We start from the raw sequence: 230,686 nt of genomic DNA on the forward strand, positions 1-230,686 counted from the left end.
GCGCTCCTCGTCCAACCTCGTTTCCCAGGCCCTTGGGGCTCCGGGTCGGTGTCCGTGTCGCTCTGACCTGGAATAAGTTACGTGTTGCTACGAACCAAAGTCAAATCGGCTGTCTACCTGCGCCTTTCCGGCACATCGGATGAGCCGCCCGGACGAGTCGAAGAGCGCGCGGCTCCGAATACCTCCCCACAACACTGCCTATAGGTAAGGAGGTCTCGGTGGCCGGAGCTCTTCGAGCGCGGACAGCGAGTCGTGAGGATCGGTCCGGAGTTTTGTATGCGGTGTCGCGAGCGACGGACGCCGCGCGAGCCGGCGACGTCGAGAGCGCGGCACGACTACTGCGCGAGGCCGAACGGCTGGCGGGAAGAGACGACCACATTGCAGGCACTCCGGCTGCCCACATCACCGGAAAGCGAGACCTACGGGCCGCGTTGACAAGCATCACGGCAGCAACAATTGTCGGGGTGCGCCGTCTGACGGGAATCTGTGCGTCATCTCGGTCTTACCCATGGTGGTTGGCCCGGGCTCACGAGGCTCCGGGTCGGAACGAAGGAGTCTGTGTGAATTCAACGGTGGGCGAGCGAACGCCCGGCGATCAGGTGGATGGGGCGAACAGCCTCGTCTATGTCGTGTTCATTACCGCTGCGGCGGCCATGGGTGGGTTTCTGTTCGGGTATGACAGCTCGGTCATCAACGGTGCGGTCGAGGCGATCCGGGATCGGTACGACATCGGTTCGGCGACATTGGCGCAGGTGGTGGCCATTGCATTGATCGGCTGCGCGGTGGGGGCTGCTATCGCGGGGCGGATCGCGGACCGGATCGGACGCATCTGGTGCATGCGGATCGCGGCGACGCTGTTCACCTGCAGTGCGATCGGGTCGGCGCTGCCGTTCGCGCTGTGGGACCTGGCGATGTGGCGTGTGATCGGTGGTATCGGGATCGGGATGGCGTCGGTGATCGGGCCCGCGTACATCGCCGAGGTGTCGCCGCCGGCGTATCGGGGACGGTTGGCGTCGTTCCAGCAGGCGGCCATCGTGATCGGTATCGCCACTTCACAATTGGTGAACTTCGCGATTCTCGAGATGGCGGGCAGTGAGCAGCGCGGTCACATCGCCGGACTCGAGGCCTGGCAGTGGATGCTCGGAGTGATGGTGGTGCCGGCGGCGCTCTACGGGCTGTTCTCGTTCACCATTCCGGAGTCGCCGCGGTATCTGATCTCCATCGGCAAGACCGACAGGGCCAAGGAGGTACTGACCGAGGTCGAGGGCGACAGGGGGAATCTGGACGAGCGGGTGGCCGAGATCGAGCAGGCCATGCACAGTGAGCACCGGTCGACGTTCAAGGATCTGCTCGGCAAGTCCGGGTTCCTGCCGGTGGTGTGGATCGGTATCGGGCTGTCGGTGTTCCAGCAGCTGGTCGGCATCAATGTCGTCTTCTATTACTCGGCGACGCTGTGGCAGTCGGTGGGCATCGACCCGTCCAGTTCGTTCTTCTACTCGTTCACCACCTCGATCATCAATATCGTCGGCACCGTGATCGCCATGGTGCTCGTCGACCGGATCGGGCGGAAACCGCTGGCGCTCATCGGATCCGCGGGCATGGCGATCTCCCTCGCACTGGAGGGCTGGGCGTTCTCCTACAAGTCCGGGTCCGGGAACAGCGTGAGCCTGCCGCACACCCAGGGCATCGTGGCGCTCATCTCCGCGCACAGCTTCGTGCTGTTCTTCGCCATGTCATGGGGTGTCGTGGTGTGGGTGCTGCTCGGCGAGATGTTCCCCAACAAGCTGCGCGCCGCCGCGCTCGGTGTGGCCGCGTCGGCGCAGTGGATCGCCAACTGGGTCATCACCGCCAGTTTCCCCAGCCTGGCCGACTGGAACCTGTCGGGGACCTACGTCATCTACACCGCCTTCGCCATCCTCTCGATTCCCTTCGTACTCAGGTGGGTCCCGGAGACGAAGGGCAAGGCACTGGAAGAAATGGGCTGAACGGCTATTTCAGGATCTTGGTGATCTGGCCGGCGCCGACCGTCCGGCCACCCTCCCGGATGGCGAATTTGAGGCCGATCTCCATGGCTATGGGTTGGATGAGGACCACCTCCATGGAGACGTTGTCACCCGGGAGGACCATCTCCACTTCCTTCGGAAGGGTCACCACGCCGGTGACATCCGTTGTGCGGAAGTAGAACTGGGGGCGGTAGTTGTTGAAGAAGGGGGTGTGGCGGCCACCCTCCTCCTTCGAGAGTATGTAGGCCTGGCCTTCGAACCGGGTGTGGGGTGTGACCGAACCCGGCTTGATGACGCACTGGCCGCGCTCCACATCTTCGCGGCGGACACCACGCAGCAGAAGGCCGACGTTCTCGCCGGCCTGGCCTTCGTCCAGTAGTTTCCGGAACATCTCGATGCCGGTGACCGTGGTTCTGGTGGTCTTCGGGCGGATGCCGACAATCTCCACCTCGGCGTTGACCTTCAGGACGCCGCGTTCGATGCGGCCGGTGACAACGGTGCCGCGGCCGGTGATGGTGAAAACGTCCTCGATGGGCATGAGGAAGGGCTTCTCGACCTCGCGGGTCGGGGTGTCGATCCAATCGTCCACGGCGGCCAGGAGTTCGGTGATGGTGTCGCCCCACTCGCCGGTGGGGTTCTCGAGCGCCTGGTAAGCGGAGACACGGACGATGGGGGTGTTGTCGCCGTCGAATTCGTATTCGCTGAGCAGGTCGCTCACCTCGAGTTCGACCAGTTCCAGGATCTCCTCGTCCTCGACCATGTCGCACTTGTTCAGTGCCACCACCATTTTCGGGACGCCGACCTGGCGCGCCAGGATGACGTGCTCCTTGGTCTGCGGCATCGGGCCGTCGGTGGCGGCGACCACCAGGATGGCGCCATCCATCTGGGCGGCTCCGGTGATCATGTTCTTGATGTAGTCGGCGTGGCCGGGGCAGTCGACGTGCGCATAGTGGCGGTTCTCCGTCTGGTACTCCACGTGGGCGATGGAGATGGTGATGCCGCGCTGCCGCTCCTCGGGGGCCTTGTCGATGGCCTCGAAGGGTGTGAAGGGATTCAGGTCCGGATATTTGTTGTGCAGGACCCTGGTGATCGCCGCGGTGAGAGTGGTCTTGCCGTGGTCGATGTGGCCGATGGTACCGACATTGACGTGCGGCTTCGTCCGCTGGAACTTCGCCTTCGCCACTGGGAACCTCCTGTGCGCCCGCGCGATTCGAGAGGGCACCGGAGGGTGGGGACACCGCGAAGTCATGCCCGACGGCGGTGTCGGTTCCAGGGTATTCAGGCGCCGGCCCGTAAAGGTCGAGAACGGCCCGAACCGGACGTACAGGACTGTTGACGGGTGATGTTCCGCTCGGCGAGTCCCCGTGCGACGCGCCCAACCGGCCTCGGGTGAGCAGGGGAAGTAACGTGGGCGGTTATGACAGCTGTTGCAGATCGTTCGCTCGGACCGGAACTCGTACGCACCGTGGGCATCGGGGAGGCCGACGTCCTCGTCATCGGCCTCACCTCGACCGATGACGGGCCGGTGATCGCGCCCGCCGACGCCTTCGCGGATGTACTGGACGGCGAGACCCGGGCGGCGCTGCTGAGTGCGCTGCAGGCGGTCGGGGCCAAGGGGAAGGGCGAGGAGATCACGCGAGTGCCGGCTCCGGCCGGGCTGGGCGTGGACTACGTGCTGGCGGTCGGACTCGGGGCCGAGGACAAGCTCGACGCCGAGCAGGTGCGCAAGTCGGCCGGCGCGGCCGGGCGGGCGCTGACCGGGGTCGCGACCGCGGTCACCACGCTGTCGGGGCTGGACCTCGGGGCAGCGGCCGAGGGCTTCTATCTGGGCGCGTACCAGTTCACCACGTTCAAGTCCGCCAAGACCGCGCCCAAGGACGACGATCAGCCGGTCAAGCGGGTCGAATTCCTGGTTCCCGAAACGGGATTCGGGGAAGAGGCGCTCTTCCGGGCGCAGGCCGTCGCCGAGGCCGTCGCCACCGCACGGGATTTCGTGAACACCCCGCCCAACGACCTGTTTCCGGCCGAATTCGCCAACCGCGCAGCGGAATTGGCCAAGGCGGCCGGCCTGCAGGTGGAGATCCTGGACGAGAAGGAACTCGAATCCCAGGGCTACGGCGGCATTCTCGGCGTCGGCAAGGGCTCCTCGCGGCCGCCGCGGCTGATCCGCATCACCTACGCGGGCGGCGACCCCAAGGTGGCGCTCATCGGCAAGGGCATCACCTTCGACACCGGCGGCATCTCCATCAAGCCCGCGCAGAACATGGAGAACATGACCTCCGACATGGGCGGCGCGGCGGCGGTCATCGCCACCACGCTGCTGGCGGCGCGACTGAGCCTGCCGCTCACCGTCATCGCCACCGTGCCCATGGCCGAGAACATGCCGTCGGCCACCGCGCAGCGGCCCGGCGACGTGCTCACCCAGTTCGGCGGGACCACCGTCGAGGTCATCAACACCGATGCCGAGGGCCGGCTCATCCTGGCCGACGCGCTCGTGCGCGCGGGCCAGGACGAACCCGACTACGTCATCGACGTCGCCACCCTCACCGGTGCGCAGATGGTCGCGCTCGGCACCCGCACCCCGGGCGTCATGGGCACCGACGTCTTCCGCGACCGGGTGGCCCGCATCTCGCAGGCCGTCGGCGAGAACGCCTGGGCCATGCCGCTTCCCGCGGAACTGCGCGCCGACCTGAACTCCAAGATCGCCGACCTGCAGAACGTCGCGCCGCACCGCTGGGGCGGCATGCTGTCGGCCGGTCTGTTCCTCAAGGAATTCGTCTCCGAGAGTGTGCAGTGGGCGCACTTGGATGTGGCCGGGCCCGCCTACAACACCGGCGGGCCGTTCGGCTACATCGGCAAGGGCGGCACCGGCGTCCCGGTCCGCACCCTCATCGCGACCCTCGAGGACATCGCCGCCGAGTAATCGGCACCCGGTCCTGCGACAACGCCCGCCACCGCGCACTGCGGCGGCGGGCGTTCGCGTCGAGGGGTGTGGTCAGAAGCCCTGGGCCGCACGGCGTTCCAGGATGCGGCGGCGGGCCTCATAGTCGCGCATGCGCTGGGGGTAGCCGACTCGGCGGGCATCGTAGACGGGGATGTTCAAGGTGTTGGACAGTCGTTGCGCGCCACGCTCGCCGACCGCGCGACGGGTCCACGACCCGTCGTGGGCGACCAGGACGACCGAGACATCGGACACCGTCGTGCGCGGCTCGACGAAAGCCTCCACGCCGTAATGGCTTCGGGTCCAGGCGACGAGATGCGCCATCGCCTCGGGGTCGGCATCACCCCGGCGCACGGTACCGCCGCGCCCGAACAGATCCAGGAAACCCATCCCGGCTACCTCCTCTCCGGCCACGGAAACGCCGGATATTTCGATAGTGCCAGCTCCCGGGCCGTTCGCCACTCGCCTGGGCCAACTCCTAAGCAGCCCCACAGAATCCATTCAGAAATTCCGCCGAGGCGTTGGCATCCCGCATGCCCTCAACCGATTCACCACGCCGCACGAATTCATTGCTCGCCGCGGCGCAACCAGCGCACTCCCGCGGATGTCCGGCCATCCGGTCGGCGCGGTCAGCTAGCTGTCCGCTATCCCACTCGGTGCTGCCGCGACTCCCGGTCGGCGGCACCCCGGACAGAGGTGTCGCGCACAAACGTGATACGTCTCATGCCATTCCCGCCAATTCACGCTCACGCCAGGGAGATCTCTTGCTCACGCGGGGGATCGCGGCACGGAGAGGTCGGCGCAACGGCCGCCCTGTGACACGCCGCACCCGGACGAGTGCAAGGATGGGTGGCTGGAACAAGAACCAACACGGATCTCCGGTGCCACAGAATGATCGGTGGCCGTCGGGACGACACCGCGACCCGCGGTGCCATGCCCGCTGAGAGACGAACTGTTTAACCCGACGAGCAGTCAGAGGAGTCAACGGACATGACCTTCTCCGTCCAGATGCCGGCTCTTGGTGAGAGCGTCACCGAGGGCACTGTGACCAGGTGGCTGAAGCAGGAAGGAGACACGGTCGAGGTCGACGAGCCGCTGCTCGAGGTCTCCACCGACAAGGTCGACACCGAGATCCCGTCCCCGGTCGCAGGCGTTCTCACGAAGATCGTCGCCCAGGAGGACGACGTGGTCGAGGTCGGCGGCGAGCTCGGCGTGATCGGTGAGGCCGGTTCCGCTCCGGCACCGGCCGCCGCCCCGGCACCCGCCGCCGCCCCGGCCCCGGCCCCGGCGCCCGCGCCGGCCCCCGCACCCGCCCCGGCCCCGCAGCCGGTCGCCGCTGCCCCGGCGCCGGCCGCCGCCGCGCCCGCCCCGGCCGCTGCCGCCTCCGGCACCCCGGTCAAGATGCCCGAACTCGGTGAGTCCGTCACCGAGGGCACCGTCACCCGCTGGCTGAAGCAGGTCGGCGACCAGGTCGCCGTGGACGAGCCGCTGCTCGAGGTCTCCACCGACAAGGTGGACACCGAGATCCCGTCGCCGGTCGCCGGCACCCTGCTGGAGATCTCCGCGCAGGAGGACGACGTGATCGCCGTCGGCGGTCAGCTGGGTGTCATCGGCAGCGGTGTCGCCGCCGCCGCACCCGCCCCGGCGCCTGCCCCTGCTCCCGCACCCGCACCCGCCCCGGCGCCTGCCCCGGCCCCCGCCCCCGCTGCGGCTCCCGCTCCGGTCCCTGCCCCGGCTCCCAAGCCCGCTCCGGTTCCGGCAGCGGCCACCCCCGCCGAGGAGCCTTCCACCAACGGCGGCCCCTACGTGACCCCGCTGGTGCGAAAGCTGGCCGCGGAGAACAACGTTGACCTCGCGACCCTCACCGGTTCCGGTGTCGGTGGCCGCATCCGCAAGCAGGATGTGCTCGCCGCCGCGGAGGCCAAGAAGGCTCCGGCCCCCGCCGCTGCCGTCGCGCCCGCCGCCGCTGCTCCGGTCGCCCCGGCCGCCGCCGCGCCCGCGCCCCGTCCGTCGCTGTCGCACCTGACCGGCACGGTCCAGAAGGCCAGCCGTATCCGGCAGATCACCGCGACCAGGACCGTGGAGGCGCTGCAGACCACCGCGCAGCTCACCCAGGTGCACGAGGTCGACATGACCAAGATCGCCGCCCTGCGCAGCCGCGCCAAGGCCGCGTTCAAGCAGCGTGAGGGCGTGAACATCACGTTCCTGCCGTTCTACGCCAAGGCCGTCATCGAGGCGCTGGCCGTGCACCCGAACGTGAACGCGTCCTACAACTCCGACACCAAGGAGATCACCTACCACTCGGTGGTCAACCTGGGTATCGCGGTCGACACCGAGCAGGGCCTGCTCTCGCCGGTCATCCACAACGCCAACGACCTGTCGCTGGCCGGACTGGCGCGTGCTATCGCCGATATCGCCAACCGTGCGCGCACCGGCGGCCTGAAGCCGGACGAGCTGGCCAACGGCACCTTCACCATCACCAATATCGGTTCCCAGGGCGCCCTGTTCGACACCCCGATCCTGGTGCCGCCGCAGGCCGCCATGCTGGGCACCGGCGCGATCGTCAAGCGCCCCATGGTGATCAGCGACGACGGCAGCGAGTTCATCGGCATCCGCTCGATGGCCTACCTGCCGCTCACCTACGATCACCGCCTCATCGACGGCGCCGACGCGGGTCGCTTCCTGACCACCGTCAAGCACCGGCTGGAAGAGGCCGCGTTCGAAGGTGACCTCGGGCTCTAATGCCGGATACGGGCGGCAGGATTGATCGGATGAAGGTCGTGATCGCCGGTTCGTCCGGACTGATCGGGACGGCGCTCGTCGCGGCTCTGCGCCGCGACGGGCACGAGGTCACCCGCCTCGTACGCCGTCCCGTGCACGCCCGCGACGAATTCACCTGGGACCCCGTCCGTTCCGATCTGGACGAGCGCGCGCTGCGTGGCGCCGACGCGGTGGTGAACCTCTGCGGCGCGGGTATCGGGCAGCGGCGCTGGACCGGCAGCTACAAGCAGGAGCTGCGCGACAGCCGCATCGTCCCCACCGACGTGCTGGCCGCCGCGGTCGCCGCCGCGGGAGTGCCGACGCTGGTCAATGCCAGCGGCGTGCACTACTACGGCGGCGATCTCGGCGACCGCGTCGTCACCGAGAGTTCCCCCGCCGGAACCGGTTTCCTGGCCGGCCTGTGCGCCGACTGGGAGGCCGCCACCGAGCAGGCCGCCGACGCCGGCGTGCGCACGGTGCTGCTGCGCTCGGCAGTCGTGCTGGCCCGGCACGGCGGCATGCTCGGAATGCTGTATCCCCTCTACTTTCTCGGCCTCGGCGGGCGGCTGGGCAGCGGCCGCCAGTACGTGCCGTGGATCTCCCTGGACGACGAGGTCGGCGCGATCATCTACGCGCTCACCCACGAAAGCCTTTCCGGCCCGGTCAATATGGTCGGTCCCGCGCCGGTCACCAATGCGGAGTTCACCCGCGCACTGGGCCGCGTCATGCACCGGCCGACACCCCTGATGGTGCCCGCGTTCGCGCTGCGGCTGGCCGTGGGCGAGTTCGCCGAAGAGGCAATCCTGCACGGCCCCAGGGCGATTCCCACCGCGCTCGAGGCCGCCGGATACCCCTTCCAGCACCCCACCATCGGCGCGGCACTGTCCGCGACGCTCGGCCAGTCCGGCTGATCCGGCCCGTTGTGTGGGCGCGGCGCGCGTCACAGTGGGCCCGTCGATACCGTGTGGGACGTGACCAATCATCCGTCCGACCTGCTGGTGCGGGATGCGCGCGAGAGCGATCTCGCGGAGATCCTGGTGATCCACAACAACGCCATCGCCGAGACCACCGCCATCTGGGATACCGAACTCGCCGACCTCGACGAGCGCAAGGCCTGGTTCGCAGCGCGGACCGGAGCCGGACATCCGGTGCTGGTGGCCGAGATCGACGGCCAGGTCGCGGGGTACGCCAGCTACGGGCAGTTCCGGCCGAAGTCCGGCTACCGGTTCTCCGTCGAGAACTCGGTGTACGTGTCAGATATATTCCAGCGGCGCGGAGTGGCCACGGTGCTCATGCGCGAGCTGCTGGTGCGGGCGAGCCGGGGCGGCGTGCACACCATGATCGCGGCGATCGAGTCGAGTAACCGCACGTCGATCGCGCTGCACGAGAAATTCGGCTTCGCCGTCGTCGGTCGAATGCCGGAAGTCGGGCACAAATTCGGGCGCTGGATGGACTTGACGCTGATGCAACGCGTTGTCAACGAAGGGGTAACGTCGCAATCGTGAGTGAGAGTACGGCCACCGCACCGTTACCCTGTGCGGTCTCGGCCCGCTTCGACGGCACACCCCTCGCAGTCGAGAATCTGGGCCTCATCGATTACCAGCAAGCCTGGGAGCTGCAGCGGTCGATCGCCGCCGAACGCGCCGATGGCATCGGACAGGATCGGCTGCTCCTGCTGGAACACCCCTTCGTCTACACCGCCGGCCGCCGCACCGAGCCGGAGGACCTGCCCATGGACGGCAGCCCGGTCATCGAGGTCGACCGCGGTGGGAAGATCACCTGGCACGGTCCCGGGCAACTGGTCGGCTATCCCATTGTGCGGCTGGCCGAACCCGTCGATGTGGTCGCCTATGTGCGCCGCCTGGAGGAAGCCCTCATCACCGTCTGCGCGCAGCTCGGACTGGAAACCGGTCGGGTGGAAGGCCGTTCGGGCGTGTGGGTGCCCGAGAGCGAGCTCCTGCCCGAGCGGAAGGTCGCAGCCATCGGCGTGCGCGTCCAGCGCGGGGTCACCCTGCACGGCATCTCGCTGAACTGCAATTCCAGCCTCGACGCCTTCGATGCCATCGTGCCGTGCGGGATTCGCGATGCCGGCGTCACCACGCTGAGCCGCGAACTCGGCCGCGAGGTGACCGTGGACGAGGTGCGGCCACTGGTCGCCGACGCCATCGCCCGCGCCCTCGACGGCGCGCTGAAGGTGACCGACCACAACATCTCCCGCTGCGCGAAGGCCGCGGCCGAATGCCCCGAACCACTTCCGGCGTCGACGACCGATCAGCTCCCGGTGGTGGCCGGAACCGTGCCTGCCAAGGCCGAATGATCATGAGCGTAGGGTGGACAAAGTGACTTCCGTCGATACCCCGACATCGAACGACCCGGCCGCACCCAACGGCCGCAAGCTGCTTCGCATCGAGGCCCGCAACGCCGAGACCCCGATCGAGCGCAAACCCTCGTGGATCCGCACCCGCGCCACCATGGGACCCGAGTACACCGAACTCAAGGGCCTGGTGAAACGCGAAGGGCTGCACACGGTTTGCGAGGAAGCCGGGTGCCCCAACATCTTCGAGTGCTGGGAGGACCGCGAGGCCACCTTCCTCATCGGCGGTGAACAGTGCACCCGCCGCTGCGACTTCTGCCAGATCGATACCGGCAAGCCCGCCGCCCTGGACCGGGACGAGCCGCGGCGCGTGGCCGAGAGCGTGCAGGCCATGGGGCTGCGCTACTCGACCGTCACCGGCGTCGCGCGCGACGACCTCGAGGACGGCGGCTCGTGGCTGTACGCCGAGACCGTGCGGGCGATCAAGCGGCTCAACCCGCACACCGGCGTCGAACTGCTGATCCCCGACTTCAATGCCGTGCCCGAGCAACTGGCCGAGGTGTTCGAGTCCCGTCCGGAGGTGCTCGCGCACAACCTGGAGACGGTGCCGCGCATCTTCAAGCGCATCCGGCCGGCCTTCCGCTACGAGCGGTCGCTGGCGGTCATCACCGCCGCGCGCGAGGCAGGTCTGGTCACCAAGTCCAACCTCATCCTGGGCATGGGCGAGACCCCGGAGGAAGTTACCCAGGGTCTGCGCGACCTGCACGAGGCGGGCTGCGACATCATCACCATCACCCAGTACCTGCGGCCGTCCCCGCGGCACCACCCGGTCGACCGGTGGGTGAAGCCGGAGGAGTTCGTGGAGCACTCCAAGGCCGCCGAGGCCATGGGCTTCGCCGGGGTGATGGCCGGTCCGCTGGTCCGCTCGTCCTACCGTGCCGGTCGCCTGTACGCCCAAGCCATGCGCCACCACGGTCGCGAGATCTCCCCGGAGATGGCCCACCTCGCCGAGGAGGGCAGCGCGGCACAGGAGGCGACCAGCGTCCTGGCGCGCTTCGGCTCCTAGCCGATCGAATTCGTGCACTGTGGCCCGGACGTACCGTCCGGGCCACAGTCGTTTTGCGACACCTCGCCAGGTGAACGCCGGGTATCGGCACGCCATCCAAATCGGTTCGGTCGATTCGTGGACGCGTGCGCGGGGCTGGTGGGAAGCTCGAAGGACCGCATTGATCGACCCCGGGAGCGAGCCATGGTCGAGCGAACGACGACGTCGCAAGGTGTCAACGGCAGGGTGGTCGTGGCCGAAAGGCCGAACGATATACGGAATGTGGTGCTGGTAGGGCACAGCGGGTCCGGGAAGACCACGCTGGTGGAGGCGCTCGCCGTGGCGGCCGGGGCGGTACTCCGGGCCGGGCGGGTCGAGGACGGCACCTCCGTCTCGGACTACGACGACATCGAGCAGCGACAACACCGGTCCGTGCAACTGTCGGTGGTGCCGATGGGCTGGGACCACGTCAAGGTCAATCTCCTGGACACCCCCGGCTACGCGGATTTCGTCGGGGAACTCAGGGCCGGTCTGCGAGCGGCGGACGCGGCCCTTTTCGTGCTCTCCGCCGCCGCGGGCGTGGAGGGCGTGAGCGGGGCGACACTGGCGCTGTGGGAGGAGTGCGCGGGTGTCGGCATGCCGCGCGCCATCGTGCTCACCCATCTGGATACCGCACGCGCGGATTTCGACGATATGACCGAGACCTGCCGGGAGATCCTGGGCGGCGGTCGCTCGGAAAGCATGCTGCCGCTGCATCTTCCGGTGTACGGGCCCAAGGGGGCCGACGGGCACCGGCCGGTGACCGGGCTGATCGAACTGCTCACCCAGCACGTCTACGACTACGCCACCGGGGAACGCGTGGAAACACCCGCCTCCGAGGAGCAGCGGGAGCAGCTGGAGGAGGCGCGCAACCGGCTCATCGAGGGCATCATCGCCGAGAGCGAGGACGAGACCCTCATGGACCGCTACATCGGCGGCGAGGAGATCGACCTGGCCACGCTGGTCGCGGACCTCGAAAAGGCGGTGGCGCGCGGCAGTTTCCATCCGGTGCTGATCGCCGCACCGCCGCCGGAGGGCGCGCGGCACGGGCTCGGCACGGTGGAGATCCTGGATCTGATCACGCGCGGATTCCCCACGCCCGCCGAACATCCCGTGTCCGCGATCGGGTCCGGCGGCAAGGCCGCCGCGCTGGCCTGTGATCCCGCCGCGCCGTTGGCCGCCGAGGTGATCCGCACCGCCTCCGATCCCTATGTGGGCCGGTTGTCGCTGGTGCGGGTGTTCTCCGGCACGCTGCACGCCGACGACACCGTGCACGTGTGCGGGCACGGACCGGGCGACGCCGATGGTCACGATGCCGACGAACGCGTCGGCGGGGTGTCCGCGCCGTTCGGGAAGCAGCAGCGGCCACTGCCGCAGGCCATCGCCGGGGACATCGTGTGCGTGAGCAAGCTGTCGCACGCCGAGACCGGGGATACGTTGTCCGCCAGGGATTGCCCGCTCGTCATCGAGCCGTGGTCCATGCCCGATCCGTTGCTGCCGGTGGCCGTGAAGGCGCACAGCAAGGCCGACGAGGACAAGCTCTCGCAGGGCCTGTCACGACTGGTCGCCGAGGATCCGACGGTGCGGCTCGAACAGAACCCCGACACCCATCAGCTGGTGCTGTGGGTCCTGGGCGAGGCGCATCGCGATGTGGCGCTGGAACGGCTGCGCTCCCGGTTCGGGGTGCAGGTGGACGTCGTCGACCACCGGGTCGCGCTGCGCGAGACCTTCGCCACCCAGGCGTCCGGGCGCGGGCGGCATGTGAAGCAGTCCGGCGGACACGGGCAGTACGCCATCTGCGAGATCGAGGTGGCGCCGCTCCCCGAGGGGTCCGGGATCGAGTTCGTGGACAAGGTGGTGGGCGGAGTCGTTCCGCGCCAGTTCATTCCGTCGGTCGAGAAGGGCGTGCGCGCGCAGGCCGCGCGCGGTGTGGCGGCCGGATATCCGCTGGTGGATGTGCGGGTGACGCTGTTCGACGGGAAGGCGCACTCGGTCGACTCCTCCGACGCGGCCTTCCAGATGGCCGGGGCGCTGGCCTTGCGGGAGGCGGCCGGAGCGGCGCGCATCAACCTGCTGGAGCCGATATCCGAAGTGCACGTGGTGGTTTCGGACGACTACGTGGGACCGGTGCTGGTCGATCTGTCGAGCCGTCGCGGCCGGGTGCTGGGCACCGAGCCGGTCGGGCTGGGGCGCACCGCGATTCGCGCCGAGGTGCCGGAACTCGAGCTCAGCCGCTACGCCGTGGACCTGCGTTCACTGGCGCACGGCGCGGCCACCTTCGCCCGCACCTATGCGCGGCACGAGGCCATGCCCACGCAGCTGGCGGAGTCGATGCGGGACAAGGCCGGGAGCGCCGGCTGAATCCGGCCGATCCGGCGCCACCGATCCCACTGGGTGAGATCACGGCCGCCGCGGCGGTATCGGCCGCTCGCCATCCCGGTGATCCCGTCGCGAACCGGGCGTACCCGGCCATTAAGCTGGACGCCATGGCAGCAGGCAAGGGCGGTAATCCGTCGAAGGAAGCGAAGGCCGCGGCGAAGGCGGCGCGCAAACAGGCGTCGAAGGAGCGCCGCCAGCAACTCTGGCAGGCATTCCAGATGCAGCGCAAGGAAGACAAGCTGCTGCTGCCGCTGATGATCGGCGCCTTCGTCGGCGTGACCGTGCTGTTCCTGGTGATCGGCCTGATCTTCGGCATGCAGTGGTTCCTGCTGCCGATCGGCCTGCTGCTGGGCGCGCTGGCCGCGTTCATCCTCTTCGGCCGCCGGGTCCAGAAGAACGTGTACGCCAAGGCCGAGGGCCAGGCCGGCGCGGCCGCCTGGGTGCTGGACAACCTGCAGGGCAAGTGGCGCGTCTCCCCCGGCGTCGCCGCCACCACCCAGCTCGACGCCGTGCACCGCGTGGTCGGCCTGCCCGGTGTCATCCTGGTCGCCGAGGGTTCGCCGCAGCGCGTGAAATCCCTGCTCGCGCAGGAGAAGAAGAAGGTCTCCCGCCTGGTCGGCGACACCCCGATCTACGACGTGGTGATCGGCAACGAGCAGGACCAGGTGCCGCTGAAGGAACTGCAGCGCTATCTGACCAAGCTCCCCCGCAATATCGACGCCAAGCGCATGGACCTCATCGAGGGTCGGCTGTCCGCGCTGGCCACCCGCGGCGGCCCGGCCCTCCCCAAGGGCCCGCTGCCGAGCGGCGCCAAGATGCGCGGCGTTCAGCGCAGCATCCGCCGCCGCTGACCCACCGGAACCGTCGAGGCCCGCGTCCCCAGGACGCGGGCCTCGTCTTTTTCCGAAATGCCTTCGGCCACAACACCCGACGCTCGCACGCCTGCCGGGTGTATTCGGTACCGACCGGAAGGTCAGCCCACGTGGCGGGAGAGGAAGCGGACGACGTCCGGGGTGACCGTGCGCCAGTACTCGTCGGTGTGCGTGCCCGGGGTGACCAGGCCGACCTCGGGGCGGGCGGCGGTGATGTAGCGGCGGCAGCCGTCGATGAAGCGGTCGCGGTCGCCGCACCACACGCCGACGGGGGCCGGGCCCGCCTTGTCGAGGTTGCGCAGCGGGTCGAGTGCCGCCCACTGATCGGCATTGGTGAATGCGTTCCGTTTGGCCATTTCGGTCCACGAGGTGAGCAACCCCGGCGACATGGCGGCAACCGCGTTCAGCGGCCGGCCCTGTTCGAAGCGGAGGCGCGAGTACACCAGCGCGCCGAAGCCACCCATGGAGGTGCCGGTGCAGGCGAACGGCAGTCCGCCCGGTGCGCCCAGGCGGCGCTGCGCCAGCCAGCCGGGAACCTCGTTGAGCAGCATGGACATTGGATCGTCGCCGGTGCCGTGGTCGTGCCAGTAGTTGTCGCCGCCGTCCAGGGCCACGAAACCGAAGGCCGGGGACAGCCGGGTGGCGACCCCGGCGGCCAGCACGTCGGCGATATTGCCGACGGCCGCGGTGCGGGCGGTGCCGTGCAGGCCGTGCAGCAGCAGCGACACGGGCAGGTTCTCGGTGGGGACGCCGGGCGGCAGGATGGTGACCAGGTCCACGTCGCGGCGGCGGGCGGCCGAATAGACCCGTTCCACCCGGACGACGGGGGTGATTCCGGCCGCGGTCTGCCCGATCTCCGCGGGGTCGACCGCCGCGTTGCCGCCGGCGCTGACGGCCGCGCCCGCGCCGGCCAGGCCGAGCAGGCCGGCGGTCGCGAACAGGGACCGCCGGCTGAATCTCCACGCGGCAGCCCGGTAGTCCTCGACCATCGATCCTCCATCGGCACAACATCAGCTATCTGCCCGACGGCAACCTGGCGGCTGCATCACGGCAAATCGCCGCAACCTTACCGATCGAAAGCAAACTACGGTGAACGTTTGGCAACGTCTTGCCACACACCGCACCAACAGCATCGCAGGTCACAGGCCCGGCGCAGGCCGACGCGCGCGCTGTGCCGTGTTTCGAATCAACCCGCGCGAAAGTTCGCGACGAGGGTCAGCGGCTGTAGACGAGGGCGGTGCCGGTGGCGCGGTCGTGCATGCCGCGGCCGTCGCTGTCGGTGAACAGGGCGGGGATGACGAACAGCAGGATGAGCTGCCGGACCAGGGCACGGATGAAACCGACCGGTGCATCGGCATCGACCCGGCTGACCCGCAGCTTCAGGAAGTACTGGCCGGGCGTGAAGCCGAACAGCGTGACCGCGGCGATTCCCAGCACGAACCACACCAGCAGCGTCGGCGTCGACAGCGCTTGGGTGATGACCTCGAAGTGCGAGGGCGGTTGCTGGCCCTTGGGAATGGTCATCTTCGAGATGATGTGCTCGGCATTGGGCCGCACGATGATCGCGGCCAGGCCCATCGAGATGAACCAGTCGACGAGCAGCGCCAGGACGCGACGGGTGAAGGGGGCGAGTGCGCCGCGTCCGGATGGCGGCAGGCCGAGTTCCTTGCCCTGGTAGTCACCGGGCGGGTTGTCTCCGGATTCGGCGTTCGGTCCGGACAGCCAGGAGCCGGTGATACGAGCCATGGGCTCAGCTTATGCGGCGTCGGGGGGCCGGTTTCGCGCCCCTGCCGCTCGGGGTGCGAGGACGGAACCATATCTGGGTGCGTCCTAGCTGTTCACCCGATTCCGGACGGGCGCGCAATCGCTCAGCATTCGAGATTGCCAGGTGGATGCCCGGCGGTGAGGATTGTCACGATGACCCGGCCGGAGCTGGCAAGGCCCCTAACTTTTCAGAGTCTTAACAGCCGCTTCGGGCAGGTCGGTGGCAGGATGTCCCTGCTGGTCGAGCATTGCTCGGCGACCGCTGCGGCGTCTTCGCGAACCCGGGGGCACCGCCGAACCCCCGGCCAGCAGTGCGTGTAACACTGGCGAAACACAGCCTTGATTACAGGGAAACACCGCGTCCATAGCGTGTGGTCGCGACGAACCCATGCAGTCACCACTGGCTGGGAACCGATCCGTAAGGAGTACTAAGTGGCGTTCAGCACGGCCGACGAGGTCATCAAGTACATCAAGGAGGAGGAGCTCGAGTACGTCGACGTTCGGTTCACCGACCTCCCCGGTGTGCAGCAGCACTTCTCGATCCCGGCGAAGGCGTTCACCGCTGATCTCGCCGAAGAGGGCCTCGCCTTCGACGGTTCGTCGGTGCGCGGCTTCCAGTCGATCGACGAGTCGGACATGCTGCTGCTGCCCGACTTCAGCACTGCCCGGATCGACCCCTTCCGCGCCGCGAAGACGCTGAACATGAACTTCTTCGTGCACGACCCGTTCACCCGCGAGGCCTACTCCCGCGACCCGCGCAACATCGCGCGTAAGGCCGAGGAGTACCTGCGTTCGACCGGCATCGCCGACACCTGCTACTTCGGTGCCGAGGCCGAGTTCTACATCTTCGACTCGATCCGCTACGACTCGGCCATGAACGGCGCCTTCTACGAGATCGACTCGATCTCGGGCTCCTGGAACACCGGTGCCGAGTACAACGCCGACGGCACCCCGAACCGTGGCTACAAGGTCCGCAACAAGGGTGGATACTTCCCGGTCGCCCCGTACGACCACTACGTCGACCTGCGCGACAAGATCTCGACCAACCTGCAGAACGCGGGCTTCGACCTGGAGCGCGGCCACCACGAGGTCGGCACCGCCGGTCAGGCCGAGATCAACTACCGCTTCAACACCCTGCTGGGCGCCGCTGACGACCTGCAGCTGTTCAAGTACATCGTGAAGAACACCGCGTGGCAGGAGGGTAAGACCGTTACCTTCATGCCGAAGCCGCTCTTCGGCGACAACGGCTCGGGCATGCACGCCCACCAGTCGCTGTGGAAGGACGGCAAGCCGCTGTTCCACGACGAGTCCGGTTACGCCGGTCTGTCGGATCTGGCGCGTCACTACATCGGCGGCATCCTGCACCACGCCCCGTCGCTGCTGGCGTTCACCAACCCGACCGTGAACTCCTACCACCGTCTGGTGCCGGGCTACGAGGCCCCCATCAACCTGGTGTACTCGCAGCGCAACCGCTCGGCCGCGATCCGCATCCCGATCACCGGCTCGAACCCGAAGGCCAAGCGCATCGAGTTCCGCGCGCCGGACTCCTCGGGTAACCCGTACCTGGCCTTCGCCGCCATGATGATGGCCGGCCTGGACGGCATCAAGCGCAAGCTGGAGCCGATGGCCCCGGTCGACAAGGACCTCTACGAGCTCCCGCCGGAGGAGGCCAAGAACATCCCGCAGGCCCCCACCTCGCTGGCGTCGGTCATCGACCGCCTCGAGGAAGACCACGACTACCTCACCGAGGGTGGCGTGTTCACCGAGGACCTGATCGAGACCTGGATCGACATCAAGCGCACCCAGGAAATCGCGCCCGTCAACCTGCGGCCGCACCCGTACGAGTTCGAGCTGTACTTCGACGTCTAAGCCTGACCTGCGCGTTTACGCCTGATTCGGGCGTACGGTACGCAGTCGATACGCAGTAGACGCAAAACGAAGCGGCGGTGGCCATCGTTCGATGATGGCCACCGCCGCTTTGTGTGTCCTGGCTGTCAACCGCTGTGTCGACCCCCGTCTCCTCGGGTGGACGCTGCTGTCTCCGTACGGTGCCGTAGGTAGACAGGCGAGCGACGGAGGAGACACGGAGTGGACAGCTGTCGCCTATGCCCACCCGTCGGTTGCCCGAGGCGTTGAGGAGTTCCGCTCGTTGATCACCGTCGCGATAACCAGGCGTGTGGATTCGTCGGTGTCGGGCCACAGATGCCCGTAGGTGTCGAGGGTGGTCTTCGCATTCTTGTGCCGCATCCGTGCCTGAACGACTTTGATGTTGGCCCCGTGCGCGATCAGTAGCGACGCAAGATAGTGGCGTAGGTCCTGGAATCCGAATCCCTCTGGCAGGTCGGGGATCTCGGGCTTGATCTCGCGGAGCGCCCGCTCGATCTGCCAGGGCGGTACGGGCTTGCCGAAGTCGTCGGTTACGACGCGCTCCCCCGGGCGCCGGCGCACAGCTGCTGACAGCAGTAGTGCCAGTTCGTTCGGGATCGGGATCGGCGCTTCGGATCCGAGCGTCTTCAGAGGCTTGTCCGGCCACTGCTGGTGTGGGAACACGATGCCCCGGATGAAGTCCGCGTCGGTGACGCGCAGTCCGGCGACCTCGGCGATGCGCAGGCCCGCGAATGCGCCGAGGAGAACCGCGGCGCGCATGTGCTCGGGCATGGCGTCATGGATGGCCCAAACCTGTTCGGTGGTGGCGCAATAGACCTTCTGCTGGCCCATGGGCGGTGTGGTGCGTTTCGAACAGGGATTGCGCACCAGCAGCCCGTCCAGCACGGCGTCGCCGAGGATCTGTGACAGCCGTGCGTGTAGGGCGTAGACGTAGCTGGCCTCGTAGCTGTTTTCCTTCAGCTTGGCTGTCCACGACCGGATCGTGGACGGGCGCAGCACCGACAGCTGGAGGTCACCGAACTCGGCGTCGATCTGGGAGATGTGCACCTTCGCCTGGCGCACGGTGCCGTCGCGGTGCACTGCATAGCCCTTGACCCACTCCGCATTCCATTCGCGGATGGTTATTTTCGCGTCGCGAGGCGCGACATGGATGCCGTGCACCAGCGCGGCCAGTTGTTTGTCCAGCCAGGTTTTCGCGTCGGACTTGCGGGCGAACCGTTGGGTGTGTTCGTGACCGGTGTCGTCGACGTAGCGGGCACGCCAGCGCTTGCCGTTGCCGTGCAGCTTGGACGGAACGCGCCGCGTCTGGCCGTCCTCATCGCGCACGCTCTTATACCAAAGGTCTTCGACTCCGGCGCGGCGGTTCCGTCGAGCTGTCATAGCGGTTACGCCACCCCGCCGCGTTCGGTAGCGGCTTCCTGTTCGGCGATCCAGCTGTGGATGACGCTCTCGCGCCAGACGCGCCGGCGCCCGAGCTTGAAGCTCTTCGGGCCTTTGCCTGCCCACGCCCAGTACCGCCAAGTGGCGGCGGGGATACCGGTCAGTGCTTCGCAGTCGGTGGCTTGAAGATAGCGGTCGGTGGACATGGAATCTCCTCGGGTAGAAAGGGTTCGGATATCGGTGGGCGCGCTGTCGCGTCGCGCGCAGGGCCTGTCGCAGGGTGCGCACGAGCTGTCGCACGGTGCGCTGGAGGTGTCGCAGTACGCACCACCGGGGTGTCGCACGGTGCGCACACGGTTGGCGGGCTGTCGCATCAGTGCGCGCCGCCTGTCGCACGCCATTGCGACGTGTCGCGCGGCTGGCTTACCGACCGCATGTGCGGGCGGGCGGTGGTGGCGAGATGGTCAAGACTCGTGACGCGAAGAGCCAGGTCAGGGATGTCGGGCAGGGTTTGCTGCGCGACTGTCGCAACATCGTCGGGGGTGAGGCGGCCGTCGCAGACGTAGAGGATCTCCGCACATTCGTCCTGTTGCGCCTGTCGCACAACGATGTTGAGCCGTCGCGTCAGCTGCGCACCGGTGAGATGCGCACTGGTGTCGACCTTGACCGCGACCGCGGGTTTATCGGGTCGCAGAAGCATCCCGTCGTAGGGGTAGAGGCCGGGACCGGGTTGCTGGTGTCGCAGGGTCCGGTCACAGACCCACTGATCTGTCGCGCGCGCACCGAGTGCGACACGGGTGCGAGCGACTGCCCGGCAATGCGTCGCGAAGTTCGGTGCGGGCTGCCAGTCACCGGGACGCCACCCCAATACCCATGTGGCTGCAGCACGGGTGGGGATCACCCATTTCGGGCCGCGCTGCACTGCCGGAATCCGCCGCACCGTGTTGGCCGCGTCGAGTTGGTTGGCCAGGTCGTAGACCTGTGCGTGTCCAATGCCCATGAAGTCGGCGAGGACATCCATTTGCATGCCGCGCATTTCGGTGAGCCCGACCAGCGCGTGCATGCTACGCGGTGTCAGAAGTGAATGTTTGATCATGAGAAGTCCTTGAATGAGTCGATACGGGATTGGGAGGCAGTGGTTTTCGTTGCCTGGGTGGCGAGGTAGCGGCCCCAGTCGTCGTCGAAGTCACGCACCACCAGAGCGAGGTTGAGACGCTGGATTTCCGGCGGGAGTCGTTCGGCAGCGGCGTGCACGCCGTCGCTCACTCGCGCGGTGCGGCACAGGTACAGCAGGCCCACCAGTTCCTCGGGTTCCATATCGCGGGCCGCACGGATCGCCCCTTGGAGCGCCTGATCCATCGAGGCCGCAGATTTGCAGGTGAGTTCGACCTCAAGAGCCCACCAACCCTGGACACCCATGAGCCGTCCACGGAAAAGCCCGTCATGGATATGGGCGCGACCTGTCGCGAATTCGGTTCGCTTGGAACGAGATTGGCGTGAGACTCGCTGGGCGCGGTGCCAGAGTTCACGTTCGGATACCCACGCCTCCAGGTCCACCCCGACCAGCATCAGTCGCGCCTGGGCGACCGCACGATGATGGACGACGCGTCCGAGAGTGGGCCGCCAATTCTGCACCGGCCAACCGAGGAACCGCGACGCGGTGGTCGGAGTCGCAACCACCCACTTCTCCCCCACCTGCACCCGTTCCAGCGGACGCACCAGGTTCTCCTCGCGCAACTGCCGCACCAGGACATATACATGCGGTCGTCCCATCCCGAGAAACTGCCCGAGCAGGTCGAGCTGCATACCACCGTGCTGGGTCAGCAGAGTCAAAGCAGTGGCCTTGCGCAGGTCCGACCGCGGTTCGGTGGTGCCACGCAACCGCTGCACGGTCGAGCGCGGGAGCCCGACACGCCGACCGATCTCGGCATCGGGGTGGCCGGCCGAGCGCAGGGACGCGATTTCACCGAGCACTGTTTCGACCTGACGGGCGGTGACACCGAGCCGTTTGACGATCTGCCGGTAATCCTCCCCGAGCTCACGCAGATTCCGAATCAGAGTGTCGCGCTCGTCACCGGATAGATCCTTGTACCGATCCCCAGGGCGGGGTGGGTCGTCGTGGTTTGAATTCATATGAACAACTCCCTTCAACAACAGAATGACCGAATTCCTTTGCAGCACAATGGAAAAGAGACATAGCCGGACAAGATGCGACCACCAGTAAGACGTGAAGAGACACCATTGGACGAATCCGGACCGATCAGGAAAGGCATTCGCCCACAGGACCATTCAGCAGGCGGCGACCAATCACATGGCCGCCGCCCCTGGGTCACCGAGTACGGCGTCGGTCAACAATCGGACGCACAGGTTCCGACAGCCCGGCGTGCAGGTCGCGTTCCTTGATCGGGGCGGTATCACCGATCCAGCTCATGAGCGAACGAAGCCGATCATCGATCGCGGCAGTCACTTCCTGCTGCGATCGCTTCCGATTGGAACCAACCACCGAGTCAGGTGATTCATTTGAATCACCTGCGCGACCCGCCCGCAGATTTCGATCCGCGACATCCGCCGACGTACGGAAACCGACCACCGAGTCACGTGAGTCAGATGGCTCAGGTGGATCAAATTGAACCACCTGCTGCCGATCGTCCGGCCGCGGCAGGTGCTGTCCAGTTTTCTGGACACTGACCAGCGGGGTGGCGGGTGCGAACAACTCGTCCACGGTGTAGCCGGGCAGCATCTCCTCCAGAACCCGGCAATGATCAGGGAATGGAAGGCTTTTGATTTCACCGGTCAGCCACCGATAGAACTGGGCCTTGAGTGGACCACGACCGACCAAATCAGGATCGATCCGCGCGGCCGCCTTGTCGTACTCACGGAGGAACGTACTGTGGGTCTGCCAATGCCGTTTCCTCAGAAGCGCTCTCAGCTCCGTACCCGGACCCAATCGACGCGTCCGCCCCGAAGCATCGGTACTGGCGCGGTCTTCGTTGTGGTTCATCGCGACCGCCTCCGATCCACCGCCGGACGCGCCGGCGCTTCCACCGAAGGGCCGCGAACGTTGTCACGGTGGATGTCGCGTTCCTTCAGAGGCGCGGTCTCCCCGATCCAGCTCATCAACGACCGCAGCCGATCATCGATCGCGGCAGTCACTTCCTGCTGCGATCGCTTTCGATCCGAACCGACCACCGAGTCCGGTGATTCATTTGAATCACCTACGCGAGCCGCGACCCGAAGCGCTCGAAGAGTCCGGTCCCGAACACCCGCAGTATCAGGTGTTCCATCTGGAACAGGTGAGCAAAATTGCTCACCTGATGCCGGGCGTTGCGGCGCGACAGGCAGGTTCTGTGCAGTTTTCTGGACACCACGCGATACAGCAGCGGGCGCGAACAGCTCCTCTGCGGTATGTCCGGGCAGCATCGCTTCCAGGACCGCGCAATGATCCGGTTGCGGCAGCCCCTTCAAATTGCCAGCGAGCCAGTTGTAGAACTGCGCCTTGCTGGGACCGTCCAACCCTCCCAAGTTGCGGTTGATCTTCCGCGCGGTCTTGTTGTACTCCCGCGCGAAAACCTTGGGGGTATCCCAATGCTTCTCCCGCAGAAGCCGTTTCAACTCCGTCCCGCCATCGATGCTGCGGGCACGCTCCCCGGCCGTCACCGCGACCGCCGCCGATCCACCTCGGCCCGAACCGATGGCCGAGCAGTCCCGGCGACACGCAGATCCGCCTCTTTGATCGTGGCGCCCCGATCCGCGCGTTCCACCAGGGCACGCAGCCGCGCGCTGGTCGCGACCGTCGGCGCATCAGCCGCGCGAGGGCGACTCCGCTCGGTCGATTGCGGCGCAGTGGAGTTCGCGCCGAACCCGCAACTGTCGAGGAGACGTTCGTATTGCTCGATGGCGTGTTTCTCGGCGAACCGCTGCCACACATTGACCGCCGCATCTCCCACGCGATGCGCCGGCGCCGGGCGGTCCTCCTCTGTCGCTTCACGCGGCTGCGGGATCGGGGCGTGACTGTGCCGGTCGTAGGTGCGCAGCAGATCGCCGGCCCGATAGCCGGGGAACATCAGCTCCAACACCTGGGCGTTCTCGTGTTGTGGTCGGGTATCTCCCCAGAACCAGCGACGGATGGTGCGGTTACTCGGAGCCACACCGGCTCGATCCCCGAACAGCTGCGCCGCGGCCCGGCTGTACTCCAACGCGAACTGGTCCTCGGTCAAATCCTGCTGCCGCGCAAGAGCTCTCAGCACCGTGCCCGGCTTGTTCGATCGACGCGCCATCACGCCACCCCCTCGTTGTGGTCCACCGCCGCCAGGCGACCGACACGAAACGCAACGAAGAAGGGCATCACCGCTGATAGAGACTGGTTTGGCACCAGCACACAGCGTTCTACACTGGACATGCTTCAGTGGCCTTTCAAAACCTGAAGTGAAAGCCGAAGCAGCGGACACTGCTTCGGTACCGACTCCCCCGCAGCTCCAACTGCTGGGGAGTTCCGCAACTCGGATTTATACCCCCTAAACTGCTTTGACCAAGTTGTTCGAAGCTGATTTAGTGGGCGTAAACACAGGGTAGGCCGGGTGAGCCAAGGGAGTCAATACCCCCTAAACTGAGCTTCGTGATGGCCGACTACGACGAGTTCGACGCGGTGCGCCACGACCCTGACCCTGTTCGGAGAGGTCGACGGGCTGGCGAGCTCATGACGGTCTATCAGCAACGCGCCACAGAACTTGCGAGGGTGCGACGCGCCGCGATCGACGAGGCTTACCGCGAACGCGGTCTGAGCTACACAGAGATCGCCGCGCAGTTGGGGCTCACGAAAGGTCGAATCACCCAGATCAGGAGCACCGCCCCGCCTGCCGAACGCGCATTCTTCGGTGTTGGGCCGGTGGTAGTCGGAATCCCGCGTCGCTACGGTGTTGAGGAAGGACGCGAACGTCCGTTCTTCGACGCAGTCGACATGACAACCCAGGCAGCCGTGGAGGCGTCGCTAGCCCGGTTGTCACTTCTCTCAACAGCCTTCGCGATCGAGCCTGACCAAGCCGAGATCCCGCTGAGCGATGCTGTGATCGTCTGCGGACCCAAGTCCGCGCCCATCGCTCGTGAGTTGCTCAAGTCTGATCCCTACCTGGACTTCATCCGCACCGACGAAGGTTGGTGGATCGCCGAGAAAGGATCCGGCCGACCGCGGTTCGACTCTCCATTCCGGCGCGCGAATCCCAGCCGAATCGATATTGGATATTTCGGCCGGCATCTACACGACGGGCGAGTCATCGTCCATATCGCAGGAATAACCAGCGTTGGCTCACTCGGGGTTGCCCGATGGCTCGACACCAACCTCTCGGACTTGTTCAGCAGCAGGGAGGATCTCTCGATCAGTGGAGTGGTCGAGTGCAGTTTCGATGAGAACTTCGAGATCACGGATACTCGCCTGATCGCTGGACCATATACGTGGTGACCGTGCCAGCCCAGATCAACATCCGGACCGCTCAACTGCCCGCGGGTTCGAACGAAGACCGGCTGGTGGTGACTGCAACTAGCTTCGCTGTAATAGACGGCGCCACATCGCATTACAAGGTTCCAGGACCATCCGGCGGAGACTACGCTGAGCAGCTTGCGGCAGCTCTCGGCAGCGAATTGCGTTCGACCACATCAGAATCGCTGAAGACAATCCTCGGGCGGGCGATCGACCGGACCATCAGTTCGCTGGATCTCGTTCCGAACTCCTCGGCGGCACCGTCCTGCACAGTGGCGATCGTTCGCATCGGCGAATCCAACCTCGTTGAGGCGCTGGTACTCGGCGACTCGACAATCGCCTTCGGGTTGCGAGACGGATCTGAGGAGGTCCTGACCGACGACCGACTCGGCGCTCTCGATCTACCGGCCAGCCGGGAATACCGTGACCGACTGCGCAGCGGCTCAGGCTACGACGAGACACATCGGGCCCTGCTATCCAACCTCCAGGAAGACCAGGCACGGTACCGAAACCGCGACGGTGGTTACTGGATCGCGTCTACGGATCCCTCGGCCGCTGAGCACGCGATCGTTATCGCCTGCCCCATCGAGGACTTGCGGTGGGTCGTGTCGGCCACCGACGGAGCAGCCGATGCGTTCGACTCGCTCGGAATGGCCTGGGAGACAATCGCCACGGCGGACAGCGAACGACTGTCAGACCTACTCATGCAATGCCATGTCTGGGAGCAATCGGTGGACCCGAGCGGGTCAATTCGACCGAGGTCCAAACAGCACGATGACAAGACCGTTGCCACATTCATGATCGCTTAGTGCTCGATAGCTGCTCGAACAGTGCTCGTATCTTGCTCGAACCTTGCTCGAACCAAATTTTCGGCATTAAGTCCGGTTCCTCATCCTCCACCACACCCCCTGAGCTGCGCCTTCGGCGCAGGACTCTGGTCTGGTCTGGCCGAGACTATATCCGCCTTCGGAGGACATAGTCTCGGCCAGACCAGACCAGAGTCCAAAGATAGGTACGGGGATGTGATGGAGGACAGGGGTTTTGGGAGTGTCAGGTAGTGAAAGAACGACCACAAAGGAGAGGACCACAAGGGGGCGCGTTGCGTGCAGATGTTGCGTTGGCATGTGAGTTGCGTTGGGAGAGGACCACAAACGGGAGGGTTGCGAGCGCAGGCGGCGGCACGTGCAGGGTTCGTACGCAGAAGGACCACAACGAAGGGATCACCTCTTACGCGGGGAGATAGTCGACGTGGCGCACGATCGAAGAATCCCCAGCCGAGAGTCGAGGCATACGCATCAATCTCCGTTGATGCGTACGCCTCAAGTCCGAGGCCGCTCGTGGGTGCCAGAAGTGATGCATAATCATCAACGCCTCGGCACGTCAGACTCAGCGCTGTTGATGACTACGCATCAATCGGTTGATGCGTAGGCATCAATCAGGGCACTCACCGCCGGCACGGTCGGGTCCGTCGCATCCTTTAAGTAGCTGATTCCAGAGTGGTCTGGGTGTTCAGTGAGGCCCCGGACTTCAGTTCTGCATCGGAGTTGCTGCGGCTCGTTGCACGCTCGTGTTCGGCAATGAAGGACTCCGCATCGGCGCGGGTCCAGGGTGCAGGTGAGAGAATTTAGAATGCTCCGGCACCACTGAGGACCTCTGCTTCATACGATTGGATCATCAGTCCCGTTTCATCGGTGTACATTTTCATCGCGGTGACGATTGCGGTGTCTGGCGTCAATGGGTCCGCGATACGAACGAGTGCTGCTTGACGTAGCAGGTCAGACGAGCGGAAACGGATTTTACGACCGTATCGTTCAAGATTCGTGAAGTCCGTCAAGTCAATAGTTCCGCGATAGGCGACGAGCTGGCCGAGCACTTGCAGCGATACGAGATCGACAAGGTTGTTGACGTTTTCGAAGGATTGGGTGAATTCGGCTGCTTTTCCATCGAGTTCACTCACCACGTCAGCGACCCGTTCCCGGCGGTAGTAATAGCGTCCCATCAGCCGTTCTGGCTCATGGCAGTTAATGGCTTCGGCGGATACGAGCGGCCTGAGTCTCTGCCGAGCGTCCCTCAGCTGCTGACGGTCGGCGGCGGTCAGGGTCGCGAAAAGCTCGCTGAAAGCCAGCCATTCTGATGTGGTTGCCAGCGCTTCGGCGAGTTCCCGTGCTGCACGGTCGTGGTCCTGTTGCTGCAGCCCCAGCACTTGGGGGACGCCAGGAGGGGCCGGGTAGTACTGCAGGCCAGCTTGCAGGGCTTGCCGACGCCAGCCGAGGCCGGGACCGACCTCGGGCGATGTCAGGTGCGTGTTCGCTGCCAAGTGCGGAACGGGGATCAGAGGGTAGCCAGGCAGGCGAGATCGCAGCCATGCGGTGTTGTTTTCAGCTGCGAATCCTACGACTCGCACTTTGGTCAGGAAGTCGGCTGCGCCGGGCGTTTGGAGGTCGACGAGGGGCAACTGTGCAGCTGTCGGCTCCCATTTGTCCGTTAGCAGCGGTTCGGTCGAGATGAGTTGTGTGCCTGCGTCGATATTGCGAAGCATCTCAGGGATACCGTTGGCGGAGGAGTTGTTGCCTGGTAGCTGCGCACGCAACTGTTTTATGATCTCGCTTCTCCGCCAGACTTCAGAAACCGATTGCGTTGCGTCCCAGACTCGCCTTATAGACAACGAGGCCTCCTCTACGGGTTTATTGGTTAATTACGCGGCATGCCCACCATTACAACCATTTCATCCCAGCAAGGCGGTTGATCGCATGCGTCACGACGTCTTTCGCTCTGGTCTGAGCATCGATGAGGAATGAGTCGACCTTCCCGCGTCCGGTCCATTCATCCTCGGCCACCGCATCCTGTTCGCGGAGGACGGGAGGGGCGGTTCGGTTCCCGCTGAATCGGTATTTGAGGGGCCGGTCCCGCTGAGCCTGCGGTTGTCCTGCCTCGCCGAGGAGGAACTGTATGCGAGTGGCGCCGACCGCAATCTGGAGGTCGGTGTCATGACCTGCGGGTGCGGTCTTGTCGATCAGTTCCTGCACCGATTCGACGAGCGATTCCGAGTAGCACTCAAGGAGGTTGACCGTCTCTGTATCAGTTGTTGGTAAGGCATGAGACTGTTTGCGGCCTATTTCGAGAATCGAGTGCATTTTGTATTCCCAGATCCGGACTGCAACGCTCAAAGGACCTCGTTCGGCGTAAAAAGTGAATCCATCGGCAGCGACGTCGTCGATCGACTGTTCACCGAGCCAGCCTTCAGTTTTTGCATCGACAGTAACGATCAGGCGATCGGCGCTTCTCCAATAGGCGATGCGAGGTGAGGGCTGGTTCGCTGGCCACAATCGTTCGACGTAAACTCGGGTGGCCTCGTACCAAGCTGCAGGGTCCGGTGACTGATTCTCGCGTGAGCACAACTTGGGGGTCAAGAAGGGAATGTCTTTAGTAATCAAAGCGGCCAATGTCGAGTCGATACCGCTGAGCTCGGCATAGAATTCTATTCGTGCGCGGTCGTCATTGGTAAGTGTAGACGGCAATGTAGCCAGTCTGCGCTTGTATGCGACTGCAGCGAGATAATCGGCGAAAGAGTCGTGCAATGCCCGGACGGTATCTCCGTTCGAACGTACGATTAGGCCGCTTTCGAATCCGAATGAGCGGAGGTCGCGAGCTGTAGTATCTTCGCCACGCTCCTGCAGGATCTCAGCTGCTCGTTCAACTTCTTCGGTCCATTCGATTTGGTCGCAGTATCGGCGCCCCCGGTCTGCTAGGGCCGCGAACGCCATTCCCAGGCCTGCTTCGAGGACAGTGACGCCCGGGTAACCATTCTGCTCAGCCAGAGCACGTACATAGCTCTGATACATCGACGCGGGGTCGGTGAACGTGTGTCCATCCAGCACCAGGCTGATACCGACGACGAACAGCTGTGGGTTGTCGGCCGCTCCGCCAAGCGCACGCTCGACCTTGGCGATGAGCCTGCCAAGAATTTGGTGGTCGACCCCATCACCCGTGATGGCCTTCAGCAGTTCGGTGCGGCGATTACGGTTCAAGGGCTCGACGCCCACACGGATCGAATGCGCATGCCTGGGCAGGGCCGATCGAAGCACTGTCGCGTCCCGCCCGGCGAGCACAAGCCCTGGACGATCATCGGACGCCAGCAGCTGTCGCAGCTCCTCAGCCAGCGCCTCGCGTTCAGGTTTCGGAATCTCCGAGACTCCATCGATGACCAGCACGACGGTCGGATCCTTCAGGGCCCGCACACCGGTCGCTGAGTAGGCACCGGTGAATTCGGGGGTATTGATGCCGCGCGCGACCAGCGAGCCGAGCCGTTTTCGGACATAGCCTTCGGCATCGACGACGATCACGACCTGCCCCTGCTGCGCGGCGGCCCTCTGCACATGGTTCAACAATGTGGTCTTGCCCGTGCCGGTCGGGCCACTCAACAGTGGGACCCGCCCGGTGCTGGCGACGGCAACCAGTTGTACAGGCATCGCCGCGTCCGCCGCGTCCTGGGCAGACTTCGAAACGTCGGGCAGGCAATTCAAAACGATGCCATGCGGGGCCGGCCGTTGAACTGCAGCAGTGAATGTTTGCTTCAGTTCCTCCGACCAAGTGGCCGTCGGCACGTACTCGTCCCGGTCATGGAGCAGCCTGACGATTTCGTCTCTGGTGATCACACGTGCGTGCGGATCCGTCTCACCGCTACGACCGACAACGATCCGAAGAATTTCAAGGACAACTCCGACCGAGCGCTCTTCCGCCTCCAGTTCACCGGAGACGTTGGGGAGCAGCGCTACTACCCGGCCCGCCGCCGAGTCGATCAGCGTGTCAAAGCCGGGTGTATCGGCAATGATGGTCGCCCGGCGGCAGACGTCGAAATCGAGCAGCACATCATGCTCCCTTGCCAGCTCCCGCAACTTGTTGCCTTCGCCGGCGCCCGCGGCCTCCAGGGCATCCTGCACCTCGCGGCCGGTCGGGCCTAGCCTGCCGTCGGTGACAAAAGCGTAAGACGCGTCAGGGTACGAACTCCCCAGCTCCGACCACCGAGCAAGTTCTGTGACGAGTTCAGCTTTGCCCCAGGTGTATCGCCGATCTCGTCGCTTGAACTGGGCAGCTGACAGAAGGCTGCCCTCGATCGAGTAGGTCTCGATGTCGACCACGTCATTCGTAGCCTCGACGCGAACGAATCCGAGGGTCGTGTCTGCCGCAAGGTCGAGGATCCGGAGCACCGCTTGGGCGTGTTGGTAGGCGAACCCTCCCGCTGCATCGACACCGCTCACCCACCGGCCTCCTCATCAAAAGTCCGCAGTTCGCATCGCGAACCGACTCCACAGCACTGGAGATTCCGGTCCGACCACCTGACCCACCCTCGCAGCATACGATCTCGGTTCGGCAAATCGACTGTCGCGCAATCGGTCGCTATATCGGTCATTCCGCTACCATGCAGCCACCGAAACCGCGGCCTGCGCTTACCGCGCCTGAAGCCGCCGGCCATTTCAATTTAGGCAGAACGACGCGCTGGGCCCACTCCGGGCCCGCAGCAACTCTGAACGTAGTCAATCCCGCCAATACGACAGCGGACCGGCGGGGCGTGAGGCAGCTGATCCGGTACGCAGCCAGTACGCAGCGGATTCAGCAACCGCCCCGATCTGCCAAACATGACCAACGGACAATCGGCAGGTAGGTGCAGTGTTTCAACGCCGCCACTGGCTACAAAACCCCAGGTGGCAGTCCGAGCTGTACTTCGACGTCTAAATCGTCGGATCGCAAGCGATCTCAGGAGCCCCAGCCGCATCGCGGTTGGGGCTCCGCCCTTTTCCGGACGCTGCCGGAGCCGGGGCCGATCGGCCCCGGGGGCGTGTGCGCCTGGTGATTGGGCAGGTGACGTGGGTAGTGCGCTACCTCGGAACGATCGGGTGCGGGCCTATGATCGGCGGATGCCTGTGGACGTGGTGACCACGATCGAGATCGCTCGGCCTCGGGGGCGGGTCGCGGAGTACACGATGGATCCGGCGAATGCCCCGGTCTGGTACAAGAACATCGGGTCGGTGGCGCTGACGACGCCGGGTCCGCTGGCGATCGGGTCCGAGATAGCGTTCGAAGCTCGATTTCTGGGGCGTTCGCTCGCCTACACGTACGCAGTGACCGAGTTCGAGCCGGGCCGTCTACTGGTCATGCGGACCGCCGACGGACCGTTTCCCATGGAGACCACGTACGCGTTCGAGGACACCGCGAGCGGCGCCACCACGGTGACTCTGCGCAATCGCGGTGAGCCTGCCGGATTCTCCCGTTTCGTCGGCCCGCTCACGGTGCCGGCCATGCGGCATGCCAATCGTCAGGATCTGAAGAAGCTCGAGGAAATCCTCGAAGCCACCCCGTGACACCTCCGAGGGGTATCGGGCCAGGAAGCTCGCATATAGTTGCGTGAAATTCACTGGGGCGCAAGGGCATTGATGACGTTCCAGGTGCGGTCCCGGTGGATGGGGTGGAAGGTTCGGTGGGTGGGAGGAACTGTGGGTAGGACTGCGGGGGACGCCTAAGCACCCTTAGCGTCCCGGGCTGTGAAAACCAAACGTTTTGCACGACTTCGTATTTCAGTATTCGCCTTGACCGCTATCGCTACCGCACTTCTCGGCGCGGGAGGGCTGCCGACGACCACGGCCGCGCCGATCATGCGGGCGGATGCCACCGAGATCACACTGCAGGGGGCGGTGAATGTCCGGGATGTGGGCGGGTATGTCACCTACACCGGGGATCCGACGCTGTCCGGCAAGGTGATTCGGTCCGATGCGCTGAACAAGCTGACCGATGCCGATGTCCAGAAACTGGGCACGCTGGGCATTCAGACGGTGATCGACTTCCGCACGCAGGCCGAGGTGCAGGCGCAGGGTGCGGACCGGCTGCCGGCCGGGTTGACCGCGGCGGCGCGGCCCATCGATGACGGCGGCATGTACATCAAGATGGCGCAGGCGATCGGCTCGAAGGATCCCGTGCAGCAGCAGGCAGCGCTCGGGGACGGCAAGGCCGAGCAGATGATGAAGGACGCCTATGTCAGCTTCCTGAGCGCGGATTCGGTGGCCAAGTTCGGTCAGACCATCAAGGACATCGCCGCCGCCGACGGGGCGACGCTCTACCATTGCACGGCGGGCAAGGACCGGACCGGGTGGATGACGTATGTGCTGCTGCGCGCGGTAGGTGTCCCGGAGACCATCGCGCGCCAGGACTACCTGCTGTCCAACCAGTACCGCGCCGCGGCCGACGCCGCCCAGCGGGCGCAGCTGAAGGCGGCCGGGATCATGCAGAACCCCGACCTGCTGATCCCGCTGCAGGTGGTCAGTGACGAGTATCTGGACACCGCGGTCAATCAGATGAACCAGCAATACGGCGATTTCGACGACTTCCTCACCAAGGGCCTGGGCCTGGACGCCGGCACCATCCTCCGCCTCCACCACAACCTGGTGGGCTGACCCCACATCTCCGGCCCCGTCGCAGGATCTGCGGCGGGGCTCTGGTCATCCGGAAAACGGCTCGCGGCCCAGTGACGGTCCGACCCGCGCGAGTAGCAACAGCCGTCCGATTCGGGTATCGCGCTACCCGTGTCGGAGCGACGGGTCCGGCGCAGGATCGTAGTGGTCACAACCCTGTTCGTCACTAAATTCGGGGGGGATTCACCATGAGGCGCCTCTTGGAACGCCGACGGCTCACTGCCGAGGAGTTCGAGACCTGCACGGGCGAGTTCGAGCGGAGCGGTCGGTCCCGAGCCGCGACGACGCCACAGCGAGCCGGTCGCGGCGTTGTCGCACTGCCGCGCCGGGGGCGCGGCGCATACGCGCCGGGGCAGCTGGCCGGATTCCTGCCGAAGGATATGCCGGTTCATACCCGCCCGCACACGGAAACCATTGCACCGCAGATGCATTCGGGCGGATCCACGGGTGACGCCCGGCCGCTGATCGTCTCTTCCGGCGACATGCGGCACCTGCTGACCGACCACACCTGGCCGTGGATTCTGACCGGGCGGGTCACCAACAGTGACGGCATGGCGGGATCCGGCGTGCTGGTCGGCGCCCGGCTCATACTGACCGCGCACCATCTGCGGCCGAGCCAGAGCATCGGCCGGGGCGGCTGGTGGATGACCTTCTCGCCGCACTTCGACAGCGGCGCAGATCCGAACGCGCCGTTCGGTTCGAGCAATGTCAGCGATCTGGCGCACTACAACGCCGAGCGCGACACCGAATACGTTGCCGGGCACGACTTCATGCTGTGCCGGTTGTTCGAGCCGATGGGCCTTCGGCTCGGCTTCCTGGGCGCCACCTCGTTCACGCACAGCTGGCGCGGGCTCCAGGTCTGGCACCACATCGGCTACCCGGCCGATGTAGGTGGCGGGACGCGTCCGGCTGTGCAGATCAACCAGAGTATGGAAGACGATTACGAGGAGGACAACGGCCAGTACATCGAGACCGAGGCCAGTCTCGATCATGGCAATGCGGGTGGCCCCTTCTTCTCCTGGTTCGATGACGGCCATGTCCGGCTGTGCGGCGTCGTATCAGGTGCGGAGAGTTCCGACGGCGATCTCGACAATGCCCTCACGAGCGGCGACGCCATGGTGTGCCTGATCGATTGGGGTCGCTCCACCTGGCCCGCGTGAACCGAAGCGCCGGGTATGCCCCGGCCGCCGGCAGATCAGGACCGGGGCGGCGCGGCGAACGCGGAGAGGTCCAGGGCGGTGGTCTCGGTCCAGCCGGTGGCGCGCAGGTCGTCGGGGGTGGGGACGCCGAGGGCCTCGTGCAGGCCGCGGGCGGCCGAGCGGGCCAGGTCCTCGAAGCCGGTGCGGGTGATGGGCCAGTGCATGGTGCGCCGCCAGTTCTCGATTTCGTGCTGGAGGGCGGGCGCGGTCCAGCCCAGCTCGCGCAGGAGGCGGTCGGCGGTCTCGGAAATCGGTTCGGCGAGATAGTAATTGCCGGTGAGTTCGGCGGAGAGTTTGATGTCGAACTGCTGGAATTGCACGTAGCGATTGCCGGTGGCGGCGAGGATGACGGTGGCGCGGGAGGGTAGTTTCGCAAGGCAGCCGGCCAGGCCGTGCACAAACACGTCCCAGTCGGTCGTGACAACTTGCAGGGGCTGGCTCCGGGTGCCCATCTCGGCCGATCATACGCCGTCAAAACACGGCATCGGCGAAAAACCGTGGCGCTCAGTCCGATCAACGGAAACCGCGGCGGCGTCGACTGGAGGACCGTCGCGGTTTCCGGGTGATCGGCTTACCGCTGTCGAGGCATCGGGGCGGGGCCGAGTATGGCGAGGGGTGTGCGGGCCAGCATTCGCTCGTCACTTTCCCGCGACGGGAGCAGCTGTCGGGCAACGAATTCCCGTACCCGCCGCGACACCGAGTCGACGACCGGAATCGACGCGGCCGGCGCCGGAGCGGCCATTACGTTCATTGCACTCCCCTCGATGTGTCAGGATGTTCGACAATTCATTCTGCCCATCGAACATCGGTGCGGCCGTTAATCTCCCGTGAATATTTGCTCGCCGCGCGCGGATTTACGATTCCTTGACGACCGCTCTCAGCCGAGCAGTTCGAGATTCAGATCGCCCAGCAGATCGGGGTCGGCCAGCATTTCGATGGCGGTGATGCGGCCGTTGACGACGGTGAAATCGAAGACGACGCGCGGGGTACCGCCGGTCGACCACACCAGGCCGGCGAGGCCGTCGATGAGGGCCGGGCGGGCGGCCTTGGCGCGGCCCGCGAAGGTGGTCGCGACCGCCTGTGCGCCACGGACTTCGGGGTCCGCGCCCATGGTGACGCCGATGGCGTCGGCGCGCACCACCACGTCGGGGTCGAGCAGTTCCAGCAGGGCCGCGAAGTCGCCGCCGCGGGAGGCGGCCAGGAAGGCGTCGACGACTTCCCGCTGGCGTTCGCGGTCGGTGGCGATGTCGTCGACGCCGCGCACCCGCCGGCGGCCGCGGCTGGCGAGTTGCCGGGCGGCGGCGGGGGTTTTGCCGAGAATGGGGGCGATGTCCTCGAACGGTACGGCGAACATGTCGTGCAGGACGAAGGCCAGCCGCTCGGTGGGGGTCAGGGTGTCGAGCACCACCAGCAGCGCGGCGCCGATCGAATCGCCCAGCAGCGCTTCCTGTTCCGGGCCGAAGGTGGCCTCCGGCGCGTCGTAGTCCGCGAGTGCGTCCTCACGCCGGGTGCCGCGGGACTGGAGCATGTTCAGGCAGACGCGGGAGACGACGGTGGTGAGCCAGCCGGCCAGATTGTCGATCCCGTCGGTCTCGGAGCGGCTCAGCCGCAGCCAGGCTTCCTGGACGGCATCCTCGGCTTCGGCGGTGGAGCCGAGCATGCGCTGTGCGAGCGCCTGCAGCCGACCACGCTGCAGCTCGAATTCCCGTGCCACCAGGTCCAGTTCGTCACGCTCGTTGCCCATTGCCGAAGTCTCCTCGATCACGACCGGTCGGTCCATCCGAACCGTGCGGGCGCGTCCGGGAAACCGGGGCCCACACCTCCACGACCGAGCAACCCGGCCGGATGTGACAGCGGCGACGAAACACTAGGTCAGAGGGGGCAATACTCGGTTCACCATCGCCCTCGGCCAGTATCCGATCATGGACGCCGCCCACCACGTCGGCTATAACGGCAATGGCCAGGGCGTCGGCCTCGACCCCGCACGGCATGGCCGCAGCATCGCCACCGTGGAAGGAGCAGACGATCTTGTCCTCGGAATACTCCGACAACCCCGATCATTTCGAGGTGCGACCGGTTGGCCGGGTCCGCTCCCCGCTCACCGACCGCACCGGCGCACCGCGCCAAGCCGACGAGGACGCCCCACCCGCCGATATCGTCCTCGCCCCCGAATTCGCCGCGGCCGCAGCCGATCTGCGCCCGGGTATGCGCGTCGTCCTGCTCACCTGGCTGCACGCCGGGAGCCGCGATGTCCTCGCAGTCCATCCGCGCGGCGACCGCACCCGGCCGCCCACCGGCGTCTTCGCCACCCGCTCCCCCGACCGCCCCAACCCGATCGGCCTGCACGAGGTCACCATCACCACGGTGTCCCCCGAGGTCCTCGGCGTAGCCGGCCTGGAAGCCATCGACGGCACCCCGATCCTCGACATCAAGCCCGTCCTCGGCTCGATCGAGACCCGCTGACGCACCGGGCCACCCCACCCGCGCCGGGCCGACCGGGCGTGGACGAGCGTCCGGGACCCCGGCGTAGGTTGAGGGTCATGGCGGCACCCAGGCATCCGATCCCGGCGGTCGGCACGCAGCGGCTGGCCGCGGCGTGTCAGGCCGAGGTGCCCGCATTGACCAAGCAGCTGATCGCGGCCATCTTCACCGACAATCCGGGGTGGACGGACTACACGGCGGTGCCGCGGGCGGACCTGCGGGACGGGTGCCGGCGGTATCTGACGCGAATCCTGGATCTGCTGGGCGGGCAGCCGCCGGATCCGGACGGAGACGATGTGGCCGCGGCCATCGGGCGGCGCCGGGCCGAGCAGGGCGTGCCGTTGGAGGCCATGCTGCGGACCTTCCGGCTGGGCGGCCAGATCGTGTGGGAAGCGTTGCTGGACAAGGCCGATGACATCGGCTCGGCGGAGACCCGGCAGGTCGGTTCGGCGATGTGGGCGGTGGTCGACGGCATGTCGTCGGCGCTGGTCACCTCGTACCGGAACACCGAACTCGACCGGGTGCGCAGCGATGAGCGGCGCAGGCATTCGCTGATCGAGGATCTGCTGGCGGGGCGGGCCCACGACGCCACCTTCGCCGCGCGGGCGGGACGCGAGCTGAATCTGCCCGCGAACGGCGCGTATCTGGTGGTGGTGGCGCGCGGTGAGGGCGGGCCGCGGCTGCACATGGGGGCGGAGGCGGCGCTGGGGGTATCGGGGATCCGGTCGGTGTGGCACGAGCGGGTGGATTCCACCGTGGGTCTGGTGTCGCTCGAGCATCGCGGGAGTTCGGCTGTGCTGCACCAGCTTCGGCCGCTGATCCGGGGGCGGGCGGGGGTCTCGCCGGCGGCGCCGGGCCTGGCGGGCATCGATACCGCGCACGGGCTGGCGGTGCTCGCGCTGGATACCGTGCCCGGTGATGAGCAGGGGCTGCTGGTCACGCTGGACGAGCGCTACCCGGAGGCGCTGCTGCTGCGCTCCCCCGATCTCACCGATCTGCTCGTCGCGCGCACCCTCGGCCCGGTGCTGGAGCTGCCACCCAAGGAGCGCGACATTCTGCTGCGCACGCTGGCCGTCTGGCTGGCCGAGAACTGCTCGGCGGCCAATGCCGCGCCGAAGTTGCACTGCCATCGCAACACGGTCATCAACCGGCTGCAGCGCATCACCCTGTTGCTCGGCCGCCCGCTCGAGGGGCAGCGGGCCTACCTGGAGCTTTCCCTCGCGCTGGCGGCCCTGGGACTGGCAGGCGCCGACCGCAACTGAGCCGCCGAAAGCCCGCTACTCACGGGTACTAATTGTGCTCTGCGCCCAGCCGCGCCCTGTCATATATGGGCTTCCAGTGCATTGATTGTGCATTTCGTGACCGACAGACTCGATCGGAATGACTCGCATCACAACCGATGGCGGGTTACGAGAGCAATCGAGAAGGAGCACCACGAGTGCCGGAATTCGATCTTCTGGTGATCGGCGGCGGTCCGGGCGGTTACGTCGCCGCCATCCGCGCCGCCCAGCGGGGCCTGAAAGTGGCCCTGGCCGAGAAGGAACGCCCGGGCGGCGTCTGCCTGAACTGGGGCTGCATCCCGACCAAGGCCATGCTGCGCTCCGCCGAGGTCTTCCACACCGTCGCGCACGCCGCCGATTTCGGTATCTACGCCGATAACCTGCGCTTCGACTACGCCGCGGTGCGGCAGCGCAAGGACGGCATCGTCAAGGAGCTGACCGACGGTGTCGCGGGTCTGCTGAAGGCCAACGGCGTAACCGTCATCGAGGGCCACGCGCGTTTCTTCGAAAAGGTCAACAGCACCTCGCCTATCACGGTCGAGGTCGTCGAGGCCGGTCCGTCGCCGATCTTCGAGGGCGGCCCGCGCTACGCCGCCGCCCCGACCGCGAACGCCATCCGGACCGTGAGCGCGAAGGACGTCATCGTCGCCACCGGTTCGATCCCGGCCGTGCTCCCCATCCCGGGCGCGGATCTGCCGGGCGTGATCACCTCCGACGGCGCGTTCGGCCTCACCGAGGTGCCGAAACGCCTGGTTGTCATCGGCGGCAGCGCGGTGGGCGCGGAGTGGGCCAACCTGTTTCACGAGTTCGGCAGCGATGTCACCGTGGTCGAGATGCAGGATCGCCTGGTTCCGTTGGAGGACAAGGAGATCGGCACCGCCCTGGTGCGCTCGTTCACCAAGCGCGGCATCAAGGTGCTGACCGGTGCGACGGTCACCGCCATCGCCCAGGGCGGCAATGGACCGACCGTCACCGTCGGCGGCCCGCAGGCGCGGGAACTCGCCGCGGACGTGGTGCTGGTCGGCGTCGGCCGCCGCCCCAATACCGCCGGGCTGGGCCTGGACATCGCCGGAATCGACACCGACGCACGGGGTTTCATCCCCGTCGACGCACAGCTGCGCACCGCCGTCGAGCACGTCTACGCCATCGGCGATGTCACCGGCAAGGCGCTGCTCGCGCACGTCGCCTCGCATCAGGGCCTGGTCGCGTCCGACACCATCGCCGGCCACGACACCCACATCGACTACAACGTCATCCCCGCCGCGACCTTCACCCACCCGGAGATCGCGAGCGTCGGCCTCACCGAGGACGCCGCGAAAGCCGCGGGCCACGATGTCATCACCGCCAAGTTCCCGTTCGCGGCACTGGGCCGGGCCAAGTCGTTCGGCGATCAAGAGGGCTTCATGAAGATCGTCGCGGGCAGGCAGCACCGGGAGGTGCTGGGCGCGCACATCATCGGCCCGTCGGCCAGCGATCTCATTACCGAAGGGGCCCTGGCGATCTCGCTGGAGGCGACCCTCGACGAGCTCGCCGACACCATTCACGCCCACCCCACCCTCGGCGAGATCGGCATGGAGGCCGCCCTGGTCGGGCTGGGCCTGCCGGTTCACGTCGCGCCGCCCCGGAAGCGTTGAGGAGTTCCGTCATGACCACGACCACCGCCGCGCCGCGCAAGACGGCGCGCAAGGCGACCCGCCCGGCCGACAAGACCGCCGACGTAGCCCCGTTCGACCAGGACGCAGCCGAAAACCTGCTCGGCGGAGCCGATTTCGGCGGAGCGGATGCGAACACGCTGCGCGAGCTGTACACCGACATGCTGTTCATCCGCCGCTTCGAGGAGCGCACCGCGCAGGCGTACCAGCAGGCCAAGATCGGCGGCTACTGCCACCTCAACCTGGGTGAGGAAGCCACCGTCGTCGGCGTCGGAAAGGCCATGCGCCCCACCGACTATCTGTTCACCAACTACCGCGAGCACGGCTACGCGCTGGCCAAGGGCATCGAGCCCGGCCGCGTCATGGCCGAGCTGTACGGCCGCTCCACCGGCACCTCGAAGGGCTGGGGCGGGTCGATGCACATGTACGACACCGAGACCCGCCTGCTCGGCGGCTACGCCATTGTCGGCGGCCAGGTTCCGCTCGCCATCGGCGCGGCGCTGGCCATCGACTACCGGGGCGGCGACGACGTCGTGGTGTGCCAGATGGGTGAGGGCACCACCAATATCGGCGCCTTCCACGAGTCGCTGAACATCGCGGCGCTGTGGAACCTGCCCGTCGTGTTCCTGGTCATCAACAACCAGACCGGCATGGGCACCACCGTCGAGAAGTCCTCCGCCGAACCGGATCTGTGGAAGCGGGCGTCCTCCTACCGCATGCGCGGTGAGCGCGTGGACGGCACCGATGTGCTGGCCGTGCGCGAGGTCGCCGGCGATCTCATCGAAACCGCCCGCCGCGAAGGCAAACCAGCGCTGCTCGAGGCCGTCTCCTACCGCCTCAAGGGCCACTCCGTGGTCGACCCGGCCAAGTACCGCACCGAGGACGCCGTCTCGACCGCGGTCGAGCACGACCCGATCGTGCTGTGGCACCACCGCTTGCTGGACGCGGGCGTGCTGAGCGAGGACTCCGCCGCCGCCATCGAGGCCGATGTCAAGGAACGCGTCCGCGCCGCGGTCGATTTCGCCGATCAGTCCCCGCACCCGGACCCGGCCACCCTGTTCGATTACAACTACGCGACCCCGGTCGCGGGCGATTCCCGTCGCCTGCCGGGCGATCCGCTCTTCGCTGTGCCCGATGCGGCGTCCGCGGGGAGCGACGCCTCCGGGCCCGTCGCTACCGCCTGAAAAGGACATCACCGTGGCTGTCATGACCTACCGTGAAGCGCTGCGCGAGACCCTCCGCGAGGAGATGCGGCGCGACGACGACGTCTTCCTCATCGGGGAGGAGATCGGCGTCTTCGAGGGCTCCTACAAGATCACTGCCGGCCTGCTGGCCGAGTTCGGCGAGAAGCGGGTGCGCGACACCCCGATCGCCGAAGAGGGTTTCGTCGGCGCGGCCATCGGGGCCGCCATGCTGGGCCTGCGCCCGGTCGTCGAGATCATGACGATCAACTTCTCACTGCTGGCGCTGGACCAGATCGTCAATCACGCCGCCAAGATCTACGGCATGTTCGGCGGGCAGACGTCGGTGCCGATGGTCATCCGCACCCCCGGTGGCGGCGGCCAGCAGCTGGGCGCGACGCACTCGCAGAACATCGAGCTGTACTACGCATTCGTGCCGGGCCTGAAGGTGGTCGCGCCGAGCACGCCCGCCGATGCGAAGGCGCTGCTCAAGGCCGCCATCGACGATGACGATCCGGTGCTGTTCCTGGAGAACCTCTCGCTCTACAACACCAAGGGCGAGGTGCCGGACGACCTGCCGCCCGCCGAGATCGGCAAGGCCGCGGTCACCCGCGAGGGCACCGACATCACGCTCATCGGCTACTCGCGGATGGCAACCGTGTGCACCCAGGTCGCCGAAAAGCTTGCCGCCGAGGGCATCTCGGCGGAAGTTGTCGACCTGCGCAGCCTGCGGCCGCTGGACCGCGACACCATTGTCGACTCGGTCAAGAAGACCGGTTGCGCCGTCATCGGCGAGGACGACTGGCTGACCTACGGCATCGGCGCGGAGGTCGCGGCCTCCATCTCCGACGGCGCGTTCGACTACCTCGACGCCCCCGTGCGCCGGGTGGCCATGGCCGAGGTGCCACTGCCCTACGCCAAGCCCCTGGAGAAGCTGGCGCTCCCGTCGCCCGACTCCCTCTACAGGGCCGCCCTCGAAACCCTTGCCGCCGTGGGCAAGCGACGCTGAGAACCGGAAGGAATCATGCCTGAAGTAACCATGCCCCGGCTCTCCGACACCATGGAGGAGGGCATCGTCTCGGCCTGGCTCAAGCAGGTCGGCGACCAGGTCAAGGCCGGCGAGATCCTCGCCGAGATCGAGACCGACAAGGCGCTCATGGAGCTCGAAGCCTACGAGGACGGCGTGCTCGAGCAGATCATCGCCGAGCCCGGCACCACCGTCGCCATCGGCGAGCCGATCGCGATTCTCGGCGACGGCAGCGGGGCGCCCGCTCCGGCTGCGGCCACAGCTCCCGCCCCCGCGACCCCGGCTCCTCCCGCCGCCACAACCGATAACGCGCAGGCGAATTCGGCTCCGGCCAGCGGAAATGGCAGTGCCCCCGCGGTTCCGGCCGAGTCCGGGGAGCGCAAGAAGTCGTCCCCGCTGGCCCGCAAGGTCGCCAAGGAACTCGGCGTCGACATAGCGGCCGTGACCGGCACCGGCCCCGGCGGCCGCGTGACCAAGCAGGATGTCGAAAACGCGAGCAGCACAGTCGCTCCGGCCGCGCCCGCCGCTGCCGCCCCGGCTCCCACCGCCCCGGCTCCCGCGATCGCTCCGGCCACCGGCGACTACGAAGAGATCCCGCTGACCACCATCCAGCGCGTCTCGGCTCAGCGCCTCACCGAGTCCAAGCAGCAGGCCCCGCACATCTATCTCACCAGTGCGATCGATGTGACCGAGCTGCTCGCCTTCCGCACGCAGATCAACAAGACCCTGGAGGAGGCCGGCTCCGGCAAGGTCAGCGTGAACGACCTGCTGGTGAAGGCGGTCGCCACCGCGCTGCGCCTGGATCCAGCGGTGAACGTCTCCTTCGCGGGCGACAAGCTGTTGCGGCACAATGCGATCAATATCGGTATCGCGGTCGCCACCGAGGCGGGCCTGCTGGTCCCGGTCATCCACGACGCCGACCGCAAGAGCGTGTCCGCCATCGCCGCCGAGGGCCGCGACAAGGCCGCCCGCGCCCGCGACCGGAAGCTGAAGGGCGATGACATGTCCGGTGGCACCTTCACCATCTCCAACCTGGGCATGTTCGGCATCGAGCAGTTCACCGCGGTCATCAACCCGCCGGAGTCCGCGATCCTCGCGGTCGGCGCGGCCCAGGACGAGCTGAAGCTGGACGGCGAGAAGGTGGTGGCGCGCAAGATCCTTCGCGTCACGCTGTCGGCCGACCACCGTTCCATCGACGGCGCCGTCGCGGCCCGCTTCCTGCAGCAGTTGAAGGAGCTCATCGAGCATCCGCTGCGCATCGTGACCTAGTCACCGTGCACACCGTGACCTGGTTACCGTGCACACCGTGACCTGGTCACGCCCCGATCGCCGTCCGATTTTCGATCCAGGATCGGACGACGTCGCCCGCCACCCGGCGCGCGCGGCTACCCATGCCACACCGCGCGACCGGCAGCCGAACTCACCCGGCGGCGGGTAGTGAACGCCGGATGGCGTGGACCGGGTTACCCGGCCGGTCCCCGCCATCCGGCTTTTCGCGTCTCAACGGCCGATGACGGTTGCCACGCTCGCGACATGATGAGAAGATTTGTTAGTAACTCTCTCATCCTGTCGCACTGTGCAGCCGACAAGATCGGTTGATCAAAGGAGATCCACCATGACCGCCGCCGTCGCGTTCGACCACGAGTCCCGAGGTGCACGCCCCGAACGCCGCCCGTTCGGACCCGGCAGCCGGATGTGGGAGGACACCGGGCTCGTCACCTTCTCACTGACGGCCGGCTCGGCCTTCCTGCTGCAGACCATGGAACCCTCGATCGCCGCGGTGGTGGACGAGCACTCGACGTTCCGCACCGATGCACTCGGCCGCGCGGCCCGCAGTATCGCCTCCGTCATGATGTGGATCTACGGCGGCGACGAGGCCCTCGCCGAGGCCGACCGACTGCGAAAGATGCACGCCACCTTGAACTCCACGGACGAACAGGGCGTCAAACACCGCGCACTGTCCTCCGGCCCCTGGGCCTGGGTGCTCCACACCGCCATCTTCGCCTTCACCGAGGGCAACAGGTACTTCTCCAGCGATCGGTTGACCGAGGAGCAGAAGGAGTCCTATTACCAGGAGGTCGTGCAGCTCATGCGCAATTTCTCGGTGGCCCCCAAGGAGATTCCGCTCACCTATGCCGACTGGCTGCCCTGGTTCGAGGACCAGATCGAAAACCACCTGGTGCCAACGAATGTGGCCTACGACTACCTGAAGGTCATCCGGAACATCGCCCCGCCCAGGCAGATTCCCGCGCTCCTGCACCCGGTGTGGCGCGTCGCGACCAAGCCCGTCGGCCGCCTCCAGTACTTCTTCACCGTAGGCACCACCCCCGACGCCATCCGCGACAAGCTCGGGCTGGAATGGACCGCGAACGACGAACGCGCCCTGCGCACCCTGGGCTGGGCGATCGGCCGTACCGTCCCCCTGCTCCCCGAGCGCGTCCGCTACTTCCCCATCGCGTACGAGGCCCGCCGCCTCGAGCGCGACCGCGCCCGCCTCCGCAAGATGATCGACCTCCGTCCCGTGTAATCACCCGGACCGGGGAGCGCTCAGCGCGGGGAATCGAATGCCACGGTGAGAGCTTTCTCGTCAGGAGACGGGGCGGACGGGGTGACGAAGCAGCGTGCGCATGGCGGCGTTCTGGGTCCGGCGCGGGTCCGAGAGGTAGATCTCATGGTGGCGGCCGTTCATCGTCAGGTTGTGTTCGGCCATGAAGGTTTCCATGCGGGCGAGGGTCTCGGGCTCGGTGGCGTACGGGCCGCGGTGCATGACCTGGATGGCGTCACCCTCGGTGAGTTGTTCGAAAGTGGCTCCGGAGACCATGTCCGGGGTCACCGGATCGGGCATGCGGATCATCATGGTCCAGTGCCATTCGTCACGCGGCACCTGTAGGGCGGGGCGGTCCGATTCGACCCACCACAGGCCCTCCAGCTTGGGGACCACGAAGTCGTTGCCTTCGGCCTTGGCGATCTTCTTCGCGCCGTAGGCGGCTCGGTACAGGGTCGAGACGGCCTCGGTGTAGGCGTCGCCGAGGGGTGCGCCGACACCGCTGACCGTGGCGTAGTTGCAGGTCCGGAAGGTGCGCAGGACGGGGTCGGTGGGGGCGTCGTAGTAGTGCCTGTCGGTTTTGGCCAGGTCCAGTTTCATAGCTGCTCCTCCTCGGGGTCGATTCGAGGATGCGGTCTCCCGTGACGGGAGGGTCAAACCCGGCGCGGTGTGGCGACCGGGAAACGGACCGCGCACCCCGGTTCCTGGGGCTGGATCGCGGCCGCCGCAACCACCAAGGTCACTATGGTGAGCATGCGGATGGTGTTGTGGCGCGCGTTGATCGGCGTGCTGCTGCTGGTGGTAGGGGCTGTGGCGGTACCGGGGCGGGCGGGGGCCGAGGCGCGGTATCAATGGCACGAGGAGTTCATCACCGCACCGGACGGGACCCGATTGCACGCGGACGTGCTGCGGCCCGTCGGAATCGCCGACGATGTGCGCACGCCCGTGATCATGACCGTCAGCCCGTACCGGGCGCACCTCATGCGGCTGAGCGAGCCGCGGCTCCAGGGCGGGCCGTCCACCGACGATCTGCCGGTGTCGATGTTCCTGCAGGCCGGATACACCTACGTGATCGTGGATCTGCGCGGGTTCGGCGGCTCCAACGGCTGCCCCGATTTCGGCGGGCCGGGCGAGCGGTCGGATGTGAAGACCGCGGTGGAATGGGTTGCGGGACAGCCGTGGTCGACCGGCCGGGTCGGCCTGGCCGGTACCTCCTACGAGGGCTGGACCGGGCTCATGGGACTGTCCGAGCAGCCCGCGGGCCTGGCGGCGGTGGCCGCCTTCGAGCCGGTCGTGGATCCCAACGCCTACTTGTACATGCAGGGCATCGCCTGGAAGTTCTCACTCAAGCCGATCAGTGAGAACGGCTTCCGGCCCGGCGATCTCGCGGGCTTCGAGCATCTGCTGATCGCCTCCACGCCCGGGCATCCGACCGATTCGGCCGAGTACAAAGCGAATGCTTCGAGCATCGATCCGGCCTGCTATCAGCACTACCTCGCCGAAACCACCAACCACGACGCGAATTCCGCGTTCTGGCGGGACCGGGATCTGGTGGAGAAGGTGCGGGGCAACACCATTCCGCTGTTTCTCAGCCAGGGCTTCGTCGACTACAACACCCGCCCCGATCGGGTCTTCCCGCTGTGGAACGCGCTCGGCCCGGGTGAGCACAAGGCCTGGTTCGGGCAGTGGGGTCACCGCGACTGCACCGAGAAATGTGGTTCGCCGGACTTCGCCACCGAGCTGCTGGCGTTCTTCGACCGGCACGTGGCGGGCAAGGATGTGGGGGTGCCCGGACCCCGGATCACCGTCGGCCAGTTCGACGGCCGGTGGCGTTCGGAGACCGCATGGCCGCCCGCCGACAGCCACGCCCTCGACATCGATCTGCGTACCGGACGCTACAACGACCGCGGCCTGCTCCCCGGCGCGGACCGCGAGATCTGGACCGTCACCCAGCCGCTCGACCAGGACCAGCACCTGTCCGGTGCGGCGACGGCCACCCTCGGCCTGGACGGGCCCGCCGCGGCGGCCGTCACCGTCGAGGTCTACGACATCGACCCGAACAACCGAGCGACCGTCATCACCCGCGGCATCGCCCCGGTCACCCCGACCGCCCAGGTCCGGCTGCTCGCCCAGGACTGGCCCATTGCCGCCGGCCACCGGATCGGCATCCGCATCACCGACGTGGTCGACGACGTGTGGGCGCATCCGCCGGCCTTCGCACCGGTCACTGTCACCACGGCGCAGATCCACCTGCCGCTGCTCGCCACCATCCGCAACCCCGACCTGCCCGGCGACATGAGCGAGGCCATTCCGAAGTGGCGGAACGAGAAGTCGGTCTCGCTGGCCCCCGATGTGGTGAACAATGCCAGTGTGACCGTGAACTTCCCGCCCAGGGCCGGCGGCTAGGCCCATGACCAGCACCGCGCCGACCGACGCCCCCACCGTCGACGATGTCACCGCCGAGCGGCTGGCTGCGGCGCTACGCTGCCGAACCGTCTCCTACGAGGATCGCGGCCGCATCGACCCCACCGAATTCGACCGCCTCACCGCCCACCTCGAACAGTCCTTCCCACTGGTCCACACCCACCTCACCTGGGAAACCTTCGGCCACAGCCGCCTGTACCGCTGGGCGGCCACCGATGGTGGGCCGGATGCGGCCGTGGCGGCGATTCTGCTGGCGCATCAGGATGTCGTGCCGGTGGACGATCTGGCGGGGTGGACGCATCCGCCGTTCGCCGGGGTGGTGGATGACGAATTCATCTGGGGGCGTGGGGCTATCGATGACAAGAGCCGGGTGCTGGCGATTCTGGAGGCGGTCGAGCGGGCGCTGAGTGCGGGCGTAAGGCCCAGGGAGACCGTCTATCTCGCGTTCGGGCACGACGAGGAGATCTTCGGCGCCGAGGGCGCGGGACGGATGGCGCAGCGGCTGCGTGACGCCGGCGTCCGGGCCCGGTTGCTGGTCGACGAGGGCGGCGTGATCACCACGGGTGTGGCCGACGGGATCGACGTGCCGGTGGCCACGATCATGGTGGGCGAGAAGGGGTTCGCGACCGTGCGGCTGTCGGTGACCGATGTGGGCGGACATTCGTCCATGCCCGGACGGCAGACCGCGGTCGGGCGGCTGGCGCGGGCGGTGGCGCGGATTCAGGATCACCCGTTCCCCTTGCGGTTGACGCCGGTCGCGGTCGACATGCTCACGCGGGTGCGGGAATTCATGTCCGAACCGCGCCGGACGCTGCTCGGGCTGGTGCACGTGGCGGGTGCCATCGCGGCGCGGGTGCTGGCGGCCCGGCCGCAGACCGAGGCGCTGGTGCGGACCACCACCGCGCCGACCATGATCAGCGGCGGCGTGAAGCCCAATGTGCTGCCGCAGCGGGCCGAGGCGTTCGTGAACTTCCGCATCCTGCCGGGCGATTCGGTGGCCGACGTGCTGGCCCACTGCCGGAAGGTGGTGCGGGACAGGGGCGTGTCCATCGAGCTCGACGGCACCACCTCGGAGCCCTCGGCCGACCCATCGGCGGGCCCGGACTTCGATCTCGTCGCCGCCGTCGCGCGCGAGGTGGCGCCGGGCATCGCGGTCACGGTCGGCGTCGTGCCGGGCGCCACCGATTCCCGCTACTACGACGATCTCGCCGCCACCCGCTGCAATTTCGCGCCGATCATCCTGACCGCCACCGATCTGGAGCGCATCCACGGCACCGACGAACGCATCTCCCGCGCCGATTACGCCCGATTGATCCGATTCAACCGGCTGCTGCTCGACCGCCTGGTCGGCTGACCCCGGCCACCGCCGCTCCACCGCACGGATTCGCCCGTCCGGCCCCGCCGCGCGCCGGATGCGCAAGAATGACTCCGCCGGTACTCGACATTTCGGGCGCACCGTATTGGGCGGGCGCATCCTCCGGCAGCGTGACGACCTCGAACCGAAGGGAGCGGCGAATGACCCGCACGGAAACCGGTGAATTCGAAGGAGCGGAGGGCCGCGTGTTCTGGCAGGCGTGGCTGCCCGATGGCGAACCCCGCGCCGTCGCCGTGATCGTGCACGGGTATGCCGAGCACTCCGGCCGGTACGCGCATGTCGCGCAGCGGCTGACCGAGTCCGGGTTCGCGGTCTACGCGCTCGACCACACCGGGCACGGCAAGTCGGAGGGCCCGCGGGCCAATGTCGTCTCGCTGGATACCGCGGCCGACAATGTGCGCACCATGCTCGCCACCGCCACCGGACGCCATCCCGGGCTGCCGAGCTTCCTCATCGGCCACAGCATGGGCGGCCTCACCACCGCCTACCTGGCCACTCGCGACCAGCCGGAGGTGACCGGCATCGTGCTGTCGGCCCCGGCCATCGAGATCGAGGCGGGCAATGCGGTGCAGCGCCTGGCCGCGCCGCTGGTGTCGAAGTACCTGCCGAATCTGCCGGTGGTGAAGCTGGATTCGACGCTGGTGAGCCGCGACCCCGACGTGGTGCGGGCCTACGACACGGATCCGCTGGTGCACCACGGCGGCGTCCCGGCCCGCACCGCCGGTGAGATGCTGCGCGCGGGCGAGTTCGTCAAGTCCCACCTGGACCGCCTGACCGCCCCGCTGCTGGTCCAGCACGGCACCTCCGACGCTCTCGCCTCCCCCACCGGCAGCGACCTGCTGGAGCGGAGTGCGGCGTCGAAGGACAAGACGATCATCCGCTACGACGGGCTCTACCACGAGATCTACAACGAGCCCGAACAGGACAAGGTGCTCACCGACCTGGTGAACTGGCTCGAAGCGCACCTGCCGCAGAACTGAGCCGGCCGTACGACAGGACTTCCGGCCGGAATCCGCTACACCACACCGGATTCCGGCCGCTACCGGTTGGCCTTCAGGCAGGCGTCCTCGCCGTCCAGCACCCCCGCCCGGAAAGCGTCGACGGCCCGGACACGGGGCGCGGTGGAATCCCAGGAGACGAATCAGGTCACCGGTGTGAAGGTGCCCGGAAATGTCTTGGCGTACTGCCCTTTCCACTCGGAACCTGCTCCGAGTACGCACCGACATATCGCGAGAAGTCCCCGGTCTCGCTACGGCCGGCGGGAATCGCGGGCCCGGTCACAGCGCGCCGCTCGCGACACGCATCCGGAAAATCAGCTGAGACGGCCGCCGCATCCGTGGCACAGTCGAGCATCATGAGCGACTACCGCCGCCTGAACCGGGCCAATTGGGACGATCGCGCTCCGCTGCACGCCGGTTCCGGCGACTACGCCCTCGACAAATTCCGGACCGATCCGTCGTTCCTGAGCCACGTGGTCCGCTTCGACCTGCCGCGCCTCGGCGACGTCCGCGGTCTGGACGCGGTGCACCTGCAATGCCACATCGGCACCGACACGCTCTCCCTCGCGCGACTGGGCGCCACCATGACCGGCCTCGACTTCTCCCCCGCCTCCCTGGCCGAGGCTCGCCAACTCGCCGAAGCCAGCTCCACGCCAATCGATTTCGTCGAGGCCGACGTCTACGACGCCGTAACCGTGCTCGGCGCTGCGCGATTCGATCTGGTCTACACGGGCATCGGGGCGCTGTGCTGGCTGCCCGACATCCGCCGGTGGGCCGAGACGGTGGCCGGGCTGCTGCGGCCGGGCGGGCGGCTGTTCATCCGCGACGACCATCCCGTCCGCATGGCCGTGGACGAAGCCCGCACCGACGCTCTCATCCTCGGCTACCCGTACTTCGAGACGCCGGAGCCGATGGTGTTCGACGACGGAACCACCTATGTGGACACCGATTTGGCGGTCGCCCACAGCACCACCCACGAGTGGAATCACGGCCTCGGCGAGATCGTGGATGCCGTGCTGCAGGCCGACCTGACCCTCACCCAGCTCGTCGAGCACCACAGCGTGCCGTGGGAGGCGCTGCCCGGTCGCATGGTGTGCGGCGAGGACTCCGAATGGCGGCTCGCCGAACACCCCGAACGGCTGCCCCTCAGCTTCACCCTCCAGGCGCGCAAACCCTGAATCGAAAAATGTTCGTGCGCATGGGTTCCGCCCCGGATACGATCCGGACGCCACATGGAGTAGATCAGCGGTAGATCACCCGGCTCTTAACCGGGAGGGCGCAGGTTCGAATCCTGCCTCCATGCCCACCCTGGCCTAGCTCAGCGGCAGAGCACCCGGCTTCGGTCCGGGAGGGCGCGAGTTCGAATCCCGCGGCCAGGTCTGCTCGTCACCGATTCAGGAGTTCCCTTGTCCGATCAGGTCTTTAGCTACGGTCCGCAGCGGTATGCGACGGGGCAGCTGTCCCGCGCGCTGACCGCCATCGCGCGGGCCGGGGCGAACAAGGCCGAACGGCGGCGAGCAGAAGCCAAGGCACAACGGTGGCGCGAGGTTCTGGACGGGCTGACGAGCGGCCACGCCACGGTCGGCAGCCGCACCCCTGTCGCCGACCTGCCCGCCTGGGTGACCCTGGAGGTCACGCACGGCGGATTCACCACCGGCCGAGCCCTTGCCGAGGCCCCGCTCACCCAGGACGAGGCGGAACGACTCGCCGACCTGCCCGCCGAGGTGCCCGGCGACAACCCCCGCGAACGCCTCAATCTCTGGTACCTCGGCGACGCCGGCCAGGCCGAACTCCTCGAAGCCCTGCGCACCGGCCACTATCGCATCCGGCTCCCCGAGCACGCGGCGCTGCCCGTCGTAGCCCTGTTGCTGGACAAGGGTTTTCCCGAGCAGGCCCTCGACCTGGTCGCTGAACTCCGCCCGCACATGTCGCGCCTGCGCTTCACCCCCGCCTTCGACCCCGTGGCCCGCCCGTCCGGCGCGGCGGTGCGCGTGGCGACCGTCGGCGAGGCCGCCGACGGTCTGCGCGCCGTGCGCACCCCGGAGCAGCTGACCCTCATGCACGCCACCATCGAGGTCTGGACCCCGCTCTACGAGCGCCTGGTCGCACTCTGGTGCGCCACCGTCGACGGAGACCTCCCGAGCCTCGACCGCACCGGCACCGTCATCGGCGGCCTTCCGGGCAGCACCCTCCCGCCCCACTGGATGCACGAACGCGCCCGCTGGCTGGCCGATTTCGAGTCCGCCCGCAGCACCCACGAGTTCCGCGGCCGCCACGCCCACCGCAAGAGCAACTTCACGCGCCTGCACGAGGCGCTGCTGAGCGATCCGAATGAGCTGAGCCCGCGGCAGGTCGACCGGGTTCGACGGGCGCTGGCCAACACCCTCACCCGGCACGGGGAACCCGGTAGCGCCGCACGGCAATCCGCGCGGGCGGAACAGGCCGCCTCTATTGCCGCGCCGCTGTATACGGATTTCGCCGGCGTCCTCGTGACGCGCATCGAACGCTTCCCCGCGGACGGTGGCCTGCCCTCCCTCGACCCCGTGACCACGCCGATCAGGGCGGACGACAGGGTGGCGATCACCGACGGCACCACCATCCCGCAGCATTTGCAGGACAAGGCGATTCGCGCGCTCGAAGCGCCCGCCGACGAGCTGGTCCGGCGCGGCATCATCGGTTCCGGCGAGGTGCTGGCGGCGGTGCTGCCGCAGCTCACCTCGCGGCTAATGGCCGCCGATATCGCGGATCCGGTGGCCGCGAGCCTGTACGAGCAGCTGTACACGGCCTTCCGGCAGCGACGCAGCCTGCTGCTGCTCGACCTCCAGCATCAGGTGCGGTTCGACGAATTGCCCTGGGTCACAGCCCTCGAGGCGCTGCCCACCCTCGCACCCGATGGGAAATCCGCCGACCGGCCCCGTGGCGGAACGAACGCTGAGAAATCCAGCGGCGGAACCGGTCCGGTGCAATCTGGCGGTGGTTCGGCGGCGGCGGCGCGGCGGCTGCTGCGGCTGACGGCCCTGCTGGCCATCGAGTCCTTTCCGGAGGCGGTGCTGCCGAACCCGCTGGTGCGGGAATTCCATACCCTCGCACAGCAGGCCGGGCTGCGGGTGCCGCTGGTCGAGGAGGTGGCGGCGGACATCTTCATGGGCACGTTCACCGAGAAGTGGCGGGCCGCGGCGATCATCGCGAGCCGGACGCTGGCAGGCACCCTGTACCAGCGGTATTACGACCTGCCGTCAGCGGCCGAATGGCGCACCGGTGCGCGGAGTGAAGTCCGCTGGGGCAAGGCCACTGCCGCCGATTTCACGGAGCTGTGCGCGCGGCGCGCCGTCGAGGCGGGCACCCGGCACGACTATGTCGCCCGCAATGGCGCGCTGCTGGAGCAGAGCCAGATCCTGACAACTCACAATCTGGCGGTCCTCGTCGATGCTCTGGATCTGGGCGAACAGTTGCGCGAGTCCGCGCCCGATCTGGCGAACCGCACCTTCGACCGGATCATCCAGCGCCTGGGTCAGCCCGCCCACGGTCATGCCGCCCTCATCCAGGTGAAAAACGCCGCCTACGCGTGGCGGCAGGGCGTATTCCTGCTCAGCTATTGCGATTTCGCCACCCAGACCGGCCAGATCGACCGGCTGATCGATCAACGCGCCGCCCCGCGCCTGGAGCCGGCCGTCGCGGGATTGGCTCACATCGTGACAGGCGGCAGGTTCTTGGGGAACGGGCTCGAGCCGAACGGCACCGGCCGCCGCTTGCTCGGCTGGGCGGTGGGACGCCACTGGTATTTCGGCTGACCGCAACCGTTTCGGTTGACGATGCCGGAAGCCCGAATCACTCCCCGACACGGTGGGGTACGGAACCCGTGCCCCACCCCCGGCGTCCAAGTGAGGAGACGCCGGACGATGGGAGGACGCCGATGGAACCGGAAGCCTTGCGGCGCAGGGCCCGATTGAGTCAATCGGGCGCCGAACACGAGCAATCGCGCATCGCCGGGCGCGGATTCGACCCGGATTACATCCGGCGACTGGAGCACTTCCCTCAGTTCTCGCACGCGCAGATTCATGCCCGCGTCCAGGCCATGAACCCCGGCGACATGCACGCCGCCGCCCAGATCTGGGTGGGCATCGCCGACAGCATGTTCGGCGCCCTGAGCACCCTGCACGCCACTGTCCAGACCACCCTCGCCGGCGCCATGTCCGGCCACATCGCCGACGCCGCCGAGACCGCCGCCCGCCAATTCGTCCGCGACGCCACGGATGTCGCCGCAATCGCCCAGAGCACCGGCCACCGCGTGATCGCCGCCGCCTATGGCGCCGAAGCCGTCCGGAAAACCGTGCCACCACCCATACCCGACGGCCCCGCCGACTCCGGAGACGAGCAGTACCACCTCGCCCTGGCCGCCCTGGACGCCAATTACGTCCCGATCTACCCACCCGCCGGCACGGCCATCCCCGCCTTCTTCGCACTCAGATCCCCGGCCGACACCGCATCCGAAGACTTCAGCGGCACACCCGATTCCGCCCCGGGCGCAGGCCGGCCCACCAACCCGCTCGCGGATGCCTGGAACGGCCCCGGCGGAACTCACGAGTCCGAGCGTCAGTCTCCCGACACCACGGCCGAGGCAACCGATCCGGCCGGTGCCCTGCATACTCCGCGATCCGGCTCCCAAGCCGATACGCAAGACCTCGAATACCGGAATCCGGACCGCCGAAGCCCCGGCGATCACTCTTCGACCGCCCTTCAGCCGACCGTTGCCGAAACCAAGCCCACCGCCACCACACCACCCACGTCCCCGTTCACCCCGAACCCCCGCGGTCGCCCGTACTCCCCCGCCCCCATCCCCGCCACCCCCGAACCGGGCCGGAGCTTCCCCGGTCCGCCCAACCCCGAACCCCTCACCCAACCGCGACAACCGAACTCCCCCAATAACTTCGGCCCACCGGGCTCGGTATCGCCCGCGGGCATGATCGCGCCCGGCAGCCGCCCCACCACCAACCCCGATTCATCCCACCGCACCCCGCCCTGGCTCATCCGCGACCGCCGGGACGAACTCCTCGGCACCCCCCTCCCCCATGTTCCACCGGCAATCGGCGCCGAATTCCCCGCAGCCCGAAACGATCTCGTGCAACCCAACAGCGACGACTCCGGCTGATCCCCGACCGAACGAGCGCCGCGACCCAGCGATGGAGCGGTTCCGCGGCTGCATGGCGCGATGCAGCCGCGGCCTCGAACAGGTCCTCCACCGCGCCCCGCCTGTTCCCCGGCAGACGAGGGGGACCTCACCGGCGGGGCTCCTATTCGCCGCCGAAGACCCGTTCCACGACTGTCTTGGCGCGGCGGGTGACGCGCATGTAGTGGTCGAGGAATTCGCTGCCGTCGTCGTTGGGCCAGCCGGCGACTCGGGCTACGGCGGAGAGGAGGGTGCCGGGGCCGGGGAGTTGGTCGGCGGGTTTGCCGCGGACCAGGACGAGGGCATTGCGGGCCTTGGTGGCGGTGAGCCAGGCGTCGCGGAGGAGGGCGGCGTCGGCGGTGTCGATCAGTTCTGCGCGTTCGATGGCGTCGAGGGATTCGAGGGTGGAGGTGTTGTGGAGTTCGGGGACCTCGTGGGCGTGCAGGAGCTGCAGGAGCTGGACGGTCCATTCGATGTCGGCGAGGCCGCCACGGCCCAGTTTGGTGTGGGTGGCCGGGTTGGCGCCGCGCGGCAGGCGTTCGGAGTCGACGCGGGCCTTGATGCGGCGGATCTCGCGGACGCCCTCGGGGGACATTCCGCCCTCGGGGTAGCGGATGGGATCCACGGTGCGCAGGAAGCGGATTCCGAGTTCGCGGTCACCGGCGACCTGGTGGGCGCGCAACAGGGCCTGCACCTCCCACGGCTGCGCCCACTGCGTGTAATAGGCGGAGTAGGCGGCGAGCGTGCGGACCAGCGCACCATTGCGGCCTTCGGGCCGCAGCCCGGCATCGACCTGGAGCGGCGGGTCGGTGCTCGGCGCGCCGAGCAGCCGCTGCACCTGTTCGGCGACGCTGATCGCCCATTTCACCGCGACGGTCTCGTCCTCGCCGGGCCGCGGATCGCACACGAACAGCACGTCGGCGTCGGAGCCGTAGCCGAGTTCCATCCCGCCCAGCCGGCCCATGCCGATGACGGCGAAGTCGGCGGGCGCGGGCCTGCCGAGTTCGGCCTCACTGGCCCGGATCACGGCCTGCAGTGCCGCCTCCAGGGTGGCGATCCACACCGAGGACAGCGCCTCGCACACCTGCGGGACGTCGAGCATGCCCAGCACATCCGCCGAGGCCACACGGGCCAGCTCGTGCCGTCGCAGCGAGCGCGCGGTCGCCACCGCCCGCCTCGGATCGTCGTAACGCCGTGCGCCGGGGAGGATTCCGCGCGCGACATCCGAGGGCTTGGTGGCCAGCAGCAGCGGCCCGTCCGGCCCGTCGGCGTACATGCGAATGGTCTCGGGCGCATTGATCAGCAGATCCGGCAGGTACGCCGAGGATCCGAGCACGATCATCAGGCGCTGCGCGATGGCGCCCTCGTCACGCAGTTCGCGCAGGAACCAGATCTCGTTGTCGAGACCCTCCGACACCCGCCGATAGGCCAGCAGGCCCGCGTCGGGATTCGGTGTCTCACCGAGCCATTCGAGCAGGGTCGGCAGCAGCAGCGCCTGGATCCGCCCCTTGCGCCCGACCTCCCCGGTGAGCGCCTTCAGATGCCCGAGCGCGTTCTCCGGCGCCACATAGCCCAGCGCCGCCAGCTGTCGCACCGCCGCCTCGGGGCTGAGTCGCAGTTTGTCCGCGTCCAGGCGCGCAACCGATTCCAGTAGCGGCCGGTAGAACAGTTTGGCGTGCAGCCGCCGCACCCGCACCGCATTGCGCTTGATCTCGCTGGTGAGCACCCCGACCGCGTCCTGCCGTCCGTCGGGCCGCATGTGCGCGGCGCGGGCCAGCCAGCGGATGCCCTCCTCGTCCTCGGGGGCGGGCAGGGTGTGGGTGCGCTTGAGTCTCTGCAGCTGCAAGCGGTGTTCGAGGAGCCGCAGGAATTCGTAGGAGGCGGTCAGGTTGGCGGCGTCGTCGCGGCCCACGTAGCCGCCCGCGGCCAGCGCGGTCAGTGCCTCCACGGTGCCCTGCACGTGCAGCGATTCGTCGGCCTTGCCGTGCACCAATTGCAGCAGCTGGACGGCGAATTCGACGTCGCGCAGACTGCCGTGCCCCAGTTTCAGTTCGCGTTCGCGCAGGTCCGCGGGCACCAGGTCCTCGACGCGCCGCCGCATGGCCTGCACATCCGCCACGAAGTCCGGTCGCTCGGAGGCCGCCCACACCATGGGCATCAGCGCATCGCGGTAGGCGGCGCCGAGTGCGAGATCGCCGGTGGCGGGCCGCATCTTGAGCAGCGCCTGGAATTCCCAGGTGCGCGCCCACCGCTTGTAGTAGGCGATGTGCGAGTCCAGGGTGCGCACCAGCGCGCCGGCCTTGCCCTCCGGCCGCAGCGCCGCGTCGATCTCGAAGAAGGCCGCGCTGCCCACGCTCATCATCTCGGCGGCGAGGCGGGTGGCGGTGGTGTCGGCCGGTTCGGCGACGAAGATGACATCCACGTCGGAGACGTAATTCAGTTCCCGCGCACCGCATTTGCCCATGGCGATGACGGCCAGCCGGACCGGCGTCTCCCGGTCGGGGCACACCCGGGCGATCGCCACCGACAGCGCCGCGGTGAGCGCCGCGTCGGCCAGATCGGTGAGGTGCTGACCGACCTGCTGGTACGGCAGCACCGGCTCGTTCTCCACGGTGGCGGCCAGGTCGATGGCGGCCAGCAGCATGAGCTGATCGCGATACCGCTTGCGCAGCAAGGCGATCGCCTCCGGCCCGGCCACGCCCGCCCGGTGCATCATGGGCCCCGCGTTCTCCCCGGTCTCCGGGATGGCGCGCACGGCGTCCAGCAGATCCACGAGCAGCTCCGCGCGATCGGGCAGCGTCTTCCGCTTCAGCAGCTGCCAGGAGCCCGGATCCGCCACCAGGTGATCGGCGAAGGCGCTCGACGAGCCGATGAGGGCCAGCAGCCGCCCGCGCAGCGCGGTGTCCCGGCGCAGCTCGTAATCCAATGCGGCCCAATCGTTCCCGAGCTGCTCGCGCAGCCGGATGAGCGTCAGCAGCGCCAGATCGGCGTCGGGGGACCGCGACAGCGCCCACAGCAGTGGCACGCTGTCCACGTTGTCCCACGCCAACTCTCGCAGAGACTCGGCGGCCGACGGCTCGAGCAGACCGAGCCGTCCGACACCGGGGACAGCGGAGCGAGCAGTCGGTGGCCGAACCATGCCCTTCAAATTACATGCCACGCTGTTCGGACGTGCCGCCCATCCCTCTCAAACGGGACATCGTTGCCCGCTCGCAGCCTGTTCGACTCCCGAACGCACCCGCTCCGGGTCCGAAAATCCCAAGAGCACTCCACCCAGAGTTCGCGGCCCGCCTCGGCCTGGACTGCGGCTGGAATAGGCCTCCGCCTTGGAGCGGAGGAGCGAAGCGGAGGAGGGAAGGCCGAGGTTCCGGCTCCATAGACCTACGCCTTGGCCGCGAACCGCCCGGAGCGAAGCGGAGGGCAAATTGTTACAGCCCGAGGTATTCCTTCAGCTCGTACGGCGTCACCTGGGCGCGGTAGCCCGCCCACTCGCGCCGCTTGTTGCGCAGGAAGAAGTCGAAGACGTGCTCGCCCAGCGTCTCGGCGACCAGCTCGGACTTCTCCATGGCCTTGAGCGCCTCGTCCAGCGACGCCGGCAGTTCACGGAAGCCCATGGCGCGACGCTCGGCGCTGGTCAGCGACCACACGTCGTCCTCGGCCTCCGGCGGCAGCGTGTAGCCCTTCTCGATGCCGCGCAGGCCCGCGGCCAGCAGCACCGCGAAGGCCAGGTACGGGTTGCAGGCGCTGTCAGGGCTGCGGATCTCGACCCGGCGCGAGGCCGACTTGTTCGGCGTGTACATCGGAACCCGCACCAGCGCAGAGCGATTCGACCGGCCCCAGGAGGCGGCCGTCGGCGCCTCGCCGCCGTGGATCAGGCGCTTGTAGGAGTTCACCCACTGGTTGGTGACCGCGGAGATCTCGTGCGCGTGCTCGAGAACGCCCGCGATGAAGGCGCGCGCGGTCTCCGACAGGTTGTCCGGGTCGTCCGGGTCGGCGAAGGCGTTCTGCTCACCCTCGAACAGCGACATGTGGGTGTGCATGGCCGAACCGGGGTGGTCGGCGAACGGCTTGGGCATGAAGCTGGCCCGCACGCCCTCGTCGATGGCCACTTCCTTGATCAGGTAGCGGAAGGTCATGACGTTGTCGGCCATGGACAGCGCGTCCGCGTAGCGCAGGTCGATCTCCTGCTGGCCAGGCGCGCCCTCGTGGTGGCTGAATTCCACGGAGATGCCCATGGATTCCAGCGAGTCGATGGCGTGACGGCGGAAGTTCGGGGCCTCGTCGTGCACGGCCTGGTCGAAGAAGCCGCCATTGTCGGCCGGAACCGGCATCGAACCGTCGTGCGGGCCCGGCTTGAGCAGGAAGAATTCGATCTCGGGGTGCACGTAGCAGCTGAAGCCCAGGTCACCGGCCTTGTTCAGCTGGCGGCGCAGCACGTGCCGGGGATCGGCCCAGGACGGCGAACCGTCCGGCATGGCGATATCGCAGAACATGCGCGCCGAGTGCTGGTGCCCCTTCGACGTGGACCACGGCAGCACCTGGAAGGTGGACGGATCCGGCTTGGCCACCATGTCCGCCTCGGAGACCCGGGCAAACCCCTCGATGGCCGAACCGTCGAATCCAATGCCTTCCTCGAAAGCGCCCTCCAGCTCGGCGGGCGCGATCGCGACAGACTTGAGATACCCCAGGACATCGGTGAACCACAGTCGCACGAATCGGATATCCCGTTCTTCGAGCGTCCGGAGCACGAATTCCTTCTGACGGTCCATGACCGCGAGCGTAGGGTCCTGGAGTTAAATCCGTGTTACATGAACGTCAGGACGCGCGGCGAGTCGTGCCCACTCAACACGTGAGGCCCGCCGCGGGCTCTTTCAGATCAACGAGATACGAAATCACCGGGTCGTCGACGCACTGAACTCCGGAGAGCGACACGGTGTGTCGGGTGCCCTTGTAGGTGATCAGCGACGCGCCGAGCTGCTGCGCCAGATCGACGCCGGCCTGGTACGGGGTGGCCGGGTCCTCGGTCGTGGAGATCACCACGGTCTTCGGCAGTCCCTGGATCGAAAGCTTGTGGGGCGCGCTCGTATTCGGGACGGGCCAGATGGCGCACAGTTCCAGCGGCGCGGCATTGCTGCCGTGACCGTCGTCGAGGAAGGGGGCGACGCGTCGGTAGTCGGCGTCCTGCTTGGCGGCGACGGATCGGTCGGTAATGGCCGGGTCGTCGACGCAGCGAATGGCATTGAACGCGTCGGAACTGTTGTCATAGGTGCCGTCGTCGTGGCGGCCGTCGTACATGTCGGCGAGGGCGAGCAGCGTGTCACCGCTGCCCTGGGCCAGTTCACGCAGGCCCTTGGTGAGCGCGGGCCACAGGCGGTTGGAGTAGAGAGTCTGCTGCACGCCGGTGATGGCGTCGCCGTAGTGCAGGCCGCGCGGGTCCTCGGTGGGAACCGGCTTGTCCCACAGCGGATCCACCAGCGCGCGGAACTTCTTGGTGGCCTGGCCCGGGTCATCGCCGAGCGGGCAGTTGGTCTTCTCCTTGGCCGCGCAGTCCGCGGCGTAGGCGTCGAAGGCCTTCTGGAAGCTGGCGGCCTGCGCCACCGATTCCTTGACCGGATCCTGCTCGGGATCCAGCGCGCCGTCGAGCACCAGCGCACGCACGTGGTCGGGGAACTTCTCGGCGTAGGCATAACCGAGGCGGGTGCCGTAGGAGTAGCCCAGGTAGGTCAGCTTCTGATCGCCGAGCGCCGCGCGGATCACGTCCATGTCCTGCACGACTTCCCGGGTGCCGACATGGGCCAGGAAGTCCTTGCCGGTGCGCTCGGCGCACTTGTTGGCGAAGTCCTTGTTCTCGGCCTCCGCGGCCGCGATACCCGCGGGCGAGTTGTCCTTGTTGGGCTCGGCGCGCTGGGCGTCGTCCTCGGCCGCGGTCATGCATTTGATGGCGGGCTGCGACGCGCCGATGCCACGCGGATCGAAGCCGATCCGGTCGAACCGTTCGGCCAGCTGTGTGCTGTCACCGAGGGTGACCATGTTCAATCCGGTCACGCCGGGACCGCCGGGGTTGAGCAGCAGCGAGCCGATCTTGTTGCCGGTGGCCCGGACTCGCGAGATCGCGATCTTGGCGCTCGCCCCATTGGGATTCGCGTAGTCGACCGGCACCGTCACCCGCGTGCACTCGGCGTTCTTGGGCATCTCGTCTTCGCTGTAATCGGCACAGCTGCCCCAGGTCAGAGTCTGGTTGTAGAAGGAATCCATCCCCACCGGTGTGCCCGAGGTGGGCTTGCCGTCCACCACGCTTGTGCACGCAGCCGCGGTCATCGCCAACGCCGTCACCAGGAGCACGACCCGGCCGGTTCGCATCAACGCCATCCCACGATCGTGCCATCCCGCCGAAATCACCCTCGCACCCCTCGTCCGGTCCATATATCTCTCCGTTTACATTGCGGCCGCCACCGCTGTGTACATCGCGCCCGCCACCGCTGTGCGAAACGTCACGCATGGCACGGATTCGGCAACGGTAGAGGTTCGGAGCCGAGACCACCGAGTACGTGGACGTTCACACGGCAAGTCCCCAGCCCGCTCTCAGAAACGGCATGCTTAATGGGAAGTGACCTGGGGGCTCTACCTATGAGGGATGTCATGACCGTGCAACCACATTCGCCGAATCGGTCCGCCGCGGCCGGTTCCGGTTCATCGCGTTCACGCACCATCCGCGCCGCGGCCGCAGCGGCAGTTGCACTGGCCGCCACTCTGGGCCTGGCGGCCTGTGGGCCGTCTACGCTACCGGGAAATCCGATCGCGCAGTCGCCGGGCGGCGTCACCCGGAGCCAGCCGATCGACTTCACCACGCCCCCGGCCGATCTCGACTCCGCCGTGCAGGGCGTGGTGCCGGGCATCGTGGACGTGAACACCGAGCTCGGGCTGCAGAACGGTGAGGGCGCGGGCACCGGCATCGTGCTCAGTTCGGACGGCTACGTGCTCACCAACAACCATGTGGTCGAGGGCGCGACCAAGATCTCGGTCACCGATCTGGGCAATGACCAGACCTACGGCGCCACCGTGGTCGGCTTCGACCGCAGTGAGGACATGGCGGTCATCAAACTGACCGGTGCGTCCGGTCTGCAGACCGCGCCGCTCGGCGATTCGGACAAGGTGGCGGTCGGCGACGCGGTGGCCGGGGTCGGCAATGCGGGTGGACGCGGCACGCCCACCGCGGCCGCGGGCAAGGTGACCTCCCTCAACCGGGCCATCACCGCCAGCGACGACTCCACCGGCAGCTCGGAGCAGCTGACCGGGCTCATCCAGGTCGCCGCCAATATCGAACCCGGGGATTCGGGCGGGCCGCTGGTCGACGCGGCCGGACAGGTCATCGGCATGGACACCGCCGCCTCCAAGGGCTTCCGCTTCAGCATCGGCGGCGGTGAGGGCTTCGCCATCCCGATCAACAAGGCGCTGTCGGTGGCCAAGCAGATCCAGGCCGGCCAGGCCTCGGATCGCGTGCACATCGGCGACACCGCGTTCATCGGCGTCTCGGTCAGCTCGGTCACCGGCGGCGCGGAGATCCGGGGCGTGGTCCAGGGCGGCCCGGCGGACCAGCTCGGTCTCGAGGCCCGCGACATCATCACCGGCGTCGACGACCACGCGGTCACCTCGGCCAGCGACCTCACCTCGACCATGGATCAGCACCACCCGGGTGACACCGTCACCCTGAAGTGGACCGACCAGACCGGCCAGTCCCAGTCGGCCCAAGTCCAATTGGGCAAGGGCCCGATCGGCTAGCCAGTAGCGGGGAGAAGAGGCGAGGGTGCACCCCTCGCCTCTTCTCTGCTCGCGGTGTGAGGAATTACATCCCTGGCGGGAGCGGCCGGAATGGCAGACTGACATTCGTCAGAACAACCCGGGGACCCGGTCATGGGCCTCGAGGAACGACGAAAGGGACGATGATGTCCGTATCCGATGCGGAAACCCCTGTGTACGGGTCTGCGGCACCGAAAACTCCCAAGCGCGGGGAGGCGGAGCGCCGGCGGAAGACGCGAGTGCAGCACCTGCAGCAGATGAAGCAGGCCGGTGAGCGCTGGTCCATGCTCACCGCGTACGACTACTCCACCGCCCGGCTCTTCGAAGAGGCCGAGATTCCGGTCCTGTTGGTCGGCGACTCGGCCGCCAATGTGGTGTACGGCTACGACACCACGGTCGCGATCACCGTCGACGAGCTCATCCCGCTGGTGCGCGGCGTGGTGCGCGGTGCGCCGCACGCGCTGGTGGTGGCGGATCTGCCCTTCGGCAGCTACGAGTCCTCCCCCGAGCAGGCCCTCGCCACGGCCGTCCGCTTCATGAAGGAGGGCGGCGCGCACGCGGTGAAGCTGGAGGGCGGCGAGCGGGTGGCCGACACCATCCACAAGCTGACCGCCGCCGGCATTCCGGTGATGGCGCACATCGGGTTCACCCCGCAGAGCGTCAACACCCTGGGCGGGTTCCGGGTACAGGGTCGCGGCGACGGGGCCGAGCAGCTCATCGCCGACGCCATTGCCGTGCAGGAGGCCGGGGCCTTCTCGGTGGTCATGGAGATGGTGCCCGCCGAGCTGGCCGGGCAGGTCACCCGCAAGCTGACCATTCCGACCGTCGGCATCGGCGCCGGCGCGGAATGCGATGCGCAGGTGCTGGTATGGCAGGACATGGTCGGCTACACCGGCGGCAAGACCGCCAAGTTCGTCAAGCAGTTCGCGGATGTGGGCGGTCAATTGCGCACTGCCGCAGCCACTTACGCCGATGAGGTGCGGCGCGGCGTGTTCCCGGGTCCGGAGCACAGCTACTGAGCCACCCGGCCGTGCGGTGATCGAGGACGCCCCCGCGAGGATCGCGGGGGCGTTTCATTTATAGCAGTCGGCTATCGACACCTATTCGCCGCCGATCATCTCGGTCCTCTGCGAACTTTTGGTGGCAGACTCGGAAGCCAACGAGCTGGATCGACCAAAGGGAAGTTCATGGATCGTGGAACGAGTCGCTGGATTCGGCGGGCGCCACTACTGGTCGCGGCGGTGGCCGCCGTCGCATTGACCGCCGCCTGCGGGGGTAACTCCTCGACGGGATCGACGCAGCCGCAGGGCTCCTCCTCACCGCTCTCCTCGACGCCGGGCAAGCCGACCACCACGGGCGGACCGACCACGTCGGCGGGCAGCGGCTCGGGGCTGACCGTGTCCGATGCCGCGGCCAAGCAGCTGTGCGACCTGATTCGGCCGCAGCTGTCGGACTGGCGGGTGCAGACGCCGACCATGGACAAGATCTCGCTGAACGCGACCGTGATCCAGTGGGCGACCCAGAACGGCTTCCTGCTGCAGTTGCCGAGCAATCGGGGCCTGGTCGACCAGGTCACCGCCAAGGCCTGTCCGGATGTGCGCGATCAGGCCCTCTCCGCGATCGAGATCCCGGACCTGGCCTCGGGCCTGGCGGCCGGCTGATGCACACCCTGTACCCGCCGATCGAGCCCTACGAGCAGGGCATGCTGGACGTCGGCGACGGTCAGCGGCTCTACTACGAGGTCAGCGGGAATCCGGACGGCAAGCCGGCGGTCTTCCTGCACGGCGGCCCCGGCGGCGGCACGTCGCCGTATCACCGGCAGTTCTTCGACCCCGAGGCGTACCGCATCGTCCTCGTCGATCAGCGGGGTTGCGGTCGGTCCACGCCGCACATCGCGGACGGGGCGAGCCTCGAGCACAACACCACCTGGCATCTGGTCGCCGATATCGAAAGGCTGCGAACGCATCTCGGCGGCGAGCAGTGGCTGGTGTTCGGCGGATCCTGGGGTTCGACGCTGGCGCTGAGTTACGCCCAGGCCCATCCGGACCGGGTCACCGAACTGGTGCTGCGCGGGATATTCCTGTTGCGGCGCAAGGAAATCGATTGGTACTACAATGGCTCCGCGGGGTACGTGTACCCCGATGAGTGGGAGAAGTTCCTGGCGCCGGTGCCGGAAGCCGAACGCGGGCAGGATCTGATCGAGGTCTACCACCGCCTGCTGCACTCCCCCGATGCCGCCCTTGCCACCGACGCGGCCGTCGCGTGGTCCACCTGGGAGGGTGCCACGAGTTCCCTGCTGCCCCAACCGGATCGGGTCGCCGAAACCGCCGATCCGCGCTTCGCGCTGGCCTTCGCGCGCATCGAGAACCACTATTTCGTCAATCACGGCTTCCTCGACGAAGGGCAACTGCTGCGCGACATCGGGCGCATCGCCCACATTCCCGGCGTCATCGTGCAGGGCCGCCACGACGTGGTGTGCCCGGCCATCAGCGCCTGGGATCTCCACCGGGCCTGGCCCGGTTCGGAATTACACCTGGTGCCCGACGCCGGCCACGCCGCATTGGAACCCGGCATCACTCACCACCTGGTGGAAGCCACGGACAAGTACAGGACGTAGATGAGTGCCACAGCCGGTCCCGCCTTGGTCGACGCAGTAGCCGCCGATGTGGACCGGCTGTGCACTTCCGAACCTGATGTGCGCCGAGACCTTCCGGACTCGGTGCACAAGATGCGGGTGGCCACCCGGCGACTGCGCAGCGTGCTCAAGTCCTATCGCCGGGTGTTGCGGCGCAAGCGGGTCGGCGAGATCACCGACGAATTACGCTGGCTGGCAGGAATGCTCGGGGTGGCACGTGATGCCGAGGTGCGGGCCGAGCGGTTCGCATCGCTACTCGGCGACACCGGAGCGCTGTTCGACGAGAAGACCGTGCCACCGGGCGCGAAGTACACTCCCCGAAAGGATTTCGGCTCGCAACTGGTCGCCGACGAGCGGCGGATCTACACCGGTGCGCACCGGATCGTGGTCGATGCCTTCGACGGCCGCCGCTATCGCGCGCTGGTCGATCGGCTCCACGGTCTGATCGCCGATCCCCCGCTCCGCGCCGGGCACGCCGACGAGCCCGCCAAGCACGTTTTCACCGCCGTCCTGCGCCACGACTTCCGGGACCTGCGCCGTCTGGTGCGCACGGAACCGGGGCTGTCCGGGGATGAACGCGTCGAACATCTGCACAACATTCGCAAAGCCGCCAAGCGGCTGCGCTATTCGGCCGAGGCCGCGACCGCGGTGCTGGGCGAACCGGCCGACGAGCTCGGCAGGAAGGCCAAGCGCTTGCAGACGGTGCTCGGCGATCACCGGGACGCGGTGGAGGCCCTGCAAACGTTGCGCACGTACGCCGCTGACGCCGGCGAGTCCGACTATCAGCGGCTCTGCGACGCCGAGGAAGCGGCGGCGGCCAAGGCGCTCGAGGAGTACCCCGACGCCGCCGAATTCCTGCGTTACCACCCGCTCGGCTGAGCGCTGCCGCCCGGACGGATCCCGGTCGCGCGCAGGCGGAATGACCGGCCGTGTCGTCCGCGCCCAGTTGCTGTGGAAGGCTGCGTGATCCTGGGGCGCCCACCCGCCGGAAGGCGCGCCCTGGGCCGCAGCGGCCGGATCATCGTGGACGTGTTCCTTGTGCGCGGCGTGCGGCATGATGCGGTCGATCCAGGCCAGCAGTACTGACCGATCGATTCCGAATTCTCGCCCGCAGCGGTGATTCACCATTCGGCGAGCGAACCGTCCCTGCGGTGCCAGATCGGATTGCGCCAGCGGTGGCCGGTTTCGGCGGCGCGGGCGACGGCGCGGTCGTCGATGCGGATGCCGAGGCCGGGTTCGCGCAACAGGCCGACATGGCCGTCGCGGTAGTCGAAAACCGTTGGGTCGATCAGATAGTCGAGCAGATCGGAGCCCGTGTTGTAGTGGATACCCAGACTCTGCTCCTGGATGAGCAGATTCGGGGTGGCGAAGCCGACCTGCAGGCAGGCGGCGAGGGCGATCGGACCGAGCGGGCAGTGCGGGGCCAGGGCCACATCGCGGGCCTCCGCCAGTGCGGCGATGCGCCGGACCTCGGAGATGCCGCCCGCGTGGGACAGGTCCGGCTGCACCACGGCCACACCGCGATCCAGCACCGGGAGGAAGTCCCACCGCGAATACAGCCGCTCGCCGGTCGCGATGGGAATGCTTGTGCCGCTCGTGATCTCGCAGAGGCGGTCACCGGCCTCCGGCACCAGCGGTTCCTCGACGAAGAACGGCAGGTACGGCTCGAGCAGGGGCAACACGCGCCGTGCCATGGCGACGGACAGGCGGCCATGGAAGTCGACGGCGATATCGAAGTCGTCGCCGGTCGCCTCCCGCACGGCGGCCACCCGGTCGACGATGTCGAGGGTCGCGCGGGGCGTGTCGATCGGCTCCAGTTCGGCCGAGGCGTTCATCTTGATCGCGGTGAAGCCCTGGGCCTTTCGCTCCAGCGCGGTGGCCGCGACATCGTCGGGGCGGTCGCCGCCGATCCAGCTGTAGACGCGGATCCGGTCGCGCACCGCACCGCCGAGCAACTGCCACACCGGTACGCCGAGCGCCTTGCCGGTGATGTCCCACAGGGCCTGGTCGATGCCCGCGACCGCGCTCGACAGGATGGGTCCGCCGCGGTAGAAGCCACCCTTGGTGAGCGTCTGCCAATGTGCCTCGATGCTCATCGGGTCCTTGCCGACGAGGTAGTCGGACAGTTCTTCGACGGCGGCGGCCACGGTGTGCGCGCGGCCCTCGATCACGGGCTCGCCCCAGCCTGTGATGCCTTCGTCGGTGTCGATGCGCAGGAAGCACCAGCGCGGCGCGACCAGGTAGGTGGTGAGTGCGGTGATCTTCACCGGGATTCCTTTCGCACGCTCCAGCCACCGTCGACGACCAGGTTCGCGCCGGTGATGAAGGAGGCGTCGTCGGAGGCGAGGAAGGCGACCGCGGCCGCCACCTCCTCCGGCGCGCCCAGCCGGTCCAGAACCGTTGCCCGAGCGGATAATTCGCGCCCCTCCGCATCCACGTCGTCCCACACGGGCGTCAGGATGGGCCCGGGCAGCACGGCGTTCACCCGCACCCGGGCCTGCCCGTACTCGACCGCCAGCTGCCGCACCAGGGCGGTCAGCCCGCCTTTGGCCGCGGCATAGACCGGATATCCCGGCAGCCCGAACTGGGCATGCACGCTGGACACCGCGACCACATTGCCGCGCCGGGCACGCAGATCATCGATGAACGCCCGCACGCCCAGGAACAGCGGCGTCAGATTGACCGCGAGCCCGTCATCCCACTGCCGCCTGCTCAACTCGTGCGCAGGAACGATCGCCTGCCGAGAAGCATTGCTGCACAGGAAATCCAAGGGCCCGAACCGATCGTTCACCCGCGCCCGCAGCGCGTCCCACGACTCCTCGAGCGTCACATCGCACCACTGGAATTCGGCCTGCGCCCCCATCGCCCGAATCTTCTCCGCCACCTCACGCCCACCGACCTGATCGATATCCGCGACGACCACCGCCGCCCCTTCGGCGGCCAGCCGCCGCGCCGTGGCCGCCCCGATCCCGGAGGCCGCCCCGGTGACGACCGCGACCCGGTCCGCCAGACGACACATGTTCTTCCCCTTCGTCCTCATCGCTGAACATCGGCTCCATCGAGCAGCCCGAGCTCGTCCCTATAGGGCAGCCCGGCCCAATCCCCCGGTACCGAGACCGCGAACGCACCGCAGAGGGACGCCAATCGCAAACGCTCCGAGACGGATCCGCCGTCCAGCAGCCCGGCGAGGTATCCGGCGGCGAACGCGTCCCCGGCGCCGACGGGATCGACCACGGTCACCGGCACCGCCTCCTCCCGCAGCAGGACCCCGTCGGCCCAGGCCACCGCGCCTTCGGCACCGAGTTTGAGCACCACCTCCGAAGGACCCAGGGCTGCAAGCGATTCGGCCACCGACACCAGGGTTTCCGAGCCCCCGGTCCGCAGGAGCATGGCCGCCTCGTCCGCGCCTGCGAAGAGGATGTCGGCGCGCGAGGTCAGCTTGGTGAGTTCGGCGGCGGCCCGGCCGGGCGACCACAGTGCGCGGCGATAGTTGACGTCCAGGGATATCGGGACACCCGCGGCGGCCGCGATGTCCACCGCCAGATCCACTGCGGCACGGGCCGAATCACTGAGTGCGGGAGTGATGCCCGTGATGTGCAGGACACCCGCGGCGGCGATCTGGGCGGTGTCGATCTCGTTCACCGACAGGCGGGAACCCGCCAGGCCGCGCCGGTAGTAGGTGACCCGGGTCCGGTCGGCGGTGCGGCGCTCGCGCAGCATCAGCCCGCTGGACAGCTCCGGATCGATGCGGCAGCGCGAGACATCCACCCGTTCGGCCCGCAACCGTTCCAGGATCATGCGCCCCACGGCGTCCGCGCCCAGACTGCCGGTCCACGCGCTCTCGTGCCCCAGCCGTCGCACACCGACCGCGACGGTGGCCTCCGCCCCGGCGAAATCCATTCGCATGGCCGCGCCGGGGGCCAGCGGACCGGGGTCGGTCGCCGCCACCACGCCGAGCGCCTCCCCGAGCGTTACCAGTCCGCCCCTCATGACAGCTGGTCCCGAACGACGAGCGCGCGCTCGCGCAGCGCGTCGAGATCGCCACCGGCACAAGCGTCCCCGATGAGCGGCGATCCGATCCCCAGTGCCGCGGCCCCCGCATCCAGATACGCGCGGGCCTCGCCGAGCCCTATCCCACCGGTGGGCACCAGCGGAATATCGGGCAGCGGCGCACGAACAGCCTTGATGTACCCCGGCCCACCCACCGCGGCCGGAAAAACCTTGACCATGCTGCTCCCCGCGGTCCACGCCCGATGAATCTCGGTGGGCGTGAACGCACCCGAGACCACCGGCACACCGAGCCGGCGGCCCTCCACGATCACCTCGTCGATCACCGCCGGGGTGATCAGGTACGCGGCACCCGCCTCGACCGCGAGCGCCGCATCCTTCGCGGTGAGCACGGTGCCCACTCCGATCGGATGCGCGAACCCCGCGCATTCACCGACAGCCTCCAACGCCCCGGCGGATGTCAGCGTGAATTCCACTGCGGTGATACCGGATTCGTGCAGCACCGCGGTCACCTCAGCGAAGCTGTCGGCGGTCGGTGCACGCAGAATCGCGATGACCGGAATCTCCGGCCGCAGCGGGTCGGCGGATGTCGGATCCGCCCCTGCGCCGGCGGGCTTCCAATGCGCACGCGGTGTCTTATCGGCCATCGACGGAAACCAGCCTCTCGTCTGCGAACGGCGTCGACGGCAGGCCGATTGCTCCGGGGACGCAGGCAAACAGCCGGCCCGCGTGGGGTTCTCGTGCGGCTCGGTCCTCGGCCGCGGTGGTTATCACCAGAACATCCAGGTCGGGTCCGGCGAAGGCGCAGCTCGAGACCTGGGAGGGGCCGACTTCGACCGTGGTGTGGAGGTTGCCGGAGGGGTCGAAGGCGCGGACCTGGCCCGCACCCCAGACGGCGATCCAGACATTGCCGTCGGCGTCCACGGTCAGCCCGTCAGGTTCACCGTCCGGAAAACGCGCGAATGGCCTTCCCTCGCCGAGAGTTCCGGTGTCGAGGTCGTAGTCGAAGACGTCAACGCGATGGGTGGGGCTGTCCGCGTAGTAGAGGGTGCGGCCGTCGGGGCTCCAGCCGAGGCCGTTGGAGATGGTCACGCCGGTGCGGAGAGTGGTCAGCGTGCCGTCGGGGTCGAGGCGGTAGAGCTCGGCGCTGCCGATCCCGTCGCCGTATTCGGCCATGGTGCCCGCGAGCAGCCGGCCGCGCGGGTCGACCTTCGCGTCGTTCAGGCGGCGGCGTACCCCGTCGTCCGGCAGTGGCACGGTGACGACCGGGCGCTCGGCGGCACCGGCGCCGTCGATGCGGAAGATGGTGTCTCCCATCGTCGCCAGCAGCCCTCCGGAGGTGCACGGCAGCACCGCGCTGACCGGCGGGTCGAGGCTGATCGGCGCGCGGACAACGAGATCGGGGGTGTCGCCGGTGAGGGTGGCGCGGTGGATGCGGCCGCCGCGGATATCCACCCACAGCAGTTCCTCGGTGCGCGGGTCCCAGACGGGTCCTTCGCACAGTCGGCCGGGCGGAGGTGCGCAGACGTGTGCTCCGAGAGTTCTCATGGTGAGCTCCGGCCCGCTATGTCGGCAGTCCGACGGCGCGTTCGCCGCTGCGGCGCTGTTGGATCACCACGGCTGCGACCAGCAGTGCGCCCTGGGCGACGTTCTGCCAGAACGTATTGACGCCCACCACGTTCAGGCCGTTGTCGAGCGCACCGAGCAGGATGACCGCGAGCAGCGTGCCGCCGACCGTGCCCTTGCCGCCCTTGAGTGCGCAGCCGCCCAGCGCCGCCGCCGTGATCGCCTTGAGTTCGAGGCCCTCGCTACCGGAGACCGGCTGGCCGGATCCGGTGCGAGCGGTCAGGATGATGCCTGCGATGGCCGCGACCACGCCGGCCAGCATGTACACCGCGATCAGGTACTTGTTGATGTTGATGCCGGAAAGTCGTGCGGCCGTGTCATTTCCGCCGATGGCGTAGATATTGCGTCCGATGTCGGTGTACTTCAGCAGCACGTGCACGCCCAGCGCGACCAGACCGAGGACGATCACCGGCACCGGCAGCCCGAGGATCTTGCCGCGCGCCAGGAAGATGAACACATCGTTGTCGAGGACGAAGCCCTGCGCCTTGCCGCCCGAAATCAGCTGGGCCAGACCCTTGTACGCGGCCAGCGTGGCCAGGGTCGCGATGACGGGATTGACCCGGCCGTAGACGATGATGATGCCGTTCGCCAGACCCAGCACCAGTCCGACACCGATCGCGGCCAGGATCCCGGCGAAGGCATTGCTCCCTGCCGAGGTGAAGGCCATGGCGCTGATGACCGAGGCGACACCCGCCTGCGAGCCGACCGAGATGTCCAGGGCGCCGCAGATGATCACCACGGTCTGCACGACGGCGAGCAGACCGAAAACCGTGACCGCGTCACCGATTCCGGCGATATTGCGCGGATCCAGGTAGCCGTCGTTGAGCCAGGCGAAGATCGCCACGACCACGACCAGCGCGCCGATCAGGCTGAGATTGCCGGTGCCGATGAACCGGATCAACCGGCGCGGTGCGAGTGCGGTCAAACCGCCGAGGTAGCGGGCGAACGGCGGCGGTGGGGCGGAAACCGCGGCCTCCGTGTCCATGTCGATTCGTTGGTCGGTCATGATTTCCTAAGATCGCTGCGCGGTCAGGTCGTCGGCCATGGCCAGGGCGAGGATGGCCTCCTCGCTGGCGTCGGCGCGGTCCAGTTCGCCGGTGACGCGGCCCTGCTGCATGACCACGATGCGGTCGGCGAGGCCGAGGACTTCGGGAAGTTCCGAGGAGATCACCAGCACCGCCACCCCGGACTCGGCCAATTCCTCGATGACGTGGTAGATCTCGATCTTCGCGCCGACGTCGACGCCGCGCGTGGGTTCGTCCAGGATGAGCACGCTGGGTTTACGAGCCAGCCAGCGCGCCAGCACCACCTTCTGCTGATTGCCGCCGGAGAGTTTGCGCACCTCCTGCTCGATCGAGGGCGTCCGCACCCGCAGCGACTCGACGTATTGGAGGGCCAGTCTGCGTTCCGCGCCGCGGCGCACGAAGCGCCACCGCCGCAGGCGATCCAGCACGGCGAGCGAAATATTGTCGCGCACACCGCGATGCAGCAGCAGTGCCTGCGCCTTGCGTTCCTCGGGCGCGTAACCCATGCCGGCCCTGACCGCGTCGCGCGGCTGGCGCAGGCGCACCCGGGTGCCATCGATCCTCACCTCCCCGGACCGGATCGGCAGGTCCCCGGCCAGCGCGCCCGCCAGCTCGGAGCGACCCGCGCCGACCAGCCCGGCCAGCGCCACCACCTCACCCGCGCGCACCCGCAGGCTCACGTCACGCACATCGTCGGTGGTCACGTGGTCCACCTCGAGCAGCACCCGCCCGAGTTCGGAATGCTTGCGCGCGAACACCGTCGACAGATCGCGGCCGACCATCATCCGCACGATCTCCTGATCGTCGGTGTCGGCGGTGTCGCGCACGCCGACCAGCGCGCCGTCCCGCAGCACGGCGACCCGGTCGGCCAGCTGGAAGATCTCCCGCATCCGGTGCGAAACGTAGATCACCGCGAGGCCGCGGTCGCGCAGGCGGCCGATCAACGCGAACAGCGATTCGGTCTCGTGATCCGACAGCGAGGACGTCGGTTCATCGAAGGCGATGACCTTGGCGTCGGTGGTCAACGCCCGCATGATCTCCACCAACTGCCGCTGTGCCGCAGTCAGTTTCGAGCCGACGGTGTCCGGATCCAGGTCCCGGTCGAAGCCGAGGCGGGCGAGATCGGCGCGCATGCGGGCGCGCAGTGCGCCGCGATCCAGCAGCCGGCCCGCGCGGCGCGGCAGCGCGCCGAGATAGACGTTCTCGGCGACCGAGACGTGCGGCACGATCTCCGGTTCCTGGCCGATCACCCGGATGCCCACCGCGCGCGCCGCCGCAGGACTCGCCAATTCCAGTGGCACACCGTCGAGTTCGATGGTGCCGCTGTCGGGACGATGGTCACCGCCGAGGATCTTGATGAGCGTGGATTTCCCCGCGCCGTTCTCCCCCATCAACGCGGTCACCATTCCGGCGGGGAAGTCCAGGCTCACCTCGCGCAGCGCGGGCACGCCCGCGAAGCCTTTGGTGAGCCCGGAGACCCGCAGTCCCGTCAGCTGCACGTGACCCCCGCCTGCTGCCAGTTGGTGGCGTCCACCATCTGTGTCGGGGCGAATGCCTCGGCGGGCATGGCCTTTCCGTTCTTCAGGTAGTCGTACATGGTCTGCACGGCCAGCGCGCCGACGTCCTTGCCGTTGATGAACAGAGCCGCCTTGAAACCGGTGGGCTTGCCGCCGCGCCATTCCTTGCAGGCCAGATACGCGCCGAGGCCGACGCCGAGCACATTGTCGGCGGAGTAGCCCGCGTTCTGGATGGCCGCGACACCGCCGCTGACGTTCTCGTCATTGCAGCCCATGACGATCCAGTTCTTGACCGAACGGTTGCCCGCGACGGTGGCGGAGATCTTGTTCTGGGCGTCCGACGGGGTGTTGTCGGTGCCGACCTCGATCACCTTGACGTCCGCGCCCGAAGCGTCCTTGAAGGCCTTCTGATTCGCCTTCACCCGATCGGTACAGACCGTCACGTCCTGCTTCCAGGCGTCGACGATGGCGGTGTCCTCCGCCTTCCAGCCCGCCTTCTTGAAGTCCTCGCCCGCGCGGGTGCCGACCTCGGTTCCCATTTGCGTGCCACTGAATCCCACGCGCGGCACCAGATTGTCCTTGTTGCAGGAGGCCGGATCCGGGCCATTGGTGCAGACCTGGTCGTCGGAGGTGAGCAGGGCGACCCCGCCCGCCTTGGCCAGCTGGGCGACCTGCGGGCCGACCGAGGGATCCGGGACGACCACGATGACGCCATTGGCCTTCTGGTTCACCGCGTTCTGCACCTCGGTGACCGCCTTGTTGGCGTCATTGCCGAGGTTCACCACCTTCAGGTCGACGCCGAGTTCCTTGGCCTTGGCCTTCGCGCCGTCGGCCTCACCGATGAAGTACTCCTGGTCGCCTTGCTTCTGGGCGTAGACGAGGTTGATCGTGCCCGAAGTGTGCTGCGGGCCTGCGTCGTTCGAGCCGGAATCCTTGCCCGACGAGCAGGCGGTCGCGGCCATGGCCAGAGCGGCTCCGCAGACCAGCGCGCTGGTCCATCGGCGTCGGTGGGTCCAGGACATGAGCACTCCTAGGTGATCTGCCACACAGTAGGCATCGGTAGTGATGCCGGTTACAGTATGACTTCGGATAACTGTTGTAAATACTGTTGGCAGAAGTAGTCTCGGGAAGAGCCCGGGTATCTTCGCGGGCAGCAGCGAAAGGAGCGGGCGAGGCCGTGTACCAGTTGACCGCGCGGGATATCAGGCGCCGCAACAGGTTCTGCGTACTGCAGGCGGTGTACGCCGCAGCGGGGCACACCAGCCGGCAGGAGATCGCTCGCGCGACCGGGCTGTCGTTCGCGACGATCGGCAATATGATCGCCGAACTGCTCGAGGTGGGGGTGCTCGCCGAACTCGGCTACGAGGCGGCAGGAATCGGAAGGCCGCGCGCCCAGCTCGCCATCAATCCCGACCGTGGCAGGCTGATCGGCGTCGATATCGCCGAAACCAGCATCCACGTCGACGTTTTCGACCTCGCGATGTCGGTGCTGCGGTCGAGCGAGATCCCCGTCGATTCCGCCGCGACCACGCCGGACGACATCGTCGAGCTCATCGTGCGGGGCATCGACGAGGTCATCGCCGGCGATGCCGACAAGGTGCTCGGCATCGGCCTGAGCGTGCCCGGCCTGGTCGAGCCCGAGACCGGGAAGTCGGTGTTCTCACCGTACTGGCACTGGCACGACGTCCCGCTCAAAACCCTGCTCGAGCAGCGGCTACCGTATCCCCTGTACCTGGACAACCCGCTGAAAGCCAGTACCGCAGCGCAACTCTGGTTCGGCGCCGGCCGCGATGTCGACGACCTCATCGTCGTCACCCTCCGCGCGGGCGTCGGCATCGGCGTCGTCATCGACGGCATGCTCTACCGCGGCGTCACCAACAGCGCCGGCGAATGGGGCCACACCAACCTGGTCCTCGACGGCCGGTCCTGCACCTGCGGCCGCAACGGCTGCGTCGAAGCCTATGTGAGCGCCCCCGGAATCGCCGCGACCCTGCGCGAAATCGATTCCGCGAGTGACCTTCTCGCCGTCGACGACGCCACCACCGTCGCGGCCGTGGCCACAGCCGCCGTCCGCGGCGACGAAACCGCCCACGCCGTAATCGAAAAGACCGGCCACTACCTGGGCGTAGCCATAGCCAACCTGGTCAACCTCTTCAACCCCCGCCGCATGGTCTTCGGCGACCTGGTCGCCCGCCAGCTCGGCACCCCACTGCTGGAAGCAACCCGCCGCGCCGCCGCCCACCACGCCATGTCCGACCCCTTCGCCGCCGTCACCCTCGAACTCGACACCCTCCCCCACAACCCCTCCAGCCTCGGCGCAGCGACCTTCGCCCTGGAGGGATTCCTGGCCGACAGAGAAACCTTCACCTCCATAGCCACCCGCCGGGCCCGACGAACCGACACCCCGCCCCTGACCCCGGCCTGACCGCGGCCGCACCCCGCCGTTGGTCCCGGCCTCATGCCTCGGGTCGAGGCGCGGTCAGAGAAGGTCTATCTCGGTGAGATCGATATCCATCTCGAACGGCACGGTCAGCTGAAGCCGATCGTGATGAATTCCGGTGAGCGCGTACGTACTGGTGGCCGGATCGAGCTCATAGACGTACACCACCGGACGCCCGTCGACATTTTCGACGCGCCAGAAATGCGATATCCCCGCTCTGGCATACAGCTGAGGTTTGCGGTCTCGATCTCGTGTTCGCGATTCCGGCGAGACGATTTCGACGACCAGCACCACATCGTCGGCCTGGTATCCGGTGAGGCCGTGATCGCCGTCGCGATCCGCGCGTACGACGATCACGTCCGGCTCAGGGCGTTGGTCTCGATCCAGGGTCACGGTCATCTCACCTCGGACCCGCATATCAGCTGGGACGTTCCGGCGCAGCCCTGCGTCGAGAAGGATGCTCGCCAAGCGGTGGAACTTCGCCTGCGGGCTCACGAAGACAAGGCTCCCGTCGATCAGCTCGGTGTGCGGCGGCAGGTCGGGCAAGCGGTCCAGATCCTCAGCGACGAATCCGCCCGGCGGCGGGCGCAACCACTGCGGAAACGGTTCGACGGTCATGTGTTCGAGTATGGCATCGAAGGCGCTGGTCCGGCGGGGTAGCCGAACACGACCGTGCGGGTCGTGGGGTCGGCCTCGGCGAGGCGCACTCGCACCGTCCCACCCTCCGGGGGTGCGCCCGTGCACTTTGCGAGGACGGGTGGGTCGGCGATGAAGATCTCGGCAGGGCGGGTGCCGTTGGCTTCACGTAGCACCACGGCGTCGAAGTCGGCTCCGACGCGGGAGGACAGGACGGTGGCCTCGGTGAGGTCCACGCAGGCGCGTTCGACCTTGCCGGCCATGGCGTCGGTGCGGCGCATGGTGTCGGCGACGGCGGCGAGATCGTCGCGAACCCAGTGCGGGACTTCGGTTTTCGCGCAGTGGGCCAGGCAGATCTCGGTGGCGTAGCGGTCGGCCAGGCGGCGCAGGGGGGCGGTCACGTGGGCGTAGGGTGCGCCGATCGCACTGTGCCGCAGGGTTTCCGGGGCCTGGCCGTTCAGGACGGTGTAGGACGCGCCGCGCAGCAGGCCGGTGGCCTCGGACATGAGCACCAGGCCGGCGGGCGTATTGCAGTCCAGCGTGGCCAGCATGCGGCCCGCGGACTCGTTCCGCGGCCAGGCCACCCCGACCGCGGCGGCGGTGTGGCGCATCGACTCGATGGCGGCCGGGGCGGGCGGTGGCATGGTGCGCAGCAAACCCACGTGATCAGGGTTGCCGGACCCGTTCGATTTATAGCCATCGAGCATGATTCGGGCCGCGCACATGCCGGCCAGCAGGGAGACCTGTTCGTTCCAATCGTCGGCGGCGGTGCGCGGTTCGACGGCCAGCCGCCAGTGGTCGATTCCGGTTTGCTCGCCGTCGCGCACCACGATCTGCGAGGGCAGCCGCAGCGTGATCGCGCCGCGCTCGATTCCGGCGTCGATGCGCAGCCGGCCGAACTCGGGCAGCGCCGCGATCGACGGGTGCAGTCGGCCGGCGTCGGCGTCGGCCTGCACACCGTGATAGTCGAGGCGGGCGCGCGAGTGCACCAGGGCGCGCGTCACGGTGTAGCGCACGGGCTCGGCGTGCACGTCGCATTCGATGGTCCAGAGCGCGACCGGGCGGTCCACATCGGGCAGCAGGCTGGCGCGGTCCTCGGACAGCACCGTCGGGTGCAGCGGGACGGTGCCGTCGGGAAAGTAGAAGGTCTGGCCGCGGGCCAGGGATTCGCGGGCCAGCTGCCCGCCGGGAACGACCATCGCGGCCACATCGGCGATGGCGTAGTAGAGCAGGAATCCGCCGGCCGGGGTGCGCTCCAGATACAGCGCCTGATCCAGATCCATGGCGCCCGGGGGATCAATGGTGACCAGCGGAATGTCCCGCCGATCGGCCCGGGCGCCCGCGAACGCGTCCACCGCGTCGCGGGCCTCCGAAAGGGCCCCGGACGGATAGTCCGAGGCCAATCCGAATTCGGTTCGAATGACGCCGAAGTCCACCGGCGCCGACACGATCCGCTGATGCAGTTCCACTGCGGAGACTGTCCCTACTGCAGGGCCAGCATGGTGCCGTTCAGCTCGTTGAACGGACCGTACACGGTGAACACCACGCGACCATCCGGGTACTGGGACGACATCGCGGCCGCCGAGTCCAGAGCCTCCCCGAAGGACGCGGCCGAGGGATGCGGCAGGCCCGCGATCGCCTGCCCGATGTGGGTCTGCGCCACCCACTGCGTGTCCGCCGGGGTGAGGTCGACCTGCACCCCACCCGGCAGCGGGGTCACGGTGGCCGCCGAGGCGGAACCGGCACCCAGCACAGCGGTAGCGGCGGCAGCGAGAAGCGCACCGACTGCCAGTTTGCGAGCAATTCGCATTGAGACGAGACCTGCTTTCCGACGTTTGTTGAGCCCTTCGCCCCGTTGCGGACCGCAACGGAACTTTCCAACGCGCAACACTTTATGACGTCGATCACGTTCGGTGCCAGTTCGGAGCGGATAACCCGCCCGACACGCCGAGCCGCGCCGCTACACGCCGTGTGGCGCGCCGCCATTCTCATCCACCCCGTCGGTCCGCGCACGCGAACGGGAGAGCGGCGTCGCTCACGCCGCTCTCCCGCCGGCCATTTCTCCGCCCGTGGTCGCGGGGTCTACCTACCGCGCAGCCCGTCCGGGAACTTGGCGCTGAAGAACTTGAATCCGTAAGCGATACCGAACAGCACCACGATGGCCGCCGGCTGAATCAGACCCGACATGATTGTTTCCTCACCTCTTGCCGCCGGACGCGCTCGGACCCGGTGCCCGCGCTACGCCGACTCCTCACCGCGGCCGGAGTCCCCGGCCGCGTTCGTCTTCGCCGGCGCACCGGGCTGTTCCAGCGTCGCCAGGGCCTCCCGGATGCCGGGCTGGGCGAGCGCCGCCATCAGCTCGCCGAGGGCGGCGGGCTCCAGGTCCGACTGCTCGGCGACCAGCTGCTCGGGCGCTGCTTCCGGCACGGCCGCCGGGGCGGGTGTGTGCCCGCTGCGTTCCAGGAAGCGCAGCAGTTCCACCGGAAACGGCAGCACCAGGGTCGAATTCTTTTCCGCCGCAACCTGAACCACGGTCTCGAGGAAGCGCAATTGCAGCGCGGCCGGGGCGTGGGCCATATTGGCCGCGGCCGCCGCCAGCTTCTCCGACGCCTGCAACTCGCCCTGGGCGGAGATGATGCGGGCGCGGCGTTCGCGTTCGGCCTCGGCCTGGCGAGACATGGAGCGCTTCAAGGCATCCGGCAGCGCGACGTCCTTGATCTCGACACGATCGATATGCACGCCCCAGTTGATGGCCGGACTGTCGATCATGAGCTCCAGGCCCTTGTTGAGCTGCTCACGATTGGACAGCAGATCATCCAGTTCGCTCTTGCCGATGATGGAGCGCAGCGACGTCTGCGCCACCTGCGCGACCGCGAACAGATAATCCTGAACCTCGATCAGCGCACGCATGGGATCGATGACCCGGAAGTAGACGACCGCATCCACCCGGACGGTCACATTGTCACGCGTGATCCCCTCCTGCGCGGGTACCGGCATGGTGATCACCTGCATGGAGACCTTCTGCATCTTGTCCACGCCCGGAATCAGCAGCCGCATTCCCGGCTCCCGCACCGCTCGCACCCGCCCCAGCCGGAATACCACCCCTTTTTCGTACTGCGTGACCACTCGAACCCCGGCCGCGAGCCCGATACCGGCAATCACCGCAAAGGCGGCGAGCCACCCCATCAACAGATAAAGAACATCCATTGTTCGCTCCGCGAAACTATTTCCGCTCCACCGGAAATCCGATGGCATGCCTCCATCATGGCACCCGAAGATCGACCCTGCGAAGCAATACCTCGCCAGACGAGCCACCCGGTGTTCGCGGCCCGGCTCGATTCTGGACTGACGGAGCGGGGGAGCGAAGCGGAGGAGCGGAGGAGGGAAGAATCGAGCTCGCAGGGCCGCGAACCCGCCGGAGCGGAGCGCAGGCCAAAAATAGAGGCGGACGAGTCGGTCTGTAAGCCGGATCCTGTCCCCGGTGGTTACCCACCGGGTGGCGACCATCCATCTGGACACACCGTTGCCGGGTGCCTCGAGCGGTCCACCCGCAGGCTCGGGCGAGCAGCCCTCGAACACCTGCGCAGCCGCACTCTCGCGAGTGCGGCCTTCGACCTTGCTCCGGGCGGGGTTTACCTAGCCGCGCCGGTCACCCGGCACGCTGGTGCGCTCTTACCGCACCGTTTCACCCTTACCGGCGGTGCACTTCTCGCGAAGCGCGGCCCACCGGCGGTCTCTTTTCTGTGGCACTGTCCCGCGGGTTGCCCCGGGTTGCCGTTAGCAACCGCCCTGCTCTCCGGAGTCCGGACTTTCCTCGGCGAGGGGCGGCGGCACATGCGTGCCCGTTCCCTTCGCCGCGGCCGCCCGACCGACTCGTCCGCGGCCACCAGGGTACGGTAAGGCCCCATGGAGCGTGTGGAGGTGGGGTTCCCTTCGGGTGGCGAGCAGTGCGCCGCATGGCTGTATCTCCCGGATGGACCGCCCAAGCCGCGCCCGCTGGTGGTCATGGGTCACGGGCTGGGGGCGGACCGGGAAATGGGATTGGACCGGTATGCGCGGCGGTTCGCGTCGGCGGGAATCGCGGCCCTGGCCTTCGACTATCGGCATTTCGGGGCCAGCGGCGGTAAGCCACGGCAGGTGATCAATATCGCCCGGCAGCGCGAGGACTGGCATGCGGCCATCGCCTTCGCGCGCACCGTCCGGGGGATCGACGCCACGCGAATCGCGCTGTGGGGCAGTTCATTCGGCGGCGGACACGTGCTGGCGGTCGCACCCGACGATCACTACATCGCGGCCGTGGTGGCGCAGTGTCCGTTCACCAGCGGCTGGTCCTCGGCGATGGCGAAGGGGCCGATCAGTCTGATCAAGACCGGCACGCTGGCGTTCACGGATCAGGTTGTGGGACCGATCATCCGGCGCCCCATCAATGCCCGGCTGGCCGGCAAGAAGCACTCCGCGGCGCTGATGAGCGCCGCCGACGTGCCCGCCGGTTTCGGTCGCCTGGCCGAGGAGAGCGGGCAGTACCGGCCGAAGGTGGCGGCCCGCGTCGGCCTGTCGACGCTGTTCGACAATCCCACCCGGCACGTCAAGGACATCAAAGCTCCGGTGCTGTACGCGATCTGCGACAACGACTCGGTGGCCCCGGCCGGCCCGACGCTCAAGGCCGCGGAGCGGACCAAACACGCCACCGTGAAGCGTTACCCCATCGGGCATTTCGAGATCTACTTCGACGACTGGTTCGAGAAGGCCGTCTACGACCAGACCGAATTCCTGATGGCCACGCTGCGTCCCTGAGCGCCGAAGCGGGCGGTGCCCCTGAACCCGAATCCGGTGGGGCGCAGGGGTTCAGAGGTACGAGGTGTCGTTGACCAGGCGCACCGTGGACCCGCCGTCCGGATAGAACTCGGCGATGGACAGCGCCGCCAGATCCAGATGCAGCCGGTACAGCAGCGAGGGGCCCACCCCGAGCGCCAGCTGCAGCAGCGTCTTGATCGGCGTGACATGGCTGACCACAAGCACATTCGCGCCCGGATACAACGCCACCAGATCCCGCCGCACCGCCTCGACCCGCTCCCGCACCTGGTCGAAGCTCTCGCCGCCGGGCGCCGGAATCGACGGATCCCCCAGCCAGCGGCCGTGCAGCTCCGGATCCCGCTCGCGGGCCTCCTGGAAGGTCATCCCTTCCCACGCACCGAAATCCGTCTCGGTCAACCCGTCCAGCACCCGCACCGGCAGTCCGAGCGCCCGGCCCGCCGCCTCGGCGGTCTCCTTGGCCCGCCCCAGCGGGGAGCACGCGATCGCCTCGATCCCGCCCTTGCGCGCCAGCATGGCCGCCGCGTTGGCCGCCTGCTCCCGCCCGAGCTCGGTCAGCGGCGGATTTCCCCGCCCCGAATACCGCCGTTGCACAGAGAGTTCCGTCTGCCCGTGCCGTAGCAGCAACAGCCGCGTCGGCCGTCCCACGGCGCCGGTCCATCCCGGCGAGGCGCCGGCGCTCCCCGCCGCAGACCCACCGGCTTCCGGCACTTCGACGACGCCGCCTGTGACCGCTGCGGCGATTTCCCCTACCGCCGAACCACTTTCGACCGCAGCGGCACCGGCGGCCCGGTCATTCGCCAGCGCGGTGCGGACTTCGGCGACCGTATCGGCGTCGTCCATGGCCTCATTGGCCAGGCGGTCGGCGTGCGAGTTCTCCTTGCGCGGAATCCAGGTGAAGCTCACCCGGTCGAACCCGGCGACCAGCCGCCGCGCTCGATCGGCGAGCGGAATCATGGCCTCGTGCTTGACCTTCCACCGCCCGGACATCTGCTCCACGACCAGCTTGGAGTCCATGCGCACCGAAACCTCACGCGCACCGAGTTCCGCCGCGGCTTCCAAACCCGCTATCAGCCCGCGATATTCGGCGACATTGTTGGTGGTGACCCCGAGGAACTCCTTGCGCTCGGCCAGCACCCGCACCCGCTCGGCATCCCACACCACCGCGCCGTAGCCGGCTGGTCCCGGGTTGCCGCGCGACCCGCCGTCGGCCTCGACGATCACCGTGTCCACCAACGTTGTTCACCTTCCGTGCCGGTCTGAAACTCCGCGTCGGACCGCTCTTCGGCTCGCTGCGTCGGACAGCGAGCCGTATTACCGTGTGCCGCGGGCGCGTGGATGCCGCGCGCCGGCCTGCGCGTGGCCGACGAATCAGAGGCCGGACTGCTTGGTGCGCACCAGGATCGCGCCGCATTCGGGGCAGCGGACCACCACGTCGGGGGCGGCCTGGGAGATGCGGGAGATCTCGCCGCGGTCGAGTTCGATGCGGCAGGCGCCACAGCGGCGGGCCTGCAGCAGGGCGGCGCCGACGCCGTAGGTGGTGCGCTGCTTGTCGTAGGCGGTGAGCAGCTCGGCGGGGAAGGAGCTGGTGAGGGCGGCGCGGTCGGAATCGCAGCGCTGCTGGGCGACATCCAGGTCGGCGACCGTCTCGTCGCGGCGGCGCTCGGCATCGACCAGTTCGGCCTCTGCCTGGTCCAGGTTGGCGCCGGCGTGGTCGTGGTCGGCGGCGGCGGCCTCGCGGCGCTCCATCACCTCGATGAGGTCGTCCTCGAGGACCTTGCGGCGGCGTTCCAGGCTGCCCAGTTCGTGCTGCAGTTCGGAGAGCTGCTTGGCCCCGACCGAACCGGCGTTGAGCATGCCGCGGTCGCGGTCCTCGCGCTTGCGGACGGCCTCGATCTCGCCCTCCAGCTTGCGGATGTCGCGATCCAGGTCGTCGATGAGGATCTCGACCTTCACCGCCGCGTCCTTGCGGGTGGTGCGCTCACCTTCCAGCCGCGCCACCTCCTGCTGCTCGGGCAGCACCTTGCGGCGATGCTCGATCCGTGTCAGCTCGGCATCGACAGCGGCGAGGTCGAGCAGCTTGGCCTGGATCGATGGTTCGACATTCAACGCGAAGGTCTCCTGGACGCTATGGACGAGTAAGACTCCCACCGTACCGTGTCCAATTTGCCCTACGCTTCGCTCCGGGCCGGTTCGCGGCCGAGGCGCGGGTCTGTGGAGCCCGAAGTCTCGATTCTTCCCTCCTCCGAGGCGCGGGTCCATGGAGCCGTTCGTTCCCCCGCTCCAAGGCGGAGGTCTATCACGCCGCGGTCCAGAACCGAGCGCTCCGCCTCCCCGCGCTTGGCCGCGAACCCGAAAGTGCCTGATCAGCAGCCGGCTGCGCCGAGGGTCCACGGGTCGGTGCGCAGCGTCGAGACGCGGGTCCCGAGGCCGGGCAGTGCGGCGCGCACCACACCTTCCGCCTGCGCGCACCAGGGGAACTCGGTGGCCCAGTGGGCGGCGTCGATCAGGGCCGGGCCGCCCGCGCGCAGGTGCTCGTCGGCCGGGTGGTGGCGCAGGTCGGAGGTCACGTAGGCATCGACGCCGAGGCGAGAAACCTTGCCCAGGAACGAATCTCCCGCGCCGCCGCACACGGCGACGGTGCGGATGAGGCGGTCCGGGTCTCCCGCGGCGCGCACACCCCAGGTGGTGGCGGGCAGGCCGGCGCGGACGCGAGCGGTGAACTCGCGCAGGGTTTCCGGGGCGGGCAGCTCGCCGACGCGGCCGATTCCCAGGCCGGAGGGCAGCGCGGCGCGCTCGGTGACGTGGTAGAAGGGTTCCTCGTACGGATGCGCGGCCCGGAGGGCGGCCAGCATGGCGGCGCGACGGGACGGCGGGGCGACCACCTCGAGGCGGTCCTCGGTGACCTCGTGCAGCTCACCGACCGCACCCAGGGCCGGATTCGCGCCGTCGAGGGGCCGGAACTGTCCGGTGCCCGCGACCGTCCAGGCCGCGTCGGAGTAGGTCCCGCTGCTGCCCGCGCCCGCGGCGAACAGGGCGTCGAGCACTTCGTCGCGGTGCGTGACGGGCACCGCCACCATCCATTTGTCCAGGGCGGTCCAGGGTTTCGGATCCAATGGCCCGGTCACGGTCAGCCCGATGGCGTGCGCGAGCGCGTCCGAAACGCCGGGGTCGGCGGAGTCGGCATTGGTGTGGGCGGTGAACAGCGCGCATCCGGAGCGGATGAGCCGGTGCAGCAGCGCGCCTTTCGGTGTACTGGCCGCGACGGTGTCCACCCCGCGCAGCAGCAGCGGATGGTGCACGACCAGCGCCTGCGCACCCCATTCGATCGCCTCGTCCACGACCGCGCCGGTGGCGTCGACCGCGAACAGCACGCGCGACACCGGCTCGTCCGGATCACCGGCCACCAGCCCCACCGAATCCCAGGATTCGGCCAGCCCGGGCGGGTACGCCGCATCCAGCGCCGCCATGAGATCCGCCAGCCGCACCGTTGTCACCACAACCGAACCTCCTGTTCGCTCACCAGCCTGCGCCTCACTCGTCAACCCACCGCGTCGCGCTCACAGACCTACGTCGCGAATGGCCGCGACCAGCCGATCCACCTCGGTGGCGGGTCGCACCGCGACGCGCAGGAAACCCGTTTCCAGCCCCGGGAACGTATCACCGCGGCGCACCGCGATTCCCTTGTCCGCGAGCTTCTTTCGCAACAATTCCGCATCCGGTACCCGGAGCAGCAGGAAAGGCCCGTGCGCGGGCTCGTGCACCTCGACCCCGAGTTCCCGCAGCCGCGGAATCATGGCGGCCCGATCGGCCGCGACGGTCCCGGCCCGGCGTTGCGCCTCGGCCACCGCGGCCGGTTCGCTCACCGCCGCGATGGCTTCCAGCTGCAGGGTGCCCATCGGCCAGTGCGGACGTCCGCGATTCAGCCGTGCCAGCACCGGCGGCGCACCGAGCACATAGCCGCAGCGCAGCCCGGCCAGCGCCCAGGTCTTGGTGAGGCTCCGGAACACGAGCACATCCGGATAGCTCTCTCCGGCAAGAGATTCCGGCTCCCCGGGCACCGCGTCGGCGAACGCCTCGTCCACCACCACGATGCGGCCCGGCCGCCGCAGCGCGCGGATACTGTCCGCCGGATGCAGCACCGAGGTCGGATTGGTGGGATTGCCCACCACCACCAGATCCGCGTCCTCCGGCACCGCGGCGCCGTCGAGGGTGTACGGCGAGGGCAACAGCACCCACGCGACCGGAACCCCCGCGTCCCGCAACGCCAACTCCGGTTCGGTGAACGACGGATGGATCACCGCCGCCAGGCGCGACCCCAGCCGCGGCAACATGGCGAACCCTTCGGCCACCCCGGCCAGCAGCAGCACCTCGTCGATCGCCCGCCCGTGCCGAGCGGCCACCGCCGCACGCGCCGCACGCTCGTCGGCCTCGCCCGGATACCGCCCGAGCTCCCCCAGCCGGCCCGCCAGCCGCTCACGCAACCATTCCGGCGGCGCACTCCCCTGGACGTTCACCGCGAAATCGACCATGCCCGGCCGCGCATCCACGTCCCCGTGGTGCCGCAGCCTGGCATGGTCGAAATCGGGAAACTCCGTGTCGTCCGGCACAGCCGTCCACCCTACGTGGCCGCCTCCCATGGCCACCGGCCAGAATGGCTGTCGTGGGCGAGCTGCATGTGACCTTCATCTGCACCGGCAATATCTGCCGGTCCCCGATGGCCGAGAAGATTTTCGCCGCGCACCTGGAACGCGCGGGGCTGGCGGATCGGGTGCGGGTGAGCAGTGCCGGGACCGGTGGCTGGCATGTGGGAGACGAGGCCGATTACCGGACCGATCGGGAGCTGCAGGCGCACGGGTATCCGACCGGGCATCGGGCGGCGGTGATCGGGCCGGATCATCGGGCGGCCGATCTGCTGGTGGCGCTCGACACCGGGCACGAGCGCGAGCTGGCCCGGCTGGGGGTGCCGTCGGATCGGCGGCGGCTGCTGCGGAGTTTCGACCCGGACGCGGGCGGGCGATCGGTGCCGGATCCGTACTACGGCGATCAGGCCGATTTCGCGCTGGTGCGCGAGCAGATCGAGGCGGCCGTGCCGGGGCTGCTGGACTGGGTGCGCGAACAGCTGGGGGAGGTCGCATGAGCTCGGCAACCTCGCTGCTGCGGCGATTCACCTTCCTGCTGCGGCCCAGCTGGCTGATTCTCGCGGTGGTGGTCGCCGGTTTCGCCTACCTGTGCTTCACCGTGCTGGCCCCCTGGCAGCTGGGCAAGAACACCCGCACCTCCGAACGCAACGACCGCATCGCGAATTCGGTGCACGCCGACCCCGTGGACATCACCACCATGCTGTCGGGCAGCGGCAAGAACACCGAGTGGCGGCGGGTCACCGCGAACGGCGTCTACGTTCCGGATTCGACCGTGCTGGTGCGGCTACGTCATCTCGACGGCCAGCCCGCCTACACGGCGCTGGCCGCTTTCCGCCTCGACGACGGCCGCACCCTGCTGGTGGACCGCGGCCAGGTGGCGGCTGCCCAGGGCGGCACCCGTCCGCCGGTCGTCACCGCCCCGCCCACCGGCACCCAGCAGGTGGCGGCCCGCATCCGCGCCTCCGAGGGCGTGATCGAGAAGAAGCCCCCGACCACCGAAGACGGCTACCGCCAGGTCTATACGACCGACACCCAGCAGGAAGCCACGGTTCTCGGCATCCCCCTGACCCCCATCCCCACCGACGGCCTGGGCGGCTACCTCCAGCTCGAGTCCGGCCAGCCCGGCGCCTTCACCCCCGACCCGCTCCCCCAGCTGGACTCGGGCCCCTACCTCTCCTACGGCCTGCAGTGGCTGGCCTTCGGCGTCATGGCTCCCCTCGGCCTCGGCTACTTCGTCTGGGCCGAGATCCGCGCCCGCCGCCGCGAAAAGCTCGAAGCCGCAGCCCAACCGGCCACCACCGGCCAGCCCGCTACCCCTGACATGACGATCGACACCCCTGATTCGACCGGTGCGGCTACACCCGAATCGACCACTGCCGCACGCGCGACGAAACCCAACGACCCGGCCCCCAAGCCGAAACCCGCCACGAACGAAGCCCGCCTCGCCGACCGCTACGGCGGCACCCGCCGCTGAGCCTGACGGACCCCGACCACCTCACGGCCGGCGCACTGCACTCGGCCTCGCGATCGGGTGCGGGCGGCGCGTACCGATGCCCTGTACCCGGGTGTGCCCCGGGGCCTGGCGGCGTGCTCGGCTAACCTCGCCGGGTGCGTATGGGGACTGCTGCGGCGGCCGGGCTGCTGCTCGGGTTCGGGTTGGACCGGGCGCTGGGGGATCCGCGGCGCGGGCATCCGGTAGCCGGATTCGGTTCGGCCGCAATGAAGGTGGAGCGGCTCACCTATCGCGACAGCCGCGTGGCGGGGGTTGTGCACGAGATCGTGCTGGTCGGTGCGGTTTCGGGGCTGGGGATCGGATTGCGGCGGGCGGTGGCGGGACAGGTGCTCGGCGAGGCGCTGCTCACGGCTGCCGCGACCTGGACGGTGCTGGGCGGGACGAGCTTGGCACGGACCGGGCGGGAGATGGCGGATCGGCTCGAATCCGGCGATATCGACGGGGCGCGGGCACTGCTGCCGTCGCTGTGCGGGCGGGATCCCGAGGTGCTCGACGCGGACGGTCTGGCCCGGGCGGCGCTCGAATCCATTGCGGAGAACACCTCCGATGCGACTGTGGCGCCGCTGTTCTGGGGTGCGGTGGCGGGTGTTCCCGGCTTGCTCGCCTATCGGGCGATCAACACTCTCGACGCCATGGTCGGCTACCGGAACGACCGCTATCGCAACTTCGGCTGGGCGGCGGCGCGCACGGACGATGTCGCGAATCTCGCGCCCGCCCGCGTCAGCGGTCTCATCACCACCGCGCTGGCTGCGGTCGTCGGCGGCCGCCCCGCCGATGCGTGGCGGGCGTGGCGGCGCGATGCGGCCAAGCATCCGAGTCCGAATGCCGGTGTGGCGGAGGCGTCCATGGCGGGCGCGCTGGGCGTGACGCTCGGCGGCCGCACCCAATATCGGCACGGCACCGAGCTGCGGCCGACGCTCGGTGACGGTCCGGTCCCCCGGGTGCGTGATCTGCGCCGGGCGGTGCGGCTCTCGGAAGCGGTGCAGGTGGCCACCGTGCTCGCCGCCGCGACCACCGCCTACCTGCGGCGACGCTGAGCCGGGCAGGCGAATTCACGAACCGTTCGGTCGCCTTCGCTAGATTTCCCGGAAGGAATGTCACAGTCCGCCGACCTGTTTCGTCGATGCTGTGGACGGTTCGCCCACCGGGGCGGGCGTGAGTGAAGGGCGAGGGTGCGATGAGTGACGGACGGCCGGACGGGCCCGATCAGGCCGAGCTGGCGCGACGGTTCGAGGAGCATCGGGGCTATCTGCGGCGGGTCGCGTACAGCACGCTCGGCAGTCTCAGCGATGCCGACGATGTGGTGCAGGAGGCGTGGCTGCGGCTGGTGCGCTACTACGAGACCAGCCCCGAGGGCGCGGATATCGAAAACCTGCGCGCCTGGCTGACCACCGTCACCGGCCGACTGGCCCTCGACCACCTGGGTTCGGCGCGGTCCCGGCGCGAACAGTATGTGGGCGAATGGCTTCCGGAGCCGGAGATCACCACCTGGGACGATCCGGCCGACCGCATCTCGCAGGACGAGCGCGTCACCACCGCCCTGCTGGTGGTGCTGGAATCCCTCTCCCCCGCCGAGCGCACCGCGTTCGTCCTGCAGGACGTCTTCGGCATGTCCGGCCCCGAGGTCGCCGACGTGGTCGGCCGCACCCCCGCCGCCGTGCGCCAATTGGCCTCGCGCGCCCGCAAACACGTGGAGGACGGCACACCCCGATTCCCCGCAAGTGCGGACGAGCACGAGAAGGTGGTCTCGGCGTTCGCGCTGGCCTGGCGTTCCGGTGATCTGAGCGCCCTGCTCGGCGTGCTGGATTCCAATGTCACCTTCACCTCCGACGGCGGCGGCAAGGTGCAGGCCTTCCTGCACCCCATGCACGGCGCGGAGAAGGTCGCCAAGACGCTGCTCGGCTTCCTGGACTTCGCATCGAAGGTCGGTGGCGCGTGGGGGCGTTCGGTACTGGTCAACGGCCGCCCGGGCCTGGTGGTGTTCGACGGCAAGTACACCGGCGTCTTTGCGTTCACCATCGACGACGGCCGGATCACCAAGATCGACGTGGTCCGCAACCCGGACAAGCTGCACGGCATCCCGGCCGATGGCGCGGAGCCCGACTGGCCGCTGGGCGACACCGGCGGAGACAGCGACGCCTGAATCACGGAAGCCGCCGGCCCGCAACCGGATTCATCCGGCGGCGGGCCCGTCTTCCTCGATCAGGACGCGAGCCGCGTCACCGGCCGGAGCCCGTGCGCGGCGGCCACCTCCGGCGAGTAGAGCCGGCCGGCGTCCGCCGTGAGCCCCTGGGCCAGGCCGGGATCGGCGGCGCAGGCGCCGGACCAGCCCATATCCGCGATGGCGCCGACATACGGCAGGGTGACATTGGTGAGCGCCACGGTGGAGGTGTGCGGGACCGCGCCCGGCATATTGGCCACGCAGTAGAACAGCGAATCCGCCACCCGGAACGTCGGTTTCGCGTGTGTGGTGGGATGCGAGCTCTGGAAGCACCCGCCCTGGTCGATGGCGATATCGACCAGCACCGAGCCCGGGCGCATGTGCGCGACCAGGGTGTCGGGCACCAGTTTCGGAGCCCGCGCGCCCGGCACCAGGACCGAGCCGATCACCAGGTCCGCCGCCAGCACCGCCTTCTCGACCTCGGCGGCGTTGGAGCCGATCGTGGTGACGCGCCCGCCGAATCGGACGTCGAGTTCCCGCAGTCGCGCGATATTCGTGTCCAGCACGGTGACTCGTGCCCCCATGCCGACGGCGACGGCCGCCGCATTGCCGCCGGCCACCCCGCCCCCGAGGACCGTCACGTCCGCCGGCAGCACCCCCGGCACTCCGCCGAGCAGCAGGCCGGCTCCGCCCTGCGGCGACATGAGGTGATAGGCCCCGACCTGACTGGCCAGCTTGCCCGCCACCTCGCTCATGGGCGCGAGCAGCGGCAGCGACCCGTCGGCGGCCCGGACGGTCTCGTAGGCGATGGCGGTGATGCCGGAACGCAGGATCGCGTCCGTGCACTCCCGTGAGGCGGCGAGGTGCAGGAAGGTGAACAGCACCTGCCCCTCCCGCATGCGCGAATAGTCCTCGGCGATGGGCTCTTTCACCTTGAGCAGCAGCTCCGCAGCGCCCCAGACCTCGTCCGGTCCCGGCAGGATCCGCGCGCCCACCGCGACGTAGTCGGCGTCGGCGAACCCGGACCCCACCCCCGCCCCGGCCTCGACCAGCGCCTCGTGCCCGTGCCGCACCAGTTCTCCGGCGCCGGCCGGGGTGAGGGCGACACGATATTCCTGCTCCTTTACCTCCCGCGGTACCCCGATTCTCATACCGCCATCGTTCACCCGCGGGGGCCGCGCCGCCATGAGCGCCACGGCCCGATTTCGCCATCGGCAATCAGTTGGCAATTCTCGGCCGCGGGCTGGCGCCCGCTGGCGATCAGGACGCACGGCCGGGCGGGAAGCGGCCCCTACCACCTCGATTCGAGTCGGGACGGATAGCCGATCAGGAGGCGATCGCGGCGACGGCCAAGATCTCACCGGGGGTCGGGATGCGCAGCCGGTCCGCGCGGCCGGCGACGGTGAAGCGGTGGGTCAGGTAGTCGAGGTGCTCGGAGAAGTGCGCCCAGCCCTCGGCGTGGACCGGCACGATCACCGCGTCACCCAGCGCCTCCGAGGCGTGGACCGCAGTGCGGCCGTTGAGGGTGAGGTCGTGGTCGCCGAAGCGGTCGGTATTGGCCGCGCCCACATTGAGTACGGCGATATCGATGCGCCCGAAGCGTTCTGCGATCCGCCGCACATGGTCGACCGAGGCGTTGTCCCCGGAGACGTAGACGGTCGGCAGCTTGTCGGCCTGCAGCACGAACCCGGTCACCACTCCGGTGAACGGCTCGCAACCCTCGGGTCCGTGCAGTGCGGGCACCGCGGTGACGGTGACCGCGCCAATCTGCACCGACTCCCACTCCGCCAGTCCCCGAACGCCTTCCATACGTCCGGCGGCGTCCGGCGTGGACAGCACCGTCTCGACCCCCGCCACGAATTCCCGTCCGGACCGGTCGAGATTGTCCGCGTGCTGATCGTGCGAGAGCAGCACCACATCGACCCGCCCGATCTCGGCGGCGGGCACGGCCGGCCCACTCAGCTTGTAGAGCGTGACCCCACCCGGGTACTCGCCCGGCTCGTCGAAGGTCGGATCGGTCAGCCAGACCAGGTCGCCGTAGCCGAATCGCACTGTGGGGCCGCCGATGTGGAGGAGCTCGAGGGTGGAGGTGGCCGCTGCGGTGTCGATCGTGTTCGTCATGCCGACAAGTCTCGTCGCGGACCGTGGGTCGCGACAGTGGCCCGAAGGCCGCGCCTCGATAAGATCGGGCCATGACTGCTGGATCCGGCGAAGCCGACGCCGCCGACTCCGACGCCGTGCACACGGTGGCCATCGTGGTGTACGACGGGATCAGCCCGTTCCATCTGGCGGTGCCGACCCTGGTGTTCGGCCGCATCGGCGCGGGCGGTCCCGCCGGCAGCCCCTACCGCGTGGTGGTGTGCGCCGAACGCCCCGGAATCATTGCCACCCCAGCGGGTTTCGATATCGTCGTCGCCCATGGCCTGGAGGCGACCGCGATCGCCGACACCCTGGTCATCCCCAGCTGGGAGCGCGATCTCCCACTGCCCGAACCCATCCGGGACGCCCTGCACCGAGCCCACGCCCGCGGCGCCCGCATTGTCGGCCTGTGCCTGGGCGCGTGGGCGGTGGCGGCGAGCGGCCTGGCCGACGGACGGGAGATCACGACGCACTGGTCGGCGGCGGTCGAGCTGGCCCGCGCGTATCCGGCGATCCGGGTGCGCGCGGACACCCTGTGGTCCGACGACGGCGACCTCATCACCTCTGCCGGCACCGCCGCGGCCCTCGACTGCTGTCTGCACCTGGTGCGCACCGACCACGGCAGCCGGGTCGCCGCCGAGCTGGCCCGCCGGCTGGTGCTGGCCCCGCACCGCAGCGGCTCACAGGCCCAGTACATCCCGGTCGCCGTGCCCGAGGCAGCCGACCAGGACCCGATCGAGCACGCGATGGTCTGGGCCAGAACACATCTCGATCAGCCGGTGGATCTGAACGGCTGGGCCCGGACCGCTCTCATGTCGCGGCGCACGTTCACCCGCCGCTTCCGTGATCGCACCGGCACCAGCCCGCAGCAGTGGCTGCTGCAGCAGCGGGTGGACCATGCCCGGCTGCTGCTGGAATCCACCGACGACACCATGGACCGCATTGCCGCCGATTCCGGGCTGGGCACCGGCGTCAATCTCCGCCATCACTTCCACCGTCTGCTCGGCACTACGCCCGCCGCTCATCGAGCCCTCTTCCGCCGAGCTTGACCGAGCTCGGCGAGTTCGGCCGGGATCACGGGGTTCTCGGTACACCGGATCGAAGGAAGTTCGCCGCCGCGGCTCCCCCCGGCGGCCCGGCGCCCGGCGGGGGCTAAGTTCGGGGCTATGAGGATTCAGCTGGGTGAGCACGTGCCGCAGATCGACGAGAGCGCGTGGGTCGCGCCGAACGCCACCGTGGCCGGGCGGGTGCGGCTGGAAGCCGAAGTGAGCGTCTGGTATTCGGCGGTGCTGCGCGGCGACATGGATCAGATCACCGTCGGGGCGCGCAGCAATATTCAGGACGGTTGTGTGCTGCACGCCGATCCGGGCTTCCCGTGCACGGTGGGCGAGGGAGTCTCGGTGGGGCACAACGCGATTCTGCACGGCTGCACGGTCGGCGACGACGTGCTGATCGGCATGGGCGCGACGGTGCTGAACGGCGCGGTCATCGGGGCGGGCAGCCTGATCGCGGCCAACGCGCTGGTTCCGGAGGGCGCCCGGATTCCGCCGGGCTCGCTGGTGGCGGGGGTGCCGGGCAAGGTGCGCCGGGAGCTGAACGAGGCCGAGCGTGATCACATTCGCCTGAATGCGACCGCCTACCTGCACAACACGACGGTGCACCGCCAGGGTCAAGAGGCGTGACTGAAGGGGGCGTGTGAGAATCCCCACACTGAACAAGTGACCATAAAGGCCGCTGTTAGCATCGTGCGAAGCGTTCCCGGCGGCCCGGGCTGTGCCGCCGCTAGCCGGGTGCGCGCTCGGGGCTAGCAGGAGGTTTCAACGGTGTCGTACGAGCACGACGGTATGCACCGACGGCGTATCAGCGTAGCCGATATCGCCGCGCAGCCAGGGGGAATCGAGGCGCTCGTGCGCCGAGTGCACGAACTGCGTTCCAACGGCATCGATTTCGCCGCCAATGCGATAGAGAGCGAAATGGCCGCGCTCGACGTCCGCTGATCGGGCGCGGCGTTCACTGATCGGACGGGGTTGCGACCGAAATCCTCCGGCGATGCGATAATGCGGCTCGACCTGTGCGCCACTGCGCGCCTTGGCCGTTCACCGCAATGTCGCGGTCGCCAACCGATCGACTGGAGACTCGATGCCGTCCGTGCCCACCATCCTGCAACGCATCCTGGAGAAGCCGCGGGCCGAAGGCGAACAGCTTTTGGAGAGCGCGCTGTCGGCATTCCTCGACTTCGGGATCAAGCGAACCAGCATGGGGGAGATCGCGCGTCGCGCCGGCATCAGCCCGGCCACGCTGTACCGGCGCTTCGAATCCAAGAACGATCTGGTGGCCGCGGTGGGCGTGCGCGAGGCACAGCTGTTCATCGCCGAGATCGACAAGCGGGTGCAGGAGGCCACGGCCACCGGCGAATCCGGTGACGATCAGCTGGTCGAGGTCTTCGTCGCCTTCATCACCCAGCTGGCGAGCAACAAACTGCTGCAACGGCTGCTCCGCACCGAGCCCGACACCATCCTGCCGCGCCTGACCACAGAGGCCGGGCCCATTCTCGCCCTGGGACGCACCTACCTGGCCGAGAAGCTGCGTGTGCTGCAGGCTTTCGCCGACGTGCCCGCCTTCGATGCCGACCTGGTCGCGGAAGTGCTTGCCCGCCTGGGCCAGTCGCTGGTGCTTACCCCGGACGGCCTGATCCCGCTGACCGACGAGACGGCCGCGCGGGAGTTCGCCCGCCGCACAGTGCTGCCCATGATCGGCGTGCAGCCGGCCTGAGCGGCCCCGGAAACTCACTCGGACGATTCGGCCATTTCCGGCAGACTGGCGATCATGCAGTACCGCACCGCCCTTCGCTCCGCCCGCGCCCGGGTGGCCGCCTGGTTCCCGGCCCGCCGCGTCGTGAAGCTCGGTGGCGCACTGGTGGCGCTGACCCTGGTCGTGCTCATCGGCTCGGATCTGTGGTTGCGCCTGGCCAATCGGAAGTACGAGTACAGCGCCGACACCGCGCCGCCGGCCGATGTGGCCATCGTGTTCGGCGCGGAGGTCAAGCCCGACGGCTCGCCGTCCGCGTATCTGGCCGCCCGCTTGGAGCTGGGCCGCAGACTGCTGGCGGCGGGCAAGGTGAAGGCCCTGCTGCTCACCGGCGACAACGGCCGCCCGACCTATGACGAGCCGACGGCCATGCGCGCCTGGCTGATCACGCACGGCGTCCCCGCCGCCAAGATCGCCCTGGACTACGCGGGTTTCAGCACCTACGAGTCCTGTGTGCGCGCCCACGACATCTTCGGCGTCGCCTCGGCCATCGCGGTCACCCAGGACTTCAGCCTGCCGCGCACCATCGCCCTGTGCCGCGCCGCCGGTATCGAGACCACCGCGGTCGGCGACGACACCCAGGTGCACGGCGATGTCTACCGGAAGAACTGGCTGCGCGATCAATTGGCCGACACCAAGGCCATCTACTCCATCCTCGTCCACCCCGAGCCCACCTTCCGTGGCAAGCAGGAGACCTCGGTCCGCGATGCCATGGCGGCCGATCCGCACCAGTAGCTCGGATACGGCGAACCCCCCGCCCCGTACCCGGGTCAGGGGGTTCCGGCGGCCGTATCCGGTCGGCCGCCCGCTACCGTGTGACCGAATATCCGTGCGTGCCTAGATATTCCCGGCGAACGCGGCCGCACTACCCGCCGCACCCGCGGCGACCGCGCTGCCCGAGATGAGACCGACGGCGGCAAGGATCAGAGCGATCATTTCATGACCTTTCAACTGCGTACTTCGAAGACGCATGGAAAGTTACTGCCGCTCAACACCCCTGGACGAGATCCGAACCCGAACTCTGGGCGGACTCCATGACGATACCCAGCACCCTCACAGTTCACTATCCGGTTGCGGTGTGATATGCCGGGCGCGAACCGAAGCACGGCGATCCGACCACTCGATACCGACGAGTCGTTATCCCAAATCAACTGGTACACAAGGAAACTCACGAATTCCAAATCGGCCATGGCCGCCCTGCGACCGGCGTAGCATCGACCGTATTCGGGATTGGCAAAGGCCTTCCAACCCTGAATGATTCGCGAATTCCCTGGACCGCTGCACGGCGACATCTCACGTCGGCCGAATTCTCCACTCAGGGAGGTCCATCGCACGCTGCCTCGAAAGTTGTTCGGAATAACGAGGATCGAAGGGATTTGTCATGTCGCAAGCTCACCCGGGTCAACTGCGTCTTTTGGCCCCGAACCAGGAATCCGATGCTCTCGCGGTCGTCGACGACCTGCTCACCGGCAATGCCGCCGGAGTGCCCGAATACCTCGCCGAGGACATCGCGGCCGTGCGCAGCCGGTGCGGTATCCGCCAGGTGCAGATTCCCGGCGCGGGCGGCGTCGAGCTCGACGCGCTCATCGCCTGGCCGCGCGCGGAGGGGCCGCACCCGCTCATCGTCCTGCCGGCGGGCCTCGACAAGACCGGCTGGAAGATGTACTCCGGCGCGGTCATCCGACTGCTCCTGCGTGGGTACGCCGTGGTCGCCTACACCGAACGCGGGCTGCCCGGATCCGGGGGCGAGCTGACCGTCGCCGGTCCCGAGGACGTGGCCGACGGATACGAGGTGATCGAGTGGGCACTGAAGCATGAAGAGCTGCACGCCGATCGGGAGAAGGTCGGGATGGCGGGCATCTCCTACGGCTCGGGCATCAGCCAGATGGTCGCCAATGCCCACCCGGCGGTCAAGGCCGTTGTCGCGCTGAGCACCTGGGCGGATCTGGGTAAGGCCCTCTACGACAACGGAACCCGGCACATCATGGCCGCCGAAGCCCTCGCCGGCATCAGCGACCGTCCCAGCGAGGATTTGCAGAAGGTACTCGAATCCTTCCGGGCCAATACGGATATCGACAAGGTGCTCGACTACGCGCGGCCCCGCTCCCCCGCCAAGGCCGACCAGATCCGCCCGGTGCCAACATTTTTCACCAGCTTCTGGCACGAGACCATCTTCCCGCAGAATCAGCTGATCGATTACTTCGACCGTTTCCCCGGGCCGAAGCGACTGGATCTGGCGATCGGCGACCATGGCGCGGTGGAGATTCCCGGCTTGTTGCTGGGCGTCTACACCCGAACCACCGAGGCGGCCTACGACTGGTTCGACCACTATCTGCTCGGCGTCGACAACGGCATCGACAGCGACGGGGTCGTGCACACCGAGACCATGTACAGCTTCACGATGACCTCGTCGAACGACCTGTCCGCGTGGTCGAATCCCGTGCGTCGCTACCACCTCGCCGCGCCGTCCGGCGCGTCCCCCGACGGCACCCTGGTCACGGATCGGCCGGCGAGCATGAGCCAGAGCTTCCAGGCCGGAACCGAGCAGGTCCAGGCGGCCACCGAATTGGTCATGGACGGCTTCCGCGAACGCCTGCTGATGCCCAACCGACAGCCGCTGGCCGACGTGGACCGCACGCGGGCGGCGGTCTGGCACACGCGGGTCTTCCTCCGGCCCCGCCACATCGCGGGCATCCCCGAGATCGCGCTGACCGTCACCCCGTCCAGCACGTCGGCCACGCTGATCACGTATCTGTTCGACTACAACCCGGTGACCGGGGCGCTGCGGATCATCACCCATGCCGCGGCGACCATCACCAACCGTGGCCCGGAGCAGACCGGGACCATACGGGTCCCCCTGCAGGCCACCGATTATCGGGTCCCCGGCGGCCATCGGGTCGTGCTGATCGTCGACACCAACGACCACTTCTACGGTGACGAGACCGAACCCGGGAGCGTCATCACCGTGTCCAGCGATCACGGGCCCTGCTACATCGATCTTCCGATGGTGCCCTGACCGGACCGACTCGCGGCCGTTGCACGAAGCGGAGTTCGTGCCGATTCGGCACGAACTCCGCTCGTAAAACTTCTTGTCCTACCGGAAATTACGCGGGGACTTCGCTGCGGTCGCCGCTCCACAGGGTGTGGTACTTGCCTTCGGCGTCGATGCGCTCGTAGGTGTGGGCGCCGAAGAAGTCGCGCTGGCCCTGGGTCAGGGCGGCCGGGAGACGCTCGGCGCGCAGCGCGTCGTAGTACGACAGCGAGGAGGCGAACGCCGGGACCGGGATGCCGAGCTGGGTGGCGGTCACGACGACGCGACGCCAGCTGTCGACGGCGTTCTCGATGGCCTCGCGGAAGTACGGGGCGAGGATCAGGCTCGGCAGGGCCGGGTCCGCTTCGTACGCCTCCTTGATGCGGTTGAGGAAGCGGGCGCGGATGATGCAGCCGCCGCGCCAGATGGTGGCCAGGTCGCCGGGGTGCAGGTCCCAGTTGTATTCGGCGGAGCCGGCGGCGATCTGGTCGAAGCCCTGGGCGTAGGCGACGATCTTGGAGGCGTAGAGGGCCTGGCGGATGTCCTCGGTGAATTGGGTGACGTCCGTGGGCTTTTCGCCGAGGGCGCCGGAGGCGAGGCCCTTGGCGGCGGCGCGCTGGGTGCGGGAGCCGGACAGGGCGCGAGCGAAGACGGCCTCGGCGATACCCGTCACCGGGATGCCCAGATCGAGGGCGGACTTGACGGTCCAGCGGCCGGTGCCCTTCTGCTCGGCGGCGTCCACGATCACGTCGACGAGCGGCTTGCCGGTCTTGGCGTCGACCTGCTCGAGGACCTCGGCGGTGATCTCGACCAGGTAGCTCTCCAGCTCGCCGGAGTTCCACTGGGTGAACACGTCCGCGATCTGCTTGGCGTGCAAGCCCAGCGCGTCGCGGAACAGGTTGTAGGCCTCGCCGATGAGCTGCATGTCGGCGTACTCGATGCCGTTGTGCACCATCTTCACGAAGTGGCCGGACCCGTCGGGGCCGATGTGGGTGCAGCAGGGGGTGCCGTCGACCTGCGCCGCAATGGATTCCAGCAGCGGACCCAGCGACTCGTAGGACTCCTTCGGGCCGCCCGGCATGATGGCGGGGCCGTTGAGCGCGCCCTCCTCGCCGCCGGAGATGCCCGCACCGACGAAGTTCAGGCCGCGCGCCTTCATGGCCGCCTCGCGGCGGATGGTGTCGGTGTAGAGGGCGTTGCCGCCGTCGATGATGATGTCGCCGGGCTCCATGGCCGCGGCCAACTCCTCGATCACGGCGTCGGTGGCGTCACCGGCCTTCACCATGATGAGCACGCGGCGCGGCTTCTCCAGCGCGGCCACGAAGTCCTCGATGGTCTCGGTGCGCACGAAATCACCCTCGCCGCCGTGCGCCTCGAGCAGCGCGTCGGTCTTACCGATACTGCGGTTGTGCAGCGCCACGGTGTACCCGTGCCGTGCGAAGTTGCGGGCGATATTGCTACCCATGACCGCCAGGCCGGTCACGCCGATCTGAGCGCGCGCTTCCGAGGTCGCCATGAAACAGCCTCTCCGTTCGAAGATGTGATGACCGCACGAAGTCTCCTCGGCGGCGGCATCGACGGATGCGCTCCACGACGCCATACCTTTTCTACCCGGTCGGCCTCCGCCGCACCGAGGGACCCCGGCCACGCACCCGGGCTCAGCCCGCCAGGCGGCCGGTGACAGGCGGGATCGCGGCCGCCTCGGGTTCGCTGCGGGAGGTCCAGCCGAGCCGCTCGCCCAGAACCCGCGCACAGCAGCGGATGGAGCGCACGGCCTCGGTCTCACCGGTCGCGCGCCACAGCAGCGACCACGGATAGTAGGCGGGCTCGGCGATCGCGATCCAGCGCAGGCCCGGCAGCGGGGCACAGGACCGGGGCACGCACACCAGCGCATGACCGTCGCGGACCAGCCGGCCCGCGCCCAACACACTGTGCACCGTGCCGGGGTAGGGCTTGGCCGCGAACCCCGCTGTGCGGCACAGCTCCCGGATGTACTCGTTGTATTCCGGCGCGCGGGATTCGTCGGCGAACACCAGGGTCTCCCCCGCCAGTTCGGCGAGCGGCACCGCGTGCCGGTTCGCCCAGGCATGCTCCGCGGCGACCAGCACACCCAGCCGATCCAACCGGATGACCTCCGACGCCACCCCGGCCGGCAGCTGTGTCGCGCGCCCGATGCCGACATCGAGCCGCCCCTGGGCCAGCAACCGGCACTGCTCGGGCACCCCGGCCTCGACCTGATGCACCTCGACCAGGTTCGGGTGATGATGCCGGACCGCGGCCAGCACCACCGGCATGGTGTCGAAACTGGCGTCCCCCTGCGCAACCCGCAGGACGGCGTCGGTCCCCGTCATGGTGCGCGCCGCGGCCGCGGCCCGGTCGACGTGGCTGAGGATCAGCCGGGCCTCGCCCAGCAGCAGCGTGCCCGCGGCGGTGAGGCGCACGTAGTGGGTGCTGCGTTCCACCAGCGGGACCCGTAGTTCGCGTTCCAGCCGCTGAATCTGCTGACTCAACGCCGACTGGACGATGTGTTCGCGCGCCGCGGCGCGCCCGAAGTGCAGTTCCTCCGACAGCGTCACGAAGTAACGCAGTTGCCGCAACTCCACGACCGACCCCCTCGCGCCGTTCGACACCGGTGGTCGATGACCGGTTGCCGTCGGCAGTTTCTCCTTCTCGTGCATATCGAATATCGCGCGAACGGCCGTCCGGGTAACGAGTGGTGGGCTACCCGAATTTCGGGGGCATACCCCGATCAGTTCGAGTGGAGATGCTTTCGGAGCCGGGGCACTGCGGTTCGACGCCATGAAACAGCAACTCGCCGACGAATCCGTGCCGCCCCGGCCCGCAATTCCTGGGGCATCACTCGGGGCCGGAACGAATGCGGCACCCTGCCCTACGCGTACCTGCTCCCGGTCGATGCGTCCGACTTCTGGACCATCCGTACCGTCGCCAGCGGACCGTCACGGGCTACGGGACCGAAACCCTTTGTCCGCCAAGCGGGATGCCCACGGCAGCGACCGCCCGAAAACCGATGGTCGCTACCGCGTGCGCACCGATACAGTGCCGGAATGACACGTTTGAATCAGATTGTCGCCGTCGAGAAAGGGATCAAGTCCCGGACCTTCTCCGACCTCACCGAGGCCCATCACAAACTGGCCAAGAACCCGCTGCTGAGCGGTATTTCGCGCACCTACCGCCCCAAGGACGAGGAGGGCGAGCAGCTGCCGCCCGAGTCGACGCGCGTCCAGGTGAGATCCGAGGAGGTCCTGCAGACCACGGCGGAGATCCTGACCAAACTGTTCGACGTGGTGGCCACCAAGGACTGGGCGAACTGCACCGCCACGGCCGATGTGGTGGTGGACGGCCGGACTCTGATTCAGGGCGCGCCCATCACCTACCTGCTGTTCCTGGAGAAGCAGCTGGTGGACCTGCACACCTTCGTGCGCAAACTGCCGGTGCTGGATGCCGCGGAGTCGTGGGAATACGATGCCGCCGCGGACTGCTACGCCACCGAGCCGGTACAGACGGTGCGTACCAAGAAGATTCCGCGCAACCACGTGAAAGCCGAAGCGACGGAGAAGCATCCGGCGCAGGTCGAGGTGTATCACGAGGATGTGGTGGTCGGCTACTGGCGGACCATCAGGTTCTCGGGGGCACTGCCCGCCAAGCGCGTCAACGAACTCACCGAGCGCGTCGAAAAGCTCCAGCACGCAGTCAAGTTCGCGCGTGAGGAGGCCAACAATGCCGAGATCACCCAGCGCAAGCTGGGCGATGAGATCTTCGGATATTTGTTTGGCTGATCCCCGCGGCGCGGTCTACAGTCGGCAGTGCGCAAGGAGCGCAAGCTGAAACCGAAGTTCCCTGTGACGGGTACAGCGGCCCAGTGGAGGTTCGAATCCTCCTCCCGCCATCCACGGCGGGATAGCCCAATTGGCAGAGGCACCGCGCCCTCAAACTCACACTATCGCTCCAGTTTCAGCATTCGCCGCCGAACGCCGAATCGAGGGAACGGATTGTCAGCGTGAAGGTTGCGGGTTCAACTCCCGCCGGCTCAGCCACCAATGGGCCGTAGCTCAATCGCAGAGCGTCACGTTAACTTCAGACTCAACCCGTTCTTAAACGTGTCGGCGTGCCGCAAATGGGCGGACACCGAGACCCCGGGGCAGGCTAGGCCCCGGGGTTTCCCGTCCCGCAGATCGGCGCCGGAGATTCCGGTGGTGATCCTCCGGCCGGCCGGATAGTCGCCGCGCCGCCTCGGACGGGTAGCGCGACCATCGCGACGATGTGGCCCGGATAGAGCGCGGTATTCAGCAGGCCGGCCTGCACCCGGAAATTCCGCAGCGCGCCGGTGCTCCGATCGCGCAGCCGCATAGTGCGCACGGGCGGCGCGAATCCCACGTCGCCCTCGGTCCAGAATCGTCGGAAGTCGGGAAAGGCGCCGAGCTCCCGCATAATCCCGGCGAATCCGCCGGGATCCGTGGCCGACCCCACGGTCCCGCGCAGCCAGCCGACCGACTGCCGGACATCGGATTCCCAATCGGCCATCACCTCCCGGGCCACGGGATCGGCGAACATCCACCGATAGAGATTTCCGCCCTCGCGCAATCCGGGAAAAGCCTGCGCCCAATCTTCGTTCCCGGCCAGCACATTTCCGCGGGTGTCGTACAGCACGGCCAGGTTCGGCCGATGCATCGCGAGCACCCGCAGGGCGTCGGCGTCGATCGACTTCCGTAACTCCGCGACCGTCGGATGGCCGCCGATCTCCAGTCCCGCCAGATCGTGCAGATAACGAAGCTCCGTGGCCGACAACGGATTCCACAACTCCAGGCACCGCACCAGCGCGTCGACCACCGCCCGGGTCGGCTTCGCCTTCCCGCCCTTCTCCAGCTGCGTGATATAGCTGGCGCTCACTCCGGCCGCGAATGCGAGGCGTTCCCGGGAAACGGCCCGATCGTCGCGCAACCGGCGCAGTAGTTCGCCGAACGAGGGAAGCGCGACCGCCCGCCTCTCGTCGAGATTTCCTATACGGACCGTCATTGCCGCCCGGCTCCCTTTCCGCCGCCCGCCGTATCGTCGGCCAACCCTCCGAGATCGCGGTCGGGCAACTCCCAGGACGGAATGCTGCCACAATTTCCACCATCGTGTCCTGAACAACACCGGCAATTCGCTGATAGCGAGGTCGAATCGGCAAACCCGCGGCATTTCGAGACCGACGGGTCACAGCGACAGCATTCCGATACCAGTGACACCGGTTTACGCAATTCGAGTAATTGTCGACATCGAACTCGATACGGCGCAATAGAATTCGGGCGGAGCAACGTCGGACCGGGTTCCGTGACAGCAAGTCCGGGATATCCGATCTGTCCGGTTACCGGCGTTTCCCGCGCGATCAGCGGCAGGACCAACCGGTTCCTTTGGTAAGTTGCACCGAGCACGACCCTGAGGTGGAGAAATCGTCCGAACGATTCGAACAATGGGGTGTGGACCTTGTCCTTTCGAACACTGCGAACCTTCCGGGTGGCCGGCGGCGCCCTCACGGCCGTCGTGGCGGCCGCGGCCGGAATGCTCACGGCCACTGGCGCGCCCAGCGCGCAGGCCGCGCCCGACGACTGCCCGAGCTTCAATGTCATAGCCGTCCCCGGCACCTGGGAGACCTCCATCGAAGACCCGAAGCAGGGCATGCTCGCGCAGGTCACCCGCGGGCTGCCCGGCAGGGTGCGCACCGACTACGTCAGCTATCCCGCCACCGCCTTCCCCTGGGACGGCGAGGTTTACGGCAGCTCCAAACGGGACGCCGTGAATGCCGCACGGGACCTGGTCGCCGGGACGGCGGCGCGCTGCGCCGCAACGCGTTTCGCGCTCATCGGCTACAGCCAGGGCGCCGACGCCGCGGGCGACCTGGCCGCGGAGATCGGCGCCGGGCTGGGGGTGGTCCCGCCCGATCGAGTGGCCGCGGTCGGGCTGATCTCCGACCCCCGCCGCTCCCCCACCGATGCGCTGATCGGCCCGCAGGTCCCCGGCACCGGCGCGGGCGGGCCCCGCGCGGGCGGCTTCGGCTGGCTCAGCCCGAAGGTCCGCACCTTCTGCGCCGAGGGCGACCTCTACTGCTCGGTCCCCAACGACGATCTGGCCGGGCGCTCGGCCGGCCTGCTCACCCAGCTGACATCGCAGGATCCACGCCAGATCCCGAGTTACACCCTGACCCTGCAATCCATTCTGAACGAGGCCGTCTGGCAGGGCGGCGCCGCCATCCTGGCCGCCCCGGCCGACAACCCCGCGAGCGAGCAATGGCTCCGCCAGGTCCAGGACTTCCTGGCCTCCGGCGTCCACCAGTCCTACCCGCACTACGTCGTCGATGCCGACGGCACCACCGCCACCACCTGGCTCCGCAACTGGCTCGCCGACACCGCCGACCAGAACCCCTGACGACACGAAACCCGCACGGGCCGCGTCACCCTGACCTAGCGGGGTGCCGCGGCCCACACCGACTGCCCGAGCGCGTCGGACAACCACTGCTGGGCGCCCCCTGTCGTCACGGTCCCCATAACCTCCTCGGTCAGCCGCCAATACCGGCGGATCCCCGCATCGGAATCCCTCGCACCGAAGAGCAATCGCCTGCGGAACCGGACCGTATCGCGTTCCCCGCGCGCGGCGGCATGAGCATCGACGAACCGATCCAGCTCGGGACCGGGCCGCGGCGGCTGATCCGCCACCATCGAACGCCCAACGGATTCACAGGCATCCGCGACCCCCTCCAGCAGCACCCGCCGATGCCGAATGTCCCGCCCCTCCGAGCGCCACACCTGTCGCGAAACCGCCACCCGCAGATCGGGATCCGCCACCGCGCTCACCAGCTCCGCGCAGGCCACGAGATAGCGCGGCTCTCGGTCCACGGCCAGGTCCGGCACATTCATGGCAATGAACTCATCGAACGTCGCCATCGGCAGCGGCTCGAGAATCCCCCGCCAGAACCCCACCAGCGAATCGTAGGCCCGCTGCCGATCCCGCACCGCCGCAGGCACTTCCAAGCGCCCCGCCCGCTCCCCGTCCGGCGCACCCTCGACAGCGACCAACGCGGCCCGCCGCCAGTTCAATTCCGCCAGTTCGGCATCCACTGCGGGCCGCTCGGCGGCAATCGCCTCCACCATGCTCCGCGACCCGCCCAGCACCTCGGCACGCTCCCAGCCCGACCCCCAGCCCGCGCAACCGTCGCACCGGCACCAACCGCTCGACCGCGGTGCCGGCCTCGAACATCCGATGCCCACCCGAACTCCGCCGCGACTCCAGAACCCCTGCATCGCAGTAGAACCGGATGGTGCGCACCGGCACCCCGGCCAGCCGCGACAACTCCCCGATGCCTATCAACGGGCCATCACGTGTGTCATGGGTCACATTGGCTTGAACCTCCACCCGGGTGGAGTTCCTACGGTACTGGAACAGACGTCGGGAGAAGGAGCAGGTCATGACCACCATGACGACAGACCGGATCTGGCAGGCCGTTGCCACCGAGCGAACCACGACACCCTGGCCAGCCATCGCCTGATCGCGACGGACGTCGATTGGGACGCGGGCAGGGGGCGGGTGGTCGAGGGTGCGATCGGGGCGTTGCTGCTGTTCGTCACCTGGCGGGGAAACGGCGGGCGAACGATGAGTTCTCCGTTCACGACTACGACTCTTAGCCCTACCTCCACAAATTTCCGGAACAAGTTCATTTCAAAACAGCCCGACCGGCCCCCGTCTCGGGGTACCTTCCTGCCCGTGTCCGTCAGCGGACCGGAAGGAATTGAAAGACAGTGTTCATTGGGCAAATCGGGTCGACCGCGATCCTTGCGGCCGACTCGGCCGACTCCTCCGGCGTCTCCGCCGGCACCCTGCTGATCCCGGCGGCCGGCGTGGTCCTGCTGGTGGTGGGCCTCGTCCTGCGCAATCGGTCGAAGCGGCCCGCGGCCGACGCGGCCGCTTCGGCCGGGCTGCCCAAACACACCGGCACCGTCGTCGCCGTCGCGGGCGTACTGATCCTGGCCCTCGGCATCCTCGCCACCGTCACCAAGGGCACCAGCACGACCGCCACCCACGATCCCGAACTCGCCGTGGGCAACTGTGTGACCGCCACCGACTACCGCGGCGCCCAGATCGGCAAGATCCACGCCACCCCGTGCGACGACCACACTGCCGTCTACGAGCTGGCCGCCTCGGTCACCAACGGCGCCACCTGCCCGGACGGCAAACTCCGCGACGCGGGCTACTTCGTGCTGACCGATGGCAACCACTCGCTGTGCTTCGCGCCCAATGTCAAGGTGGGCGACTGCTATTCGATGCAGGCCGACGTCAACCAGATCACCCCGGTCGACTGCGCCAGCAAGGCCGGGCCCGGCGTCACGGTCCAGATCGGCGGCCGCTTCGACGGCAGCACCGACCCCAACCAGTGCCCCATCCCCGCCGGGGCGACGGTCACGCCGCAACCCGCTCGGGTGGTGTGCTGGCAGCCGGTCAAATCGAGCTAGACCCGACATGTGAACGGGGCCCGGCAGAGTGACCGCCGGGCCCCGTTCACATCATGTACCGGGAATTACACGGCCGCGGCCACAGCCGGCACGCCCTCGGCGAGGTCCTGCTCTCCCAGCCGCGGATACGTCGGATACTCGATGCCCGAGATGTACTGCACCGTCCGCACGACCTGGCACGAATAGCCGAATTCGTTGTCGTACCAGAGGTAGAGGATCGCGGTGTCACCGTCCACGATGGCGGCATTGGCATCCACGATCGACGCCGCCCGCGAGCCGATGAAGTCACTCGACACCACATCGGTGGCCGCGGTGAAATCGAGATTGCGGCTCAGCGGACCCGACAGCGACACCTGCCGCAGGTACTCGAGCACCTCGGTCCTGCTGGTCTCCCGCTTCAGCTGCAGATTCAGGATCGCCACCGAAACATCCGGCGTGGGAACACGAATCGAGCTGCCGGTGATCTTGGCCTGGAAGTCCGGCATGGCCTTCTTCACCGCCGACTGCGCGCCGGTCTCGGTCAGCACCAGGTTGAACGGCGCGGAGCGGCCACGGCGATCGGACTTGTGGAAGTTGTCCAGCAGGTTCTGGTCATTGGTGAACGAGTGCACCGTCTCCACGTGCCCGCGCACGATGCCGAACTCGTCGTCCATCGCCTTCAGCGGCGGCACGATCGCGTTCGTGGTGCAGGAGGCGCACGAGAAGATCTGCTGCGACAGGTCCTGGTCGCGGTGATTGACGCCGTGCACGATGTTCGGCACATCGCCCTTGCCGGGCGCGGTCAGCACGACCTTCGCGATACCGGGACGCAGGTGCTGCTCGAGGCCCGCGCGGTCACGCCACTTGCCGGTGTTGTCGATCAGGATCGCGTCGTTGATCCCGTACTCGGTGTAGTCGATCTGCGCCGGGGAGTCGCTGTAGATGAACCGGATCACGTTGCCGTTGGCGATGATCGTGTTGTTCTCGGCATCGACCTTGATGGTGCCGTTGAACTGCCCGTGCACCGAGTCCCGCCGCAGCAGCGACGCGCGCTTGACCAGGTCTTCCTCGCCGCCCTTGCGCACCACCACGGCCCGCAGGTTCAGCCCGTTCCCGGAGCCGACCTTCTCGATGAGCAACCGGGCCACCAGGCGGCCGATCCGGCCGAAGCCGTACAGCACCACGTCCCGAGGGCCCTGCGCCTCGGCCTTGTTCCCGTCGAGCACCTCCGCCAGCACCGTCGCCGTGAACTCGGGAATCGACAGCCCGCGGTCGTCGGAGCGGTAGGCGTGGACCAGGCGGCCGAGGTCGATCTTGCTCGGTCCCAGATCCAGCTCGCTGAGCACCTCGAGGAAGGGCAGCGTCTCGTCGATCGACAGTTCCTCGCCCTCGATCTGCCGCGCGAACCGGTGCGTCCGCAGGATGCTGATCACCGATTTGTTCACCAGCGACCGGCTGTGCAGGAGGATCGTCACCCCCTTGTCGCGATACAGCCTGCCGATAATCGGAATCATCGCCTCCGCGGCAGCCTCGTGAGCGTTCCAGCGGTCAAGATGGTCGGTAGTCAACACAAGTCCTCGGGGTTGCCTCGATGCGTACGTGCACCGATGCTATCCAGCCCCGCGGTATCACAAACCTCGGCTACCCGCATGTGAGATCCAGGTCGCGCCGGGTCGGTCCCGCCAGAACCGAACCGGAGGCGGTCGCCGCGCGAACGCCGCGACGACGACCGCCCGATTCGCCGCTGCGCCGGGCGCCTCAGAGCTGTGCGGAGAGGCTGCTGAGCACCCCGCCCGCGTAGCCGCCGCCGAAGGCGCTGCCGAGCGCAGCCGCCGCACTACCGACATCGACCGACCCGGCTCCGACGGCATTGCCCAGATCGGCGGCCGAGCCCGGTGTGATGTCGACATCCGTCAGCGGAAGCCCGTCCGCCGCGGCCGTGCCGATGCCCGCTCCGAACAGAGCGCAGGCCATCGCGCTCACAAGAATGGTTCGTTTCATAAGCTGTTCCTCTTATCCATGTGCCGAAGCAGGTGCAGTCGTCCCCTGCTCCGCGCGCCAGAGCATATGAAATATCGGCAATTCAGATGAGCGTTTTGGACCGTTTGGTATGCCGACCTCGCCGGACGCCCGATCGGCCCGCGCGGATAACCCTGATTTGCGAATAGATCGCCGAGGCGCGCGCCCTGCGATTCCGAGTCGTGAACACCGTGGTTCCGGCGGTACGCCCCTGACGCGGAGTCGTTGCGCTCGCCGAATACCCATAGCCGCCAGCCCTTTTTGGGAAGCCGATCACATTCGCGTTGTGCCCCGCGAGCCGCCGACGATGGTGGTGTGACAGCAGACGCTTGGAAAGGCGGATAGACATGGCAGGTCGGCATCGTGCGGTGAGCAAACCCAGCAGATTGCTGCGCGGACTCCCGGTAGCCGTGGTCATCCCCGCCGCGGTCGGCGTTGCCGGTGCGGGCTCGGCCGCGGCCGAGCCCGCCGCCCCTCGGGTCACCGAGCCCACCGCGATGGTGAACACTGCTGCGCACGCCGCAAGCGACAGCCCGGTCGCCGAGCCTATCGCGCTCGCCGCGGCCACCCAGCCGTCCGCGCCGGTTGGCTTCGTCCCCGACGCCGCCGCCTCCGCCCCGGTCGATCTCCTCGAACCCGTTGCGCCCCAGCTCATTCCGTCCGCAGCCCCGATCGCCACCGCGGCTCCGATCGCGAGCCCCATCGAGAACGGCACCTACATCGGTCAGACGGCGGGCCAGATCCTCGGTGGCATCTCCGGCGCGCTCCTCGGCGGCACCGCGGGCGGCGCCCTCGCCACCGCCCTCACCGCCGGCGCGGCCCTGCCCATCGGTGCGATCGGCGGCGGCATCGTCGGCGGTGTGGCGGGCACCTACATCGGCTACTACGCGGGCTCTTTCATCGGATCCTGGGTGGCCGAGCAGGCCCCGCAACTGATCCCGAACGTCCTCCCCTGACCCGGATCTCCATACCCGCCACCACTTCTCCGCGCGCCGTGTGTTCCAGCGCGCCGAAGAGGACGTCCCGCACCAGCGGGGTGGGCGTCCCGGAGACGGCGAGCGTTTCCTCGGCTTCGGCCTGCAGCAGATCGTAGAAGTCCTTGGTGGCGGCGGTGAGCAGCCCCATCGACGAGTTCCGTCAGAATCGCGCGGGCATGCTCTCATTGGTCGAGCAGATGCGCGCCCTCGAGGATCGCGCCCGGGCCGCGTCGGAGACGTCGGCGGGCCGCAGTCTTGATCTGGAGCAGTCTTGATCTGGACTCGATGATCAGTGGCCCCCAGGCCCATATCCGATCTTGTATGGTGGCCAACCGAGGCACACACCGACTCGGGGGAATTATCTTGGAACACAAGGGTTTACGACGGCATATTCTGGCCGTCGCCGCCGCATCGATGGCGGCCACAGCTGCCACTGGCGTCGCGGAAGCAAGCCCCGGCACACCCACAGGTCCGGCTGTCATGATCACATTGCCCGCTCCGACCGGGCCAGATCCGGTCGGCGTCACCGAATGGCATCTCATCGATGCCGATCGCGCCGATCCATGGGATCCCGGCCACCGACGCGAACTGATGGTGCAGATCTGGTATCCAGCTGACGACGCCAACACCTCACCCCTGGCACCGTGGATGCCGCCGGGCGCCCGAGAAGAACAACGCTCCGGCCTGACCCAGGCCGGTGTCGCTTCGGACAGCTGGGCGCTCGCGCCCAGTCATGGCCGCAGCGACGAGCCGGCCCGAGCCGGCGGCGGGCGGTTTCCGATCCTGCTGAACTCGCCAGGATTGGACGACACCGCCGGGCTGAACACCTTTCAAGCCGAGGACCTTGCGAGCCACGGCTACGTCGTGGTCGCCGTCAACCACACTCACGAGGCATTCGCGGTTCAATTCCCCGATGGGCACACCGAGCACAGTGCGGTGCCGGTGGATTCGCCGCTGAGCGTCCTGTCCGACCAGTTGCTTCCGACCCGAGTCGCCGATACGCGATTCGTTCTCGATCAACTCGCCGCCGCGGCCGGACATTCCACCGATGCAGGTCCTGCGCTACCGCAACACCTCGCCGATGATCTGGACCTGACGAAGGTCGGTATGTTCGGTCATTCTCTCGGAGGATCGACCACCGCTCAAACCATGCACGACGACGCGCGCGTCGCCGCCGGCGTCAATCTGGACGGCCCCGTACTCGGCTCCGTTGCCACCGACGGTCTCGATCGGCCGCTGCTGATGCTTGCCAGCGACACCTCGCCGTGGTTCGGCCACTCTGGCTGGGAACCGTATTGGGCAACCAACACCGGATTGAAGCTGCCCCTCCGCATCGCAGGCACCCGCCACATGTCCCTCACCGACGAACAGGTGATCGTGGCACAACTGGCCATGGCGGGCCTTCTGAGCGCAGACGTGAAGAACGATGCGATCGGCTCGATCAATGCAAACCGCTCGGTCGACCTCCAACGCGCCTACCTGCTGGCCTACTTCGACGCTGCTTTCGGTCGCAGCGATACGAGCCCCGCGGAAACCCTCGAGCGACTCGCGCAGCCCGAAATACTTCCACATCTGTGACCCTCTGCCATTCGTGTCTCGACAACCATTGCGCCACTCCGTGACCGGACCGCGCTGACCGAACCGGTCAGCGCAGGGCACGGACGGCCGGAACCTGGTGCGGCGCGGAACGTCCGCTACTCAGGAATCTGTTGCCTGGTTGCCATGTGCCATCCCGAACAGGCATGGCACATCCGATTGCTGTTGCCCCTGACCGGTCGGGCCAGTGGCAACAGCGGTGACTGTCAGTGCGGTGCGATCGGCTTCAGTCGTGGCTGATGACAACCTTTCCGAAGCCGCCACCGGATTCGATGTAGGCCAGGGCCTGCGGCAGCTGGTCGAAGGCGAAGACGCGGTCGATCACCGGACGCAGGCGGTGGACGGTGAGGGCCTGTGCGAGGGCCTCGAAGTGGGCGCGGCTGCCGGTGGCGATTGGCCGCACTACCGCGCCGGTGTTGAAAAGCAGTTCAGGATCGATCGGTTCGGCGCCTGCGTCGCCGGACAGCCAGTAGCCGATCATCGCTATCTCACCGCCGAGGGCGGCCGCCCGGATCGATTTCCACAGTGGCCCAGCGCTGTCGACGATACGGTCGGCGCCCATGCCTCCGGTCACCTCTCGCACTACCTGGTACCACTCGGGCGTGCGGCGGTAGTCGATCACCTCGTCGACACCCAGCTTGCGTAACTGGTCCGCCTTCGCGTCGCTCGACGTCGTCGCGATCACGCGCGCTCCGGCCACGACGGCCAACTGCGCCGCGAACAACGACACCGCCCCTGAGCCCAGCGTCAGCACCGTCTGGCCGGGACGCAGCGGCTGGCCGGCGGTCAGCGCATGCCAGGCGGTCACTGCGGCCAGCGGGAGAGCGGCAGCCTCCGCATAGGACAGATACTCCGGGATCCGAACGAGCCCTTGCTCATCCAGCACCGCATACTCGGTGAGCACGCCGTCGATTAGGGTGCCCAGCTGTGCGGCGGCGTCGAGCCGGAACGGGCCGTCGACCCACCGCGGGAACACTGTGGCGGCCACCCGGTCTCCCGCCTCGAACCGCGTGACGTCCGGTCCGACCGCAACCACCTCACCGACACCCTCGCATCCGGGGACGACACCCGGCGTGATCGGCAAGGGGTAGTTGTTCGCCATAACCAGCAGATCACGAAAACCCAGCGCGTTCGCACGGATCCGCACCAGCACCTGGCCCCGGCCGGGAGTGGGCACCTCTCGCCGCTGCAGCGTCAACCCATCCAACCCGCGCCCGGGCTCGAGCCGGTAGTGACGCATCCGAGTCGACTCTGCGCTCATTGTTCTTGTTCCTCTCGACGAACGACCCGACAACCCTGCGCCGCAGCACATCCGCCCGACAATTCCCCGCAGGGTATGAAGTGCGTACCGCGACCGATGCCCGCTCGGGCTGCGGGATCTGTTGCAGCAGTTCAGAATTCCCAGGCTTGCAGCACAATGCCAGCAACGCGGCAGCATTCGTCAGCATCGTGGCGGGATCGGGCAGTCCGCAGCTATCCCGCCGGCAGGCCCCGAGCGTTGACGGCCGAATGCACGCTCATGGCGCATACCGCGCTGGCCGAACCGGCCGGCGCGGGGCGCCGGCGGCCGCACCCGGGCTCACTACGCAGCCCGTCCCGGTGGGGTCCGGTCGAGGCCCTTCTCGTCCAGGCGGGATCTCGTCGTGGTCGGTGTCGGTGCGCACGAATGCCGCGGTTCGGTATTGCGCGGCGTGGTCGCGCAACACCGGATCGCGGAATAGATCATCTAGCGTTGCAGGAACTCCAGGGTGGTGCGTTCGAACGCGTCCTTGGCCTCGAGCATCACCCAGTGCCCGCAGTTCGGGAACACGTGCAGCTCGGCGTGCGGGATGCTGCGCATCGGCAGCAAAGCCATATCGAGTGGAGTCTGGCGATCATCGCGTCCCCAGGCGAGCAACGTCGGGCACACGACCTTGTGCATCATCGCCCAATACGGTGGCGTCTCAGTGTCGGCCAGCGCTCGCCGACGCGCCTCGAAAGCCGCTGCGCCGTACATGGATTTGATCGATGCCAGCGCATCCGGATCGAGCGCGGTCTGCCAGCGCTCCTCGATCAACTCTTCGGTGACGAGCTCCGGACTGTAGGACATGCACCGTATCCAGCGGATCAGGTTCTCCCGCGTCGGCTGCTCGGTGAAATCCTGCAGGATCTGCGACCCCTCGCTGAGGGGCTGGGTGAACAGGTTGGGTCCCACCCCGCCGATGCAGACGAGCTTGTCGACGCGGCCCGGGTGGCGGATCGCCAGGTTCAGCCCGACCACCCCGCCCAGCGAATTCCCGATGACGGCGGCGGATTCGATGCCCAGCGCGTCCATGAAGCGGAGCACCGAATCCATCGCGGTCAACACCGGATTGCCCGGAACCGGGTCGCTGACCCCGAATCCGGGGAACTCCAGAACGTAGCAGTGGTACTGCTTCGCGAAGGCTGCCAGGCTGCCGCGATAGTTCCGCCAACCGCTCACGCCGATCCCGGAACCGTGCAGCATCAACAGCGGCGGCCCGTCGCCGGCCTCGTGGTAGCGCAGAACGCCCGTGTCCGTGACCAATTCGCGTTTCGTGGCTTCAAAGGCTGTGTCCATGACCTCAAAACTAGAACGTGTTCCTAAGATCAATATGTGCAATCAGTAAGGGATACACAGGATTTCGTTGCTCTGACCCGTTGATCAGTGTGCACCGAACTCGAGAATGTCCAGCTGTTGCCATGCGGACCGGGTCGGCAGGTCCGGCTACCGCCAGTGGTGGTCGCCGAGCGCAGCTGCTTCCGAACCACCATCGGCGAAGATGACCTGACCGGTTACGAAATGGTTGGTTTCGCCGGCGAGCCAGCAGATGAGTTCTGCAACCCATTCCGGACGGCCCGGGAACCCGCCGAAGGGTTGCGGCGCAGCAGTTTCGACTGCCCTGCGCACGTTGTCGTCGGCGAATATCCACGCTGCCGCAGGAGTGTCGACAACACCCGAGGCAACGGCATTGAGCGCTATGCCAACTCCGGCCCACTCGGCGGTCGGAGCGACATTGCGCACCCAGCGGTTCAAGGCACGCTTGGCAGTCCCGTAACCAGCGGTCGCGCCACCGGCAGCCGGATCATTCGCCAGATACGCGACGGCGGCAGCCTCTTCGCCATCGAGGCATGCCTGCATGATGCGCTCGTCCGCGGGTGCCAGCGACGAGGTCGACGACACAGCCACCGCTCGGGGCGCGGGACTTTGGGCCAGCAACGGACGAAGGCCCTCCAACGTCGCGACAGTGCCGAAATAGTTCGTTTCCAGCATGCCGGTCCTGCCGCCGCCCGCGATCGCCAGCACCGCATCGATCGGACCGAGCTCACTCACCTGGTCGACGAGTGAGCGACGACCTTGGGGGGTGGACAAATCGGCTTGAACCTCGGCGTTGCCGAGATCGCATCCGATGACCTTGGCACCGCGTTCACGTAACAGTGTGGCAGTCGCCGCGCCGATTCCCGATGCCGAACCGGTAACCACATAGGTACGTCCGGCGGTCCCTGCCTGCGATGTCATTGCGCCCCTTGTCATCACCCGACCAACACCATGCACTCACACCTCATCGATGCCGGAACAACCCCGACACCCTACCCGTCGGAGCGGCTCAGGCGCTGATCCACCAGCCAAGAGGGTTGTCGTCTTCGTCGTAGACGTTGCCGTACCCCCATGCACAGCCGTGCTCGGTCGCCCATCCTTCGATTACATCCTCGATCGCAGGAAAACCGACCGCGACCGGCACTGTGATCACGATGAATCGTCGGTCGGGCGGCATCTCGACCACTCCGCCGAGCCGCTCGAATCCCGCAGTGAGAGTGCTGATCCCGACATCGGAGGGCGGCGTACCCGTCGGGTAGGCCCTCAGGCAGAGGTTTCCCCCACGCCGCAGTACTTCGAAACCGCCGTCGTCGAACACGCGAAGATGGTCTCCGGCGGCGAAATCGTAGGTCAGGCCGGGACTGCCGAGAATCTCATAGTCGTTGTGCTCCAGGAGCTTTGCGGGAAGTACCTCGTAGACAGGTTCCCCGGCAGTGCCTGCCCCAGCAAGCACACGGACATGCCTATGACCGCGGGCACTCTGATCATCTGACACGCGTGGATTCTGTCATCACACTGTCACGACACCCAGGCAACCCCGAAACGTGCGGTACCAGAGCCGTGATCCGTATGGAGCGCGCCTCCGCTTTCACGGCGCATCCGCTATTGCTGCATGGCGCGCTGACCGATTCGGCCTGCATGGGGCGACGGAAGGTCAACTGGCCGTGTCCATCCGAGGCCCCGCCGAAGCACCATCATGCTGCTTCCCAGGCTGATCCAGTCGGCCACGCTCCGAAGATCAACGGGCTGAGATCATCTCACCCGACTGGGTTTGCCAGCCGTGCACGGAAGTGCCGCGGAGGCGGAAACGATTCCGTGCCGCGTCGGCTACGAGATGGTCCGGACAATTCCATCGGCCGCGGACTGTTCGATGGCGGCGAGGAGCCGGTGGTGGCGCAGGGCTGCCTCGAAGCTGGGATGCGGCTGCCGGGATTCGGCGATGGCGCGGGCGACTTCTTGGTAGAGGGCTGCGATGTTGGCCGGTGGGCCGGACTGGACGCCGGCGGGGACGGTGCGATAGGTATCGGGCACGGGCAAGGCTTCGTCGTCGATCCGGATGTTCCAGTCGCCCCAGTGGATGAATGTCCCGGGCTGGGCTGGGGTGGCGGTCAACGTGCCGTCGCTGCCGACGAGCTTGAGGTGGAACCCGTCTCGGGCGGGCCCGTTGCCGCCGTGCACAGCGACGGAGGCGGTGGCGCCGCCGGCCAGCAGTCCGTGCAGCAGGACGTGGCTGGGCGTGGCGTTGGGTACGGTCTGCTCCGTCCCCGCGATGAGAACGCGGTCGTGTGTGCGAGGGAGTCGTGCGGTGACCTCGGTCAGCGGGCCCGCGACCCGTTCGAGTGCGGCCAGGAAATGACCGGCCATGATGGTCACGATGTTGGTTCCCGTCGAAGGATCCAGGCCGAACACCAGATTCGGCCATATTCGACTGCCACCGAAGGGAGCCCCTTCCGCCACCAACGCGACCGATTCGAGCGTGCCGATCCGGCCGTCTGCCAACAGATCTGCGGCGAAGCGGGCGCTCGGGGAGTGGTGGCCTTGCAGGACCACCGCGTGAACGACGCCGGCCGCGGTGGCGGCCTCGGTCAACTCGCCCGCTTCGTCGGCGTCGACGCCCAGCGGCCACTCGGACACGACGTGCTTGCCGGCGGCGAGTGCCGCCCTGATCACGGCGGCATGCCCGGAGGTCTTCACCGAAACGACGACCAAGTCGACCTCGGGATGCACGGCGAGTTCACCGGCGTCGGCGAAGGCGTGCCGTGCGCCGTGGGCGGCAGCCGCCCGGTCCGCGCTGGCCTGATTGGTGGTCGCGACCGCGGTCACGTCGAACCCCTCGAGCGCTGCGAGCGCGGGTAGGTGTGAGCTGTCCGCCCACCCGCTGGCCCCGACAACCCCGACTCGGATCATGTCCCACTCCTTAGTTATGTACCTTTCGGTAAGAAACTAAGTGGTGTGGCACGCACGCGCAAGCGGTAATGTACCGATAGGTAAAAAAACATGGGAGACGGCGACGGAGGACGGCATGCCCGGCGGACGCCCACGCGCATTCGACGCAGACACCGCACTCGACCGCGCGCTCGAGGTGTTCTGGCGGCAGGGTTACGAGGGCACCTCGCTGGCCGACCTGACCGCCGCGATGGGCATCAACAAGCCCAGCCTCTACGCCGCCTTCGGCAACAAAGAGGAACTGTTCGGCAAGGTTCTCTCCCGCTACCTCGACGGTCCCGGCGCCTACGCCGCCGACGCGCTCAACGCGCCCACCGGCCGCGAGGTCCTCGAGCGGCTGATCCAGGGGGCCGTCGACCTGACCGCGGGTGAGAACACACCCCCTGGCTGCCTGTGCGTCAAGACCGTTCAAGCCTGCGGACCCGGCGCGCACGCCGCACGCCAGGACGCCGCCGCCGTACGAAAAGCCGGCGAGGCCGCGCTGCGCAGGCGGCTCGAGCAGGCCACCGACCTGCCGTCGACCTACGAACCGGCTGCCCTGGCCGCACTCGTCCACACGATCTCCGACGGCATCGCCGTCCAGGCCGCAGCCGGGCGCAGCCGCGACGAACTGCGGCAGATCGGCAACTCGGCGCTGCGCGCCCTCCTGAACGAAGGCACGTAGACCGCGCCGCCATGAAATCAGCTCCGCCGCTGGGTGGGTGTGCAGTAGACGTGCACCAATTCGGTCCTGGCGTTGGCCCCTGGTCCCGGATCGATCCAAGGCTGTACGGGTTCGGCGTCGGGGACGCCGGTGGCGCTGAGCGGCGGCACCGGCAGGCGCGGGAAGAGGAACTTCGCACCCTCGGGTGTGGTGGTGACGGATCCGCCTGAGGGCCTGCGCCATTCGACGGTTCGGTCGGGGTGGTGAAGGACCTGCCAGCCGTTTGCTCCGTTGTCGGTCGACGGCCCGGTGTACACGGGCAGGAGCCTCACCGAAAACTGCGGAGTGGCGTTCTGTGCCCGGGTCGGTGCCGTACTGGCGATGCTGAAATCCGGCACTGCCCAGATCACCGCCCTCGCAACCGTGAGCAACGACCACCGGTTGATGCCCCCGTGCGGGAGGTCCCGGGAGATGCTGTTCCAGCTGCACCGTGAGAACCTGCGCGCCGTCGTGGTCCTCGACGGCGCGCTCGTCACAGTCGCGGAGCTGCTCCCGATGCGGTGGCAGGAGCTTCGGGACGACTGATCCACCGCTGAGCTCGTGCCCAATGGTCTTGGGGCAGAACGCCGTACCTCAGTCGGTAGCGAGGCGGGTGGGCAGAGGAGCGAGAGAGAAGTTCTTCCAGATGTAGGTGTCCATCTGGTGCTGGTCCAGGGTCAGGTTGTCGACGCGGTCCACTTTGCCGTCGGAGTTGAAGTGCCACACCAGCGCCCACAGGGTGTCGACCTGGCCTTCGCCTTCGGTCGAGTAGCCGCGGTGGATATCGACGACGTATTCCTCGTTGGCTTCGAGGAAGAACGTCTCGGCCTTCATGCCCGCCTTGGCCAGCTGGGCGAAGAAGGCCAGGACCTCGTCGAGTCCGTGCTTGGTTCCCGAGAGCGCATGATGCCCGGGAATAGTCCATGCGATGTCGTCGGCCAGTACCGCCCTCATGCCGTCCAAGTCGTAGCGCGCATATGCCTCGAAGAAGTCGCTGATCGCCTGGATCTTCGGGTCCTGCTGTGTCACCGCGTGATTCCTTTCGAAGAGGGAATCCGCAGTCTGCGTCCGGTCGCTGGCAGAACGCTGGCAGTGGTCGACAGCGACGGACGCCCACATCACGACCCAGGTCGACCACCCTCCGGGACTGTCCTGGCGGTGGGCGGCGGTTCATGGATCGCCGCGGTGATTTCGGGCTGAGGTTGCGGTGTGAACGCCGCCGCCCCGAAGAAGAGCGGCGGGAATCGCGAAGATCGACATCGTCGCCCCACCGAGGAACGCCAGCACCGACCAGACCGGCCTGCACCCTCCGTGGCGCGCCAATTGGATGCCGACGACGGTCACGATCAGCACCAGAATTCCGCCCGTCCAGCCGGCCAGAGTGACGCCGATCTTGATCTCGGACCAGCGACCACCACCACACCGTGATGCGCTGACTCCCTCCGGAGATCCACGAGCTCCATTCGCCAGACACCGCGAGAGGGGCGGCCATCGAACGAAGAAACCGGCAGATACCGTGCGGTACCTGCCGGTTCAGCGTCGGGTTCGACGAGTGGACCCGGACGACTCCGGGGTCAGCGGGTGGCGATGATCGCCGAGCCGTGACCGAAGAGACCCTGGTTCACCGCGATACCCGCGCGCGCGTTCTCCACCTGCCGCCCGTCGGCCTGGCCGCGCAACTGCCACGTGAGCTCGCAGATCTGCGCGATCGCCTGCGCGGGGATGGCCTCACCGAAACAGGCCAGGCCGCCACTGGGGTTCACCGGCACCCGTCCCCCCAATGTGGTTGCGCCACTGCGCAACAGCTCCTCCGCGCCACCCGTTTCGCAGAGCCCGATGTCCTCGTACCAGTCCAGCTCCAGCGCGGTGGACAGGTCGTATACCTCCGCGAAGGACAGCTCGTCCGGCCCGAGCCCGGCCTCCTCGTACGCGGCCTGCGCGATGGCGGAACGGAACGCGTGCGGCGGGGCCTCGACGGCCACCGCGGAATCGGTTGCGAAATCCGGCAGATCGATGACGGTCTTCGGGAACGTCGGCGTGACCGTCGACAGCGCCCGGATGCGGACCGGGTCGGCGATGCCGTGCCGGCGCGCGTACTCCATCGACGTCAGCACCAGCGCCGCGCCACCGTCACTGGTCGCGCAAATGTCGAGCAGCCGCAAGGGATCCGACACGATCGCCGAGGCCGCGACCTCCTCGGCCGCCACCTCCTTGCGATAGCGGGCATACGGGTTGTTCAGGCCGTGGCGGGCGTTCTTCACCTTGACCGCGGCGAAATCCTCCAGCGTGGCACCGTGCAACGCCATCCGGCGGCGGGCGTAGAGCGCGAAGTAGATGGGGTTGGTCGCGCCGAGCAGATGGAAGCGCAGCCAGTCCGGATCATCGCGGCGCTCACCGCCGACCGGCTGGAAGAAGCCCTTCGGGGTGGTGTCCGCACCGATCACCAGCGCCACATCGGTCAACCCGGCCAGGATCTGAGCACGCGCATTGGCAATGGCCTGCGCACCCGAGGCGCAGGCGGCGTAGCTGCTCGAGATCCGCGCGCCCGACCAGCCCAGTGCCTGAGCGAAAGTCGCGCCCGCGACGAAGCCGGGGTACCCGTTGCGGATGGTGTCCGCGCCGGCGATGTACCCGACATCGAGGTGGTCCACCCCGGCATCGGCCAGCGCCGCACGCGCCGCGACCAGCCCGTACTCGACGAAGTTCCGACCCCACTTGCCCCACGGGTGCATGCCCGCACCGAGGACGGCGATGTCCCGATCGTTCGTGTCAGTCATTGACCGGCCTCCACATCCATACCGTGTGCTCTGCCTCGTCGTCCTCGTACAGCGTGCCCACGGCCAATTCCACCGGCATGCCCACGGCCAGATCGTCCACGGTGAACCCGCGCACCACCTGTCCGAGAATCACCATCTGCTCGACCTCGAGCTCCACCGCCGCAACGACATACGGCTCGAACGGATCCGCCGAGACATAGGGCGCGGGCGGCTTGTACCGGGCGTCCGCGTACGACCAGATCCGGCCACGCGTGGAAAACAGGTATTCGGCCAGCTCGGAGCCGTCCTTCGCACCCGCACAGCGCGGGTTGCGACAGGCCAGCGTGTTCCGCGGGAAATACGGTGTGCCGCAATCCTTGCACCGGCTCCCCTTGAGCCGCACCACACCGTCGTCCGCAGTGAACCAGTCAGCCACAGCGGGGCGTTGTTCTTTCTGCACAACCCCGACGGTATAGGAACACGTTCTACTTTGGGGCCGAATTCCACTCCGCGGATCCGCGCCCGGAGGTACGGTGACTCCAGATTGAGGATGCCCCGACACCCTCGAGTCGATCTGGAGTACCACAACGCGATGGGCACCAAAGCCATTGACCCGCAGTCGATCCGCAACGTCACCCTCCTCGGCGACCCCGCCGATACGGCCCGAGTGGCGCAGCACCTGCTCCGCGGTTCCGGCGACCCCACCTCCAGCCCGGCTTCCACGCTCCACTGGGCAACAGACGGCATCGAGCACACGATCCGCCTCGCCGAACTGTCCACCCGAGCCCCCATCGCAGCCCTGCAGCGCTCCGTCCGAGTAGCCGACGGCGTGATCGCGGTGGTCGACGCCGCCACAAACCTCGCCCCGCGCCTCGAAACCATGCTGCGCGTAGCCGACGACCACCAGGTCGCCCGCCTCTGCCTCATCACCGGCCTGGATCATCCCGACGCCGACTTCGACCGCTGCGTCCACGCCATCGCCGACACCCGCGGCGCAGCCGCCCTCCCCCTCCAGATCCCCATCACCCCCGGCCCCCACCTCGAGGGCCTCATCGACCTGATCGCCCTCTGGTCCCTCGAACCCCTGGCCGCCGAAATCTATGGCAACCACTGGAAACTCGCCGAACCCTGGCACCGCAATCTCGCGACGACAGTGACAGCCCAACGCGTCAGTACCGCTACCCCCACCACCCAGCCAGAGCTCCCCCGCGACCAGCTACATCACCGAATCCGCCACGCAACCCGCATAGGCGACACAATCCCGATCCTCTGCAGCTCCGAAGCCCCCACCCCAATCCTGGACGCCATAGTCCGATACCTCCCGTCCCCATTGGATGTCTGCCAACCAGAACACGCCCTCGACTACTGACCGCCGCCGCCCTCGCCGCGAATCAGCGCAGCGCTTTGCGCCGCTACACCCATCGCGGCACCGTAGTCCGCCGCCCGGCCCGAGCCGGCGAACTCCTACCCCGCCCCCTCGGAGTCAACACGATCGCCGTCGGCGCAGCCCTCCTCCGCTGGACCCGCTGACGCCGAGCAGCGGTATCGGCCTGAAGATTGCCCCACGAAAAATCTTGGCAGACATGCGATTTCAACAGACACCCCAACGGAATTCGGCTCCGATCCCGCCGTCACCGGACAACGCATTTCGCCGACAACTGGGTACAAGTGCTTTACAGATGCTCAATCGGTTGAAACGAAATATCGCGTAAGCTGAAAGCGGACGCGCCGTACTGGTCACGCGGCGACCGGAAACTACTCGCATCGAGGTGAAAGAAGCATGGCCTCCGATGTTTCATTACGGCCCAGGTGAACCTGGCCCAGGTAATTGTTTCGCCAGCAGGCGAGAACGCCAGTAGTTTCTGGTTTCATCCTGCTCGGGCCGGGCCGAACCCGGAAGTAAGAACAAAGAAGAAAGTACGATCATGCGTAGAGCAACGGCGCTCTTCGCCGCATTACTGTTGGCCATCCTCTTTTCCATCACCTACGCGACGAACCCGGCGGCTCGGGCCGATGGCTGCACCGGCGACTGGGCCATCGGAATCGGCGGATCAGGCGACCCATCGGTGTTCGCTCCGTACGTCGACCAGTCCGTCGGGTACGACCCCGCCGATCCGATGCCGGCGTTGAACGAACTCGACCGGCTCTTCTGGTCACACCGCACTGAATGTCCGCGCGATCATGTCCGGTTGATCGGGCACAGCGAGGGTGCGGGCATTCTGCATGCCTGGGTCACCGCCCACCAGGATGCCGACAATGCGAACGCCATTCTGCTATCGGATCCCAAGCGCGCTCCGGGACCCGGTTCGGGTGGGCTGTCTTCGACTCCCGGGAATTGGCTCATCGGTTATCCACTGGCCGGTGTCGACGATTGGTTCGGCAACATCCCGGTGCTCACCGTATGCAACCGCGACGATCTGATCTGTGACACATCGGCTGGTTGGTGGGGCTACGTGTTCGCAGGAGCGCATGATCGCTACGATTTCAACGTCTGGGACTACGGCGATTGGAATTCCGGCGTCTGGTACCGGTAGTCGATGATTCGCGGGATCAGAGTCGAAAGAATCCAGGGTGCTTATGTGGAAAGAAATCCGCTATACCGCAAGTTGAATTAATTTCAGCGGCCATCGGCCCACGACGCGGCCCTCCGCGGAGACAGGCCCGGCGCCTCGAGGGGAACAACCTGTTGCAGGGCAAGGGTTCTCAGCAACGCTGCAGGGAAGCGCAGTCACACCCACCACCCAATCGACCCGGGTAGTGTCTCCTGCTGGTCAGCAAATGGGGTCCAGTAACGAGAGGAGGGCGTGCTTGATGACGGGGTCGATCACTGACCGTTTCAGGATCACCACCCCCTCGGCGCGAGACGGTCATGGCTGCGAGTCCGCCCGTGCCGCAAGGTAATCGGTCAGTGTCTGACCACGAAGACCGCACTGTCGCCGTAGTCGGCGAGGTAGGCGGCACCGGTGCCGGGGTCCACCGCGGCCGCCGCTGTGGCCCCGCCGGACCCGGGGATGGGGGTGACCTTGTGGGTGTCGGCGTCGATCGCCATCGGCGTCAGGTCGAGCGTGCTCGGGTCGCCGGTCACCGGCAGCACCCCGACGTAGAGGATGCGGCGGTCCTGGTCGAGGGCGATCATGCTCGGGCGGTGGGCGGGGATGATGCCGGTGACCCGGTTCGTGTGGGTGTCGATGGTCGATACCGAGTTACCCACGTTGTTCGCGACGTAGAGGGTGCCGGAGCGATGGTCGAGCGCGAGGCCCAGTGGCGCCTGGCCCACCGTGACGGTCGCGGCCACGGTGTTGGTCGACAGGTCGAGCACCGACACCGAGTTGTCGCCGGCGTTGCCGACGTAGAGCCGCGAGCGATCGACATCGACCACGACGTCGATCGGCCGGATACCCACCGCGATGGTGGCGGTCACGGCGCGGGCGCGGGGGTCGATCACCGACACCGAACCCGGCTTCGACCCAGTGCGTACACCGGTCTGGCCCTGCGCGAGCGGATCGACGGTGGCGTTAGTGACATACACCAAATGGGTGCGGGGGTCGACCGCCAGGTTGTCCGGGTTGGCCCCTACGGCGACAGTCGCGGTGACGGTGTTGGTGTTCGCGTCGATCATGAAAACCTTGCCGGCGTCGGCATAGTCGGTCACGTACACGGTGCGAGTTTGCGGGTCGACCGCCACACCCATCGCGCCCGGAACGTTTTCGATAGTGGCGGTGACAGCGGGGGCAGTGCCGTCGAGAACGGAAACGGTACCGCTGGAAGAATTCGCGACGTACACCTTGTGTGTCATGGGATCGACCGCGACGCCCTGCGGGTTCTTCCCGACGGCCACCGGGCTGACAGTGAAGGCCGGCGAGCCGTGCGGTGACGGTTTCGGCCACATCAGGACCACAGCGACCGCAGCGATGATCGCGACCGCCACCGCGGCAACCGCAAGCAACCGGCGGCGGACGCGGCGCTTTCGGACCGGAGCCCCCGCCACCACCGCCGGCTCCGTCGTGTGCGCATGCTCGGTGCCTCCGACGGCCGGGATGCCTTCCGGCACCATCTCGGATTTCGGCGGTGCGGGCGGCGATGAGACGGTTGCGGTGAGCTCCTTCGATGACGCCGCCAGCGCGTCGTTGGCGGCAGCGGCCAGCTCACCACAACTGGAGTACCGGCATTCACGGTCCTTGGCCAGGGCACGTTCGACGATGACATCGAAACCCTCGGGCACACGCACTTCACAGTGCTTGCTGGGCTTGGGGACCGGCAGGCTCACATGCCCGTACATCAACTGCGCGGGGGTGCTCCCCGGATACGGCAGAGCCCCGGTCAGCATCCGATACAGAGTCGCACCCAGGGCGTACACGTCGACACGGTGATCGACCGCCACGCCGATATCGAATTGTTCGGGCGCGGCGTACTGCAGACTCGCCAGGAGCATCCCGCTGCGAGTAAAACCGCCGGTTTCATCGAGAGCCTTGGCGATACCGAAATCCGCGAGCAACACCCGCTCGGGTTCACCACGCGACGCGTCGGTCAGCAAGATGTTGGCCGGCTTCACATCACGATGCAACACCCCATGCCCATGGGCGTAATCGAGCGCAGCCGCGGTCTCGGTGACGATCCACACCGCCCGCCCGACCGGCAACGGCCCATCCCGCAACAACCCGGCCACATCGCTGCCATCGACATACTGCATCGCGATCCACAACTGACCACCCTCGTCACCGCGGTCGTAGACGGCGACGATATTGCGATGGTCCAGCCGGGCAGCGGTATCAGCCTCGCGCAGGAACCGGGCACGCACATCCTCGTCATCGGTCAGAGCACGGTTGAGCAGCTTCAGAGCGACCAGGCGCGGCAGATTCGGATGCTCAGCCAGATACACCGTGCCCATACCACCCGCACCCAGCCGACGCACGATCCGATAACCAGCGAACACGCCCCCAGGCTCCAACGAAGCACCCATCGCTGAGGACCCCTCCCTTCCGGGAACACCCTCAAACCGACACCCGACCAGCAATATCCAGCCCACGAATCGGGCACCCACACCGGCAACAGAAACCTCTCAACAAGCATAGGCGCGGACACCGGCCACACGAGATCTCGAACCGGTCGGCCCGCTCGAGTCCGGCCGGATGTTATCGACCGCGAGGACACGGCCGTAGACCGACAGGATCGATCACCTGACCAACAACGGGGGTATGAAACGGCAAGCCCGGCCACGCCCAGGAACGCGTGACCGGACCGCACCCCGGAATGTAGAAAGAAGCCGTGCCGCGCATCGCCGTCACCCTGATGGTGATCTTCGGGTTCATCGGTTGCGCGCTGAAACTGCGCCTGCTGGCCGCCACCAAGGCAATCATGAGGCCGTCCGCACGCCACAGCACCGGCGGGAGGCAATGAGCCGGCCTGCGACACGATCACCGTCCACCGTCCACCGTCGAATACGGCGAGATACACTTCCGCACCGGAAGGGTGCTCCTCACTCACGAAATTTCTGTCTTCAGCAAACAGGATTATCGCAAGTCGGCGTACGGATGCCTCTTCGGTAGTTATGACACGATCGGAATCCTATGCAGCATTTGGCATGTGCCGCTCAAATCCAGATGCAAACCGACATACGACAAGATCAAGGGCGGTGAATCATGAACGGTGAAAGTATTGCTCAGAGTGAGATCGGCCGAATTCTCGGCCCGGGCGAGAATATGCTGTGGGCCGGACGGCCGAGGCAAGGGCTGGCGCTGCAGGCAAGAGATGCGTTCATGTTTCCGTTCAGTCTCGTCTTTTGCGGCCTCGCGGTGTTCTTCGTAATCAGTGACGTGGCCGAGGGCGCATCTCCCTTCCCCTTGCTGTGGGGAGGGGTGTTCTTAATGGTCAGTCTCTATTTCCTGCTGGGGCGTTTGATTGTCGATGCCCAGCGTAGGGCGCGCACCTTCTACGGTGTGTCGAACAGGCGGATAATAATCATTTCACGCCTTTTCGGATACAAGGTGCAGACGTTCAATCCGCGTACCCTCGAACATTTGTCCATCACAGAACGTTCCGGAGGTGACGGCACCATTTCGTTCGCTGCGATCAGCTTCTTCGATCCCCGGTGGTCCACCGTCTTGTGGATAGGCGCAAGCCCGCTTCCGGCGTTCGAGATGATCGAATACGCGAGAAGTGTTTACGAGCTCATCGAGAGGACTTGGACTCCGCAAGACTAGTGGCGCGAGTATGCGGATCACAAGCAAGTCGGGAGCCGTGTGCAAGCTGCCTTTTACGAGTCCGCGGGTGGTCTCCGACACTCCGCCACCGCTGCACTGCCCGAGTTGCTGTCGTCAATAAAGCCCCGACGATATGACGAGGGACGCTTGGGCCTCGGTCTCCGCCGTTCGCGCAGGGAGTAGATCGTGGGAAGTAGATCGCGCCGACCCTTGCAGACATGCCCGAAGGCCGTGCTTCCGGCCAGCAATCGGCAAACATTCGCTGCTACGCGGATGCCAACACGAACAGCCATCAAGATCGGAGCTGATACACGAAAACCCAGGTGTGACCTGGATTTTCTGGAGTGGGCGCAGAGGGGATCGAACCCCCGACCGCTGGTGTGTAAAACCAGTTCAGTGGTGGACGAGACCAACACAGAGTCCGCCTGCGAGTTCAATACAAAAATTGGCGCAGGTCATCGGACTCGGAGTCGCTAGACCTGAGGACTCAATGGCACGCTGCATCGCACGTCTGGACAGATGTCTGCCCCAGATCTGCCCCACGCCTGTCTGTTAGCTGCCCCACGTTCAAACCGCCCTGTCTGCGGGGTGTGCCCCCAACCACGACCGCGCCGTCCTCAGGCGACAGTCACGAGTGGTCCGGCATCAGGCGAGATATGGGCACCCTGCTGAGGCGGCGCATGATCAGCAGCTGTCATGTCTCCCGATCTCAGATACCTGCGCTTCCCCGGGAACGGAGCTTGTCCACCGTTCGCCACCCATCGGGGTGGTCCGGAAATACTTGGAAGCTCCGGTCGGCACAGCTTCGCCGTGGTACCGAGCGGCCACTAGAGTATCGGCATGGCCGAGATAGATGCGCAACCTAAATCCGTACAGGTTTTGTACGAATGGTATGTAAACAAACGCCTCCAGGTGAATCGGCGGTACCAGCGAAAACTAGTCTGGACGTTGGAAGAAAAACGCGAACTCATCGAATCCGTCAGAAGTAATTATCCAATTCCTTCTGTCTTGGTTGCGGAAATTTCCGAGAACCGATATGAGATTATCGATGGACTGCAACGCCTGTTTTCTATCTTCTCTTTTCTCGAAAACTCCTACTCAACCACAGACAATAAGTATTTCAATATAGATGAATTCCCGGCCGCCAAGTTGCGATCCGAAGAGATTCAATTTCCCGATACCTCAGGCGGGGAGAAGATCTCCCGAGCCGAAGTAGTCGCTATCATCGGCTACAACTTCCCGATATCAATCATGCGAGATGCTTCAGAAATTGAAATTAATGAGGTATTTCGTCGAATCAATACTTACGGCCGCCGACTGAGTGAGCAGGACCGACGCCAGTCGGGTGTACAGGACAAGTTCGCAAACATGGTCAGAAGGATCTCCTGCTCATTCCGAGGGGATTCCTCCGCCGATCTTATTGATCTCGGTTCCATGCCCTCCATCAGTATTGACCTTCCGAAAACCAATCACGGATATGCGATCCAATCCGATCAGACATTTTGGGTCAGGGAAGGAATTCTTCGATCCACGGACTTGAGGGATAGTGAAGATGAACAATGTATCGCCGACATCGCAGCTTGCATCGTCGGCGGACAGCTAATTAACCGCTCGAAGGAGGCTCTCGATGATGTCTATCGCGAGCACAGCAGCGAGAACGTTCGCCTACAGGAAGCACTGGCGTACTATGGCGAAGAAAAGTTCGTTGAAGAACTTCAGTATTGCGTCCATGAGCTTGAAAAGTGCTGCGAAGCCGGTAAGCCTACGAAACTGAAAACGCTCTTGTTTGAAACATCCAGCAATAACAGTTTTTCAGCCATATTTGCGGCTGTCATCATTACCCTTCACGGAATCCTGATAAAAGAGAAACGTAAGATATCAAATTATACGGCAGCAAAGGAAGCACTCAATAATCTGAATAAGCACATCGATACCGGCCGAGGGGCGACTACGGTAGCTAAGCGGGAACGCAATATTCAGATTATATCAGGCCTGATAAAGCCACACACAGTAGCCGACGACCTCGGCGCGGTGTACACGAACCACTCCTACATTCAGATAGACGAACTCATCCAACGTTCGCAGATAGAATCTTCCGGATACGAACTTAAGCAAGGTCTTCTGACACTTTCCGAGATCGGCCGAAAAAAAGATCCATCCATTATTGAAAAGGTTTGCAAGAATATATGCGCGATTGCAAACAACGGACCCAACCAAGATGGTGTCGTAATGATAGGGGTTGCGGACAAGAAGTCAGACGCTGACAGGATTGAAAAACTCGACGGCATCAGCCCGAAGCTTGTGGGAAAGAAGTATGTGGTTGGCCTCAGTAGAGAGGCTAAACAACTAATGATATCCAATGAGGACTATTTCTCCCTTTGGAGGGATGGAATTGCGAGTTCAGCATTGAGCGACGCATTGAAGTCGGACGTACTGTCTAATATGACTTGGAACAATTATCATGGTCTAGGTTTGATCGTCATAACGATACCAAAGCAGAAAGACACGTCATACTTTGACGGGGCTGTTTACACCCGAGTGGGGGACACTCTAAACAAGGCCACGACAGCGGTGGATATCGTCAACGTGTCCAGGAGGTTTACATAGCAGGGATCATCTGTGTTTGGGTAGTTCACTGACTCCGCATCGGACCGCACCGGTGCCGTCTCAATCGCGCGCGGTGCTGCCCCGCCCCACGGCGCGGAATCCCTAGAACGCGATACTGGTTCAATCCCAGTATCGCGCACCAACGTTCGACCAGATCAGGCCCGGTTTTCGCCGGGCCTTTCTGCTGTCGTGAACTCAATGTGAACTGACTGGTGTGAACTCAATCTGAACTGAGCTCCCACCCCCAGGTTCGCACTCGGTACTGAACTCCCCGCCGCACTTGCCACAGTAGATCGGACCGTCCTCCATCACGCTCTTGGAGGTGCGAATCTTGCGGCCGCAGTCGCACTCGGCGGACAAGCCGTTGTTGTTGGACTTGCGACCGCCGCGCCGATTCGGTTCGCACCGACGGTAGGCCACCAACACGAACGCAAGCTCTTCGAGTTCATCCCGGTATACCTCACGAGTCCGGTCGGGCACGGTGGTGATCGACCATCCGATCTTGTCGTGATGTGCCATGGTGAGCCCGAGCTCCTCGCCGAGGGCACGGAATCGTTCATTGTGCCAGCGGCCTTGGCGGCTGGTGTCCTTGATCCCGCGCGTGACGGCGACGCCGTGAGCGGCTTCATGGAGCAGAGTGCCGAGCACATCGGCCGCGCCGCGCTGAAGCCCTTCCCCGCCGACGAACAACTCATGAAGTTCGTACTCGCCGCGGATCCAGCGGTTCGGCGCGAAGTGCCCGAGGGTCATTTCGCTGGTACCGGTTGAGCCAGCTCCCACGGTCAGCACAACGTCCGGAACGTCGGGGTGGTGGGCTCGGATTGCGGCCCAAGTGTTTTCAAGGGCGGTGACGAGTAGGCCGGTGATGGTATCGGAGTCGGTCATGATCTCCGGGTCCTTCCGATGGCGTTGACACGTACGTGTCAACCGGTCCGTGAGCGCGTTTCGGGTTCGGGGCCAGTGGTTTGACACGTACGTGTCAAGGGGATTGGGAGCCTCCGAGAACGTGGATTCCCTGGGCGCGCGACGCGTCCTCCGAGGGCAGGCCCCTCGGCCTGCCCCTCTCGCCTGCCCAGGGCGTCCAGGAGGCTCACGCTCAAGGGGCGAATTTCCCTCACCGAACTGGAACTCAAATCGCCTGACCGCAGGGGAAATTCGTCCCCTTGACGGGAGGTTGGACGCCCTTATCATGCGGCGTGCGCTCAGGGAATCCACCAAACCTGTTCGGGCGCAACGGGATGATGCCCATCACCGGACTCGGAACCGCCATCGGCCGCACCGGGACGGACCACCACTGCCGGGTACCTCACGCGAGATTCCATCACTTTGCCGTACGCAACAGCACGCTCACCCCCCCGGATCATGGTGCTTGACCATTCTCTGGAGGGCCTCGGTGCGATGTCTAGAGATGAAGCATTTCCCGAAGCCCGTCCGAATTAGTTCAAAATACCCAGATTGGCAAAGATCATTGAGATGACTGCAAACCTTGCCCTTAAAGTCGCGCCTCATGTTGTGAGCGACTTTGTCCAACAACTACATCCAACCTGATCAACACCGGTTCCCGTCTCACAGATAGCGGGTTAATCCGAAGGATTATTGAGATCTGGCGGCTGCTCAAGATTCTGCTCTCTCTTTCTCTGTTCCGCCTTGAGTCGATGCACTTCAGAGGCAAATTCTTTGAGGGCCTCGTGTGGATCTTCGATGTGCTTGTAGCGGCCTACGCCAATTTCTAGAGCCTCGATTTCATATTCGACATCGTCGGCCGTCTGCTGTAGGTAAAAGCTGCGTTCTTTGAACTTAAAATAGGCCATGAGGCCACTTGCAACGCCGACTGTGAAAGTGAGTGCGAGAACTGCCCACCGAAGAAACCCGAACTCGCCGGAGACTCCCGAGGCTGCCGTCGCAGCCAATGATCCGACGATCAGTACGACCTGTAGATTATTGTTCGTCCGACGATACTTGGAACCTTCCTCCCGGAAGCGTTCAACATCGGCGCGAGCATCCTCTTTGTAAGCTGATCGCCGAGTATCAATCGGAACGGATCGTAACGTATACAGGGACTTCCGAGAATCTATGGCATAGTCAAGAGCGAGTTCTATTTGATCGATACTCCTCCTCTTGTCATTCGAGAATATTCGCCGAAGGAATGATGTTTGCCACACCCGCAAACCGTCTGGGTCCAATATTCCTGAACCCTCACCCGAATTGACCTCACTCCCAAACTCGCCTGGCCTCGCACGCTCTACCGGTCCACCTGGATGAGTTTTCAGATAGTAAGATGCGATACAGAAAGCAATCGACACCGGTATTGCAGGGTAATAGATCGCCTTAAGCAGGGTCGGGCTTACCTGAGGAACCCACCATAATGCATAAAGAATCAGGGCAAGGATCGGTCCTAGTGCAATGGAATAATTGGACCAAGATCTTCTCCGTTTCGCAAGTGCAAGATCTCGTTCATTTTTTCGTATCCTATGATTTAGGGCGATCTTTGATTCGGCGAATTCTCTATCGTCGACTTCTTTGCCGTCGACTTCTTTGCCGTCGACCTCTTCATTGCCGACTTCTTCATTGCCGACTTCGGCTTCCACTATTAGCCCACCTAGCTCTGTTCAAACAACTACGCCCGCGGCGTCAAAACGACAACGTCTTCGGAAATTTGAACCAGCCATCCCCCAGATCCAGCGGCAATCCCGCTGCAAAAGTCAATCATGCGTGCCGATTGCTCTTCGTCCATTTTGCCAATATCAATAGATATTACTCGCCCTAGTCTGTATTGATGCACAAGATCGCGGGTGGAGACGCGAAAGCTAATGGGTGCGAGGCGTGCAATAGCATTGAGATGCACCGTGGGATTTGAATGAATCCTCGGATCGTAAGAGTTTAGTTCCAATGCTTCACGCAATGCAGCCAAGTAACCTTCGCGTCCAAACCGGCGATATTTCTCCCCAGAACCTACAGGGATACTTTGATCCCGACGGCGTCTAATGGTATTAGACATCCACAACAAGGCAAGGGTTGCGAGAATGGCAAGCGGTGCCCAAAACACTATGCCAGTATTCTGCACTTCACCGCCCCCTTGTTACTGTCAACATCGCCCCTCGATACTGGAAATCAACCCAACGCCGTGCCGCGGATCTCGAGGAGGCGCGACAGAGTGTCGATCAGCTTCGCGACGGCTCTAACACCAGCCTGTGCTAGTGACAGGCAGTCGCTCGTTCCTTGCGAAACACGTTGATAGTAGCGGTAGTTCGGTCAACGCGGGTGGTTCAGGGGTTCCGCGACAGCGATACGGAGGGTCAAGTGGATACGTGCTCGATGGGTTTCGAACCAGTACGCAATCGGATCCACCAGTTCGTCAGGTTCACTCCAGGTCCCGCGGCAGCCCCTCGCCTGTTGTCAAGTGCATCCACGAGGCTCACGCTCAAGGAGCAAGATTTCCTCACCCAACCGGCACCCGAATCGCCTGGCTGCACCGGGAATTCGTGACCTGACGGGACGATGGACGCCCTTATCATGCGGCGCGCGCCCAGGGAATCCACTACTCGCACAGCACCTCCGTGCCATGCCGAGCACCGGACTGGCAAACGCGGCCATTGACACCGGACGCGACCGCCTCGACGCAACTCATCGCGCTGGACATCACCACCGCGCCAGCGCTCCGACCCTCGCCACTTACGCCACCGTCACGTACGCACCCCACGTCACCCGACGCCACCACCCACCCGATAGCAACGCTCTTTGCCTAACGTAACCACTCACTTCTTACCCCCTGAAATCCTTTACCTACCTACCGATTACCCCCGACACGCAGACTCTCTTACTCACCTGCTCCCCTCGCACAGATCACCAAGTACACATTGATGTGTGTACTTGGTGATCTGTGCGAGGGGAGCGACCATCACCGCAGGTCGGCCTGCGTGTCGGGGGGTGCGAAACCTGGGTCAAACTAGGTCACCGATCTGTCCACGTTTCGCACACGTTTTTCCGCGATGTAGCGAGAGAATCACGGGTTTCACACCTCACGAGGCCAACTTGCGCACACCTTTCGACACGGTTCGGCACCTCGGATCAGCTTGATCAACAACAGTTTCCGGCGCTCGTGCCACCGTGGCCGCCCCCGGCGAGTCGCCCGGTCTCGGGTGCCCGTTACGTCCGGGATGGGGTGGGGGCGCGTGATTTTAACGGTGCCGCCGCCCTGTCAAGCCTGGATTCCCATGCGACGGCCCGGCGCTCACGGTGACCGTTCGGCGATCGGGAATCCAGGCTTGACACGACGGAACCGCGGCACCGAGCCGGGCAGTGGTGCCGGGCAGGCGGGGCCTGCCCGCCTGGTCCACGCGCCCCCACCACATCCCTCCGTAAACATCCTGCAATGCCTGCGGGTTCAGGTGGTCATCGCAACGCCCCATCGAGTGCTTCTGATGGTGTGCGGAATCTGAGGGTCTGCCGAGGGCGCCCGTTGAGCTCGTCAGCGATCGCAATCAGATCGACTTGGCTGTCGGTGCGCAAATCCAGGTGACGGGGAAGGTATTGGCAGAGAAGACTATTCGGCGGCGGCCCATCCCCGCGGGTGCGGGGCCGACACGAAAGTGTACTGGCGGAAGGGCGGGCCTTCCGGACCATCCCCGCGGGTGCGGGGCCGACCGGACCGAGCACAAGCTGCGGTGAACCATGCGGGGACCATCCCCGCGGGTGCGGGGCCGACCCGGATCGTGGTCACCGGCGCGTCGTAGATGCCGGACCATCCCCGCGGGTGCGGGGCCGACTGGGTGGGCGAGGCCGAGGAGATGCGGTTCCGCGGACCATCCCCGCGGGTGCAGGGCCGACAGCCGAGGTCAGAAATCGCGCACGCCGGAGAACGGACCATCCCCGCGGGTGCAGGGCCGACCAGGTCGAACGTGCCGTGCATGGCCTCGTTCAAGGACCATCCCCGCGGGTGCGGGGCCGACTTGGCGGGATCGTTGGCCCAGGACTCCGCGTCCGGACCATCCCCGCGGGTGCGGGGCCGACGGCCTCTCCAGCATCGGCGGAATCTGGGACCCCGGACCATCCCCGCGGGTGCGGGGCCGACGACCGCGACGGGAGGCCAGTGATTCTGCCTCATGGACCATCCCCGCGGGTGCGGGGCCGACCTTTGCCGTTCATGGTGACTCTTGAAATGAGGGGGACCATCCCCGCGGGTACGGGGCCGACATGTGCTTCTCGATCAGGTCGGCGTACTCGCGCGGACCATCCCCGCGGGTGCGGGGCCGACGTCCTTGGCCCAATCCTGTTCTGTCACAACGGAGGACCATCCCCGCGGGTGCGGGGCCGACGGCAGATCGACCGGCCGGAACGTGCTGCCGGAGGGACCATCCCCGCGGGTGCGGGGCCGACCCGACCAGCACGGTATCGGGCATGTATCCCTGCGGACCATCCCCGCGGGTGCGGGGCCGACGCATCCACAGCGTTGTTGCTGCCCTGCGACTTCGGACCATCCCCGCGGGTGCGGGGCCGACGCCGGACAACAAGTTCTTGATGAATGCCTTCCAGGACCATCCCCGCGGGTGCGGGGCCGACCCCATGAGCCGACGCCACGCATCCCGCGCCGTCGGACCATCCCCGCGGGTGCGGGGCCGACTGAGCGACAGTGTGCAGGTCGGCGCTATCCGACGGACCATCCCCGCGGGTGCGGGGCCGACCAGCTGGTAGAAGCCGCGGTTGCCGCCTTCGGGCGGACCATCCCCGCGGGTGCGGGGCCGACATCGGGCCGCCGTCAGCGTGCCCGGTCAGCTTCGGACCATCCCCGCGGGTGCGGGGCCGACGCCGGGTGCCGACACGCCCGCACTTCTCGCAGGGGACCATCCCCGCGGGTGCGGGGCCGACGGTCTCCCGGCGGGCAAGGGCCGGCATGTGCCGGGACCATCCCCGCGGGTGCGGGGCCGACGAAAATGTGGCTCCTGCAAATGATCCTGGCCGAGGACCATCCCCGCGGGTGCGGGGCCGACTGGGCTTCGGCCACCGCGTTGAGGGCGTCACGCGGACCATCCCCGCGGGTGCGGGGCCGACCCACGAAACCACTCTCCGCACACCGCTGGCCGAGGACCATCCCCGCGGGTGCGGGGCCGACGCGTTCTCCACCCAGGCCGCCTACGCAACTCCGGGACCATCCCCGCGGGTGCGGGGCCGACCCGAAATGGGTGAGGGTGCAGCCTGCCACCCAGGGACCATCCCCGCGGGTGCGGGGCCGACCGGTAATAGGCACGGTCATCCTTGGACATGTTAGGACCATCCCCGCGGGTGCGGGGCCGACGCGTACTTGAACAGCGCAGACTGCCACTCGCCCGGACCATCCCCGCGGGTGCGGGGCCGACATCCTCAAGATTTTTCGCGTTTCCGCAGGACACGGACCATCCCCGCGGGTGCGGGGCCGACTGAAATCCCTGTCAACCTCTCGGTCCTCTCGGTGGACCATCCCCGCGGGTGCGGGGCCGACCCCTCGTCGCCGTGACGCAGACCGTTGATCAACGGACCATCCCCGCGGGTGCGGGGCCGACGCCGGAGATCGCGATCCCCTGGTCGGAGACGAAGGACCATCCCCGCGGGTGCGGGGCCGACCGCGCCGGCGATCGTGGCGTACTTGGCGACCGCGGACCATCCCCGCGGGTGCGGGGCCGACCGACCTGTGAGCACGCCGACCCGCACACCGTGGGGACCATCCCCGCGGGTGCGGGGCCGACTGGTACAACCAGGAGTCCAGTGCGCCAGCGCATGGACCATCCCCGCGGGTGCGGGGCCGACACCACCGAACGCCGGTGGCGGCCCTACGTCCAAGGACCATCCCCGCGGGTGCGGGGCCGACGTGTTGAGCGTGCCGCCGGAGGACTGCAACGACGGACCATCCCCGCGGGTGCGGGGCCGACCGTCTACGGGCCGAAAGCGTCCGGGGCGTGGGGGGACCATCCCCGCGGGTGCGGGGCCGACTGCGGAGGTGAGAGCGTCGATGGCCGTGGTGCAGGACCATCCCCGCGGGTGCGGGGCCGACCCCCGGGGCGGCAGCGGGTTTCACTCGTGGCAGGGACCATCCCCGCGGGTGCGGGGCCGACTCGGCCCGGGTCCGCAGTCCGCGGATCTCGTCCGGACCATCCCCGCGGGTGCGGGGCCGACACTGGACGGTGACGTTCGGCGAAACCGCCTGACGGACCATCCCCGCGGGTGCGGGGCCGACACGATGCTGGCGTCGACAGCGGCGTCACCGGTCGGACCATCCCCGCGGGTGCGGGGCCGACGAGACCGTCGCGGGCGCCCCGATCGGGTTGCCGGGACCATCCCCGCGGGTGCGGGGCCGACAGGATGACCGCAAGCGATCTTGTATCCGGAGGAGGACCATCCCCGCGGGTGCGGGGCCGACGTCATCCACATTCCGGAGCCCGAGGCTCGGGATGGACCATCCCCGCGGGTGCGGGGCCGACTTCTCGACCATGTCTGACGGCATGCATCGGCTGGGACCATCCCCGCGGGTGCGGGGCCGACTCCTCGCAGATCGTGCATCGCTCGTTCATCGGGGGACCATCCCCGCGGGTGCGGGGCCGACGAGTTGGACACCACGCTGACCCGCCAGCATCGGGGACCATCCCCGCGGGTGCGGGGCCGACCCGCCACTGACGTCGCCGCCAGAGGTGAAGATCGGACCATCCCCGCGGGTGCGGGGCCGACGCCCATGGACATGCTCAGTACGCGGCCGATCGCGGACCATCCCCGCGGGTGCGGGGCCGACGACGCCAGGAGCGCGCGGCCGGACTCGAGATCCGGACCATCCCCGCGGGTGCGGGGCCGACACTGTCTGTCGAGGATTCGATCGAGAGTTTCCAGGACCATCCCCGCGGGTGCGGGGCCGACGGCGTGAACGCCTGGCTGCCCGCCGCGATCAGCGGACCATCCCCGCGGGTGCGGGGCCGACATGTTGATCTCGGCGGCCTCGCGCAGGTCATTCGGACCATCCCCGCGGGTGCGGGGCCGACCAGCCGAAGCTCAGCAGCGCGCGATCCAAGAACGGACCATCCCCGCGGGTGCGGGGCCGACTCTGCCCGTCCAGACCGGGCCGGGCACCGTCGAGGACCATCCCCGCGGGTGCGGGGCCGACGCTTGTTGACCTGCTGGTTTTCTGGCGTGGAACAACGTTTTCATTGACTTCAATTCGACCGCGCATCAGCGTGTGGCAACGATTGGACCGTTCCACCACGTGCGCCATGTTGGAAGTAGCTACTGTTGTCGCCGTCTCGCGGAGAGGATGAGGCCATCGAAATCGACTGGGTGCCAACGATCTCTACCTGCGGTGCGAACTGTCCAGCCTTGTTCGTTCTTCGCAGGTTCAATCATGACCGCCTGGCCGTCGTTGACTCGGTCAGCAAGCAACTGCCACAACCGATCACGGACGCGGCGGCTCGGCTTGCCGACAAGCACCCCGGCATCGACTTCGATCATCCACCGGGTGAGATGGCCACGCAGTCCGGGCGCTACAGCGATCAAGACGATGACTGTCACGGGTTCACCACTCGATCGGTGTGTCGAGCTCAGGTCCGATGACTGTCACATGCTGATCACCGAAGCCAGGTTGCACGAGGTCGGCTTCTCGGCCGGCCCAGTCCGTACCTCCGTCGACGACACCGATGCGTTCATCCCATAGTTGAGGCGCTTCGATATCGTTTTCTGTCACATCGACTTTCAACAGTGATCGCACATCGTCGACGATCTGTGCCAGAAGCCGTCGCTCGGCGATGAGGTCACGAAGACCCAGGCGTGCGTCACGCTCGTCGGTGAGCCCGTCGGCAGTCAGGTCGAAGGCCAGCGGGATGCTGTATTCGGCCTTGTAGAGGTCCGCGATGTCGAGAACGAACGATAACGCGGAGCCGGTATGCACGAATCCAAGGCCCGGGCTCGCGCCGAGTCCGGTGATCACGGCATGGCAGATCCCGTACAGGGCGGCGTTGGCTGCCGAAAGCACCCGGTTGAGGTCGTCACCGGCAGCGTGAGCATCGCCGGCGACGTATTTTCGACCGTTCCATTCGACGCCGGTGCGCGCAGCGTGATCACGGTAGATCCGCCGTATCCGGGTACCTTCCCGGCCGCGTAGTTGCTGCATGGTCAGCTCGCCGACATCCTCGCCGGGAAACCGCATCCCATACATCGCGCGAGCAACCTTGATCCGTTCCTTCGGGCGGGTCACCAGATATGCCTGCTGGGTGAGCAACCCTGCCCCGCGGGAAGACCCGATTCCTGCCGCATACATGCGAACACCCTGCTGGCCGATCCAGCAGACCGTGGTGCCGGAATCGGCGAGCAAAGCGACTGCGGCATGGGTGATGCGGGTGCCCGGTCCCAGCAGCATCGCGGCGACCAACGCTGCTGGGATCCGAACCGTTTCCTTTTTGTTGATCACCACGACCGCGTTTTCGTCTCGGTCGATGTGGGAGCGCTCCACGTACACCGTGGAGATTCGGTCCTGCAGGCGGTGCAGATCGTGTGGGTGGGCTTTCCACCAGATGTCGGCCATCTCAGGCGATAGGCAACGCGGCCAGGGTCAACAGCCCGCACCCGTAGGCTTTCGACGGCCCGATCCCGGCCAGCAGGATCTCGGTGAAGCGTTGGGCGTCGGTGATCTCGAGTCGTCCTTCGAAGGTGGCGGTGTGGATCACAACCGGGTGTTTGTTGCTGCGTGTGGTGCCGTGTCCGAAGCTCAGTCGCTGCCGGTTCCGGATCAGTACCTGCGAGGCGATGTTGTCATCGAGTTCGATACCGGGCAGTTGAGGTTCGATATCGGTGGCAGGGATCCGGAATCCCCAGCTGGGTGTGCGTTCGGTGAACCAATTCAGCTGGGCGGCTGCGGTGCGGTGTCCCAGGCGTAGCGAGCGAGGTCGGCCTGTGGCTTGGGCAGCGTCGAGGCGCTCCTGTGCTCGGTTTTTCTGGGCTTGGGTGAGTTTGGTTGGTGTTTTGGTGTTTTGGACGGGGCTGGCGGTGACACGGAAGGCGTAGCTGTCACCGGTGCGCAGTTTGTCCAGCAATGGCCGGTAGTCGGCGATGTGGGCGTGTTCGCCCTCGGCGCCGGGCCAACCTGCAGTTTCGATCAGGTGGGTCCAGTCGGGTTTGGTGTGGGTCAGGACATACAGCCATGGGCGGTGCGGGTTGTCGGCATCGAGGCGCCACAGGATCCGCTCACCGGTCGCGTCGCCGGGAATACCGTGCATCACGATGCTGTGCATGGCGCGCGCGTTGCCCAGCAGTTTGCGGCTCTGCGACCGCAGCGGGTTGATGCGGATTCGAGACAGGTAGGTCATGGTCGCTCTTTCACCAGTCCAGGAGGGAGAACGGGTCGTGCCCGACAACAGCGCCACTGTCGGCGGCGGGGTCGGGATCGGTGATGCCGCTGGGAATACGCACAGTGGTATGGCGGACGCGGCGATGACGAAATTGCCTGTCGCGCAGCCCGAACGAGACGGGGACGTCGTTGCGGACCTCCCCGCCGGTCGGGTCGTCGATGGTGACGGGCAGATCGACGCTGGCGGGTCTGGTATTGCGCAGATGGTTGGCGCGGCCGCGGTCACTGGCCTGCCACTCGTGCGTGGACAGGGCCTGCAGGAGATCGGTGGTGTGGTGGCCGAGCAGGATCGGCTGGGTGGGTGGGCAGCTGCGTCGGCCCAGCGCGAGTGGAAACGCTGGTCGCCGTACTGCGGCGGCGAGATCAGCGACAAGGTCCGTCTTGCCTGCGAGCCCTACAACGAATATGGCGTCCTGCAGGTAGTAGCGGTGGGTGACGTGAGTGTATTTCGCAGGGCCCGTTGGTTTCTGAACGCCTTTGGCGTTCACACCGGTCTGCTTGAGCGGGACACCGCGATAGTCGGACACGGTGTGGAAGTCGCGCAGCAACGTGCCAGGCTGGTCGGTGCGCACCCCCATCGAGAGGTCGGTCAAGTCGGTCAGATCAGCTCCGCGTTCCAGGCCCAGGGCGGCTGCGAGCAAACCGACGACGCCGGATTTCGTGGGCTCAGGCCGGGTTTCGCGGCGGTTGAACCTGCTGTTGTCGCCCCAGGATTGCAGTGGTCCGGCCAACCGCAGCAGCAGCACCGCGGCATCGGTGGGAGCGGCCATCAGGCGAGGTATCCCTGCAGCTGATCGCGCAGCCCTCGGCGAAGTGCGGGGAAGGTGACCGAGGTGCCAAAGGCTTCGGCGAGTTCAGCGGCGAGTTTGGGGCCGGTTTCGGTGTCAGTGTCGAAAGCGTGGGCAAAGGCGGTGTAAGCGGGTTTGTCACCCCACAACTCGACGCTGCGCTGCTGCTCGGCGGCCAGTGCCCGGGCCGAGCGTTCAGCGATACCGCCTTGCGATGCGGTGATCGGCTTCTCGAACGCCGAGACCAGGTTGACCGGTTGGTCCTCTCGCACCACGACCGCGACCAGTGAAGGCAAAGTGCGATGGGCGAAGGAGTTGCCGTAGCCGGTGGGCATCGATCGAGCAAAGGAGTCGACAAAGATATCGACCGCATCGAGCACGGCGTCGGTCTCGCCGAGGTTGTCGTGCAGCTGGTTGAGCCCGATCGTGGCGTACCGGTAGAGGGTGGCGGAGTTGAACCCAATCGAGCCGATCATGCCCGCGCCGGGGTCGTCGTCTTCGTTGGTGTCGTCTACCGCGGTGAAGTAGTCGAACTCGGCTTCGGTGGCGTGGGTGGACAGTGCATGTGCAACCTGAACGGCGGCATCGACATTCAACGCGGGAATGTCGGCGACCATCCGGCCGAACAGAGCGACGTCGAGCGGATGGTTCTCACGGAACTGCTCGGCGACCGGCAGCGTCTTCATCTCCTCGGCCAGCGCCGCGTCATCGAGTACGACCAGTTCGGCGGCACGGTCGGCGACCAGGTCGACCACGGCGTCGAGCTGACCGTTGCCGACGAACAGCAGATACGCTGTCGCGCCAGCCTTCTTGCCCGCAGAGATACCCACGGGGGCGAGCAGCGCAGACCCGATCCGTGCGGCCTGATCGGGATCGATTTCTGTGCGGGCTCGCAGTCGCTTGGCCAGCTCGCTCGCCACACGCCGGGTGCGAGTGCCCAGGTCCTCGGTGGGTACCTTTCCGGCGAAATACATCCGTGTGGCGCGCTTCCACGCTTGTGAGGACACTCGGGATCGGCGCGCCCCACCGTAGATGGCTTCTTTCGGGTTGCCCTGATCGTCACGGTTCAGGTTGGCTGGCGGGACGGTCTGCAGAATGTGCAGGTCGATACGAACATTCGTCGTCATAACTAGAGTCCTTGTCCGAATATATGTGCGGTACAGGGTATTTGGGGATCAGCTGTCGCCGAGTTCGGTGGGTTTTTCCCATCGCTGGTAGCCCTGGGCCCAGCCTTTGCGGACGCTCTGACGTCCTGCGGGCCAGTGCCAGCGTTCGATCTCGTTGACCAGCCGGTTGTAGTCCAACGGCTGGTCGATACCACGCAATTGGATCACCAGTCCGCGTAGCCGGTAGGTCATTGTCGCCACCGAGGTCGACGTGACCAGCGCTTCCACACGCCGATCCACTGCCTCGCCGCTGCTCTTGTCATGCCGGCGCAAGGTACGCAGCGCCGCACCGAGCCCAGCGTCATGCTGGTGCATCAAGGTCCGTTGGGACTGCTGATGGACTCCGAACAGGGTCAGCGCTGCATGCTCCGCCTCCTGGCGGGTGCTGGCCACGCCTAGCCGTTCCAGATCGCTGTCGGGTTGGGTGATGACCGAGTAGAACTGCCACATCTTCGGCACCGTCAACGCATCACGGCCCAGCCCCGATCGCAGCGCGGCCAAGTCCTCCCCAGGCGGCAGGATCTTGGTCCATTCGCCGGTGTCCTTGTCGATGTACTTGTTCCAATACCGTTGGGCCATAGAGCTATTCCTCATCATCGGGGCGTACTCGCTCGGCGGCAGCCCTACTCAGGATCTTGTTCACCGTGCTACGGAAGGAATTTGCTGCCAACCCGAGGCTGTAGCGCTGCTCCTTGGATCCCGACTTCACCGTCCGGCCTATGAATGCCGCCGAGGGGAGCGCGAACAACGGCTCGGCGCAACGGAAAACCGCGTCGTAGGCCATCAGCTCCCAGGCCAGCTGCCCGCGCGAGAGCTTGTCTTCGTCACCGGAGTCAGCCGACACACCGGCCAGCAGACGACGCACCACCGGATCCAGCGTGACCAGCAGTTGTTCGCCCGGTCGCTGGCCTTTGTCCCATGGGATCGGGTCGGTGCCCACCGCGCGGCGCAGATCCGCCGAGAGCCGGTTGATCGCGTTCACCAGCCGTTCCGCTTGATCGGCAGCCTCCACAACCGCCTCATACGCCCGCCCGCTACCGCGTAGTGCCGCGACCGGCAGGGAGATGGTGTCGTGGACCAGATCCTCGATGACAGCGGACTGATTGCCGTAGACGATGCCGAAGGTCTCGACCAGCAGCGGATAGCCCTCTTCGATCGCGCCCGCGCCTTCGAGTTCGGCGAGCTGATCGAGCAACTCGCTGGTCTGCACTGAATCGCTAGTCGCCGATTCCAGCGCCAACAGCGCATCCAGTCCACGCCATGCCGCCTTGCCTGCCACATGCCGTAACGGCCGCAACGGCGTCGCTGGGGATCCCTTAGCCGGCTTATCCTTTCGCCACGCAGTGTGTGTCTCCCAATCGGGAACACCGGCGGCGAAGCGGTCCCCGGCCGCGACGATCACCCGCTCGACTACGGCCTCACCATCGACATGTTCGACGAAGAGCCGGATCCGCCGCGACTGCCACGTCCACAGATCCAACACACCGTCGGGGGAACGCACCTCCCACTGCGGGCCGAGAGGATCACGCGCCCACTGCGGGACGCCGAGACGTTTCGCTACACCGATCGGGGTGTTCAACAGGAGGGTTTCATACAGGGTGCGACCGATCGGCATCACCACACCCAACTGACCGAGCGGCCCGGTGGGATTGCCAGATGTTTTGCCGCCCTTTGCTTTCGGATCGCCGACCACTCCGGTCTTGATCGCTGCGGGATCCCAGCAGTGGGCATGCAGCATCCACCGCACCGCAACGTCCAAAGGCAACCGCAACCGATCCGCTTCGGTCCTGACGGCGAACAACGGGACATTGTTGCCCGACGGCGCGGTCGCCACCAGCAACGCCGCTCCCTTGGTATCCCCCTTCTCCGTCCTCAGATCGGCCACCTGCCCAAAAGGGCGCACCGTATCGAGAACATCGAACCGATCGGCATACTCGGCCAGATACTGCTCGATATGCCCCCGCTCTTCCGAGTTGAACCGACCGCGCTCGAATTGGTGTCCCCACTTCTCCGGAGTGGTCGGTGACCCTAACGCGTGCACCGTGATCGGTAGCAGAAGCTGCCGCAACAACGCCGGCAACATCGTCGGCACTTCGACCTCGACGCCCACGATCCGGTGGCTGTTCGCCAGCATGTCCGCCACCGGCAACATGGCGACCGAGCCATCGTCGAACCTACAGGGCGCCAATGGAACTGATCTGATCAAATCACCTGAATTCACATCCCACCCCTCGCTTGAAATGATTAGCGTCTAGAGCGTTTGCCACGGTAGTGCAAGGAAGATCGAGCCATGTGCGAGACTGATAAGGAACCCGCCGGTATGTTTTGCGGTGGGTATGGTCCGGACTAACGTCTGGCATCGAAGTCGGCCCCGCATCTGCGGGGGACCTGGCAGCCCAACCATTTGCGCCACCAGGTCATTCGAAAACCAGCCCCTGCGCGGCGTCATAACGGACCCGATACTCGCCTACCACCGTGCGACCGTCGCCGTCGATGACAAGGGCGTGGCTGTAGCGCAGCCACGGATGGTCACGCCATCCGTCCAGCGGCCGTAGCGTGGCCAGGACCGCGGCCCGTAGCTTTCTGGGAAGTCGCAGGGTGCCGCCGAGGACGTCGTCGAGTACCTCGTCGGCGACTTCGCCGTTGGGCCCCAGCCGGTGTCCGTTCTCGGCGCGGTACCCGAGTTCGTCGGCGCGGACGAGGATCACTTCGATCCCTTCTTCGCCGTCGCGTACCCGCACATCGCTGTCGGAGACGTATTCGCCTGAGCCGCGATGCAATCCGGCCAGCGTCAGGTTCTCGTGGTCCCCGAACCGGGTGAGCACGAACCGCGCAGCGGTGTCGGCACGTTGGCGTTGAGCATCCGACCATTCCTGCCATGCCTCGGCCACCGCGACGGTCCAACCCTCTGGACTGGGAGCTTGCGGGTCATAGGCGGTCTCCACGAGTTCGGGAACCTGGGCCGGGATGCTCCACTGCGCGCCGGATGCCTGCAGGACTGCGGCGGCGCTGCGCAGCAGCGCGTAACGGCCGTAGATCGCTTCGCTGGCGGTGTCGAAGCTCGGCACAGCATTCGCGACGGAGGTGAACCCGGTGACCACCACGGTCGGCTCCCGCACCGCGGGCGGGCGCCGCACGCCGTCGTGACGGTGCATGCGACCGATCCGCTGCAACAGCAGGTCCATCGGAGCGAGATCGGTGACCAGCAGGTCGGCGTCGACATCGAAGGATTGCTCCGCGATCTGCGTCGCCACCAGGATCGTCAGCGGCCGCTGCGTGCCATCCTTCCTTGGCCCCAACAACTTTAAGCAACTCTCGGTGACTTCAGCACGTTGACGCACACACATCTGGGCGTGCAGCAGATGGACCGCCGCACCGAAGATCGCATGGAGTTCTCGATACGTTTGTTGCGCCCGGGCCACGGTGTTACGGATCACCAGCACACACCCGCCTTCCGTAAGCCGGTCGGTCAACAGATCGCAGATCGAATCCCCTTCGGGCAGCACCTGTACCTGAACCTGCAGCGGCTCGCTGCGCCATGGTGGCGCAGCAACCTGCTCGATCACTGGTTCACCGGCATCGTCTGCCCAAGCCGTGGTCACCCGCGGGTACCCGGATTCCTCGATCATCGGCGGCAGGTCGAGCTCTTCTCGGTTGCGAGCTCCAGCCAGGTAGGCACCTAGCAGTTGCTCACGCTGGCGTGGGGGCAAAGTCGCCGACAGCAGAATGACCGGGATACCCGCTTGTCCAAGCCACCGCAGCCCCTCGACAAGGAACGCCGACATGTACACATCGGCGGCGTGGACCTCGTCGAGGATGACAACCTTGCCCGCCAACCCGGCCATACGAAGCATCACATGCTTGGTACGTGTGGCCGCCAGCAGCAGTTGGTCGATAGTGCCGACCACGAACGGTGCGAGCAATCCCCGTTTCGGGCCGAAGAACCACTCCGCCGGCACCGTCCGCGCAGGTCGATCACAGGTGCATGGATCGAAATCCGAACTCCCATACAGATCTTCGAGCCCGAACTCGTCCTCGCCCACCGCGGCGAACTCAGTGTCGGCTTCGCGGCCGGCCTCGACCAGGCCCTGCCATTCCTTGTTGAAGCGACGCTTGCCGTGCAGCAATGCCACCCGACCCGCAGCATCCTTGTCTATCTTCGCAACCCAAGCACGCACAGCGGTGAACATCGGGTCACTCGTGGCCTGGGTCGGCATCCCCACGAACACTCCGTCGAACCCGAACCGCGCGGACAGCACCTCCGCGCACAGCAACGCCGTCTTCGTCTTCCCCTCCCCCATCGGCGCTTCTACGATCATCAATCCCGGACGCGCCATCCCAGCTGCGCATTCGATCGCCACCCGCTGCGAAGGGCGCGGCTCGACACCGAACCGCACACTGAAATCAGCAACGGAAGGCTGAACGATTCGCCCCCAGCCACCGGTCAGTCCGAGCCTGTCCCACGCGGCTCGTGCTCTCTTCCGCGCTCCCTCCGCACCGACCTCCCCCAGCTGATCCAGTCCCGGGAAGTGTTCCTCGTCGCTGGCGATCCAGTCAGCCATCACGACGAAACCGCTTAGCTGCAACTGCAGTGCGCGCGAGGGCACCGCCTTTGGTTCGACCGCCTGAAGATCCTCGTAGCCAACCGCTTTGGTGAACGCCTCGAGCAGTGCCAGCTGGGCAGCCGGCCAATCGCCACCGCCGCGCAGCCTGGACTCGGTCCGGGCCTTCGGCCGCAAATCGCCGAAGGACGGGAACCTGCCGTGGTGCCCCGCCACCAGCGGCCACACCCAGCCACGCTGCGCAGCAGACCATCCTGTCTGTTTGAGGAACTCCTCGAGTACCTTCGCACCCGCGTGTTCATGCCGCCAGCGATGGACTTTGACCACGGCCTCGTCCCACACCAGCCCGACGGCCCTGACCGCGGTGGCACCCTCGGCATCCACGCACTGAAACGCTGGAGTCGCTTTGCCCAGATCATGAACACCGCACAGCCACACGAACAACCGACGCCCAGCCTCGCTACCGCCGGCCGCCTCGGAAACCTGCCACCGAACAGACTCGGCCAGATACTCGTCCCAGATCAACGCAGCAACAGCCGCGGTGTCCAGCATGTGCGACAGCAGCAAGTTCATCGTGCCCCCCGCACGACCAGCCGACTTGCCCCACAACACCGACAGCCAAACCCTCTCCTGCTCAGACAAATACGCCCAGCAACCCACCCCGGCAGCCCCTCCAGCGGTCATAGCCGACACCATAGAGACACCCACCGACACAAAACCCAGAGCACCCACGCATGTGCGGGCCAAAGAGACAAGTCGTGGCTGGGCCACAAGAAGAAGGCCATCCCCACAGATACGGGTCGGACACCTCCGATCCTCGAACGCACTCTGTGCCGCATGCCGCGCCTACCGAATCGGCCAAGAACCGGGAGGGCAGCCCCGGGATCGGATCATCGAGCAGCAGTGCCGGATGTCTGGCATCGGGGTCGGCGGTCGCCTGGTAGAAAAAGGGGCGGAGCCCGTGCCTGGTTCTGACAGGCACGGACTCCGCTTTATCAATCTTCAGTTGTGTTCTGTTGTATCCGAACGGTTCAGTCGAACAAGGTCAACTGGTTCTGGTGGGCTCTCCGGTCACAGTCCTCCCGGTAGGTCCTGGCCAACCGCTGCACCCTCGACTTCGGCATATCGAAGTCCACGGCGATCGCGGCCCAGCTTGCACCCCGGTCGTACTGTTCCTGGATCTCCCGCCCGAGCCGTAGCTCCGTTCGGCGGCTCATCGGCTTTTTGGCCTTGGCCATGATCGGACACCTCAACCTTCGTAGGCGTCTTCTCGCTGGCACTCGCCGTCCTGAATCTCGCACCCTGCCTCTTCGCAGAGCCCGCACAGGATCAGTGCCTTCGCCGTTGCGACCACGATGTCGAAACAGTCCCGGCAGCCACACCACTGGTAGCCCGAGCCGCTCACGGCCGGTCTCCCTGGGGCAGGCCGTCACCGGTCACCGGGGTGTCTTCGTCGACATCCCACGGTTCGTAGTGACCGCAGTAGTAGCAGTGCATGAGCCGGGTGATCGGCCAGTCCTTGGCAGAGGCCGGTACGAGACTCATGCGCTCGCCGCAGCATTCGAGATCGACGGTCATGCCGTCACCTCCTGGCTGTCGGTGAACACCGTCCACTGGGCCTGGATCGCCGACACGATCTGCTCGTCTGCGACATCGATGTCGCCGACGATCACTCCGACCTCCCGCAGGTACTCCAGCGCGGTCCCGATCACCGCATACAGCGCCGATCGGTCGATGACGTGAACCTCGGCCAACATGACCATCACGCCCTCCCCGTGCTGTGTGCCCACTCCCATTCCTTGGGCAGGAAACCGCCTTGCGACAGCCACTGATCCAGCCCGTGGAAATGGTCGGTGAGTTCGATCAGGATGTTGACCACGCCCCGGAGGTCGTGGACATCCCAGACGCCGATCTCGTTGTACTGCTTGATCAGTTCCCGGATCTCGGCCAGTGCCGTGTTCGGGTCCATCACATCCTCCCGACCGCCGGCTGGTCCGGGCACAGGTCGTGCTGAGCTTGCAGCGCACTGAGATCCCATTGCAGGCACTGCACCTGATCGAGCAGTTCCTTGCACTCGGACTTCAGTTCGTCGCGCTCCTTGATCAGCTCGGCTACCCACACCCCGAACGCCTTCGCGTCGGCGACGGCGGGCTCGCTGTCATCGACGGGAATGCCTTCCTGGAGGGCCTCGGTGATGGCCTGCAACAGATCCGCGGTCTGCGGACGCAGCAGCTCGGCCGACACCGACCGATACTCCCCACCCAGGGAGTAGAGGAACGTGAACCGGAACTTCGCCCCCGGCTCCATCGCGATCAGCAGCCGCCCGAGCCGTTCGGACCGCATGACCATCCGTGTGGTGTTCACCGCGACGCCTCTTTCGGCTCGGACATGCCGAGGGCTTCCCGAGGGGACGGATAACCGTTCTCGCGGGCCGCGCGCACCCATCCCGGCACTGACCCGGTCCCGTCGCCGTTGACGGTCCCCGAGTCAACGACGCCGTTGTCGTCGCCGGTCCGGGAGGCAAGCACGGCACCACCTCTGGCCGTGACCTGAACGATGGCTTCGTCCAGCAGCTGCCGCAGCGCTCGTGCTTCCTCGATGTTCAGATACGCCTTCACCCCGTTGGAAATCTCGACCAGCCAACGGATCTCGACGTCCCCGAGGTGCGAGTTCTCCCCCATAGGACGTACCGTCGGCAACGGCATCTGATGCCAGTGCAGTTGCATGTGGCCCCGGCCTCCGCGGTAGTCGTCGGAGGTCGATGCTTCGGTGACGAGGTAGGCCATGATCAGATTCCTTTCCGGGTGTTGTGGTGGATGGCGTTGTGGCGCAAGAGGGTGTTCATCAGAACTCCTCCAGCGGCCATGCGTTGGGACCGAAGTAGGGCGGAATACCGTCCGGGTACGGGCTGGGCATCCAGTCCGGCTCCGACTCGGTCCCGTTGACCTCGGCCTCGACCCGGGCGTGGGTCATCAGTGCCGCGGTCAGCGCGTCGGCCAACTGCTCGGCTTCGGACAGGTGCAGATACACCCGCACTCCGGACTCGGCCGTGGGCGTCCAGGCGATCTCGACGCGCGGACCGGCCGCCGTCATCTCCAAGAACACCTCGGTTGCGGCTTCGTGCCAGTGCAAGGTGATATCTCCGCTGCCGTCGCGGGTTCCGGCTCGGCTTTCCAAGCACGCCATGACTAGGCCACCTCATCCGTGGTCGGCTGGAAATCGCCCCAGGGGTCGTCAGTGGCCCCGGAGTTGTTGTCGGCCTTCGGATTCGGGCGGCCGCTGTTGCGGGCCTTGGAGCGGACCGGTTTGGCCACCGCATATTTCAACGACGTTCCCACCTCGTCCGCGACCAACTCCATGACCTGGCGTTTGACGCCTTCGCGGTCGGTGTATTCGCGCTGGGACAGTTTGCCGACCACGATCACCCGATCCCCCTTGGACAGGGAGTTGGCGACGTGCTCGCCAGCCTCGCGCCACTGGGTGCAGCGCATGAACAGCGCGGCACCGTCCTTCCACTGCTTGGTCTTCGCGTCGAAGACCCGCGGGGTGGAAGCGACCGTGAAATTGACCACCGCGTCACCCGTGTCGTTCATGTAGCGGATGATCGGGTCGGCGGTCAGGTTGCCGATGATGGTGAGATTCGTTTCGCCGGACATGTCATAACTCCTGAAAGTTGTTGAATTAATTCGTGTTCCGAGACTCTGGTCTCGGTGAGGTTGTCCAAGCCTCAAGCTGTGATGCCTGGGCATCACGGGCGTTTCAGCTGTCGTATAGCGGTTCCTCCATTTCTGTGTTGTTGTTAAAAACCCATGGGCCGCAGGCGAATCAGCTATGCCTCGGCCTGCATCTGCGCGGCCGACTCCACGTGCGTGGCAGCGTGCTGGGGCTGTCCGGCGGCGGTCTGCGGTGCCGGATGTTCCTGCTCGGCTTCGGCGTGCGCGGCCGCTTCGGGGTGCACGCTCGCACCGTTTGACTGCTGCGCTTCGGCGTGCTGTTCGGGGCGCTGGGCGGCACGTGTGCGGGCCTTGTGGTTCTCGCGCGGCACACCGTGGCCGTTGGTCGCCGCAGCGGCGGTCGCGGTCTGCTGGGGCCGTAGCTGGTTCACGCGGTCTTCGAGGTGTTCCAGTCGCCCGGCGAGATCGTCGAACCGGCGCGCGTTGTCTTGGCGCAGCGCCGCGATCTCCGCACTCGCCGGCTGCTCGGCCGCGGCGGTCGCGTTCTGCGTGAGGCGTTCGCGATGCTGGGTCACCTGCTGCTCGCTCACCGCCGCAGCGAGACGGGCACGAACGGCCGCGACACCGGATACTGGTTCGAACACGTTGCGTGCCACTGGTTTCGACGGGTCGTTGTCGATGCCGTCAAGGGTTTGCACGACTTGGCCGCGTTGTTCGGCGGTGAGCACGGTGTCGTGGATGGTGTGCTCGATACTGGCGCGCAGCCCGGACAGGTACCCGGTCGCCTTGGCCTGCTCCTCGGCGGAAGCGCCTACCGAGGCACGGGTTCCGGCGGCGTGGGATTCGCGCTGGTAGTCCTCGGTGCGGTTCTGATACCAGGCACGGGTGGTGCTGATCTCGTGGGTGAGGACCTTCTGGGCGTCGCGCAGTTCGGTGGTGAACTGCTTGTAGTCGGCGCGACTCAGGCGTACCGACCCATCAGCGCTGGCGCGCTGGATCCGCTGCAACAACTGAAAGATCAGCGCGGCCAACTGCGGCCAGTTGCGGGCGACTTCGTCAACTTCGTTACCGGACATCAGATTTCAATTCCTTTCTCGGGATTCGGGGGTCATGCCGTGGCCTCGACCGGCGCGGCGCGATCGTGGGTACGGGCGGCTCGCCAGGCCCGCCAGCGGGCGCGGGCCGGGCGGGTGTGGGCGAAGCAGAAGCGGGACGCAGCCTGGAATGCGGTGCTGGCGAGGTCGCGGGTGGCGGTGGTGGTGATGCTCCAGTCGGGGCGGCCCGCGCTGATCCACACGCTGTAGCCGATCCAGCCCGCCAGCCACACCAGCACCGGCGTGACGGCCGCGGCGGGCGCCCCGGAGGCGGCGGTCAGCCACATCAGCGGCACGGTGACTGTGACCGCGGCCAGGACCGCGCGGGCCCCGAGGATCCGGCGGCGTACTCGCACTGTCCATTTCGGGCGGACGAGTTCGGTCAGCTTGATTCCGGAGGACTCCATGAGCGCTTGCAGCTCGCCGTCCCAATCAATGCCGTTGCCGTTGTTGTTGGTGGTCATGCCAGTGCTCCTTGATGGTTGTCGTGATGGTTGGTGTCGAATTGGACCGGCCACGCCTCGGCGAGCGGGGTCGGTGCGGTGACCGGGGTGGCCACCGCGGTGTCCGCGTGACCATCGGTGGCCGCCTTGGTGTCCGCGTCCGAGGACAGGTAGCGGCGCACGGTGCGTTTGCTGACCGCGAGTTCGGCCGCGATGCGGGCGTGGGTCCAGCCCTGGGCGTGGAACTTTCGGGCCCGTTGGCGGCGGCTGTCCGCCTCGATGTCCTCGGTGCTGTCCGTCCCCTTGGTGGCGGTGTCCGCCTGTCCGGACACCGTGACCAGGCCCTCGCTGGGGCGGACAGGCTCGGCCAATGCCTCGATCTGGTCGGGCAATGGAATCTCCCGCATGGCAGGAGATTTCGACGTGATCTTCCGAGCCTGTTGTGTCGCAAGGGTGCTTGGGTCGTTTCTGTGGGACGAGGCGGTCTCGGTGGACGGGGTGAGCGAGAGCAGAGCGAACCCGCATACGACCATCAGCCCGTCCAGGGTCAGCGGCCCGAATTCGGCGGCGGGATGCCCGTATCCCCAGGCCAGCAGCACGTCTCGCACGTGGCTGTAGGAGATCACCGCTGACCCGAGTGCGACCGTGCCCGCACCGCCGAAGCGCGCCAGCGCCCACCCGGGCCCACGCCGCCACGCCACCCGCGAGAGCACCTCGACACTCAATAGGAGCCCGATGGGCCAGATCGCGGCCCCGACCCGGGCAGCGATCACCAGGGCCAGACCGGTGGGCATGTGAACAGTCGGCAGGAAGGTGTGCAGGACATTGGTGGCCACCGAGGTCAATGACCCGAACACGAATCCTGTCCAGGCCACCTTGTGACCGCGGGACTTCTCGATACGGGTGGTCATCGTGTCCACCCCCTGTCCGCACCGCTGTCCGGCGTGTCCTCGGTGCTGTCCGCCCGGTTGACCGGGGCGGGCACCCCGACCGGGGTGGGGTGTCCGGGGCGGTCAGTGTCGGTGTGGCGGTGGCCGTCACGGCCGGTTCGGGTGACCACGTAGGCGGCGATCGGGCGCAGGTAGTCGGTCATGCGACCTCACCGCCATCGCCCTCGAAACCGAAATCGGCGCGGCGGGCCCGCCCGGAATCCAGATCACGCACCGCCCGCAGCGGCACCCGCGGCTGCGTGTTGCCGGCCCACCGCTCGGGGTACGGGTCCACCGGCAATTCGGTGATTTCGTCGAGATCGACCGGGATCACATGTCCCCATTGGGCTTTCAATGCGTGCACCCACACCACGTCCCCGCGGTCGAACTCCGCGAGCCGGTTCGGGTCGATGAAAAAGGTCTCCCGATTACCGAGCGTCCCTTCGTCGCCGACCTTGCCGTTCTTGGAGTGGCGGGAGTTCTCGGTGACCGGACGGGTCCCGAACACCTCCGACACCTTGCCCGCGCCTTCCAGGGCCATCAGCAGGGCGCCCGACGGGCATGCCTCCAGCAGGCGGCGGCGCTCGTCCTGGGTTTGACCGAGCCCGTACTGATTTTGGGCGGAGAAAATGCCGATCACGCCCATGCCGAGAAGCCGTTCGGCGATGGTGAATTGGTTGATGCCGCCGGTCTTGTCCGACACCGCCGACATCTCATCAATGATCAACACGATCTGCCGGTCATGCTCCCCACACGCGAACTGCGAGATCAGGGTGGTGATCGCCGCGACCTGGGCGCGGGCATACTCGCCACGCACCGTCCCCGGGGTAGTCGCGTATATGACATCGAAGCTGTCAAGGGGTCGGCCGCCGTCGAAGCCCTCACCGATTGCGTTGAAGATGTTGCGGAACTTGCCCGCCACATCCCCGATCGCGGGCGGCTTGTTCTGCTGCAAATCAGCGATCTCGGCCAGGATCGCGTCATGACCCGCCCACCCGTCCTTGAGCCAATCGAGGGTCAGGCGCTGCTGGAAGTCGTCCTTGTTCGTCGGCTTGCCACCCGGCGCTGTCACCGCCAACTGGACGACGCGGATGCGGTTCTGCTTGAAGTGCTCGGCGCCCGCGTCGGTGGCCTGCACCGGATTGATCATCGATTCGAGGGTGGCGCACTGATCCTCAGCGGACATGTCCCACAGATCGAACCGATTCGTGATGGGCCACAACGCGATCCGCTCCGGCCGCACCCCCAGCCGGTGAGCGATCTTGACCACCTGACGGCCGGTCGCCAACCCGGGCTTGCCGCCCTTGCAATCCAAAAAGATCAGCAACGGGCGTTTCTCCCCGGTCCGCACATACCGTCGCCAATACGCTTCATAGAGAGCGGTGCCCAGGCGGACCTGCATGGTAGTCTTGCCGGCCTTCTGCGACTTGCCCAGCACGATCATGTGCCCGAGACCCTCGATCGGAATCTCCAACTTCGCCGACCGCTTCGACACCAACTGCGTCACCGCCGTCGGCTGCGTCGCATCCGTGCGCTCGGACAAAGGCCCAAGCACCACACGGTTGTTCAGCCAACCCGTCGTCAGGGGCGCACCGTACTTCGCGGCCCGGCGCGCGGCACGGGCCTGCCCGTGCTGCTGACGGCGCAACAGGCGCCGTGTCTTCCACGGCGAGTCCACGCCCTCGGTCCCCAGCCGGGACAGGAACCGCGCCCGGTACACCGCTGCGGCACCCCAGGCGACGGGCAGGCATCCGGCGGTCATGGCCACCAGTGCCCCCGACCCGAGACCCGACGCCACCAGCACGTGCGTGCCCTGCCACCACAAGCTCGGCGCCGCGAACCAGGAATTCGTAAGCGCCATCGCGCCGACCGGTAACACCAGCGCGCCGAACGCGTAGTTGCGCACCTGGTGGGCGTCCCAGCGCCGCCAGTTCGCGAACACATTCATGGCGACCGCCAACGCGGCCACGAACCCCACGCCGAGCAGCACCATGCCCAGGAACGCGAGGACCTCGCTGACGCTGGAGACGTGCACGTGCCAGTCCGGGGCCCGCCAGCCGCCCGGCAATGCCGCATTCTCGAACCGGTCCGGCGAAGGCGTCTGCGGCACAACCGAACTCACAACGACATCCGGTGACCGCGCGGGCACAGGGGCAGACGAAATCGGTAGCGGCATCGGAACAGTGGTCGTGCCACAGTCCTGCGGAGTGATCAGCGGAACACAGTCGGACATGTCAGATCACCGCCTCTCGGGGCTGCATGCCGCGCGCCACAGTGGCATCCAGATCGTGGATTTCGAGATTCGGCAGGCGATCGAGGTTGCGCTCGTGCGCAAGCCGCGCCGCAGCGCCCTCGACCGCGCGCCGCAGACCCTCGCCGCGCACGAAGTACACGACACCGGCCAGATCGTTGCGCTCGGCCGCGTCCAGCGCCGCCGACATCGCCCGCGTCAGGCGACCGTCGCCGAACTTGCGCGACAGCTCCACCTCGACCGCCCACACCTTGTCCGGATCGGTGAAATCCCGGAACCACCCATCGTGAATGTGGACCTCGGGCCGCCCGGACTCACCCTTGAGCCGACGCCGCAACAGCCGTTCACTCGTCCACACCTGCGGGTCGGTATCCAGACCGGTCAGCGCCAGCCGCAACTCCGTAACTGCGGTCAAATGCGAGGCCGTCGACGCCTTCGGAATCCACTCCCCCGGATCGAATTCCAGGTAACCCCAATTGGTTCCGCGTGTCAGCGACAACCACAACGGGCCATGCGGCACCGCATCAGGCTCATCGAAAGTCGTCGAGTTCCGCCACGGACCGCGCGACCCGTAGTCCACCCGGGCCACCTGCGCGTGCCCGAGCTTCTTCAACCGGCGCGCAAACTTCGACGCCGCTCGCGGCCCCCGACCGATTGCCTTGGCCACGGTGTCGAACGACAACCCGTACTGCTGCGCGATCAACTCTTCCAGGCGGGTTTCCCACGCCTGCAACCGAATCTCCGGCCCACTCACGGTGCCACCGCCTCACGCGGGCAACCCTGCGGCCAGACGGCCTGCTGGGTCCCCGGCGCCGGACACGTCACCACCGTCGTCGGCAAGCTCTCCCGGGTCCCGAACAGCAGCAGACCCAGATACAGGCCCGCCGCGAACACGAAGCCAAGAAGGACAACCACTGCCAGTCCCGCCGGGGACATCGGCGCGGCCACCCGATTTCGACCGCCAACCATGTAGTAGTCGTTCATCACCGACCACCCCGCCGACCATGGTTGAAGGGATTCGAGTAGCTCGACACCAGACCGGCGACTCCGAACAGCAGCAGCGCCACAAGGAGGAGAATCGCCAACTGAGGGAGGAAAAGCCCAAGTGCTAGAACAACAATGAGCAGCACAAGCGAGAGCCTGATCATGCCGCACCGCCCGTCAGCGGCTGTGCCAATGCCAGTACCTCGCGACGGCTGACGAACAGCAGCCGCGGTCCCTGCCGATAGCCGGTCAAGAGTTCGAGATCAATCCAGCGTCGAATCGTCTTGGGGTGCACGCCACCTGCGAGTTGTGCGGCACTCCGCAACGTGATCAGGTCCCCCGGAAGTGGGTTGTCCAGATCGACCGTCCGTCTCCTTGCCACGCGTTTCTCCTTTGCTCTACTTGCCCTGATTTGTTGGGGCACAGCCAGATTCGCTGGAGCAGGAGGGACAACATCAGCCCACGGAAAGCCTTGTCCGGACGTCTGATGGACAACTACGATGTCCATAGATGTCCTGAAGGGGATTGGCATGCCGAATGATCGGTTGCGGGACGCGCTTCTTCGCCATGGCCTCACACCTGAACGCGTGGCCTGCGAACTCGGTGTCAGCACAAAGACGGTTGATCGATGGATCAGAAACGAGACAATGCCTTATCCGAAGCACCGCTTCGAGCTCGCGGCATTGCTGAAGGAATCCGAGCAGTTCATCTGGCCGGACGCGCTTTCGCCCGAACGCGCAGCAGAGGTCGCCGCGTCGGAGGTGGTTACCGTGTATCCACACCGGCACGAGGTTCCGCGCGATCTATGGTTGAAACTGTTCGACGGGGTCGAGAACCAGCTCGACATCCTCGTCTACGCCGGAATGTTCTTGACTGATGACACAGCACTCCTGAAGAAGCTGAAGAGAAAGGGGCAGAACGGCGCGAAAGTTCGCCTACTCCTAGGGAATCCGGAGGGCAACACCGTTCGACAGCGAACCGCTGAGGAACGAATCGGCGAGGGCGCGATTGCAGCCAAGATCCGGAACGTACTGGCGTTCTTCGAACCCGTCACAGGGGAGGCTGGGATCGAGTTCCGCCTCCACGACACGACTCTCTACAATTCGATTTTTCGATTTGATGATCAGATGCTGGTCAACATGCATGTCCACGGGCGGATGGCACCGCAGTCTCCGGCCATGCACCTTCGTCGACTCTTCGAGGGAAGCTTGTTCGAGGTCTACTCCGAGAGCTTCGATAGCATATGGGAGAGCTCCGAGCCGTACCCGTCGATTCACTAGCCGAGGAGCACTGTGGCACGTACCGAGTACTACAACGACCCAAGCGCGCCCAAGGCCAACAGCATCGTTGTCGCGGCTACCGCGTTCGTTCTGGACAGTCAGAATCGCGTGCTGCTCATTCAGCGCAGCGACAACGGGCGGTGGGCGATCCCCGGTGGCGGACAGGACTTCGGCGAGTACCTCGCGGACACGGCGGTACGAGAGACTCGCGAGGAGACCGGGATTGAGATCGAGGTTACCGGCCTGGTCGGCATCTATTCGAATCCGAACCATGTGATGGCATATTCGGATGGCGAAGTTCGACAGCAGTTCTCAATCTGTTTCCGTGCGAAACCGGTTGGCGGCCAGCTTCATACGAGTCCTGAGTCTCCGAATGTCCGGTGGGTGTCAGAGGCCGAGCTGGACGGCCTGAATATCCATCCGTCCGTGCGACTCCGGATAGACCACGGATACGCCCGATTAGCCGAGCCCTACATCGGCTGATCCGCGAACCATCCGAGTTTCGGTCCGCTTTACAGCAGCCAGCAGATCATCACGGGCCGCGTGGATGAAGTCGTACACGATGCTCCCCTCACCGTAGCGTGACAAGATCTCGGACAGCCTTTGCTCCACGTTGACCAAATCCCCGTCCGGGTCGGTAGTCATGTCGCAGAACCACAGAGCATCTCGCAGAGGCGAATTCTCGTCCTCAAAGGTCAGCAATTCGTTCTCCAATCCGCGCAACCTCGCTTCGCGGATCGCGCAGGAGTGGTGGGCTACAAGTGCGCATAGGCGCTCGTCCCAACCGTGATCACGCAGGAACGTGGCCCCATCCAGTGGATGAAAACCCGTGCTAGCCAACGGCGGTGCGTATCCGATGTCATGAAGCCAGCACGCCGCGACGAGTGTGTCCGCTTCGACCCCGAAGGCTGACGCGATCCGAGTACCCTGGCGGGCAACGCCGTTGACATGTCGCCACCGCCGCGGCAACGCCGTAGCGAGATGAACCTCCGCAAGGTTCCGGGCGTCGCTCACGAGTTCACTCACCAACCTCACGTTACCTGGACATTCGGGCCTGTCGACACGAAGCGGCATTCTCATCGGCGGTCAGGATCGGATGGAGGTTTGAACCATGGGGTGGGCCGAAAAATTACCCAGCGGTCGATACCGGGGCGTCTACCGCGACAGGCGCGGAGCCAAGAGAAGCGCGGGCATCTTCCCGACCAAAGACCTTGCGCGACGCAAGGCTACGGCCAAGGAGGACAACGAGCGCGAGTCGAACTACCAGGAGGCGCCGACCATGACTTGGTCCGAATGGCAACCGCGCTGGGAGATGCGACGGATGATCGAAGAGAGCACCCGGAAAGCCGATCACCATCGCATCGTCCGGCACCTGAAGCCCAAGTGGGGCAACTACATACTGACGGACATCACTCAATCGGACGTCCAGGACTGGATCTCCGAGCTGCACGTGGAGCTCGCGCCAACATCGGTCGAAAAGTGCTACCGGCTGCTCAGCAACTCCATGACGGCCGCACGTAAGGCCAACCTGATCGACAAGAGTCCATGCGTAGATATCGTGCTGCCGAAGCCCGGCCCCTCGCCGGAGCGGCATCTAGAGGACGACGAAATCGCTGCGCTCCGTGCACCTCTCGACTCGTTCGACCAACTGATCGTCGATGTCCTGCTCGGGACGGGTATGCGAGTAGGCGAAGCGCAGGGCCTGCACAAGGAGCACATCGACCTCAAGCGAAAGACGATCAGTATCGAATGGGCATGGGACAAGGCCGGCAAGCGGATGAAGGCGCCCAAGGATGCCGAGCGGCGGGTTATCCCGATCGGCGAGGCGCTGGCGAAGATCCTCACCGCCGCGGTAAAGCGGGATGGGCTCGGGACTCCCGCACCCGTTCCCTACATCGATGACGGTCGGAAGGTTCGCAGTGGCCTGCTGCTGGCGCATGTCGATCAGCGTCCGTTCGACCAGGACAACTTCAAGAAGCGTTTTGATGCAGCGACACGCGTCGCATGGGTTGGCGAAGGCGACGACAGGCGTCGGCTCGGGAAGGTTCGCCCGCACGACCTGCGCCATACCTACGCCGGCCGATTGGTCCGGGCAGGCATTCCACTTCAACAGGTCCAGAAGCTACTCGGCCATGCTTCGATCAGAACCACACAGAGGTACGCAAGCCTTGGTGAAAGTCAGTGGTCCTTGGTCCGGCTAGTTCTCGGCTAGTGATGACTGCCCCACGTTTGCCCCACGAAATGACCACAAGGTCGAACTTGCCCCATGAAATACAGGCCGTGACCTGCTCTTTCCAACGTGGGCGCAGAGGGGATCGAACCCCCGACCGCTGGTGTGTAAAACCAGTGCTCTACCGCTGAGCTATACGCCCCAACCGCCCCGACGGGCCCGGGGTCGGATTGGTGTGCCGGACGCGGACGTCCGGGCAACGGGTTATGAATCTAGTGTGGCGAGGGCTTTTTCCCAAGCGTGCTGGTCACGGGGCTCGCCGGGGCCGTTCATTTCGGCGAAGCGGACGATGCCGTCCTTGTCGACGACGAAGGTGCCGCGGTTGGGGTAGCCGGACTTCTCGTTGAAGACGCCGTAGTTCTGGGCCACGGCGCCGTGCGGCCAGAAGTCGGAGAGGAGGGGGAAGGTGTAGCCCTGTTCGGCTGCCCAGATCTTGTGGGTGGGCGGCGGGCCTACGGAGATGGCGAGGATCTCGGCGTTGTCGTTCTGGAACTTGGGGAGTTCGTCCCGAACCTTGCAGAGTTCGCCCTGGCAGATACCGGTGAAGGCCAGGGGGTAGAAGACGATCAAGACGTTCTTCTCGCCGCGGAAGCTCGACAGCGTGACTTCCTGATTGTTCTGGTCCTTCAGCGTGAAGTCCGGTGCGACCGAACCGACCTCGAGCGGCATACCTTCCCCTCCATCCTCATGTCCTGAGCGCAGCACCGTGCGACGCGGCGTGGAGACGCGCGGAATCCACCGTTGTCACTCGGCCCTATCTGAAACCTTAGTAGAGGCCTCAGCGCTGCTTGGAAGGTGTCTTGGGCTGGGTGAGTTTGGTGCCCGTCCAAGTCCCCAGGGACACCGGGGTGGTCGCGGTGAGACCGGCGGGGGTCGCCGACTCGCCGATTTCGCTCGGATCGACATGGCCGGGTTGACCGGTCTTGGGGGTGAGCACCCAGACGACGCCGTCGTCGGCGAGCGGGGTGATCACGTTCAGTAGCTCATCCACCAGGTCACCGTCACCCTCACGCCACCACAGCAGCACAACGTCGACCACCTCGTCGGTGTCTTCGTCGAGCAGCTCGGAACCGGTGGCTTCCTCGATCTCGGCGCGAAGCGCGTCGTCGGTATCTTCGTCCCAGCCCAGTTCCTGAACCACCATGTCGTGTGAAATGCCAAGCTTCTGAGCGTAGTTCTGCGCGTCCGCCGCGGCGACCACGGTGGTGTCCTCCTCAACTCCCGACAATAGGTAGTTGCAAGCGAACATGGTAAAAGCCCCCAGCGCAAGCCGATCGGCCGAAATCGCACCCTAAATGTCGTATCTGAGACCGGTGAGATCCATTGGACAGACCGGTTTCACACCATGGGGACGGTCCGATTCACTTGGCCGGGCAGGCGTTCCGGACCGCGCTCAGAGCATCGTTGACCTTGTGACTCGCGTCGTTCAGCGGCGACACCGACGAGCTGGTCGTCATCTTCCGCACCTCCGCGGCCAGCGACCGCGCCGCGGTCACATAGTCGGTGAACTTCTGCCCCAGATCCGCCTGCAGGTCGGCGCCCGACGCACCCACCTGAGTCTCGACCGTCTTCGCGGCGTCCTCGAGCGCGGACGCCGCCGCGTCGCGCTTGGCGATCTGGTCGGCCGTGTTCCCGTCATGGGCGTCGACGAATTCGTTGTAGCGATCGACAGCGGTCCCGGTGATCTTGCGGAACGGATCGCAGTTGTCGGAGGTCGCCTTGGCGGTCGCCGCGGCCGCCTTCGACGAGGCGGCGGCCGCCGAGGACGACGCAGCCTCGGCCTTGTACGACGTCACCTGAACCTGATTCGCCGTCGGAGTACCCTCGATCGTGTTCGCGCACCCGGCTAGAACCAATCCTCCCGCCACCGCCGCGGACGCGCACACCAGTCCGAACCCCCGCGGGTTCAGCAGCTTCACTTGGTTCCTCCCCGTCCAGCCCGGCGGTGTTGGATGGCGTCGCGAGCGGCGCGATTCCCTGCGCAACCGTACTGGATTTCCGGCTGACATGATGACCTGGGCCGCATCATCGGCAAGGATGTGAGATGCGCCCCAGACCAATCGTTGCGGGTATGCCGCCCACCAGCGGATACCCGGGGTATTGACGCCACACCAGATGTCCCACCCCATGTGTACGAGGAGCAAACGTCTTGACCGACTTGATGCACCCGACTTCGTCGAATTCCACCAATGGATCGGCACGCAAATCCCCGGCGGGAGGCCGGGTTCGAGTGATTCGCGAGGGGGTGGCGTCATACCTGCCGGACATCGACCCGGAGGAGACCAGTGAATGGCTCGACTCCTTCGATGAAATGCTCACCCGCGAGGGCCCCGGCCGCGCCCGCTACCTCATGCTGCGCCTGCTCGAACGCGCCGGTGAGCGCCATGTCGCCATCCCCGCGCTGACCTCCACCGACTACGTCAACACCATTCCCACCGAGAACGAGCCGTGGTTCCCCGGCGACGAGGAGGTGGAGCGCCGCTTCCGCGCCTACATCCGCTGGAACGCCGCGGTCATGGTGCACCGCGCCCAGCGGCCGGGAATCGGTGTGGGCGGCCACATTTCGACCTACGCGTCCTCGGCGGCGCTCTACGAGGTCGGTTTCAACCACTTCTTCCGCGGCAAGGACCACGCGGGCGGCGGCGACCAGGTGTTCATCCAGGGCCACGCCTCCCCCGGCATCTATGCCCGCGCCTTCCTCGAAGGCCGCCTCACCACGGACCAGATGGACGGCTTCCGTCAGGAGTACAGCCACGGCGGTCCGGGCCACGGCCTGTCCTCGTACCCGCACCCGCGGCTGATGCCGGACTTCTGGGAATTCCCCACGGTATCAATGGGTCTGGGCCCGATGAACGCCATCTACCAGGCCCGCTTCAACCACTACCTGCACGACCGCGGCCTCAAGGACACCTCGGACCAGCATGTCTGGGCGTTCCTCGGCGACGGCGAGATGGACGAGCCGGAGTCGCGCGGCCTGATCCAGGTGGCCGCCAACGAGGGCCTGGACAACCTGACCTTCGTCATCAACTGCAACCTGCAGCGCCTCGACGGCCCGGTCCGCGGCAACGGCAAGATCATTCAGGAGCTGGAGTCGTTCTTCCGCGGCGCCGGCTGGAATGTCATCAAGGTGGTCTGGGGCCGTGAGTGGGACGCCCTGCTGCAGGCCGACCGCGACGGCGCGCTGGTGAACCTGATGAACTCCACGCCCGACGGCGATTACCAGACCTACAAGGCCAATGACGGCGCGTACGTGCGCGAGCACTTCTTCGGCCGCGACCCGCGCACCAAGGAACTGGTCAAGGGGCTGTCGGACGCCGAGGTCTGGAACCTCAAGCGCGGCGGCCACGACTACCGCAAGATCTACGCCGCCTACGCCGCGGCCATGGCACACCAGGGTCAGCCGACGGTCATCCTGGCCAAGACCATCAAGGGCTACGGCCTGGGCAAGCACTTCGAGGCCCGCAATGCCACGCACCAGATGAAGAAGATGACCCTCGACGATCTGAAGGCGTTCCGCGACGTGCAGCGCATTCCGATCACCGACGCCGAGCTCGAGGCCAACCCGTACCTGCCGCCGTACTACCACCCCGGCCAGGACGCGCCCGAGATCCAGTACATGATGGATCGCCGCAAGCAGCTGGGCGGTTTCGTCCCCGAGCGCCGCACGCTGGCAAAGCCGCTGCAACTTCCTGGCGACGAAGCCTACCGCTCGGTTCGCAAGGGTTCGGGCAAGCAGCCGGTGGCCACCACCATGGCCTTCGTGCGCCTGATGAAAGAGCTGTTGCGCGACAAGGAGATCGGCAAGCGCATCGTCCCGATCATCCCCGACGAGGCCCGCACCTTCGGTATGGACTCGTGGTTCCCCTCGTTGAAGATCTACAACCGCAACGGCCAGTTGTACACATCGGTCGACGCGGATTTGATGCTTGCCTACAAAGAGTCGAGCATCGGTCAGATCCTGCACGAGGGCATCAACGAAGCCGGTTCCACCGCGAGCTTCACCGCGGTCGGCACCTCCTACGCCACCCACGGCGAGCCGATGATCCCGCTGTACATCTTCTATTCGATGTTCGGCTTCCAGCGCACGGGCGACGGCCTCTGGGCGGCAGCGGATCAGATGGCCCGCGGCTTCGTGCTCGGAGCTACCGCCGGGCGAACCACGCTCACCGGTGAGGGCCTGCAGCACAACGACGGTCACTCACTGCTGCTGGCGTCCACCAACCCGGCCTGTGTCGCCTACGATCCGGCCTTCTCCTTCGAGATCGCCCACATCGTGCGCGACGGCATGCGCCGCATGTACGGCGGCGGCCTGGCCCAGGGCTATCAGGAGGCGCTGCCCGGCACCGATCCCGAATCGCATTCGGTGCACCACGAATTCGGCGGCGAGGACATCTTCTACTACATCACCCTCTACAACGAGCCCTACGTTCAACCGGCCGAGCCGGAGAACCTGGACGTGGCGGGCCTGCTCAAGGGCATCTATCTGTACCGGCCCGGCGGCGCCGGCGACCTGCGCGCCAATATCCTGGTCGCGGGCGTCACCATGCCCGACGGCATGCGCGCGCAGGAGATGCTGGCCCAGGAGTGGGGTGTGCAGGCCGATGTCTACTCGGTGACTTCGTGGGGCGAGCTCCGCAAGGAGGCGCTCGCGAAGGAGATCGCCAAACTCCGTCACCCCGACCAGGATCCGGGCCTGCCCTACATCACCGAGGTGCTGTCCAAGGCGCAGGGCCCGGTCGTCGCCGCCTCCGACTGGATGCGCGCGGTGCCCGACCAGATCCGCCAGTGGGTGCCGACCGAATACATCACCCTCGGTACGGATGGTTTCGGTTTCTCCGACACCCGCCCGGCCGCGCGCCGCGTCTTCAATGTGGATGCCGCGTCCATCGTGGTCGCCGCACTGCAGGGTCTCGCTGCTCAGGGCCGGATTTCACCCGCCACGGTGGCCGAGGCGGCACGCCGCTACGCAATCGACGACGTGAACGCCGCGCCGAAGGCGGCACCCGGTACCGAAGGCGGCGACGCATAACCGAACATAAACACTGTGGAACGTAAACCGCCGAGGCCGCGCCGGATCAACGAGGAGGGCACCTCCTCTCACGAGGTCTATCTCCCGACCGGCGCGCTCTCCCCGAATCGGCAGACGCGCGACCCGCTTCCGGACACCCTCCTGAAACGGGTCAAGCAGTTCTCCGGTCGCCTGTCCACCGAGGCCGTGGCCTCGATGCAGGATCGGTTGCCGTTCTTCGACAATCTGGACGCCGCCCAGCGGGCCGGCGTCCAGATGCTGGTGCAGACGGCGGTGGTGAACTTCCTGGAGTGGCTACAGGACCCGGAATCGGATATCCGCTTCAGTCTCGATGCCTTCCAAGTGATTCCGGACGATCTGGCGCGGCGGCTGACGCTGCGCCAGACCGTCGACATGGTCCGGGTGGCCATGGAGTTCTTCGAGCAGTGGCTGCCGGCCCTGGCGCGCAACGACCGTCAGCTGGTGGCGCTCACCGAGGCGGTGCTGCGGTACGGGCGGGAGCTCGGTTTCGCCGCCGCCTCGGTGTACGCCTCGGCCGCGGAGTCGCGTGGCGCGTGGGACACCCGATTGGAGGCCCTGGTCGTCGATGCCGTGGTGCGCGGCGACAATGGCCCCGAAATGCTCTCCCGTGCGGCCACTCTCAATTGGGACGCGACCGCCCCCGCGACGGTTCTTGTGGGCACTCCCCCCAAGGACCAGGTGGCTGTTGTCAGTTCCGTACATAGTGTGGCCGGGCGGCACGGCCGCAACGCGCTCGCCGTGGTGCAGGGTTCGCGGCTGGTAATGGTAGTCAGCGGACATCTCGGTGACCCGATGTATCCGTCGCAGTTCCTGGCGGACCTGCTCGCCGAGGCCTTCTCCGAGGGTCCGGTGGTGATCGGCCCGACCATGCGGGCGCTGTCCGCCGCGCATGTCAGCTCGGTGGAGGCGATGGCCGGCATGGAGGCCGTGGTGGGCTGGCGGGGTGCGCCACGCCCGGTGCACGCCTCCGAACTCCTGCCCGAACGCGCCCTGCTCGGCGACCGCGCGGCCATAGACGCCCTGAACGAGCACCTAGTGCTACCGTTGGCCGCCGCCAGCGCCGATCTGTCGGACACGCTGGACGCGTATCTGGATTGCGGTGGAGCCGTCGAGACCTGCGCCCGCCAGCTGTTCGTTCATCCAAATACGGTGCGCTATCGCCTCAAGCGAATCGCCGACATCACGGGCCGGGATCCGATGAATCCGCGTGATGCCTATGTGTTACGTATCGCGGCCACAGTAGGTCGGCTGACACGAACTCGTAACGAATCACCCACTCCTGCCACAGATGTGACTCCCATCACAGATCCGAAGGATAGGGTGTAACGAGATTCGAGGATCGGGCGATCCGGACAGCCCACTTGGTCTTTTGTGGACTCCTCACAAAACTGCCAAGCAAGCTTCATTCGCGCCGACATCTCGTGAGAGCGGTCTCACGGTGTTTTCTTGAGTCGTGATCGCATTGCTCGCCCCTGGACAGGGCTCTCAGACTCCCGGCATGCTCACCCCTTGGCTCGAACTTCCCGGCGCTGCGGACCGCATCGCGCTGTGGTCGAAGGCCTCGGGGCTGGACCTGCTGCGGTTGGGCACGACTGCGACCGCCGAAGAGATCGTCGACACGGCTGTCACCCAGCCGCTCGTCGTCGCGGCTGCCCTCATGGCTTTCGCGGAAATCCCGCAGGATTCGCTTCCCGCGGATACAGTCGTCGCCGGACACTCGGTCGGCGAATTCGCCGCCGCTGCCGTCGCCGGAGTCATCTCCGCCGATGACGCGGTGGTCCTGGCCGCCATCCGCGGAGCGGAAATGGCCAAAGCTTGCGCACTCGAGCCGACCGGTATGTCCGCGGTGCTCGGTGGTGACGAAGCGGAGGTGCTCGCTCGTCTCGACGAACTCGGCCTGATTCCGGCCAACCGCAATGCGGTGGGTCAGATCGTGGCCGCGGGTAAGCTCGAGGCGCTCGAAGCCCTTGCCGCGAACCCGCCCGAAAAAGCCCGCGTCCGTGCACTGCCGGTCGCCGGCGCCTTCCACACCGCGTTCATGGCTCCCGCCCAGGACGCGGTCGCGGAGGCCATCGCCAAGATCGCGCCCAGCGCGCCGGTCAGGACCCTGCTGTCGAACTTCGACGGGCAACCGGTCAGCTCCGGCCAGGACGCGGTCGACAAGCTCGCTGCCCAGGTCACGCGCCCCGTGCGCTGGGATCTGTGCACTGAAACGATCCGTGCGGCAGGGGTTTCCGCGGTGGCAGAGTTGCCGCCGGCGGGCACCCTGGTCGGCATCGCCAAGCGGGAGCTCAAGGGCACCCCGAATCTGGCGCTGAAGACACCCGCGGACCTCCCCGCGCTCGCCGAACTCACCGCGGCAAGCTAGCTTGGCTCGCGGCCCGCTCCCATCAACGGCGATGGAGCAACGGGGTCGCAAACAAATGAAAATCCACCCTCTACAAGAAATAAGAAGGGAGCCACCACAGTGGCCGCTCTGACCCAGGAACAGATCGTCGAAGAGCTCGGGAAGATCATCGAAGAGGTGACCGGTATCGAGCCCTCCGAGGTGACCATCGAGAAGTCCTTCGTCGACGACCTGGACATCGACTCGCTGTCGATGGTCGAGATCGCCGTCCAGACCGAGGACAAGTACGGCGTCAAGATCCCCGACGAGGACCTGGCGAGCCTGAAGACCGTCGGCGACGCGGTGGCGTACATCCAGAAGCTCGAGGCCGAGAACTCCGACGCGGCCGCTGAGCTGAAGGCCAAGTTCGGCGCCGAGGGCGAGTAGGAACCGACACCGTGACCACTCCTTCCACCTTGAACGGGAACTTTCCCAACGTCGTCGTAACGAGCATGGCGGCGACCACGTCGATCGCCGGTGACGTCGATGCGACGTGGAAGGGCCTCCTCAATGGCGAGAGCGGCATCGACACTCTCGAGGACGACTTCATTGCGGAGTACGACCTTCCGGTTCGAATCGGCGGCCACCTGAAGGTGTCGCCGGACACGCTGCTCGATCGGGTCGAGATCCGTCGCATGGCGTACATCGAGCGACTGGCGACCGTGCTCGGTCGCGAGGTGTGGAAGAACGCCGGCTCTCCCGAGGTCGACCCGCTGCGGCTGGGTGTGGCCATCGGCACCGGTCTCGGCGGCGGCGACGCGCTGATCGACTCGGTGGACAAGCTGAAGAACGGCGGCTATCGCAAGATCTCGCCGCTGGCTGTTCAGATGGTCATGCCGAACGGCCCGTCCGCCGTGGTCGGTCTCGAGCTCAAGGCCCGGGCGGGAGTGGTCACTCCGGTCTCGGCATGCTCGTCGGGTTCGGAGGCCATCGCCAACGCGTGGCGGATGATCGTCATGGGTGACGCCGACATGGTCGTCACCGGCGGCGTCGAGGGCTTCATCGACTCGGTGCCGATCGCCGCGTTCTCCATGATGCGGGCCATGTCGACCCGCAATGACGATCCGAAGGCGGCCTCGCGCCCCTTCGACAAGGATCGCGACGGCTTCGTCTTCGGCGAGGCGGGCGCGCTCATGGTCATCGAGACCGAGGAGCACGCCAAGGCTCGCGGCGCCACCATCCACGCCCGGCTGATGGGCGCGGGTATCACCTCCGACGGGTTCCACCTGGTGGCTCCCGATCCGGAGGGCAGCGGTGCGGCTCGCGCCATGCAGCGCGCGATGCAGACCGCGGGTCTATCCGCTTCGGACATCACCCACGTGAACGCTCACGCGACTGCCACCCCCGTCGGTGACACCGCGGAAGCGAACGCGATTCACAAGGCCGGCGTCAAGCACGCCTCGGTCTACGCCCCCAAGTCGGCCCTGGGCCACTCGATCGGTGCCGTCGGCGCCCTCGAGTCGGTACTCACGGTGCTCAGCATCCGGGATGGCATCGTCCCCCCGACGCTGAACCTGGAGAACCAGGATCCGGCGATCGATCTGGATGTCGTGCACGGCGAGGCTCGCCGTCAGGACATCGAGTTCGCGATCAACAACTCCTTCGGTTTCGGTGGGCACAATGTCGCGCTCGCCTTCGGCCGGTACTGACACGGATTCATCCCGGTAAACCGGAAATCCGGCTCAGCTTTACCGGTCGGTAAGACAAGCGGTCCCGGCATGGGTTTCGGATGGAGACCCCCCGAAATCCCTGCCGGGACTTCGACATTCGCAGCCGCTCTCAGCGACCGCACTTCCCCCTTTGAGGAGAGTTTGCGATGACCATCATGGCTCCCGCGCATGCGGACACCACGACCGATCCCCGTGACCCGCTGGGTCGGTTGCAGCGCTTCTTCGATCCCGGAACCGTTCTCCCGCTACACCCCCGCGACAAGTCCGGTGTGCTCGCAGCCATCGGTGAGGTCGACGGCGTTCGCACCGTCGCCTACTGCTCCGATGCCACCGTGATGGGCGGCGCCATGGGCGTGGAGGGGTGCAAGCACATCGTCGACGCGATCGACACCGCCATCGATTCCAAGGTTCCCGTTGTGGGCCTGTGGCATTCGGGTGGCGCCCGGCTGGCCGAGGGCGTCGAGGCCCTGCACGCCGTCGGTCTGGTCTTCGAGGCCATGGTCCGCGCGTCCGGCCAGGTCCCCCAGATTTCCGTGGTGCTCGGCTTCGCCGCCGGCGGCGCCGCCTACGGCCCCGCGCTGACCGACATCGTCATCATGGCTCCGGAAGGCCGCGTCTTCGTGACCGGCCCGGACATCGTGAAGACGGTGACCGGTGAGAGCGTGGACATGGCGACCCTGGGTGGCCCGATCACCCACGGCAAGAAGTCCGGCGTCTGCCACATCGTCGCCGAGGACGAGTCCGATGCCATGCACCGTGCCCGCCGCCTGGTGTCGATGTTCGCCGAGCAGGGCGAGTTCGATCTGGCCGCGGCCGCGCACGGCGATGTGGATCTCAAGGCCATGATGCCGGAGTCCGCCAAGCGCGCCTACGACGTCAAGCCGATCATCAACGAGCTGCTCGACAACGTCGACGGCGAGAGCACCTTCGAGGAGCTGCAGGGCGGCTACGCCCGCTCCATGGTGGTCGGTCTCGGCCGGCTCGGCGGCCGCACCGTCGGTGTGCTGGCCAACAACCCGATCCGCCTGGGTGGCTGCCTCAACTCCGAAAGTGCCGAGAAGGCTTCGCGTTTCGTGCGCCTGTGCAACGCCTTCGGTATCCCGCTGATCGTCGTCACCGACGTGCCGGGCTACCTGCCGGGCGTCTCGCAGGAGTTCGAGGGCGTGGTGCGCCGCGGCGCCAAGCTGCTGCACGCCTTCGCCGAGGCCCGTGTCCCCCGCGTCACCCTGGTCACCCGCAAGATCTACGGCGGCGCCTACATCGCGATGAACGCCCGCTCGCTGGGCGCCACCGCCGTGTACGCCTGGCCCGGTTCGGAAGTCGCGGTCATGGGCGCCAAGGCCGCGGTCGGCATCCTGCACAAGAAGGCTCTCGCGGCCGCCCCGGAGCAGGAGCGCGAGGCCATGCTGGAGCGTCTGACCGAGGAGCACGAGCGCATCGCCGGCGGCGTCCAGCGCGCCATCTCGATCGGCGTCGTGGACGAGGTCATCGAGCCCGCCAAGACCCGCTCCACCATCGCCGCCGCCCTGGCCGCCGCCCCGGCGCGGCCGCAGCACAACAAGAACATTCCGCTGTAATCGGTTACGTGGCAACGCGATAGCGGGCGGTCTCCTCGGAGGCCGCCCGCTTTTCGTTGGCCCGGAACGGGTTTCGCAGTCAGGCCGGGGGGATGTTGGCTGACGTCAGGACTGGAGGCGGACCTTGTCGGCGGACTCGTTCTGGCTCGCGCATTCCTGATAGGGGTTGGGAGTGGAGGGGTGTTCGCCGCAGACCCACCGGACGGTGCCGACGATGACGGCGATGTCGCCGGTGGATTGTTTGGCGCGCTCGTCGGCGTAGGCGGTGACGACGGAGAGCGCGGTGGGGCAGAACCCGGTGCCCTTGGCGGTGGAGACCACCACCGTCAGGCCCCAGGGGCCGGCGCCGCACTGGACGGCCTCGTGGCCCGCGGCCGGGAAGGCGGCGGCGGAGGTGGCGGGGTGGGCCGAGGGGCCGGAGGCAACGGTGGGGGTGTTGTCGTCGCAGGCGGTGAGGGCGAAGGCCGTCGCCATGGCCAGGGCCGCACCCGCGATCGCTGTGGTCCGCACGAATCCTCCTCGTCGGCTATCCCTTCCCTGGGCATTGTGCCCGGTTTGGGGCGTTCGGGAGGGCAGGCTCGCGTGGTTCGGCGGCCGTGCCGGTGGATCAGCCGACGTCGCGGCGCAGCCAGGTGACTTCCGCGCCCTCGCCGCCGAGGCGGTAGGGCTCGAGGATGTCGTCCCAGGCGGTGCCGAGGGCGCGGTCGATGTCGGCGGCGATCTCGGCGGCGGAGCCGCGGCCGTGGGCGCGGGCCTCGGCGACGATGGCGCGCAGGCGCATCTCGCCGACCATGACGTCGCCGCCGGCGCCGGTGGAGCCGCTCCAGAGGCCGAGGCCGGGGACGAAGCTGAAGCGGGCGCCGTCTACCCCCTCGCTGGGGTCCTCGGTGACTTCGAAATACAGCACAGGCCAATCCCGCAATGCTCTGGCTAATTTCCCTCCTGTACCAACCGGACCACACCAATCGGTGGTGGCGCGCAGATGTCCGGGATCGGCCGGCTGCACGGTCCAGCGCAGTTTCGCGGGGGCCTTGAGAGTGGAGGTGAGAGCCCATTCGACATGCGGGCACAGCGCGGCCGGCGACGAATGGATGTAGACGACTCCAGACGTCGTCTCCGCGAACTGACTAGACGCATGCACCACTGACACCTCCGGCTCGACGAGGGACGTCTTCCCCAACGGCCCCTGTCCGAGCTCGGCGTTGCCCGAGTTTACTGGAGTGCCCGGTGTTGCGTGTGTTACTTGATGCGTGTCGGTCTCTACGCAAACTCCGCGATTACAGCGTCGCTGAGGGTCGGCCACACCGCCCGGGCCCAGTCCCCGAAATTTTCGTCCGCCAGCGCGAGACACGCCATACCGACTTCCGGATCCACCCAGAGGAATGTGCCGGACTGCCCGAAGTGCCCGAAGGTCCGCGGCGAGTTCGCACCACCGGTCCAGTGCGGCGATTTGTGGTCGCGGATTTCGAAACCCAAACCCCAGTCGTTGGGACGCTGCGACCCGTAACCGGGAAGGACACCATTGCACCCCGGGAATTGCACTGTGCTTGCTTCGGAAACCAATTCGGCACTTACGACGGCTGGTTCCAGCAATTCCTCGGCGAATCGCAGGAGATCTGCGACCGAGGACCGGCCGGCATGTCCGGCCGAACCGACCAGCGCCGAGGAGTTCATGCCCAGCGGCTCGAAGACGGCCTCGCGCAGGTACTGATCGAACGGGATACCGGTCTGCGCCGCAACGAAATCCGCGAGCACCTCGAACCCGGCGCTGGAGTAGATCCGCTTCGCGCCGGGCTGGGCCAGCACCGCGGTGGTGTCGAAGGCCAGGCCGGAGGTGTGGGCGAGCAGGTGCCGCACCGTCGATCCGGGCGGCCCGGCGGGCTGGTCCAGCTCGATCGCGCCCTCCTCGACGGCCACCAGAACCCCGTATGCCACAAGGGGTTTTGTCACCGAGGCGAGCGGGAAAACGTGCGTGGTGTCACCCTCGGTGTCCACCACACCCTTGCCGCGGACGACGACACCCGCCGCGGCGTTCCGGACCGGCCACTGTCGAATCTGCTCCAGCGCTCGCACGTATCGAGCCTACTGTGTTCGATTTTGCCCTCCGCTTCGCTCCGGTCGGGTTCGCGGCCCCGAGGTCTCGATTCTTCCCTCCTCCGCTCCTTCGAATCGCTCCCCGCTCCAACGAGACCCCGCGCAGACCGTATGCCCGGTTACGATCGAACCCATCATGAGCGAGCAGGTCACGATCCACGGCGAGGTGGACGCTGGTTTCGGCCCGGTCGCCGACGCGTTCCGCCGCAACTTCACCAGGCACGGGGAGATCGGTGCGGCGGTGGCGGTCTACGACGGGGATCGTCCCGTGGTGGATCTGTGGGCGGGGCATCGCGATCGCAAGCGCCGGGTGATGTGGGAGCGCGACACCATGGCCCCGGTGTGGTCCTCGACCAAGGGCATGACCGCGTTCGCGGTGGCGTCGGTGGTGTCACGGGGGCTGCTGGACTACGAGGATCCGGTGGCACTGCACTGGCCGGAATTCGCCGCGCACGGCAAGGAGTCCATCACCGTGCGGCAGCTGCTGGACCATCAGGCCGGGCTGGCGGCGCTGGATCGGCCGTTCCGGCTCACGGATATGGCCGATCTGGATCGGATGGCGGTGGTGCTGGCCGAGCAGAAACCGTTGTGGCGGCCGGGAACCCGGCACGGCTATCACCCGATCACGGCCGGGCTGTACCAGGGCGAGCTGCTGCGGCGGGTCGATCCGGAGCATCGCACGCTGGGCCGCATCTTCGCCGAGGACATTGCCGGACCGCTGGGCGCGGAGTTCTATATCGGCCTGCCGGACGAGGTTTCGCTGGATCGGGTGGCCGCGCTGTCGGCGACCGAGGGACTCGACATTCTGCGCTATGAGCGAGATCTGCCGGTGCGCATCGGCATTCAGCTCTACAGCAAGCGCGGCCTGTCCTTCCGCGCGCTGAACAGCCCGCAGGTCGGTGCGCCCGCCCGGGCCGCCCGGCGCGAATTCCTGGCGGTGGAGAGCCCGGCCGCCGGCGGTGTCGGCACCGCGCGGGCGCTGGCGCGGGTGTACGGCGCGGCGGTGGGGCGGACCGGTGAGCTGCCCATCGAGCCGAGCCTGCTGGACCGCCTGGCCTCCCCGGACACCGCCGACGACGTTCCGGCCGAGGACCTGGTGCTGCTCACCCCGAGCCGCTACCACCTGGGCTTCCGCCGGTCGTGCGGCGGCTTCCGCTTCGGCTCCGACAAGCGCGCCTACGGCACCACCGGCTACGGCGGCTCGTTCGGATTCGCCGATCCGGCAACGGGTCTGGGGTTCGGCTATGTGATGAACCGCCTGGGTATGGCGGTGCTCGACGATGTCCGTTCGCGCAATCTCCGTGAGGCCCTGCTCCGCTGTCGCTGACCGAAAGGAATAGGTCCATGCCGCCGCAACCGTGGGTGATGCCCGACGAAGGACAGCCACATCGGCGGACCTGGATGGCCTTCGGGGCCGATGAGCGGGTGTGGACGGCCGAGCTGCTCCCCCGCATTCGCGAGGATGTGGCCCGGATCGCCCGCACCGTCGCGCGATTCGAGCCGGTGTCGATGCTGGTGCGGCCGGAGGAATTCGATCTGGCCCGCGCGCTGGCGGGGCCGGAGGTGGCGCTGGTGCCCGCGGAGATGGACGATCTGTGGCTGCGCGACAGCGGCCCGGTGTTCGTCGGCGGCGAGGGCGCCATGGCAGCCGTCGATTTCAACTTCAATGCCTGGGGCGACAAGCAGGAGTATCGGGAGGACGCGCAGCTGGCCGGGCTGGTCGCCGAGCGCACCGGGGCGGAACTGCTGACGACCGAGCTGGGTGCTGGAGGGCGGCGGCATCGAGGGCGACGGCGCGGGCACCGCCATCGTCACCGAGAGCTGCATGCTCAACGACAATCGCAATCCCGGCTGGCAGCGCGAGGACGTGGAGGCGGAATTGGCTCGGCTGCTGGGGATTTCGAAGGTCATCTGACTGCCCGGCATCGCCGGTTACGACGTCACCGACGGGCACACCGATTTCTATGCGCGGTTCACGGGCCCGGGCGTGGTGGTGGCCGGTCGCGAGGACGATGTGGACTGCTACGACTACGACGTCACCCGCCGCCATCTCGCGATCCTCCAGGACTCCGCCGATGCCCGGGGGCGCCCGCTGCGGGTGGAGGTGATTCCGGGCCCGGCGCGGGTGCGCGACGAGTTCGCGGCCGGTTACATGAACTTCTATGTCTGCAACGGCGGCGTCGTGGCCCCCGAGTTCGGGGATCCGGAGGCCGACGCCTACGCCGAAGCCACACTGGCGCGGGTGTTTCCGGGCCGCCGGGTGGTGCAGATCGATATCGACGCGGTCGCCGCGGGCGGCGGCGGCATCCACTGCACGACCCAGCAGGAGCCGGCGTAGCGCGGCCCGGCCCGACCAACGTACGTGCCGTCACTCCATCAACTGGCGCGCCTTCTCGAACAGTTCGAGGGTGATGGCGTGCAGGAAGTCACCGACCTGCTTGGGCGCCTTGCCCGCACAGGCTCGGGCGTGCGTGCCCTCGAGCACGATGCCCAGCTTGAAGCAGGCCAGCACGGTATACCAGGTGACGTGGGTCAGGTCGCGGTCGGAGAACTTCGCGTAGTGGGCGATCATCTCCTCGGGTGTGGGCAGGCCGCCCACCGCGCCGAGGGAGCCGACCAGCGCCGCGCCGGTGGTGCCGGGGACCGGGCGGGTGGCAATCTGCCAGCCCAGGTCCAGCAGCGGGTCGCCGATGGTGGACATCTCCCAGTCGACCATGGCCACCACCTCGGGACCGTCGTAGGAGAACATCATGTTGGCGAGGTGGCAGTCGCCGTGCAGGATGCCGGCTTTCGGCTGGGCGGGGCGGTTGCGGTCGAGCCAGTCGCCGACCTGTGCGACGCCGGGGATCTCCGGGCCGGGGTAGCCGTCGTTGACGCTGTAGGAGTCGAGTTCCTTGAGCCAGCGCGGCACCTGGCGTTCCAGGAAGCCCTCCGGCTTGCCGTAGTCGGCCAGGCCGAGCGCCTCGTGGTCGAGCGAGCCGAGGCGGGCGATGGCCTCGACCGCGGACAGGCCCATCCGCTGGCGCACCTCGGGATCGGAGGCGTGCGGTTCGGGCAGTTCGTTCTGCGGGTTGAAGCCGACGATCGGTTCCATGAGGTAGAAGGACGCACCGAGTACGGATTCGTCGGGGCAGGCGGCGATCACCTTGGGTGCGCGGATATCGGTGTCGCCGAGGGCGCCGAGGATGCGGGATTCGCGCTGGATGACGGTGTTGCTGGCGGCCCGCAGATGCTTGGGTCCGCGTCGGAGTACGTACTCGCGGCCGCCGCGGCGGAAGCGGAGCATGATGTTCTGGGTGCCGCCGCCGAGCGGCTTCACCTCCTCGAACTCCCCGCCGGGCAAGCCCTGCTCTTCCATCCACTTTCCGACGATGGCGAAATCGACGACGTCACGATCCACTTCGACCGGCTGCGCAACAGACATGCCGCCCATTCTGCCGTAGCCGTCCACGCCAACTGAAGGCAGTCGCCAGCAGAATCCGCCACTGAAAGTTCGCGGCCGAGCGCGGGGAGCGAAGCGGAGGAGCGGAGGAGGGAAGAATCGAGACCTCAGGGCCGCGAACCCGCCCGGAGCGAAGCGGAGGGCAAATAACACAGAGCGTAATGTGCGTGGTCAAATGCGCACCCTGTTGATCGACAACTACGACTCGTTCACCTACAACCTGTATCAGCTGATCAGCGAGGTGAACGGGGTCGAACCCGTGGTCGTGCGCAATGACGAGGCGGCCTCGATCGAGGAGCTCGGGCTCGGGGAGTTCGACAATATCGTCATCTCCCCCGGGCCCGGACGGCCGGATGTCCCGCGCGATTTCGGCATCTCGGCGGCGTTGATCGCCGGAGCCGAGCTGCCGTTGCTGGGCGTGTGCCTGGGGCATCAGGGCATCGTGATCGCGGCGGGTGGGCAGGTGGTCGCCGCGCCGCAGGCCCGGCACGGGTACCCGGATCTGATCGGCCATGACGGGCGGGACCTGTTCACCGGTGTGCCGCAGGGCTTCTCGGCGGTGCGCTATCACTCGCTGTGTGGGGCGCGACCACTACCGGAGGACCTCGAAGTCACCGCGACCACGCCGGACGGAGTGATCATGGGCGTGCGGCACCGCACCCGGCCGCAGTGGGGGGTGCAGTTCCATCCCGAGTCGATTTCCAGCGAGCACGGGAAACGGTTGCTGCGCAATTTCTCCGCGCTGACGGCTGAATATCAACGGCGGGAGGGCATTTCCCGACAATCCACGCCGACAGCACCGACACGCGGCCGGATCGGAGCCGAGACTTCGAGACCGCCCACCGTCGGCGCGCCCGTCCGCTATCGGGTCGAGCAGACGGTCGTGGAGCGGGCCGTCGATGCCGAGGCGGTCTTCGACGCGCTGTATGCCCATTCCCCGCATGCCTTCTGGCTCGACAGCGAGCATGTGGAGCCGGGACTGGATCGCTTCTCGTTCCTGGGTGATGCGTCCGGGCCGCTGGCGGAGGTGGTGCGGTATCGGGTTGGCAGCGGCCGGGTCGAGATCGAGTCGGCGGCGGGACCGCGCACGGTGCCGGGCGGGGTGCTCGATTATCTATCCGCCGAGCTGCGCCGCCGGGAGATCGAATTCCCGGATGTGCCTTTCGATTTCGCCGGTGGCTATGTCGGCTATCTCGGCTACGAGATGAAGGCCGACTGCGGCGCCGAGGCGGCGCATCGCGCGGCCACACCCGACGCCCAGTGGATCTTCGCGGACCGGCTGATCGTGGTCGACCACGAGGCGGGCCGCACCCATCTGCTGGCGCTGGCCGAGCCGGATGCCGCTGCCGCCGCACAGGATTGGCTCGGCGTCACCCGGGCCGCGGTGGAAATGCTTCCGACCTGGGAGAATCCGCCGGACCTCGCACTGCGCGCCGACGAGGGCACGGTCGCGCCGTTCCTCACGCGCGGCCGGGAGCGCTATCTCGCCGATGTGGTGGCCTGCCGGGAGCAGCTGCTCGCGGGCGAGTCGTACGAGATCTGCATCACCGACAGCGCTCATCCCCCGGGCGACGCCGACGGCCTCTCCGTGTATCGCACACTGCGCCGGTGCAATCCGGCTCCCTACGCCGCCTTCCTGCGCTTCGCCGGGCTGGAGGTGGCATGTTCCTCGCCCGAGCGCTTCCTCAAGGTGGATCGCGCCCGCACGGTGGAGAGCAAGCCGATCAAGGGCACCGCTCCGCGCGGGGGCACCGCCGCCGAGGACGCCGAGCTGAAAGCCGAGCTGGCCCGCAGCCCCAAGACCCGCGCCGAGAACCTCATGATCGTGGATCTGCTCCGCAACGACCTGGGCCGGGTCTGCGAGATCGGCTCGGTGCACGTGCCCAAGCTCATGGCCGTCGAGACCTACACGACTCTGCACCAGCTGGTCTCGACCGTGCGCGGCATCCTCCGCCCGGACCTGGACGTCATCGACTGTCTCCGAGCCTGTTTCCCCGGCGGTTCCATGACCGGCGCCCCCAAACTCCGCACCCTCGAAATCATCGACTCCCTCGAAACCGAGGCCCGCGGCATCTATTCCGGCACCATCGGCTTCCTCGGCCTCGGCGGCACCGCCGACCTGAACATCGTCATCCGCACCGCGGTCCGCCACGACAATCGCTGGCGAGTCGGCGCCGGCGGCGCGGTCGTCCTCGACTCCGACCCGGCCGACGAGTACCACGAGATGGTCTGGAAGGCCGCCGCCGCGCTGCGCGCCCTCCCCGGCCTGGGCGTCCCGCCCCGCGACCGCATTCCCTCGGCCAGGTAGTCCGGCCCGCCGCCGGGGTGCTGCGATGTCACTTGCGGCGGGAGCGGCGGGACTTGCCTTCGGGCGGTTCGGGTTCCGGGTTCTGGCGGGTTCCGGTGAGGCGGCCGAGCAGGGAGACGCCGGGGAGTTTGTCGAGGCGGGTGAAGACCTCCTCGCCGAGGGCGGTGGCCGCCTCGAGGCGGGTGAGGATCTTGTCGTAGGCGACGAAGGCGGGTTCGGCCAGGGCGAGGGTGCGGTCGAGGCGGTCGATGGTGGAGTTGAGGCGTTCGACGGCGATGGTGAGGCTCTGGATCAGGTCGGGCAGCTGGGCGGCGAGCTGGATGGAGGCGGGCGGAAGGCGGACGGCGGTGTCGAAGGCGGTCGACGCGGTCACCTGGGCGGAATCCAGGGCCTGACCGGCCGCGCTCTGGGCGGCTTCGACCGCGGCCTGGGCCGCCGCCAGGATGTCCCCGGCGGTGGGAACGCGCGAGGTCGAGGGTTTGGCGGGCCGACGGTCGCTCCCCTTGGGGTTGGTCATGCCTCTACTGTGCCGCACGATTTTCAGATTGGCCCGCAGGGCCGGGCATGCGGTTTTGTCGGAGGGTCGTGGCATAGTTCGACGACGATGAAACTGACCATGGGTGGCCATACGACGGTCCCGACATCGCTTCTGACGGTTGTGCTTTCGTGGCGGTCTGAGCATGCGGTCCGGGCGCAGGCCGTGCTGGTGGCCGAGCACGGGCGGGCCCGGTCGGATCGGGATTTCGTCTGGTTCGACGCGCCCCGGCACGTCTCGCAGGCGGTGACGCTGGATCGCGAGCCCGCGCCGGGGACGGGACGGCTGTCGGTCTCGCTCCCGCGCACCGGGCCGGAGGTGGCGGGGATCGTGGTCATCGGTTCGGTGCCAGGCGGTTTCGCCGATGTCGCGGGCCTGCGGCTGACCGTGTTCGACCACGACCACCCGGTCGCCTGGTACGACGTGGACACGCCGGACCCGGTCCCGGCCCTGGTGCTGGGTGAATTCACCCGCGCCGCGCAGGGCTGGGAGTTCCGGGCGCTGGCCGACGCCGGGGTCAGCCTGGCGGGGCTGGTACGCGAGTTCGGGGTGCGGATCGATCCCGCACACGGCTTCGAGCCCGAGCCGCGCCGCACGCCGCCGCCCCCGGATCCCGAACGGGCGGAATGGCATCCGGATCCCCGCGATCCGGCCCGCCTGCGCTGGTGGGACGGCACGACGTGGACGGCGTCGGCACGCCCGGCCCCGCCGCAGGATTCCCGCCACTGCCCGCGCTGCGGTGCGCCGCGCCGCCGCCTGTTCGGCGCGGCGCTGTTCGGTGCCACGACGCTGTGCCGCGAATGCGCCACCGAGACAGCCGAATACCTGCGCACCTGGCGTCCCCGCGCCGAGCGCGCCCTGCGTGGCCTCTCCCCGCACGATGACTGGGAGACGCTCTGGGCCGCGTTGCGCTTCCAGCGCGTCGACCGCGCCGCCGCCCTGGATCTGCTGCGCCCGCTCGCCCTCGATCAGCTGGAACGCCTGGTGGCCTTCACCTTCGCCGACGGCGTGGTGGACGAGTCCGACGTGGACGACTTCGAGGACACCGTCGCGGAGCTGTCCCTGTCGGGCCCGGTCATCGAGGACCTGCGCCGCCGCCTGCACCGCGGCCGCCTGCTCACCCGCCTGCGGTCCGGCGAGCTGCCGCAGCAGCCCACGACGGGCCTGCACCTGGATCCCGACGAGCGGGTCCACCTGAATCTCCCCGCCGTGCACATCCGGCAGCTGGCCCGCGGCCCCAAGCGCACCCAGGGCCGTCTGATCGTCAGCAACCGCAAGCTGCGCTTCACCGGCGCGGACACCGGCACCGAAATGCCGTGGGCCCGAGTGGTTTCGGTGACCGCCGCCGATGGTCTGGTCGAGGTGTCGGCCACTTCCTCGCGCGGCGGCGCGATCCTCGAGGTCGCCGATCCCGACTTCGTGGCCGCCGCCATGGAGGGCGCGCTGCGCATCGCCAAGCGCCTGGCCCTCACCCCGGGCCGCCGCGACACCCGCTCCATCCCACCGGATGTCAAGACCGTGGTCTGGCAGCGCGACGGCGGCAAATGCGTCGAATGCGGCGACAGCCACTACCTGGAGTTCGACCACATCATCCCGATCAGCCGCGGCGGCGCGACCAGCCCCGCCAACCTGCAGATCCTCTGCCGCGCCTGCAACCGCACCAAGGGCGCGCACATCTGACCCCGCGAAGCCGCGCATTCAACCCCATCGACGCGCGGGGCACGGGCGAATGTGGGGAATCCGACGCCATGCGATGAATCATGTTGAGCGGCACACGGTGTGGCTCTAGCGTCCGAGGAAGGCCGGTCGAGGAAGGGGATCCGACATGCAGGTGGCGGTTGTGGGCGGTACCGGGACGCTGGGGGCGCCGGTGGTGCGGGATCTGGTGGCGCGCGGGCATACGGTGCGGGTGCTGAGCCGGTCCGCGCCCGCCGAGCCGGTGCCGGGGACCACGCATCACGCGGTGGATCTGGTCACCGGTGCGGGGATGGACGAGGCGCTGGAGGGTGTGTACGCCGTGGTGGACGCGGCCTCCCATCGCGGGCTGCGCAGCGCGCGGGTGATGGTCGAGGGTGTGCGGACCCTGCTGGCCGCCGAGCAGCGTGCCCGGGTCGGCCACCATGTGGAGATCTCGATCGTCGGCTGTGAGCAGGTGCCGTTCAGCTACTACCGCACCAAGGTCGCCCAGGAGCGGGTGGTCACCCAGGGTCCAGTGCCGTGGACCCTGTTGCGCGCCACGCAGTTCCACGAGCTCATCGACGAAATGGCCGGCGCGGCAGCGAAGTTCCGTGTCGCGCCGCGCACCGGCATGCGGTTCCAGCCGGTCGACGTGGTCGCGGTGGCGGGCCGGCTGGCCGACGCGGTAGAGGCGGGCCCATCCGGCCGGGTCCGCGATCTGGGCGGTCCGGTCGTGCAGACCCTCGGCGAACTGGCCGAGCTCCGCCGCCGCGCTCTCGGCCAGGCACTGCTGCCGCTGCCGGTGCCGCCGGTGGGCCGGATCGTGCGACGGTTGCGCGACGCTGCGCTGTGCCTCGACGCCGATGGCGAGATCGTGTCGTACGACTATGCCGAGTGGCTGCGCCGGCGGTATTCGAAGCCGGTGAGCTGACGCCCACCGACGACCTGCCCGCGCGTCAGCGCCTCACGCGCAGCACGGTTGGTTCGGCGCAGAACTGGCCGGTGGCCTGATCCAGGGTGAGCCCGGTGCGGTTCAGCCCGCCGCTGTCGATCACCGTGCACTCGCTGCCGCCGACGCGCCCGGTGCCATCGTCGAGGAGCCGGACCTCGGCGGTGACCAGGGGTTGCAGCTTCTCGGCGTCGAAGGTCCAGAATTCGATGTTCCAGAGTTCGTAGCTGTCGCGCGCGGTGACCACGGTGTAGCCGGCCTCGGAGGTGTCGATGCCGATGCCCGCGAGTTCGCCCGCGCGCTGGAACTGCCCGTCGCCGGCCGCGTGGTAGATGACGTAGCGAGTATTGGCGCTGGCCAGCATGATCGGGATGATCAGTTCGTCGCGGCCGTCGTTGTCGAGGTCGCGCAGCCGTGGCTCGGTGGTGCCGACGGCCTGTTCGGTGAGGGTCTGCAGCTGTGCACCGACGGGGTCCAGCACGGTGATGGCGACCGACCCCTGCTGTCCCGTACCGCGGTGCCGCACTTCGAAGGTCAGCCCGGCGGCGTCGTGGGATTGCAGGTAGCAGTCGGGAGGCGTGGCGGCGGAGGCGATGTCGCCGCAGGGCGGGAGGGCGGATACGGGGGTGACCGGACCGGGGACTACGTGATCGCTGGTGTGCGGAGAGAGATTGCCGGCCATGGGTGCGGTGGCGGGGTGTTGTGCGCACGCGGTCAGCGTGAGTGTGGCGGCAGCCAGGACGCCGGCCACGAGATTCCTCCCCATGGAAGCGAGGATAGCGACGAATGTGCAGCAATCGGACCAAGCGAGGCCGACCACACACATATATCCGACATCATGTGCACAACTGCGCACATATAGGCTTATAGTGGCTGTGTGCTCGACGTACTCCGCCATCCTCAGTTCCGCAAGCTGTTCACCGCCCAGGTCGTCGCCCTGGTCGGCACCGGACTGCTCACCGTCGCCCTGGGCCTGCTGGCCTACGAGGTGGCCGGGGGGCAGGCGGGCGCGGTGCTGGGCACCGCCCTGGCCATCAAGATGGTGGCGTATGTGGCCGTCGCGCCGGTGATCTCGGCGCTCACCCTGCGGCTGCCCCGGCGGCTGGTGCTGGTGTCGGCGGACGCGGTGCGCGCGGGGATCGCGCTCATGCTGCCGTTCGTCACGCACACTTGGCAGATCTATGTGCTGATCGCGGTGCTGCAGTCGGCCTCGGCCACCTTCACTCCGGCGTTCCAGTCGCTGATCCCCTCGATCCTGGTCGACGAGGAGGACTACACCCGCGGGCTGTCGCTGTCGCGGCTGGCCTACGACATGGAGTCGCTGCTGAGCCCGGTACTCGCGGCCGCGCTGCTGACGGTCATCAGCTATCACTCGCTGTTCGTGGGCACCGCGGCCGGTTTCGTGGCCTCGGCGCTGCTGGTGGTGACCACTCGGCTCCCCCGGCTCGCCGCGCCCGAGCGGTCCGCCCCGCTAATGCGGCGGATCACCGAGGGCGCCCGGATCATGATGAACCGGCCGGTGCTGCGCGGGCTGCTGGCCATGAACATGGTGGTGGCCGCGGCCACCGCGCTGGTGATCGTGAATACCGTTGTGTACGTGCGGGATCAGCTGGGCGGTTCCAATACCGCGGTGGCATTGGCGCTGGGCTGCTTCGGATTCGGCTCCATGGCGGTGGCGCTGTCGACCCCGCGATTGCTGACGCGGGTGCCGGATCGCCGGTTCATGATGACCGGCTGTGTCCTGCTGCCGCTGGGCCTGATCGCGGCGTCGCTGCCGACTCTGCTCCCTCGGGGGGCCGGTGCGCTCGTGCTGGCGGTGACCTGGGTGCTGCTGGGCGCGGGTACCTCGATGATCAACACTCCGTCCGCCCGCCTGCTGCGCGCCCAGTCCGAACCCGACACCCGCACAGCAGTTTTCACCGCACAGTTCTCCCTCTCGCACGCGTGCTTCCTGGTGACCTACCCGGTCGCGGGCAAGCTGGGCGCGCTGGCCGGCCTGCCGATCACCGCGATCGCGCTGGCCGCCGTCGCTACACTGGCAGCTACAACGGCGGCCCGCGCCTGGCCCGCACACGTGCCGGCGGGCCCCGAGGTGGTGGCGGCAGGAAGGTGAACTGGTGAGCGAGGAGACCGAACCGGCACCCGCCGCACCCAGCCTCATCCACCCGGTCCATCCGGATCAGCCCCACCTGGACGTGGCCACCTCCACCTTCCGCATGCTGTCGGATCCGACCCGCCTGCACATCCTCTGGATCCTCGCCTCCGACGAGGCCGATGTCACCGCCCTCACCGAGGCCTGCGGCGCCTCCCGCACCGCGGTCAGCCAGCACCTGGCCAAACTCCGCTTCAGCGGCCTGGTCGACACCCGCCGCGAGGGCCGCCGCATCATCTACCGCATCCGCGACGGCCACCTGGCCCGCCTGGTCCGCGAGGGCTTGAACCATGCCGATCACATCGTGACCGGCGAACCCTCCCACGAATAGCGAGCATTTTCCGGGACTCGGCTCCTGGTCAGTGGGACGTGGTATCGCCGAGTGCCCGCATGCGCCGTGACGATATGCCTATTCGAAATATCTCGAGACGAATAGTGAGAGGTCGCGCATGCATCCCGAGCAGGGCAGCCCATTCGATGTGATCATCATCGGTGCCGGATTCGCCGGACTCTACGGCGTCCACCAGGCGGCGAAGGCCGGATTGAACGTGCTCGGCCTGGAGGCGGGCGAGGGTGTCGGCGGCACCTGGTTCTGGAACCGCTACCCGGGTGCGCGCTGCGACGTGGAGAGCGTCGACTACTCCTACTCGTTCGACGAGGACCTGCAGCAGAGCTGGACCTGGACCGAGCGTTTCGCCGCCCAGCCGGAGATCCTCGCCTACATCAACCACGTGGCGGACCGCTTCGAGCTGAAACAGCGCTATCGGTTCGGTCAGCGCGTCGTCGGCGCCCGCTTCGACGACGAGGCCGCCGTCTGGACGCTGCGCACCGAGGCCGGCGACGAATTCCGCTCGCAGTTCGTGGTTTTCGCCACCGGCTGCCTGTCCGCGCCGATCAAGCCGAACATCCCCGGCATCGAAACCTTCGCGGGCGAGGAGCTTTTCACCGCGCAGTGGCCGGAGCAGGGCGTGTCCTTCGAGGGCAAGCGGGTCGGCGTCATCGGCACCGGCTCCTCGGGCATCCAGGTCGCGCCGATCATCGCGCGAGAGGCGGAGGCGCTCACCGTCTTCCAGCGTTCGGCCAACTTCAGTGTCCCGGTGCCCAACCGGCCGTGGACCGACGAGGAGCAGGGCGAGATCCGCGCCACCTACCGGCAGCGGCGCGAGAACTCCTACTACGCACCGGCAGCCACCCCGCACCGCTCGCTGGAGATCAAGGCCCGGGACCTGACCGCCGAGGAGCGCGAGCAGGCGATGCAGGACCGCTGGGCCGGCGGCGGCGTGCTGTTCAACAAGGTCTTCCCCGATCAGAACAGCGATCTGGCCGCCAATGAGCTGGTACGCGAGTTCGCGGTCGCCAAGATCCGCGCCAAGGTGGACAACCAGGCGGTGGCCGACGACCTCATCCCCTACGACCACCCCATCGGCACCAAGCGCATCTGCACCGACTCCGGCTACTACGAGATGTTCAACCGGCCGAACGTGTCGCTGGTGAACCTGCGCCGCGAGGCCATCGAGGAGGTCACCCCGACCGGCATCCGCACCGCCGACAAGTTCATCGAACTCGACGCCCTGGTCTACGCAACGGGTTTCGACGCCATGACCGGTGCGCTGCTGCGCATCGACATGCACGGCGCGCAGGATGCCCGCCTCGGTGACCTGTGGGCCGATGGGCCGGTCACCTACCTGGGCTTCGGCATCCCCGGTTTCCCGAACATGTTCAGCATCAACAGTGTCGGCACCCCGTCGGTGATGGCGAACATGGTGCTGCACTCCGAGCAGCAGCTGGACTGGGTGCTGGCGCTGGTGGAGCACTGCCGCGCCAACGGGATCCGCAAGGCCGAGGCTCGCGCGGAGGCGGCGGTCAAGTGGACCGATCACCTGCTCGAGGTCGCCGAGGGCACGCTGTTCGTGAAGGCCAACTCCTGGTACATGGGCGCGAACATCGAGGGCAAGAAGCGCGTATTCATGCCCTATATCGGCGGTTTCGGCAACTACCGCCGCTACTGCGACGACGAGCGCGACAACGGGTACCCGAACTTCGAGCTCACCGCCTAGTCAGCCTGGACCCGGCGAAACCGGCTCGCTTCCTCTTGGCGGCGAGCCGGTTTCGTCGTCGACGGGTCAGGCGGGCAGGCCCAGACCGGCAGCCAGGACGGGCCACGACCGCTTCAGCGCGTCCTGCCAGTACCCCCACGAGTGGGTGCCGGTGGGCGTGAAGTCGTAGGTGGCCGGAATGCCGAGGCCGTCGAGCCTGGCCTTCAGATTGTGGCTGCAGAAGTCGGTGGCGGCCTCGATCCCGCCGCCGATGGTCAACTGCTGGAGCCAGCCGTCTGCGCCCGGCAGGGTGTGCGGGCCGCCGGGCGCGTCCCACCGGCCCGGCAGCCCGGAACCACTGGAGATGAACAGATTCAGGCCGCGCAGCTGGTCGGCGTGCACATAGGGATCGTTGACGGCCCACTCGCGATCCCCCTCGGGGCCGTACATGTTCGCGCTGTTCCCGCCGCCCTTCGTGACCACGTCATTGGCGAAGTGATATCCGATGGGGTCACTGATCTGGGCACAGCCGCTGTAGACCGCAACCGACCGATACAACCCGGGCGCGGCGATGGCCAGCTGCAACGCCGAGGTGCCCGCCATCGACAGACCCGCGATCGCGTTGCGCCCGTTGGCATTCAGCTCCCCGTCGACGAGCGGTGGCAGTTCCTCGGTCAGGAAGGTCTTCCACTTGTTCACGCCCAGAGCGGGATCCGGGGCCCGCCAATCGGTGTAGTAGGTGAAATCCCCGCCGATCGGCTGCACCACATCGACGTTCTTCTCGGCCAGAAAGTCCAGCACATCGGTCTGCGTCTGCCAGGTCACGGCGTCGGCGGCGCCCGCGCCACCGAGCAAGTACAGCACCGGGGCGGGCTGGGAGGTGCCGGACGGACGGTGCACATCGACCTGAATGCTCTTGTCCATGGCGGCCGAATAGACCTGCAGAGTCACGAGACGGGTGTCGGTGGTCATGCTGGAGACGATGCGCGAGCCGTCGGCGGAAGTGCCGGTGTAGGTCACCGGGGTGTCCGGTTGGGCGGAGGCCGTGCCCGCGGCCATCGACACCAGAATGGTTGCGGTCAAGGCCGATACCGCGCTGCCCAAGGTAATTGTGGAACGCACGCTGTCTCCTCCGGCAGGTTCCCGGTTGTCACGAGTCAGCACTTCAGCGTGCCGAGCGGCTTCGGAAAATGCTGGCCCGGAATTGAACTGACTCCGAGAGTACGTTTCCGGCCGTAGGGTCAGGGCGCGATTCCCACCCTCGTTACCGCACTCATACACAAGACGAAACCGGCTCGCTTCCCCTGAAGGCGTGCCGGTTTCGTCGTTCACCGGTCAGGCCGGCAGGCCCAGACCGGTAGCCAGGACGGACCACGACTTCTTCAGCGCGTCCTGCCAGTACCCCCACGAGTGGGTGCCGGTGGGCGTGAAGTCGTAGGTGGCCGGAATGCCGAGGCCGTCGAGCTTGGCCTTCAGGTTGTGGGTGCAGTAGTTGGTGGCGGCCTCGAGCGTGCCACCCAGGGCCACCTGGTTCGCCCAGCCGCCCGCGCCGGGCAGGGTGTGCGGGCCGCCGAGGGCGTCCCACTGGCCCGGCAGGCCGGAACCGCTGGAAATGAACAGGTTCAGGCCGCGTAGCTGGTCGGCGTGCACGTAGGGATCGTTGGCGGCCCACATGGGATCACCCTGCGGGCCGTACATGTTCGCGCTGTCGCCACCGCCCGCGGCGACCACGGTATTGACGAAGTTGTAGCCGAGCGGGTCGCTGATCTGGGCGCAGCCGCTGTAGGCGGCCACCGACTGGTAGAGGCCGGGCGCGGCGATGGGCAGCTGCAGCACCGAGGTGCCCGCCATGGACAGACCGGCAATGGCATTGCGGCCGTTGGTGTTCAGCGCCCGGTCGATCAGCGGCGGCAGTTCCTCGGTGAGGAACGTCTTCCACTTGTTCACGCCCAGAACGGGATCCGGCGCGCGCCAGTCGGTGTAGTAGCTGAATCCGCCACCGATCGGCTGCACCACGTTGACGTTCTTGTCGGACAGGAAGTTCAGGGCGTCGGTCTGCTTCTGCCAGGTGGCGGAGTCGGTGCCGCCGCCCGCGCCGTTGAGCAGGTACAGCACCGGGGTGGGCGCCGAGGTGTCGGCGGCGCGCTGCACATCGACCTCGATGTTCTTGTCCATGGCCGCCGAATAGACCTGCAGCGTCAGGGTGCGCGCGTCGGTGGCCTTGCTGGAGGCGATGCGGGAGCCGTCGGCGGAGGTGCCCGCGGAGGCCGGCGAGGTCCCCGGGTCGACAGAGGCGGCGCCCGCGGCCACCGGTAGCAGAACGGTTGCGGTCAATGCCAATACCGCGCTGCCCCAGATCTTCGTTGAACGCACGCTTTCTCCTTCGGCAGTTTTCTCTGGCGTTACGAGTCTTTTATTCAGCTGTCACGAATCAGCCCCCCACGTTGCACACGGGCGCTTAGCAATTGCTGACTCGATGCTGAGCTGCGCCTGAGAGGGTGGCGAGACCGCCGGTCGAAGGCGGAAATCGGTTCGGGTGAACTCGCTCACGGCCGCAGCCGACCGGGATCTGCACCACTGACGGGGGGCGGTCAGTGCCTTGTCGGTCATGGTCAGTGCACTGTCGGTGAGCTGTCAGCGCGGGTCGGCATCGTCATGGACACACACGAGCAGCCATCACCGAAAGGCACCGCAATGTCCGAGAACGCGCACATCGATTCCGCCCTGACCGATTTCGTCGCGGCCACCGCCGCCGAGTACGGGATGCCCGGCATCGCCGTCGGCGTCTGGGTCGACGGGCGGGAGATCCACGCCAATGTCGGTGTGACCAGCACCGAGAACCCGGTGCCGATTACCGAGCACACGATCTTCGCGATCGGCTCGACCAGCAAGACCTTCACCACCACCGCCCTGATGCAGCTGGTCGCGGCGGGCCGGGTCGATCTCGACGCGCCGGTGCGCACCTATGTGCCCGAGCTGGAGCTGATCGACGAGAAGTCCGCGGCGACGATCACCGTGCGGCAGTTGCTCAACCACACCGCCGGGCTGGATTGGAACGTCATCAACAACACCGGCGACGGCGCGGACGGGCTGGCCGCCTTCGTGGCCACGCTGGCCGAACTGCCGCTGATCGGCGCGCCCGGCGAGCGGGCATCCTACAGCCAGGCGGGCTTCAACCTGCTGGGCCGCGTCATCGAGAAGGTGACCGGGGAGTCGTTCGAAAAGATCGTCGCCGACACGGTTCTGGAGCCGGTGGGGCTGGCCGAGAGCTTCTACTTCCAGGGCGATGTCATGACCCGCCGCTTCGCCGCCGGCCACGAGCGGCAGCAGGACGGTGAGCTCGAGGTGTCGCGGGCCTGGAAGGGCAGTCGCGCCAACAACCCCGGCGGCGGGCTCGGCTCCACGGTGTCGGATCTGTTGCGCTGGGGCCGATTCCACCTCGGTGACGGCCGCACCGAGAGCGGCGCGACGGTGTTGCCGGCCGAGCTGATGCACCGGATGCAGCAGCCGACCGTCGAGCTGCGGGCCAGCACCCTCGCCGACGCCTTCGGCCTGTGCTGGATGCTGCGCGATGTGGACGGGGTCCGCACGGTCGGCCACGACGGTTCCGGCTTCGGCCAGTTCGCCAATTTCCAGCTGGTTCCCGAACGCAATTTCGCGGTGGTCGTGCTCTCCAACGCCAGCCCCGACGGCATCCCCGCCAACCAGGCCATCGTCCGCTGGGCTCTCGAGCACTACCTGGGCGTCGTCGACAAGGACCCCGAGCCGGCCCCCTTCGACGCCGAGCGCGCCCCGGAACTGTTCGGCGTCTACGACATCGACGCCATGACCATGACCTGCTACGCCGACGGCGACCAGCTCTACCTCGACTGCAGGGTCAAGCCCGAGATCCGCGCCGCCGCCGGCGCCGAGATCCCCCAGGACCACCCGCCCTTCCCGTTCGGCCTCCTGCCCGGCGGCGATGAATACGTCGTCACCGACGGGTCTTTCCGGGGCCAGCGCGGCTACTTCACCCGCAACACCGACGGCGACATCATCGCCATCGACCTGGCGGGCCGCGTCTTCACCCGAGTCTCCTGACGCCTCTGAATGCTCCCGACACCTTCGAACGAGAGGGCGCCCCCGATACCGGGCGGGCGTCCTCTCATCGGTGTGTCGAGAGGCGACGGACGCTGCTGGTCGTCGAGTGCGGCTCTGCTCAAATCTGCGCAGGGCGGGCACCACGCCGCCGGGGCCGCATCTGGTGCAGGCGATACCAGGCCAGCGCGAGGAAGATCACCGCCAGACCGCCGACGACTCCCATATCGAGCAGCCAGGCGCCGATGGTGTGTTTCCACAGCGGGTCGGGCCCACCATTGTGCGGCGAGAGGGTGTCGAGGTCGAGACTGGCCGCGGCCGCGCCGTAGCCCCAACGGGACGGCGACAGGTAGGACAGCTGTTGCAGAACGGGCGTGCCGGGAAGCCGCACCAGCCCGCCGGTGAGCACCAGTTGCGCCATCGACAGCACGATCAACAGCGGCAGCGTCTTTTCCGAGGTGTTCACCGAGGCCGACACCAGCAGGCCCAGCGCCAGCGACGCGATGCCCAGGATCGCCATCGCCAAGATCAACTCCAGCTGGACCGAGGTGAATATCCCTTTCGGCGGGAAACTCTCACCGATAGTGCCGATCAAGAACAACACCGCTGCCTGAAGGACCGTGATCACGCCCAGGACCAGCAGTTTCGACATCAAATAGACTCCCGCCGACAGTCCTGCCGCGCGTTCTCTGCGGTAGATCGTCTGTTCCTTGACGATCTCGCGAATCGCGTTGCCGGTGCCGACGAAGCATGCACCGAATATCAGGATCATGAGCTTGGTCCCGGCATCGGTGTTGGTTCCCGGCGCCCCGGTGAACCCCTCGCCCGACGGCACCGCAGCGATCAAACCGCCCAGCAGCAGCGGCATCGCGCCGAGCAACGCCAGATAACTGCGGTCCGAGGCGATCACCGCCAGATACCGCCGGCACAGTGTGCTGAGCTGGCTGAGCTTGGACTGCGGCGCGGGCGGCGGCGCCGGTGTGTGCACTTCCGCCGGTCCGACATCATTGGTCAGCCCGACAGCGACGTAGTTCTCGAAGCGCGGGGAGTCCCGGAACTCACCAGCCCAGTCGCGGTCCTCCTCCCGGTCGAATGCCTGGAACACCTCGGCCCAGGTGCGCTGCCCGAACTCCTGCAACCCCTCTGCGGGCGGTCCGTAATAGGCCAGCTTGCCGCCGGGCACCAGCACCAGGAGGCGGTCACAGGAATCGAGATTCGCCACACTGTGGGTCACGACGATGACGGTCCGCCCGTCGTGGGCGAGTTCGGACAGCATTTCCATGACCGTCTTGTCCAGGCCGGGATCCAGGCCGGAGGTCGGTTCGTCGAGGAACAGCAGGGACGGTTTGGTCAGCAATTCCAATGCGACGCTCACCCGTTTGCGCTGCCCGCCGGAGAGCCGGTCGATGCGGGTGTCGGCATGCCGCGACAAGCCGAGTTCGTCGAGGACTTCGTCGACTCGCTGCTCGCGCTCCTCGCTGCGTGTGTCACCGGGGAAGCGCAGCTCGGCCGCGTAGAGCAGGGCGCGTCGCGTCTGGAGCTGGTTGTGCAGGATGTCCTCCTGCGGAACCAACCCGATCCGGTGTCTCAGCTCGTCGTAATCGGTGTACAGGTCGCGTCCGTCGTAGCGGACGGTTCCCTCGGTCGCGGGCTGTAGCCCGGTGACCGCACCCAACAGCGTCGACTTGCCCGCTCCGCTGGGTCCGATGACCCCGACGAGCGAGCGCTGCGCGATGGGGAAGCTCACCTCGTCGAGCAGCACTTTGCCTTCCGGTGTCCGCACGATGAGGTTCTGTACCGAGACCGAGATGTCACCGGTGTCGACGGACTCGCGCAGTTCGTTGCCGACCAGCCGGTAGGTGGTGTGTCCCATGCCGATCAAGTCGGATTCGGACAGGTCCGCGGCATCGATCCGATGGCCGTTGACGTAGGTGCCGTTGTGGCTGTCGAGGTCGACGACTCGATACCTGCCTTCGGCGATCACCTGCAGTTCGGCGTGATGGCGAGAGACCATGAGGTCGGGCACCACGATGTCGTTGTCGGTGGCGCGCCCGATCCGCAGCGTGCCCGAGACGATCCGTACTGCCGCGGTGGGGCGGGCGGCCGGAAACGACGACCGCGACACTCGCCGGGGCAGTCCCGGCTCGAACTTGGTGACCGTGGCTTCATCTTCCAAGTCATAGCCAGGATTCGGGACGACCATCGTGTCCTCACCGATATCGGCATCGGGCTCGGAGCTGGGTGATGTTTCCAGCGAGCAGGACAACTGCGCACCGTCTTTGGCATGCCCTAGCTGGAAGGTCTCGTCGTGGTCTATCAGCATCCGCTCGACGCGGCGACCGTCGAAAAAGGTGCCGTTCAGGCTGTGCGCGTCCTCGATTTCCCAACCGTGCGATCCCCGCTCCAGCACGGCATGCACGGCCGAAACACGCGGATCGGTGACAACAATGTCGGCGGCCGGATCGCGGCCGATGTTGTATGCACCCCCGGCACGTAGTCGATAGACGTGTTCTCGGGTCTGAACCACAAGAACCGGTGATTCGGAGAATTCGGTGGAGGACCGCTCATCCGCCATAACGGGAGTATACGACCGCGCTTAACTGTCGCGGCGATAATCGGCCACAACCATCCTCTCGTAATGTCCACTTTGCCCAGTTCGGCACCCTGGGCGCACCCGCCTGACCAGCACAAATCCTGCCTGACGAGCGGATACATGATCCCATTCGATCTCGCGGAATCCACAGCGAAGCCGCTCAGCGGCCACATGACCGAGCCTGGACGAAGAATGCCGATGGGATTTGAAATATCTAATCCGACAGAACCTGACACAAGATCGACACCGAATATTTCTCAATTTGTTTCATATGCCGAATTCTGTCACATCCCATATGCGGGTTCACCGGCGCTTTTCGGCGCTCACATAGCGCGCCTGCTGCATGAGGTCGAGCAGTTCGGCGGGCATGTCGGTGATCGGCTGGGCGTAGCCGGCGGCGAGGTCGACAGGGGTGGTGCTGTGGACCGACCAGCCCTGCCGTGCCAGCCAGTCGCCGGGAACAGCGCGGGCGTCGTCGTACCAGAGGTCACTCACGTCCAGGTTGCCGAAGGGGTTGCTGCCGAAGAACTTTTCCTCCGTATCGGCGAAGCGTTGCGGGTCCAAGCCGCGGCCGAAATCGTCGGTGGCCACACTGCTCCCGGGCGAGGACAGGGCGTCGATGCGTTCGAACAATGCGTCGTGCGCCGAACCCGGCAGGAACGGCAACAGCCCCTCCGCCGACCACGCCGTCGGCCGCTCCGGATCCAATCCCGCGGCGGTGAGCGCAGCGGGCCAATCGTCGCGAAGATCGACCGCCACCACGCGCCGATCGGCCTTGGCCACGGCACCGTGCTCGGCGAGAACCCGGTCCTTGAACTCCAGCACCCGGGGCTGATCGATCTCGAAGACGACCGTGCCCGCGGGCCAATCCAGTCGGTACGCCCGCGCATCCAGACCGGATGCCAGGATCACCGCCTGTCGCACACCCTGCTGCCACGCCGCGGCGAAGAACTCATCGAAGAACCTCGTCCGCACACCCATGAACCGCCCGAACCGCCTCATCTTGCCCACGGACGCCGGGTCGTCCAGCATCTGCGTGAAGTGCGGTTCACCCGCCGCCTCGACGAACCACGCCGCGTAATCGTCGTGGATCATCGGCTCGGGATCGATCGTCTCGAGTGCGCGAAACGTGGCAACGCCCAAGGCGGTCAGCCCCACGCTCGTCACGATGTCCCAGCTGTCCCCTTCGGTTCGCATCAAGGTCACCCCATGGTGTCAGCGATCGTCTGAGCTATCTCGAGCGGAGCCAGCGCCCCGCATCCAACCCGGTCGATTCTGCTCCCACGAAGAACCTCATGGCAACCGGCCGGTTATCGCTCCAGCCGGGGGCGCATCATCCAGAATTCTCCGCCACGCCTCCAACCGGCGGCCAGTTCGTGAACACAGCAATGTTTTGGCAATCTCGATTCTGCTGCGCCGCCGACCATGACGTCGTTACCGTTGGAGAGGTCCATAGCTCCCTATCTGGAGGTGACCCATGACTACCGCTCGCGACATCATGCACCCGGGCGCGCATTGGATGACCAGCACGGATACTGTCCAGCGCGCTGCGCAGACAATGCGCAAACTAGGCGTTGGAGCTTTGCCGGTCGGCGACAAGAACGAGCGAATGATCGGAATCATCACGGATCGCGACATTGTCGTGAAATGCACTGCCGACGGCCGTGATCCGGCAAAGCTTTCTTGCGCCGAGCTGTGCGAGGGCACGCCACGTTGGATCGATGCCGATGCCGACGTGAAGGATGTTCTGCACGAGATGGAAAGCCATCGGATCCGGCGGCTGCCCGTGATCGAGAACAAGAGGATGGTCGGCATGATCAGTGAGGCAGATCTGGCCAGGCATCTACCTGACAGTCAACTCGCCGAATTTGCTGGATTCATCTACTCACAGGCCCCGGGGCAGCGCTGACGAATGCCGACAATTCAATGTGGTCTCAACGGGCCGGCGCACACGCAGACCCGTTGAGACCACCGGCCTCTGTTGCGAGGCGGGCCAGGGCTTCTGATCTGGGGAGGTCTGCGCCGAGGTGGTAAGCGCGCTGATATTCGGTGTCGCCCAGGCGGTTTGTGAGGGTGGCGGTCAGGGCGGTGAGTTCGGGCTCGCCGTGGTCGGCGGTGCCGCGGATGACTTGGCCGAGGCCGAGGGCAGTGGCGGCGGCGGACGGGTTGGCTTCCAGGAGAAGGAGTTTCGCGAGGAGTTCGGCGGTATGGGCTTGAGCCTGGGCGGTGGCGGCGGAGTCGCCGTAGGTGAAAGCGCCTTCGATGGCGCGGGGTAGGAGGGCGCGGGCCGCGACGGGTGACCCTTCGGTGAGGCGGTTGCGGAGGCGGGCGACCGTTATGTGATTGGCGGCCATGGCTTCTGGATAGGGCAGGTGGCGGAGGCGATGCTCGAGTTCGTCGAGGTCTTGGTCCGAGCGGGTGATATCGCCGGTGCGGCGGTGTAATTCGGCGCTGGTGAGCAGGATGACGGCGGAGAGGCGGGGGAAGCCCTGGTCGGCGGCCAGGCGCTGGGCGGCGTCGATGTCGCGGGCGGCTTCGGCGAGTTCGCCGCTGCGCATGCGTTCGTCGGCGAGGGCGGTGCGGGCGGCGACGATGTCGTCCTCGGTGCCGAGTTCGGAGGCGAGGGTGACGGCGCGGGCGTAGGCCGCGCGGGCCTGGTCGTGGTCGCCCTGCAGCGAGTGGGCGCGGCCGACGGCGAGCAGCGCCATGCCCAGGCCCCAGCGGTCACCGACGATTTCGAAGCCGCGCAGGGCTTCCCGTCGCGCGGCGGCCCCCTCGTGCAGGCGTCCCTGCCCGGTCAGGGCAATGTCGCGAGCGAGCTGCGCGCTGGCCCGCACCCAGGGGTCCGGCCAGGTCATCGCCTGTTCGAGTTGTCGTTCGGCCAGCTTCTCGTCGTCGGCGCGCGCCGCCAGGAGCGCCGTCCAGAGTGGTACGGCCGCATGGAATTCCAGCCCTCCGGACTGTACGCAGTCCTCGATGAGCGCGGTCAGCGAGCTCCCGGCGGGCGGCGAGCCGGCCATCAGCGCGATCACCCGGAAGGCGGCCCGTGCGGCCGCCGGGAGCTCGTCCCCGAACCGCAGGACGGCTTCGAGCGAGCTCTCGAACTGGGTGCTCATTCCCCGGATTCCCCAGTACCAGAACATGGCCCGCACCAGCCGGACCGCGGCATCCGGGACGGTGCCGAGGGCGATGCGCAGGGCGGCAGCGAGATTGGCGTGTTCCGCGTCGAAAAGGGCTATGGCGGTGAGCTGTTCGGTGCCGCGGAGGTGGGGTTCGGCCTGTTCGGCGAGGGTGAGGTAGTAGTCGGTGAAGGGCGGGGTCAGGTCGTCGGATGAGCGGGTGAGCTGGCCGGCGGCGTAGGCGCGGATGGTTTCCAGCATGCGGTAGCGCGGCGGGTCGTCGGGGGTGACGGTGACGAGGGACTTCTCGACCAGGGCGTCGAGGAGGTAGAGGATGTCCGCGGCGGGGAGGTCGTCGTCGGCGCAGATGGCTTCCACGGCCTCGGCGGTGGCGCCGCCCGGGAAGGCGGAAAGCCTTCGGGCCAGGATCTTTTCGGGTTCGTCGAGGAGGTCCCAGCTCCATTCCACCAGGGCGAGCAGGGTGCGCTGCCGGGGTAGGGCGGTGCGGCTGCCGGAGGTGAGCAGCCGGAAGCGGTCGCCGAGCCGCCGGGCGACCTGGTCGACACTCATGGCGCGCAGTTTGGCGGCGGCGAGTTCCAGAGCCAGTGGGAGGCCGTCGAGTTGGCGGCAGATCTCCACTACGGGGGCGACGGTGGCGTTGTCGACGGTGAAGCCGGGTCGGATGGCGGCGGCGCGGTCCGCGAACAGCCGCACGGCCGGCGCGCTCTGGGCCACAACGGGATCCGCAGTCTCGACCGGAACGCCGAGCGGTCCCAGGTGGCACAGCGCCTCGCCGGTGATGGCCAAGGGTTCCCGGCTGGTGGCCAGTACGCGCAGCTGCGGCAATCGATCCAGCAGTTGTTCGGCGAGGGCCGCGGCGGCCGCGATGACATGCTCGCAGTTGTCGAGCACCAGCACCGCGGGCCCGACGTCCAGTAGTTCGGTCAGCCGGGCGGTCTTGTCCGGCCGCTCGGCGGAGTCGCTGTCGAGCGCCCCGGCCACCGCGTCCGCGAGCTGGTCGGGTGCGCCCAGTTCGGCCAGCGGCACGAAGAACACCGCCCCCGCCGACTGCTGATCCATGGCTTCCAGCGCGAGCCGGGTCTTGCCCGCTCCGCCGGGTCCGACAATCGTGACCAGCCGCGAATCCGCCAGCAGCCCGGCCAGTTCCGTGAGTTCCGCCTCGCGTCCGACGAATCCGGTCAGCCGCACCGGCAGCGTCCTGGTCACGGGTTCCCAACGCGGAGCGGGGATTTCGAGCTCGCCCCGGAGCAGCGCGAGATGCGTGTCCCGCAGGGTGGCCCCCGGGTCGATGCCGAGTTCCTCGTCCAGCCGCTCCCGCATCTCCTCGTAGACGGCCAGCGCGTCCGACTGTCGTCCCGCCGCCGCCAACGCACGCATGCGCAGCGCGGCCAGCCGCTCGCTGAGCGGATTGTCCGCTCCGGCGATCTCGAGATCGGTGAGCACATCGGCGTACCGGCCCAGCCGCAGCTCGGCCTCGAATCGATCCTCGACCGCCGCGGCCCGCAGATCGTCCAACCTGGTCGCGGCGGCTTGGGCGAACGGGGCGTCCTGCACATCGCCGAGCGCGGGTCCGCGCCACAGCGCGAGGGCCTCGCCCAGCCGGCGGGTGGCCGCCTCTGCCCGCCCGGCGGCCAGCTCCTGACGGCCCTGTCGCACCAGGTCCTCGAACCGGTCGGCGTCCACCGCCACCCCGGGCAGCCGGTAGCCGCCGGTCCCGAATTCGACCGTGCCCACGCCGCGCAATGCCTTACGCAGCCGGGACACCGCGGCCTGCAATGCGCCGGCCGCCTCGGCTGGCGGCTCCTCACCCCAGAGTCCGTCGATGAGCGCGGTCACCGGCACGTCCCGCCCCGATTCCAGAGCCAGCCGCGCCACCAGCATGCGCACCCGGACGCCGGGGATCTCGACCGGCGTCCCATCCTCCGCATGGACCCGAACGGGCCCCAGCACACCAACCTGCACTCCTCCGCCTCTCTCCTCCGCCTCTCTCCTCCGCCTCCCCGAGCCTTCAGCGGACAGCTGAGAGCCGCTATCTGTTGCGCACCCGTGCCGGCGGTTGGGTAGCGAACCAATTTTGGACGTACCCGGCGAGTTACCCCGACCGTCACGAAATCAGTTGTCACGCTGGCATACGCAGCATCCCATTACCCGTAAGGTAATCGACTCGGCGGCCCGGCGTCGGGCACAGTCGATCTCATGACCGAAACCGAGATCGCCACCGCCCCGACGGGCGCCCAGTTGTTCGCCACCATGCCGTTCACCGAGGGCCTCGGCGTCCAGGTCCTGGAGTGCGGCCCGGAGCTGGTGCGCAGCCGCCTGGAGTGGCGCGAGAATCTGTGCACCCTGGGCGGATCGATGCACGGCGGCGCGCTCATGTCGCTGGCCGACGCCACCGCCGCGGTGTGCGCCTTCCTGAATCTGCCGACGGGCAAGCAGGGGACGACCACGGTGGAGTCGAAGACGAATTTCCTGCGGGCCCTGCGCTCGGGGCACGCCACCGCCACGGCCCGTCCGCTGCACGCCGGGCGCAGCTTCATCGTGGTGGAGACCGAAATCTGCGACGACGCGGGCAAACTCGTCGCCAAGGTGACCCAGACCCAGGCGGTGCTGTAGTCGGGCCACCGGCGTCCGACTACCCGACGAGGATCGGCACCAGATACGTGCGCGCGAATTCCGCCAGCTCGTCCGGGGTTTCCAGCGCGGCCGCGCCGCCGTCGACGAGTATCAGCGAATGCACTATGCGGCTGCAGATTTCGGTGCGCGCGGCCAGATCGGCCGGGGCCTCGAACAGGCCCCTCGCGGCAGCGCGCTCCAGGATCTGGATGGTCGCCGCGACGGACATGGCGAAGGTGGTCGCACCTTCGACGGTGAGTTTCACCAGGATTCGGTCCGGCTCGACCGCGAGCAGCCGTTCCACCAGCGGATGGGCCCGCCAGCGGGTGATGACGGTGACGAAGACGTCGGCGACCAGTCCGGGCAGGTCGGCATGCCGGTCCGGCATGCTCGACAGCTCGGCCAGCAGGTTGCCGACCTCGCGGCTGACGACTGCCTGCACCAGGTCGTCGCGGGAGCCGAGCCGACGGTAGACGGTCACCCGGTCGACCCCGGCCTGCTTGGCGACATCCTCGATCGTCGTCTTCTTGACCCCGACCTTCTGGAACTGCACGAGCGCCGCGTCGAGGATGCGCGTCTCGATGTCATCGGCGGCATCCGTGCGGGTCAGCGGGTTTTTCGACGCGGTCGTCACCGGATCCACGCTAGCAGGCACCACCCCCGATGCAACAATCTCGGACAATTTGTGGCTGCAACATTGCAATAGAATTTGTTGCGCTGTACGGTTCGGTCATGGCTGACAAGGCTGGCGCGACGCAGCGCCACTACCGCGACGAGGCGCATGCCATCTCCGCCCGCGACGTGCGGTTCGATTTCGATTCCGTTCCGCTGCACTACATTCCGGGTGAAGTCCTGGCAACCCACATTGTGAACGTCATGCACCTGGTGCTGCCCGAGGGCGAACGGGCCATGGCGCAGACGCTGTCGGAGGCCCTCCCCCACATCCACGACGAGCGGTTGCGTGAGGAGGTGACCGGGTTCATCGGGCAGGAGTCCATGCACGCCAGCAGTCACGAGGCGGCGCGCCGGCACCTGCAGTCCCTCGGGCTGGACGTGGACTCCTATGTCGATGCCATTGCCTGGCTGGTCGATCGGATTCTCGGCGATCACGGGCTGAGCGGCCGGGCCCGGGAGGAGTGGCTCAAGGAGCGGCTCGGGCTGTTCGCCGGGATGGAGCACTACACGGCCGTCATCGGCGAATGGCTGCTCAATGCCGACCTTCTGGAGGCCGAGGGCATGCATCCGGCCATGCTGGACCTGGTGCGCTGGCACGGGGCCGAGGAGGTCGAGCACCGCAGCGTGGTCTACGACGCCTACATGTATCTCGACGGCGGGTATCCGCGGAAGGCTCGTACCGCGGTGCTGGCCAGCGCGACGCTGCTGCCGCTGTTCATCGTGTCGGCCGGGTATCTGTATCGGAAGGATCCGTCGCCGCGAAAGGGGCGGTTCTGGGCTCGGCAGTTCCTGAGCGCGACGCGGCGCGGCGTGATTCCCAGCTGGACGGTGTTCCTCACGGAGATTCCGCGGTATCTGCGGCCGGGCTTCCATCCGTCGCAACTGGGTTCGATGGATGTGGCGCTGCGGTATCTGGCCCATTCCCCGGCGGCGCGGACGGCGGCCGAATGAGCGCGGGGGCAGCGCCCGTTTCAACGCAGGCGATGCCCGCGACCCTGCGGGTGCTGGGCGGAGTGATGGACGCCTACAGGCGGGTGTTCGTGAGCGGGCGCGCCGCATCGGTATTGTCGCCGTCGAATCCGGTGCGCCGCAGCGGTTTCGAGCTGGCCACCGTCGTGGAACGGCTGGAACGGCTCGCACCCGATGTGCTCGCGGTGACGCTGCGGGCCCCGGACGGGCGGGAGCTGCCGAGCTGGCGGCCCGGGGCGCACGTGGATGTGTTCCTGCCGTCGGGGCGGCAGCGGCAGTACTCGCTGTGCGGGGATCCGCGCGATCGGACCCGGTACCGGATCGCGGTCCGGCTGATCCGCGACGGCGAGGGCGGGTCGCGCGAGCTGCACGAGTCGCTGTGGGTCGGGGACCGCATGCGAATTCGTGGGCCGCGCAATGCTTTCACGCTGGTGGACGCACCGTCGTATCTGTTCCTGGCGGGCGGGATCGGCATCACCCCGATCCTGCCGATGGTGCGGGCCGCAGGGGCGCGCGGGCGACTGGTGTACGCGGGACGGTCGCGGGCGACGATGCCGTTCCTGAACGAGCTGCCCGACGCGGAAGTACGGCCCGATGACGAGGTCGGACCACCCGATGTCGCCGCGATCATCGCGAGCGCGGCACCCGGTGCCGCCGTCTACGTATGCGGTCCGCCCGCCATGCTGGCGGCGGCGCAGCGCTGCCGGTTCGCACTGGATCCGACGGGATCGTTGCACACGGAACGCTTTTCGGCGCCGCCCGTGGTCGACGGGCGGGCCTTCGACATCACCCTGGCGCGCAGCGGCCGGACGGTCCGGGTCGGCGCGGACGAGACGGCGTTGACGGCGGTGCGGCGGGTGCTGCCCGATGTGAACTACTCCTGCCGCCAAGGCTTCTGCGGCACCTGCAAGGTCGGGGTCCGCGCGGGCGACGTGAACCACCGCGACCGGCTGCTCATCGCGGCCGAGCGGGAGAACCGGATGCTGCTCTGCGTGTCCCGCGCCTGCGGCGACGCGCTCGTGCTCGATCTCTGAACGCGGGGAACACTCATGTCGATTGATACGGAAACAGCTGTGGCCGAACCTGACTCGGGCGAGACCGAGCATGTCGGGATCGCCGTCGTCGGGGCGGGATTCGGGGGCATCGGCCTGGCGATAAAACTACGCGAGGCCGGGTTCGAGGACCTGGTGATTCTCGAGCGGGCCGAGGATCTGGGCGGGACCTGGCGGGCCAACACCTATCCCGGGTGCGCCTGCGATGTGCCCTCCCAGCTCTACAGCTATTCGTTCGCCCCGAACCCGGACTGGTCGCGGACCTATGGGCGGCAGGCGGAGATCCTGGAGTATCTGCGCCGGGTCGCCGCGGACCACGATGTGGTGCGGCACATCCGATTCGGCGCCGAACTGCTGGATGGCCGCTGGGACGAGGAGCACTCGCGGTGGCGGGTGGAGACCAGTCGGGGTGCGCTCACCGCCGATGTCCTGATCTCCGCGGCGGGCATCTTCGCGGAGGCCAGATATCCCGAGCTGCCCGGTCTGGATCGGTTCGCGGGCAAGGCTTTCCATTCGCTGCACTGGGATCACGACCATGATCTGACCGGCGAGCTGGTGGCCGTGATCGGGACGGGCGCGTCGGCGGTGCAGTTCGTGCCGGAGATCCAGCCGATTGTCGACCGGCTGCTGCTGTTCCAACGCTCCGCACCGTGGATCGTGCCGCGGATGGACCGGCGCACGCTGGGGCTGGAACGAACGTTGCTGCGGCGGATTCCTCTCGCCCAGAAGGCGATCCGCGGCGGCTGGTATGCGGCCATCGAGGGCTTCGGGCTGATCTCACTGGTGGACAAGCGGTTCCGGCATCCGTACGAGGCACTGGGCCGGTTGCAGCTGCTACGGCAGGTACGCGATCCGGCGCTGCGCAAGACCCTGACCCCCGACTACGTCATCGGATGCAAACGCGCCATCTTCTCCGATGCCTACCTGCCCGCGCTGGATCAGCCCAATGTGGAGGTCGTCACCGAGGGCATCGCCGAGGTGCGCCCGCATTCGATAGTGCTGCGCGACGGCACCGAGCACGCGGTCGACACCATCATCTTCGGCACCGGCTTCACCTCGATTCCGTCGGCGTATCACCGCTATATCGGGCGGCACGGGCAGTCCCTCGCGGACCTGTATCACCGCGAGCCGCAGAGCTATCTCGGGGCGGCCGTCGCCGGCTTCCCCAATTTCTTCTGCACGCTGGGGCCGTTCGGCGCGGCCGGGAACCAATCCGCCGTCTACATGATCGAATCCCAGATCGCCTACATCGTGGATGCGGTGAAGACCATGCGCGACAGGGGAATCGACCGTATCGAGCTGCGTCCCGAGGTGCAGGACGACTTCCTCGGCGAGATGGACCGTCGCAGCGCCGACACCGTGTGGCTGACCGGCGGCTGCCAGAGCTACTACACCACCGCCGACGGCCGCAATGCCGGCCTGTACCCCAACTGGAGCTTCGAATACCGCCGGCGCACTCGGCGTTTCGACTCCGACTCCTACGAAATGAGCCGCTGATGTCCACTCCGCGCTGTCTCCCCGGCCCCGGCCCCTTCCGTCCCGCGGGGCGGGTCGCCCTGATCACCGGGGCCGGTCAGGGTATCGGGCGCGAACTCGCCGGGATGCTGTACCGGCGGGGTGCGTCGGTGGCCATCGTCGATGTCGATGCCCGGGCCGCCACCTCGCTGGCCGCCGCGCTGGGTGATCGAGCGCTGCCGGTGATCGCCGATGTCTCCGACCGGGCCGCCATGGCCGAGGCGATTCCGCAGGTGGTCGCCTACTTCGGGCATCTCGACATCGTGGTGGCGAACGCGGGCGTGGTGCCGCCGCCGGCGACGCTGCGGACCATGGAGCCCGCCGAGTTCGACCGGGTCATCGGCATCAACCTGACCGGGGTGTTCAATACCGTGCACCCGGCGCTGGACCACATCATCACCGCGCGGGGGCATGTCGAGGTCGTGTCCTCGTGCGCCGCTTTCGCTCCGGGGATGGGCGGCGCGCCGTACATGATCAGCAAGGCGGCGGTGGAACAGCTCGGCCGGGCGCTGCGGGTCGAGCTGGCGCCGCACGGGGCGTCCGCGGGCATCGCCTATTTCGGGATCGTCGACACCGAGATGACCCACTCGACCCTCGACCGGGACGAACTCGGCCGCCGCATCGAGGCGCTGCTGCCGTGGCCGCTGAGCACGCGCATCACCGCCGAGCAGGCCGCGCGCACCATTGCGGATGCCATCGAACACCGGGCACCGCAGGCTATTTCGCCGCTGGCCTGGATGCCCTACTCGCTGTTGCGCGGCGTGATCAATACCGTGCTCGATTCCCGCCTGGCCCGCGATCCACGGGTGCACGCGCTGCTGCGGGAAGTCGAGCGCCGCAGTCTCGAAAGGCCGCCCGCACCAGCGGAAGCACCCGTAGACAGGGCGCGCGTGGAAGCGCTTTCCTGATCTCAGATCGCCGGGTTCAATTCCATTGCAGCTCCGGCGAGTACAGGTCCAACCAGGTGCCGATATCGATGGCGCGGTCGAGACCGACGCGGACCTGCGGGGCCATGCGGGCCGGGTCCTGTTCCACGGCCCGCAGTAGCCACTCACGGTCGAGGAGGTCGAACAGCGGCGAATCATGTTCCATCAGTCGTTCTTTCACGTGCTGCTGCAGATTGGCGGCGTACCCCGGGTCCTGGGTGGACGGGTACGGGCTCTTGACGCGGTCCGCGACCGATTGCGGCAGCACGTGTTTCGCCGCCGCCCGCAGCAGGCTCTTCTCGCGGCCGTCGAAGGTCTTGAGTTCCCAGGGCGTGTTGTACACGTACTCGACGAGCCGGTGATCGCAGAACGGCACGCGCACTTCGAGTCCCACCGCCATGGACATGCGGTCCTTGCGGTCCAGCAGCTGGCGGACGAAGCGGGTCAGATGCAGGTGGCAGACCGTGCGCATACGGTGTTCGAGGTCGGATTCACCCGGGAGGTGATCGACCTCGGCGACGGCCGTGGCGTACTGGTCGGCCACGTATTCGGGGAGGCGCAGGCGGCCGCGCAGGTCGGGGTGAATGATGTCCCAGCGGGATTCGAGGGTGAAGGCCGTGCTGAAGGCGAGCCATGGGAAGGTGTCGGCCTTCAGGGCCACGCCGTCGTGGAACCAGCGGTAGCCGCCGAATACCTCGTCGGCGGATTCGCCGGACAGCGCCACGGTCGACTGCTCCCGGATCGCGCGGAACAGCAGGTACAGGGAGCTGTCCAGATCGCCGAGGCCGAGCGGCAGGTCGCGGGCGCCGATCACCGCCCGGCGCACCGAAAGATCCGAGAGCTCGGCCGGATTCAGCACCACATCACGGTGTTCGGAGCCCACCAGGCGGACGACATCGCGGACGAACGGGGAATCCGGGGTGTCGCGCATCTCGTCCGGGACGAAGTTCGCCTCCTGGTTCACGAAGTCCACCGAGAAGGTGCGCAGCCGCTCGCCCCGGCGGGCCAGCTGCCGGGCGGCGAGGCCGGTGATGGCGCTGGAATCCAGGCCGCCCGACAGCAGGACGCAGCGCGGCACGTCGGATACGAGTTGCCGATCGATGATGTCGGTGAGCAGGTCGCGCACCTTCTCCACCGTCCGGCCGGTATCGTCGCGGTGCTCGCGGGCGGTGAGCCGCCAGTAGGGGCGCCGACGGATTCCCCTGCGGTCCACCGTCATCACCGTGCCGGGTAGGAGTTCGGTCATTCCCCGCCACAGCGCCCAGTCGGGAGCCTTGGTGAACGCGAACAGTTCCCGCATCCCGTCGATGTCGACGACCGTCCGGACGAGCGGATTGGCCAGGATCGCCTTCGGTTCCGATCCGAATATCACCCCGTCCGGCGTCGGATGGATGTAAAGCGGCTTGATCCCCATCCGATCCCGTACCAGCACCAGCTTCTCGCCCTGCTGATCCCAGATCGCCAACGCGTACATGCCGTTCAGCCGCTCCACCACCCCCTCGCCCCACTCCAGATACCCCCGCAGCACCACCTCGGTATCACTATCGGTCCGGAAGGCATGCCCCAATCCCCTGAGCCGAGATCGCAATTCGCGATAGTTGTAGACCTCCCCCGAATACACGATGGCCACCTGTCCCCCACCGGCCTCGGCCACCATGGGCTGCGTCCCACCCGGCAGATCGATCACCGCCAGCCGCCGATGCCCCAGCGCCACATGCTCGCGCACGAACGTCCCCCGCGCATCCGGCCCCCGGCACGCCATGGTCTCCGTCATCCCGTCCACCACCCCCTGCCGCCGCGTCAGATCCGCCTCGAACGACACCCACCCTGCAATCCCACACATTCGGGGACCTCCAGATTGTTAGCAACGTGAACTATCTGTAATTCCGTTGTAACACACCGGAACCGGCGCGAGACAGTGATCCGGAGAAACCTGCCGCAATCGAGCCTTGTTGCCACGCAATAGCTTTGATCATGCTCGCACCCAAAGCCCCGCATCCATCCCGAAACTTCACCGGGTGCGCCGCGCGAAACTCGCCGTGACGGCGGTCGCGGGCACGGGCGCGCTGCTGCTGGCCGCGGCTCCGGACGCCGCGGCCGCCGACATCGGCGACGTGACGCTGAACGGCTCGAACCCGCGGGCCGGGTGCAGCTGCCGACCAGCGGGGACCTGGCCGGTGGCGGCAGCAGCTCGTTCTACGAGATGCCTGTCATCTTCTATGACAACGGAGCCACCACCGGGACCGGCAAGGTGGGGCACCAGCCTGCTCGGAAACTCGGCCGAAGTCTCGTGGACACCGGCTGCCCCGGGCCATCGGAGCGATCCAGGTCAGGCCGGATGACCGAACTTCCCGTCGACCACACCGGCGGTGAAGGCATCCCACTCACCGGGCCCGAAGACCAGAGCCGGACCGGTCGGATTCTTGGAATCCCGAACACCGACCATGCCGCCGGCCAGATGTGCGACCTCGACGCAATCCTGACTGGCTCCGCTGTGGGTGCTCTTGAACCACCGAGCCATGGACAGATCAACGTTCATGCTCATGCTCCCTTGCTGTCTTTCGAAGCAGATCGCGACTTTCCCGCGCATCCAACGCTACCCGGCGCATGGTCGCGTGAGCCGTCCTATAACGATCAACGGTCTCGCCATCATCGAAGTACATAGCACCGGTATAGCTTTCGACATAGACCACCGCCGGTTCGACCGTTTGGCGGCCGTCGTCTCCGAAGTCCAGGATGGTAAAAGGCCCGGTCAGATCGCCCAGTGGCATACCTGCCGAATACGGTAGGACGCGAATTGCGATGTTCGGCCTCGTTTCGAGATCTGCGAGGTGGCGCAGTTGCGAGGCCATGATCTTCCGTCCGCCGATCACCCGGTGCAGAACGGATTCGTCGAGGATCACATCGATTGAGGCGGGCTGTGCCCGCCTGGTGATCAGCACTTGACGGTGCATACGCATCTCGACTCGACGGCTTATCTCGTTTTCCGAGCCGCCTGAATACCCTGACCGGATCAGTGCGCGAGCGTACTCGGGAGTCTGGGCCAGCCCCGGCACCAACTCCTGAAACGACGTCAGTGTCGCTGCCGCCGATTCCAAGCCCATGTACACATCGAAGTTGACCGGGATCAGATCACCGTAGGCATGCCACCAACTCTTTGCATTACCCTGCTGGGCAAGCCCTTTGAGGGCAGCGGTCTCGGTTTCGCCCGCACCGAGAACCCGGCACAGAGCCTCGATGTCCCACAGCCGGATTCGATCGGCCTGCCCGGTCTCCAGTCGTTGCAGCGTGGTGGCACCCCGCTCAATTCTCCGCGCGACCTCGGCGATGGTCATGCCGGACTGCTGACGTAGATCACGGAGATAGCGGCCGAGCTGCCGACGCGGAACGGTTGAACCGGTATCTCCCATGACGACCTCCCCGTTGGACGACGTGCCCACGATTTTTGGATGACGCTGTAGCCGGGTGCGGATGATTGTCTCCGAGCCTGAGGATCCGATGCTGGGGCTTCGAACGAATCGGCGTGGATTATCCGATTTCGACTGCCCGGCCGGGGCGTCCTGGCGTGTCCTGGGTGACGTTCCCGACCGAAAATCCCGATGACCGAAGGGAGTTCGCGAGATGTCGCGCAACAGCCAGTGGTCGGCGCAAGCCATCATCGACCGCATCGAAGGCGAGAGGAAGATTGCCGACTCCAACCGCATGGGTGCCGAGCGCATCCGTGGTGGGTATGCGATCCGCGGGTTGTGGTCGTGCTACTCGGATCCCGGCGAACTCACTGCCGCGCAAGCGCATACAGCCATGCAAATCCATCTCGGGTGCGGCGTGGATACCTGCCTGGTGCGGCAGCGGGCACGCACTGCGCTGATCGCGGCCGGGCGCATGGTCCTGGACTCGCGCGCCACACGTACCAGGGCAGACCGGAGATCACCACTCACGGTGCTGCGCGACGCGCTGTCCGGTTGGGGTGCTTTGCTTCTCGGCGGTCGCCATGCCCTGCGATGACTGCGACCGGGATGACCACGACCGAGTCGAGATTCAGGTGATCCAGGATGTTCTCGATATCGTCGAAGTTCGCTTGCGCGAGCGCGAGCGGTGCGGATGGCGACTGACCGTGTCCCGCTCCCAGATCTACGCGACCGTCTTGCACGCGGTCATCGTCAGCGCGCGTGAATCACACCGAGTCCCGGCCACTCTCGACCGGGCCGCCATCCTCGACTACATCCTCGACGGCGCCGATCCCCCGGATTCCGGCCCGACCCGGCACCCGGTCGACGACATCATCCGACACCACATCGCGAACATGAATTGACCCCCGCAAAGACCCTCCACGCTCTCGCCGGTTCAATGGCCAGCGGGTCCGGCCGCCGGCCTGCGCAGACGTCAGAATCGGCCGCCACGCAACCGGCTGCGTTGCACGCCTATGGCTTCGGCGGCGGGACGTTTCCGTCGCCGTACGAACCGCTGGCGCCGAAGCGGGCCTGTATTCGTACTGGAAGCCCGACACCACCGAGATCGATACCACCGCGCCGCAGGACCACGAGTTCTACGACTACAGCACTGGGCGAGCGCGAACTGGTCACCTGGTCCGCCTGCGCGACGGCGGAGGTCCGCACTCGCCACCGACGATCAGACGATGATGTCGTGGGCGGTGGTCCGCAGGGTCCAGGTGGGGGCGCGATGGTGGAGCGTGGTGGCCGTCAACGGCGGGATGTCGATGCGCCAGAAGGACTCCGCGGGGGCGTTCAAGGTGAGCAACACCGCGGCTCGGACCACGGCCGGGTGGGTGATCGCGACGATGCGGTCACCGCGGCCGATCAGCGATGTCAGCCAGGAGCCGACGCGGTCGATGAGGCCGGTGATGGATTCGCCGCCGTGGTCGCGGTAGACGGGGTCGGTGAGCCAGGCCATCAGCTGGTCGGGCGGCAGCTCGTCCATCGACCGGCCGGTCCAGGCGCCGTGGTCGAGGTCGCGGAGGGCCGGCTCGGAAGTTCCGGTCAGGCCCAGACCGTGAGTCGTTTGGGCCGTGCGGATTTCCGGGCCGTGGTGGACGACATCGGGTTCGAGGCCCGGGAGGCCGCCCGCCTTTCCGACCGACCGCGACCCGCGCGGGTTGAGCGGTTCGTCGGCCGGGAAGCGGGCGGCCTGCACGGCGTCGGTGATCGCGTGCGTCACCAGGGTGAGGCGGGTGACCGCGCTCATGCCGCCGCTTCGGTGGCGGGCGAGCGGTCGCCGAGCAGGCGCGGGGCGAGCCAGGCGAAGCCGACGCCGATGACCACCCACAGGATCAGCTGGGCGGCAATGGAATACAGCCGGAAGTGGTAGAGATCGTCGGCGGGGAAGCCGGGGTACACGATCGTTCCGGACGGATCCTTCAGCGGCTGCGGGGTTTCGGTGGTGAAGCCGCCGTACTCCCGGTTGGCCGAGAGCTTCCCGAGGGAGGGGAGCAATGCCATGACCGCGCCCATGACCACCACGAAGGCCGCGGAGGCCGCGATGATGGCGGTCCAGTTGCCCAGGCGTGCCGCCAGTTTGCGGCCCAGCCAGATGGCAGCGAGCAACACGACCGCACTGATCGCGATCATCCCCACGAACAGCGCCGTACGTTCCTTGATGGTCTCCGGATGCCCGATCGAGGGCGGGTTGGCCGGGTATTTCAGGAACGGCACCGCGTACAGCACCAGGAACATGCCGCCCGACACCAGCAGCGCCAGATTGCGGGGGGCGAGCTTGCCGGCCTTGCGCAGCGCAAGGAAGTAGACGACCGCGAACAGCGCACCGAGCGCAGCGCCGAACACGATCAGGCCGAAGCCCAGACCGATGTTCTCCTGCTGGGTGCGGGTGAAGATGTCGGGACCCATGTCGGCCATGGGCTTTCCGGCGGCCTTGTCGAGGGCCATCTGCACGTCGTCGCGGCCGGATTCGTAGTCGATGGCCCGGTTGATGATGGGCTCGGCCAGGATCCGGGCGAAGACGAACGCCAGCAATCCGCCGAGTGCGCCCAGCAGGACTCCTCGGCCGATGATTCGCTTTTCCATTGTGGTGACTCGATTCCCGCGACTAGTGGCAGGGGAACCCGAGGAAATGCCGTCCGTCGTGCACGAACTCGTGGACGTGCATGTCACTGCCGAAGATCGACACCGCGCCCTGGTCGATGCCGATGAAGTAGATTGCCAGCAGCGCGAGAACGGTGGTGCCGACCAGCCACAGAGTGGTGGTGGGGAGGGCGAGAGCGCCGGTGCCGAGACCGGAACGAGGAGCGTAGGAAGTAGCCACGATGACTCCTTGAGTTGGGGGGATTTTCGCGTCCCCGCAGTCGATCGAAACCACGATGCGAGGGTCTGACTCACACCCGTCAGGGGTGTTCACAGTGGCGCGACCGTTCCGGAATTGCACCGGATTCCTCGAGACATCGTCGAATTACCATACGAAAGCGCGTCCGCGCTGGTCAATCCGGGTGCATCCGGCCGTCCACCCATTGGGATGGGACCGGCCGTGCGCGAGGTGGCGGCAACCTTCGCTATATTCGCCATCGCAGCTGGTTCGCCGGAGGTGGAGTCGAGGAGCCCCTGATCCATCCGATGGCGTCGAAGCCCGGCGGTGCGTCGACGCGCCGCGCGGGTGAGAGGGAACCCGGTGAGAATCCGGGACTGTCCCGCAGCGGTGAGTGGGAACGACAGCCGTCATTCGCACTGGGCGCATGAAGTGATGCCTGGGAAGCGACGGCCAGTAGGACCATCCCCGGCCTCGAGCGCCGGGGACGACCCTTCCCGGGTCGATGCCCACGAGTCCGAAGACCTGCCCGTTGCGCCGGATACGCCGTATCCGGCGGTCGTCGCCTCGTGGATTGGGCGGTACGCCGAGTGGAACCCGGGCACGGGATCGATGCTTTGCGGGCTCCGTCAGCGTGCGCTCCGTATGGGCGGCGGCCATCGGCTACTGACCATGGAGTTCATCAATGTTGAACCCTGACAACACTTTCACCGCCACGGTGCTCGGATTGCCGCGCATCGGGCCCAACCGGGAGCTCAAGCGGGCGATCGAGTCGTACTGGGCCGGGCGCATCGACGCCGCGGCCCTGCACGACATCGCGGCGGGGCTGCGTGCCGCACAGCTCGTGCGGGTGCGGGACGCCGGGCTGGATTCGGTTCCGGTGGGGACGTTCTCGTACTACGACCAGGTGCTCGACACCGCGGTGCTGCTGGGTGCGCTACCCGATCGCGTGTGCGGCATCGAGGACGAGCTGGACCGCTACTTCGCCGCCGCGCGCGGTACCGCGGAGATCGCGCCCTTGGAGATGACCAAGTGGTTCGACACCAACTACCACTACCTGGTGCCGGAGCTCTCGGCCGTGACCGAGTTCTCGCTGCACTCGGACAAGCCGCTCGCCGAGCTGAAAGAGGCACTGGCCCTGGGCATTCCGGCGCGCCCAGTAATCGTCGGACCGATCACGTTCCTGAAACTGGCCAAGTCGGTGGACGGCAGCGACCTGCTGGACCGGCTGCCGGATCTGCTGCCGCTGTACGAGCGGCTGCTGGGCCTGCTGGCCGAGGCGGGCGCACGCTGGGTGCAGCTCGACGAACCGGTGCTGGTCACCGACCTGAGCGAGACCGAACTGGCGCTGGTGCACACCGCCTATCGCCGGCTGGCCGAGATGCCCGCACGGCCCGCGCTCCTGGTGGCCTCGTATTTCGGCCGATTGGGTGAAGCGCTGCCGATACTGGCGGCGACCGGTGTCGAGGGCATCGCCGTCGATCTGGTCGCAGGCGGCGACGCGGATGTTGTTGCGGCGCAGTCCCTTCGGGACATTCTCGTGGTAGCCGGCATCGTCGACGGCTACAACGTGTGGCGCGTCGATCCCGCTCGCGCGCTGCCCCGCCTGGCCGCCCTGCGCGACGGTGGCGCACCGGTCGCCGTCTCGAGTTCCTGCTCGTTACTGCATGTTCCGTACAGCCTGGATGCAGAGACGGCACTGGAGCCGCGGCTGCGCTCGTGGCTGGCCTTCGGCGCGGAGAAGATCGCGGAGATCCGGATGCTCGCGAGCGCCCTGAATGAGGGGCAGGACGCGGTCGGCGAACAGCTGGAGAGCGCACGAACGGCCGTGCGGGACAGGCGATCCGACATCCGGCTGCACAACGCGACCGTGCGGGCCCGTCTGGCCGCGGCAACCGTTGCCCGGCGCGCCCCGGCTGCGGAGCGGCGGACCCTCCAGCAGCAACGACTGCACCTGCCGCTGCTGCCGACCACGACGATCGGCTCCTTCCCGCAGACCGGCCGGATCCGGGTGGCGCGCGCGGAACTGTCGCGCGGGGAGATCGACCGGGCCGAGTACGACGCGCGGATGCGGGCCGAGATCGCCGAAGTCGTTGCACTGCAGGAGGAGATCGGCCTGGACGTGCTGGTGCACGGGGAACCGGAGCGCAATGACATGGTGCAGTACTTCGCCGAGCAGCTCGACGGATTCGCCGCCACCGGGAACGGCTGGGTGCAGTCCTACGGCACCCGATGCGTCCGGCCCCCGATCCTGTTCGGTGACGTGGTGCGCCCGGCGGCCATGACGGTCGGCTGGAGCAGTTACGCGCAGTCGCTCACCGCCAAGCCGGTCAAGGGCATGCTCACCGGGCCGGTCACCATCCTGGCGTGGTCGTACGTCCGCGACGATCAGCCGCTCGCGGACACCGCACGCCAGATCGCGCTGGCGATCCGGGACGAGACGGCGGATCTGGAGGCGGCGGGTATCGGCATCATCCAGGTGGACGAGCCCGCGCTGCGGGAACTGCTGCCGCTACGCCGCGCCGACCAGGCCGCCTACCTCGACTGGGCGGTGGACTCGTTCCGGCTGGCGACCTCCGGCGTCGCGGACGCCACACAGATCCACACGCACCTGTGCTACTCGGAGTTCGGCGAGATCATCGGCGCCACAGTGGAATTGGATGCCGACGTCACCTCGATCGAGGCCGCCCGCTCGCACATGGAGGTGCTCGACGACCTCACTGCCGCAGGCTTCGACCTGGGTGTGGGACCGGGCGTGTACGACATCCACTCGCCGCGCGTGCCGAGTCCGGAGGAGATCGAGAAGTCGCTGCGTCTGGCGCTGAAAGCCGTTCCGGCCGAACGGCTCTGGATCAATCCGGACTGCGGGCTCAAGACGCGTCGCACCGATGAGGTGATCGCCTCGCTGCGCAACCTGGTCGCGGCGGCACAGGCGCTGCGCTGACCGCGCGCCGGGGCGCTCCGTGCCACGGGGCGTCCCGGCGTCGTTTCCACGGCCCGGCTGAAGGCGCGGCCGACACGCGGTGTCACCGCAACTTTCACAGATTTGCAGGGTCGGGTCCGCAAAAGTAGGCAATTGCGAGGCATTCAAGTCGAATACTGCGCTCGGTAGCGTCCGGAATGTACCGGTGAAATCGACGTCTGGGAGGACCCGACCGTGAAGCACCATCTCGTCCGCACCCACCGCTCCGCCGAGCCCTTCCCCCGCGAGAAACACCTCGCCTGGCGGATCGCCGAGGTCGCCGCGGATGCCGTGGAGGTCGCTCCGGAGGTGGAGGCGATGATCGTCAACCGGATCATCGACAACGCCGCGGTCGCGGCGGCCTCGATCGCCCGCCGCCCGGTCGCCAATGCCCGTGCCCAGGCGTTGGCCCACCCCTACCGGCCGGGCGCCACCGTGTTCGGGGTCGCGGGCTCGTACTCCCCGGAGTGGGCGGCGTGGGCCAACGGGGTCGCGGTGCGCGAACTCGACTTCCATGACACCTTCCTGGCCGCCGAGTACTCGCACCCGGGTGACAACATCCCGCCGATCCTGGCCGTCGCGCAGCACACCGGGCGCAACGGCCGCGACCTGATCCGCGGTCTGGCAACGGGTTACGAGATCCAGGTCGACCTGGTGCGCGCGATCTGCCTGCACGAGCACAAGATCGACCACGTCGCCCACCTGGGCCCGTCGGCCGCAGCCGGGATCGGCACGCTGCTCGGCCTGGATACCGAGACCATCTACCAGGCTGTCGGTCAGGCCCTGCACACCACCACCGCGACCCGTCAGTCCCGCAAGGGTGAGATCTCGAGCTGGAAGGCCTACGCACCGGCCTTCGCCGGGAAGATGGCCGTCGAGGCCGTGGATCGCGCCATGCGCGGCGAGGGCGCGCCCGCACCGATCTGGGAGGGCGAGGACGGTGTGATCGCCTGGCTGCTCGGCGGCCCGAACGCCGAATACTCTGTCCCGCTACCGGGTTCCGGTGAGGCCAAGCGCGGCATCCTCGACACCTACACCAAGGAGCATTCGGCCGAGTACCAGAGCCAGGCCCCGATCGATCTGGCCCGGCGGATGCGGGAGCGGATCGGTGACCTGGATCAGATCGCGTCGATCGTGCTGCACACCAGTCACCACACCCACTCCGTGATCGGCACCGGGTCGAACGATCCGCAGAAGTTCGACCCCAAGGCTTCTCGCGAAACCCTGGACCACTCGGTCATGTACATCTTCGCGGTCGCCCTGCAGGATGGCACCTGGCATCACGAGCGCTCGTATGCTCCCGAACGCGCGCAGCGGCTCGACACCATCGAGCTGTGGAAGAAGATCTCCACCGCCGAGGACCCGGAGTGGACGCGGCGCTACCACTCGACCGATCCGAACGAGAAGGCCTTCGGTGCCCGCGCCGAAATCACCTTGAAGAGTGGCGAAGTCATCGTCGACGAGCTGGCCGTGGCCGACGCCCACCCGCTGGGCGCACGCCCGTTCGCCCGGGATCAATACATCGCCAAGTTCCGCACCCTCGCCGAGGGCGTCATCGAGCCCGCCGAGCAGGACCGCTTCCTCGAGGTGGTCCAGCGCGCGGGCGGGCTGTCCGCGAACGAGCTGTCGGAGCTCACCTTCACCGTCTCGCCGGATGTGCTCGCCCGCGCGCCCAAGTCGCCGAAGGGACTGTTCTGATGACCGGCCTGCTCGCCGCCGCCACCTCCGCCGCCGACAAACGCGCCACGTTCAAGGCGGGTCTGAACTCCGGCAAGATCCAGCGGTTCCCGGGTGCCTTCAATCCATTGGTGGCCAAGCTGATTCAGGAGATCGGCTTCGAGGGCGTCTACGTCTCAGGCGCGGTACTCTCCGCTGATCTCGGCCTGCCCGACATCGGCCTCACCACCCTGACCGAGGTGTCCGGACGCGGGCAGCAGATCGCCCGGGTCACCGGCCTGCCGGTGCTCATCGACGCCGACACCGGATTCGGCGAACCCATGAGCGCCGCCCGCACGGTCACGATAATGGAGGACGCCGGGATCGCCGGCCTGCACCTCGAGGATCAGGTCAATCCCAAACGCTGCGGCCACCTCGACGGCAAGGCCGTGGTGCCCACCGCCGAGATGGTGCGCCGCCTGCGCGCGGCGGTTTCGGCCCGCCGAGATCCGAACTTCGTGATCTGCGCGCGTACCGACGCCGCCGGGATCGAGGGCATCGACGCCGCCATCGAGCGGGCCGAGGCGTACGCCGACGCCGGTGCGGACCTGATCTTCACCGAGGCGCTGTACACCGAGGCCGATTTCGAGAAGTTTCGCGCGGCGATCTCGATTCCGTTGCTGGCCAACATGACCGAGTTCGGCAAGTCCGAACTGATTTCCGCGCGAACGCTCGAGTCGATCGGCTACAACGCCGTCATCTACCCGGTCACCACGCTGCGTCTGGCCATGTTCGCCGCCGAAATCGGGCTACGCGAGATCGCGGCGACCGGAACCCAGTCCGGGCTGCTGGATCGCATGCAACACCGCAGCCGCCTCTACCAGCTCCTGCAATACGAGCGATACAGCGAATTCGATTCCGGCATCTTCAATTTCACCCTCGGAAGGGACCAGTGATGGCCGCATCGCGCAGCGATTCGATGAGGGGTGGTGGTGGGGCGACGGGTGGGCCGGAGATCGCGATTCCGACCATTCACAAAGGCCTCGCAGGCGTTGTCGTGGACACCACCGCGATCTCCAAGGTGGTGCCTGAAACCAACTCGCTGACCTACCGCGGCTACCCGGTGCAGGATCTGGCGGCGCACTGCAGCTTCGAGCAGGTCGCCTACCTGCTGTGGCACGGCGAACTGCCCGGTGACGCACAGCTGGAGCGGTTCCTCCAGCAGGAACGGGCCGCACGCCGGGTGGATCGGTCGCTGCTGTCGCTGGTTGCCAAGCTCCCGGAGAACTGCCATCCGATGGATGTCGTCCGCACGGCCATCAGCTACCTGGGTGCGGAGGATCCGGCCGAGGACGACAATTCGCCACAGGCCAACCGGGCCAAAGCCCTGCGCATGATGGCGGTCCTGCCGACCATCGTGGCCGCCGATCATCGCCGCCGCTACGGCCTGGATCCCATTGCGCCGCATTCACATCTGGGCTTCGCCGAGAACTTCCTGAACATGTGCTTCGGCAAGGTGCCCGCACCGGAACTGGTGAGAGCGTTCGAGATCTCGCTGATCCTGTACGCGGAGCACAGCTTCAACGCCTCCACCTTCGCCGCCCGCGTGGTCACCTCGACGCTCTCGGATATCTACAGCGCGGTCACCGCCGCCGTCGGCGCACTCAAGGGCCCGCTGCACGGCGGCGCCAACGAGGCGGCCATGCACGACATGCTCGAGATCGGCGACCCGGCACTGGCCGCGGAGTGGCTGCGCAACAAGCTCTCCCGCAAGGAAAAGGTGATGGGCTTCGGCCACCGCGTCTACAAGAACGGCGACTCGCGGGTACCGACCATGAAGCAGGCGTTCCTCGACATCGCCGCCGCCACCGACGGCCGGCACTGGGTGCGCATATATGAGATCCTCGAACACACCATGGCCGAGGCCACCGGCCTCGAACCGAACCTCGACTTCCCCACCGGCCCCGCCTATTACCTGCTCGGCTTCGACATCGAGTCCTTCACCCCGATTTTCGTCATGAGCCGCATCACCGGCTGGACCGCCCACATCATCGAACAGGGCGCGTCCAACGCCCTGATCCGGCCGTTGAGCCAATACGTCGGCGTCCCACAGCGTTCCATCATCGCCTGACAAAGTTGCCGCCGGCATTCCAGCGGGGCTGTAGCGAAGGCGTAGGGAGAGTGGATCCGGGGTTCGTAGGTTCGGGCTATGACTACTTCGACTCATGGCACCGCAGTGTCGTTCGACGGGGCCGAGCTGGCGTTCGAGGCGATCGGATCGGGGCCGCCGTTGGTGGTGGTGCCGGGAGGACCGCGGGATTCGCGGTATCTCGAGGACCTCGGGGGGCTCGCCGAGAGCCGGACCCTGATTCGGTACGACGCGCGGGGCACGGGATCCACTGCGGCCCCGGACAATCCGGCCAAGTACGCCTATCCGTCGCTCGCCCGGGACGTGGACGCGCTTCGATCTCATCTCGGGGTGGAAACGATCGATGTGCTCGGCCACTCGTCGGGGGCGGTGGTGGCGGCCGTGTACGCCGGGCATCATCCGGATCGGGTGTCCCGGTTGGTGCTGGTCGTGCCGGGACCGGACTTCTTCGGCGGGGGTGGCGATATCTCGAGCCTGCTGAATGCCCGCGCGGACGAGCCCTGGTACGACGAGGTGCGCACCGCTGCTGGGGAATTGGCGGCGGCCGGACCGCAGGATCCGCCCGAGGTGGTGCTCGACCTGCTGGACCGCTATGTCCCGGCCGCGTACGGCGGGTGGGGTGAGCGGCAGCGCGCGCATGCCGCGACACAGCGCGAGCAGTTCGCGCTCGAGGCGTGGAAGCACTTCCACGGCAATGGCGATCGCACCGAGCCCGAACGCTTCCTGCCGACGTTCGGACAGGTCACAGCGCCCGTCCTGGTCGTGACGGGCGCCGCGGACGCGCTGACCGGTGTCGAGGCCGGCAACGCCGCCGCCGCGCTGTTCCCGGCCGCGACGCACGTATCGATCGCGGGAGCCGGCCACTATCCGTGGGTCGACAACGCGGCCGAGTTCAGCTCCGTCGTCGAGACCTTCCTGGCCCGCGGCCGATAGCCCGGCGATACGAAAGCGGGGTGGTCACCGATCGGTGACCACCCCGCTTTCGTACGTGCTAATCCCGTGCGGCGAATTCGTCGACATCGAACCCACCCGGGTCCGACAGCGGGAAGACCTCGAACTCCAGGTGCGAGGACAGCGGGTTGCCGTACAGCGCGTCGGTGAGTTCCTCGTGACTGGCCACCTCGTAGACATTCAGCCCGCCGGACTGTCCGGCAATGATCCAGCTGTGCTTGATGATGCCACGCTTCACGAGATCGACGTGGTGGGCGAATCCCTCGGGCAGCCGGTGCCGGAATTCGTCGGCGCTGATGCCGATGGGGTGCTGCTTGGTGAAGACGGCGAAGAGCGCCATGCTCGAAACTCCTTCTGCTGCGGGTGTTTTCTATCGGCCCAGCGCGACGGCCGCCGCCGCGACGCCGGGAGCTGTGCCGTCGAGCGCGACGGGCGTCGAGAAGTGCGGCAGCACGTCCTCGGCGAAGAGTTGCACCGAGCGCCGCACGAGGGCCTCGGGCGCGGTGCTGGGCGGCGTCTGCAGGCTGATCGTCACGTCGCCGAACGCGTCTCGGATACGAGCGATCTGATCGACGACCTGGGCCGGCGTCCCGACAAGGGTCTTGTCGGCGGCGAGCTGGGCGGCGAAGGTCCCGCCCGCGACCCGATCGACGATCTTCTCGTACCCCTCGTACTGGGTGCTGCGGGCGGTCGACCAACCGGAGACGGCCCGGGCCAGCGCACGGTGGTTCGTGTTCGCGAACTGCTCGCCGAGGCTGCGCGCCTCGTCCGCGTCGTCGGCGAGAAACGAGCTGTAGCTCAGATGCACTTCCGCCGTAGCGGGGTCGAATCCGGCGGCTTCGCGGGCCACCCGATACCGGGCGATGATGTCCTGCACCTTCTCCCGCGGGTTGATCGACGGCACCAGCAACAGCCCATACCCGGCGGCGCCGGCCCGCTCGGCGGACTCCGGGGTGATCGCCGTGGCCACCAGGATGCGCGGGTGCGGACTCTGCAGCGGCCGCGGCTGCAGGGTCACCGGCCCGAACGAGTGGAAGCCGTTGTCGACGGTCACGTCGGTTCCCGTCCACAGCTCGACGATCGCCGCCACGGTGGCATCGAACCGCGGTCGCGAATCATCCAGGGACAGTTGGAAAGCCGCGAACTCGTCCGGCAGGAATCCGCGTGCGACACCGACATCGAGGCGTCCGTGGCTGATGTTGTCCAGCACTGCCAGCCGCGCCGCGAGCTTGATCGGATGATCGAACGCGGGAACCACGGCGCCGGTGATCAACCGGATCCGTTCGGTCCGGGCGGCCACGGCGGTCAGGAAGGTGGTGGGATCCGGGCTGTAGCCGCCGTATTCGAAGAAGTAGTGCTCGACGGTTTTGACATGGTGGTATCCGAGCTCTTCGGCGTAGATCGCGATCGACAGCGCGTGATCGTAGTAATCGACCGGTGCCTGATCGTGCGGGCCGACGGTGGGAAAGAGGTTGATGCCGAACTTCATCGCGTCACGTCCTGGAGTGAAGGGGTGGCGGCCGGCAGCGCGAACTCGGCGGCGAGGAGTTCGTAGCTGCGCACCCGCGCCTGATGGTCGTGCACCGTGGTGACGACGATGATCTCCTCGACGTCGAGACTCGACGCGAGCGAACGGATTCGGTCACCGACGCGGTCGGGCGTGCCCCAGAAATACCGGGGCCATTCGAAGTTCTCGCCTTCGAGGATGTCGCCGTAGCGGGCCAGCTCCGCCAAGGCGGTGTCCGGCTCCGGAATCGGCCGGACATCGTTGCGGAACAACCGATTACGCACCGCGCGCTGGGCCGAGTACAAACGCGCCGCTTCGGCCTCGGTGTCCGCGACCACCGCCGTGATGGCGACGATCGGCGACCGCCCGGGCGCGAGCCGGTGGTATCCCTCGATGGACTCCCGGGTCGCCCCCGGATTGATGAAATGCGCGAACGCGTAGTCGATGTCGGCCCGGCCCGCCGACACGGCGCTCCCGGGGCTGCTGCCCAGCAGCCAGACATCCGGTGCGGGCGCGTCGAGCGGTACGGCGAGCGGAGCGCGCCGCGCGCCGTCGACGGCCGGGGAGCCGGCCAGGTGCGCGCGCAACTGTTCGACCTTCGCGTCGATCGACGGTCCGCGTCCGGCCTCGGGCGCCGGTCGCAGTGCCAGGGTCTCGACCTCGTCGGCGCCCGTGGACCGTCCGATACCGAGGTCGATCCGGCCCGGATGCAGGGCCGTCAGCGTCCGGAACGTCTCGGCCACCTTGAACGGGCTGTAGTGCGTGAGCAGGACCCCACCCGATCCCACCCGCAGCGTCGAGGTCGCCGACGCGATCGCGGTCACCAGGATCTCGGGCGCCGAGATGGCGTGCGAGTACATGGCGTGATGCTCGGCGACCCAGTAGCGGGTGTAGCCGAAGCGTTCGGCGTGGCGGGCGAGGTCGAGCGAATTGGCCAGGGCCTGCGACTGGGGCGTGCCCTCGGGGACCGGAGCTTGATCGAGAATGGACAGTCTGATGGTCATAGCGCCTCCAGGGTTTCGTCGAGCAGGGCTACCGCGTTGCGGTGCAGGGGAAATGGCCTATCCGAGGGCAGTCCGGTGCGCTCCGCGCGGCGCGTCACCGCCGCGGTGATGAGCGCGAATTTGAAACCGGCCAGCACCTCGTAGAAGGTGAGATTCCGCAGGGTCCGGCCGGACAGCGCGGCGTACGCCTCCACGGTTCGGTCCCGGTCGGGCAGCCCGTAGAGCCGCTGTGCGCCGATCCCCCGGCTCAGGTGCCGGTCCAGGTACAGAAACCAGGCGAGATCGCTCTCGGGTTCGCCGTATCCGGCCATCTCCCAATCGACGAGAGCGGCGACCTCGGTGTCGCGATAGATGATGTTGCCGAGCCTGGCGTCACCCCACAGCAACACGTACGGCGACCGGTGGACCGGAATATTGCCCGCCAGCCACCGCTGGGCCCGCCGGATCACCGGATCGTCCGCACAGTGATAGAAGTCCAGCGCATCGCTCCAATACCGCACCTGCGCAGCCGGACCCGCGGGACCCAGATCGGGCAGACCGGCGGTGTCCGCCGCGATCGAATGCAGTCGCTCGAACGCGGTCAGCGCCGCCCACCAGACCGCCGTGCGTTCGCTGGGCACCAGGTCGGCGACCCACCCGGACCGGTGGTAGGACGGAAAGTCCGGCGGGACCCGGCCGTCGACGAACTCCATCAGGAAGAACGGCGCGCCCAGCACCGTGGCATCGGGTTCGACAGCCAGCACCTCGGGCACGGGCACCTCGCTGTGTCGTCGGACCGCCCGCAGCGCATCCGCCTGCGCCACAATCGATTCGGTGGGATAGATCCCCTCGCCGGTGGCGCCGACCCGGATGATCGAACGGTGTGTGCCGCCCGCGATATCGCGCGCGGTCACCTGAATGGTCTCCGCCGAGAAACCGTTGCGCGGCAGCGAGATATCGACGCTGTCCGGATCGATCTCGGACCCGGCCGGGGTGCGGGACAGCCAGCCCAGCACCAGATCCCGGGTGCTATCCGGCGATCTCTGCAGTGGCACCGCCATGGTGTGGCCTTTCGCCGGTGATGAGCGTGGATGTCGGACCGAGCGGGGTAGCGGCGATGTCGACGAATCCCGCCGCACGCAGCCAGGTTTCGGCCTCCGCGACGGTGTATTCGCTGCCGCCGGAGGACCACACCAGCATGTTCAGGCTGGCGAGCAGGGCCGGCGGGGTGGGGCTGACCGGGTCGAGCACCGGGTCGTAGATGGCGATGGTGCCGCCCTCCGGCAGCGCCGCGTAAGCGGCGGCGATGAGCTGCTGCCGCCGATGGACGGGCCAGTTGTGCAGGACGTGCCCGAAGATGAGCACATCGGCGCTGGGCAGCGGATCGGTGAAGAAATCGCCGGGCCGGAACGCGATCCGATCGGTCAGCCCCAGTTCGGTGATGTGGGCGTCGAATTCGGGCTCGACCTCGGGCAGATCGAAGACCTGCGCCCTGAGGTGCGGGTGGGCTCGCACCAGTTCCGCGGCGATATGCCCGCGCGCGCCGCCGATATCGGCGAAGGTGGTGCGCTGTGACCAGTCCAGCCGGGACAGTGCCGCGCCGATGGGGGCGTTGAGCACATCCATCGCCTCGAAGAAGCCGCGCCGATCATCGGCATCGGTGAACAGCGTGCCGTATGGATCACCGTCCGCCGCATCGGAATTGGCGGGCTTTCCGGATTTCAGGCTGGCCGCGAGCCCGGTCCAGGCCGGATGCAAGGTCTTGTCGAGGAAGCGTAGGAAGCCGCCGAGATAGTGGGGACGGCCGCGCACCAGATAGCGGTGCGCGTCGGGACTGTTCGCGTAGCGACCGTGATCGGTGATGAGCAGTCCGGTGGTGGCGACGGCATCCAGGAAATCGCGCGACCATTCGGGTTGAATTCCGGTGATCGCGGTGATTTCGGCTGCCGGAAGATCCTTTTCGGCCAGTGCGGTGAACAGGTCGAGCTCCACCGCGGCCAGCACCACCTGGGCGCGGCGGGCCCCGGAGACCAGGCCGAGAATATGGGCGGGCGACCCACCGGAATCGGTATTGCCGAGGGTGTCACCGGGAGCGGGGATCAGCGGTGTGGAGACGTGACTCATCGAGTCCTCCTGAAGTTTGGCGTCGGAATCGACCGTAGAAAGCGCTGCTGCACGGCTCCTGGAGGATCTCTGGAGCGCGGATCCGGCCTCCGACTGTCCGCCCGAATTGCCGGATACGCTCCCGCCGTCGCAGTGAATCGCGTTGCAAGGGAGATGATTCGAATGATTCTCGTGGTCGGAGCCACCGGTATCGTCGGCACCGCGACGGTGCGGGAATTATCGCGGCGGGGTGCGAAGGTCCGCGCCCTGACCAGGGATCCCGGCCGGACCGCGCCGGTGGCGGGCGTGGAATTCGTCGCCGGGGACCTCGATGTTCCCCGCACACTGGATCCGCTACTGGAGGGCGTGGATTCGGTCTTCATCGCGACCTCCGGCCACCTGAAGGCGACGCAGGACGCCACCGTGGTCGCGGCCGCCGCGGCGGCGGGCGTGCGGCGGGTGGTCACGGTCTCGTCGCTGGTCGTGGACGAGAATCCGGACGGTGTGCTCGGTGGCTGGCATGCCGCGGGGGAGCGAGTGGCCGTCGCGTCCGGTGTTCCGTCGATCGTGTTGCGGCCGAATGGGTTCTATTCCAATACATTCGCGTGGATCCCTTCGATTCTCGGCACCGGCGTGGTCGAGGTGGCGCTGCCCGATCTGCTCGCGGCCCACCTCGATCCCCGCGATATCGGGCGGGTGGCGGCCCAGGTGCTGTGCGCGGAGACCGACCCCGCCGATACACCGGTGCTGCGGCTCAGCGGCCCGCGGGCGGTGAGCCCGCGTGAGCAGGTGGCCGTCCTCGCCGAGGTGCTCGGCCGGCCGATCGCCGTGCGAGAGATCCCGATCGGCGAGGAGCGGGAGCGCCTGGCCCGTCGGATGCCCGGGGCGGTCGCGGACGCGGTCACCGCGGCACGTGCCGCCGCGGGCCCGGTCCGGAGCCGGACCTTCGATGACATCGAAATACTCACCGGGACACCGCCGATCAGCTATGAGGAGTTCGTCCGCGAGCACCGGGCGAGGTTCCTCGGCGACCAGTGAGGAGCCTCGCCCGGCACCGGTCACGGGCGGGCGGGACTGCTTTCGGCGGTCTCCGGCGCGGCATCGGTCTCCGGCTCGGCCGGGGTCGCCGCCGGAGCGGGCGGCGCGACGGTCCGCAGACCGAAGGTGAACACCAGCGCCACCACCGCGAAGACCGCCCCGACACCGAACGCGGCGTGATAGCCGGACAGCAGCTCCGTGTGCGACGGCGGGTGGTCGCCGCTGCCGGAACCGGTCCGGGAGGCAGCGATGGTGGCCAGCACCGCCAGTCCGATGGCTCCACCGAATTGCCTGGTGGTGTTGATGATTCCGGAGGCCACGCCGGCTTCGGCGGGCGCCACGCCGCCGGTGGCGGCAATGACCAGCGGCACCATCACCAGACCCGCGCCGAGGGTGATCAGAACCTGGGGGATCAGCACGTGCAGCGCGAAGGAGCCGTGATCCGGGACGAACGCCAGCCAGAGCAGTCCGAGCGCGCTCAACGCGGGCGCGCCGGTCAGCAGCGGGCGGACGCCCCCGAATCGCTTGACCAGCGGCGGACCCGAGTACGCGCCGATGGTCATCGCCACCGCGCCCGGCAGGAACGCGATGCCGGTGCGGAAGGCGTTGTAGCCCAGGATGTTCTGCATGTACAGCGACAGGAAGTAGAAGTGCGCGATCACCGCCGCGCCGATCCAGAACATGACGATATTGGCGAAGGCGACCGACCGGATCTTCAAGACGTACAACGGAATCAGCGGCGCGGCCGCGACCCTCGCCTCGTGCAGGGTGAACCAGACCAGCAGCACGGCCGCACCCACGATCGGCCCCCAGGTCGGGGGTGCGGACCAGCCGTGGTTCTGGGAGTCGACCGCACCGAACACCAGCGCCACCAGCGCCGTGGTGACGAGCACCGCACCGACCCCGTCGAGCCGCTTGCCCGCCGCGCCCCGGCTCTCACCGAGCAGCGGATAGGTCAGCGCCAGGGCCAGCGCACCGAGCGGGATATTGACGTAGAAGATCCACTGCCAGCTGGCGATATCGGTCAGCACGCCGCCGAGCACCGACCCCAGCGCGGCTCCGGCCCCGGAGATCGCGCCCCAGGCCGCGGTGGCGCGGGCCCGCGCCTTGCCCTCGGTGAAAGTGGTCGACAGGATCGCCAGGGTGGCGGGCGAGAGCAGCGCGCCGCCGAAACCCTGGATGACGCGGGCGATCACCAGCCATTCCGACGACCTGGCCAGGCCACCGGCCAGGCTGGCGAGCGTGAAAATGGTGAGGCCGATGAGGAACACCCGCCGGCGGCCGATCAGGTCGGCGACCCGGCCGCCGAGCAACAGGAATCCGGCGAAGGTGATGGCGTAGCCGTTGACCACCCATTGCAGTCCGGCGTCGGAGAAGTCGAGCGAACCCTGGATGGCGGGCAGCGCGACATTGACGATCGAGAGGTCCAGGACGACGATCAGCTGCCCCAGGCAGAGCAGGCTCAGCACCGCCCAATCCGGCGGATGGGAGATCCGGGACCGTGTGGTGTCGAGCGACGGAGACGGTGTGGACATGGATTTGGCTCCAATTCCCTTGGACACAAAGGCGATTCGAGTCCGATGGACTCACGGGTCCAATATCTGGACTCGGGAGTCCACCGTCAATCCGGCTCCAGCGAGACTCCAGCAGGACTCCAGCGGGACTCCAGTGGCGCTGCAGATCCCGCGCACATGCTGGAGACACGTGTTCGATCGATGAGAGTGGGGACGATCGGTGTCCGATCCAACGACCGACCCGGTAGCGGCCGGGCAGCAGTCCGAGTACGTCTTCGTGAACGTCCTGCGCCTGGCGGGTCCGGCGGAGCGATTCGAATCGATCTATGCCGATGTCGCGGACTATTTCTCGCGGCAACCCGGATTCCGGCATTACGAATTGCTCAAATCCGAGAGCGATCCGGACGTCTACATCAATATCGCCCGCTGGTCCGGCCGCGAGGCATTCCTGCGCGCGACCTCGAATCCGGAATTCCGCACCCGCACCCGGGTCGGCGAGGTGGCGGCCGGAGATCCGCAGCTGTGCCGGATCATTCGATCGGCCGGTCATTCGGGGTGAGTGAACTCGACGAGGTCGCCGACGGCGTCTTCGCTTATATCGAGCGCCCCGGCGGGTGGTGCGTGAGCAATGCCGCGCTCATCCGCGCCGGTGGCGAATCCGTTCTGGTGGACACGCTGGGCACCGAAAGCCGGGCCCGCGGTTTGCGTTCCGCGCTGACGCGGATCGGGGCGGGCTCACCGGCAATGGTGATCAACACCCATTGGCACGGGGACCACACTGCGGGGAACGCGCTGTTCGCCCCGGCTCCGGTCATCGCGCATCGGCGGTGCCGGCCGGCGATGGCCCGCAATGGCTGGGCGGTGCGGGCCCTGTGGCCCGAGATCGAGTGGGGGAAACTGCCTTTGGTGCTGCCCGGCGTCGGGGTGGGCGATCGGGCCGTCCTGCACGCCGGTGAGCGCGAGATCCACCTGCTCACCGGAGGGATCGGCCATACCGACGCCGATCTGGCCGTCTGGGCGCCGCACGCACGGGTCCTCATCGCGGGTGATCTCGTCATGCCCGGCACGACACCGTTCCTGCTGTCGGGTTCGGTGCACGGCATGCTCGACTGGATCGATCGGCTGCGGAACCTCGCACCCGAGACCATCATCGGCGGCCACGGCGAGGTAGCCGGCCGGCGCGTCCTCACCGAAACCCGCCACTATCTCGACTGGCTGCTCGCGGTCGCCCGGGACGCGATGCCGTCCGGCGCGACGCCGCTCGAGGCGGCCCGCCAGGTCGATCCGGCACGGCTGCGCCACCATCCGTGGTCGTCGTGGAATGAACCGGAGCGTTTGGTGGCTAATCTCCATTGTGCGTACGCCGAGATCGCGGGCACCGCCGCGCCGGTCCGTTCGGGACCGGTCCTGGCGGATATGGCGGCCTTTCTGGGGCATTCGATCCCGGCCTCCGCCTGACCTCGGCACGCCCACCCGCCGATTGCCGACCGTGTCACCAATTCAACTGTGCCGTAACAGATTATGAAATACTGACGAAGCCTTCCGATCACGGCGAGCGGGACGATTCCGCACCCGGCGGACGCTGGCTAGCCTGTGGAATCGGATCGCATTTCGAATGAAGGAGTGTGCCCATGGTGTCAGCTTCGTCCCGGGCCGCAGTCGCGCTGGAATCACGCGCGGCGAGCAAGCGGTCGGTGATCGTGGATGCCGCCACGGACTCGTTCCTCGAATTCGGTTACGAGCGAACCAGTGTCGAGGCCATCGCCGAGCAGGCCGGCGTGTCCAAGCAGACGATCTACAACTACTTCGGCGACAAACGGACCCTGTTCCGGGTGGTACTAGCCGGGGTGCGGGCGGCGGCCGATACGGCCGACGAACTCGATCCGCGCCTGCTGCGGAATCCGGACACCGTCTTCGAGGATCTGGTCACGGTGGGGCGCTTGTTCCTCGCGGTGACCCTGTCCGAGCGGGTGTCCGCGGTACGGCGGCTGATCGTCGGTGAGGTGGCGCGGCATCCGGACCTGCATCAGGTCTGTGCCGATCAATCCGTGGCGCAGGGACCGCGGATCGCCGGGTGGCTCGCCCACCGCTTCGAAGTGCTCGCCGCGGCAGGCATTCTGGAGACGACCGAACCGGCGGAGGTGGCGGGCCAGTTCTTCGCGCAGCTGTCCCACGACGGCCAGCAGGCCTCGGCCTTCGGGACCATCGCGCTCACGCCGGACCGGGCCGCGGAGATCTCGGCGCGCGCCGCACGACTGATTCTGCGCGCCTACGCGATCGAACGACCAGCGTGACCGGATTTCCGGCGCGCTGAAATCTTCATACAGCTCGGGAGCTACACATGATCAAATTCGGGGTATTGGGATCACTGCAGTGCTGCATCGACGGTGTCGGAGCAGTCCCGAGCGCACCGAAGCAGCGCCAACTGCTCGCCCTGCTGTTGATGAACGCGAACCGGGTGATCTCGGCCGACTACTGCATCGAGGAACTGTGGGAGTCCGCGCCGCCGTCCTCGGCGGCCTCCACCCTCCAGACCTATGTCATGCAGCTGCGCAAATGCCTCGGCGAGCACAGCTCGAACCTGGATCGGGGCGAATCACGGCTGGAGACCCGCGAACGCGGCTACCTCCTGCATGTGGCCCCCGGGGAATTCGATGTCGACGTCTTCGAGGACAAGGTCCGGCTGGCCCGGCTGGCACTGGCGGCCGAGGACGACGAGAGCGCCGACAGCGCGCTGCGGGCGGCCCTGGCGGTATGGCGCGGCCCGGTCTTCACCGACATCAAACCCGGTCCGGTGCTGACCATGTGGGCCACCAGCCTGAACGAGGTGCGGCTGTCGATCCTCGAACACCGCATCGAGGTGGATCTGCGGCTGGGTCGCCATCGCGAACTGATCGGTGAACTCAGCGGCATGGTGCAGCGCTCGCCGCTGCTGGAGAGCCTGCACGCGCATTTGATCATCGCGCTCTACCGCTCCGGCCGGCAGGCGCACGCGCTGCAGGTGTACGAGCGGTTGCGGCATCGGCTGGCAGAGGAGCTGGGCTTGGAGCCCACCCCGGCGCTGCAGCAACTGCACCACAAGGTGCTGCGCAGCGCCCCGGAGCTCGCTCCTCCGCCGGCAATCGTTGCCGCCTCGCGCTATTCGGCCGAGCTCATCGCGGGTCGACTGCGACCGCTGGTGGATTCGCTCTGCGGCTGAAGCCGGACCGCGGCGAGCAGGGCCCGGGTGACATCGTGCCTCGGAGTGTCGAAGACCTCGTCGACACTCCCCTGCTCCACGATCCGGCCCGCGGACATCACCGCCACCGAATCGCTGAGGTGCTGCACGACCGCGAGATCGTGCGAGACGAACAGCATCGACAGTCCCCGTTGGGCTTTCAGATCCGCGAGCAGATCCAGGATCTGCGCCTGGATGGTGACGTCCAGGGCCGAGACCGGCTCGTCGCAGATCAGGACGGCGGGGTCGGAGGCCAGGGCGCGGGCGATGGCCACCCGCTGGCGTTGCCCGCCGGACATCTCGCCGGGTCGCCGCCGTTCGAAAGTTCGTGGCAGACCGACGGAATCGAGCAGGCTCAGGATCCGCCGGCGCCGGTCGGCGGCGCTGCGGCCGCGCGCGGGCAGGGCCTCGCCGATGATCCGGGCGACGTCCCAGCGGGGATCGAATGAACTCGCCGGGTCCTGCCAGACGACGCCGACCTCCGGACGCCGGGCCCGGCGGGCCCGCTCGGGCAGCGCGCTCCAGGGTTGGCCGCCGAGGGTGACGGTGCCGGCGTCCGGTCGCAGCAGGCCCAGAACCAGTGCGGCGGTGGTGCTCTTGCCGGAGCCGGATTCGCCGACCAGTCCCAGCGTGGTGCCGACCGGCAGCTCGAAGCCGACCTCGGTGACGGCGGCCACCGACCGGCCGCGGGCCACACGGAACGATTTGCACAACCCCGTCACGGACAGGGCGGGCGGCGCGGATCCGGTCCGGGCGTCGGCACGGACCACCGATTCCGATCGCGCGGCGGCCCGGCCGTCCCCCGACAGCGGCCTGCCCCGTTTTGCGGGAGTCGGGACCGCCGCCAGCAGCCGACGGGTGTAGGGGTGCTCGGGTGCGCCGAGAACCCGTGCGGCCGGGCCCTGTTCGACGATGCGGCCCTCGTGCATGACCGCGACCCGGTCGGCGATTCCGGCGACCACCGACAAATCGTGGCTGACCAGTAGCAGGGCGGTGCCGTCATCACGCAGGGCGGCCAGCAGTTTCAGGATGCGGGCCTGCACGGTGGCGTCGAGGGCCGTCGTCGGCTCGTCGGCGATGATCACCTTTGGCCGGCCCGCGAGGGCGGACGCGATCAATACCCGCTGCCGCTGCCCGCCCGAAAGCTGGTGTGGGCGCAGGGTTCTGCGCAGTTCAGGATCGTCGATGCCGACCGATCCGAGCAGCTCGTCGACCCGGCGGGTGCGGTCGGCCGCGGAACGCGCGAGCCGGTGGGCGCGGAGCGTGTCGCCCACCTCGGCCGCCACCGGCCGCAACGGATCCAGTGAGATCAGCGCGTCCTGCAGGATCAGCGCGATCTGCCGGCCACGCACGGAACGCCACTCCCGCGCGGACAAGCGATCCAGATCGATATCGCCCAGGCGCAGGGACCGGGCGGCGACCGTCGAGCCCGGTCCGGTCAGGCCCAGCAGCGCACGGGTGGTGACACTCTTGCCGGACCCGGATTCCCCCACGATCGCCAGACATTCACCGGCCGCGAGCTCGAAACCGATGCCGCGCACCGCCGCTACCCCGTCACCGCCCCGGTCGAAGGAGACGTGCAGATCATCGACGTGCAGAACGGGCAAGGCCGCCCTCCCAACGTTGTTGCAGTGCCCGGCCGAGCACGGTGACGGTGACGACGGTGAGGGTGATGGCGGCTCCGGGCGGAACGGCCACCCACCACGATTTGGACAACAGTTCACGGCCGGCCGCGAGCATCGAACCCCATTCGGGGGTGGGCTCTTTCGGGCCGAGGCCCAGAAAGCTCAGGGCCGAACCGATCATGATAGAACTGCCGACGCCGAGGGTCGCCAGGACGACGGTCGGGCGCAGCGAGTTCGGGACGATATGACGGGCGATCCGATATCCGGGCGAGCGTCCCAGCGCGATCGACGCCCGGACGTAGTCGGCGTTCCGCACCACCAGGGCCTGGGACCTGACCAGCCTGGCGTACGAGGCGGATTCCGCGATGGCGATCGCGGCGATCAGGCTGCCCGCCCCCTGCCCGAGCATCGCGATCACCAACAGCGTCAGCAGGACGCCCGGAAACGCCAGCACGATGTCCAGCCCCCGGGCGATGACGGTGTCGATGAGCCGGCCGCCGAGCGCGGCACACAGCCCGATCAGCGTGCCGCCGAGCACGGCCAGCAGGGTCGCGGTGAGACCGACGACGATCGAATAGCGGGCACCGAAGACGATGCGCGCGAAGATGTCTCGTCCGAGCTGATCGGTGCCGAGGAGGTGGTGGCGGCCGGGCGTCGCCAGCGCCTGAGCGAGGTCGACCTCGATGGGCGATCGCGTCGCGATCCAGCCGGGCACGAGGACACAGGCCGCCAGTACGGCGGCGACGAGGCCGGGCAGGATCAGCCGCGTGTTCCGCGTCGCGGTCACCGGGTCACCCCCGCCGGCGTCGCCGAGCGCGGATCGATGACCCGGTAGGCCAGGTCCACCGCGGAATTGACGGCGATGAACAGCAGCGAGCCGAACATGACCAGCGCGATGACCACCGGAAAATCGTGAGTGGTGACCGCCGACAACAGGACTCGGCCCAGACCCGGGCGCGCGAACACCGTCTCGACCAGCACCGCCCCGCTCAGCAGGCCGCCCACCAGCCAGCCGCTGACCGTGACGGCGGACAGCAGCGTGTGCCGCAGCGCGTGATGGATTCGGATGTCGAGCTCGCCCAGCCCCCGCGCGCGGGCGCTGAGCACGAACGGGGACAGCATGGCCGCGTCCACGCCGTCCCGCATCACCTGAGCGAGCAGCGCGCCGATCGGCACGGCCAGGGTGGTCGCGGGCAGGACCAGGGCCGCCGGACCGGACCCGGTCGAGGGGAACAGGTGCAGGCGGAACGAGAGGCCGGCCAGCAGCAGGGTGCCGGTCCAGAAGGTCGGCGTGGACACCGCGACCAGCTCCAGCGCATGCGCGAGCACCCGCGGCGCGCGGCGTGTCCCCGAGGTCGCGACCACCGTGACGAGCGCACCCGCGACGCCCAGAGTGATGGCGGCTGCGGCGAGTTGCAGTGTCGGAGTGAGTTGTTCGCCGATCACACGCAGGACCGGCTGCTGTCGCTGGAAGGATTCGCCGAAATCGCCCCGGGCCAGGCGGCCCAGATAGTGCAGGAACCGCTGCGGCAGCGGCTCGTCCAGGCCCATCTGCGCACGGATGGCGGCCAGGGTCGCCGGGGTCGCGGGCGCATTCCCGAGCATGGCGTAGGCCGGATCGCCCGGTACGAGCGCCATCGCGAGGAACGTCACGGTCGCGACCCCCGTGAGGATTCCGGCGATTCCGAGTACGCGCCGCAGGATCGCACCGGCGACGGTCACCAGGGCGGCCATCAGTTCAGCCACGCATCGTAGAAGACCGGGTACGACGCCGGGGCGGCGGCGATGCCGTGCACCCGGGCCCGGGTCGCGACCTGGCTGGCGGGCACGAAGATCGGAACGAGCACCGCCTGATCGATGGCCCAGTGCTGGGCGGCGGCATAGTCCGCGCGCTGGGCGCCCGTGTCGAGCGTGCGTGCGGCATTGCCGACCCACACGTCGACCTGCGGGTCGTTCACCCACGAAATATTCTGTCCCGCCATCGGTTTGGCGGTGGAGAGCAGGAAGCTGCGCATGATGTCCGGCGAATTGGATGACCAGCTGGTGTCGAACAGGTCGTAGTCGCCGCGCGCGACGAGCTGGAACAGCTCACCGGTCTGGACATTGGTGCGGACGACCTCGATGCCGACCTGCTTGGCCGAGGCGACAATGGCCAGTCCGACCAGGCCCCGGTAGTTCGATTCGTCCTGCGCCCTGGTGGTCGTCCAGGTCGCGCGGAGCCGGACGCCGTCCTTCACCCGGTAGCCCTCGGCGTCGCGGTGGTTCCACCCGGCCTCATCGAGCAGCCGGTTGGCCTCGCCGGTGTCGTAGTTCCACGAATTCTCCAGTGCCGCATCGTAGAACGGGGTGGCCGGGGTCAGGATGCTCCAGGACCGGCTGTAGACGCCGAAATAGATCGAGGACAGGATCGCGTCGACATCGGTCGATCGCTGCAGCGCCCGGCGGACGCGTGGGTCCTGCCACGGACCCCGCCGCGTATTGATGTAGACGCCGTAGCCGGTGCCCTGCGCGTCGTAGCGGGTGTATCGGACCGAGGGATCCGCCTTCAGGTCACTGACGTTCTGCGCGGGCACCGACAGCAGTCCGTCGATCTGGCCGCTGGTCAACGCCCCGATGCGGGTCGAGTCCTCCGGCACGAAACGGAACTCCACGCCATCGAGGTGCGCGGGCCCCGCATGCGCCGAAGTCTCGGGGGCCCAGCCGTATCCGGCGAACTTGGCGAGGGTGACGCTCTGCTGCGCGGTATGGCCGGCGAAGGTGAACGGACCCGACCCGACCACGTGATCGCAGAGCTTGCCGGCGTTGTCGGCGAAGTTCTTCGGCGACTGGATGCCCAGGGCGGTGGTGCTCGCCGCCGCGAGGAACGGCTGGAAAGGCTCGGTGAACGCCACCTCGACGGTGTGCTCGTCGATCACGGTCGACCGGCTGTACGGTCCCAGCAGCGTTGCCGCCCATTGGGATTTGGTGTTCGGATCGACGATCCGGTCGAAGTTCGCCTTGACCGCGGCGGCGTCGAGCCGGGTGCCGTCATGGAACACCACATCGTCGCGCAGGGTGAAGACGTATCGCGTCAGGTCGTCGCTGATCGTCCAGCTCTTCGCCAGCCAGGGGTGGAAGGTGTTGTCATTGCCCTGCGCCACCAGGGAATCCACCACACCGCGATCGATCAGGGCGGTGGCGTCGGCGGGGCTCACCCCCGGGTCCAGGCAACTCGGCTCCGAGGGCAGCGCGAAACGCAGCGTGCCGCCGGCGACCGGCGGCCCGTCCGATCCCCCGCTGTCCGTACCCGGCGAGCAGCCCGCGACCAGCGCGGCAGCGGTCAACAGGGCGGCCAGCGGCCACACGGTTCTACCCATCATGGTTCGCAGTGTTGTCGCCGCTGATGCAGCCGCACTCCGGCGCCGCTGGAGGAACGCTGGAAGGCGTCCGGTGCCTGCTGGACAGCGTTGCGCGGCAGTCGTTTTGCTGGATCGCGTGAATACGCGAGACAGGACGGGTGTGCGATGAGAGCGGTAGTGACCACCGGCGAACGGCAGACCCCGACACGGCTGATCGAGGTCGACGAGCCGACGCCGGGGCCCGGTGAGGTGCTGGTCCGGGTACGGGCCATCGGAATCAACCGGGGTGAGCTGACCCGGGCGGAGCGCCTTCCGGCGGGATCCCGCCTCGGCTGGGACATTCTCGGCACGATCGAGGAGGCCGACGCGGACGGGGCGGCGCACGAGCGGGCCGTCGTCGCGCTCGCGCGGGGTGACGGGTGGGCGGATCGGGTCGCCGTGCCGCGCCGCGACGTCGCCGTCATCGACGACCCCGGCGCGGCCGTCGATCTCGCCGCGCTTCCCGTGGCCGGGTTGACGGCGCTCGCGGCCATTCGGCGGGCCGGGCCGATCATCGGCAGGACCGTGCTCGTCACCGGAACGAGCGGCGGCGTCGGCGGGGTGCTGGCGCAACTCGCGCACGCTGCCGGGGCCGAGGTGCTGTCGGTTCGGCACCGGATCACCCGTGCCGAACCCGACGTCACCTCTCCGGAGGGCGAACCGACCGCGCCGCGGCCGGTCGACGTCGTGTTCGACAGTGTCGGCGGACCGACGCTGCAGGCGGCGTTCGAGCTGCTGAAACCGCGAGGCGTGCTGGTGAGTTTCGGCAATACCGTGCGTGCGCCGCTCGAGCTGCCGGTCGATTGGGGGCATCGGCGGCCCGGGGTGAGCCTGAGCTACG

At 67.2% G+C, this 230,686-nt stretch carries 208 protein-coding genes, 4 tRNA genes, 1 other RNA gene, 2 pseudogenes, 1 CRISPR repeat array and 2 riboswitches (1 of these 218 cut by a window edge); of the genes and pseudogenes, 98 read left to right on the forward strand and 117 right to left on the reverse strand.

The features are described from left to right. Positions 1-560 precede the first annotated feature (560 nt). Positions 561-1,985: a sugar porter family MFS transporter gene (locus ACIRRA_RS12270; RefSeq protein ID WP_402766610.1), complete on the forward strand. Its 1,425-nt coding sequence runs from the start codon at positions 561-563 to the stop codon at positions 1,983-1,985. A 4-nt stretch (positions 1,986-1,989) separates the two neighbouring features. On the opposite strand, the gene tuf is transcribed toward ACIRRA_RS12270, so the two are convergent. Then, complete coding sequence (tuf, locus tag ACIRRA_RS12275; protein ID WP_402766611.1) at positions 1,990-3,186, reverse strand: elongation factor Tu; 1,197 nt, start codon at positions 3,184-3,186, stop codon at positions 1,990-1,992. Positions 3,187-3,420: 234 nt separating this feature from the next. On the opposite strand from tuf, the gene ACIRRA_RS12280 reads away from it, so the two are divergent. Next, complete coding sequence (locus tag ACIRRA_RS12280) at positions 3,421-4,926, forward strand: leucyl aminopeptidase (RefSeq protein ID WP_402766612.1); 1,506 nt, start codon at positions 3,421-3,423, stop codon at positions 4,924-4,926. A 72-nt stretch (positions 4,927-4,998) separates the two neighbouring features. Here the strand turns inward: ACIRRA_RS12280 and ACIRRA_RS12285 are convergent, their stop codons facing one another. Further along, on the reverse strand, positions 4,999-5,334 hold the full coding sequence (locus ACIRRA_RS12285; protein WP_402766614.1) for an oxidoreductase: 336 nt from the start codon (positions 5,332-5,334) through the stop codon (positions 4,999-5,001). 600 nt (positions 5,335-5,934) lie between these two features. On the opposite strand from ACIRRA_RS12285, the gene sucB reads away from it, so the two are divergent. The 7 genes from sucB to ACIRRA_RS12320 all read left to right on the forward strand — a co-directional run bounded on the left by sucB (position 5,935) and on the right by ACIRRA_RS12320 (position 14,332). Next, positions 5,935-7,686 carry a 2-oxoglutarate dehydrogenase, E2 component, dihydrolipoamide succinyltransferase gene (sucB, locus tag ACIRRA_RS12290; RefSeq protein ID WP_402766616.1) on the forward strand — a complete coding sequence of 584 codons (1,752 nt, stop codon included), beginning with the start codon at positions 5,935-5,937 and terminating at the stop codon, positions 7,684-7,686. Between the two features lie 29 nt (positions 7,687-7,715). Beyond that, positions 7,716-8,615, forward strand: coding sequence for a TIGR01777 family oxidoreductase (locus ACIRRA_RS12295; RefSeq protein ID WP_357010681.1), 900 nt, complete (start codon positions 7,716-7,718; stop codon positions 8,613-8,615). Between the two features lie 81 nt (positions 8,616-8,696). After that, complete coding sequence (locus tag ACIRRA_RS12300; RefSeq protein WP_402767160.1) at positions 8,697-9,209, forward strand: GNAT family N-acetyltransferase; 513 nt, start codon at positions 8,697-8,699, stop codon at positions 9,207-9,209. Then, complete coding sequence (gene lipB / locus ACIRRA_RS12305; RefSeq protein WP_402766618.1) at positions 9,206-10,021, forward strand: lipoyl(octanoyl) transferase LipB; 816 nt, start codon at positions 9,206-9,208, stop codon at positions 10,019-10,021. Before ACIRRA_RS12300 ends, lipB begins: the two co-directional genes overlap by 4 nt. A 22-nt stretch (positions 10,022-10,043) precedes the next feature. Continuing rightward, complete coding sequence (gene lipA, locus ACIRRA_RS12310) at positions 10,044-11,084, forward strand: lipoyl synthase (RefSeq protein ID WP_402766620.1); 1,041 nt, start codon at positions 10,044-10,046, stop codon at positions 11,082-11,084. A 183-nt stretch (positions 11,085-11,267) separates the two neighbouring features. Next, a complete protein-coding gene (locus ACIRRA_RS12315) occupies positions 11,268-13,463 on the forward strand; it encodes an elongation factor G-like protein EF-G2 (RefSeq protein WP_402766622.1) in 2,196 nt (731 codons plus the stop codon). A 125-nt stretch (positions 13,464-13,588) separates the two neighbouring features. After that, positions 13,589-14,332: a DUF4191 domain-containing protein gene (locus ACIRRA_RS12320; protein WP_402766624.1), complete on the forward strand. Its 744-nt coding sequence runs from the start codon at positions 13,589-13,591 to the stop codon at positions 14,330-14,332. A gap of 122 nt (positions 14,333-14,454) precedes the next feature. Here the strand turns inward: ACIRRA_RS12320 and ACIRRA_RS12325 are convergent, their stop codons facing one another. Together ACIRRA_RS12325 and ACIRRA_RS12330 are read right to left on the reverse strand one after the other, a co-directional pair. Beyond that, positions 14,455-15,342: an alpha/beta hydrolase gene (locus ACIRRA_RS12325; RefSeq protein WP_402766626.1), complete on the reverse strand. Its 888-nt coding sequence runs from the start codon at positions 15,340-15,342 to the stop codon at positions 14,455-14,457. 226 nt (positions 15,343-15,568) lie between these two features. After that, positions 15,569-16,099: an RDD family protein gene (locus ACIRRA_RS12330; protein WP_402766628.1), complete on the reverse strand. Its 531-nt coding sequence runs from the start codon at positions 16,097-16,099 to the stop codon at positions 15,569-15,571. 450 nt (positions 16,100-16,549) lie between these two features. Here ACIRRA_RS12330 and glnA (ACIRRA_RS12335) point away from each other — a divergent pair, with 450 nt between their 5' ends. Beyond that, complete coding sequence (glnA, locus tag ACIRRA_RS12335; RefSeq protein ID WP_357010665.1) at positions 16,550-17,986, forward strand: type I glutamate--ammonia ligase; 1,437 nt, start codon at positions 16,550-16,552, stop codon at positions 17,984-17,986. 234 nt (positions 17,987-18,220) lie between these two features. On the opposite strand, the gene ACIRRA_RS12340 is transcribed toward glnA (ACIRRA_RS12335), so the two are convergent. From ACIRRA_RS12340 to ACIRRA_RS12370, 7 genes are all read right to left on the reverse strand, one after another. Beyond that, positions 18,221-19,330: a tyrosine-type recombinase/integrase gene (locus ACIRRA_RS12340; RefSeq protein ID WP_402766630.1), complete on the reverse strand. Its 1,110-nt coding sequence runs from the start codon at positions 19,328-19,330 to the stop codon at positions 18,221-18,223. Positions 19,331-19,389: 59 nt separating this feature from the next. Continuing rightward, positions 19,390-19,590, reverse strand: coding sequence for a helix-turn-helix transcriptional regulator (locus tag ACIRRA_RS12345; protein WP_402766632.1), 201 nt, complete (start codon positions 19,588-19,590; stop codon positions 19,390-19,392). Positions 19,591-19,757: 167 nt separating this feature from the next. Further along, positions 19,758-20,447 carry a hypothetical protein gene (locus ACIRRA_RS12350; protein ID WP_402766634.1) on the reverse strand — a complete coding sequence of 230 codons (690 nt, stop codon included), beginning with the start codon at positions 20,445-20,447 and terminating at the stop codon, positions 19,758-19,760. A gap of 29 nt (positions 20,448-20,476) precedes the next feature. Further along, a complete protein-coding gene (locus ACIRRA_RS12355) occupies positions 20,477-21,517 on the reverse strand; it encodes a hypothetical protein (protein WP_402766636.1) in 1,041 nt (346 codons plus the stop codon). Between the two features lie 196 nt (positions 21,518-21,713). Continuing rightward, positions 21,714-22,385 carry a hypothetical protein gene (locus tag ACIRRA_RS12360; protein WP_402766638.1) on the reverse strand — a complete coding sequence of 224 codons (672 nt, stop codon included), beginning with the start codon at positions 22,383-22,385 and terminating at the stop codon, positions 21,714-21,716. Continuing rightward, positions 22,382-23,041, reverse strand: coding sequence for a hypothetical protein (locus ACIRRA_RS12365; RefSeq protein ID WP_402766640.1), 660 nt, complete (start codon positions 23,039-23,041; stop codon positions 22,382-22,384). Before ACIRRA_RS12365 ends, ACIRRA_RS12360 begins: the two co-directional genes overlap by 4 nt. After that, a complete protein-coding gene (locus ACIRRA_RS12370) occupies positions 23,038-23,661 on the reverse strand; it encodes a hypothetical protein (protein WP_402766642.1) in 624 nt (207 codons plus the stop codon). Before ACIRRA_RS12370 ends, ACIRRA_RS12365 begins: the two co-directional genes overlap by 4 nt. Before the next feature lie 341 nt (positions 23,662-24,002). On the opposite strand from ACIRRA_RS12370, the gene ACIRRA_RS12375 reads away from it, so the two are divergent. Both ACIRRA_RS12375 and ACIRRA_RS12380 read left to right on the forward strand, forming a co-directional pair. Then, positions 24,003-24,839, forward strand: a complete 837-nt coding sequence (locus tag ACIRRA_RS12375) for a sigma-70 family RNA polymerase sigma factor (RefSeq protein WP_402767161.1) — start codon at positions 24,003-24,005, stop codon at positions 24,837-24,839. Next, complete coding sequence (locus ACIRRA_RS12380) at positions 24,836-25,666, forward strand: hypothetical protein (protein WP_402766644.1); 831 nt, start codon at positions 24,836-24,838, stop codon at positions 25,664-25,666. The genes ACIRRA_RS12375 and ACIRRA_RS12380 overlap by 4 nt, the downstream gene beginning before the upstream one ends. 815 nt (positions 25,667-26,481) lie before the next feature. Here the strand turns inward: ACIRRA_RS12380 and ACIRRA_RS12385 are convergent. Then, complete coding sequence (locus ACIRRA_RS12385; RefSeq protein WP_402766646.1) at positions 26,482-27,447, reverse strand: hypothetical protein; 966 nt, start codon at positions 27,445-27,447, stop codon at positions 26,482-26,484. A 124-nt stretch (positions 27,448-27,571) separates the two neighbouring features. Then, complete coding sequence (locus tag ACIRRA_RS12390) at positions 27,572-30,115, reverse strand: AAA family ATPase (protein ID WP_402766648.1); 2,544 nt, start codon at positions 30,113-30,115, stop codon at positions 27,572-27,574. 657 nt (positions 30,116-30,772) lie between these two features. Between ACIRRA_RS12390 and ACIRRA_RS12395 the strand changes: the two genes are divergently transcribed. From ACIRRA_RS12395 to ACIRRA_RS12405, 3 genes are all read left to right on the forward strand, one after another. After that, a complete protein-coding gene (locus tag ACIRRA_RS12395; protein ID WP_402766650.1) occupies positions 30,773-31,216 on the forward strand; it encodes an SRPBCC family protein in 444 nt (147 codons plus the stop codon). Between the two features lie 225 nt (positions 31,217-31,441). Then, positions 31,442-32,302, forward strand: a complete 861-nt coding sequence (locus ACIRRA_RS12400) for a tyrosine-protein phosphatase (RefSeq protein ID WP_402766651.1) — start codon at positions 31,442-31,444, stop codon at positions 32,300-32,302. 206 nt (positions 32,303-32,508) lie between these two features. Then, entirely contained in the window at positions 32,509-33,480 is a 972-nt protein-coding gene (locus ACIRRA_RS12405) for a trypsin-like serine peptidase (RefSeq protein WP_402766652.1), read from the forward strand. A gap of 35 nt (positions 33,481-33,515) precedes the next feature. Here ACIRRA_RS12405 and ACIRRA_RS12410 read toward each other — a convergent pair whose 3' ends face one another. Both ACIRRA_RS12410 and ACIRRA_RS12415 read right to left on the reverse strand, forming a co-directional pair. After that, positions 33,516-33,971, reverse strand: coding sequence for a TY-Chap domain-containing protein (locus ACIRRA_RS12410; RefSeq protein WP_402766654.1), 456 nt, complete (start codon positions 33,969-33,971; stop codon positions 33,516-33,518). 425 nt (positions 33,972-34,396) lie between these two features. Then, positions 34,397-35,263 (reverse strand): sigma-70 family RNA polymerase sigma factor, encoded by an 867-nt coding sequence (locus ACIRRA_RS12415; RefSeq protein WP_402766656.1) that lies wholly within the window; start codon positions 35,261-35,263, stop codon positions 34,397-34,399. Positions 35,264-35,475: 212 nt separating this feature from the next. Between ACIRRA_RS12415 and tsaA the strand changes: the two genes are divergently transcribed. The 7 genes from tsaA to ACIRRA_RS12450 all read left to right on the forward strand — a co-directional run bounded on the left by tsaA (position 35,476) and on the right by ACIRRA_RS12450 (position 43,667). Further along, positions 35,476-35,982, forward strand: coding sequence for a tRNA (N6-threonylcarbamoyladenosine(37)-N6)-methyltransferase TrmO (gene tsaA, locus ACIRRA_RS12420; RefSeq protein ID WP_402766658.1), 507 nt, complete (start codon positions 35,476-35,478; stop codon positions 35,980-35,982). A gap of 77 nt (positions 35,983-36,059) precedes the next feature. Further along, entirely contained in the window at positions 36,060-37,262 is a 1,203-nt protein-coding gene (locus ACIRRA_RS12425) for a PucR family transcriptional regulator (RefSeq protein ID WP_402766659.1), read from the forward strand. Positions 37,263-37,438: 176 nt separating this feature from the next. Beyond that, a complete protein-coding gene (lpdA, locus tag ACIRRA_RS12430) occupies positions 37,439-38,914 on the forward strand; it encodes a dihydrolipoyl dehydrogenase (protein WP_402766660.1) in 1,476 nt (491 codons plus the stop codon). Positions 38,915-38,925: 11 nt separating this feature from the next. Next, the gene (gene pdhA / locus ACIRRA_RS12435; RefSeq protein ID WP_402766662.1) at positions 38,926-40,116 is read left to right on the forward strand and encodes a pyruvate dehydrogenase (acetyl-transferring) E1 component subunit alpha; all 1,191 of its coding nucleotides are present in this window, start codon (positions 38,926-38,928) and stop codon (positions 40,114-40,116) included. Between the two features lie 22 nt (positions 40,117-40,138). Continuing rightward, positions 40,139-41,122, forward strand: coding sequence for an alpha-ketoacid dehydrogenase subunit beta (locus ACIRRA_RS12440; protein WP_402766664.1), 984 nt, complete (start codon positions 40,139-40,141; stop codon positions 41,120-41,122). Between the two features lie 15 nt (positions 41,123-41,137). After that, entirely contained in the window at positions 41,138-42,409 is a 1,272-nt protein-coding gene (locus ACIRRA_RS12445; protein ID WP_402766665.1) for a dihydrolipoamide acetyltransferase family protein, read from the forward strand. Between the two features lie 346 nt (positions 42,410-42,755). After that, entirely contained in the window at positions 42,756-43,667 is a 912-nt protein-coding gene (locus ACIRRA_RS12450; RefSeq protein ID WP_402766667.1) for an oxygenase MpaB family protein, read from the forward strand. 60 nt (positions 43,668-43,727) lie between these two features. Here ACIRRA_RS12450 and ACIRRA_RS12455 read toward each other — a convergent pair whose 3' ends face one another. Continuing rightward, positions 43,728-44,285, reverse strand: a complete 558-nt coding sequence (locus ACIRRA_RS12455) for a GyrI-like domain-containing protein (protein WP_402766669.1) — start codon at positions 44,283-44,285, stop codon at positions 43,728-43,730. 69 nt (positions 44,286-44,354) lie between these two features. Between ACIRRA_RS12455 and ACIRRA_RS12460 the strand changes: the two genes are divergently transcribed. The 8 genes from ACIRRA_RS12460 to ACIRRA_RS12495 all read left to right on the forward strand — a co-directional run bounded on the left by ACIRRA_RS12460 (position 44,355) and on the right by ACIRRA_RS12495 (position 53,631). Then, a complete protein-coding gene (locus tag ACIRRA_RS12460) occupies positions 44,355-46,091 on the forward strand; it encodes a CocE/NonD family hydrolase (protein WP_402766671.1) in 1,737 nt (578 codons plus the stop codon). A gap of 4 nt (positions 46,092-46,095) precedes the next feature. Then, positions 46,096-47,463, forward strand: a complete 1,368-nt coding sequence (locus ACIRRA_RS12465; protein ID WP_402766673.1) for a M20/M25/M40 family metallo-hydrolase — start codon at positions 46,096-46,098, stop codon at positions 47,461-47,463. 161 nt (positions 47,464-47,624) lie between these two features. Then, the gene (locus tag ACIRRA_RS12470; protein WP_402766674.1) at positions 47,625-48,464 is read left to right on the forward strand and encodes a lysophospholipase; all 840 of its coding nucleotides are present in this window, start codon (positions 47,625-47,627) and stop codon (positions 48,462-48,464) included. A 374-nt stretch (positions 48,465-48,838) separates the two neighbouring features. Next, positions 48,839-49,660 carry a class I SAM-dependent methyltransferase gene (locus ACIRRA_RS12475; protein WP_402766676.1) on the forward strand — a complete coding sequence of 274 codons (822 nt, stop codon included), beginning with the start codon at positions 48,839-48,841 and terminating at the stop codon, positions 49,658-49,660. A gap of 53 nt (positions 49,661-49,713) precedes the next feature. Continuing rightward, positions 49,714-49,788 (forward strand) — tRNA-Lys (locus tag ACIRRA_RS12480). Between the two features lies 1 nt (position 49,789). Further along, positions 49,790-49,861 (forward strand) — tRNA-Arg (locus tag ACIRRA_RS12485). Between the two features lie 27 nt (positions 49,862-49,888). Further along, positions 49,889-52,273, forward strand: coding sequence for a hypothetical protein (locus ACIRRA_RS12490; RefSeq protein ID WP_402766678.1), 2,385 nt, complete (start codon positions 49,889-49,891; stop codon positions 52,271-52,273). A 122-nt stretch (positions 52,274-52,395) separates the two neighbouring features. Then, positions 52,396-53,631: a hypothetical protein gene (locus ACIRRA_RS12495; RefSeq protein ID WP_402766680.1), complete on the forward strand. Its 1,236-nt coding sequence runs from the start codon at positions 52,396-52,398 to the stop codon at positions 53,629-53,631. 142 nt (positions 53,632-53,773) lie between these two features. Here the strand turns inward: ACIRRA_RS12495 and ACIRRA_RS12500 are convergent, their stop codons facing one another. From ACIRRA_RS12500 to ACIRRA_RS12510, 3 genes are all read right to left on the reverse strand, one after another. Next, positions 53,774-56,788, reverse strand: a complete 3,015-nt coding sequence (locus tag ACIRRA_RS12500) for a bifunctional [glutamine synthetase] adenylyltransferase/[glutamine synthetase]-adenylyl-L-tyrosine phosphorylase (RefSeq protein WP_402766681.1) — start codon at positions 56,786-56,788, stop codon at positions 53,774-53,776. A 289-nt stretch (positions 56,789-57,077) separates the two neighbouring features. Continuing rightward, complete coding sequence (gene glnA / locus ACIRRA_RS12505; protein ID WP_402766683.1) at positions 57,078-58,418, reverse strand: type I glutamate--ammonia ligase; 1,341 nt, start codon at positions 58,416-58,418, stop codon at positions 57,078-57,080. A 73-nt stretch (positions 58,419-58,491) separates the two neighbouring features. Next, positions 58,492-60,018, reverse strand: coding sequence for an alpha/beta hydrolase (locus tag ACIRRA_RS12510; RefSeq protein ID WP_402766684.1), 1,527 nt, complete (start codon positions 60,016-60,018; stop codon positions 58,492-58,494). 270 nt (positions 60,019-60,288) lie between these two features. On the opposite strand from ACIRRA_RS12510, the gene ACIRRA_RS12515 reads away from it, so the two are divergent. The 6 genes from ACIRRA_RS12515 to ACIRRA_RS12540 all read left to right on the forward strand — a co-directional run bounded on the left by ACIRRA_RS12515 (position 60,289) and on the right by ACIRRA_RS12540 (position 65,167). After that, positions 60,289-61,428 (forward strand): S1C family serine protease, encoded by a 1,140-nt coding sequence (locus ACIRRA_RS12515; protein WP_402766686.1) that lies wholly within the window; start codon positions 60,289-60,291, stop codon positions 61,426-61,428. Between the two features lie 164 nt (positions 61,429-61,592). Then, complete coding sequence (gene panB, locus ACIRRA_RS12520) at positions 61,593-62,465, forward strand: 3-methyl-2-oxobutanoate hydroxymethyltransferase (RefSeq protein WP_357010590.1); 873 nt, start codon at positions 61,593-61,595, stop codon at positions 62,463-62,465. Between the two features lie 168 nt (positions 62,466-62,633). After that, positions 62,634-63,107, forward strand: coding sequence for a hypothetical protein (locus ACIRRA_RS12525; RefSeq protein ID WP_402766688.1), 474 nt, complete (start codon positions 62,634-62,636; stop codon positions 63,105-63,107). After that, positions 63,107-64,063 (forward strand): prolyl aminopeptidase, encoded by a 957-nt coding sequence (gene pip, locus ACIRRA_RS12530; RefSeq protein ID WP_402766690.1) that lies wholly within the window; start codon positions 63,107-63,109, stop codon positions 64,061-64,063. Before ACIRRA_RS12525 ends, pip begins: the two co-directional genes overlap by 1 nt. Next, positions 64,064-64,960, forward strand: a complete 897-nt coding sequence (locus tag ACIRRA_RS12535; RefSeq protein WP_402766692.1) for a CHAD domain-containing protein — start codon at positions 64,064-64,066, stop codon at positions 64,958-64,960. An 84-nt stretch (positions 64,961-65,044) separates the two neighbouring features. Beyond that, positions 65,045-65,167 (forward strand): hypothetical protein, encoded by a 123-nt coding sequence (locus ACIRRA_RS12540; RefSeq protein WP_402766693.1) that lies wholly within the window; start codon positions 65,045-65,047, stop codon positions 65,165-65,167. 35 nt (positions 65,168-65,202) lie between these two features. Here the strand turns inward: ACIRRA_RS12540 and dgoD are convergent, their stop codons facing one another. Genes dgoD through ACIRRA_RS12580 form a run of 8 tightly spaced genes read right to left on the reverse strand, consistent with a single transcriptional unit; the run spans position 65,203 to position 73,279 of the window. Beyond that, positions 65,203-66,348 (reverse strand): galactonate dehydratase, encoded by a 1,146-nt coding sequence (dgoD, locus tag ACIRRA_RS12545; RefSeq protein ID WP_402766695.1) that lies wholly within the window; start codon positions 66,346-66,348, stop codon positions 65,203-65,205. Further along, positions 66,345-67,100: an SDR family NAD(P)-dependent oxidoreductase gene (locus tag ACIRRA_RS12550; RefSeq protein WP_402766696.1), complete on the reverse strand. Its 756-nt coding sequence runs from the start codon at positions 67,098-67,100 to the stop codon at positions 66,345-66,347. The genes dgoD and ACIRRA_RS12550 overlap by 4 nt, the downstream gene beginning before the upstream one ends. 17 nt (positions 67,101-67,117) lie before the next feature. Continuing rightward, complete coding sequence (locus ACIRRA_RS12555) at positions 67,118-68,071, reverse strand: sugar kinase (RefSeq protein ID WP_402766698.1); 954 nt, start codon at positions 68,069-68,071, stop codon at positions 67,118-67,120. Beyond that, positions 68,068-68,736, reverse strand: coding sequence for a bifunctional 4-hydroxy-2-oxoglutarate aldolase/2-dehydro-3-deoxy-phosphogluconate aldolase (locus ACIRRA_RS12560; protein ID WP_402766700.1), 669 nt, complete (start codon positions 68,734-68,736; stop codon positions 68,068-68,070). Before ACIRRA_RS12560 ends, ACIRRA_RS12555 begins: the two co-directional genes overlap by 4 nt. After that, positions 68,726-69,637 carry an SMP-30/gluconolactonase/LRE family protein gene (locus ACIRRA_RS12565; RefSeq protein WP_402766702.1) on the reverse strand — a complete coding sequence of 304 codons (912 nt, stop codon included), beginning with the start codon at positions 69,635-69,637 and terminating at the stop codon, positions 68,726-68,728. The genes ACIRRA_RS12560 and ACIRRA_RS12565 overlap by 11 nt, the downstream gene beginning before the upstream one ends. Before the next feature lie 16 nt (positions 69,638-69,653). Further along, positions 69,654-70,721: an ABC transporter permease gene (locus ACIRRA_RS12570; RefSeq protein WP_402766703.1), complete on the reverse strand. Its 1,068-nt coding sequence runs from the start codon at positions 70,719-70,721 to the stop codon at positions 69,654-69,656. A 6-nt stretch (positions 70,722-70,727) separates the two neighbouring features. Continuing rightward, on the reverse strand, positions 70,728-72,239 hold the full coding sequence (locus tag ACIRRA_RS12575) for a sugar ABC transporter ATP-binding protein (protein WP_402766705.1): 1,512 nt from the start codon (positions 72,237-72,239) through the stop codon (positions 70,728-70,730). After that, complete coding sequence (locus tag ACIRRA_RS12580; RefSeq protein WP_402766707.1) at positions 72,230-73,279, reverse strand: substrate-binding domain-containing protein; 1,050 nt, start codon at positions 73,277-73,279, stop codon at positions 72,230-72,232. The genes ACIRRA_RS12575 and ACIRRA_RS12580 overlap by 10 nt, the downstream gene beginning before the upstream one ends. Positions 73,280-73,434: 155 nt before the next feature. Here ACIRRA_RS12580 and ACIRRA_RS12585 point away from each other — a divergent pair, with 155 nt between their 5' ends. Further along, the gene (locus ACIRRA_RS12585) at positions 73,435-74,682 is read left to right on the forward strand and encodes an ROK family protein (RefSeq protein ID WP_402766709.1); all 1,248 of its coding nucleotides are present in this window, start codon (positions 73,435-73,437) and stop codon (positions 74,680-74,682) included. 54 nt (positions 74,683-74,736) lie between these two features. On the opposite strand, the gene ACIRRA_RS12590 is transcribed toward ACIRRA_RS12585, so the two are convergent. The 5 genes from ACIRRA_RS12590 to rnpB form a co-directional block, all read right to left on the reverse strand. Next, positions 74,737-75,315, reverse strand: coding sequence for a Uma2 family endonuclease (locus ACIRRA_RS12590; protein ID WP_402766711.1), 579 nt, complete (start codon positions 75,313-75,315; stop codon positions 74,737-74,739). Continuing rightward, entirely contained in the window at positions 75,312-76,802 is a 1,491-nt protein-coding gene (locus tag ACIRRA_RS12595) for an RNB domain-containing ribonuclease (protein WP_402766713.1), read from the reverse strand. Before ACIRRA_RS12595 ends, ACIRRA_RS12590 begins: the two co-directional genes overlap by 4 nt. A gap of 14 nt (positions 76,803-76,816) precedes the next feature. Continuing rightward, positions 76,817-77,143 carry a hypothetical protein gene (locus ACIRRA_RS12600; protein WP_357011406.1) on the reverse strand — a complete coding sequence of 109 codons (327 nt, stop codon included), beginning with the start codon at positions 77,141-77,143 and terminating at the stop codon, positions 76,817-76,819. A gap of 428 nt (positions 77,144-77,571) precedes the next feature. After that, entirely contained in the window at positions 77,572-78,540 is a 969-nt protein-coding gene (locus ACIRRA_RS12605; protein WP_402766715.1) for an SPFH domain-containing protein, read from the reverse strand. Positions 78,541-78,778: 238 nt separating this feature from the next. Continuing rightward, positions 78,779-79,209: RNase P RNA component class A (rnpB, locus tag ACIRRA_RS12610), an RNA gene on the reverse strand. 30 nt (positions 79,210-79,239) lie between these two features. On the opposite strand from rnpB, the gene ACIRRA_RS12615 reads away from it, so the two are divergent. Beyond that, on the forward strand, positions 79,240-80,127 hold the full coding sequence (locus ACIRRA_RS12615) for an alpha/beta hydrolase (protein WP_402766717.1): 888 nt from the start codon (positions 79,240-79,242) through the stop codon (positions 80,125-80,127). Positions 80,128-80,178: 51 nt separating this feature from the next. On the opposite strand, the gene ACIRRA_RS12620 is transcribed toward ACIRRA_RS12615, so the two are convergent. The 4 genes from ACIRRA_RS12620 to cobC all read right to left on the reverse strand — a co-directional run bounded on the left by ACIRRA_RS12620 (position 80,179) and on the right by cobC (position 84,755). Beyond that, positions 80,179-81,378, reverse strand: a complete 1,200-nt coding sequence (locus ACIRRA_RS12620; protein WP_402767163.1) for a bifunctional RNase H/acid phosphatase — start codon at positions 81,376-81,378, stop codon at positions 80,179-80,181. A gap of 138 nt (positions 81,379-81,516) precedes the next feature. Continuing rightward, positions 81,517-82,254 (reverse strand): zinc ribbon domain-containing protein, encoded by a 738-nt coding sequence (locus ACIRRA_RS12625; protein WP_402766719.1) that lies wholly within the window; start codon positions 82,252-82,254, stop codon positions 81,517-81,519. Positions 82,255-82,511: 257 nt separating this feature from the next. After that, positions 82,512-83,642 carry a Nif3-like dinuclear metal center hexameric protein gene (locus tag ACIRRA_RS12630; protein WP_402767165.1) on the reverse strand — a complete coding sequence of 377 codons (1,131 nt, stop codon included), beginning with the start codon at positions 83,640-83,642 and terminating at the stop codon, positions 82,512-82,514. Between the two features lie 63 nt (positions 83,643-83,705). Further along, a complete protein-coding gene (gene cobC, locus ACIRRA_RS12635) occupies positions 83,706-84,755 on the reverse strand; it encodes an Rv2231c family pyridoxal phosphate-dependent protein CobC (protein ID WP_402766720.1) in 1,050 nt (349 codons plus the stop codon). A gap of 44 nt (positions 84,756-84,799) precedes the next feature. Here cobC and ACIRRA_RS12640 point away from each other — a divergent pair, with 44 nt between their 5' ends. The 4 genes from ACIRRA_RS12640 to sigJ all read left to right on the forward strand — a co-directional run bounded on the left by ACIRRA_RS12640 (position 84,800) and on the right by sigJ (position 88,444). Next, a complete protein-coding gene (locus tag ACIRRA_RS12640; RefSeq protein WP_402766722.1) occupies positions 84,800-85,285 on the forward strand; it encodes a low molecular weight protein-tyrosine-phosphatase in 486 nt (161 codons plus the stop codon). Between the two features lie 17 nt (positions 85,286-85,302). Beyond that, a complete protein-coding gene (locus ACIRRA_RS12645) occupies positions 85,303-86,262 on the forward strand; it encodes an SURF1 family protein (protein WP_402767167.1) in 960 nt (319 codons plus the stop codon). 140 nt (positions 86,263-86,402) lie between these two features. Further along, the gene (locus ACIRRA_RS12650; protein ID WP_402767169.1) at positions 86,403-87,338 is read left to right on the forward strand and encodes a cobalamin biosynthesis protein; all 936 of its coding nucleotides are present in this window, start codon (positions 86,403-86,405) and stop codon (positions 87,336-87,338) included. A gap of 140 nt (positions 87,339-87,478) precedes the next feature. Next, positions 87,479-88,444: an RNA polymerase sigma factor SigJ gene (sigJ, locus tag ACIRRA_RS12655; RefSeq protein WP_402766724.1), complete on the forward strand. Its 966-nt coding sequence runs from the start codon at positions 87,479-87,481 to the stop codon at positions 88,442-88,444. Between the two features lie 59 nt (positions 88,445-88,503). On the opposite strand, the gene ald is transcribed toward sigJ, so the two are convergent. Together ald and ACIRRA_RS12665 are read right to left on the reverse strand one after the other, a co-directional pair. Beyond that, entirely contained in the window at positions 88,504-89,613 is a 1,110-nt protein-coding gene (gene ald / locus ACIRRA_RS12660) for an alanine dehydrogenase (protein WP_402766726.1), read from the reverse strand. A gap of 175 nt (positions 89,614-89,788) precedes the next feature. After that, a complete protein-coding gene (locus ACIRRA_RS12665; RefSeq protein WP_402766728.1) occupies positions 89,789-90,583 on the reverse strand; it encodes an MBL fold metallo-hydrolase in 795 nt (264 codons plus the stop codon). A 71-nt stretch (positions 90,584-90,654) separates the two neighbouring features. Between ACIRRA_RS12665 and ACIRRA_RS12670 the strand changes: the two genes are divergently transcribed. From ACIRRA_RS12670 to ACIRRA_RS12695, 6 genes are all read left to right on the forward strand, one after another. Beyond that, positions 90,655-91,650 (forward strand): GlxA family transcriptional regulator, encoded by a 996-nt coding sequence (locus tag ACIRRA_RS12670; protein WP_402766729.1) that lies wholly within the window; start codon positions 90,655-90,657, stop codon positions 91,648-91,650. 117 nt (positions 91,651-91,767) lie between these two features. Next, the gene (locus ACIRRA_RS12675; RefSeq protein ID WP_402766731.1) at positions 91,768-92,283 is read left to right on the forward strand and encodes a gamma carbonic anhydrase family protein; all 516 of its coding nucleotides are present in this window, start codon (positions 91,768-91,770) and stop codon (positions 92,281-92,283) included. Between the two features lie 141 nt (positions 92,284-92,424). Continuing rightward, a complete protein-coding gene (locus tag ACIRRA_RS12680) occupies positions 92,425-92,598 on the forward strand; it encodes a hypothetical protein (RefSeq protein WP_357011428.1) in 174 nt (57 codons plus the stop codon). 142 nt (positions 92,599-92,740) lie between these two features. Then, positions 92,741-93,373, forward strand: coding sequence for a TetR/AcrR family transcriptional regulator (locus ACIRRA_RS12685; protein ID WP_402766733.1), 633 nt, complete (start codon positions 92,741-92,743; stop codon positions 93,371-93,373). 54 nt (positions 93,374-93,427) lie between these two features. Beyond that, positions 93,428-94,144: a vancomycin high temperature exclusion protein gene (locus ACIRRA_RS12690; RefSeq protein ID WP_402766735.1), complete on the forward strand. Its 717-nt coding sequence runs from the start codon at positions 93,428-93,430 to the stop codon at positions 94,142-94,144. Between the two features lie 646 nt (positions 94,145-94,790). Continuing rightward, positions 94,791-96,425, forward strand: a complete 1,635-nt coding sequence (locus ACIRRA_RS12695) for a CocE/NonD family hydrolase (RefSeq protein WP_402766737.1) — start codon at positions 94,791-94,793, stop codon at positions 96,423-96,425. Between the two features lie 88 nt (positions 96,426-96,513). On the opposite strand, the gene gndA is transcribed toward ACIRRA_RS12695, so the two are convergent. Further along, complete coding sequence (gndA, locus tag ACIRRA_RS12700) at positions 96,514-97,956, reverse strand: NADP-dependent phosphogluconate dehydrogenase (protein WP_402766739.1); 1,443 nt, start codon at positions 97,954-97,956, stop codon at positions 96,514-96,516. A gap of 142 nt (positions 97,957-98,098) precedes the next feature. Next, on the reverse strand, positions 98,099-99,043 hold the full coding sequence (locus ACIRRA_RS12705) for a LysR substrate-binding domain-containing protein (protein WP_402766741.1): 945 nt from the start codon (positions 99,041-99,043) through the stop codon (positions 98,099-98,101). Positions 99,044-99,505: 462 nt separating this feature from the next. Here ACIRRA_RS12705 and ACIRRA_RS12710 point away from each other — a divergent pair, with 462 nt between their 5' ends. Further along, positions 99,506-100,237, forward strand: a complete 732-nt coding sequence (locus ACIRRA_RS12710; RefSeq protein WP_402766743.1) for a hypothetical protein — start codon at positions 99,506-99,508, stop codon at positions 100,235-100,237. A gap of 367 nt (positions 100,238-100,604) precedes the next feature. Here the strand turns inward: ACIRRA_RS12710 and ACIRRA_RS12715 are convergent, their stop codons facing one another. Next, entirely contained in the window at positions 100,605-101,474 is an 870-nt protein-coding gene (locus ACIRRA_RS12715; protein ID WP_402766744.1) for a helix-turn-helix domain-containing protein, read from the reverse strand. A 450-nt stretch (positions 101,475-101,924) separates the two neighbouring features. On the opposite strand from ACIRRA_RS12715, the gene ACIRRA_RS12720 reads away from it, so the two are divergent. Next, positions 101,925-102,863 carry a cutinase family protein gene (locus ACIRRA_RS12720; RefSeq protein WP_402766746.1) on the forward strand — a complete coding sequence of 313 codons (939 nt, stop codon included), beginning with the start codon at positions 101,925-101,927 and terminating at the stop codon, positions 102,861-102,863. A 35-nt stretch (positions 102,864-102,898) separates the two neighbouring features. On the opposite strand, the gene ACIRRA_RS12725 is transcribed toward ACIRRA_RS12720, so the two are convergent. Then, positions 102,899-103,585, reverse strand: a complete 687-nt coding sequence (locus tag ACIRRA_RS12725; protein WP_402767186.1) for a hypothetical protein — start codon at positions 103,583-103,585, stop codon at positions 102,899-102,901. A gap of 34 nt (positions 103,586-103,619) precedes the next feature. Beyond that, positions 103,620-103,973 (reverse strand): annotated as a pseudogene (locus ACIRRA_RS12730) (MerR family transcriptional regulator); the annotation flags it as partial. Positions 103,974-104,230: 257 nt separating this feature from the next. Between ACIRRA_RS12730 and ACIRRA_RS12735 the strand changes: the two are divergent. Further along, positions 104,231-104,941 carry a hypothetical protein gene (locus tag ACIRRA_RS12735; RefSeq protein ID WP_402766747.1) on the forward strand — a complete coding sequence of 237 codons (711 nt, stop codon included), beginning with the start codon at positions 104,231-104,233 and terminating at the stop codon, positions 104,939-104,941. A gap of 65 nt (positions 104,942-105,006) precedes the next feature. Here the strand turns inward: ACIRRA_RS12735 and ACIRRA_RS12740 are convergent, their stop codons facing one another. Continuing rightward, complete coding sequence (locus ACIRRA_RS12740; protein ID WP_402766748.1) at positions 105,007-106,488, reverse strand: glyceraldehyde-3-phosphate dehydrogenase; 1,482 nt, start codon at positions 106,486-106,488, stop codon at positions 105,007-105,009. 190 nt (positions 106,489-106,678) lie between these two features. Further along, the gene (locus tag ACIRRA_RS12745; RefSeq protein ID WP_402766750.1) at positions 106,679-106,921 is read right to left on the reverse strand and encodes a hypothetical protein; all 243 of its coding nucleotides are present in this window, start codon (positions 106,919-106,921) and stop codon (positions 106,679-106,681) included. Positions 106,922-107,286: 365 nt separating this feature from the next. Between ACIRRA_RS12745 and ACIRRA_RS12750 the strand changes: the two genes are divergently transcribed. From ACIRRA_RS12750 to ACIRRA_RS12760, 3 genes are all read left to right on the forward strand, one after another. Then, on the forward strand, positions 107,287-107,895 hold the full coding sequence (locus ACIRRA_RS12750) for a hypothetical protein (RefSeq protein WP_402766752.1): 609 nt from the start codon (positions 107,287-107,289) through the stop codon (positions 107,893-107,895). Between the two features lie 155 nt (positions 107,896-108,050). Then, positions 108,051-108,191: a hypothetical protein gene (locus tag ACIRRA_RS12755; RefSeq protein ID WP_402766754.1), complete on the forward strand. Its 141-nt coding sequence runs from the start codon at positions 108,051-108,053 to the stop codon at positions 108,189-108,191. Positions 108,192-108,396: 205 nt separating this feature from the next. Further along, positions 108,397-109,494, forward strand: a complete 1,098-nt coding sequence (locus tag ACIRRA_RS12760; RefSeq protein ID WP_402766756.1) for an alpha/beta hydrolase family protein — start codon at positions 108,397-108,399, stop codon at positions 109,492-109,494. Between the two features lie 244 nt (positions 109,495-109,738). Here ACIRRA_RS12760 and ACIRRA_RS12765 read toward each other — a convergent pair whose 3' ends face one another. The 5 genes from ACIRRA_RS12765 to ACIRRA_RS12785 all read right to left on the reverse strand — a co-directional run bounded on the left by ACIRRA_RS12765 (position 109,739) and on the right by ACIRRA_RS12785 (position 115,015). Next, positions 109,739-110,773 carry an NAD(P)-dependent alcohol dehydrogenase gene (locus ACIRRA_RS12765; protein ID WP_402766758.1) on the reverse strand — a complete coding sequence of 345 codons (1,035 nt, stop codon included), beginning with the start codon at positions 110,771-110,773 and terminating at the stop codon, positions 109,739-109,741. 465 nt (positions 110,774-111,238) lie between these two features. Beyond that, a complete protein-coding gene (locus tag ACIRRA_RS12770) occupies positions 111,239-112,090 on the reverse strand; it encodes an alpha/beta fold hydrolase (RefSeq protein WP_402767171.1) in 852 nt (283 codons plus the stop codon). Between the two features lie 147 nt (positions 112,091-112,237). Continuing rightward, complete coding sequence (locus tag ACIRRA_RS12775) at positions 112,238-113,029, reverse strand: SDR family oxidoreductase (protein WP_402766760.1); 792 nt, start codon at positions 113,027-113,029, stop codon at positions 112,238-112,240. 88 nt (positions 113,030-113,117) lie between these two features. Beyond that, the gene (locus tag ACIRRA_RS12780) at positions 113,118-113,603 is read right to left on the reverse strand and encodes a DUF4265 domain-containing protein (RefSeq protein WP_402766762.1); all 486 of its coding nucleotides are present in this window, start codon (positions 113,601-113,603) and stop codon (positions 113,118-113,120) included. Between the two features lie 332 nt (positions 113,604-113,935). After that, positions 113,936-115,015, reverse strand: a complete 1,080-nt coding sequence (locus ACIRRA_RS12785; RefSeq protein ID WP_402766764.1) for a Gfo/Idh/MocA family protein — start codon at positions 115,013-115,015, stop codon at positions 113,936-113,938. Positions 115,016-115,130: 115 nt separating this feature from the next. Here ACIRRA_RS12785 and ACIRRA_RS12790 point away from each other — a divergent pair, with 115 nt between their 5' ends. After that, the gene (locus ACIRRA_RS12790) at positions 115,131-115,718 is read left to right on the forward strand and encodes a TetR/AcrR family transcriptional regulator (RefSeq protein ID WP_402766766.1); all 588 of its coding nucleotides are present in this window, start codon (positions 115,131-115,133) and stop codon (positions 115,716-115,718) included. A gap of 17 nt (positions 115,719-115,735) precedes the next feature. Here ACIRRA_RS12790 and ACIRRA_RS12795 read toward each other — a convergent pair whose 3' ends face one another. Then, complete coding sequence (locus ACIRRA_RS12795) at positions 115,736-116,014, reverse strand: hypothetical protein (RefSeq protein ID WP_402766768.1); 279 nt, start codon at positions 116,012-116,014, stop codon at positions 115,736-115,738. A 64-nt stretch (positions 116,015-116,078) separates the two neighbouring features. On the opposite strand from ACIRRA_RS12795, the gene ACIRRA_RS12800 reads away from it, so the two are divergent. Beyond that, a complete protein-coding gene (locus ACIRRA_RS12800; protein WP_402766770.1) occupies positions 116,079-116,282 on the forward strand; it encodes a hypothetical protein in 204 nt (67 codons plus the stop codon). A gap of 48 nt (positions 116,283-116,330) precedes the next feature. On the opposite strand, the gene ACIRRA_RS12805 is transcribed toward ACIRRA_RS12800, so the two are convergent. From ACIRRA_RS12805 to ACIRRA_RS12820, 4 genes are all read right to left on the reverse strand, one after another. Further along, positions 116,331-116,765, reverse strand: coding sequence for a nuclear transport factor 2 family protein (locus tag ACIRRA_RS12805; RefSeq protein WP_402766772.1), 435 nt, complete (start codon positions 116,763-116,765; stop codon positions 116,331-116,333). A 141-nt stretch (positions 116,766-116,906) separates the two neighbouring features. Beyond that, positions 116,907-117,089, reverse strand: a complete 183-nt coding sequence (locus tag ACIRRA_RS12810) for a hypothetical protein (RefSeq protein WP_402766774.1) — start codon at positions 117,087-117,089, stop codon at positions 116,907-116,909. A 221-nt stretch (positions 117,090-117,310) separates the two neighbouring features. Continuing rightward, positions 117,311-118,513: a lipid-transfer protein gene (locus tag ACIRRA_RS12815; protein ID WP_402766775.1), complete on the reverse strand. Its 1,203-nt coding sequence runs from the start codon at positions 118,511-118,513 to the stop codon at positions 117,311-117,313. Next, entirely contained in the window at positions 118,506-118,952 is a 447-nt protein-coding gene (locus ACIRRA_RS12820; protein ID WP_354838229.1) for an OB-fold domain-containing protein, read from the reverse strand. Before ACIRRA_RS12820 ends, ACIRRA_RS12815 begins: the two co-directional genes overlap by 8 nt. A 132-nt stretch (positions 118,953-119,084) precedes the next feature. On the opposite strand from ACIRRA_RS12820, the gene ACIRRA_RS12825 reads away from it, so the two are divergent. Together ACIRRA_RS12825 and ACIRRA_RS12830 are read left to right on the forward strand one after the other, a co-directional pair. Continuing rightward, positions 119,085-119,861: a GTP-binding protein gene (locus tag ACIRRA_RS12825; protein ID WP_402766777.1), complete on the forward strand. Its 777-nt coding sequence runs from the start codon at positions 119,085-119,087 to the stop codon at positions 119,859-119,861. Positions 119,862-120,417: 556 nt separating this feature from the next. After that, a complete protein-coding gene (locus ACIRRA_RS12830; RefSeq protein WP_402766779.1) occupies positions 120,418-121,026 on the forward strand; it encodes a hypothetical protein in 609 nt (202 codons plus the stop codon). Positions 121,027-121,397: 371 nt separating this feature from the next. On the opposite strand, the gene ACIRRA_RS12835 is transcribed toward ACIRRA_RS12830, so the two are convergent. Next, positions 121,398-123,425 (reverse strand): protein kinase, encoded by a 2,028-nt coding sequence (locus ACIRRA_RS12835; RefSeq protein ID WP_402766781.1) that lies wholly within the window; start codon positions 123,423-123,425, stop codon positions 121,398-121,400. A gap of 332 nt (positions 123,426-123,757) precedes the next feature. On the opposite strand from ACIRRA_RS12835, the gene ACIRRA_RS12840 reads away from it, so the two are divergent. Beyond that, a complete protein-coding gene (locus ACIRRA_RS12840) occupies positions 123,758-123,889 on the forward strand; it encodes a hypothetical protein (protein ID WP_402766783.1) in 132 nt (43 codons plus the stop codon). A 242-nt stretch (positions 123,890-124,131) separates the two neighbouring features. Further along, positions 124,132-124,692 carry a hypothetical protein gene (locus tag ACIRRA_RS12845; protein WP_402766785.1) on the forward strand — a complete coding sequence of 187 codons (561 nt, stop codon included), beginning with the start codon at positions 124,132-124,134 and terminating at the stop codon, positions 124,690-124,692. 340 nt (positions 124,693-125,032) lie between these two features. On the opposite strand, the gene ACIRRA_RS12850 is transcribed toward ACIRRA_RS12845, so the two are convergent. Further along, positions 125,033-125,120: transfer RNA gene (locus ACIRRA_RS12850), tRNA-Val, on the reverse strand. Between the two features lie 412 nt (positions 125,121-125,532). Between ACIRRA_RS12850 and ACIRRA_RS12855 the strand changes: the two genes are divergently transcribed. Next, entirely contained in the window at positions 125,533-127,299 is a 1,767-nt protein-coding gene (locus tag ACIRRA_RS12855; protein ID WP_402766787.1) for a DUF262 domain-containing protein, read from the forward strand. A 195-nt stretch (positions 127,300-127,494) separates the two neighbouring features. Here the strand turns inward: ACIRRA_RS12855 and ACIRRA_RS12860 are convergent, their stop codons facing one another. The 27 genes from ACIRRA_RS12860 to ACIRRA_RS12990 all read right to left on the reverse strand — a co-directional run bounded on the left by ACIRRA_RS12860 (position 127,495) and on the right by ACIRRA_RS12990 (position 153,926). After that, positions 127,495-128,184: a hypothetical protein gene (locus tag ACIRRA_RS12860; RefSeq protein WP_402766789.1), complete on the reverse strand. Its 690-nt coding sequence runs from the start codon at positions 128,182-128,184 to the stop codon at positions 127,495-127,497. A gap of 695 nt (positions 128,185-128,879) precedes the next feature. Next, positions 128,880-129,887 carry an SLATT domain-containing protein gene (locus ACIRRA_RS12865; protein ID WP_402766790.1) on the reverse strand — a complete coding sequence of 336 codons (1,008 nt, stop codon included), beginning with the start codon at positions 129,885-129,887 and terminating at the stop codon, positions 128,880-128,882. Between the two features lie 29 nt (positions 129,888-129,916). Then, positions 129,917-130,363, reverse strand: coding sequence for a cell division protein SepF (locus ACIRRA_RS12870; RefSeq protein ID WP_402766792.1), 447 nt, complete (start codon positions 130,361-130,363; stop codon positions 129,917-129,919). 1,491 nt (positions 130,364-131,854) lie between these two features. Further along, a CRISPR array of direct repeats spans positions 131,855-135,421; the repeat unit is 28 nt; unit sequence GGACCATCCCCGCGGGTGCGGGGCCGAC. Between the two features lie 119 nt (positions 135,422-135,540). Further along, entirely contained in the window at positions 135,541-135,822 is a 282-nt protein-coding gene (gene cas2e, locus ACIRRA_RS12875) for a type I-E CRISPR-associated endoribonuclease Cas2e (RefSeq protein WP_402766794.1), read from the reverse strand. Between the two features lie 4 nt (positions 135,823-135,826). After that, a complete protein-coding gene (gene cas1e, locus ACIRRA_RS12880; RefSeq protein ID WP_402766796.1) occupies positions 135,827-136,831 on the reverse strand; it encodes a type I-E CRISPR-associated endonuclease Cas1e in 1,005 nt (334 codons plus the stop codon). Position 136,832: 1 nt separating this feature from the next. Beyond that, positions 136,833-137,612: a type I-E CRISPR-associated protein Cas6/Cse3/CasE gene (cas6e, locus tag ACIRRA_RS12885; protein ID WP_402766798.1), complete on the reverse strand. Its 780-nt coding sequence runs from the start codon at positions 137,610-137,612 to the stop codon at positions 136,833-136,835. Between the two features lie 10 nt (positions 137,613-137,622). After that, the gene (cas5e, locus tag ACIRRA_RS12890) at positions 137,623-138,423 is read right to left on the reverse strand and encodes a type I-E CRISPR-associated protein Cas5/CasD (protein WP_402766800.1); all 801 of its coding nucleotides are present in this window, start codon (positions 138,421-138,423) and stop codon (positions 137,623-137,625) included. After that, positions 138,423-139,568: a type I-E CRISPR-associated protein Cas7/Cse4/CasC gene (cas7e, locus tag ACIRRA_RS12895; protein ID WP_402766802.1), complete on the reverse strand. Its 1,146-nt coding sequence runs from the start codon at positions 139,566-139,568 to the stop codon at positions 138,423-138,425. The genes cas5e and cas7e overlap by 1 nt, the downstream gene beginning before the upstream one ends. A gap of 48 nt (positions 139,569-139,616) precedes the next feature. After that, the gene (casB, locus tag ACIRRA_RS12900; protein ID WP_402766804.1) at positions 139,617-140,186 is read right to left on the reverse strand and encodes a type I-E CRISPR-associated protein Cse2/CasB; all 570 of its coding nucleotides are present in this window, start codon (positions 140,184-140,186) and stop codon (positions 139,617-139,619) included. A gap of 4 nt (positions 140,187-140,190) precedes the next feature. Beyond that, positions 140,191-141,828 carry a type I-E CRISPR-associated protein Cse1/CasA gene (gene casA, locus ACIRRA_RS12905; RefSeq protein WP_402766806.1) on the reverse strand — a complete coding sequence of 546 codons (1,638 nt, stop codon included), beginning with the start codon at positions 141,826-141,828 and terminating at the stop codon, positions 140,191-140,193. 196 nt (positions 141,829-142,024) lie between these two features. Further along, positions 142,025-144,865, reverse strand: a complete 2,841-nt coding sequence (gene cas3 / locus ACIRRA_RS12910; protein ID WP_402766808.1) for a CRISPR-associated helicase Cas3' — start codon at positions 144,863-144,865, stop codon at positions 142,025-142,027. 335 nt (positions 144,866-145,200) lie between these two features. Beyond that, complete coding sequence (locus ACIRRA_RS12915; RefSeq protein ID WP_402766810.1) at positions 145,201-145,407, reverse strand: hypothetical protein; 207 nt, start codon at positions 145,405-145,407, stop codon at positions 145,201-145,203. A 163-nt stretch (positions 145,408-145,570) separates the two neighbouring features. Next, on the reverse strand, positions 145,571-145,747 hold the full coding sequence (locus ACIRRA_RS12920; RefSeq protein WP_402766811.1) for a hypothetical protein: 177 nt from the start codon (positions 145,745-145,747) through the stop codon (positions 145,571-145,573). Continuing rightward, positions 145,744-145,932, reverse strand: a complete 189-nt coding sequence (locus ACIRRA_RS12925; protein ID WP_402766813.1) for a hypothetical protein — start codon at positions 145,930-145,932, stop codon at positions 145,744-145,746. Before ACIRRA_RS12925 ends, ACIRRA_RS12920 begins: the two co-directional genes overlap by 4 nt. Next, a complete protein-coding gene (locus tag ACIRRA_RS12930) occupies positions 145,932-146,138 on the reverse strand; it encodes a hypothetical protein (protein ID WP_402766814.1) in 207 nt (68 codons plus the stop codon). Before ACIRRA_RS12930 ends, ACIRRA_RS12925 begins: the two co-directional genes overlap by 1 nt. Then, positions 146,138-146,533 (reverse strand): hypothetical protein, encoded by a 396-nt coding sequence (locus tag ACIRRA_RS12935; RefSeq protein WP_402766816.1) that lies wholly within the window; start codon positions 146,531-146,533, stop codon positions 146,138-146,140. Before ACIRRA_RS12935 ends, ACIRRA_RS12930 begins: the two co-directional genes overlap by 1 nt. Beyond that, on the reverse strand, positions 146,530-146,955 hold the full coding sequence (locus tag ACIRRA_RS12940; protein WP_402766818.1) for a hypothetical protein: 426 nt from the start codon (positions 146,953-146,955) through the stop codon (positions 146,530-146,532). The genes ACIRRA_RS12935 and ACIRRA_RS12940 overlap by 4 nt, the downstream gene beginning before the upstream one ends. Positions 146,956-147,013: 58 nt before the next feature. After that, complete coding sequence (locus ACIRRA_RS12945; RefSeq protein WP_402766820.1) at positions 147,014-147,355, reverse strand: hypothetical protein; 342 nt, start codon at positions 147,353-147,355, stop codon at positions 147,014-147,016. Positions 147,356-147,357: 2 nt separating this feature from the next. Beyond that, a complete protein-coding gene (gene ssb / locus ACIRRA_RS12950; protein ID WP_402766821.1) occupies positions 147,358-147,825 on the reverse strand; it encodes a single-stranded DNA-binding protein in 468 nt (155 codons plus the stop codon). A gap of 173 nt (positions 147,826-147,998) precedes the next feature. After that, complete coding sequence (locus ACIRRA_RS12955) at positions 147,999-148,919, reverse strand: hypothetical protein (RefSeq protein ID WP_402766823.1); 921 nt, start codon at positions 148,917-148,919, stop codon at positions 147,999-148,001. Between the two features lie 32 nt (positions 148,920-148,951). After that, positions 148,952-149,401: a hypothetical protein gene (locus ACIRRA_RS12960; protein WP_402766825.1), complete on the reverse strand. Its 450-nt coding sequence runs from the start codon at positions 149,399-149,401 to the stop codon at positions 148,952-148,954. Continuing rightward, positions 149,398-150,291, reverse strand: coding sequence for a DUF2637 domain-containing protein (locus tag ACIRRA_RS12965; RefSeq protein WP_402766827.1), 894 nt, complete (start codon positions 150,289-150,291; stop codon positions 149,398-149,400). The genes ACIRRA_RS12960 and ACIRRA_RS12965 overlap by 4 nt, the downstream gene beginning before the upstream one ends. Further along, positions 150,288-150,473: a hypothetical protein gene (locus ACIRRA_RS12970; RefSeq protein ID WP_402766829.1), complete on the reverse strand. Its 186-nt coding sequence runs from the start codon at positions 150,471-150,473 to the stop codon at positions 150,288-150,290. Before ACIRRA_RS12970 ends, ACIRRA_RS12965 begins: the two co-directional genes overlap by 4 nt. Next, positions 150,470-152,431 (reverse strand): hypothetical protein, encoded by a 1,962-nt coding sequence (locus ACIRRA_RS12975; RefSeq protein WP_402766831.1) that lies wholly within the window; start codon positions 152,429-152,431, stop codon positions 150,470-150,472. The genes ACIRRA_RS12970 and ACIRRA_RS12975 overlap by 4 nt, the downstream gene beginning before the upstream one ends. 112 nt (positions 152,432-152,543) lie before the next feature. Next, positions 152,544-153,314, reverse strand: a complete 771-nt coding sequence (locus ACIRRA_RS12980) for a hypothetical protein (RefSeq protein WP_402766833.1) — start codon at positions 153,312-153,314, stop codon at positions 152,544-152,546. Further along, positions 153,311-153,544: a hypothetical protein gene (locus ACIRRA_RS12985; RefSeq protein ID WP_402766835.1), complete on the reverse strand. Its 234-nt coding sequence runs from the start codon at positions 153,542-153,544 to the stop codon at positions 153,311-153,313. Before ACIRRA_RS12985 ends, ACIRRA_RS12980 begins: the two co-directional genes overlap by 4 nt. A 160-nt stretch (positions 153,545-153,704) precedes the next feature. Beyond that, positions 153,705-153,926: a DNA-binding protein gene (locus tag ACIRRA_RS12990; protein ID WP_402766836.1), complete on the reverse strand. Its 222-nt coding sequence runs from the start codon at positions 153,924-153,926 to the stop codon at positions 153,705-153,707. 118 nt (positions 153,927-154,044) lie between these two features. Between ACIRRA_RS12990 and ACIRRA_RS12995 the strand changes: the two genes are divergently transcribed. Both ACIRRA_RS12995 and ACIRRA_RS13000 read left to right on the forward strand, forming a co-directional pair. Next, positions 154,045-154,824, forward strand: coding sequence for a DUF5919 domain-containing protein (locus ACIRRA_RS12995; protein WP_402766838.1), 780 nt, complete (start codon positions 154,045-154,047; stop codon positions 154,822-154,824). A 12-nt stretch (positions 154,825-154,836) separates the two neighbouring features. Further along, positions 154,837-155,307: an NUDIX hydrolase gene (locus ACIRRA_RS13000; protein ID WP_402766840.1), complete on the forward strand. Its 471-nt coding sequence runs from the start codon at positions 154,837-154,839 to the stop codon at positions 155,305-155,307. On the opposite strand, the gene ACIRRA_RS13005 is transcribed toward ACIRRA_RS13000, so the two are convergent. Beyond that, a complete protein-coding gene (locus ACIRRA_RS13005; protein WP_402767172.1) occupies positions 155,284-155,898 on the reverse strand; it encodes an HD domain-containing protein in 615 nt (204 codons plus the stop codon). The genes ACIRRA_RS13000 and ACIRRA_RS13005 overlap by 24 nt on opposite strands. A 37-nt stretch (positions 155,899-155,935) precedes the next feature. On the opposite strand from ACIRRA_RS13005, the gene ACIRRA_RS13010 reads away from it, so the two are divergent. Beyond that, on the forward strand, positions 155,936-157,036 hold the full coding sequence (locus tag ACIRRA_RS13010) for a tyrosine-type recombinase/integrase (RefSeq protein WP_402766842.1): 1,101 nt from the start codon (positions 155,936-155,938) through the stop codon (positions 157,034-157,036). An 88-nt stretch (positions 157,037-157,124) separates the two neighbouring features. Here ACIRRA_RS13010 and ACIRRA_RS13015 read toward each other — a convergent pair. The 4 genes from ACIRRA_RS13015 to ACIRRA_RS13030 all read right to left on the reverse strand — a co-directional run bounded on the left by ACIRRA_RS13015 (position 157,125) and on the right by ACIRRA_RS13030 (position 158,850). Then, positions 157,125-157,196 (reverse strand) — tRNA-Val (locus ACIRRA_RS13015). 62 nt (positions 157,197-157,258) lie between these two features. Beyond that, positions 157,259-157,723, reverse strand: a complete 465-nt coding sequence (locus ACIRRA_RS13020; RefSeq protein WP_402766844.1) for a peroxiredoxin — start codon at positions 157,721-157,723, stop codon at positions 157,259-157,261. A gap of 109 nt (positions 157,724-157,832) precedes the next feature. Then, positions 157,833-158,255: a DUF3052 domain-containing protein gene (locus tag ACIRRA_RS13025; RefSeq protein WP_354838512.1), complete on the reverse strand. Its 423-nt coding sequence runs from the start codon at positions 158,253-158,255 to the stop codon at positions 157,833-157,835. 160 nt (positions 158,256-158,415) lie between these two features. Beyond that, positions 158,416-158,850, reverse strand: coding sequence for a hypothetical protein (locus ACIRRA_RS13030; RefSeq protein WP_357003839.1), 435 nt, complete (start codon positions 158,848-158,850; stop codon positions 158,416-158,418). A gap of 365 nt (positions 158,851-159,215) precedes the next feature. Here ACIRRA_RS13030 and aceE point away from each other — a divergent pair, with 365 nt between their 5' ends. The 6 genes from aceE to ACIRRA_RS13060 all read left to right on the forward strand — a co-directional run bounded on the left by aceE (position 159,216) and on the right by ACIRRA_RS13060 (position 167,737). Further along, positions 159,216-162,083 carry a pyruvate dehydrogenase (acetyl-transferring), homodimeric type gene (gene aceE / locus ACIRRA_RS13035; RefSeq protein ID WP_402767173.1) on the forward strand — a complete coding sequence of 956 codons (2,868 nt, stop codon included), beginning with the start codon at positions 159,216-159,218 and terminating at the stop codon, positions 162,081-162,083. A 45-nt stretch (positions 162,084-162,128) separates the two neighbouring features. Next, on the forward strand, positions 162,129-163,430 hold the full coding sequence (locus ACIRRA_RS13040) for a PucR family transcriptional regulator (protein ID WP_402767174.1): 1,302 nt from the start codon (positions 162,129-162,131) through the stop codon (positions 163,428-163,430). A 127-nt stretch (positions 163,431-163,557) separates the two neighbouring features. Beyond that, positions 163,558-164,472, forward strand: a complete 915-nt coding sequence (locus ACIRRA_RS13045; RefSeq protein ID WP_402766846.1) for an ACP S-malonyltransferase — start codon at positions 163,558-163,560, stop codon at positions 164,470-164,472. 99 nt (positions 164,473-164,571) lie between these two features. Then, the gene (gene acpM, locus ACIRRA_RS13050; protein WP_033086997.1) at positions 164,572-164,877 is read left to right on the forward strand and encodes a meromycolate extension acyl carrier protein AcpM; all 306 of its coding nucleotides are present in this window, start codon (positions 164,572-164,574) and stop codon (positions 164,875-164,877) included. 11 nt (positions 164,878-164,888) lie between these two features. Further along, positions 164,889-166,139 carry a KasA/KasB family beta-ketoacyl-ACP synthase gene (locus tag ACIRRA_RS13055; RefSeq protein ID WP_402766849.1) on the forward strand — a complete coding sequence of 417 codons (1,251 nt, stop codon included), beginning with the start codon at positions 164,889-164,891 and terminating at the stop codon, positions 166,137-166,139. 167 nt (positions 166,140-166,306) lie between these two features. Beyond that, complete coding sequence (locus tag ACIRRA_RS13060) at positions 166,307-167,737, forward strand: acyl-CoA carboxylase subunit beta (protein ID WP_402766851.1); 1,431 nt, start codon at positions 166,307-166,309, stop codon at positions 167,735-167,737. 105 nt (positions 167,738-167,842) lie between these two features. Here ACIRRA_RS13060 and ACIRRA_RS13065 read toward each other — a convergent pair whose 3' ends face one another. From ACIRRA_RS13065 to ACIRRA_RS13075, 3 genes are all read right to left on the reverse strand, one after another. After that, positions 167,843-168,247, reverse strand: a complete 405-nt coding sequence (locus tag ACIRRA_RS13065) for a hypothetical protein (protein WP_402766854.1) — start codon at positions 168,245-168,247, stop codon at positions 167,843-167,845. Positions 168,248-168,344: 97 nt separating this feature from the next. After that, the gene (locus tag ACIRRA_RS13070) at positions 168,345-168,878 is read right to left on the reverse strand and encodes a DUF3145 domain-containing protein (RefSeq protein ID WP_402766857.1); all 534 of its coding nucleotides are present in this window, start codon (positions 168,876-168,878) and stop codon (positions 168,345-168,347) included. A 119-nt stretch (positions 168,879-168,997) separates the two neighbouring features. Continuing rightward, on the reverse strand, positions 168,998-169,810 hold the full coding sequence (locus ACIRRA_RS13075; protein WP_402766860.1) for a serine hydrolase domain-containing protein: 813 nt from the start codon (positions 169,808-169,810) through the stop codon (positions 168,998-169,000). A gap of 157 nt (positions 169,811-169,967) precedes the next feature. Here ACIRRA_RS13075 and ACIRRA_RS13080 point away from each other — a divergent pair, with 157 nt between their 5' ends. Continuing rightward, positions 169,968-171,158: a serine hydrolase domain-containing protein gene (locus ACIRRA_RS13080; protein ID WP_402766863.1), complete on the forward strand. Its 1,191-nt coding sequence runs from the start codon at positions 169,968-169,970 to the stop codon at positions 171,156-171,158. 32 nt (positions 171,159-171,190) lie between these two features. Beyond that, positions 171,191-172,169: pseudogene (locus tag ACIRRA_RS13085) on the forward strand (agmatine/peptidylarginine deiminase); the annotation flags it as partial. Between the two features lie 30 nt (positions 172,170-172,199). On the opposite strand, the gene ACIRRA_RS13090 reads toward ACIRRA_RS13085, so the two are convergent. Next, positions 172,200-173,264 carry a phosphotransferase family protein gene (locus tag ACIRRA_RS13090; RefSeq protein ID WP_402767176.1) on the reverse strand — a complete coding sequence of 355 codons (1,065 nt, stop codon included), beginning with the start codon at positions 173,262-173,264 and terminating at the stop codon, positions 172,200-172,202. A 184-nt stretch (positions 173,265-173,448) separates the two neighbouring features. On the opposite strand from ACIRRA_RS13090, the gene pabB reads away from it, so the two are divergent. Continuing rightward, on the forward strand, positions 173,449-175,581 hold the full coding sequence (gene pabB / locus ACIRRA_RS13095) for an aminodeoxychorismate synthase component I (RefSeq protein ID WP_402766866.1): 2,133 nt from the start codon (positions 173,449-173,451) through the stop codon (positions 175,579-175,581). Between the two features lie 28 nt (positions 175,582-175,609). Here the strand turns inward: pabB and ACIRRA_RS13100 are convergent, their stop codons facing one another. Further along, positions 175,610-176,098, reverse strand: a complete 489-nt coding sequence (locus ACIRRA_RS13100) for a hypothetical protein (protein WP_402766869.1) — start codon at positions 176,096-176,098, stop codon at positions 175,610-175,612. Positions 176,099-176,185: 87 nt separating this feature from the next. On the opposite strand from ACIRRA_RS13100, the gene ACIRRA_RS13105 reads away from it, so the two are divergent. Beyond that, positions 176,186-177,796: an HNH endonuclease gene (locus tag ACIRRA_RS13105; RefSeq protein ID WP_402766872.1), complete on the forward strand. Its 1,611-nt coding sequence runs from the start codon at positions 176,186-176,188 to the stop codon at positions 177,794-177,796. 145 nt (positions 177,797-177,941) lie between these two features. Further along, the gene (locus ACIRRA_RS13110; RefSeq protein ID WP_402766875.1) at positions 177,942-178,724 is read left to right on the forward strand and encodes an SDR family oxidoreductase; all 783 of its coding nucleotides are present in this window, start codon (positions 177,942-177,944) and stop codon (positions 178,722-178,724) included. 25 nt (positions 178,725-178,749) lie between these two features. On the opposite strand, the gene ACIRRA_RS13115 is transcribed toward ACIRRA_RS13110, so the two are convergent. Then, positions 178,750-179,508 (reverse strand): hypothetical protein, encoded by a 759-nt coding sequence (locus ACIRRA_RS13115; protein ID WP_402766878.1) that lies wholly within the window; start codon positions 179,506-179,508, stop codon positions 178,750-178,752. A gap of 111 nt (positions 179,509-179,619) precedes the next feature. Here ACIRRA_RS13115 and ACIRRA_RS13120 point away from each other — a divergent pair, with 111 nt between their 5' ends. The 3 genes from ACIRRA_RS13120 (at position 179,620) to ACIRRA_RS13130 (ending at position 182,951) form a co-directional block, all read left to right on the forward strand. Further along, on the forward strand, positions 179,620-180,855 hold the full coding sequence (locus ACIRRA_RS13120) for an MFS transporter (RefSeq protein ID WP_402766880.1): 1,236 nt from the start codon (positions 179,620-179,622) through the stop codon (positions 180,853-180,855). A 4-nt stretch (positions 180,856-180,859) separates the two neighbouring features. Continuing rightward, the gene (locus ACIRRA_RS13125) at positions 180,860-181,225 is read left to right on the forward strand and encodes an ArsR/SmtB family transcription factor (protein WP_402766883.1); all 366 of its coding nucleotides are present in this window, start codon (positions 180,860-180,862) and stop codon (positions 181,223-181,225) included. A 118-nt stretch (positions 181,226-181,343) separates the two neighbouring features. Beyond that, positions 181,344-182,951 carry a flavin-containing monooxygenase gene (locus ACIRRA_RS13130; RefSeq protein WP_402766886.1) on the forward strand — a complete coding sequence of 536 codons (1,608 nt, stop codon included), beginning with the start codon at positions 181,344-181,346 and terminating at the stop codon, positions 182,949-182,951. A gap of 66 nt (positions 182,952-183,017) precedes the next feature. Here ACIRRA_RS13130 and ACIRRA_RS13135 read toward each other — a convergent pair whose 3' ends face one another. Beyond that, positions 183,018-183,989 carry an alpha/beta hydrolase gene (locus ACIRRA_RS13135; protein WP_402767178.1) on the reverse strand — a complete coding sequence of 324 codons (972 nt, stop codon included), beginning with the start codon at positions 183,987-183,989 and terminating at the stop codon, positions 183,018-183,020. Between the two features lie 276 nt (positions 183,990-184,265). Further along, positions 184,266-185,303, reverse strand: a complete 1,038-nt coding sequence (locus ACIRRA_RS13140) for an alpha/beta hydrolase (RefSeq protein ID WP_402766889.1) — start codon at positions 185,301-185,303, stop codon at positions 184,266-184,268. 321 nt (positions 185,304-185,624) lie between these two features. On the opposite strand from ACIRRA_RS13140, the gene ACIRRA_RS13145 reads away from it, so the two are divergent. Next, positions 185,625-187,010 carry a serine hydrolase domain-containing protein gene (locus ACIRRA_RS13145; protein WP_402766892.1) on the forward strand — a complete coding sequence of 462 codons (1,386 nt, stop codon included), beginning with the start codon at positions 185,625-185,627 and terminating at the stop codon, positions 187,008-187,010. A 118-nt stretch (positions 187,011-187,128) separates the two neighbouring features. Here the strand turns inward: ACIRRA_RS13145 and ACIRRA_RS13150 are convergent, their stop codons facing one another. Together ACIRRA_RS13150 and ACIRRA_RS13155 are read right to left on the reverse strand one after the other, a co-directional pair. Continuing rightward, positions 187,129-189,582, reverse strand: a complete 2,454-nt coding sequence (locus ACIRRA_RS13150; RefSeq protein ID WP_402766895.1) for an FHA domain-containing protein — start codon at positions 189,580-189,582, stop codon at positions 187,129-187,131. A 321-nt stretch (positions 189,583-189,903) separates the two neighbouring features. Then, positions 189,904-190,800, reverse strand: coding sequence for a class I SAM-dependent methyltransferase (locus ACIRRA_RS13155; protein ID WP_402766898.1), 897 nt, complete (start codon positions 190,798-190,800; stop codon positions 189,904-189,906). 277 nt (positions 190,801-191,077) lie between these two features. Here ACIRRA_RS13155 and ACIRRA_RS13160 point away from each other — a divergent pair, with 277 nt between their 5' ends. Continuing rightward, a complete protein-coding gene (locus ACIRRA_RS13160; protein WP_357003758.1) occupies positions 191,078-191,509 on the forward strand; it encodes a CBS domain-containing protein in 432 nt (143 codons plus the stop codon). A 25-nt stretch (positions 191,510-191,534) separates the two neighbouring features. On the opposite strand, the gene ACIRRA_RS13165 is transcribed toward ACIRRA_RS13160, so the two are convergent. Beyond that, a complete protein-coding gene (locus ACIRRA_RS13165; protein WP_402766901.1) occupies positions 191,535-194,690 on the reverse strand; it encodes an ATP-binding protein in 3,156 nt (1,051 codons plus the stop codon). 246 nt (positions 194,691-194,936) lie between these two features. On the opposite strand from ACIRRA_RS13165, the gene ACIRRA_RS13170 reads away from it, so the two are divergent. Continuing rightward, a complete protein-coding gene (locus ACIRRA_RS13170; RefSeq protein ID WP_402766904.1) occupies positions 194,937-195,353 on the forward strand; it encodes a PaaI family thioesterase in 417 nt (138 codons plus the stop codon). Between the two features lie 19 nt (positions 195,354-195,372). Here the strand turns inward: ACIRRA_RS13170 and ACIRRA_RS13175 are convergent, their stop codons facing one another. Beyond that, the gene (locus ACIRRA_RS13175) at positions 195,373-195,987 is read right to left on the reverse strand and encodes a TetR/AcrR family transcriptional regulator (RefSeq protein ID WP_402766906.1); all 615 of its coding nucleotides are present in this window, start codon (positions 195,985-195,987) and stop codon (positions 195,373-195,375) included. Between the two features lie 98 nt (positions 195,988-196,085). Here ACIRRA_RS13175 and ACIRRA_RS13180 point away from each other — a divergent pair, with 98 nt between their 5' ends. The 4 genes from ACIRRA_RS13180 to ACIRRA_RS13195 are packed head-to-tail and all read left to right on the forward strand — an operon-like array spanning position 196,086 to position 200,472. Continuing rightward, the gene (locus ACIRRA_RS13180; protein WP_402766909.1) at positions 196,086-196,979 is read left to right on the forward strand and encodes a metal-dependent hydrolase; all 894 of its coding nucleotides are present in this window, start codon (positions 196,086-196,088) and stop codon (positions 196,977-196,979) included. A gap of 32 nt (positions 196,980-197,011) precedes the next feature. Then, complete coding sequence (locus ACIRRA_RS13185; protein WP_402766911.1) at positions 197,012-198,031, forward strand: PDR/VanB family oxidoreductase; 1,020 nt, start codon at positions 197,012-197,014, stop codon at positions 198,029-198,031. Between the two features lie 39 nt (positions 198,032-198,070). After that, positions 198,071-199,546 (forward strand): flavin-containing monooxygenase, encoded by a 1,476-nt coding sequence (locus tag ACIRRA_RS13190; RefSeq protein WP_402766914.1) that lies wholly within the window; start codon positions 198,071-198,073, stop codon positions 199,544-199,546. Continuing rightward, positions 199,546-200,472 (forward strand): short-chain dehydrogenase/reductase, encoded by a 927-nt coding sequence (locus ACIRRA_RS13195; RefSeq protein WP_402766917.1) that lies wholly within the window; start codon positions 199,546-199,548, stop codon positions 200,470-200,472. The genes ACIRRA_RS13190 and ACIRRA_RS13195 overlap by 1 nt, the downstream gene beginning before the upstream one ends. A 16-nt stretch (positions 200,473-200,488) precedes the next feature. On the opposite strand, the gene asnB is transcribed toward ACIRRA_RS13195, so the two are convergent. From asnB to ACIRRA_RS13210, 3 genes are all read right to left on the reverse strand, one after another. Continuing rightward, positions 200,489-202,333, reverse strand: coding sequence for an asparagine synthase (glutamine-hydrolyzing) (asnB, locus tag ACIRRA_RS13200; RefSeq protein WP_402766920.1), 1,845 nt, complete (start codon positions 202,331-202,333; stop codon positions 200,489-200,491). A gap of 486 nt (positions 202,334-202,819) precedes the next feature. Then, on the reverse strand, positions 202,820-203,029 hold the full coding sequence (locus ACIRRA_RS13205) for a DUF397 domain-containing protein (protein ID WP_402766922.1): 210 nt from the start codon (positions 203,027-203,029) through the stop codon (positions 202,820-202,822). After that, positions 203,019-203,900 carry a helix-turn-helix domain-containing protein gene (locus ACIRRA_RS13210; protein ID WP_402766925.1) on the reverse strand — a complete coding sequence of 294 codons (882 nt, stop codon included), beginning with the start codon at positions 203,898-203,900 and terminating at the stop codon, positions 203,019-203,021. Before ACIRRA_RS13210 ends, ACIRRA_RS13205 begins: the two co-directional genes overlap by 11 nt. 211 nt (positions 203,901-204,111) lie before the next feature. Between ACIRRA_RS13210 and ACIRRA_RS13215 the strand changes: the two genes are divergently transcribed. Next, on the forward strand, positions 204,112-204,495 hold the full coding sequence (locus ACIRRA_RS13215) for a hypothetical protein (protein WP_402766928.1): 384 nt from the start codon (positions 204,112-204,114) through the stop codon (positions 204,493-204,495). Between the two features lie 37 nt (positions 204,496-204,532). Next, entirely contained in the window at positions 204,533-204,802 is a 270-nt protein-coding gene (locus ACIRRA_RS13220; protein ID WP_402766931.1) for a hypothetical protein, read from the forward strand. Positions 204,803-205,119: 317 nt separating this feature from the next. On the opposite strand, the gene ACIRRA_RS13225 is transcribed toward ACIRRA_RS13220, so the two are convergent. Genes ACIRRA_RS13225 through ACIRRA_RS13235 form a run of 3 tightly spaced genes read right to left on the reverse strand, consistent with a single transcriptional unit; the run spans position 205,120 to position 206,766 of the window. Then, on the reverse strand, positions 205,120-205,692 hold the full coding sequence (locus tag ACIRRA_RS13225; protein WP_402766934.1) for a histidine phosphatase family protein: 573 nt from the start codon (positions 205,690-205,692) through the stop codon (positions 205,120-205,122). Then, a complete protein-coding gene (locus ACIRRA_RS13230; RefSeq protein ID WP_402766936.1) occupies positions 205,689-206,528 on the reverse strand; it encodes a CbtA family protein in 840 nt (279 codons plus the stop codon). The genes ACIRRA_RS13225 and ACIRRA_RS13230 overlap by 4 nt, the downstream gene beginning before the upstream one ends. A 22-nt stretch (positions 206,529-206,550) precedes the next feature. Next, positions 206,551-206,766 carry a CbtB-domain containing protein gene (locus ACIRRA_RS13235; protein WP_402766939.1) on the reverse strand — a complete coding sequence of 72 codons (216 nt, stop codon included), beginning with the start codon at positions 206,764-206,766 and terminating at the stop codon, positions 206,551-206,553. A 38-nt stretch (positions 206,767-206,804) separates the two neighbouring features. Then, a riboswitch (cobalamin riboswitch) is annotated at positions 206,805-206,920 on the reverse strand. A gap of 194 nt (positions 206,921-207,114) precedes the next feature. Next, positions 207,115-207,290: riboswitch (cobalamin riboswitch) on the forward strand. 158 nt (positions 207,291-207,448) lie between these two features. On the opposite strand from ACIRRA_RS13235, the gene metE reads away from it, so the two are divergent. The 5 genes from metE (at position 207,449) to ACIRRA_RS13260 (ending at position 214,463) form a co-directional block, all read left to right on the forward strand. Continuing rightward, positions 207,449-209,707: a 5-methyltetrahydropteroyltriglutamate--homocysteine S-methyltransferase gene (gene metE, locus ACIRRA_RS13240; protein WP_402766942.1), complete on the forward strand. Its 2,259-nt coding sequence runs from the start codon at positions 207,449-207,451 to the stop codon at positions 209,705-209,707. A gap of 213 nt (positions 209,708-209,920) precedes the next feature. Continuing rightward, positions 209,921-211,423 carry a 2-methylcitrate dehydratase PrpD gene (prpD, locus tag ACIRRA_RS13245; protein ID WP_402766944.1) on the forward strand — a complete coding sequence of 501 codons (1,503 nt, stop codon included), beginning with the start codon at positions 209,921-209,923 and terminating at the stop codon, positions 211,421-211,423. Next, positions 211,423-212,337: a methylisocitrate lyase gene (gene prpB, locus ACIRRA_RS13250; protein WP_402766946.1), complete on the forward strand. Its 915-nt coding sequence runs from the start codon at positions 211,423-211,425 to the stop codon at positions 212,335-212,337. Before prpD ends, prpB begins: the two co-directional genes overlap by 1 nt. Positions 212,338-212,360: 23 nt before the next feature. Further along, the gene (locus ACIRRA_RS13255) at positions 212,361-213,512 is read left to right on the forward strand and encodes a bifunctional 2-methylcitrate synthase/citrate synthase (RefSeq protein WP_402767180.1); all 1,152 of its coding nucleotides are present in this window, start codon (positions 212,361-212,363) and stop codon (positions 213,510-213,512) included. Positions 213,513-213,590: 78 nt separating this feature from the next. After that, complete coding sequence (locus tag ACIRRA_RS13260) at positions 213,591-214,463, forward strand: alpha/beta fold hydrolase (RefSeq protein WP_402766948.1); 873 nt, start codon at positions 213,591-213,593, stop codon at positions 214,461-214,463. A 58-nt stretch (positions 214,464-214,521) separates the two neighbouring features. On the opposite strand, the gene ACIRRA_RS13265 is transcribed toward ACIRRA_RS13260, so the two are convergent. From ACIRRA_RS13265 to ACIRRA_RS13285, 5 genes are read right to left on the reverse strand one after another with little or no spacing between them, the layout of a single operon-like run. Then, entirely contained in the window at positions 214,522-214,821 is a 300-nt protein-coding gene (locus tag ACIRRA_RS13265; RefSeq protein ID WP_357003699.1) for a muconolactone Delta-isomerase family protein, read from the reverse strand. A gap of 30 nt (positions 214,822-214,851) precedes the next feature. Beyond that, positions 214,852-215,970, reverse strand: a complete 1,119-nt coding sequence (locus tag ACIRRA_RS13270) for an LLM class flavin-dependent oxidoreductase (protein ID WP_402766951.1) — start codon at positions 215,968-215,970, stop codon at positions 214,852-214,854. Continuing rightward, complete coding sequence (locus ACIRRA_RS13275) at positions 215,967-216,992, reverse strand: MsnO8 family LLM class oxidoreductase (protein ID WP_402766954.1); 1,026 nt, start codon at positions 216,990-216,992, stop codon at positions 215,967-215,969. Before ACIRRA_RS13275 ends, ACIRRA_RS13270 begins: the two co-directional genes overlap by 4 nt. Then, on the reverse strand, positions 216,989-218,026 hold the full coding sequence (locus tag ACIRRA_RS13280; RefSeq protein WP_402766957.1) for a phosphotransferase family protein: 1,038 nt from the start codon (positions 218,024-218,026) through the stop codon (positions 216,989-216,991). The genes ACIRRA_RS13275 and ACIRRA_RS13280 overlap by 4 nt, the downstream gene beginning before the upstream one ends. Then, positions 218,001-219,095 carry a methyltransferase gene (locus ACIRRA_RS13285; protein WP_402766960.1) on the reverse strand — a complete coding sequence of 365 codons (1,095 nt, stop codon included), beginning with the start codon at positions 219,093-219,095 and terminating at the stop codon, positions 218,001-218,003. The genes ACIRRA_RS13280 and ACIRRA_RS13285 overlap by 26 nt, the downstream gene beginning before the upstream one ends. 162 nt (positions 219,096-219,257) lie before the next feature. On the opposite strand from ACIRRA_RS13285, the gene ACIRRA_RS13290 reads away from it, so the two are divergent. After that, positions 219,258-220,112: an SDR family oxidoreductase gene (locus ACIRRA_RS13290; RefSeq protein ID WP_402766963.1), complete on the forward strand. Its 855-nt coding sequence runs from the start codon at positions 219,258-219,260 to the stop codon at positions 220,110-220,112. Positions 220,113-220,132: 20 nt separating this feature from the next. On the opposite strand, the gene ACIRRA_RS13295 is transcribed toward ACIRRA_RS13290, so the two are convergent. Then, positions 220,133-221,647 (reverse strand): MFS transporter, encoded by a 1,515-nt coding sequence (locus ACIRRA_RS13295; RefSeq protein WP_402766966.1) that lies wholly within the window; start codon positions 221,645-221,647, stop codon positions 220,133-220,135. Positions 221,648-221,846: 199 nt separating this feature from the next. Here ACIRRA_RS13295 and ACIRRA_RS13300 point away from each other — a divergent pair, with 199 nt between their 5' ends. From ACIRRA_RS13300 to ACIRRA_RS13315, 4 genes are all read left to right on the forward strand, one after another. Further along, positions 221,847-222,185: an antibiotic biosynthesis monooxygenase family protein gene (locus tag ACIRRA_RS13300; RefSeq protein ID WP_402766969.1), complete on the forward strand. Its 339-nt coding sequence runs from the start codon at positions 221,847-221,849 to the stop codon at positions 222,183-222,185. After that, positions 222,182-223,084: an MBL fold metallo-hydrolase gene (locus ACIRRA_RS13305; protein WP_402766972.1), complete on the forward strand. Its 903-nt coding sequence runs from the start codon at positions 222,182-222,184 to the stop codon at positions 223,082-223,084. Before ACIRRA_RS13300 ends, ACIRRA_RS13305 begins: the two co-directional genes overlap by 4 nt. A gap of 173 nt (positions 223,085-223,257) precedes the next feature. Further along, entirely contained in the window at positions 223,258-223,920 is a 663-nt protein-coding gene (locus tag ACIRRA_RS13310) for a TetR/AcrR family transcriptional regulator (protein ID WP_402766975.1), read from the forward strand. Positions 223,921-223,967: 47 nt separating this feature from the next. Next, positions 223,968-224,825: a BTAD domain-containing putative transcriptional regulator gene (locus tag ACIRRA_RS13315; protein ID WP_402766978.1), complete on the forward strand. Its 858-nt coding sequence runs from the start codon at positions 223,968-223,970 to the stop codon at positions 224,823-224,825. On the opposite strand, the gene ACIRRA_RS13320 is transcribed toward ACIRRA_RS13315, so the two are convergent. From ACIRRA_RS13320 to ACIRRA_RS13335, 4 genes are read right to left on the reverse strand one after another with little or no spacing between them, the layout of a single operon-like run. Further along, a complete protein-coding gene (locus ACIRRA_RS13320; RefSeq protein WP_402766979.1) occupies positions 224,765-226,450 on the reverse strand; it encodes a dipeptide ABC transporter ATP-binding protein in 1,686 nt (561 codons plus the stop codon). The two genes, ACIRRA_RS13315 and ACIRRA_RS13320, sit on opposite strands and share 61 nt — an antisense overlap. Then, entirely contained in the window at positions 226,428-227,255 is an 828-nt protein-coding gene (locus ACIRRA_RS13325; protein WP_402766982.1) for an ABC transporter permease, read from the reverse strand. Before ACIRRA_RS13325 ends, ACIRRA_RS13320 begins: the two co-directional genes overlap by 23 nt. After that, positions 227,252-228,214: an ABC transporter permease gene (locus tag ACIRRA_RS13330; RefSeq protein ID WP_402766984.1), complete on the reverse strand. Its 963-nt coding sequence runs from the start codon at positions 228,212-228,214 to the stop codon at positions 227,252-227,254. Before ACIRRA_RS13330 ends, ACIRRA_RS13325 begins: the two co-directional genes overlap by 4 nt. Next, on the reverse strand, positions 228,202-229,827 hold the full coding sequence (locus ACIRRA_RS13335; RefSeq protein WP_402766987.1) for an ABC transporter substrate-binding protein: 1,626 nt from the start codon (positions 229,825-229,827) through the stop codon (positions 228,202-228,204). Before ACIRRA_RS13335 ends, ACIRRA_RS13330 begins: the two co-directional genes overlap by 13 nt. 144 nt (positions 229,828-229,971) lie before the next feature. Between ACIRRA_RS13335 and ACIRRA_RS13340 the strand changes: the two genes are divergently transcribed. After that, positions 229,972-230,686: the 5' portion of a zinc-binding dehydrogenase gene (locus ACIRRA_RS13340; protein WP_402766990.1), read on the forward strand. The gene runs 188 nt beyond the window's last position; 715 of the gene's 903 nt are visible here — the first part of the coding sequence; its start codon is at positions 229,972-229,974; its stop codon lies beyond the right edge, outside the window.

Source organism: Nocardia sp. NPDC101769 (assembly GCF_044766925.1).
GTDB lineage: Bacteria > Actinomycetota > Actinomycetes > Mycobacteriales > Mycobacteriaceae > Nocardia.

Excerpts from the sequence above, each read along its gene's own strand:
- ACIRRA_RS13020 (WP_402766844.1), bottom strand. The coding sequence starts at position 157,723 with ATGCCGCTCGAGGTCGGTTCGGTCGCACCGGACTTCACGCTGAAGGAC.
- ACIRRA_RS13315 (WP_402766978.1), top strand. The coding sequence starts at position 223,968 with ATGATCAAATTCGGGGTATTGGGATCACTGCAGTGCTGCATCGACGGT.
- ACIRRA_RS13335 (WP_402766987.1), bottom strand. The coding sequence starts at position 229,827 with ATGATGGGTAGAACCGTGTGGCCGCTGGCCGCCCTGTTGACCGCTGCC.
- ACIRRA_RS12450 (WP_402766667.1), top strand. The coding sequence starts at position 42,756 with ATGACCGCCGCCGTCGCGTTCGACCACGAGTCCCGAGGTGCACGCCCC.
- ACIRRA_RS12650 (WP_402767169.1), top strand. The coding sequence starts at position 86,403 with ATGGGGACTGCTGCGGCGGCCGGGCTGCTGCTCGGGTTCGGGTTGGAC.
- ACIRRA_RS12455 (WP_402766669.1), bottom strand. The coding sequence starts at position 44,285 with ATGAAACTGGACCTGGCCAAAACCGACAGGCACTACTACGACGCCCCC.
- ACIRRA_RS12685 (WP_402766733.1), top strand. The coding sequence starts at position 92,741 with ATGCCGTCCGTGCCCACCATCCTGCAACGCATCCTGGAGAAGCCGCGG.
- ACIRRA_RS13290 (WP_402766963.1), top strand. The coding sequence starts at position 219,258 with ATGATTCTCGTGGTCGGAGCCACCGGTATCGTCGGCACCGCGACGGTG.
- ACIRRA_RS12925 (WP_402766813.1), bottom strand. The coding sequence starts at position 145,932 with ATGGTCATGTTGGCCGAGGTTCACGTCATCGACCGATCGGCGCTGTAT.
- ACIRRA_RS12355 (WP_402766636.1), bottom strand. The coding sequence starts at position 21,517 with ATGAATTCAAACCACGACGACCCACCCCGCCCTGGGGATCGGTACAAG.
- ACIRRA_RS12550 (WP_402766696.1), bottom strand. The coding sequence starts at position 67,100 with ATGTGTCGTCTGGCGGACCGGGTCGCGGTCGTCACCGGGGCGGCCTCC.
- ACIRRA_RS12775 (WP_402766760.1), bottom strand. The coding sequence starts at position 113,029 with ATGACATCGCAGGCAGGGACCGCCGGACGTACCTATGTGGTTACCGGT.
- ACIRRA_RS13230 (WP_402766936.1), bottom strand. The coding sequence starts at position 206,528 with ATGGAAAAGCGAATCATCGGCCGAGGAGTCCTGCTGGGCGCACTCGGC.
- ACIRRA_RS12495 (WP_402766680.1), top strand. The coding sequence starts at position 52,396 with ATGGAACCGGAAGCCTTGCGGCGCAGGGCCCGATTGAGTCAATCGGGC.
- ACIRRA_RS12970 (WP_402766829.1), bottom strand. The coding sequence starts at position 150,473 with ATGACCGACTACCTGCGCCCGATCGCCGCCTACGTGGTCACCCGAACC.
- ACIRRA_RS12510 (WP_402766684.1), bottom strand. The coding sequence starts at position 60,018 with ATGGCGTTGATGCGAACCGGCCGGGTCGTGCTCCTGGTGACGGCGTTG.
- ACIRRA_RS12920 (WP_402766811.1), bottom strand. The coding sequence starts at position 145,747 with ATGACCGTCGATCTCGAATGCTGCGGCGAGCGCATGAGTCTCGTACCG.
- ACIRRA_RS12350 (WP_402766634.1), bottom strand. The coding sequence starts at position 20,447 with ATGCACGCGCTGGTCGGGCTCACCGAAATGCGCGGCATGCAAATGGAT.
- ACIRRA_RS13275 (WP_402766954.1), bottom strand. The coding sequence starts at position 216,992 with ATGACCATCAGACTGTCCATTCTCGATCAAGCTCCGGTCCCCGAGGGC.
- cas3 (WP_402766808.1), bottom strand. The coding sequence starts at position 144,865 with ATGGTGTCGGCTATGACCGCTGGAGGGGCTGCCGGGGTGGGTTGCTGG.
- ACIRRA_RS12295 (WP_357010681.1), top strand. The coding sequence starts at position 7,716 with ATGAAGGTCGTGATCGCCGGTTCGTCCGGACTGATCGGGACGGCGCTC.
- cas6e (WP_402766798.1), bottom strand. The coding sequence starts at position 137,612 with ATGACCTACCTGTCTCGAATCCGCATCAACCCGCTGCGGTCGCAGAGC.
- ACIRRA_RS12580 (WP_402766707.1), bottom strand. The coding sequence starts at position 73,279 with ATGTCCTGGACCCACCGACGCCGATGGACCAGCGCGCTGGTCTGCGGA.
- ACIRRA_RS12415 (WP_402766656.1), bottom strand. The coding sequence starts at position 35,263 with ATGGGCAACGAGCGTGACGAACTGGACCTGGTGGCACGGGAATTCGAG.
- ACIRRA_RS12285 (WP_402766614.1), bottom strand. The coding sequence starts at position 5,334 with ATGGGTTTCCTGGATCTGTTCGGGCGCGGCGGTACCGTGCGCCGGGGT.
- ACIRRA_RS12370 (WP_402766642.1), bottom strand. The coding sequence starts at position 23,661 with ATGGCGCGTCGATCGAACAAGCCGGGCACGGTGCTGAGAGCTCTTGCG.
- ACIRRA_RS12500 (WP_402766681.1), bottom strand. The coding sequence starts at position 56,788 with ATGGTTCGGCCACCGACTGCTCGCTCCGCTGTCCCCGGTGTCGGACGG.
- ACIRRA_RS13110 (WP_402766875.1), top strand. The coding sequence starts at position 177,942 with ATGCAGGTGGCGGTTGTGGGCGGTACCGGGACGCTGGGGGCGCCGGTG.
- ACIRRA_RS12325 (WP_402766626.1), bottom strand. The coding sequence starts at position 15,342 with ATGGTCGAGGACTACCGGGCTGCCGCGTGGAGATTCAGCCGGCGGTCC.
- ACIRRA_RS12375 (WP_402767161.1), top strand. The coding sequence starts at position 24,003 with ATGGCCGACTACGACGAGTTCGACGCGGTGCGCCACGACCCTGACCCT.
- ACIRRA_RS13310 (WP_402766975.1), top strand. The coding sequence starts at position 223,258 with ATGGTGTCAGCTTCGTCCCGGGCCGCAGTCGCGCTGGAATCACGCGCG.
- ACIRRA_RS12330 (WP_402766628.1), bottom strand. The coding sequence starts at position 16,099 with ATGGCTCGTATCACCGGCTCCTGGCTGTCCGGACCGAACGCCGAATCC.
- ACIRRA_RS12565 (WP_402766702.1), bottom strand. The coding sequence starts at position 69,637 with ATGAGAACTCTCGGAGCACACGTCTGCGCACCTCCGCCCGGCCGACTG.
- tsaA (WP_402766658.1), top strand. The coding sequence starts at position 35,476 with ATGGCCAGGGCGTCGGCCTCGACCCCGCACGGCATGGCCGCAGCATCG.
- ACIRRA_RS12615 (WP_402766717.1), top strand. The coding sequence starts at position 79,240 with ATGGAGCGTGTGGAGGTGGGGTTCCCTTCGGGTGGCGAGCAGTGCGCC.
- ACIRRA_RS12940 (WP_402766818.1), bottom strand. The coding sequence starts at position 146,955 with ATGGCCTACCTCGTCACCGAAGCATCGACCTCCGACGACTACCGCGGA.
- ACIRRA_RS13145 (WP_402766892.1), top strand. The coding sequence starts at position 185,625 with ATGTCCGAGAACGCGCACATCGATTCCGCCCTGACCGATTTCGTCGCG.
- pabB (WP_402766866.1), top strand. The coding sequence starts at position 173,449 with ATGCGCACCCTGTTGATCGACAACTACGACTCGTTCACCTACAACCTG.
- ACIRRA_RS13210 (WP_402766925.1), bottom strand. The coding sequence starts at position 203,900 with ATGGGAGATACCGGTTCAACCGTTCCGCGTCGGCAGCTCGGCCGCTAT.
- aceE (WP_402767173.1), top strand. The coding sequence starts at position 159,216 with ATGCACCCGACTTCGTCGAATTCCACCAATGGATCGGCACGCAAATCC.
- ACIRRA_RS12715 (WP_402766744.1), bottom strand. The coding sequence starts at position 101,474 with ATGACGGTCCGTATAGGAAATCTCGACGAGAGGCGGGCGGTCGCGCTT.
- ACIRRA_RS12855 (WP_402766787.1), top strand. The coding sequence starts at position 125,533 with ATGGCCGAGATAGATGCGCAACCTAAATCCGTACAGGTTTTGTACGAA.
- ACIRRA_RS12465 (WP_402766673.1), top strand. The coding sequence starts at position 46,096 with ATGACCAGCACCGCGCCGACCGACGCCCCCACCGTCGACGATGTCACC.
- ACIRRA_RS12600 (WP_357011406.1), bottom strand. The coding sequence starts at position 77,143 with ATGCGAATTGCTCGCAAACTGGCAGTCGGTGCGCTTCTCGCTGCCGCC.
- ACIRRA_RS12535 (WP_402766692.1), top strand. The coding sequence starts at position 64,064 with ATGAGTGCCACAGCCGGTCCCGCCTTGGTCGACGCAGTAGCCGCCGAT.
- ACIRRA_RS12410 (WP_402766654.1), bottom strand. The coding sequence starts at position 33,971 with ATGGGCACCCGGAGCCAGCCCCTGCAAGTTGTCACGACCGACTGGGAC.
- ACIRRA_RS13170 (WP_402766904.1), top strand. The coding sequence starts at position 194,937 with ATGACCGAAACCGAGATCGCCACCGCCCCGACGGGCGCCCAGTTGTTC.
- ACIRRA_RS13205 (WP_402766922.1), bottom strand. The coding sequence starts at position 203,029 with ATGAACGTTGATCTGTCCATGGCTCGGTGGTTCAAGAGCACCCACAGC.
- ACIRRA_RS12345 (WP_402766632.1), bottom strand. The coding sequence starts at position 19,590 with ATGTCCACCGACCGCTATCTTCAAGCCACCGACTGCGAAGCACTGACC.
- ACIRRA_RS13005 (WP_402767172.1), bottom strand. The coding sequence starts at position 155,898 with ATGCCGCTTCGTGTCGACAGGCCCGAATGTCCAGGTAACGTGAGGTTG.
- sucB (WP_402766616.1), top strand. The coding sequence starts at position 5,935 with ATGACCTTCTCCGTCCAGATGCCGGCTCTTGGTGAGAGCGTCACCGAG.
- metE (WP_402766942.1), top strand. The coding sequence starts at position 207,449 with ATGTTGAACCCTGACAACACTTTCACCGCCACGGTGCTCGGATTGCCG.
- sigJ (WP_402766724.1), top strand. The coding sequence starts at position 87,479 with ATGAGTGACGGACGGCCGGACGGGCCCGATCAGGCCGAGCTGGCGCGA.
- ACIRRA_RS12640 (WP_402766722.1), top strand. The coding sequence starts at position 84,800 with ATGGCTGTCGTGGGCGAGCTGCATGTGACCTTCATCTGCACCGGCAAT.
- ACIRRA_RS13105 (WP_402766872.1), top strand. The coding sequence starts at position 176,186 with ATGAAACTGACCATGGGTGGCCATACGACGGTCCCGACATCGCTTCTG.
- ACIRRA_RS12985 (WP_402766835.1), bottom strand. The coding sequence starts at position 153,544 with ATGAACGACTACTACATGGTTGGCGGTCGAAATCGGGTGGCCGCGCCG.
- cas5e (WP_402766800.1), bottom strand. The coding sequence starts at position 138,423 with ATGGCCGCTCCCACCGATGCCGCGGTGCTGCTGCTGCGGTTGGCCGGA.
- panB (WP_357010590.1), top strand. The coding sequence starts at position 61,593 with ATGTCCGTATCCGATGCGGAAACCCCTGTGTACGGGTCTGCGGCACCG.
- ACIRRA_RS12470 (WP_402766674.1), top strand. The coding sequence starts at position 47,625 with ATGACCCGCACGGAAACCGGTGAATTCGAAGGAGCGGAGGGCCGCGTG.
- ACIRRA_RS13265 (WP_357003699.1), bottom strand. The coding sequence starts at position 214,821 with ATGGCGCTCTTCGCCGTCTTCACCAAGCAGCACCCCATCGGCATCAGC.
- cas7e (WP_402766802.1), bottom strand. The coding sequence starts at position 139,568 with ATGACGACGAATGTTCGTATCGACCTGCACATTCTGCAGACCGTCCCG.
- ACIRRA_RS13100 (WP_402766869.1), bottom strand. The coding sequence starts at position 176,098 with ATGACCAACCCCAAGGGGAGCGACCGTCGGCCCGCCAAACCCTCGACC.
- ACIRRA_RS12280 (WP_402766612.1), top strand. The coding sequence starts at position 3,421 with ATGACAGCTGTTGCAGATCGTTCGCTCGGACCGGAACTCGTACGCACC.
- ACIRRA_RS12360 (WP_402766638.1), bottom strand. The coding sequence starts at position 22,385 with ATGAACCACAACGAAGACCGCGCCAGTACCGATGCTTCGGGGCGGACG.
- ACIRRA_RS13135 (WP_402767178.1), bottom strand. The coding sequence starts at position 183,989 with ATGGCCGCGGGCACGGCCTCCGCCCAACCGGACACCCCGGTGACCTAC.
- ACIRRA_RS13115 (WP_402766878.1), bottom strand. The coding sequence starts at position 179,508 with ATGGGGAGGAATCTCGTGGCCGGCGTCCTGGCTGCCGCCACACTCACG.
- asnB (WP_402766920.1), bottom strand. The coding sequence starts at position 202,333 with ATGTGTGGGATTGCAGGGTGGGTGTCGTTCGAGGCGGATCTGACGCGG.
- ACIRRA_RS12800 (WP_402766770.1), top strand. The coding sequence starts at position 116,079 with ATGCTGAAATCCGGCACTGCCCAGATCACCGCCCTCGCAACCGTGAGC.
- ACIRRA_RS12445 (WP_402766665.1), top strand. The coding sequence starts at position 41,138 with ATGCCTGAAGTAACCATGCCCCGGCTCTCCGACACCATGGAGGAGGGC.
- ssb (WP_402766821.1), bottom strand. The coding sequence starts at position 147,825 with ATGTCCGGCGAAACGAATCTCACCATCATCGGCAACCTGACCGCCGAC.
- ACIRRA_RS12695 (WP_402766737.1), top strand. The coding sequence starts at position 94,791 with ATGTCGCAAGCTCACCCGGGTCAACTGCGTCTTTTGGCCCCGAACCAG.
- ACIRRA_RS13010 (WP_402766842.1), top strand. The coding sequence starts at position 155,936 with ATGGGGTGGGCCGAAAAATTACCCAGCGGTCGATACCGGGGCGTCTAC.
- ACIRRA_RS12440 (WP_402766664.1), top strand. The coding sequence starts at position 40,139 with ATGACCTACCGTGAAGCGCTGCGCGAGACCCTCCGCGAGGAGATGCGG.
- ACIRRA_RS12995 (WP_402766838.1), top strand. The coding sequence starts at position 154,045 with ATGTCCATAGATGTCCTGAAGGGGATTGGCATGCCGAATGATCGGTTG.
- ACIRRA_RS12960 (WP_402766825.1), bottom strand. The coding sequence starts at position 149,401 with ATGACCACCAACAACAACGGCAACGGCATTGATTGGGACGGCGAGCTG.
- ACIRRA_RS13260 (WP_402766948.1), top strand. The coding sequence starts at position 213,591 with ATGACTACTTCGACTCATGGCACCGCAGTGTCGTTCGACGGGGCCGAG.
- ACIRRA_RS12405 (WP_402766652.1), top strand. The coding sequence starts at position 32,509 with ATGAGGCGCCTCTTGGAACGCCGACGGCTCACTGCCGAGGAGTTCGAG.
- pip (WP_402766690.1), top strand. The coding sequence starts at position 63,107 with ATGCACACCCTGTACCCGCCGATCGAGCCCTACGAGCAGGGCATGCTG.
- ACIRRA_RS12475 (WP_402766676.1), top strand. The coding sequence starts at position 48,839 with ATGAGCGACTACCGCCGCCTGAACCGGGCCAATTGGGACGATCGCGCT.
- ACIRRA_RS12320 (WP_402766624.1), top strand. The coding sequence starts at position 13,589 with ATGGCAGCAGGCAAGGGCGGTAATCCGTCGAAGGAAGCGAAGGCCGCG.
- ACIRRA_RS13225 (WP_402766934.1), bottom strand. The coding sequence starts at position 205,692 with ATGAGCGCGGTCACCCGCCTCACCCTGGTGACGCACGCGATCACCGAC.
- pdhA (WP_402766662.1), top strand. The coding sequence starts at position 38,926 with ATGACCACGACCACCGCCGCGCCGCGCAAGACGGCGCGCAAGGCGACC.
- ACIRRA_RS13270 (WP_402766951.1), bottom strand. The coding sequence starts at position 215,970 with ATGAAGTTCGGCATCAACCTCTTTCCCACCGTCGGCCCGCACGATCAG.
- ACIRRA_RS12830 (WP_402766779.1), top strand. The coding sequence starts at position 120,418 with ATGCGTAGAGCAACGGCGCTCTTCGCCGCATTACTGTTGGCCATCCTC.
- casB (WP_402766804.1), bottom strand. The coding sequence starts at position 140,186 with ATGGCCCAACGGTATTGGAACAAGTACATCGACAAGGACACCGGCGAA.
- ACIRRA_RS12760 (WP_402766756.1), top strand. The coding sequence starts at position 108,397 with ATGATCACATTGCCCGCTCCGACCGGGCCAGATCCGGTCGGCGTCACC.
- ACIRRA_RS12860 (WP_402766789.1), bottom strand. The coding sequence starts at position 128,184 with ATGACCGACTCCGATACCATCACCGGCCTACTCGTCACCGCCCTTGAA.
- ACIRRA_RS13180 (WP_402766909.1), top strand. The coding sequence starts at position 196,086 with ATGGCTGACAAGGCTGGCGCGACGCAGCGCCACTACCGCGACGAGGCG.
- ACIRRA_RS12770 (WP_402767171.1), bottom strand. The coding sequence starts at position 112,090 with ATGGACACAGCCTTTGAAGCCACGAAACGCGAATTGGTCACGGACACG.
- ACIRRA_RS13295 (WP_402766966.1), bottom strand. The coding sequence starts at position 221,647 with ATGTCCACACCGTCTCCGTCGCTCGACACCACACGGTCCCGGATCTCC.
- ACIRRA_RS12560 (WP_402766700.1), bottom strand. The coding sequence starts at position 68,736 with ATGGCCGATAAGACACCGCGTGCGCATTGGAAGCCCGCCGGCGCAGGG.
- cas1e (WP_402766796.1), bottom strand. The coding sequence starts at position 136,831 with ATGGCCGACATCTGGTGGAAAGCCCACCCACACGATCTGCACCGCCTG.
- prpB (WP_402766946.1), top strand. The coding sequence starts at position 211,423 with ATGACCGGCCTGCTCGCCGCCGCCACCTCCGCCGCCGACAAACGCGCC.
- ACIRRA_RS12845 (WP_402766785.1), top strand. The coding sequence starts at position 124,132 with ATGAACGGTGAAAGTATTGCTCAGAGTGAGATCGGCCGAATTCTCGGC.
- ACIRRA_RS13285 (WP_402766960.1), bottom strand. The coding sequence starts at position 219,095 with ATGAGTCACGTCTCCACACCGCTGATCCCCGCTCCCGGTGACACCCTC.
- ACIRRA_RS12785 (WP_402766764.1), bottom strand. The coding sequence starts at position 115,015 with ATGATCCGAGTCGGGGTTGTCGGGGCCAGCGGGTGGGCGGACAGCTCA.
- ald (WP_402766726.1), bottom strand. The coding sequence starts at position 89,613 with ATGAGAATCGGGGTACCGCGGGAGGTAAAGGAGCAGGAATATCGTGTC.
- ACIRRA_RS12965 (WP_402766827.1), bottom strand. The coding sequence starts at position 150,291 with ATGACCACCCGTATCGAGAAGTCCCGCGGTCACAAGGTGGCCTGGACA.
- ACIRRA_RS12955 (WP_402766823.1), bottom strand. The coding sequence starts at position 148,919 with ATGTCCGGTAACGAAGTTGACGAAGTCGCCCGCAACTGGCCGCAGTTG.
- ACIRRA_RS12395 (WP_402766650.1), top strand. The coding sequence starts at position 30,773 with ATGCCTGTGGACGTGGTGACCACGATCGAGATCGCTCGGCCTCGGGGG.
- ACIRRA_RS12675 (WP_402766731.1), top strand. The coding sequence starts at position 91,768 with ATGAGGATTCAGCTGGGTGAGCACGTGCCGCAGATCGACGAGAGCGCG.
- ACIRRA_RS12765 (WP_402766758.1), bottom strand. The coding sequence starts at position 110,773 with ATGAGCGCAGAGTCGACTCGGATGCGTCACTACCGGCTCGAGCCCGGG.
- ACIRRA_RS13255 (WP_402767180.1), top strand. The coding sequence starts at position 212,361 with ATGAGGGGTGGTGGTGGGGCGACGGGTGGGCCGGAGATCGCGATTCCG.
- ACIRRA_RS13195 (WP_402766917.1), top strand. The coding sequence starts at position 199,546 with ATGTCCACTCCGCGCTGTCTCCCCGGCCCCGGCCCCTTCCGTCCCGCG.
- glnA (WP_402766683.1), bottom strand. The coding sequence starts at position 58,418 with ATGGACCGTCAGAAGGAATTCGTGCTCCGGACGCTCGAAGAACGGGAT.
- ACIRRA_RS12515 (WP_402766686.1), top strand. The coding sequence starts at position 60,289 with ATGACCGTGCAACCACATTCGCCGAATCGGTCCGCCGCGGCCGGTTCC.
- ACIRRA_RS12525 (WP_402766688.1), top strand. The coding sequence starts at position 62,634 with ATGGATCGTGGAACGAGTCGCTGGATTCGGCGGGCGCCACTACTGGTC.
- ACIRRA_RS13185 (WP_402766911.1), top strand. The coding sequence starts at position 197,012 with ATGCCCGCGACCCTGCGGGTGCTGGGCGGAGTGATGGACGCCTACAGG.
- ACIRRA_RS12945 (WP_402766820.1), bottom strand. The coding sequence starts at position 147,355 with ATGGCGTGCTTGGAAAGCCGAGCCGGAACCCGCGACGGCAGCGGAGAT.
- ACIRRA_RS12725 (WP_402767186.1), bottom strand. The coding sequence starts at position 103,585 with ATGGTGGAGGCGATTGCCGCCGAGCGGCCCGCAGTGGATGCCGAACTG.
- ACIRRA_RS12930 (WP_402766814.1), bottom strand. The coding sequence starts at position 146,138 with ATGGACCCGAACACGGCACTGGCCGAGATCCGGGAACTGATCAAGCAG.
- ACIRRA_RS12665 (WP_402766728.1), bottom strand. The coding sequence starts at position 90,583 with ATGACGAACACGATCGACACCGCAGCGGCCACCTCCACCCTCGAGCTC.
- ACIRRA_RS12670 (WP_402766729.1), top strand. The coding sequence starts at position 90,655 with ATGACTGCTGGATCCGGCGAAGCCGACGCCGCCGACTCCGACGCCGTG.
- ACIRRA_RS12790 (WP_402766766.1), top strand. The coding sequence starts at position 115,131 with ATGCCCGGCGGACGCCCACGCGCATTCGACGCAGACACCGCACTCGAC.
- ACIRRA_RS12555 (WP_402766698.1), bottom strand. The coding sequence starts at position 68,071 with ATGAGGGGCGGACTGGTAACGCTCGGGGAGGCGCTCGGCGTGGTGGCG.
- ACIRRA_RS12750 (WP_402766752.1), top strand. The coding sequence starts at position 107,287 with ATGGCAGGTCGGCATCGTGCGGTGAGCAAACCCAGCAGATTGCTGCGC.
- ACIRRA_RS12425 (WP_402766659.1), top strand. The coding sequence starts at position 36,060 with ATGGCGGCACCCAGGCATCCGATCCCGGCGGTCGGCACGCAGCGGCTG.
- ACIRRA_RS12710 (WP_402766743.1), top strand. The coding sequence starts at position 99,506 with ATGACACGTTTGAATCAGATTGTCGCCGTCGAGAAAGGGATCAAGTCC.
- ACIRRA_RS13150 (WP_402766895.1), bottom strand. The coding sequence starts at position 189,582 with ATGGCGGATGAGCGGTCCTCCACCGAATTCTCCGAATCACCGGTTCTT.
- ACIRRA_RS13160 (WP_357003758.1), top strand. The coding sequence starts at position 191,078 with ATGACTACCGCTCGCGACATCATGCACCCGGGCGCGCATTGGATGACC.
- gndA (WP_402766739.1), bottom strand. The coding sequence starts at position 97,956 with ATGGCGACCTCGGAAGCGCGCGCTCAGATCGGCGTGACCGGCCTGGCG.
- ACIRRA_RS13080 (WP_402766863.1), top strand. The coding sequence starts at position 169,968 with ATGAGCGAGCAGGTCACGATCCACGGCGAGGTGGACGCTGGTTTCGGC.
- ACIRRA_RS12915 (WP_402766810.1), bottom strand. The coding sequence starts at position 145,407 with ATGGCCAAGGCCAAAAAGCCGATGAGCCGCCGAACGGAGCTACGGCTC.
- ACIRRA_RS12745 (WP_402766750.1), bottom strand. The coding sequence starts at position 106,921 with ATGAAACGAACCATTCTTGTGAGCGCGATGGCCTGCGCTCTGTTCGGA.
- ACIRRA_RS13130 (WP_402766886.1), top strand. The coding sequence starts at position 181,344 with ATGCATCCCGAGCAGGGCAGCCCATTCGATGTGATCATCATCGGTGCC.
- ACIRRA_RS12590 (WP_402766711.1), bottom strand. The coding sequence starts at position 75,315 with ATGACCGTCGAACCGTTTCCGCAGTGGTTGCGCCCGCCGCCGGGCGGA.
- ACIRRA_RS12825 (WP_402766777.1), top strand. The coding sequence starts at position 119,085 with ATGGGCACCAAAGCCATTGACCCGCAGTCGATCCGCAACGTCACCCTC.
- ACIRRA_RS13060 (WP_402766851.1), top strand. The coding sequence starts at position 166,307 with ATGACCATCATGGCTCCCGCGCATGCGGACACCACGACCGATCCCCGT.
- ACIRRA_RS12815 (WP_402766775.1), bottom strand. The coding sequence starts at position 118,513 with ATGACTGACACGAACGATCGGGACATCGCCGTCCTCGGTGCGGGCATG.
- ACIRRA_RS12315 (WP_402766622.1), top strand. The coding sequence starts at position 11,268 with ATGGTCGAGCGAACGACGACGTCGCAAGGTGTCAACGGCAGGGTGGTC.
- ACIRRA_RS12570 (WP_402766703.1), bottom strand. The coding sequence starts at position 70,721 with ATGACCGACCAACGAATCGACATGGACACGGAGGCCGCGGTTTCCGCC.
- ACIRRA_RS13215 (WP_402766928.1), top strand. The coding sequence starts at position 204,112 with ATGTCGCGCAACAGCCAGTGGTCGGCGCAAGCCATCATCGACCGCATC.
- ACIRRA_RS12690 (WP_402766735.1), top strand. The coding sequence starts at position 93,428 with ATGCAGTACCGCACCGCCCTTCGCTCCGCCCGCGCCCGGGTGGCCGCC.
- ACIRRA_RS13090 (WP_402767176.1), bottom strand. The coding sequence starts at position 173,264 with ATGGGCGGCATGTCTGTTGCGCAGCCGGTCGAAGTGGATCGTGACGTC.
- ACIRRA_RS12605 (WP_402766715.1), bottom strand. The coding sequence starts at position 78,540 with ATGGATGTTCTTTATCTGTTGATGGGGTGGCTCGCCGCCTTTGCGGTG.